Origin of the sequence: Paenibacillus sp. 4624 (assembly GCF_050435065.1) — a bacterium.
Lineage (GTDB): Bacteria > Bacillota > Bacilli > Paenibacillales > Paenibacillaceae > Paenibacillus > Paenibacillus amylolyticus_D.
Genome location: NZ_JBNDJR010000002.1, coordinates 346029 through 576714 on the forward strand (window position 1 = coordinate 346029; position 230686 = coordinate 576714).

The following is a 230686-nucleotide window of genomic DNA, read 5'->3' on the forward strand; positions in this document are numbered from 1 at the left end:
TCCTTCCAAGGGAGCAGGCGCGGTTCAGGGTCCAGAATGGACTCATACTGCGCTGGGTTGCCCCATTCTCCATGCGGATCAATACGTTTGTAGCGTAAATATTTGCGTACCCGATCCTCCAAACTCCCTGCCCAGCCGAGATGCTGAACTTTCAGTTCAGTGCATACTCCTGGCAACACGGTACAGGACGCGGGAAGACGAGGAACATGGTGATTCTGTTGCGGGTAAAAGTAAGGATAGCCCGGCATGTAACGGACAAGGGAGGCGGTGTGACGTTTGTGCATCGCCCAAAGCTCATCCTCCCGATAATGTGTTCGGCAACCCCACATATCGTAGAATCGGAAGGCAAACCAGTCTGCATAGTCCTGATCAATGAGCTTGCGCATTGCCTTTTTGGCTTCAGCACTGTATAGTTCATCTGCATCTACCGAGAGAAGCCAGTCTGGATCTGTACTGACTGCAGCTTGCCATAACGTGTTGCGAAGGCGCCATTCTTCGGCAAACAGTGGCTTCTCCAATACGTCAAGACGAACTACTTTTGGGAAAGCTCTGCATATATCCGGTGTTCCATCTGTACTGGCGTCATCCACGATGACGATTTCATCTACGAATTCACTCAGATCTTGCAACACTTCTTCCAGATACCGACCTTGTTCATTACGTACCTGGAGCATGGCAGTCAGCTTGTTGTTTTTACTTCTGCGCACCCGGCGTACGGGAGAGTTTTGTTCATACGCATCCACCTCTACATCACGTGTGGCAGAAGGATGGGGTTCCTCTTCGATCCGTGAGTTAACGATACGATGAACTTGACTTGAGGAACTTTGGGATTCGGAACTGGAAGACGTTTGAAGCGAATCATGCATAACGGGTCTACTTCCAGGGGTTCTGCGCTTCTTCGGGTCTATCATTAAGGCACCTCCCCAAGCAATTGCTGTACAGCATGATCCAGCAGCTCCAGTTCCATAATCCGAGCTAAAGCCTCTTCATCCTCCACAGCTGTCTCCAGAAACTGTCTTACCGCACCGTGACGTTCACCCCGAAGAGCCAGAGCTGTCCCGGATAGTTGTCGATATTGCAGAAGGCTGGCCGCATCCTGAATATCACTGGCATGAACGAGCGCAAGCGCATCCTCCACACACTCCGTTTCCTGATAGATGCGGAACTTCCAATGCCTTGCCGTTTCCCCGCCAAGCTCATCCAGAACGCGCAGAGCACTGCCATAATCATCATTGATACGCAGCAGTTCTGCCCGCACCAACTGTTCCTCTCCGGCTTCAAGCCAGCGGCACAATTGCTCATAATGATGGCGTTCCTGCTCGTTATTTGCACTGATGCCAAACACCTGTAGGGCTTCTTCAATCTGACCTGATCTCGCATAGATGGCGGAGAGGAACCGGTAATGGGACACCACACAATCCTGTCTGCCGTTGATAACAGCATGACTGAATGCTTCCTTGAGTGAAGTGCCGGCGCGCGAATCCTCCAGCAGATACTCATAAGCGGACAGAAGAAACGAAATAGTCTCATGAGCACCTGTTTTGGCTCGGAGCTGTCTGTAGTAATCGGCTCGCGCACGACATTGAAGCATGGTAATGTGGTCTGGCTTACCTGTCAGTACCTGCTGAAGTGCATGCATAAAAAATATCTCATAATCGCGCAGTGGAATACGTGTACCCTCATAATGGATGTAACCGGCGGGAGAAGTGTCTTCTCCTCCTAACCAGATGGCACGGGTACCTTGAAAGAGCAGCTTCATGTACCGGGTCTCCGAAGATGTGGCCACCAGATCGGCAATGCCGACAAGTCTGGAGATACTGCTCTCCCAGAGTGGAGATGCGGCTTCATCTCCTACCGGTTCAGGCAATAGTGCAATACATATTTCCGGCTGTAGTGAAGCTACAGCCATAAGCCAATATGGATGTGTAACGATTGCAACGGTATGTTGTTCCTGTAATCGTTTTTCCGCCTCCGATAGGGAGATCACTTGAATGGCTTTTGGCAAATCTTCTTCTTCAGATGTACGGCTGCTGACATAAAAGATCGTGCTTTCTTGAGCTACGAATAACGCAGCGATGTCCGGGTAGGGGAAGGATGACCAGCCACCTTTTCGCGGGAAAATCACATATTGAACTGCAATGTCTGTGGACACAGACAGATCCGTTGTTGCCTTCTTGGAGTCCTCTTCCTGCCTCATTTTTTGCGTTGGACCAGTATCAGTTGCCTGTTCAGCGTGTTCCATCTGTAACTCACCACACTTTGACAAGGGATTTTTGGTATGTAAAAAGTCGTTGCAGCACTTCGCATATCTCCGTCTGACACTAACATATGGGCATTTGTCTCCAAACATGAACAACTTCCATGAATACATGCATCAGCTCAAGACGAATGGAGGTACGGACAAGCGCAATAAATAGGCTTAATTTTATCTATTGTGTGACCGAGGTCACTTTTTTTGCTTAAGAGAGGCTGGATTGTGAGAATTATCACATGTGAAAAATAGGTAATCTGGCACAATACGTTCAACAACGTATTTGGAGGACAGACAGCGAAGATGCCCGCTTCAAGGCCATTTACGTATCTTGCTAAAGCGAACAGAAAGAAGGGGTAAAGGTATGGATCCGATTATGTTATCGCGTATCCAATATGCACTTACAACGATTTTCCACTTTTTCTTCGTACCGCTATCCATTGGCCTCGTGCTGTTGGTAGCGATTATGGAGACGTTGTATGTTGCGAAGGGAAAAGAGATTTACAAAACGATGGCCAAGTTCTGGGGCAAGTTGTTCCTGATCAACTTTGCCGTCGGTGTGGTCACCGGTATTTTGCAAGAATTCCAGTTCGGCATGAACTGGTCGGAGTACTCCCGGTTTGTCGGTGACGTCTTTGGTGCGCCACTGGCGATTGAGGCTCTGCTAGCGTTTTTTATGGAATCGACATTTATCGGTTTATGGATATTCGGCTGGGATCGTTTGTCTAAAAAAGTGCATCTGGCCTGCATCTGGCTCGTATTTGCCGGTACATTCCTGTCAGCGGTTTGGATTCTGGCAGCGAACTCGTTTATGCAGCATCCCGTTGGATTCGCCATCAATAATGGCCGGGCGGAGATGAATGACTTCTTTGCACTGCTTACGAATGGTCAGCTTCTCGTTGAATTCCCGCACACAATTTTTGGTGCGTTAATGACGGGAGCCTTTGTGGTGACGGGAATTAGTGCGTATAAGTTAATGAAAAAACAAGACGTGGACGTGTTCCGCAGATCTTTCAACATTGCCATTATTATCGGTCTCGTATCCTCGCTGGGCGTAGCTTTCTCGGGGCATTTTCAGGCACAATATCTGGTGGAAACACAACCGATGAAGATGGCTGCAAGCGAAGGTACGTGGACGACAACAGAAGATCCGGCCCCGTGGACGGTCATAGCCTCCATCGACCCGGAGAAGCAGGAAAATTCGGGTGAGATCAAAATTCCTGGATTACTTAGCTACCTGTCTTACAGTAAATTTTCAGGCAGTGTCAAAGGTATGAAAGAACTGAATGCTGAGTATCAACAAACGTACGGACCTGGGGACTATATCCCTCCTGTACGCACGACGTTCTGGAGCTTCCGTGTCATGATTGCTGCAGGCGGCTTGATGATCCTGCTTGCGATGTATGGCACATATCTGGCTTGGCGTAAGAAGCTGGAAGTGGCTAAACCTTGGTTTATGCGTCTGATGGTCTTTGCGATCTCCCTACCGTTTATTGCAAATTCAGCAGGATGGATTATGACCGAGGTCGGAAGACAGCCATGGACGGTGTTCGGGTACATGACGACCGAAGCAGGTGTGTCCCCGAATGTTTCCGCAGGAATGATTTTGTTCTCCACGATTGCCTTTACTGCTGCGTATACGGTTCTTGGCATCGTGATGGTCTTCCTGTTTGTACGCAAAATCAAAGCAGGTCCATATGCAGTCGATAAGTCGGAAGAGCATGATGAGCCGGCCGATCCGTTTGGCGTAGATGGGGGGTATTCCGTTGTTACTAAGTGAGCTGTGGTTTGTGCTGATTGCCGTATTGTTTATCGGATTTTTCTTTCTTGAAGGATTCGATTTCGGGGTGGGGATGTCTACGGGGTTGATTGCCAAAACAGATCGTGAACGTCGTACGTTAATCAATTCAATTGGTCCATTCTGGGATGGAAACGAGGTCTGGCTGCTGACCGCAGGCGGTGCCATGTTTGCAGCCTTCCCGCACTGGTATGCAACGCTGTTCAGCGGATTCTACCTGCCGCTGGTGGTTGTGTTGCTATTGCTGATTGGACGCGGAGTTGCCTTTGAATTCCGCAGTAAAATGAAACAGCAGCACTGGCGTAGAACGTGGGACATCATTATTGTGGTGGCAAGTGCGTTGCTGCCATTCCTGTTTGGGGTCGTTTTTGCAACGTTGATGAAGGGGCTGCCTATTGATGAGAACATGCAGATGCATGCCGGCTTCCTGGATATTGTTAATCCGTACACCGTTGTAGGCGGCTTGAGTGTAACGTTGTTGTGTTTGGTTCACGGGCTGTTATTTGCTTCCCTGCGTACCGTAGGTGAATTGAGAGAACGTGCACTTCACATGGCGAAAAAGTTGATGATACCACTGGTGGCAGTTCTTGCTATATACGCGATATTAACCTATTTGATGACCGACGTATTTACCGTTCGCGGCTGGGCGCTCTGGATTATGATTGCGCTGGGTGCTGTGGCGCTGTCTCTTGCGGCTTACTTCATTCGTCAGCAGCGTGAAGGTTGGGCTTTCGGGATGACGGGTGCGGTTATTGCCATTGCTTTTGCCTCCGTATTTATCGGATTGTTCCCACGAGTTATGGTGAGTTCCATCAATTCGGCATTTGATCTGACTGTATATAACGCAGCATCGGGTGCTTATTCATTAAAAGTGATGACCATTGTTGCCTGCACATTACTGCCATTTGTACTTGGATATCAGATCTGGAGTTATTATATTTTCCGCAAACGTCTGAACGAACAGCACCACCTGGAGTACTGACATGGGACGCGGGCTAATGAAGCTGCCGGGCATCCGGCCGGTACTTGCACTGGCATCTGCGTTGGTGCTGTTACAGGCGATGACGATTATTATGCAGGCCAAATGGTTGGCACAGGCCATTACGGCATTATTTGAAGGTGCTGCGGTTTCGTCACAGTATCCGGTGCTGCTGTTGTTCCTGGCTGCTTTTGCCGCTCGCTATGCCTTGTCATTCTGGTTACAGCTTGTCACTACGCGGTATGCGGAGAGAACCGGAACCGATCTGCGTAAACAGATGACGGAACAATGGTTTAGACTTGGGCCGCGTTATGCCAAAACAGAAGGTACGGGACATCTGGTGACGCTGGCACGTGAAGGTATTTCCCAATATAAAACGTATCTGGAGCTGTTTATCCCGCGTATGCTGGGCATGGGCTTCACACCAGTTATCATTCTGCTTTATGTATTCAAACTGGATACGATGTCCGGTGTGATATTAATGCTGACGCTGCCGATTCTGATCGTGTTTATGATCCTTATTGGTCTGGCGACTCAGCGTAAGATCGATGGACAATTCAAGTCCCATAAAGCGCTGGCGAATCATTTTGTGGATACGCTGCGTGGGTTGGAAACGTTGAAAACGCTGGGTCAAAGCAAGACACACGAGGGCTCCATCATGCGAGTGAGCCAGCGATACCGAAAAGCAACGATGTCCACACTACGCATGGCCTTTTTGTCCTCGTTTGCGCTGGATTTCTTCACCATGTTGTCGGTTGCGTCCGTTGCGGTAGGTCTCGGACTTCGGCTTACGGAAGGACATATGTCACTGTTTGCTGCTCTAACGGTATTAATTCTAGCACCGGAGTATTTCCTGCCCGTACGCATGTTGGGTGCAGATTACCACGCGACTCTGGATGGCAAGGAAGCTGGAGAAGCGATTAATCAAGTGATTGGACGAGGCAAGGCCGCAGAACAGCGTCAGACAGAGGCCTATGCAAGTGAATTGGATCAAGCGGGGGTGTTGGGTGAACATGAAAACGGCCCTGTCTCCTCTTCACAACTGCGAGTGGTGTTTAACCGGGATAAACATGGGATGCATAATGTGGCAACGGCATCCTCTTGGGGAGAACACAGCCGATTAGCGCTGAAGGATATTCAGGTTCAGCATGAAGCAGAGGGAACTTATTCCCTTCAGGATGTGAGTTTTCAGCTGAAGGGCATTGGTAAGATCGGAATTATCGGTGCCAGTGGAGCGGGAAAATCAACGCTCATCGATGTTCTCGCAGGTTTTCAGCTTCCAACAGCCGGACAAATGCAGGTCAATGGTCAGCCTATGAGTCTGGAACTGCTCAAGGCCTGGCGTAGCCAGACGGCTGCGATTCCGCAACATCCGTATATTTTCAGCGGTTCAATTGCGGATAATATTCGTTTTTACATGCCGGAAGCATCCGATGTGGAAGTGGCTCAAGCAGCGCAGGCAGCTGGGCTGACAAAGCTATTGTCATCTCTTGCAAATGGGCTGCATGAACCAATTGGTGCAGGGGGCAGACAGCTCAGCGGCGGCCAGGAGCAACGTGTGGCGCTGGCAAGAGCTCTGCTGAGTGAACGCAGTGTTCTGTTGCTTGATGAACCTACGGCACATCTGGATGTGGAGACTGAATATGAACTGAAGCAGACGATGCTGCCCTTGTTCGAAGGTAAACTCGTCTTTCTGGCAACTCATCGTCTGCACTGGATGCCGCATATGGATCATATTATTGTCATGGATGGCGGTACGGTAGCCGAGACAGGCACACATCAGGAACTGCTTGCACGAAAAGGGGTATATTATCACATGGTTGAGGCGCAGATGGAGGCGATATGAGATGAAATCCGGACATCCAGGTACAGAGAGCGAACGAGGCGGACAAGGTAGAAAAAATAGCTGGATTACTCCATACGCGGCACAGTACCGCTGGCGATTTATCGGTGCGATTGCACTCGGCACATGCGCGGCTCTCTGTGCGGTGATGCTCCTTTTTACCTCCGGATATCTGATCTCCAAGTCTGCGCTGCGTCCTGAAAATATTTTGATGGTCTATGTTCCGATTGTGGGTGTACGTGCCTTTGGGATCTTCCGGGCGGTGTTCCGTTATGTCGAACGACTGGCTGGGCATGATGCTGTTTTGCGTGTACTCGCAGATCAGCGGGTTAAGCTGTATCGCATTTTGGAGCCGCAGGCTCTGTTTCTGCGTTCGCGAATGCAAACCGGTGACGTGCTCGGTGCACTGGCTGATGATGTAGAACGTCTGCAAGATATTTATTTGCGTACCGTATTCCCCGCTGTTACAGCACTTGTGATCTACGGTGCTGCTGTACTGGCATTTGGCAGTGTAGATCCGAAGTTTGCACTATGGATGGCACTGTACATGTTGTTTATTGTTGTGTTGCTTCCTGCGATTTCTTTAAAACGAACCTGGAGATGGCGTGTGCAGCTCAAAAGAGAAAACAGCAAGCTGTACACACGTCTGACCGACGGCGTACTCGGGCTGGGAGACTGGATTGCAAGTGGCAGAGCGTCAGCGTTCGTGCAGTGGCAGGAAGAGGATGAGGAGTATGCTGATCAGATTCGCCGTAGACTGCGTCGCTGGAACCGTTGGCGCGATTTTATTGCTCAATGCCTCATTGGAGTAATGGTTGTGTGGGTCACTATGTGGGCAGGACAAAATGCTTCAGCGGCTCAGCTACCTGCGGTTATGATTGCGGCATTTGTGCTCGTCCTGTTCCCGCTCACGGAATCGCTGTTGCCGGTCGGTGACGCAGCAGGGCATGTGCCAGATTACCGTGAATCGTTGGACCGATTAAACAAGCTGGAAGGCTCGGAAGATATGGGACGTCGGAATTGGGAAGAGCAGAAAAAGAAGTCTCACGCATTTGGGTCGCATAACAAACATCGATCTAGTTCAGTTGCGATGCAATCGACCGAGGGGATGCCCGCAGCGGATAGGGGAACGACTACAGATGGACGAATCCGTCTACGTATTCCGCCGAAACTGCGCGCGGATATTACCATAGAGCAAGTGAGTTATCAGTATGAAGAAGAGGCAGCATATGCCGTTCGGGATCTCTCGCTGCATCTGCCTCAGGGCAAACGAATGGCTATTCTTGGACGTAGCGGTGGCGGTAAATCAACGTTGTTGAAGCTGATCCAAGGTGCTTTGTCTCCCTCATCCGGCAAGGTTCTAATTAATGATCTGCCTGTAGAGATGCTTGGCGAGAGTGTAACCGAAGTGATAGCAGTGCTCAATCAGAGTCCACATCTCTTTAATACGACGGTTGCAGGTAATCTGCGGATTGGTTGTCCGGATGCAACGGATGAAGAGATTCGGCAGGTCGCTGCACAGGTTGGCCTGGCTAAACTGATCGAGTCTCTGCCACAGGGGTATCAGACACCGATGCTGGAGACAGGACTGCGCTTCTCCGGCGGAGAGCGTCAGCGGATTGCGCTAGCCAGGGTTTTGCTGCGGAAGACGCCCGTTGTTATCTTTGATGAGCCGACCGTAGGGTTAGACCCCGTGACAGAACGCGAACTGATGCGCACCATGCTGGACAGCCTGCAAGGCAAAACATTAATCTGGGTCACCCACCACCTGATTGGTGCAGAGAAGATGGACGAGATCGTGTTTGTGGAAAATGGAAACATCGTCATGCAGGGTTCTCACGAACAACTGCTAACTCGGGAAGAACGATATCGCCGACTCCTTGAACTGGATCGGCCCGGATGGCTGGATCGGCAGCGCAAATCCCCGCTGCCTCCCACCGCTGCTTTCAAGTAACCGACTGTAGCAGGAGATTGTGACCCTATGTGAGTAGAGAGATTTCGTCCCTCCACTAGTTGTCCTGTGGTGTCAACGAGTAGCAGATAGGATGCAGGAAAATATATAATGCAGTAAATAATGTAAAAAAGACGAAGCAGGCACAGTCCTGCTTCGTCTTTTTGTTGTTTGTCGCCCGAAGTCGCCAGTCGCCCGAAGTCGCCAGTCGCCCGAAGTCGGTGTCCGACTATGCAGCTCTCTTCATGTACTGACCATCATTTACTGAACACCCATTACTCCCCATCTGTGCACTGCCAAGCTACAACAATGGAAAAGGTAAATACAGTCTAGGGTTATGGAAGATTCGAAGATTCGTTGAGCCCTCTCCATCACCCGTCAGGGTCAGTTATGGATCTTTTACTTGATGACAATGTGGCTAACGATCACAGATGACGCTATTTGGCCCAATTTAGCTCTTTTCGAATTCTAACGATCATGAGGAACGCTATTTTCACATTTGTGCCCGAAAACCGCAGTAAATAAGCCGTTTTGGTTCAAATAGCGTCGCTGGTGATCGTTAGAAATTTTACCAAGGCCAAATCCGGCAAATAAGGCTTCTGGTGATCGTTAGAGTATGGAAGGGGGGAGAGAGGTAACTAGTGCACACGGGGTTCCAACAAAAATAATAACAGAGTAACTATTTAGCTTCACCTCAGTGTCAACCAACCAACCAACTAAAGAACCAAAAGAACCAATCAAATAACGAACTGCTACCGAACCATCCATATAATCAGAGCCTCGAGTTCAACATATACCTGACACGACAGACGATGTTTCTACTCGACGTCACTCTCAAATCACAGTGCCGCTCAACTTGAATAACGCGATATCCAGCCGAGCAGCCCAGTCCTTCTTTTACACTGCCTGACTCTTTTACTGGTATGCCAGCAACGTGCCACAGGATCGGCGCAGTACCAGTTCCGGCTCTACTTTAATGCAACGATTATCCATTTGTTTGTTCATTAGGTCGAACAGGATCATTGCCGCAAGACGTCCGATTTTGTCTGTATCCTGCTTAACAGTTGTGAGTGGCGGATCACTGTAGCGGCAGGCCTCAATGTCATCACAACCTGCAACAGCGATGTCCTCGGGAACACGGAGTCCTGCCTCTTTAAAGGCTCGTACTGCTCCAAATGCAAGCAAGTCCGTGGCGGCGAATACAGCTCGCGGCAAGACATCTGCTTGTAATAGCTGTTTGGCTGCCTCGTAACCATCGGTAGCGGCATAATCTTGGCTATATACCAACCATTCCGGTTTCTCTTCTAGACTAAACTGCTTTAGGGATTGTTTAAAGGCTTTTTCCCGATGCTGCATGACGAGGGAGGCACGCTTTAGCCCGATAAACCCGATATCCCGATATCCATTCATATAAAATTGTTCCACCACTTTGGTAGAGATTTTCTCGTTATCCGACATGATATAACAGGAGTTCTGTCCAGTCATCTCAATGTCAATTCCGATACAGGGAATAGGACTGGCATCAAGGTCAGATACGCTGCTCTCCACCTCATCCCCGGCAATGATAATACAGCCATCCACTTGAAAATATTTGGAACGTGCCAGATAGTCCTCTCCCTGATCCAGAAATTTTTCATTGGAAAAGAAGAGCAAATCATATCCTAACAGGCCGATCTGTTTCTTAAAGGCATTAATGACCTCTACAAAGAAAGGGTGACTGAAATCCACATTCAATTTCCCTGCAAAGACAACACCCACCAGGTTGGACTTTTTAGTTGCCAGTGTTTTGGCGGAAGATGAGGGGCGATAACCCGTTTCCTCCATAATCTTAAGTACACGTTGGCGTGTCTCTTCACCAATGTCAGGATAGTTGTTAATAATTTTGGACACTGTTGCAACAGACACACCGGCCAAACGAGCTATCGTTTTGATATTCATCATATATCCCTCAAATTCTAAACTAGTTTCGTAGATTGTGGCTGCGCATTTTTATTGCTTTCTTGCCAACATTCTATGTCACAACCATCTGAGAGTCAATAACAGAAAGGGTAATCGTCGAGATGATTATGATATGTATGGATATATTTTTAGTATTTGCTCTCGAATCTAACGAAAACACCAGCATGTTTTAGTAAAAATAACCTATTTTTCCGCAAGTAGAGGCTTGTTTTAACTAGATTGAAAAGAAGAGTAGAGGTGTAAAAACAAAGCCGCCGAATAGAGGTTTCGTAAAATAAAATATGGAGTTGCCCGTAAAGCAACGCTCAATCCCAGATATGACGCGGTTTCATCACATATTTTGTAAAAACTCAAATAAACTATTTACAAATTTATCAGGTGGAGTCATAATGAGGGTGTAATTAACGAAACTGATTTCGTGAATTCGCTAAATCGTAAATTAATCTTGAATGGCTGGGGGAAAGTGATATGAAGAGAAAGATCTTATCTATTACACTTGTAACCGCTTTAATGTTTGTGCTCGCAGCATGTGGCAACGGTTCGACCGATTCAGATGGGAAGGCTTCTACGGATGGAAACAAAAAGGTGACGTTAAAGATCATTCACTGGCAGCAAGAGAATATCAACAATTACATCAAAGAATTTAATAAAAAGTTTGAGGAGAAGTACCCGGACGTGAAAGTGGAGTACACAACAGTTCCGGCAGATGCAACATACGATCAATTGATGCAAACACGGATGAACGCAGGTAGTACGGGCGATGTAGATATCATTCCGCTCAAGTCCAGCTTCGTTGGTGCTCCGCAAGACTGGTCTAAGGGTGCGGCTGATCCGATGTGGAAGCAGTGGATCGATGCAGGGCTGATCAGTGACTTGTCGGGTCAGGCTTTTATCAAAAACTATAACGAAGTTGATGTGCAGAACGCGATGACGTACAACGACAAGGTGTACGGTGTCAACATGGGTAAAGTGGCATTTACAGGCTTGTTCTACAATAAAGACCTTTTTGCCAAATACAATCTGCAAGTGCCAACAACGTGGGATGAACTGCAAAACGTCATCAAAGTATTCAAAGATAACGGCGTAGAAGCACTGGGCTTCGCAGGTAAAGATGTCTGGCCGATTGGCCTTGCAGTACAAGGGCTTCAAGCCTCGATTCATGACGACCAACTGAGCTACATCAAAGGTCTGTGGACAGGTCAAACCAAGTTGACTGATCCGGTACAGATCGAAGTATTGCAAAAGGCTCAAACGCTAATGAACAGTGCAATGCCTGGTTTCATGGGGATTGACTACGGAACACTGCCAAGTCTGTTTGCTACAGGTAAGGTGGCGATGATTGCGGACGGTACGTGGGATGCTACGACGATTCAAGCGGCTAACCCGGATCTAAAGTTTGGGTATTTCCCAATTCCGGGTAGTAATGATGCGGCGAAAAACAAAGACTTGGCTGGTAAATACGATATGACCTGGATGGTTGTAGATAAGTCACCGAATAAGGATTATGCGCTGAAGTGGCTTGAGATGCTGTCGGAGAAAGGTAACTATACGGATTTCGTTAATGCAGCCGGATTCCTTCCGACACAGCCTGATGTAGAAATCAAGAGCGAGTTTATCAAAGACATTCAACCATACCTTGAGAATTTCAAGCTTTCCTGGGATCAGTTGTTTATTAATCGTCAGAACGTAGGACAGTACATTGCGGAGTCCAGTGTTCACGCAGAGATGCTTAAACCGGCTGGGCCAATTGCTACACCAGAGGAACTTGCGAGCAAATCACAAGCAGACTGGGATGCAGCAGCTCCAAAATAAACCCATGATTGGACTCGTCTACTGTAAATAATTCGATTCTCGATCTAAGATTCCCATACAGAGTATCCACCGGAATAGCGCTTGGGGTAAGAGCCTTCAGGCCAACCTCGATCAAGCAAAGCTGTTATTCCGGTTTTTTGGTTTTACCCGATGAAAGGTGTGAGGACGATGTATCCGTTTGGAAAAGGGAAGGCGCGGCTGATTCCTTATCTATATTTAAGTATTCCGCTGTTGCTTTATGTCGTGTTTGGCTTTGGCCCGTCGCTCGTGACTGTGCTGTTTTCGTTTACCGATGCGACTGGAGTGAGAGGGCAGGAATGGAACTTTGTCGGTTTCGAAAATTATAAAACCTTCTTTGGCGCATCCAATGCGGGTGACCGGCTGGACGCGATCGGGCGTTCCTTATATTTTGCGTTTGCCGTAGTCATCATCCAAAACGCAGTAGGTCTGTTCATGGCAATCTTGATTAACAAAAAACTTCGAGGCGACAAGCTGTATCGTGCGGTATTCTTTTTGCCCGTCGTGCTGGGTGTAACGGTGTCCGGATTGATCTGGCAGCTCGTAGCGAATCCGCTCGGCGGACCTGCGCAGTCACTTCTGAATTTCTTTGGCACGAGCTCGAACTTTTTCGGGGATTATAATATTGCCTTCGAGCTCATTATTTTCGTGCAAATCTGGATGTACATGGGGTACTCCATGACGATCTTCCTTGCTGGCTTGCAGACGATTCCGAGTGATCTATACGAGGCAGCTTATATGGATGGTGCATCGGGCTGGAAAGCATTTACCAACATTACGTTTCCGATGATTGCCCCTTCTTTTACCGTAAATATGCTGTTGTCTATCATCGGCGCACTGCAAACCTTTGACATTATCTACGTCCTCACAGGCGGTAAGTTTAATACAACGACACTGGCATTTGACGTGTATGCAACAGCGTTTGGCAGCGGTACGGCGGATTATGGTTTGGCTTCTGCGGTAGCGATGATCCAGTTCTTGTTTGTGTTCACGATCTCCATGGTCGCGTTGTTCTATCTTCGGAAAAGAGAGGTGGAAGTATAATGAAGCAAAGCGGAACATCAAGAACAATCAGCTACATTATTGTGCTGCTGATGCTTGCGCTATACGTCTTCCCTCTGTTCTATCTGTTTAATGTGTCGATGAAAACACAGACGGAGTATTTGCTGAATCCTGTAGCGTTAACGGAAGGCATACGGCTGGAGAACTTTGCCGAAGCATGGACAAAAGGCAGTTTCTCGCAGTACATGTGGAACAGTGTGCTTTACACGGGCATGTCCACACTGCTGACCTTAATTTTGTCTATATTTGCAGCCTTCCCGCTTGCTCGCAGATACGTGAAGTTTAGCACGTTTATTTATATTTTCTTTTTGATTTCCATGTATTTGCCGAACCCGCTGATCCCACAGTTCTCTTTGATCAATCAACTGGGTCTGTATAATACGCAAACCGGTTACATTTTGCTGAAAACGACGGGTACGGGCATTGCGTTTCTGATGTTTGTCGGTTATATCAAATCGGTATCGCGCGAGCTGGATGAGGCTGCTGCCATGGACGGATGTGGGTACACCCGTTATCTGTTCACCATCCTTGTCCCGTTAATGAAGCCGATTCTGGCAACAGGCATTATTCTCACAGCCATCGGGGTATGGAATGATATTATTGGTCCAACGATCTATCTGTCTGATCCGAATTATCAGCCGGTGACCAAAGGGTTATTTACCTTCTATGGGCAGTATATGAATAACTGGCCGCTACTAGCGTGTGGTATTCTGATCGTGACGTTGCCACTGGTTGTGTTATACGTTGCGTTGCAACGTTTTATCGTTGGCGGTGCAATGGCTGGCGCGGTTAAATCATAGTTTTTTTACGAATTAGAAAAAAACGGCTAATCTTGATGTGTTCTTGATATGTAGATATCAATGTAACAAGATATCGAATAACCAAAGAAAGCCACTCTCATTAGCATGAGGGTGGCTTCTTGTATTTCTATTAAATCATTCATTGGCGTAGCTTGCATTGGAGGATACAATGATTTTCTTTTACATATCGACTAACAACAAAATAATGGAGGACAGGCATAGACAAGTGCTGACCAGATAGAGCACGGCAACCACCTGTTTGTGGTTCAAACCGGCACGTAGCAGGCGATAGTGAGCTTGGCTTGCATCGGCCTGATAGATTGCTTTGCCTTGCAAGAAACGTTTGATCACGACAAAAATATTATCAAAAATCGGTACGCCGAGTGCCAGGATCGGAATGAAAATGGACAGCATCGTCGCTTGTTTGAATGCACCGTCAAGTGCGATAACTGCTAGAATGAAGCCTAGGAACGTAGCGCCAGCATCGCCCATAAATACTTTGGCCGGAGCCTTGTTGTATTTGAGATAACCAAGCGTTACCCCAACTAAAGTGATGGACATCAGTGCTGAATCACTCTGGCCCTTCGTAATGGCTACGATAAACAGCGTAATTGCCGAGATCGCGGACAAACCACCAGCCAGTCCATCCATACCATCTGAGAAGTTAATCACCGTCGTAACTCCGAAAATCCACAGGATCGTCAGAATGAATTGCAGCCAGATCGGCAGGAGCACATACTCTGCATTGAACGGATTCACGAATCCGGTAAACGCAATACCTGACGCAAAGACGAGCACCGCAGCCGAGACTTGAATAATCATTTTAGGTAATGCGGGAAAGTCTTTTCCTTTGGTTTTGTACCAGTCATCAATCGTGCCGATCGTCAGGAGAAGCATTCCACCTGCAACCAATGCGGCTGTCTCCCAGGTCAATTCTTTAGTAAGAGCAATGTATGTCAGGAAAAATCCAGTAAATATCGCGTAGCTAGCGGTCAGTGGTATCGGTTGCCTGTGTAGCTTACGCTCCACATCTTCCCGGGGCTTGTCCACAAAATCCAGTTTGTGCGCCAGTCGGCCCAGCGGCGGAATCAGCAAAACCACGACAGCAAAAGACAATATGAAAGCCAGTATGTACATCATAAACTCGCTTGGTTCACTCCCATCATCCTCATTTCCTCTTATTATACGAGTTCAACCCGAAATCTGTCGATATCAGTATTGTAACCTGGAGCATGGATGGTCATGCGATTCAGATGTAATAGATGAAACAAATTTAGAAGTTACTTTGAGGCAGATAAGGGCCAAAGTAATCAAGTACGTTTTCGGCATGATATCCATCATCGCCCTGCCAAGTTGCGACAAAGACAAAGTCGCCCGAACCACCTTTACGTTTCCTTGGCGTATCCCCGGGAACCAGAATACCTGCGGCTGCCCAGATTTCTAGCAGGGAGTCCCGTTCCTGTTTGCTAGAGGGCAGACATTCTTTCCACTTTTTCTCCAGAGAGCGGGCGCTGTCTTTCGGGTCTCCTGTCTGTGAGGCTTCCAGCATCTTGGCAAGAATTGTTTGGTCTTCCGTAGTTACTGGGTAAGGGTGGAAATGACTGCTCTCAGTGCTGTTGCAACTATTATCATTGTAATCCTGAAGCAACAATTCCAGATCCAACAGGCAGTAGAGCAACCAACCGTGGCGCACCCCACCCCATTTGATTCGTTCAAAATTCAGTACATTCAGATCTTCATCAACATATTGTTTATCCGATTGTAAACGAAGGAAGTTGCAGTCCCCGCAGGCGCTTGTATTGGCGTGTAAAGCCGGGCGTTCACCGTAGGTATGCAGAGGCATGTTTCGTGTCAATGCCCAGCTGGATAATGCGCTGCGCAGATACACTTTTTTGGTCGAGAGACTGTGTAGAAAGGCCGTAATGACGCGCTCCTTAAGCACAGGGTTCTGATGCATGTGATGCAGGCGCTGTACGATTTCGTCATGGCTGATCGTGAGCGGGTCGAACATGACGCCCTTGCTTTTGGCATATTCAAATTCATCACCCTCGAAGGGGTCATGGGGTGATTTCCAACCGCCACCGCCCCAAAATGTACTCAGTAGAATTTTGGCAGCTTTTTTATCCATTAGGCTGAGCCTCCTGTTTGTAGAATCATAGCGACCAGTCCTGGAAAACGTGCAATTAGTTCGTCCTTTCTCAGGGAATAAAAGTGGTGTTTGCCGTCAATTCGTGGCTGAATAATACCAGCTTCTCGCAGGATTTTGATATGGTGGGACAACGTTGATTTGGAGATATGGTCGACTTCAAAAGCGGAGCAATTTTTCTCACCCGAGCTGGCTAAACAGTATGCAATCTTCATGCGTATCGGGTCACCGAGTGCATTGCAAACCGCGGTCAAACTCATTTCCGAAGCGGTAGGTATCGTTAAAGTTCTCATAAAATAGACGTTAGCATAGTTGGCTACTTCTTTCAATGTTCGAAAAAAACCGAAATGTATGTTGCGATTCGGTAAGCGAGTGTGATACATTTCTTATCACAGCATTTAGTTCGAAATTATTCGAACTGATGGCATGTGCTGATCATACGGCATGAAATTTTTCGTTCGAGACAGCATGAGACCAACAGGAGGCTAACTACTAATGAATACAGCAGTGAACATTACGATGTTAAATAACTATTTCAGATTATTTGATGCTTCACGGACAGATAAACGGGCTATGCAGGACTTGTTATCCCTGTTTACACCGGATGCCGAGATTGTGTTGAATGGCACTAGTCATACTGGGTTTGAGGGGTTTATGAAAGCTTTCTATGATTACAACCAAGACATTAAACATATGTGGGATGCCTGGGTGCCCCAACCGGATGGTAGTTATCAAACCAATTGGGCTGTGTGCGGACAAGCAGCAGATGGATCGGTGTATGCGAAGGTGGGCGTGGATATTGCGCGTGTGAATGATGCTGGCCAGATTGTTTATCTGGAAAATGTACAAACGGACGAGAATGCGTTCAGCAAATATAATTCGTAAGTGTGAATTTAATTCGCCAGAGTAAATATGTCTGAGCGTTAAGGTCACTCATAAGAGTGAATTTAATCTGTAAGAGTTATTATAAGTTCTTGAGAGCTATAATCACGCGATAGCTATAAGTAGGTAATGTAATACCATTTGGGTGGTAATCAGTATTGACTTATTGTAATTTGAGTTATTTGATGAACTCCACAGTGTAATACTGTGGGGTTTATTTAGGTTTAGGTGAGGGATGCGAGAATACAGAGGAGGTGAGAGAGGAAGAGGCGAAGCCGTCCAGAGTTCCCTAATTTCTAACGATCACCAGTGACGCTATTTGGTGAAAAAATCGGGCTCTCAGATTCTAACGATCACCAGTGACGTTATTTACCCCAAATAGCTGTTTTTAGGCCACTTTTAGCCTGGAAATTCAGAAATAAGGTGTCTGGTGATCGTTAGATTTCGATACCCTGCCAAAACCATCAAATAAGCTTCCTGGTGATCGTTAGCTTTTTGTCATCTGCACCAAATGCTATCTTAGTTAGTATCTTGTACCTGATCTTGATATTGGAGATCGCTACTACGCTCCTGCACCGTCTGATTCAGAGTATCGTTAGCGGCTCACTCCTCACCAGCATCATTCGTCCGGCTCTTGGAGATGTTTAGCGCATAGGCTCACACATCAGCACCATCTATCCGATTCTAAGAATCGCTAACGCGGCTCCTTGCTGTGCCAACTCGCGCTTACTCCTGCATCATTCGATTCTGGAATGCCGCGATATCGGCATAATCCTCTTCGAATTTGCGTGAGATACGGATGAAAATCGGTAACAGTTCACGATACACGCGTACACGTTCCGGGTGTGGCTGATGGCGGTGTGTCGATCCAATCATGCCGGAAACGGTGCTCAGGGAATCGATACGGCCTGTGGCATACAGCCCGAGTACAGCGGCGCCAAGGCAGGAACTCTCGATGCTTTCGGGGATGATGACATCCTGATCGAAAATATCGGCCATCATCTGCCGCCACAGCTCGGAGCGGGCGAAGCCTCCAGTAGCCTGGATCTTTTTCGGACGGCCAATCTTCTCTTCAATCGCGAGCATAACCGTGTACAGGTTAAAGAGCACACCTTCGAGTGCGGCACGAATCATATGCTCCTTCTTGTGATGCAACGTCAGGCCGAAAAACGACCCGCGTGCATTCGGGTTCCAGAGTGGTGCGCGTTCTCCTGTCATGTACGGGTGGAACAATAGTCCCTCTGAACCTGGCGGTACATTTTCAGCGACACGTGTCAGGACTTCATACGGATCAATCCCGAGGCGTTTTGCCGTTTCCACCTCAGAAGCCGCAAACTCATCCCGAATCCAGCGGAAAATCACTCCGCCGTTGTTCACCGGGCCCCCGATGACCCATTGATCCTCCGTTAGCGCATAACAGAAGAAACGCCCTTTTGGATCGGTCACTGGTTTATCCACGACCGTACGAATCGCCCCGCTGGTGCCGATCGTCACAGCAACAACCCCTGGGTCAATGGCGTTCACACCCAGATTCGAGAGCACACCGTCGCTTGCCCCAATCACAAATGAAGTCGTCTCCGCGATGCCCATCGCTTTGGCATACTCGGGGTGAAGTCCTGTTTTGAATACATGAGTTGTTGGTACAAGGCTGGACAGATGCTCTGGCGTAATGCCGGCAACATGCAATGCTTCCGCATCCCATTCGAGTTTCTCCAGATTCATAAGTCCGGTGGCGGAAGCCATCGAATGGTCGATAACAAATTCAGAGAATAACTTGTAGAAAACATATTCCTTCATGGAGATCAATTTATGCGTCTGTCTGAACAGATCCGGTTGTTCCCGGGTTAACCACATGATTTTGGTGAGTGGGGACATCGGGTGAATCGGTGTGCCTGTTCGCAGGTAGATTTCATGTCCGTTCATCTCCGATTTGAGTGCTTCTGTCCACTCGGCGCTGCGATTGTCTGCCCATGTCATCGCTCGCATCAACGGTTTGCCTTGTGCGTCCACAGGCAGGATGCTGTGCATGGCTGAACTGAACGAGACAAACAGAATGTCGTCCGGCTCTACCCCAGCTTTAGAGGTGGCTTGCTGCACAGAGGAAATAACTGCTTGGAAAATGTCCTCTGCATCCTGCTCTGCAATCGCGGGCGATGGTGTGTGTAGCGGATAATCTGCACCACCTTGTGCCACAATGCTGCCGTCTTGCTTGAACAACACAGCCTTGGTCGAGGTTGTGCCGATATCTACGCCAATCATATAAGGTGAAGCCGCCATGGTGATCATCCCTCTTCCGTTTCAATTACTGCGTCGGAAAGTGTTATGGAATGCGTGTCAAAAATGTTCTGTCTCCTCGACTTGCACATAACAGCTCATCCAAGCTTATATAACATCTGGTATCTCATCTATAGAATAAGAATATCAGACTTGAGGGAAGGATCAAAATGGCTTCATATACGAGCTCCGCTCCAGAGATTCTTACCTTCCCTAAGTCAGTCCTTCACCGCTCCTGCAGCAATATCCGAAATAAACTGGCGGCTGATGAACAGGAACATGATGATGAGTGGAAGAACGGCAAGCAGTGTACCTGCAATGACCATCGCATAGTCTGTATTATAGAGTCCATTTAATTGAGATAATGCAATTTGCAACGTGTACTTGCGTGCATCTGTCAGTACAATTAGCGGCCACAGGTAGTCATTCCACACGCCGATAAAGGTGAATGCTCCGAGAAAAGCAAACGCAGGCCGTAGAATCGGCAACGCAACGTTCCAATACAAACGAAAGAAATTACATCCGTCAATTCGTCCTGCATCCAGCAGATCGTTCGGGATGGATTCCGTCGCATACTGACGAATCCAGAAGATGCCGAAGGCATTGACCATGCCCGGAATAATGAGGGCTTTGAAGGAACCCACCCACCCGAACGTGGCCATCAGCACGAAGGAAGGGACCAGCGACAGCTGGGAAGGCACCATCATGGTGGCGAGCAGCAGGACGAAAAGCCATTTTTTGCCCGGAAACTCAAACTTCGCAAACGCAAATCCCGCCAGTGAATCAAAAAATAACACCAGAATGGTCACTATACCTGATACAAACAAGGTATTCAGAAAGGCTCCCCAGAAATCAATCTGCTGCAAAACCCGTGTAATATTATTCCACAGTTCACCGCCGAACCAGAGCTGGGGCGGAAACTTGTAGATGTCGGACGTTGTTCGGGTGGACATAACCATGAGCCAATAGAACGGGAACATGGATATAAGCATGCCACCGATCAGGCCGGTATACAGCACCAGCGACTTGAGATGTTTGGACGCCATGAGCGCTCCCCCCTTGTCACATCAGGATGATTTGCCTTGAACAAGCTTCCAGTTCACGATCGAGAACAGGGCAATAATCAGAAACATGCCCCAGCCAACGGCAGCACCGTATCCGAAATAGTTGTTGATAAATGACTCACGGTACAAGTAAAGTACGATGGTCATACCGGCTGCTCCGGCACCACCGTCATTTCCCACGAGCACTTGTGGTTCAGTGAACAGTTGCATGCCGCCAATCGTAGATGTAATGACCGTGAACAGGATGACGGGGCGTAGCATCGGAATGGTAATACGAAAGAAGGATTGCACAGCGGATGCCCCATCAATTCTGGCTGCTTCATACAGCGTCTGCGGGATGCTCTGAAGTCCGGCCAGATAGATAATGGCGTTATATCCGGTCCAGCGCCAGACAACCATGGAGGAGATAGCGATTTTGATGCCCCATGGTGCATTCAGCCACTCGACTACGGGAAGGCCGACCGACTGCAACAGATAGTTGAGGAAGCCGTAATTGTTCGCAAACAGTGCGCCGAAGATGATCGCTACAGCCACGATAGACGTCACATTGGGCAGAAAGTAACCGACCCGGAACAAGGTACGGAATTTGATGAAAGGCGCATGTAGCAGAAACGCAATAATCAGAGCGAAGAAAAGCATGGGAATGGTCGAATAAATCCAGATCATAAACGTGTTGCCGACCGCTTGCCAGAACTCGGCATCCGTAAGCATATATTTGAAATTGTTCAAGCCGTTATACGTCATCACACCGATACCGTCCCATTTATGAAAGGCCAGATAGAACGAGAAGGCAATCGGGAATAGGCCAAACACGGCGAACAAAATGTAAAAAGGCGAGATGGCAACATAGAGCGCACGATGCTCCCATATACGGGCCCAAAGTGATTTTTGCCGGTCTAGATCGGGCTGGAACGGACCGGAATCAGGGGACGTGCGAGGTTCGGTGACAGCCATAACAACTCCTCCTTTACGGATAACGAACCACATCAAACGAGATCCAGTGAAGCTAATAAATATAAGTGATAACCGTTGTGATCAAATGCATGCTTTAACGCTGTAATGCCCGCTCGACGCGGTGCACCGTATCCGACCAGACTTGCTGTGGATCAGCGTCCTGTTTGGCGATATCATTCAGCCGCCGGGTGATAATGTTGTGTACAGACGGATATCGTTCGCCAAAAAAGGCATCCGGCACATGCTGTGCAGATTCAGCAAATATCGGACCTGTTGCTTGCCCGCCGAAGAAAGATTCCTTTTCTTTCATGGTTGGTTTATCAAACACGCTTGGGGCTGATGGGAACAGGTTGAGTGTCTGGTACTGCTCCAGTTGGTTTTCTGGGCTTTGCAGCCAGCGAATCAATTCAAAGGCCTCCTTTGGATGTTTGCTTGATTTTAAAATGGAGAGAAAGGAGCCACCATTATTGCCATCTCCCCCAGGAGCGCGCGTAACACGCCATTTGCCTGAAGTATCCGGTGCCGCCTCCTGGAGTACTTGCTTCATCCAGACGGCACCAACAAACGAAGCAATTTCGCCGTTATTCATCGCTGCATTCCAGGTGGGTGTCCAGCCGTCAGCGTTAGCAAGCAGTTCTTTTTCCTTGAAAGCAACCGCTGTATCCCAGCTTTTGTGTACAGTAGGAGAATCCATGCCGATAAACGACCCGTCTGGACGGAAATAACGTTCTGAAGCTTGAGAAAGAACTTGATTGTAAACGCTTCCAATGTTATCGGTCAGAAACACCTTTCCGGCAAACTTCTCCTTGATCTGCTCTCCGGCAACAGCATAGGCATCCCAGTTATCGATCTGGCGTGCAACCTGCTCCGGCTCGGAAGGTAGCCCTGCTTCCTTGAACAAGTCTGCGCGATAGAAAAGTGCTGTTGGCCCCGTATCCATCGGAAAGCCGATCATCTGTCCATTTGGCGTCACGCCCTGCTTCCATTTCCACGGCAGATACTGGTCTTCGACCTCTCCTGCGCCTAGATCGTACAGGTTATAGAAGCGATCCTCGCTTGGGAATAACTCCATGATCCAGTCGTTGAGTGCAACGATATCTGGCTCACCTGAACGTGCAGCGAGGGTCGTTTTAAGCTTGGCTTTGAAATCCCCGCCGATCTTCTGCGCAGTCAGTTCAATATTCGGGAATTTCTCTTTGGCCTTGGCAATGAGTTTGTCGTCAATGGATCGATTCCAGTACCACAATGTAAGCGCTACCTTTTTACTGGATGCTGAATCATCCTGTCCCGGCCAGATGGAGCATCCGCTGATTAGCAGGACACAGACCATGATGATGGCTATCCAACAAGTTCTTCTACGGCGTTTCATAGGCTAACCCCCTCATCATTAGGTTTGACGCAAGAAGTATCAAGGACTAAGGCTGGGCTTCGTGGACTACACCAATAGTGTATGAGCAGTTTCTAAACTCATACCCAATATTCCTCGAATGAAACACATGGTTTGTGTCCATTGCGTAACATAAATTTAGTAGTTACTTTAAAAATAAAAGTTACTTGACACAATATAATTTTTATTCTAAACTAACTTACATTAAGTAACTAATTATAGTGAGGATTATATAGATACGTAATATTTCGCTGTGAACAGAGCTTGAAAATAAGATGCTTTGAATTTATTGCGTCAGTAAGTGATCCAAAATCAAAGCGGTTGCGAATGCATAATATTATGGCACAATTTGAGATGAAGATGCTTAACAGGAGGAACGAACGATGATCAATTCACATATTATTCAACTGCTTGCCCCTAAAATCCAGACTTTTCCGAGTGGAAAAGAATTCATACATTTGGTGGGGCCCATTAAACTGCCGGTCAATCTGGATGGGGAAACGAGAACATTTCAGTGGTACAGCTGGCTGAAAACGGATAAAGCGATGGAAAGCGGCGAACTGATCGCATCTCTTGCGGGTGCTGAACTGGCAGAGCGTCAGCAATCCAGCGTGCTGGTATATGGCGACTTTGCTGAGGCGCAGGATGCGTTGATTCGTATGCATAGCATCTGTCACACGGGCGATATCTTTGGCAGCAAACGCTGTGACTGTGGCTTCCAGCTGGAGCAGTCGATGAAAATGATTGCGGCACATGGCGCAGGTGCGCTGTTTTATCTTGCGAATCATGAAGGACGGGGCATTGGCCTGTTCAGCAAAGCAATGGCTTACATTTTGCAGGAAGAAGGTCTGGATACGGTAGATGCGAACCTGCAACTCGGCTTCACGGATGATGCACGTAATTATGACGATGCAATTGCTGTATTGCGCGCACTTCGCTCGGCTCCGGTTACGTTGATCACGAATAATCCACGTAAGCTGGCTGCTTTGCAGGAAGCAGGACTCAATGTGGGCGGACGTGTTCCGCTATGGGGAGATCGGTCGGCATTTAATGAGAAGTATCTGCAAACGAAAGTGAACCGTTCAGGTCACCTGGCGGAAAGCGATAACTGGGCCGATGCGGGGACAGAGACACGTGTTCCACATGCACAGGCTTGATTGATTAAAAATAACGATTTGGAGTAAGATTTTGATTGATAGTAATCAAACGTAGATTGCAGTGTAGATGGGCTGTTACGGTGCTTTTCATTGAAAAGTGCAGTAGCAGTCTTTTTTCGTTGCAAGATACGTCGCTGCTTTCCTTGTTCTTCCCCCAAATAGCTTGCCGTTGGTGTGTGACGAATTATACAATATAGGCATCTGATGGATGCAGGAGGAACGATGGTGGCATTTGAGGGACAGCGTATTTTGCCAGCGGCGAAGAGTATGAAGCAGTTTGAAGCAATCATCGAAGGCCCTTATACTTACGGGGTTATGTTGGAAACGCATATCGCACAGCTGCAGAGTATGATGGAGCAGGCTCGGCGGTATGAAAAGAAGATTTTGTTGCATGCCGATCTGGTGCAGGGGCTGAAAAATGACGAGTACGCTGCAGAATATCTATGCCAGCATATTCGCCCAGCCGGCCTGATCTCAACACGTGCCAGTATCATCCAGAAAGCAAAACAAAAAGGCATTACGGCGATTCAAAGGGTATTCCTGCTGGATACCCATGCGCTGGAGAAAAGTTACCAACTGGTTGCCAAAACACAGCCGGACTATATCGAGGTATTGCCTGGCGTCATTCCGCATATTATTGCGGAGGTGTCTGAACGAACAGGTATCCCCATCATTGCAGGGGGACTGATTCGCACACCTGAAGAGGTAGAACTTGCACTCGGTGTCGGAGCGGCAGCTGTAACGACATCCAATGATGATTTGATCAAGTATTTTAAGAAATCGCTTACATTATGATTACACACTGGAGGCACAAGGTATGGAAAAATTTATTTTGGCTCTGGACCAAGGCACAACCAGCTCCCGGGCAATTCTGTTTAACCACAGCGGCGAGATTGTGCATATGGCACAGCAAGAGTTCCCGCAGTATTTTCCCAAACCGGGCTGGGTGGAGCAAAATGCCAACGAAATCTGGAGCTCCATCCTCGCTGTAATGGCATCCTGTCTGGCGGAGAGTGGCATCAAACCTGCACAGATTGCAGGTATCGGCATCACCAATCAACGGGAAACCGCAGTGGTGTGGGATAAGCAAACCGGCAGACCGATCTATAACGCAGTGGTATGGCAGTCCATACAGACAGCATCCATCTGTGATGAGTTGAAAACGCAAGGGCTGGACGACCTGTTTCATCAGAAAACAGGCTTGCTCATTAACCCCTACTTTTCGGGCACAAAAGTAAAATGGATTCTGGATCATGTCCCTGGTGCACGTGAACGGGCAGAGAAAGGGGAGTTACTGTTTGGCACCATCGACAGTTGGCTGATCTGGAAACTGAGCGGTGGGACCCATGTTACGGATGTTTCGAATGCTTCGCGCACCCTGATGTATAACATCTATGAGCTGCAGTGGGATGACGAATTGTTGGACATTCTGAACATCCCTAAGGCGATGCTTCCTGAAGTTCGTGGCTCTTCCGAGATATATGCGCATACGACAGATTACCACTTCTTCGGTCACCGGGTTCCGATCGCGGGTGCGGCAGGAGATCAGCAGGCTGCATTGTTTGGTCAGAGATGTTACATCCAGGGCAGTATGAAAAATACATACGGCACCGGATGTTTCATGTTGATGAACACAGGAGAAAAACCTGTGCAATCGGATCACGGGCTGATTACAACGATTGCCTGGGGTGTGGATGGTAAAGTTCAATATGCGCTGGAAGGCAGCATTTTTGTAGCAGGTTCAGCTGTGCAGTGGCTGAGAGACGGTCTTCGTATGCTTCGTTCGTCCAAAGACAGTGAGGACTATGCGAAGCGGGTACCTTCGACGGATGGAGTCTATATGGTACCTGCCTTTGTGGGACTCGGGAGCCCGTATTGGGACAGTGATGTGAAAGGGGCGGTATTTGGCCTTACTCGCGGCACCACGAAGGAGCATTTTATCCGTGCTGCACTTGAGGCGCTGGCTTATCAGACCAAGGATGTACTGGAGGCCATGGTAACTGATTCTGGGTACCCTGTACATATGCTACGTGTTGATGGGGGTGCGGCGGCGAATGATTTCCTGATGCAATTCCAAAGTGATATTCTGGGTATTCCTGTGGAACGCCCGTCAGTGAACGAAACGACAGCTCTCGGTGCAGCCTATCTGGCAGGCTTGGCCGTCGGGTTCTGGTCAAACGTAGATGAATTGAACCAGCACGATCATACGGAGCGAGTCTTTGAGTCTGTGATGGCCAAGGACGAGCGGGAGCAGTTATATTTCGGTTGGCAACGAGCAATCAAGGCGGCCATGGCTTTTAAATAAAATAGAAAACGGACGTAAGCCTCCCTAAAATTTTAAAAATGGTCATTTGTACTTTTTCATTAAACATATGTTATAAATGATATTTACTGGTGGGAAATGACGCTTGATTTACAGGGATTATCTTCCTGGATGGAGGGGATGTATTGTCCACAATAAGGAAAATTGTAGATTTAGTGGATTGCTTTGAAATTCCATCCTTGCACAAAAAAAGTTTTTTGAATTTTTTTGAATAATGTGTCAAATCAGGCCTTCACGCCACCGAAAATCTGTGATAGGATTAGGTTACAAGTTAAAAAATGATGTCTGGAGATCGGGAGGGACCACGTGCGTTCAGCAATTGCTGAACGAATGACGTGGTCCTTTTTTTGTTGTTTTTTAGAGAAAAATAAGGGGAATTATGGAGGGGTCGTACATGACAGCAACGTTCTCGGCGGCAAAACGAACCGAAGTTATGGAACAAATGTCGAATGCACATTTTGACGTATTGGTGATTGGTGGAGGCATTACGGGTGCAGGAATTGCTCTGGATGCGGCATCTCGTGGATTGAAGACGGCGCTTGTGGAGATGCAGGATTTCGCGGCAGGCACATCGAGCCGTTCCACAAAACTGGTTCATGGCGGCTTGCGATACCTGAAGCAGTTTGAAGTGAAGATGGTAGCCGAAGTTGGAAGAGAGCGGGCAGTGGTTTATGAGAATGGGCCACATGTAACGACACCAGAACCGATGTTATTGCCCATATACACGGGAGGCACGTTTGGCCGTTTCAGTACATCTATGGGTTTGATGGTGTACGACCGGCTTGCTGGAGTGAAGCGCAGTGAGCGTCGTCAGATGCTGAGTGCCAGTGATACATCTGCAAGTGAGCCTTTGCTGCGGAAGCAGGGACTGCTGGGAGGCGGACGTTATGTGGAGTACCGGACGGATGATGCGAGACTTACGATTGAAGTCATGAAGGAAGCGGTGCGGCACGGGGTGCTGGCTGTTAATTATATGAAAGCAACTTCTTTTCAGAAAGAGAATGGAATGATTACAGGCATTCATGTGATGGATCAACTAAACGGAAATAGTTATAAGCTTATGGCGAAAAAAGTGATCAATGCATCAGGGCCATGGGTGGATACCCTCCGTGAAGTGGATGGCTCACGCCAGGGCAAAACGCTACAGATGACCAAAGGCATTCATCTTGTATTTGACGGAGCCCGGTTCCCGCTACGGCAAGCGGTTTATTTTGATACGCCGGATGGACGCATGGTCTTTGCGGTGCCGCGGGATGGCAAAACCTATGTAGGTACAACCGATACCGTATACCGTGATGACCCGGCTCATCCGTTCATTTCGGAGTCAGACCGTGATTATGTCATTGATGCAGTGAACGGCATGTTCCCGGATGTCCAGATTCGTGCAGAGGATGTGGAATCAGGCTGGGCAGGCGTGCGTCCACTGATCCATGAAGAGGGCAAAGGCCCTTCAGAGATTTCGCGTAAGGATGAGGTTTGGGTATCGGATTCCGGCCTGATTACTATCGCTGGAGGCAAACTGACGGGATATCGCAAAATGGCCGAGATGGTCGTGGATCTGGTCGCACGTCAGATGCACCAAGAGTTCGGTTACACTCCGGGACCATGTGTAACCAAGAAGATGCCGATCTCCGGGGGAGATGTTGGCGGCTCAGCCGGATACGTCACGTACACCGAACGCAAGATCAAGGATGGCGTCGCGTTAGGTCTGGACCGGAAAGCAGCGGAACGGCTTGCTCGTACGTATGGCTCCAACGTGGATGCGCTATACGAGCGTATGCCTGATCCACGAACCAAGGCAGAGCTTCACGGCATGTCACAGGAGCTTTTGTTGATGCTTCGTTACGCGATGGAGGAAGAGATGGCGGCAACGCCAGCCGATTTCTGGGTACGCCGAACGGGGGATTTATTTTTCCGCATCGATGAGGTACGCCGTTATAAATCAGCAGTCAGCATATATATGGCAGAACAGCTTGGCTGGTCAGAACAGCAGGTAGCAACCTACGCTAAGGAATTGGATCAACTGTTGCTGGAAGCATCCGGCAAGAGTTAGAGGAGCAGGAATTTGCGGAACTGGGTCGAATGGAACATGTAAGCGCGTAACAGAGAGGGGATCACATCCATGACATTACAGATCGGAATCATAGGAACAGGTTGGTTTAGTAAAGTACACGCAGATATTCTTACACGTATGGAAGGTGTTCGTGTCGCAAGTATATGTGGAACAACACTCGAAAAGGCAGAAGCGATGGCCTCCGTATATGATGCAGCGGGTTACGATGATCTTGAACATATGTTGGATAATGAGAAACTGGATGCCGTATACATCTGTGTACCTCCCATGTCTCACGGATTCATTGAGGCAGCGTTGATCAAACGGGGCATTCCGTTCCTGGTGGAAAAACCACTGAGCACAGGAATGGACGTACCACTCCGCATACTGGAGCAAGTGCAACAGTCTTCTTTATTAACCTCTGTAGGATATCACTTACGTTACCAGGGTGCTGCGCAGGTCATGAAACAAGCCATGCAGGAGCAAAAGGTGGGTATGGCTCTGGGGCGCTGGATGGGCGGTATGCCTGGCGTTAGTTGGTGGCGCCGTCAAGATGGATCTGGAGGTCAGTTTGTGGAGCAGACGACCCATATCGTGGATCTACTGCGTTTCTGTGCAGGCGAAGTGACGGAAGTCTATGCCGTAGCAGCCCAGCGCAGCATACATGAGAAACATGAGCATGTGACGGTTGATGATGTCGCTAACGTGACGCTGAAGCTGGAAAGCGGCGCGATTGCGAGCATTGCGAATACGTGTCTACTACCTGACGGTGAGGGTGGAGCAGGGCTGCAATTCTACACGGATGCCGGTGTATGGGACTGGACACCCGACCGTCTTCTGTTACCGAGTGCGGCGTCACATCCGATGGCAGGACTTGAGGTTTCAGCTGGACAGAATCCCTACGAACGTGAGAATGAAGCATTTATTCATGCACTTCGCACGGGGGATCGTTCCCGCATTTTGTCCGATTACGCAGATGCCTGCCGTACACAGGCAATCACCGTCGCTGCTCAGGAATCCGTGGACTCCGGTCTGCCTGTAAAACTCCAAGCTTAAACAGATCGTTAGCGCACAAAAACGCCTGCGACCCGAACCATGTTCTCTGTGGTTCCGGATGCAGGCGTTTTTCGTATGCTTGCAGCTACCTTGCAGGGGGCAGCAATGCAGGTGTTAACACGGTAACGGGTCATAACATGTATTAGGACTAGTTCGATTGTTGCTGTTCTTTTAACCAGTCCGAGGACCAGCTGTAGATTTGATTAATGACAGGTTCGATCGCTCTACCTTTAGGGGTGAGTTCATATTCCACACGGGGCGGAATCTCGGGATACATATGCCGGGTTACAATGCCTTCCGTCTCCATCTCTTTCAGCCGCTCCGATAACAGCCGTCCGCTAATCGCCATCTCGGCCTCCAGTTCCGTGAACCGTTTTGGTCCGGATAACAGCTGATACATAATCAGCAGCACCCACTTTTTCCCAATTATGTCCATGGCTTGTGTAATCAGACAAGGGCTTGGAGATTTTACTTTTCTCAACTTCAACGTGTTTCACCTCGATTCATGGCAAATGTGCAATACAACCTATATAAAAGGACAAAAGTTTCTGCCGCTCTGAAAAATAAAAGCACCTTCAAGTGAAGGGGCGTCACTACAAAATATACTGTAACATACCTTTTGTATGTATTATACATCATTTCACGAAAAATTACTTGATGAAATTATCTTATTATTATATACTCACTTCATAAAAGTAAGTTTGTGAGTAATAATGCGTATTATAAATGTACATATCATTTCCGGGTGAGTAGTCACGCATGAGACCAGAGCAGTGGATAAACATCGGGAATTTGAACGTTATTAAGGTTCTAGTAAATCTTAGTAAACTACAGTTTCTTCTAGGGAACTTTTACATAGATAAGTGCTTACATACTGTATTATACTGATTTTTGTGCAGAAAAGATTAGCGATAAGTTAAAGCTTCTCAAAATAACATTTGAATGAATGGGAGATGAAAGATATGAAAACGGTGTTGGGATATGTTTTTTTGGTGGTGCTGGCGGGTGTTTTCATCATGACGGGATATACAAAAGTTACGGGAGCGGAGATGATGATTGATACCTTCGAGAGTTTCTCTTACCCTACGTGGACAATGTATTTGATCGGTGTGTTGGAACTGCTTAGTGCGGTTGGGTTGCTCATTCCGCGTACGCGTATCTTAGCTTCCGGAATACTAACGTTTATTCTGATCGGAGCTGTAGGCAGCCATCTAATCTATGCACAATATGCGGCTATACCGCTCCCAGCAGTATTGCTTGTAGCAAATATCGTTGTGTTACTGGTTAGTCTGCACAGACTGGAAGAAGAAGAGAGCAATATGGATATGGTTCAGGCTTAATCAAAGTATGGAAATGCTTATTCAACATGGCTAAGCTTAGGCCTGTCATGCAGGGAGTTACATAGCCGGCAATTCATTTTCATGAATTGGGATTACGTCCGTTATCCATTGCAGGATGTGCTTGCAATGATCTGTTAGATTCAAGCACATCCTCCCCGCACATTAGATACTTCGTTGACCGCGTTTAACGATTCGTTGTGTATGTTTGGTATCCGATTGTTCGATCCACATGGCACATGTCTGCCGAACCCAATCCGGGTTTGTCTTACTGGCATCGTTCAACCAGTTGCTGACGGAATCCTGTACATAGGGGTGTGCATCGGATTTCACAGGGGATAATAAGGGAAGGGCAATCTCCGGATTATCTTTCAAAGGCTGGATGTGTTTCGCCCATACCCCACGAGGGCGTGTAGATTCAATAGCAAAGCGACGAATCATTGGGTCCGCGTCGATACTCCACGGGATTAAATCGTGCAGAGCCGTTGATAAATCTGCGCGGATGGAATCCCGCACAGCCATCCAAGCGATTTCTCTTACACCAAAGTGGGTATCCGCTGCAAACGGGCGGATCTGCTTCAGCTTTTCCGTCAATTGCAGATGGGGGTTCAGCCCAATGATATAAGCTGCCCAGCAGCGAACACTGTCTGAGCGGTGATTTGCTAAACATATGAAAAGGTCTGTTTCTTTCTGTCTTGGTATTCTCTCCATATATTCCAGCCAGAGTGAACCTATTGCAGGGATAACTTTCATGATACGCTGTTGTTCCTTCGGCTCTAGTTTTCCATAGACATCCTGTGTAGAGAGGGGAACATCAAGTTCGCGGGTGATCTGTTGCAAGAGAAGAATATGGTCTACCGCCAGCCATTCCGTCAGATTCACGGATTCAATCGTCCCGCTTTGTAACAGATGGCGAACATGTTCTGGAATTTCTACGGCTTTACGCGCACCTTTGCGAATCAGAATATCTTCGGCAATGATATTGTCAGGGTTAGCTTCCATAGTTTGGCCTCCTTGCTTGTCTGCACTCATTTATACATAAAGTACAATAAAACAGGCGCACAGGGATGTAAGGCAGCTTACAAGTTATACGTCTTGCAACGGGGAAATCAATTGGCGAAAGGCCCTGAGTTCACTTGCATGGATAGAAGCTGATTTGAATCCGGTACGGATACGGCCTGATTGCGATAGTTCTTTTATAGCCGCAGTAACCGATTCTCTGGAGGCTCCTGCCATCCAGGCAATCTCCTGATGTGTAATGGTACACTGAATCAGGCAATATTCATCCTTTTGCGTCCAACCCATCTGCTCGGCCAACCGACATAAACTATGAATAATTTTGTCATGCAAATTCCCGAGTGCAAGAGTCTGTGTCAGCTCACTCATTCGCTCGATTCGTTCACTCAGCACATGCATCATCCTCATCATAAAGGCCGGATGATCGATTAAAAACTGCTCGAATCGGTTTCTGTCCATCAGGCAGATGTCGCAGATCTCCAGCGTTTCAATATATAAATCACGTGTGCCGAGAGAAATACCCTTCATTTCTCCAAAAACATGACCTGCACTCAACATATCCACCGTAAATTGTTTTCCCTCAGGGCTTAATGTATACAAGCGAATTCTGCCCCGTTTGACAAAATAGAAACCTTCTGTAAATGTATCCGGTCTCTGAATGGTTGTATGTTTAGGGAGTGTTGTTATCGACGTCATGCTGTCCATCTCAACGAGATCGGCCTCGGATAAGGAGGACATGAGGTCGAATTGAGACAAATACAAAATTTTATTCATGAGGCTCCTTTCGCTCACCATATAAAATGATAAAAAAAGAAGAACCCGATGAAGCCAGGGTTCTTTGGCAGCGTGCTAACCGTCGTTGAGGGAGTACGCTGTTTATTTATGATGATATACCGTTCTAGCTATAATAACTTTTTTAGTTGAGAGACACGTCCCTGGCTAATGCCAAGTTTCTCCGCAATTTGCTGTTGAGCGAGTCCAGGATGCTGTTCGATAATCTCTTTCATCTGTTGCAGCATGCGCGCCGTCTTTGGCCGCAGGTCGGGGTAGTCCTTGCTCGCAGCAGCATCTCCTTCTTCCCAAGAGGAAGCTGAGGCAGCAGCGGGTTTGGTAACAGGACGTTCTTTGGGTGCAGAAACCTGTTTGTTTTCAGGTACGAACCAGTCGGGAGTGTCATCTGGGTGTTTTAATTGAATCGCACAAGTCCGGCAGATGAATTGCTCTTTGAAATACATTTCCGTATCCACGTCACCGCAAAAAATACACAATGTTGATTTGTACTTTCTTAAAATCAACTCTTTCCCTTCAATGAAAAATTCAAGCGGATCGCCGATATGGATTTCCATTGTATCCCGCATCTCTTTGGGAAGGACAATTCGTCCGAGACGGTCCAGAGATCTCTTCATTCCGGTTCTTTTCATCGCATCTCCCCCGCAATATTAACATTAAAACCTGTCCTTATTGTAAGGAAGAAAGGGCTTTAATACAACAATAATATTTCAAAAAAAAGGGATTATTCCAACTATTATGGGAAAATAAGTTTGGAGAGCGCGGGAGCGACGGCTAAAGTGAAGAGCGCAGCCAAAACCATGGAGATACTGGAGATCGTTCCGGTCAATGAACTCAGTTCAAAGGCTTTCGAAGTCCCCGTGCCATGAGCACCTGTTCCGAGGAGGGTACCGCGCGCAATTTCGCCATCAATACGAAGCATTTTGACGATGGAAGGCCCCATAATAGCTCCAAGCAGCCCCGTCATAATCACGAATACGGCCGTAACTGCCGGGATTCCCCCGATGGAAGCTGATACATTCATCGCAATGGGCGTTGTGATCGAGCGCGGAATCAGACTGTGAATCAAGCCGGAGTCGAGGTGCAACCATTTTGCAAGCATAGCCGAGGAGAGTACGGCAACAACCGATCCGGTCATGACACTGACGACAATTTCGGAAATATGTTTTTTGAGCACATGGAAGAAGGTGTAGAGCGGTACCGCAAAAGCGACCGTAGCAGGTTGAAGCAGAAGGCTAAGCCATTTGCCTCCGCTACTGTATGCAGCATAATCGGTTCCGGTTAATAGGAGTACGCCTACAACGAGCAGCGGCGTAATAAGTAGCGGTGACAGATATACTTTGGGCAGACTGCGATACATTCTTTTGGCAACCATGTAGATTCCAACCGTTAATAGCAAACATAAAAATCCAATCATCCGGTGTGACGCTCCTTTCGTTTGGCAATACGTGTAGCAACGAGGCCGGTGCAGGCCATAACCAGAAACGTGCTTAGCAGCACGATAAATAAAATCTGCAATCCGTCATGCTCCAGCATAGGCATGTAATTCATGATGCCAACCGCCGACGGGATAAAGAATAACAGCAGTTCACCAAGCAGCCATGCCGCTCCGACTTCAATCCACCGCAGCTTCACCACGCCAGTTTGTAGCAAGATGAACAGCACGACCATTCCGAGAATGGAGCCAGGTACAGGCAGGTGGAGAGTACGGGCCAGCAGGTCCATAAGCAGTGAAAAAACCATTAATACCGCAATTTGTGCAATCCCGATGCCCCATTTTTTCACGCGAATCCCTCCTTGTATATCAACATGTGTCTGATCAATTTAAATCGTATGATTATGAAAATGAATGGAAACGTTGCTTCGTATCACAAATTTTACAGCGCAATCTTTCATGAGTAAAATGCATATTAAGAATGTTTTCTATTCCTTTTATCTATAGTAGTAAAAAAGATGTGGCCAGAAGGACAGGAGGGGGAGGAAACGATGGATATTCGACATTTGCAATATTTTCTCGAAGTTGCCCGGCAGCAGAGCTTTACAAAGGCCGCCGATGTTTTGTATATCACCCAGCCTACGATTAGTAAGACGGTTAAAAGTCTGGAGGAGGAACTGGGCGTGACCCTACTGGATCGATACGGTAAACAGGTACAGTTAACGGATGCGGGGCATGTCTTTTTTCGGCAGGCGCTGGAGATTGAAAAATCGTTCCGCAGTCTTTCGTCCGAACTGGACGATCTGATGAATCTGAAGAAGGGACATCTGCGCATCGGTCTGCCGCCGATGGTGGGATCAAGCTTTTTTCCGATGATTATCGGTGAATTCCACAAAGCGTATCCACAGGTGAGCATCCAATTGTTCGAGGATGGGGCGAAAAAAGTAGAGGCCGATGTCATCAGTGGTGCGCTGGATATCGGTGTTGCGGTGTTGCCAACGGTAGATGAACTGCTCGATCATTTTGTGTTTGTTCAGGAAAAGCTTAATCTGCTCGTGCACCCTTCGCATCCGCTTGCTGGAAAGAAGTCGGTGGCGCTCCATGAACTGGAACAGGATGCCTTTGTTTTGTTTAGGGAAGATTTTGCGCTCCATGACCGCATTATTGCGGCTTGCCAGCAAGCCGGATTCCAGCCGCGCGTGGTGTATGAGAGTTCCCAGTGGGATCTGCTAAGTGCGATGGTTGCTGCGAATCTGGGTGTGGCTTTGCTGCCGGAGACGATCTGCCGTGAGGTTGATCATATGCGCGTAAGGATCATCCCCGTTATTGAACCGGTCATTCCTTGGCAGCTCGGCATGATCTGGCGGAAGGATCGATATCTGTCTTTTGCTACCCGTGAATGGATCGGATTTACCCAGTCCATGCTGGGGGAACAGAGAGTAAAGTCGATTACTAGGCCTGAGCATCCGTAGGTTAGTTATCGTTTGGAGTTCCGTTATGAATGATCGGAAGCCCGTTAATCAATCACTAATGACCTGATTAACGGGCTTTTTCATATGACATGGTATGGATAATGACTATACAACACTTGTATTGGAATTTTATTGGAATTATTTTTTTGATTTTTCCAGTTTTATCGATCTTTTCTTCTAATTTTATTGTCATTTCAACCGATATAAAGATACTGAGGGGGTGTGCTTTAGGAAGATATTAGTAAGGAAAGCATACAAGATTGCTGGAAAAAGATAATTACAAACTGGGTTGGTGTCTGAGCGTTCAGAAGTTAGATGATTTGAAGTCTGTGAAAGTTATACAGAGTAGAGTGCGCGTTGATTACATATATTTTTCATCTATGACGTGTGAAGTATGAAGTATGCAGCTCGAATTTCAAAAGAGATTTCGAGGTAAGTATGTCTGGATTGAGCGCGGTAATTGACTTGAATGGTTTCTCGTTATGCTGTCTTGGCTGCCAATTATTCCGAATTCGAAAGGGTTGTGTAAAGTTGAAGAAACGTACTGCAAATAAAGGATTCAAGTTGTCTATAGTGATTGGTTTAATGACGATTATGCTGGTGGCTTGTGGTAAGCCGTTAACCGAAAAACTATACTCAGAAACGGTACCCGAGGATATTAAAAATAGCACTGAAATCACGCAAGAAGATAAAGATCTCTTGGGAAAGGCTATTTTATATTCAATGGGTAGCAATACGGATCTTTCTACTAAAACGGTGGGACAAATTATAACCGATGAGAAGCAAAGACAGCTGAAGCTTGAGGAAGAAGAGAAGAAGAGACAGGAAGAAATCAAAAGAAAACAGGAAGAAGCTGAAGCAAAGAAACAAAGTCAATTGAAACTGTTGGATGAGTCTGTGCAGGTTGGTTTAATCAAAAAAAGTGTGACATTGAAAGACACGAATAAATGGATCTTCAGCGACGTTATACATATGACGCTTGACTTGAAGAACATTTCGGACAAGGATATTAAAGGGTTTCAGGGAGTCATTACCTTCAAAGACATGTTTGATAATGAGATCAAGTCACTAAACGTTAAATATGATGAACCCATCAAATCTGGAGCTTCCACGTCTTATGAGGGTAGTTTCGAATTAAATCAGTTTATGGATAAAGATACTGAACTTAGGGAGACACCTTTAGAAAAAATCAAGGTTGAGTTTGAGATGGATCAAATCATCTTTGGTGACGGCAATATTGCGAAACGTTCGGATATTGAATAAGCGGGTTCCAGGTATTTAATTGAATAAATGAGTCTACTAAAGTCTCTTCATCATATGAAGAGGCTTTTTTGTATAAAAGTGCAGGATGTAGAGGGATGAATAACGTAGATATTGTTGCTACATTGGCTTACCTCCATAGCTATAGCATTAGATAAATCGTCGGATCATTGATACAATATAGACACAATACTGGTGGAGGTGTGGGACTTATGAAACTGCGGGTATCCGCTGTACAATATCAATTGCAAACGATCGGTTCATTTGAGGAATTTGCTGCTCAGGCTGAGCATTACATACGGACAGCTGACGAATTCGGAACGGAATTTGTGCTGTTCCCTGAATTTTTCACAACTCAATTAATGTCCATTGGAGACGCACAGGGGAATGCGTTAACCATTGAAGATTTGCCTGATTTTACAGAGCAGTATGAGCAGTTATTCATCTCGCTTGCTGCTAAATATAATATGCATCTGATCGGAGGCACTCACGTTATCCGGCGGGAAGGCAAGCTGTACAATACAGCGCATATGTTCTACCCGGATGGGCGGATTGCACGCCAAGCGAAGATTCATATTACGCCAACCGAAGTAACAGAGTGGAATATGGCTGCGGGTGATGGACTGGAAGTGTTTGATACAGACAAAGGCCGCATTGCGATGCTGACTTGTTACGATATTGAATTCCCCGAAATTGTACGAATGGCGAAAGCCAAGGGAGCAGATGTGATTTTCTGTCCTTCTTGTACGGACGACCGCCACGGATTTTACCGGGTACGGTATACGAGTCATGCTCGTGCGGTGGAGAATCAGATTTACGTTGTATTAACGGGAACGGTGGGCCATCTGCCTACAGTGGATTTCATGCGTGCCAATTATGGACAAGCTGCGATCATTACCCCGAATGATGTGCCATTTCCGCCGCGTGGCATTCTGGCGGAAGGTGAGATTAACAATGATATGATTGTAACCGCCGATCTCGACCTGAATTTGCTGTACGAGGTGCGTGAACGTGGCTCGGTAACAACCTGGCGTGACCGTCGTACGGATCTGTACACCGATTGGGAATAGATCTGCTTTTGGAAGCTGAATAGAACTAAACAAAGGAGGGATTAGGCAGGATGTATGTTAAAGAAATGCTGATAACTCCACCCGATGATAGTAGTAAACATGGTAAAGCCAAAGCGGTCATCCGCAATTATGCGGCCCATGACTTTGAAGAGCTTATTCGTATTCAGGCGGAGAGTTTTCCGCCACCATACCCGGAGGAACTGCTTTGGAACCAAGAGCAGCTCAGCAGCCATGTTCAGCATTATCCTGATGGAGCCATCTGCATCGAAGTGGATGGGGAACTGGCTGGCTCGATGACTTCACTACGAATGCAGTCGGATGCTGCGCACCCATCCAGCCATACGTGGGCAGAGGTCACAGATGATGGATATATCCGCAATCACCAGCCGGATGGGAACACGCTATACATCGTTGACCTCTGTGTCCGCCCGAAATATCGTAAGTGGGGGCTGGCTCAGCTCATGATGCAGGCGATGTACCATCTTGTGATTGCACAGGGGATGGATCGTTTGCTTGGGGCGGGGCGGATGCCTGGATATCACCGGGTGGCTGAGCAAATGACAGCACAACAGTATCTGGATCAGGTTGCCGCTGGAGAAAGGCATGACCCGGTTATTTCTTTTCTGCTGCGATGCGGCCGTATGCCTGTTGGTGTGGCTACCGATTATCTGGATGACGAGGAATCTTGTCATTATGCGGCTCTGATGGAGTGGCGTAATCCGTTTAAATCAATACATATCTAAATAGGGAGGTTTTTAATCTATGGAATTTACACGTATTACATCTATTCAGGACCCGTTGTTCGCTCAAATGCATAAGTTGATGCAGGAAATTTTCCCGCCAGAGGAAGTGCTGGATTTCCCGTTATGGGCTGAACCACTGGAAGACCCGGGCATTCGGGTGTTTGTCGCTGTACATGAAGGACAAGTGGTTGGTGCGACGGAGTACCGTTACTATGAGGACTGGAACGTGGCCATGACTGATTTTACGATTATCGGACGAGAAGGCTTGGGAATCGGCGCATTCCTGGCGAATCATCGCAAGCTTGATCTGCAGCAGCTCGCCGCTGCCAATGGCAAAACGTTGTTTGGCATGTTTGCCGAAATCTACAATCCATATCTAAGCCAGGATCATGCGTTTGGCGGCATCAAACCGATGGACCCATACGTGCGCCGCGAAGTGTTGTCACATCTGGGGTATCAGCGTCTGGATTTCCCGTACGTGCATCCATCCTGGCAAGGAGACGGTGAAGCGGTAGGAGGCTTGGATCTGTGCTTTATGCCAGGCGATGAGTCCCTTTCGGAGCTGCCATCCAGTCTGGTTGCCGATTTCCTGAATCGGTACTATGCTGTGCTTCCAAACAAACCGCAGGAATGGCTGGCTATGGTGGAGCAGTTGAGCGCGCGTGAGTCCGTGGCATTGCGTCCGTTGTAAGCTGATTCACAGCAGCCGATATAGAGGGATAGGGTGCTGAGAACATTTAAACCTATAGAAGCAAAAGGTCATAGATGGAGTAAAGGTAAGAAGTATAAGAGTGGAGTTATGGTTCTAATGCTGAGTTAGAAATGGATATGAATTCAGTGCTGGTGCTGGAGTTGGAACTGGAACGAGGCGCTAGTGTAACTAAAGTTTAATTTTAAGTACCCGTAATTCAGGCTGTTTCCGTTCTGAATTACGGGTACTTATTTGTTCCATGTAGAGCAACTTAGGCTTTCCTCAATAAAGCTGAATAAAGGGCGAGGGAATGCGTTAACGATCTCAGAAAGCCTTATTTAGGCATTTGAGCACACTTTCAAAATCTAACGATCAGGGGAGAGCTTATTTTAGCGAAAAGGGGCTTATTTTCAAGCTATTACTGTGAAAATTTCCAAAATAACGTCTTCTGAGATCGTTAGATCTCCAGAAAGGGCAAAAAGCCCCGAATAAGCTCCACTGAGATCGTTAGAATTTCAATGAATACTAGATGTTTCATGTTATACCCGACATTCATGCCAACTCGTAACCTCGCGCCACTAACTTCGCAATTCATGCATATGCGAGAGCCCCGTACTCTGCGATTAGGATTCCGTGAGCAACCCCGCGAATTCATGTTGTGTGGCTGTTGAACTCGGCGGTACGGATACGCAACTAGGGTTTCGGAAATCCCGGCTCCAGCAACTTCGCTTATGCGTAACTCGCCAACTTCACTCCACTCTCTTTACTCGATCGTATATGTGGTCACAAATGAAGGTCGCGGGAACATGGTTGGTTTCTGCGCGGTCAGGCCTTCACTTGTGCTGCGATTGCGGTGAGCGTGGTTGTAGGCTTGCGACTGTTGCCAGCCTTTGAAATGTTCTTCTGTTTGCCATAGAGTCAGTACGACATATGTATCCCCCTTAAGCGGACGAAGTACACGAATACCGACAAATCCAGGTTCATCTTCTACTTTGCGAGCACGATTTTTAAAACGTTCCTCAAAATCAGCTCGACCATCTTCGGTAACGGGAATGTTGTTCAACACAGCGAAGCCGCCGCCTGTCCATGACCCTGCATCGTCAAATGCTTCATAAGCAGCCACCTGTTCATCTGATTCAATATGCAGCAGGCGATCGGTGGTTTCTATAGCGAGAAGTACCTGACCTTCAGCACGTAGTGTCAGATGTGGATATGCCGCAAGCGCATCGGGCAATGGAGATGGAACTAGATAAATATACATAGGAAGTCTGCCTCCTCTTAAATACGTAAACACCATAATAAGTTTGACTATATTTTTACACGCGAGAACGTAGAGGACAGAAATAAGCTGGAGAAGCAGAGCGTTCGCTTTAACAGCGATCGAAAGATGGTTCTGTCATCGAAGTGTCCAAGTGTAACGTGAACTAGTTCAACTTATACAACTCAACATAGCATATGGGAACGGACGAGTCCAATTTGCCAAAAATCTGGTTAGAGGAACCCGTTTCGTGATAAAGTAGAACCACTACAAGCAGAACGGGTGATCGTATGAAAACAACAATCCGGATATCAGTCAGGCCGCTGGTCGAGTATGTTTATCGGAGCGGCAGTATCCGTCCGGGATTTCGCACCAATGCATCGATGCAAGAGGGAACGCGAATTCATCAGCGTGTGCAGAAGACATATACCGAAGAAGATTTAAAAGAAGTTGTACTGGAAGCCGAGCTTCAGCATGGAGATCTAACCTACGTCATTGAAGGCCGATGTGACGGCTTGATTCGCCTGGAGGGGCAATTAACGGTGGATGAGATCAAATCCACGGCGGGTAACCTGGACGAGCTGGAAGGTGGCCTCGACGTGCACTGGGCCCAGGCGAAGATGTATGCCTACATGTATGCCGTTCAGCATGATGAGCCGCGGATGCAAGTGCAGTTGACGTATGTGCATTCGGTGAAGGGTGAAGAGCGGCGGTTTCGCCGCGTGGCGGAGCGGCAGGAACTAGAGCAGTTTGCAGCAGAAGTCATCGCCGGCTATGCACCGTATGCGGAGATGATTGCTGCTTATGAAGCGGAGCGGGACGTTAGTGTGCGCGAGCTGCCGTTTCCTTTTCGCAAATACCGGGAAGGACAGCGTAAGCTGGCAGGTGCAGTGTACAAAACGATTCGTGAAGGACAGGGACTTATGGCCAAAGCACCTACAGGCATTGGCAAAACCATGTCCGTGCTCTTTCCTACGGTGAAAGCCATCGGTGAAGGTGAGGCCAGTCGTTTGTTCTACCTGACCGCGAGAACGACTACGAGAGTGGCGGCGGAGGAAGCTTTTGCCCGGATGCAGGCGGAAGGGTTGAACATGCATGTCGTCAGTTTGACGGCAAAGGACAAAATTTGCTTCAAGGACGAGGAAGCCTGCGATACAGGGCAGTGCGGCATGTGTGAAGGGTATTATGACCGAATTAATGGTGCTGTGCTGGACATGCTGGAACATGAAACGTTGATGACACGGCCCGTCATTGAGCAGTATGCCCGCAAACATCGGGTGTGTCCGTTTGAGTTCTCGCTGGATGCGGCATATGCAGCCGATGCGGTGATCTGCGATTATAACTACATTTTTGATCCGCGTATCTCACTCAAACGGATGCTGGAGGAACAGAAGCGCAAGACGGTGTTGTTGGTGGATGAGGCACATAATCTGGTGGATCGTGGGCGTATGATGTTCTCGGCAGAGCTGGAAAAAGCCGTATTTCTCGATGTCAAAAGAGAGTTCCAGACGCTCGGTAGCAGTGTACCTGCCGCCAAAGCGATTGTGGACTATACCGGAGCCATCGACAAGTATCTGATCACCCTTCGTAAGAACGGCGGAGAAGAGGGCAAGATCATACAGCAAGAAGCGCCAGAGGAACTGATTGAACGGCTTGAGCCATTTGTCATGGTGGCGGAGCAATGTCTGGCCGAGGGTGGGTCTGGCAATGCTGAGATGGATCAGCTGCTGCTCGATGCCTATTTTACTGCACAGAACTTCGTACGAATTGCTAGGCTATATGACGAGCGTTTTATCACCTATGCAGAGTGTGTACGAAGCGAGGTACGGGTGAAACTGTTCTGTCTGGACCCGTCTTTGCTACTGCGTCAGACGGCGAAGGGCTTCCGCTCGACTATTCATTTCTCGGCAACCTTGTCACCTCTTCGTTATTACCGCGATATGCTGGGGGCAGAGGAAGAAGACTACACATTGCAGATTCCGTCTCCGTTCAACCGGGAACAGCTGGACGTTCGGCTCATGCCTCTGTCTGTACGTTATAAAGACCGGGAGCGGTCCAAACGCCCGATTGCCGAGATGTTACAGCAACTCGTATCCGAGTGGCCGCGCAGCAACCTGCTGGTCTTTTTCCCTTCCTATCCGTACATGCGCGAAATCTATCAGGCATATACACAGCTTCCGGGGGCCAGCGATGCGGATACGGTGATGCAGGAGCAGGGCATGAACGAGCAGGAGCGAGAGCAGTTCCTGGCGGCTTTCCAGCCGCATCCTGAGCGCACACGTCTTGTTTTTGCGGTGATGGGCGGCGTGTTCTCGGAGGGGGTCGATCTGCCGGGAGACCGTCTGAATGGCGTTGTCGTTGTAGGAGCAGGGCTGCCACAGATTGGTCTGGAGAATAACGTGCTCAAGGATTACTTTGACAAGTCGGGCCGCAACGGCTTTAACTACGCCTATGTATTCCCGGGCATGAACAAAGTGCTTCAGGCTGGAGGCAGGCTCATTCGAACCGAAGAAGATAAGGGTGTACTCGTGCTAGTTGATGACCGTTTCACGCAGGAGCCGTACCGTTCTCTTTTACCTGACGAATGGATGGATTATAAACGGATATGATGCTGTTTACGTTTTTTATGTGTTTATCGTGCTATTTTCAGTGCTTTACGAAAAATTTTCTTTGAATTTCTTAACATTCTTTCATTTTCATGATTGAAACATAGGGCAATCGGGTTATAACTTGGTTAGCACGAACGAACAACGGCGATACCCTATCCGTTCCGCGGTCCGCTTCGAATGCAAATCAAGGAGGTCGGTTTGTGATGAAGAGAAATCATACCATGATGCAGTTTTTTGAATGGCACTTGGCTGCTGACGGCAATCATTGGAAGCGACTGGCTGACATGGCCCCGGAACTGAAAGCAAAAGGCATAGACTCTGTATGGGTGCCTCCTGTAACGAAAGCAGTGTCTGCAGATGATACAGGTTATGGCGTGTATGATCTGTACGATCTGGGTGAATTTGATCAAAAGGGTACGGTACGCACGAAATATGGCACCAAGCAGGAACTGGTGGAAGCCATTGCAGAATGTCAGAAGAGCGGCATTGTCGTTTATGTGGATCTTGTAATGAATCACAAGGCTGGAGCAGATGAGAAGGAAGTTTTTAAGGTGATCGAGGTTGATCCCAACGACCGGACGAAGGAAATTTCCGAACCGTTCGAGATTGAAGGCTGGACGAAGTTCACATTTCCAGGCCGGGGCAATGAATATTCTTCCTTCAAATGGACATCCGAACACTTCAACGGCACCGATTTTGATGCAAAAGAAGAACGTACGGGTGTGTTCCGCATTGCTGGCGAGAACAAAACCTGGAATGAAAACGTCGATGATGAGTTTGGCAACTATGATTATCTGATGTTTGCCAATATAGATTATAACCACCCGGATGTACGGCGTGAGATGATCGAGTGGGGGAAATGGCTGATTGATACGCTGCAGTGTGGCGGGTTCCGACTGGATGCGATCAAACATATTAACCATGAGTTCATCAAGGAATTTGCTGCGGAGATGATCCGCAAACGCGGGCAAGATTTTTACATCGTCGGTGAGTTCTGGAATCCCAACCTGGATGCTTGTCGTACCTTTTTAGACACAGTGGATTACCAGATTGACTTGTTTGACGTATCGCTTCACTATAAATTTCACGAGGCCTCGTTGGCGGGACGCGATTTTGACCTTTCCAAAATTTTTGAGGACACCTTGGTTCAGACTCATCCAACCCATGCGGTGACTTTTGTAGACAACCATGATTCACAGCCTCATGAGGCGCTCGAATCCTGGGTTGGCGATTGGTTCAAGCCGAGCGCGTATGCACTGACGTTGCTGCGTCGTGACGGATATCCCGTCGTCTTTTACGGCGATTATTACGGGATTGGCGGACCTGAACTGGTGGAGGGCAAAAAAGAGATTTTGGACATTCTGTTGTCAGCTCGTTGCAACAAAGCCTATGGAGAGCAGGAAGACTATTTCGATCATCCCAACACCATTGGTTGGGTTCGCCGCGGTGTGGAAGAGATAGAAGGCTCGGGTTGCGCAGTGGTCATCTCGAACGGAGATGACGGTGAGAAGAGAATGTTTGTCGGAGAGCATCGTGCAGGGCAAGTCTGGGAAGACCTGACCGGTAGTTGTGAAGATTCGATCACCATTGAGCAAGATGGCTGGGCTACGTTCCACGTCTGCGGCGGAGGGGTGTCTGTCTGGGCACTGCCGGAAACGAGCGAGGACTGTGGCACTGGCACGGATACAGACACTGTAAATGCAGAGTAATGCTTGCTCCGCTCCGCAGAAAGCTTAAGCTGAATGCTGATATAGACATTCGAATGGTGGAAACGGGATTGAGAATTGCCCGAATAACTGTGGGCTCATATTTGCGGGAGAATGTCCCGGTATAGTCGGTACGCCACGAATTAAAAAGTTGATCTGATAAAGAATTGCAAGCAAGGATGAAGCCACTTGAAGCTGAACTGGATCCCACTTGTTCGATAGTATCCAACGAGTGAAGGAAGTTCGGACAGACACGCTGTAGCGTGCTGATTCAGGTGGTTTTTTCTATTTAGAAAGTCTGAGTTTCTAGCTTGAAATCTTGGGAATTCTAATGTAAAGAACTCTGATTCGAACTTGGGGGCTCTGGAATTTCTAACGATCTCAGGAAACCTTATTTGCCCCCAAACCGGGTTATCGTAAATCTAACGATCCCCAGTGAGCTTATTTTACCGAAATTCAGTCAAAACGGTATCATTTACAGAGAATTCACCCAAATAACGTTTCTGGTGATCGTTAGAATTAAAAACCTCAAAATTTATGCCGAATAAGCTCTCTGGTGATCGTTAGCGTAAAATGCCTTTCTGAATTACTCTCCAATTTCAAAGGACTCCAGCGTGCCGGCCATGCGCAGATCTTCCGCGTACGTACGGTTGAATGCCGCACGTTTGGCCGCATCGGCATATTCATCATGATAATGCATCAGTACCGTTTTCCGTCTCACTTCAGCGGGCAGCTGCTCCAAATCCTTCAGTGACGTATGGGATTTAATCACCAGGTCATGCATGTGGCATTCATGGAAAATCAGTTGCACATCGGGGGCGACCTGTTCCACTCGCTCACGATTCAGCGTGCTGTCCGCACTATAATAAAAATAAGGCTTCGCCATCAGCCCGTTGCTGACCATGCCGGGAACATGCTGTGTGCGAAATGTCTCAAACGTGACCCCGCCGAGCTCGAAACTTCCGCCATCCGGCAGTGGAATCACGTCATAATAGTCACTCATTGTACGCTCGCCGTCCGTTGTATACCGCATGCCTGGAGAAAGGATGTTCCACAGTGGATCAACCAACTCTTCATGAATGAACAGGCGTGGTTTGCGATCCCCGACAATCTGGGAATAATAGCCCAGCATCTGCACCCCGTTAATATGATCCTCATGCAGATGGGTGATAAACACATTATGAATGCCTGTCATCGCGAATCCGTATTCCTTGAGCGCTTTGGCATTGGACTCTGGAAAATCAATGACCAGATGCGTATCGCCGAATTCAGCGAGCATACTGTTGTGATGTTGTTCTACACTAAACATATCTCCTGTACCCAGAAAAGTAATTTTCATTTTCATCAGGTTTCATCTCCTTATTTTGGCGAAAGTAAGATCGCTTAGGGTCAGGCTTTGATTAATATCCTGTGTCGATCTTATTGTAGCGATTTTATTATGAGTAACATCAGTGTCCATCTTTAAATCAGTATCATTGACGTTAAATCCAGTATACCGTGTTTCCAAGAGTGTGCCTAAATCAACCTTTTTTGAGAACGCTATCATTTTGTATTGAACTTTGGCGCCAAACGGTGTAGCTTAAAGATGGAAAGTGAACCTAAATGAACGTAAACTCACCTAAAGGGAGCGTGCAAGGCGAATGAAATCTTTTCTGGATGAACACTTTTTACTTCACAATGAAACGGCGGTCAAGCTGTACGAGCAGTATGCAAAAGACATGCCGATTATGGATTATCACTGTCACCTCAGTCCTCAGGAAATTTACGAAAACAAAACATTTGGCAATCTGACAGAGGCCTGGTTATATGGTGATCATTACAAATGGCGCCTGATGCGGGCTAACGGTGTTGAAGAGAAATATGTGACGGGCGGCGAAGGGGTAACGGATTATGACCGTTTCCTTGCTTATGCCAAAACAGTGCCGATGATGATCGGCAATCCGCTGTATGCATGGTCTCACTTGGAATTACAACGTTATTTTGATGTACATGAAGTGCTTAATGAGAAAAGCGCCCCAGCGATCTGGGAAAAAGTAAACGCCCAACTAACCGGCGAAGGCTTCGGTGCGCGTGATCTAATTACCAAATCCAATGTCACCGTGGTGTGCACCACCGATGACCCAACCGATTCTCTGGAATATCACCTGAAGATTCAGGGGATTGAAGGTTTTGACACAGCGGTACTGCCGTCTTTCCGCCCGGATAAAGGGCTGGAATTAAACCGAGATACATTTATCGAATGGGTAGGCAAGCTTTCACAGGTTGTGGGCACGGACATTACAGATTATGACTCATTCCTGGCTGCGCTGGAATCCCGTGTGGAGTTCTTCCATTCCGTAGGCGGCCGTGTCTCTGACCACGCATTGGATTATGTGCCTTATGCTGCAGCGACACGCGAGGAAGCCGCCGCTACATTTGCCAAAGCACTCGCTGGTGAGAAGGTTTCACGCATGGAAGAGGACGGATACAAGACGGTTACACTCACATTCCTTGGTAAGCTGTATGCGGAGCGTGGTTGGGTCATGCAGTTCCACATCAATGCAGCGCGTAATAACAATACGAAAATGTTCAAAAAGCTCGGGCCTGACACAGGGTACGATGCTGTGAATGATACGCCATTATCAGCGGCTGTTATCGGATTGCTGGATACGCTGGAGCAGCAGGATGCTCTGCCAAAAACGATTCTGTACTCCCTTAATCCAAGAGATAACGAAGTGCTCGCTGCCATTATTGGAAGTTTTCAAGGTGGAGGCGTGCCAGGTAAAATTCAGCTTGGCGCGGCATGGTGGTTCAATGATACGAAGGATGGCATGCTCGCTCAGATGAAGGCGCTTGCGAATGTGGGGCTGCTCAGCCGTTTTGTCGGCATGTTGACAGATTCAAGAAGTTTCCTCTCGTATACGAGGCATGAATACTTCCGCCGCTTGCTCTGCAACCTGATTGGTGAATGGGCAGAACAAGGCGAAGCGCCAAACGATATGGAGCTGCTCGGTCAGATCGTACAAGGTATCGCCTACAATAATGCTAAAGACTATTTCCCGTTTGCTACTGTGCCGGAGAGTGTATCTGCTTCAAAATAAATATGGATTCAACAGGTCTGCTTTAAGAAAATGGATATAGAAAATGCTATTTCAAAAAGCTCTCCGTTCCCTTCGTTTGGTCTTAAGCAAACGCAGGGTGGAGAGTTTTTTTGTCATGATGAAACAGTTGAGCAAATAGCTAATAAGTCACTTGAAGAATGGATGCTTTTGACATGAATGAAATGATTGACATATACATAAGCTGAGAATATACTTAGGTAACCTAATTAATTGAGTTACTATTAAATTGGTTTGCTATTATATTGGTGGGCTATTAAATAAAGGACCTACTTAATAGGCGGACTATGGATTGTTTTACGGGACATGATGTTCTGAAGAAGGAGGAAGGTAAGATGGCTGGGATCGATCCGGTAGCCCAAAAGCTGTTGTATTCCATCATGCAGTTTAACAAAGGCAAATGGAGACAACATAAACCACATGGGCGCAATCACAATGAAATTATGGTACTCGCTTGTTTGCTCCATGGTGCACATCCAGGAGAGCGCATGGATTGGCGGCATAACCCGCCCGATTTCGAGAGCCATTTAAACCAGGAACACCCAGGATTAAAAGTGTCCGAAATCAGCGCATTAATGCGAGTAAAATCACCAACCATTACGCCCGTGATTCGCGGTCTGGAGGATGAAGGGCTTGTTGAGCGGACGATGGACCCTGAGGATCGCCGGGCCGTGCGGATTACAATTACAGACGCAGGCCGTGCAATTATTCGTGCAGCCCATGAAGAACGAATGGCTACCTTCAACAGATTGGTTAAACATTTGGGCGAAGAGGATAGTTTGCAACTGGCTGAACTGCTCAGCAAGGTGTATACCTTCTTTGATGCTCAGGTTTCTGAGCAGGATGAAGGACATGCAAACGATAATAAAGCACCTGAAACAGAAGCACCCGAACAAGGAGATGATACGCCATGATGAAGTTATTTCGCATGTTAAAGCCCTATCGTATTCCGATTATTTTTATTTTGGCGCTTATCTTTATGCAAACGATGGCGGAGTTGTACTTGCCTACGTTAATGGCTGATATCGTCAACCTTGGTATCGTCAAAGGTGATGTACCTTATATCTGGAAAATTGGCGGTTTCATGCTGCTGATTGCCATTGGCGGAACCACATGTTCCATTATCGCGAGTTATCTGTCTTCGCGCACAGCGGGCGGATTTGCCAAACAGCTGCGCAGCCGAGTGTTCCGGCATGTTGAAAATTTCTCGTTGCAGGAATTTGATAAGCTGGGTACAGCTTCACTGATTACGCGTACAACAAATGATATTACACAGGTGCAGAACGTATTAACGATGATGCTGCGCATGATGATTATGGCTCCGATGATGTGTATCGGGGGGATTTTCATGGCTGTTTCTCAGGACGCGAAGCTGTCCACCATCTTCCTGGTTGTTCTGCCTGTACTTGCAGGAGCAATCGCCTTAATTGGTTCCAAAGGATTTCCGCTTTTCAAGCAAATTCAAAAAAAGCTGGACCGGCTTAATCTGGTTCTGCGTGAACAGCTGACAGGTATCCGGGTTGTTCGTTCTTTTAACCGTGGTGAGCATGAGCGTGTTCGTTTCAATGGGGCAAATACGGAATTAAGAGATGTGTCGATTAAGGTCAATGTTCTGATGGCGACAGTTATGCCAGTGATGATGCTGGTCATGAACTTTTCGATGATTGCCATTCTTTACTTTGGTGGTCTGCGTATTGATGGCGGACATATGAACATTGGTTCCCTGATTGCCTTTGTACAATATGCAATGCAGATTATGTTCTCATTGATTATGGTATCCATGATTTTTGTGATGATTCCAAGAGCATCAGCTTCGGCAGAGCGGATTAACGAAGTGCTGGATATGCAGCCGGATCTTTCTGATCCTGCACAGCCCCGCACCATGAAATCCATGCAGGGAACGATCGAGTTCGATCATGTTACTTTCCGTTATCCAGGTGCAGAGAATGCAGCGTTGTCCGATATCTCGTTTACGGCACGTTCCGGTGAAACGACAGCGATTATCGGCGGTACGGGTTCGGGTAAAACCACATTGCTCAGTCTCATTCCACGTTTCTATGATGTGACCGAAGGTACTGTGCGTGTGAATGGAACCGATGTGCGGGAGCTTAAACAAGAAGAGCTTCGATCCAAAATCGGGTTTGTCCCACAAAAGGCCGTCCTTTTCACCGGTACGGTTGCAGATAACATTCGGCAAGGTAAGGATGATGCGAGTATGGATGAAGTTATTCATGCGGCACGTACGGCCCAAGCCGAAAACTTCATCTCCGAGATGAAGGAAGGGTATGACAGCCTAATTGCACAAGGCGGGAATAACGTGTCAGGTGGACAGAAACAACGTTTGTCCATTGCACGCGCACTTGTTCGCCGTCCTGAAATTTATATTTTCGATGACAGTTTCTCGGCCCTTGATTTTAAAACGGACGCCAAACTTCGTGCTGCGCTCAAATCGGAAACGACGGAAGCGGCTGTGTTGATCGTAGCTCAGCGGGTAAGCACGGTAATGGATGCTGACCGTATCCTCGTCATGGATGAGGGCAAAATTGTCGGTTCGGGAACACATAAAGAGCTGCTGGAGAACAATGAAGTATATCGTGAGATTGTATCCTCCCAGCTGACTGAGGAGGAGATCGCATGAGTGAACGTACAGCACAGCACAAAGCATCTGGTGCTCCGCGCGGACCGGGTCATCCCGGCGGCGGAATGGGTATGCGGCCTCCAGCCGAGAAAGCGAAGGATTTCAAAGGCACACTGCGCCGATTGGTTCAGTATCTCCAGCCACATAGCTCTCGTCTGATCGGTGTTCTGATTGCTGCCATTCTAAGTACCGTGTTTGGCATTATTAGTCCGAAGATTATGGCTGAGGGTACAGATATCCTTGCCCATGGAGCTATTGCGATTATGCAGGGGGTGCAGGGAGCAGGGATTGATTTTCCAGCCTTGATGCGAGTATTGTACCTGTTGCTTGGACTGTATCTGCTCAGTGCCGCTTTTGCGTATGTACAGCAATATCTGATGGCGGGTGTGGCCCAACGGGTCGTCTATGATATGCGTGAGCAGATCAGTGCCAAGGTTGGACGTTTACCGCTGAAATATTTTGATTCCCGTACACATGGTGAGACGCTTAGCCGTGCAACCAATGACGTGGACAATATCAGTAACACACTGCAGCAAAGTTTGGCTCAGTTTATTACGTCCGTGGTAACGATTGTGGGTGTTATCATTATGATGCTGACGATCAGTCCATGGATGACGCTGATTACGATTTTGACTTTACCGCTTAGTGTCGTGGTGGTTATGCTGGTCGCTTCCCGTTCGCAAAAGCATTTTGCCGGACAGCAGAAGTCGCTTGGTGAACTGAATGGTCACGTAGAAGAAATGTATACCGGCCACAAGGTGGTCAAAGCCTTTGGACGTGAGGAGCAATCCGTACAGCAGTTTGAGAAAGTGAATGAAGAGCTATATGCATCGGGTTGGAAAGCACAATTTATCTCCGGGATTATTATGCCACTGATGAACTTTGTCGGTAACCTGGGATATGTGCTGATCTGTGTGGTCGGCGGGATTTTTGTTACACGGGGTTCCATCTCCATCGGGGACATTCTGGCCTTCACACAATATTCGCGTCAATTCACACAGCCAATTAACCAGATTGCCAACATCTCGAACATTATTCAATCCACGATTGCTTCGGCAGAGCGCGTGTTTGAACTGCTGGATGAGGAAGAGGAAGTTCCTGAGTCGAAACAACCTGCAACGTTGCGTCACCCGGCAGGGGCTGTAGCTTTTGAGGCGGTGGATTTTGGCTATAAAGAAGATGAACTGCTCATTCGCAATATGAATATTAATGTTGCACCAGGTCAGACCGTAGCAATCGTTGGACCGACAGGTGCCGGGAAAACAACGCTGATTAACCTGCTCATGCGTTTCTATGAACTCCAGAGCGGCCGGATTACGATTGATGGCATTAACATTAAAGATATGTCCCGTGGTAATTTGCGCAGTATGTTTGGTATGGTGCTTCAGGATACCTGGCTGTTCAATGGTACGATTCGGGATAACATTGCCTACGGACGGGAAGGTGCAACGGAAGAGGAAGTGGTTAAAGCTGCTGTTGCTGCACATGCCGATCATTTCATTCGCACACTGCCGGACGGTTACGATACGATATTAAATGAAGAGGCGTCCAATATCTCTCAAGGTCAGAAACAATTGCTGACGATTGCGAGAGCAATTCTGGCGGACCCGTCCATCCTGATTCTGGATGAAGCAACCAGTAGCGTCGACACACGGACCGAGGTCTTTATCCAGAAAGCGATGAATGAATTGATGCAAAATCGTACGAGTTTTGTTATCGCTCACCGTCTGTCCACCATTCGTGGTGCCGATCTCATCCTTGTCATGGATCACGGTAATGTGATTGAGCAGGGCAATCATGAGGAACTGATGGCGAAACAGGGCTTCTATGCGGATCTGTATAACAGTCAGTTTACGGAGCAACAGCCGCAGGCAATCTAACGGACTGGATATCTATTAAGGCTGTCAGGCCCTTTAGGAACATCTAGAAACCATAGTTTATTGGAAAAATAGAACCTCCACCACGGTGCTCCACGCACCTCTGGTGTAACATAAATCAACACAAACGGGACGTCGCAGTCATTGCACTGCTTCGTCCCGTTTGTGTTATCACTGCTATGCCCAAGCATTTCCCTGCGGACAAACGCTGTGTCTCGTGGTACCTTGCTGTGTTTGCTCGCAAATATGAAAGGCAGGGTAAGCAAGCTACAATACTATTTAAGCCTTGGTCTCCACAGGAAACCCTTCTTACCTTCACTGGTGCCCTGATGGTCCTGTTTGATTTCCTCTTCCGAATCAGCATGCTGTATTGATTCATGTTCGGCTATATCCTGCGAGCTCTCCTCAAGGTTATGGCGGGTAGCTTCCTCCAGTGATACTGTTGCCGGTTCACCAAGCAGGCCTTCACGCTGTTCAATCATACGTTTAACCACTTCATAACAGTCGTCGATGTGTTTGTTGCCCACATACCGCATGGCCGTGAAGCTGAGAGCGGCGGCGAGACCTTGACCCGCAAACGGAACAAACTTGGCGACTGATTTGGTTGCGACTCGAATACCTACTCGTTTGAGCACCTGTACGACTAATTCCTTCGTGACCATACGGCCGATGATTTTACTCCCGATCGACATGACAAATCCGTAAATCATGGACTTGGTTTCTGGGTCCATGCCGTCGAGCTGTTTTTGAGATAAACCGAATTTATTGTTAATAGCAGGTAACAGCTGCATCAGCATACCCACATCAGCAATGACATCTGTACCGGGAAGCGGTACGAGTGTGGAGCCGGCTGAAGCAGTTGCTCTTTTGCGAACCATCGTACGGCATTCCTTGCGCACTTGCTCTAATTGCTCCATTGTAGCTGGAATCATAGGGAATTCCTCCATTCGTGTATAGTGTACATATAACCGTTTTGAAGCGAATTGAATGGGTTGCTCCCGCGAAGTTGTTGCCTATATCGTATAGGTTGCGGAGGAACCTTTTTTCTCATGCATAGATCCGGTTGAAGCAGGTAATGGCTATGAAGACCGGAGATGGGAAACGATGATAAAAGATGATGATAATCATGTGGTTACAGACAGATCAGAAGCTATATTTTATACAATTATACATACAACTCCTGTTGCTTACATGAAATGAAAGTAGCCTGTCCTGTACAGCTATCTGGTATTACGCATGAACAACAAAAACGATGCATATTCCGCATGTCGCTTCCCCTTATGAAGTTTCGCCTTCACAACCATGGTTCGTATATCAGGATCATGCGTTTGAGCTATGGTATTGTTTATCACTTCAACCTTTTTGGGTAAAGGGAAACAAGCATTGGAATGGAGGAAAGCAGCATGGAATGGAATAAAGCCTTGTTAATACATCACCTTCATGCGGGAAAAGCGAATCGGGAAAACACGGTAGGTCTGGTTACCGGCATACTGGCTCCAGCCATTCATGAATTGGTCGTGGTTCGGACGGATGAACCGGGTGAGGGAGAGAAGCTGTGCCGGGAGCGTGGGGAAGAATTCGATGTGGTATTTATTCTGGGCGGCGATGGCACAGTGCATGAGTGTGTGAACGGGCTGGCATCCTTGCAAAATCCTCCACAGATCGGCGTGCTTCCAGGCGGTACATGTAATGATTTTGCACGATCACTTGGCATTTCACCGGATGCCGAGACAGCGGCACAAGAGATGCTGGCAGGTCGGGTTATACCGGTGGACGTGGGACGAGCAGATGACCGGGTATTTACGAACTTTTTCGGAATAGGTCTTATCAGTGATACCTCACAGAACATTAACGAGAATTTGAAAGGGGCGCTCGGCAAAGTCAGCTACTTCATCAGCACGTTGCAAACGATCAGCCGTTCCGAGCCATTTCAATATGAGCTAGAGATCAATGGAGAGTGTACGACAGGCGAAGCGGTGATGATCTACGCGGCGAATGGGCGTTTTCTGGGCACGAATGTGTTACCTTTTGCTCCGGATGCGTTGCAGGATGGCCAGCTGGATGTGCTCATTATTCATGAGACAGGCATTCCACTTCTGCGTGAGGTGCTTTCACATAAGCCGGAGGGAGAATGGCAACCGCGGAACGAGAGTATTTCCTATTTCAAGGCGTCTACGCTGAAAATAAAAACAGATGTACCGATGCCAGCCGATACGGATGGCGAATTGTACATGGAGACACCCGCCGAGCTGTCGGTGCTGGCGGGTCATCTGCATTTCCTGACCGAGGCGGAGGAATAACCTCCCCGGTTTTTGTATTTTTTGCATGCACTCTATCTGTGAATCTGGTATATACATAAAGCTTCAATACTGGAGGCTGTCTACATGGCTGTTCCAAAGAGTGCTACCCGAACTATTTGTCTGTTTTCAGATGTATCTCCCGGAACTCATGCTCAAGGATGCTCATCAGAATGGCATCATGATACTGATGATTGTAATACAACATGTCCCGCTTCACGCCTTCACGCTGAAAACCGAGCTTCTCATACGTGCGAATGGCGCGTTCGTTAAAAGCAAAGACATCCAGCTCGATCCGATGCAGATTGGCAATGCCGAATCCGTAGTCTAGCATAAGCAGCAATGCTTCACTACCATATCCCTTGCCTTGGTGAGCTGGCTGATCAATGGCGATGCGAATATGTGCACTGCGATTTTTGGCATGCATGTCCATCAGAGCGACATCCCCGATGATTTCGTCTGTGTTTTGTAATGCGATAAGGAGGTTCAGTCGCGAGTCGTCCTGAGCTAAACTCTCTACATACTTTTCAACTTGAGAACGGGTAAAGCTCGTTTGAGTTCCTGTTTGTTTGCGCATTTCGGGCTCAAACAGGCTTGGATAATAAGTATCCACATCGGTGATATCCAATGGGCGCAGGTAAATGCGTTCAGTCTGCATGAGTTTGGCGGTACGATTTGTAGATGTAGGGTGTGACATAGGTTTGTTTTCCTCCTGATCTATTCAAGCAAACTTGTGGAGCCTGTAAGGCATCTGTATAAGCTGAACTATTCTTCTGTCATCGTAGTGGACTGTGTAAAATCTTTAATTCAATTTATATAGTTTGTTGTTTTGCCTGAATCCGGTTTGTAAGTCCTTGCTTCTGACATGAGTATATCCCAATACTGTATACTTCCAAATATACAGTTTTAATAAAATGAAAAGGACAGATGGAGTGAGGCAGTCATGATGCAATTACCTAAACTTGATGAGCACGACAGTGCACCCGTCTATATTCAGCTTTCGGATCATATCAAACGGGAAATTTTCCGAGGGAAATTGGTGGAGCACAGCCGCCTTCCTTCTGTGCGAAAATGGGCAGAACTCCTTGGCATAAGCACAACACCAGTGGAAGCGGCATACCAGCAACTTATTGCGGAAGGATACGTATATAGCCAGCCGCGCAGAGGTTATCGCGTTCGAGCTGTGATTGAAGGTTATCACGATATGCTGCTGGGGAAGTCCGATATACATACGGCAGAAAATGAAAAAGAGGTTAACTACACCCGTACACCCAACAGGCAGGATCAGGCAGGTTTTACAGTAGTATCACCAGACTTACAGAGCTTACGTCCGGTGACGAATGTTATCTATGATTTTCATATGTCACACAATGATTTTAGCCTGTTTCCTTATGTGAAATGGCAGCAGTGCGCGAACCGTGTGTGGCGTGAAGAGTCCAAGGGTTTATTATTTTACGGAAACCCGCAGGGAGAGTGGGGATTGCGCAACGAAATTGCAGCCTATCTGGGACAATTTAGAGGAGTTCGTTGTACGCCAGAGCAGATCGTGGTAGGTGCAGAGCAGCATTTGCTCATGTCCTTGCTTACACAGACGATGCTTCGCAAAGGTGGAGTTACATCGATTGCTGTGGAGAACCCTGGGTATCGCTTGTTACCTGGAACCTTTCGGAATTATGGATACGAGATTATCCCAATCTCACTGGACAGCGAAGGCATAAATCTGGATGAACTGGACCAGGCAGATGTGTCACTGGCTGGTGTATCCCCGTCGCATCAGTTTCCCATGGGCATGCCGATGCCCATCAGCCGCAGACTTGCTTTGCTGGACTGGGCGGAACGTTCCGGGGCCTATCTGATTGAGGATGATTATGACGGCGAATTCAGATATTCCGGTCGTCCGATTTCTTCGATGCAAGGACTGCGGGAGAACACACCTGTTATCTACATGGGGGGATTCTCTCAGGTGCTTGCCCCTGCTTTTTGTGTGCATTACATGGTTCTTCCGAAGGAACTCATTCCATATTTTGGCGAGGTTTATCGAACGGTTCTGTTCGAACAATCAGCCTCACGACTGCATCAGCGGACATTGGAGTTATTCATGCGAGATGGAGAGCTGGGTAAACATATTCGTAAAATGCGCAATCTGTATAAACGCAAACATGACTTGACTGTTCAGGCCATTCAGCATCATTTCGGCGATCAACCGGGAATGGAGATCAAGGGCGAACACGCCGGATTTCATCTGGTATTACGGTTGATCAACCCGAATGCAGCCAAGAATATGGTGGCTGTGGCGTTAGATGCGGGTATACGTGTGGCCTCGGCGGAATATCTGTGGGCATACGGAAGTGCCCCTGCTGATGGCAAACGAGAGTTCATCATCGGATTTGCCGGCATTGAAGCAGAGAACATCGAGCCAGGCATCGCCGCACTGGCTCGTGTATGGGAGACTTTCTGCTGATTTAAGTCAAAGTTACTCCTGGCTGAAATCTGACCCCGCTATGGATGCTTGACCGCTCCGTTCAAAAAGAGTCCCACGAGTTCCTCGGCCAGTTCGGCAATCGTATCCTGCATACGGCGTACATCCTCACGGTTGGCAAGCATCAGCAGGGACGTGAAGGCCTGAGCAAGCAGCAGGGGATTGGCCTCTCTCAAATACCCATGATCCATTTCCCGCTGGAAATGTGTAGCGAGAACCTCGAAGATACGATGTTCTGCATCCCGAATCTGAGCAAACTGGTCAGCATTCAGATACGTTTCGGCTTCACGCATCATCGTTTCCGTATCCACATGGGACTGCTGCATCTTGGCAGCCGCCACGTTGACCAACCGTTCGTACAACGTGCCGGGTTCTTCAAGCCGCAGTGTTGTCTGCTGCATGCCCATCGCCATCATACGGGTAATTGCTATGGTGAACAGTTCCGGTTTGCTGGAAAAATGATAATAGATCGACGCCTTGGTCACTTGACATAATGAAGCGATCTGCTGGAGCGAAACAGCTTCATACCCGTATTCCATAAATAGCCGTGAGGCCGTCATTAGGATGTTATTGTAGGCGGAAGCTTGATCTGCACCTGCTTTGGGTCTGCCTGGAGCACGCGTGGGGCTTGCTTCTTTTCTTGGTTTTTTGTTCATCATATTCGACCTCATTTACGGTTAAAATAACGTATTACGATATTTCAAAAAATAGGGATTGCATAATTAACCTTCCGGTATATATAATTAACTCGATTATATTATGACCCACGGTTCATTTCCATACATTCTGTCATCGGAGTGTCTGTGCAAATGATCTTTTGTTCAACTTATATGGATTTAAACAAAACTAGGGAGATGAATAGACCATGCAGGAAGGTTCAGGTTATGGCCGCTTTGTAGCGGGCAAACGAAGTAAATGGGTCACACTGCTCGTATGGATTATTATTGCGGTTGTGCTTGGTTTGGTATGGCCGGCAGTAAATCAGCGCGAGACCAACAACGCACAAGATTTAAGTGATTCAAAACCATCCGTACAGGCCGCTGCCTTGGCGAAAAAGGAATTCCCTGGCGGTGAGGGATTACCCGCGCTGATCGTCTGGCGCAACCCTGCTGGACTCACAGAGGATCAGATACAGCAGATTCAGGCCTTGACCGAACGACTGGATCAAGACCCGGTGGAACAGCAACAGTCGGTTGTGCCATTGTATCAGTTACCACCACAGGCGATTAAAGGTCAGCTGTCGGAAGACGGAAGCACCATCGTCATGCCGCTGTTTTTCAACAAAGATGCCGATGCAGAGCAACTGAAGACAGGCATTGAAGGGTTAGAGGAAAAAACAAAAGCCATCTTTGGCATGAACCCGTTCGATACAGCTATGGATCATCCAAGCAAATTGATTGCACGCGTAACCGGACCCGTGGGCATATCCATAGATGCGACAGGATTGTTCTCATCCGCCGATGTGTCCTTGCTGATTGCAACTGTGGTGCTTGTACTTGTGTTGCTTTTGCTCATCTATCGTTCGCCTGTACTGGCGATTATACCGATTATTGCCGTTGGTTTCGCCTATATGGTCACCAGTCCAATTCTCGGATTTATGGCGGATCAAGGGTGGATTACAGTTGATGCTCAGTCGATCTCGATCATGACTGTACTGCTCTTCGGAGCAGGTACGGACTACTGTCTGTTTATGATCTCCAGATACCGTCAAATTCTCTATCATGAGCCGGACAAAAAGAAAGCCATCTTCCAGGCCATCACTGGTTCATCCGGCGCGATTGCAATGAGTGGATTTACGGTCGTTGCCGCATTGCTGGTGCTGCTGCTGGCTGAATATGGTGCATATCATCGTTTTGCCGTACCATTCAGTTTGTCCATCTTTATTATGTTTATTGCAAGTCTGACGCTTGTTCCGGCGCTGCTGGCCATCTTCGGACGGGGATCGTTCTATCCGTTTGTTCCACGTACTCACGAGATGGAAGTCGAGCGTGCCAAGAAAAAAGGAAAACCGGCTCCAGCTCCGCGTAAAGTCCGTGAAAGCTGGATCGGACGCATCGTAACGACGAAACCATGGACGGTTTTGGCGATTACAGTCGTTTTGCTCGGTGGACTAGCTGCTTTTTCAACTCAAGTGAAATTTACGTACGACTTGTTATCTTCCTTTCCGGAAAATGTACCTTCGCGTGAAGGCTTTAAGGTCATTGGGGAACAATTTTCCCAAGGAGAGCTGGCTCCAGTTAAAGTGATCGTGGATGCTGGGGGCAAAGAGACGGATCTGAAAGCACGTCTTGAATCGCTGGATTATATCAGCAAGGTGGGTGACGCGCAGCAAGGTGCGGAGAATGCCAACATTACGGCGTATGACGTAGAGTTCAATCTCAATCCATATTCGATCGAAGCCATGCAACATATCCCAGACCTGCGAGCTACGGCGGAAACGGCATTGAAAGATGCCGGAGTTACCAATGTGGATCAACAAGTGTGGATTGATGGGCAGACAGCCGAACAGTACGACATTGAAGTGACTGGAGAGCGTGATGCAAAGATTATTATTCCGGTCGTCATCGGTATGATCACTTTGCTGCTGCTGCTCTACCTGCGTTCCGTAGTCGCAACAGCGTATCTGATCGCGACCGTTGTACTTTCGTATTTCTCCGCACTTGGTCTGGGTTGGATCATCATCCACTACGGCCTTGGAGCAGAGGCGATTCAGGGTGCAATACCGCTGTACTCCTTCGTCTTCCTGGTGGCACTGGGCGAGGATTATAACATCTTCATGATCTCAAGCATCTGGCAGAAACGCAAAACGATGCCGCTCCGTCAGGCGATTAAGGAAGGGGTAGGCGAGACAGGTTCGGTTATTACCTCTGCGGGTCTGATTCTGGCGGGCACGTTCGCCGTTCTGGCAACCTTGCCCATTCAGGTGCTGGTGCAGTTCGGTATCATTACCGCGGTAGGCGTAATGCTTGATACGTTCCTGGTTCGTCCGTTCATGGTGCCAGCGATTACAGCGCTGCTGGGTAAATGGGCGTTCTGGCCAGGCAAGTATACGGAGATTGCCGAGAAACAAGAGAAGACACCATCCCGATCCCTGTAAACCATGGAGAGGGGCAGATGGACGGCGGGGCTTCATGCCCGTGGTCCATCTTTCTTTTTTACCAGAGGCGAGAGCCTTGGGGTTGTAAGTCTGAGATGGAATGGATAAGCTGGGAAAAATGCGCAGGGGATGCTGTAGATAAGGGATTCTTTGGGTGCGGAAGGTTTACTCGGCTTAGGGTTATGGGACATAATAGAAGAAGCGTCGGCCTTGGGCAGACGGACAAGTTCACATCAATGGGGTAACCAGAGGAAGGATGAAAGCAAGCATGACGAACAAAATGAATGTGTATTTCAATCATGACGGCGGCGTGGATGATCTCGTATCGCTGTTTATGCTTCTGCAAATGGACAATGTAAACGTAACCGGTGTATCGGTTATTCCGGCAGACGGATATTTGGAGCCAGCAACCGATGCGAGCCGTAAAATTATCGATCGTTTTGGGACGTATTCTATTGAAGTAGCCAAATCTAATTCCAGAGGCAAAAACCCGTTTCCAGCAGCATGGAGACTGCACTCGTTCTATGTAGATGCACTGCCTGTTCTGAATGAATCCGGTAAAATGGAAGCGCCGCTCTCGGCTATTCCTGCGCATCAGCATCTGATTGAGAAAGTACGCAATACCGAAGGCAAAACATTGCTGTTGTTCACTGGCCCGCTGACGGACCTCGCGCGTGCGTTGGACGAAGCACCAGACATCGAAGAGAAAATTGACAAGCTGGTATGGATGGGCGGTACATTCGAACGCGGAAACGTAGAAGAGCCGGAGCATGACGGTACTGCGGAATGGAACGTATTCTGGGACCCGGAAGCGGCTTATCGCGTATGGCAGAGCGGTATCCAGATTGATCTGGTTGCACTCGAAAGCACGAATAAAGTACCTCTTACACCCGCAGTTCGTAACCGCTGGGCAGCAGAACGCCGCTTCGAAGGCGTGGATTTCCTGGGGAACTGTTATGCAGGTTGTCCGCCACTGGTGTACAGTGAGACCAACTCCACCTATTATCTATGGGATGTGTTGACTACGGCTTCCGTAGGCCGCGAGGACATCGTGAAGAAAAAAACCGTGAACTGCATCGTCATTCCAGATGGCCCGAGCCAAGGCCGCACGGTGGAGCAAGCGGACGGACGTCCGGTACAACTGGTATATGATACAGATCCGGAAGCATTTTTCACATACATGATTGATTTGGGTAAAAAAGCTGCTCCGCAGCGTTACTAATGATAGGCAGCCGCAGGGCTGACCTTCATCTAAGATAAAAAGACCTTTATACGATACGTATAAACGACACGCATCGTATAAAGGTAAGAGCTACAGCAAGCCGCAGGCTGTGTTCCGATGATCGGGAAGAACCCCGATGATGTGGATCACTGCCATGCGGCTTTTTGGTGTCGAGCAAGCGGGCAACGAACTAGATCTTAAAGCGGCTGATCAGGCTATTCAGCTCACTGGATAAAACACGTAGCGACTCGGCGGAGGCACTGATCTCGTCCATGGATTGCAGCTGCGTTTCGGCAGCATGGGATACTTTCTGAATGCTGGATGAAGATTCTCGTGAGATATGTTCCATGTTTTCAATGGATGCCGACACTTCCTCTGAGCTTGCTGACAGTTGTTCAGAAGCTGCGGACACTTCATGCAGGCGCTCGTTGATCGTTTCAATGCCGCCATGAATGGAAGAGAACGATTGACCTGCCTCTTGCACGACAGTCAGACCGGATTGCACCGCTGTAGTGCTTGCCGACATATGTTCTGCAAGCAAAGAGGTCTGACGTGTCATCTCGGCAATCAACTCGGCTACATGTTGTGAAGATTGCTCGGATTCTCCTGCAAGCTTGCGTACCTCGGAAGCGACTACAGCGAAACCGTTACCGTGTTCACCTGCACGGGCTGCTTCAATACTGGCATTGAGTGCAAGCAGGTTCGTCTGTGAAGCAATATTTTTCATCAGGTGGGCAACGGATTCAATCTGGCTGGAGTAATCCGTAAGCTGTGTCGTCGATGTGGCCATCTGCACATTGGCCTGATGAATCTCGTCCATGCTGCGGATGGCTGTATCCAGCTTCGCCTGTCCTTGAATGGCATCGTTCGTTGTCTGCTGTGACACATCGGCAACTCTGGAAGAAGAATGAGCAATATGCTGCATGCTACGTGTGATTTCTTCCATGGCTACAGTGACTTCTCCAGCCCGTACCACCTGTTCGGAAGCCCCCTGTGCAGTATGATTCGTGTGCTCTGCAATCCGCTGACTGGCCTCGGCCGTTGCCTGGGAATGCCGGGATACACCTGCTGCGGCGTGAAGCAGGGAATCCGAGCTTTGGCGAATGCCCGTCATGACTTGCCGGGTATCCGTGACCAGGTGTTTGAACTCGGAAGCGAGCTGCCCAATTTCGTCTTTGCGTCCAAGCTCCACGTTGACGGTGAGGTCTCCTTTTCCAACCTCAGCAATGAGCTGTTTCAGCTTCACCAGTGGCCTTGTCAGATAACGTGCGAAAATATACACCAGCAATACACTAAGTAATACAATCGCCAGCGCTGTCCAAACCATCGTAATTCGGTTGCTTGCCATGAGTTCATAGACCGCGGTAGAGTCCAGATCTGCGCCTACAACACCTAACATCTTGCCATCCGATCCATGAATCGGTACATAAGCGGTAATCGTAGCCCCGTAATCTTCATCCCGCGTAAGCTCTCCGCGAACCGCTATGTCTTGTGCAAAGGCTTGAAGCATGCCATCGTACAGTGTTTCCTCCGTTGTACCGTATGGGGAAAAATCATCCTCGGCTACATCCGGTGCGGCCCCGTCTACCACGTAATAATACGCAGCCTTTCCATTTTCCTCGCGTGTGCCTAATGTATACAAATATTTGAGTCCGTTGGCTTCACGTAACTGGCTAAGTTGTGCACGCAGCGTATCGTAATACGCCGTTTTGTCCTGCCCCGTGCTGAGTGGAGCATACAGTGTCGTATCAATTAAAGCGGCTGCACGTTCAGCTACAGCCTGTGCCTGCATCCCCATCGATTGTTCAACCAATTGAGCAGATGCCTGGTACATCGTTATGCCTAAAATGGCCCCTGCAGCCAGCATCAGACAGGAAAAAAACAAAAAAATTCGCATAAACAAACTATTCATCGTTCCGATTGCTCCCCCTTGATATGTAAAACTGTAATAGTAAGTGATATGTAATATGTAAGGTAAAGTAGGTCAGGAATGTAGGCCTATAAATAAAGGTATATGTTCGTTACACATTTCTACTTCAGTTTATCGGCATAAGATTGGAAAAGGATTAGAAGTTGGGAGAGTTTAAAGCCAGCATTTATGCTGTGGTGTTCTACGTGGTTCTGTTGTTAGGAGAATATCAATCCTGGGAAATACTGCGTGCTCCTTTTTGGACAGTTAAAAATGTAACGATTCCTGAAAGACCTTATTTTGCGCAAAAGGATTGTTTTTGAGCTTAAGCACTCCTTTTTCAGGAGATAAGGTTTCTGGAGATCGTTACATTTAAAATTGCCTATAATGCTTATGTTGCTTCAATGGGGCTATGTCTCTTTTCAGTGGATTGATTAACCCCTCTACATTGTTCCGCCGCCTTGGCGAATGGATGGCGGAATCTTCTCAGGCCCCTGATTGATGTAACGATGGATAAACGTACCTACCTTGGCATCATCGAACTTGTCCAGCTTCATCGTTTTGGTCCAGGCGGTCACAACGACCTCGCTGCCTTCAGGAATATCTTTGTTGGGTACGGCGAGAATGCCTGAGCCTGCTTGGCGAAATTTTGCGAGATATTGGAGATGTTCCTTCAGCTCATCACTGGCATTTTCACGATAATAGATGATGATGTCTCCATGCTCCATGTTGTGAACCAGATAAGGATACCCCGGGAAGTCGGTGTAAAAGCCAAATTTGATATCATGTGGATTATGTGGACCTGAGGTCGGTATTTTCATTTCATACTGGATCGGTTCCTCGGTGTGGGTGGCTCCATAGTATTTGTCATCCGTCACATCGATTGCTGCATTGTTCGGGAGGTCGGCTACATCGTAGGTCTTTCCGGCACCTTGCAGGAAAAAAACTCCGAATGCTACGATCGATACAGCGATCAGAGCATGGGCCGTAAGCCGAAGAGAGCGGCTTTTCTTCTGGATGGTTGCTCGCTCGTTCTTTTTCATATGACTAACAATTTTGCCGCGTGTACGTGATGCCCAGATATAGGTGGCGATCGAAAGTAGCAGCATAGCAGCTCCAATGATCAACCCCAGATATGAGGTGCCTGTTTGGTGTTCCATTTGCATATGATCCATGTGGGTCATGTCCATTCGAATTCCTCCGCTTTTTCGTAAAATAATGAATCAGTTACACTACGTGATGTAGTGTTAAGGATGGATCAAAATAAAGAAAAGAGCAAAGTTGCTCCATCTAGATGCTCACTCACTCATATAAGTAAATAAAAACATATATCTTACACTACACATTATAGTGTATGGAATATGATCCGTGCAATGTTGCCTTTCGCAAATGAAAAAGACTCCCCCCACAATCGGGGGAAGTCTCCATTTCAGCAATCTTAAGTAGAAGAAACGAATTTACAAGCGTCCAAACGGCGAGAATAACGGGCTAAATAAGCCAGCTATAGTCGAAAATAACAAACGATACATTAAGTAAAACAATACAGCATTCACAATCAGCACGCTGTACGTGCTGTCAATGGCAGCTTTGGTCCGATTTAGCGGATGCTGGAACAGCACGGTATTCATAGCAACAAACACCATAATATACGACAGCACCAGTAGGGAGATCGCGAATGAGTAGGAGATCACAATCATCAAGTTAGCGAGCAGAAGCGTAGCGATTGCAGGAACCAGTAGGGTTCCGAACTGGGCAACCAGAATTTTGGGACGGAAAGTAATTCGTTCCAGCTTAAGTACACCATAGATGAGTGCAACAGCAGCAACCAGAATAATAGCCGAAAACAGGAGCGGGCGCAAAAATCCGCTAATAAATATGCCTTCCGCACCGAGGCGGCCAAATGTGATCAGAACATATGTAGAGGTCAAAACAGCAAACAGTGCCATCGTTAACCACCCATGCAGGGTATGCTGTTCACCAACGGTTTTCATCGATTGATACGGACGAGCCAGTACGCTGAGGAAATAGGACAAGTATTGTTTGCTTACTTCTTTGGCTTGCTGTACCTTCTCATTTTGCACGAAATTGTTCCACTGATTTCCATTGTTGTTTTGGGAATGATCTTGATCAGGAGCATCATTGTTACTGGAATTTACTGTTGCTGTTTCTTTCACGAGCGATGGTACAGGCGAAACGGAAGAAGAGCGTGTAGGTTCTGGTTGATGAGAAGCAGATTCCTTGTTGCTGGACCAATGCGTGTATTCCGAGTCAGCAGAAGCTGAATTTGTTCGTGTTACGGAATCCACAGGATCAGAAGAAGCATGGGTTCCAGTCAAATTAGAGCCGCACTTCTCGCAAAACTGGGCATCTCCATTTTCGTGATTACATACTTGGCATTTCATGTTCATAAGCCTCCAATTTCTTAAATTATGGAACAAGTTAACATTGTGTCTCATTTTAACGTTCTATGACGAACTTTGTCTATGTATCGCAGAATTAAATACCCAAAATAAACCTTATGAAACACGGGAATTGACCTGTCTTATTTTCATATTGACATAAAGATAGGACGGAATTATGATGTCATTATCGAAATTGATAATCATTATCAATTAAAAGCTGGGAGTCAAGAGCGATATGTTTATGTCTGCTCGACGTTCCTGTATCGGTAAAGGATTGTTTTAAAGATTTGTTCCCGTTTGAATTGAAGAATTCGTTCCATGTTTTCGGGAATTGTTGCCTAATTACTGCGTCCATAGGGAGTGTTCGTGTTGAGTATGAGAAAAAGTGTGACTTTGCCAGCTGTCGTGATGGTGACTTCGGTTTTGCTTGCAGCTTGTGGCAATGATGGGGCGGCTGTGAACAAGGTATCTGAGAAGACAGCTGTAACGAGTGAAGCCCAGACAGCGTCTCAGGATACAAGCAAGGCAGGCCAAGAAGCAACTGCTGCAGATTACTCTGTTGCGGTTGAGGGGTATCGTACGTTTGCCGTAGAGCAGATTGATGCGTTTGTGAAGGAGACCGAGAAGTTTACAGAGGCGGTGAAGGCGGGTGATTTGGAGAAGGCCAAGTTGCTCTATGCTCCGGCGCGTATGTATTATGAACGGATTGAACCGGTAGCAGAGGCGCTAGGTGATCTGGACCCTAACATTGATGCACGCGATGGAGACGTTGAAGCTGCAGACTGGCGTGGTTTTCACCGGATTGAGAAAGCATTGTGGGCAGACAAAACAACCGACGGCATGAGCGAATATGCTGACACACTGCTCAGTGATGCGAAGCTGCTGCGGGCTAAAGTGGAAACGATGGATATCGATGCGAGTCTAATGGTCACAGGTGCGGTCGAACTGCTGAACGAGGTATCTTCCAGCAAAGTGACGGGGGAAGAGGAGCGGTATTCGCATACAGATCTGTATGATTTTGCGGCGAATGTGGAAGGAGCACGCGAGATTTACAACTTGCTGAAGGATGATCTGGCAGCCAAGGACAAACAGCTAAACCAGCAGATTGCGGATCGATTTGAGGCGCTGGAGAAAGAGCTGGCTCCGTTCAAGGATGGTGACGGGTACGTTTCTTATGAGAAATTGAAGGATGAGGATGTGCGCAAGCTAAGCCAGAATCTCGATGCGCTCGCGGAGCCGCTGTCCAATATGGGACAAGTGCTGGGAGTGTAGAACGATGACGGAGAACAAGCAGGATTCGCTGAAAAAGCCGTTGTCACGGCGTGAGATGCTGAAGCTGACCGGCGTAGCTGGGCTTGGTCTGCTTATTGGCGGGGGCGGCGCAGGCGGACTGATGGCGCTCGGCCGCAAAGGCTCTTCTGTCGCCGCCGTAGAACCTGCGGCGGCTGATAAACAGGGTTTGCCTTTCTATGGCAAGCATCAGGCTGGCATTATTACGCCCGCGCAGGATTTTATCTGCTTTGCGGCGTTTGACGTTACCGCAGGCAGCGTGGAAGAGCTTCGCCGTCTGTTCCGGGACTGGACGGCAGCCTCGGCTGCCATGGCTTCCGGACAGATGATTGGCGAGCATAACACCACGCTGAATACGCCGCCCACCGATACGGGGGAGGCGGCAGGCCTGACACCGTCACGTACCACGTTGACGTTTGGTGTGGGGCCGTCTTTGTTTGACGGGCGCTTCGGCTTGAAGGGCCCGAAGCCGCGGGGACTGCGCGACCTGCCGGCATTTGCCGGGGATGCGCTGGACCCGCAATGGTGTGGTGGCGACCTGTGCGTGCAAGTCTGCGCAGACGATATGCAGGTCGCCTTCCATGCGATCCGCAACCTCGCGCGTATTGCGCGAGGGCATGCGGTGCTGCGCTGGACCCAGGAGGGCTTCCAGCGCACAGGCCGAGCCGACCCCGCGGGTGGAACACCGCGCAATCTGCTCGGCTTCAAAGACGGCACCGGCAATCCGGATACTACGGATGCCGTGCTCATGGACCGGACCGTCTGGGCGCAGCCGAGTGACGGTCCAGGGTGGATGGCCGGCGGCAGCTACATGGCCGTCCGCCGGGTGCGCATGCGTGTGGAGGTCTGGGACCGCTCCACCCTGAAGGATCAGGAGGCGACATTTGGTCGCCACCGTGACAGCGGCGCGCCGATCGGCAGCCGTGGAGAATTCGACCCGGTGGATCTGCAGGCCAAATCCACCGATGGACAACCTTTAATCCCGGCAACATCGCATCTGCGGCTCGCCAAGGGAGACGGGAGTCAACAGATCTTGCGCCGCTCGTACTCGTATTCGAGCGGCCTCGATCCCAAAACAGGCCAGCTTGACGCAGGCTTGCTGTTTATTAGCTACCAACGGGATATGGACAAGCAATTTATCCCGATCCAGACACGGCTGGCGAAGAGTGACAAGCTAAATGAATATACGGTGCATGTGGGTAGTGCCGTCTTTGCCTGTTTCCCCGGATGCAAACAGGGTGGATATATCGGGGAGACATTGTTCTAATGCTGATTGAGTTGCGGTGAATTGGACATAAACGTTGTTTAAAAGGAGCATTCGTAACATCATGAAGCATTCTGGCAACGAGCAGAGGAGGAACAAAACACCGATGAAAACGAACGTCACATCTACTAGATCCACAACGATTACCTCCATACCTGTATCTATGTTACATCGAAGTCCACATCCAAATGGTCACGGATTAAGGGGCAAAACGATATGATCTTGCTACGCATCACATTACCTTTACGAATTACATTATCTATACTCGTAGGCCTCATCTATTCTTTTTCATGGATGGGAGAGGGACAGTTCAAATACGTTGATTATGTTTTTGGTGAACGCGTCGATGCCTTTGAGGGTATTGCTTACGCTTCTGGAGATGCTTCTTATGCGTCAGGTGCAACTGCGTCCGCTGTACCAAAGGAAAGTGCGAAAACGGATCAATTGCATGCTCTGCTTCCTTCGGTAGGAAGTGCGCTGGTAGAGGCAGGCCAGGGCAAGCTGGATGATGCCGTTCGGGATATATCCGATTTTCAGGCGTTATGGCAACAGGCCGGACAGCTGGAACCGGAGCAAAATGCAGAGCAGGTCGCCGGTTTGGCAGCTACCGTTAACGATGCACTCACCAAGGTTCAAGATGTGTTGAAGGGCAGCGATGCCGATGCTGCCAAGAGTGCGCTAGCAGACCTTGCAAGGGCAGTCAATGCATACGTAGAAGCGTTCCAAAGTGCGGAAGGCAGTAGTGACGCAGGCCGGAAGGCGGCAGCACATTTACTTCCAGATTCCCGCAGCAGTCTTGTCGCAATGCAAAAAGGAGACTGGCTTCTGGCAGAGCGTACGTATAAACGAATCGTTACTGCCTGGAAAGGCACGGAAGCACCGATTCGCAAGGATCATTTTGGGGTATACAGCCAGCTTGAGAAAAAGATGAGCCTGATTCGGATTGCAATGCAAGCTGAACCGCGCAAGGAATCACAGGCCATCCAGCAAATGAACGAAATGGTGACGTTGCTGACGGATTACAGTGTGGGTACACTCAAGGATGGAGAACTGGATAAAGAAGAAGTCAATGCTGGTTCTGCATCGCTAGCTGATCTGCTGCAATTGTTGGAACAGGTGCAGCAGCAGATTCAGGCGGGGGATAGCTCCGGAGCGGCTGCAGGCATGGAACAGTTTATCGTTGCTTGGCCTTCCGTCGAAGGACAGGTGCAGATCTCTTCGCCTGCATCGTATACCGCAATCGAGAATGAGATGACGGAAGCATCTGGCTACCTGGTCTCCAGTCCGCCGAATACATCGAAAGCAACAGTGGTGGTATCCCAAATGATAGAGCGGTTGGAACCTTTAACGGAAACAACGTCTTATACTGCATGGGATGCGGCCTTAATTCTTCTTCGTGAAGGACTGGAGGCTATTCTGGTACTGGCTGCTTTGCTGGCCTACGCCAAGAAGAGCGGACAAGCTGTTGCGCGGCGATGGATTTGGGCTGGGGCGGGCAGCGGCTTGCTCTTGAGTGTAGCGATGGCTGTAGTGCTAACACTGGTGCTGGCTGCGGCATCTTCAGGCAGTACACGCGAGATGATTGAAGGATATACCGGACTTGCGGCAGTTGTTCTGATGTTAACGGTCGGACAATGGATGCATAACAAATCAAACGCCCGCTCATGGAACAGTTATGTAGAACGCCAGGTAGGAGGAGCGCTTGCACGCGGAAGTCTATGGTCTTTGTTTGCTGTCGCTGGGCTTGCCATATTAAGAGAAGGTGCGGAAACCACTATTTTTTACATCGGCATGGCTCCTTCCATTCAGCTGTCCCAGTTGTTCATCGGGGTGGGTATAGCCTTGGTGATGCTGGTTATTTTGGCCATAGCGATTATTCAGTTCAGTGTGCGTCTGCCGGTGCGCTGGTTTTTCCTCACGGCTACGCTGCTGATCTATTATCTGGTCTTTCGTTTTCTGGGCGAGAGTATTCACGCCCTGCAGGTGTCGGCCACGCTTCCTGCACATGTGGCACATGAGTTGCCTGCCCTAAGCTGGCTTGGCATGTATCCCACATGGGAGACCTTTGTGCCGCAAATGGTGGTATTACTCTATCTGGTCTTTAGTCTGGTTTGCACCGAGAAACGCTCAGCGAGAGACATGTCCAGTACATCTATCTGACATCTGTCTGAATCAAGCAGTTGAACTCACTAAGTTGCGAAGTTTGAATTAAATAGGAGAAGCAGGACATACGTCAGAACCTTGAAGAGTTCACACGACGTATGTCTTATTTCTATTTTAAACAACACCTAATCATATGACGAGTATGAGGAGCGGATGTCAAATAAAAAGTAAGATTTACAGATGTAGTACAGGTCTGTCCCGTTGCTTCAGAGGACAGATCAAATTAATCAAAGCAGGTTGCTTTTCCGATAATGAGGATAACAAAATGCCTTTTAATTATTATGAAAACATACTTTGGAGGAGAAAAATTGGGAACTGTAGAGTATAGGGTAAGGCCGCATGCAGATATTGAATTAGGTTTTGCTAGAGAAGAGCTGGACTATTATGTTACGTTGCCAAGTGCAGGTGTAACTGAAGAAACTGGAGTGATACTAACCATTCCCGGATTTGGTGGACTTGCGGATTCTGTTTATCAATCTGAAAAATTAAATCCCTATCTGGCAGAAAAGTATAAATGCATCGTTGTCTCCATGAATTACTTTGGTATATACCGAAGCATGGAAACCAGATTGGATAATCAATTCATTGGAAATATGGAGAGAATCTACGGTGTTCCAGCAACCTACTGGGATGATATCTCATTAGATAGTGACTTCTATATGAAGGTAGGTGAGTTGCTTGAGAGAAAAGGGATCACCGCCTTGGATCACCGATGTCAGGCTCTTATGATCACAGCACGAGAAGAGTATCAGTCATTTGGATTCTTACCTGCTCTAGATTGCCTAACTGTACTGGGTGAGGTTCTCAGAAAATATCCATTAGCCAATAAGAAAAAGATAATTGCCTATGGTTCTTCATATGGTGGATATATAGCTATGCTTTGCGGTAAGTTTGCCCCGGACACATTTTCGGTCATTATAGACAACTCAGGCTTTTCACGCTCCGAGATGAAATATATTGCAGGTAGAGAGTTATTAGAAAGTGACTTTGCTGTCACTGTGAATGTTAAAAATAAAAGTTTTACTCTACCATTAGCTTATAACAATCCATGGACGATTATGGATGAAACATCACCTCATTATTTTGGAGACTCACATAAGCAGATTCGTAACTTATTACTTAGGGAGCACAGAGTTAAATCCAACACGAGATATTATATTTTTCATTGTGAGGAAGATCAAATCGCCTCGGTAGCAGACAAAGATAAAGTAGCTACTCTATTAAATATGTTTAATCCTATTAGTTACAAAAGAGTTGGAAAACAAGATATAGATGGTGTTTTATTTAAAACTTATGCACATGCCATGAATGCCTCACTAAGAAAACTCTTTGACCATGTGGCGGAACAAGATGGGGAGTATGGATTAGTGAAAGAATCAATCCACAATGAATTCACCATGAATAAGACGAACTCATACAATTGTGGTAACAAGAATTATGTGTTCAATTTTAATGACGACTATACAATGAACGTCACGATCACAGATAACATCAAGACAGACTATAATCTGATTGGATCGTTTGAGATGATGCCGCAGCTGTTAGATATCTGTGACTCAATAGACGAAGCATTGAACTATGTCGTTGTAAAAGTCTCAAACGATGAATACAGAGATGTATTTGGTGTTATGTTGGATATAATTGAAGCATTTACAGCGATAAATTTACAAATCAACGCATTTTCTGGATTTCTGAGCAAAAACGACCTGTTTCCAAACAGTGAAAAGTTAAAGAATGGCCTTCTTAAAGTGATTGAACATTTTAATAATGAAAACTGGCCTTTGTTCAATAGTCAGTTGACGGAACAAGTTGTACCTTCTTTTTTGATGTGGAAGAATGAGATGCACACTGTTTTTAGTCCGTATCTAACGCATTAAAATGTTTCATTTACAAATCGGGGCTTTAATTGCCCCGTTTGGTTCGGTATATCACCTTTCTTCAAGGAGGACAAGTAAGTGATATTACGTGGAAATAATACAGCCAAAGCCATATTTTTCGATGTGGATGATACCTTATATGATCACTTGCAGCCGCTTCGAAGAGCATTGCAGGAGGTGTTGGAATTACCGGAAGCGTTTGATTATGCGCTGGCATATCATCGTTTTCGGTATTACAGCGACTGGCTGTCTGCCCAGGAAGACCTGTCGGCGGTTCCCAAACAGGATGCGGTGGAGCGTATGAGATGCCGTAGATTCGAGCTGACGATGGCTGATTTTGGGATTGAACTGCAGCCTGGGCAAGCGCAAGAACTGCAACGAAGGTATTTGAGCAGACAGTTTGAGATTACTCCCTTCCAAGGAGCCTATGATCTGATTCGCAGACTTCTAGCGGAGGGACATACGGTGGGGCTGGTTACAAATGGAGAAGGGCAGCATCAGCGGCGTAAGTTAGAAGCGTTGGATGTATTTGGTCTGGTGGACGAGCAACGGGTGTTTATTTCTGGCGAAGTCGGTTATGCGAAACCGGACGGCAGGCTGTTTGAGCATGTGAACAAGCAGACAGGAACAACAGCAGATAATAGCTACTATGTTGGAGATTCATGGCGCAACGATGTTGCCGGAGCGGTAGACGCAGGCTGGAACATCATCTGGTTTAATCACCGTGAGGCATCGCCTGAATCGGATCATCAACCTCATTTTACGGCACGGAACTACGAGGAAATCAGTCAATTTCTTACGTTTGAATAGGTTTGTTCATAGGCGGGAACTCGGAGAATCGAAGCATTTCTAAGAATTGAACTATGATCATGTTGTAACAAGGCGTTCAGTCCTGTCATCTGTGGTTGCAGATGAAGGGCTGTTTTTTTATTCTCATTTGGGTGTGTGAGAATGTTCACTGAAGGTGGATAAGGTTGGCGGTATAACTACATGAGCAGCCTTGTTCATAGTGGAAGCAGCCTTAAGTTCATCATGAAGCCCAGCTTCATGGAATCTTCATTTGGAAGAGAGGCCAAAGCTCTTTTCAAAGTATATAGTCAGTGTTATAATTAAAACAAGATTTAGATTAAGTCTAAATTGAAGAAAAGAACAACAAAGAGATTCCAAACAAATCATATTATAAACAAAACTAAAGTGAGACATTCGAAAGGGGATAAATTCCATGAGCACAATCCAAACTAACCCAAACACATCTGTAACAAACACAGCTAAACTTCAAGAGGTATTGAACCGCCAGATCGCAGGATGGTCTGTTCTTTACACGAAGTTGCATAACTTCCATTGGTATGTCAAAGGACCAAACTTCTTCACACTTCACGCCAAGTTTGAAGAATTGTACAACCTGGCTACAGCGAATATGGACGAGGTTGCTGAGCGCCTTCTGACCATTGGTGGTCGTCCTGTAGCAACGATTACAGAACAACTGCGTCTATCCCCAATAACAGAGGTACAAGGACAATTGTCTGCTGAAGAGATGGTTGAACACGTTGTTGCCGATCTGAATGCAATGCTGAATGTGATTCGCCAAGGCATTCATGAAGCTGGAGAAGCAGAAGACAATGCAAGCGAAGATATGCTGATTGGATTTACCGCAGCGCTGGATAAAGAGATCTGGATGTTAAACGCATTTTTGGGCAAATAATTGAAGTGAACCTGTTTCCTGACAACGATATGTAGAGTCCGTGAACAAACGTCCCGTTCGCTTACAAATCCGGTGTGCTTCCCGTATAATAATGGCATCCAAGATGTACAGAATGGTGGAATGAGAAATGCGGACAGACCTGGATCGATTACAGGAAGAAGCTGAACGGTTTATATATACAAGTTACGAAGAGCTGGGCCATACGCGTGAAGACGCAGAGGCCCGGCTTATTGCCATTTTGCACGAGATTGAGAAGACGGGAACCTATACCCATACCGCCCAGGAATTGGAGCATGGTTGCAAAATGGCCTGGAGGAACAGCAACCGCTGTATCGGGAGGCTGTTTTGGGATAAACTGCGGATCGTAGACGCGCGCCATGCAGAAACTTCAGGAGAGGCTGCGGAGGCTGTGTTGGATCATATCCATACAGCTTCCAATGGCGGAAAGATCATCCCTACGATTACCATTTTGCCGCCAGAAGGCCCAGGTGGAGCCCCCATCCGTATCTGGAATCATCAGTTGATCCGTTATGCGGGGTATGAGACAGAGCAAGGCATTGTGGGTGATCCTGCTTCCGTTGAACTGACCAAAGCGGCCAATTCGCTCGGCTGGCAGGGAGCTCGGGGCGATTATGATGTGTTGCCGATCATTATTCAAGCTCAAGGACAGGCCCCAGAGTGGTATGTAATACCAGAGCAGGAGATCATCGAAGTGCAGATTGAGCACCCGGAGCGAGCGGAGATTGCTGAACTCGGCATGCGTTGGTACGGCGTGCCAATGATCGCTGATATGCGGGTCGAAATCGGGGGCATTAATTACCCGGCTGCGCCATTTAACGGGTGGTATATGGAAACGGAGATTGGTGCGCGAAACTTTGCCGATACATTCCGATATAACAAGTTGCCAGATGTAGCTGCTGCACTAGGGTTAAACACGTCGAGTGAAACGACACTGTGGAGAGATCGAGCTCTGGTGGAGCTTAATGTTGCTGTGTTGCATTCATTCAAAAAGGCAGGCGTGAGTATCGTGGACCACCATACGGCTGCATCACAGTTTGCTCTGTTTGAACAGCGGGAAGAAAAGGCTGGACGCGAGCTGACTGGAGACTGGGTGTGGCTGATTCCACCAGTGTCCCCAGCCACTACTCATATTTTTCACAGTTCCTATCGGAATGAGATTGTGAAGCCGAACTTTTTTCACCAGAACCCCGCATACAGGTTTCAAAATGGGATGGCTGTTGCCGCAGACGAGGGTACCCGTGAGCAATATCATAAGCACCATGAGAACCTGGATCATCCAAACGACCAAGAGCATCCGTCCGATAAAGCCGCCCAGCCACAGGCTGGGAATACACCAATGAAATGCCCGTTTGCACATTAATTTGTGTGATCGGGTTTTTATTTTTTAACGTTTATAAACGAAAATAAGAAAGAAAAGATACATTTTTTTCTATATATGAATTCTCCAGGGGATTCTATACTGAACATATACGTGATAGGAGGCGATGTCGTGGGATACATTGAAACGTTTCGGGGTCAGGTGGGTAATGCTCCGTTAATTCTGGTAAGGCCAAGCGTCATGATTGTTAACGATAAATGTGAAATTTTGTTAGTCAGACATATGGATAACACGTGGGGAGTGCCTGGCGGGATAATGGAACTCGGTGAGACGGTGGAAGAGTCTGCACGAAGAGAAGTCAGAGAAGAGATCGGGATAGAAATAAAAAAAATGCAGCTATACGGTGTGTTCTCGGGAGATCAGTTGTATGCCAAATTAAGGAATGGAGATGAATACTATAATGTAGTTATTGGATATATCTGTACAGAGTATGAAGGAGAATTAAATCCGGACGGGGTTGAAGTTCTTGAAGCGAGGTTTTATCACCCGACAGAACTGCCTGAAAGTACAGACCCTTACATAAAACGCAAAATCGAGGAAAATGCACATGATCTAATTTCGCTCCTCTAAAAATCTGAAAAGCTGTTTCTCTGGATCAGGAGGAACAGCTCTTCCCAATTAAAAGAACTGCTACGTCATCTCTCTTTCATCCGATATCTGCTTCCGCATGATGGCTTGAACGACGATGGCTGCCGCGATCAGAACAAGATTAAAGACAAATACAGCATACAGAGACAAGGTCTCCATCAGAAGTGCTGCGAGTAGGGGAGATGCAATAGAGCCGATCTCGGCTGACGAGACAATTTTACCAATGACTCCGCTTCGATTCGCTTCAGGAGTGTGATCCCCGACATGCGCAAAAAAGGAATCCATGTAACAAGCTCCGCCAATGCCACCGATGAACATGCCAATGTACACCCAGAGGTGGACAGATGTACTTAGAAAAACAACGACTTCAACGCCGATCAGGAACATGCCCAGCATGCACAGCAGGAGCCGATCACCCAAGCGGTCGGAGAGAAAACCGACAAAAGGGGCAGCCGCAAGGGTAGAGATTCCGGCTACGGTAAAGGCCAGACTGGCAGAGAAGGTATCCCATTGCATGATCTGTATTGCATAAAGTGCAAAATACGTCAGGAATACAGCGTAGGCACTCATCTCCAGGACATGCACCGTTATGTATCCTGTAAGCGGGACAGGAATAGGACCTGTGCCACGGCTTGGGCGAGACTGTGTATTATTGGAGGCATACTCCTGAGCAGTTTCTTCCTGACGGGAGGTTTGATCTGCTGGAGCCCAAGAGAGAAATTCACTACCCTTCATCTTTAGAATGGGTATGGAGCCGGATGATCCATGCGTTGCTTTGTTTTGCATCCCCATGACAACAAGCATAGCGATCAGACAACAGCATGCAACCAGCCAGAACGGAACGGACAGCGGTACGTGGAGCGCAAGCCAGCCACTGATGACCGGTCCCAGAATCATTCCCCCACCCTCGCTACTGCTGATATATCCGTTGTATAGTCCCCGGTTATCCATATTTCCCCCGTCACTGATGATGGAGCGCACGATGACGGTCAGCCCGGTTGAAGCCATTCCTTGCAATAACCGCAACACACCGAGGAACAGGGGCGTAGAGGCAATGGCAAAACCAGCTGTACATGTGGCAAGCATAAGTAGCATAAGGACCAGAGACATTTTGACCCCTGCCCGGCGATAGAGCGCAGAGGCAGGCAGCCCGCCGGCTACTTTACCTAAATAGAACATTCCGAAAATTAAACCCATCTCCCAGCCGGATCGGCCAAGTTGGTCGATATATATCGGAAAGAGGGGCAGAATCATAAATCCCCCCATCTGGCTAAGAAAACAGACACTCATTAAAAGGGGTAGATTACGGCGCATCTCCATGGTCTTCCTCACCTCAACTCCATGATATGGAGTCCCGGCGTTATTCATTCTTTACTGAATCACTTCGAAAAATCAAAGTAACTCAAAAAGGAACGTAGCAGATGTCACTGCTACGTTTTCTTGTGAGAATTATACTGCGTAATTTAGATCAATGCGGAGCAATAGCCATATGTGCAATCAGTGATGATGGTGAGGATGTTTATTTTCATGGTCAGGTACAACAACGTTAACAACCGTTTTTTGAATATGGGTTGAGTGGTTCGTGTTTTCTGCGTTATTTTTGGACTTGTTCTTCGCGCGGTTTTTAGAAACCAGTTTGCTTTTGTTCGCAGCTTTGCTTTTTGGAGAAAGTGGAGAGAAGAAGTTAGTCATAAGGAATGCCTCCTTGATTAATGCATGATCTGCATCATCTATTTTTTGAATCTATCAACTCGTATGGGCGAGCCAACATATTGAAATAGATAGATTAGCAGTAAGGATTGCAGTGATGGTGATGATGAGAGTGTGGATGATGATGGTGATGGTGTGTATCTTTCTCTTTAGATTCTGGCAGAATGACGTTAACGACGGTTTCTTGGATATGCTGTGCCTTGCTTGTGTTGCCTGCATTGTTTCTTGATTTGTTTTTCGCGCGGTTTTTGGACACCAGCTTGCTTTTGTTTGCAGCTTTACTCTTCGGAGAGAGTGGGGACAAGTTGTTAGCCATGAAGAATACCTCCTTGTAATGGATATACGTTATACTATTCCGAATCTATTAATTCGTTTGTATAGAAGACTAATTATTAAGAAAATAGATTTATTGCCATAATATTAAAATCTGTAACGTACGAGCGTGACCTTTCAAAACAAAAGAAAATGGGGTAAATTATTCATATTCGAGATATGACTTAATTAAAGTCGTGTATAATAGGTAAGGTTTCTTAGGATAAACCCAAGGATAAGGGGGCGACGTGAAGCATGTCAGAACAACAACCGATCATTCGGTTCGAGCGGGTGACACAGCAATACGACCAGGATGAGGCTGTATTGAAAGCTGTCAGCTTTGAGATTGAACGCGGGAAATTTTATACGCTTCTCGGTCCGTCCGGTTGCGGTAAAACAACGATATTGCGGCTGATCGCCGGCTTTGCGGAGCCGACGGAGGGCAGCATTTATTTTAACGGGGCATTGATTAATAAGGTGCCTGCGCATCAGCGTCAGGTGAATACGGTATTTCAGGATTATGCGTTATTTCCACATTTGAATGTATTTGAGAACGTAGCCTTTGGCCTGCGGATTAAAAAAATGAAAACATCCGAGATTCGCAGCAAAGTGCTCGAAGCTCTCAAGTTTGTCAATTTGTCCGGCTATGAGAACCGGGAGATTGGCGAGATGTCCGGCGGACAGCGCCAGCGTGTGGCGATCGCCCGCGCGATTGTGAACGAGCCGGAAATTTTGCTGCTGGACGAGCCTTTGTCAGCGCTCGACCTGAAACTTCGTACGGAGATGCAGTACGAGCTGCGAGAGCTGCAGCAGCGGCTGGGCATCACGTTTATTTTTGTCACGCATGACCAGGAAGAAGCACTCGCCATGTCTGATGAAATCTTTGTCCTGAACGGCGGTGTCATTCAGCAGAGCGGCACGCCTAATGATATTTATGATGAGCCGATTAACCGCTTTGTCGCGGACTTTATTGGAGAGTCGAATATCGTGGCAGGCAGGATGAAACAGGACTTTGTCGTTGAGTTTGCAGGTGCACAGTATGAATGTGTCGACCAGGGGTTGCAACCGGATGAGCCTGTTGAGATTGTTATCCGCCCAGAGGATTTCGAGATCACAACCGAGGAGCAAGGCAAACTCAAGGTGAAGGTGGACTCGCAGCTGTTCCGCGGCGTGCATTACGAAATCTCGACCTACGATGACGCAGGTAACGAATGGCTGATTCATTCCACGAAGAAAGCGGTCGTGGGATCGCGCATCGGGCTTTATTTTGATCCGGAAGCCATTCATGTCATGCGTTTCAACGAAACCGAGGAAGAGTTCGACAGACGACTCGAAGCTTATCAAGAGGCCGCTCATGCAGACTAAAGCCAGCACGCGCAATGCGTATCTGATTCCATATGTGTTATGGATGGTGTTGTTCGTTGTAGCGCCGGTGCTGCTGGTTATCTATTATTCGTTCTTTGATGTGGAGGGTAACTTCACACTGGGCAACTACGCACGGTTCTTTACGCCGGTGTATATGCAGATGACGCTCAGTTCGTTCTGGTACGCGTTTCTGATTACAGCGTTCTCGTTGCTTATCTCGTATCCAACGGCGTACATGCTGACCCGTACGAAGCATAAGCAACTGTGGTTACTGCTGATCATTTTACCGAGCTGGATCAATCTGTTGTTAAAAGCGTACGCCTTTATCGGCCTGTTCGGCACATACGGTCTGACCAACTCCCTGCTGGAAGTGGTGGGCATTGGCACACAGCAGATTTTGTTCACCGATTTCAGCTTTATCTTTGTTTCGGTGTACATCTTCATTCCGTTTATGATTCTGCCAATCTTTAACGCGCTGGAAGAGATGAATCCGTCCCTGATCTATGCTGCACGGGATCTGGGCGCTTCATCCTGGCTGACGTTCCGCCGCGTGATCTTTCCGCTGACGATCAGCGGGGTGAAATCAGGCTGTCAGGCCGTATTTATCCCGGCGCTGTCCCTGTTTATGATTACCCGCCTCATTGCGGGGAACCGTGTTATTACGCTGGGTACAGCGATTGAGCAACATTTTCTCGTTACCCAGGACTGGGGCATGGGTTCGACGATTGCCGTCTTTTTGATTATCGCTATGGCGGTCATTATGTTTCTAACCGGATCAGGCAAGAAGGAGGTGCGAAATGGGAAGAAACGGAAAGCTGTCTAACGTCTATCTGGCGGTTGTGTTCGCCATTTTGTACGCGCCGATTGCCTATTTGATCTTCTATTCATTCAATAGCGGTGGCCATATGCGTGGGTTCGAAGGCTTCACGCTGGAATGGTACAGGGAAGTTTTTGCGGATACTCGGCTGCTGATTATTGTATTAAATACGTTTATTATTGCGCTGTTGTCCTCTGCGATTTCAACCATTCTGGGTGTGGCAGGTGCACTGGCGATTTATCATGTACGTCGCAAACGAACCAAAAACACACTGTTATCCCTAAACAACGTGCTGATTGTTAGTCCGGATGTCATTATTGGTGCATCCTTCCTAATTCTGTTTACGATGATTGGCATCAAACTGGGCTTCACTTCGGTATTGCTGTCACATATCGCATTCAGTGTGCCGATTGTTGTGATTATGGTGCTCCCTAAGCTGCAGGAGATGAGCCCAACCTTGATGGATGCGGCTCGCGATCTGGGGGCAGGATCATGGCAAATTCTAACGCGCGTTGTGCTGCCTTACGTGAAACCCGGTATTTTCGCTGGATTTTTCATGGCTTTGACGTACTCACTCGACGACTTTGCCGTAACCTTCTTTGTGACAGGGAACGGATACTCTACACTTTCGGTGGAGATTTACTCCAGAGCAAGGCAGGGCGTATCGCTGTCGATTAATGCGTTGTCTACCCTGCTGTTCCTGCTTACGGTGTTGCTGGTGGTTGGATATTACTTCCTTAATCGCCGTGCAGCACGCATACCAGCGGGAGGAAAGGGGCTGCGTCCATGAAACAGCTGGTACGAACATTCGCGCTTGTGTTTGTGGCCGCATTCGCCCTGATGATTCTGGCTTCGTATCTGAACAAAAGCCAGGGATATTCCGGCGGAAACACGCTGACCATCTACAACTGGGGCGATTATATTGACCCTGATCTTTTGAAGGAATTTGAAGAAGAGTCCGGCATGAAGGTCATCTATCAGACGTTTGATTCCAATGAGGCGATGCTGACCAAGATTGAACAGGGCGGCACAACGTTCGACGTGGCGATTCCTTCCGAATATGCGATTAGCAAAATGAAAGAAGAAAATCTGCTCGTTCCGATCGATCACAACAAGCTGCCCAACCTGAAAAACATCGATGCCCGGTTCCTGAACTTGAACTACGATCCAAACAACCAATTCTCCATCCCTTATTTCTGGGGAACGGTTGGTATCGTGTATAATCCGGAGCTGGTGGGTGGTCTGACATTTGACAGCTGGAATGACCTGTGGGACCCGCGTTTGAAAAATCAGATCCTGCTGCTCGATGGTGCTCGTGAAGTCATCGGTATGGGGCTGAATAGTCTGGGGTATTCACTTAATGATACGAACGAAGACCATCTCCAGGCTGCGCTCAAAAAACTCTCTACTCTGACTCCTAACGTAAGAGCCATCGTTGGGGACGAGATCAAAATGCTGCTTGCGAACGAAGAAGCCGCGGTTGGACTCGTATGGTCTGGGGATGCATCGGAGATTATGGATCAGAATGACAAGCTGGATTACAAGGTACCGGAGGAAGGTTCAAATCTCTGGTTCGACAGTATGGTTATCCCGAAAACAGCTAAAAATGTGAACGGCGCGCACCAGTTTATCAACTTTATGCTGGACCCGGACCATGCTGCACGCAATGCCGAGTACGTGGGATACTCTACACCGAATGCGGAGGCACTTAAGCTGTTGCCAGAAGATATCTCGCAGGATGAACGCTTCTATCCGGACGAGACACTGACAAGCAAGCTGGAGGTCTATAACAATCTGGGCAAAAAAATGCTATCGCATTATAACGACCTGTTTCTGGAGTTTAAAATGCATAGTAAATAATTGTCCTCCAGTCTACGCAAACTGCAACGAATACAACTCAAATATCCCCTGAGCCTATTGGTGGCTTCAGGGGATATTTGACGTTGAGTGGATTCTAGGCTCTGAGGGAACGAAACGAAGAGCTTGGCATAGGGTATCGAACATAGCTTTGATCATAAGCCCGCTCTGGCAATTCTGGTTGCCGGGAACTTTATTTACACCCGTGCGTAATAAAGCCCATAACCCCGAATATGAAAGAGTATATCGGGATGGAGGGGACGGAACGGGATGAATTGCAAAAGAATCTCTAACTGTGCAGATGTGATGATTGAATTCATGTTGTCTTACTAAAATGAAAAGGAAAGGAGGGGCGTGATGTTAGGCATTACCGTGCTTATCCTATTATCTTGGCTCTTGCTTCGTTTCACGATCAAGCAACCGTTATCTGTGCTCGGATACCGTCCGGCAGGGTTGCGTTTGCGGCAATTTGCCATAGCTTTGCTGTTGGGTATCCTTGTTTCCTCAGCAGTTCATTGGACAGAATCTTTGGTTACCATGTCAAGCTGGAAGGGGAACGCTAACTATGTATGGGCTGATTTTTGGATAGCCAGTTGGTGGAACTTCAAATCCGTCTGGTTTGAGGAATTGCTTTTCCGTGGTGCATTGCTTGTGCTTATGATTCACTGGTTAGGAGTACGATGGGGAGTCGTACTTTCTTCCATAGCGTTTGGGATGTATCACTGGTTCTCGGGCGGTGTGTTCGGAAACATCCCGGTTATGCTCATTGTATTTACAACGACCTTTATCATGGGCTTGGTTTGGGCATATGCGTATGCCAAAACCGGTTCTATGGCTCTTGCAGCAGGCAGCCATCTGGGCTGGAACGAAGCATCATCCATCCTGTTCTCTGACGGTCCGAACGGTGAGCAGTTGTTCGTTCAAGTGACAGGCATAAGCTACATGCCACTTGCCGGAATACCTTCACTGATTTTCTTTATAGCGTCAAACGCGGCCCTGCCTTTGATCCTTTTTTTCTGGATTAAATACAACTTAGCTACGCAATCAAAACCAAGCCAATAGACAATGTCACATGAAACAAAGCCCCCATAAAAAACAAAAACCACCCCTGATCACCTATAGATCAGGGATGGCTACTTTCCTTGCTTCTAAGCAATAGCACCTTAGTGCGATATCAGATAATTAACAAGTCACACATTAACGGAGGGGACAGGACAAACGAAGGAAGCGAAGCGCTCGCCTTTACCACCAGATTTTCTCAAGTGATATAATACTCAAAAAAAATCTGGGGGTAACAGCGATCCGCAGTTGTTCTGTCCCTGGAATGGCTCAGTGTAATCTAGCCCAATTCATCAGATATCATGCCACTACATATGCTTTTTGCGCCCCATAATGATATACGCCCCGCCCACAATCAACAGAATGGCCACAAACGGTTGAATGTAGCTCACACTGCTCAGTACTGAACCGATCGACATGACAGTGAAGAACAACAGGGAAAGGACCGTCAAAATATTAATCGGAATCAGCAACCATTTATTTTTGCCGCCAAACCAGTAGAGTTCAAACAAACCAACCGCTGGTGCCAGAATGAAGCCAGGCCACATCGTGCCCCAGTTACCAAACAGCATCGCGATCTGGCATACAATACCCACGGTCAGCAGCACGCCGCCTGGAACGAGCAATCCAACACCACGGCCAATCATGGAGAAGTATAGCCAGTGGAAGAACAGTCCAAGCGGAATCACAAATAACGTAGGCCAGAAAGTACCAAAGATTGTGCCTGGGCCCATTGTGCCGCCTTGATTCAGAATCAGGTACACACCGAGTAAAATCAGGACGGGTGCAAGAATCGTACGTTTAGCCATAATTTCTCTCCTTTTTGATTGTGGAATCTTTCATCCGTACAATATGTATAATCACTTTCGTTATACACAGCATACCACGAACTGGAAAAGGGGAACCTCCGTCTTTGGCGTTAAACTTATCCTAGACTAAAGTCTAGGTATGGGGTTACGATCCTATCCCTGCCGAGTCGATCACAATTACAATTGGTGCACCTCGCATAATGACAATGGGTGGTTGCATCAGATGTTTATGACCTGGCTGGTATTTACGGCTGTGCTTTCGCCAGATTAGCCCGGTATTGCCCTGGGGTCTGTCCCGTCCACTTTTTGAACGCATTCTGAAAGGCACTTTGTTCTGAAAAATGCAGGGCATAGGCGATATCGCCGAAAGCATAGTTGCCTCTTTGTAAATAACGTTGCGCCATTTCCTTCCGTACCTGAACAGAGATTTCGTTAAACGTTGTACCTTCTTCACGCAATCTGCTCTGTAGTGTGCGAATGCTCACGCCGAGATGTGCTGCTGTGTGTTGTAATGTGGGGAAGAAGGAAGGCAGACTCTCTGTGATCCAACGGCTTACTTTGCTGGAGAAGGGCTGAGAGGCATACAAGTCTGCTTGGGTCTCCTCCGCCATCTTCTCGAAAACCTTCAACATCCTGGCATCCGAATATAAAACGGGCAGCGTCAGAACCTCTTTGGATAGACGCAAGAGGGTTTGGGCAGTACCAAACTCGGGAGTGACCCCAAAAAAGTTCACGTAAACAGACAGATCACCTGCCCCGTCAGGAGCTTCGTGACGAAATTGGACTGCTCGGACCACGGCCTGGCGATTCGCCAACTTGTTGATCAGATGTAATACCGAAACAGTCATATCCTCTACGCAATGGCGAGACATGGGGAGTTCCTCATTTTGCACAGACAACTGAATGATCACATCCGGCCCGCTAACTTCCCACTCTAGTTGAAATCCACTATACAAAATATCGTTATACCGCTGGTACGCGCTAAGTGCATCACCAATCGTTTTGGAGTGCATCATGACATATCCGGGCAAGCTTAAATCTGCAAAATCCAGCCGCACGCCCTGGTGTAATCCAAAATACAGATCATTCGCATAATCAGCAGCACGTTGCATAATCCGTTCCAATTCAGTGACGGGCAACCGGGCATCCGGGTTCTCCATGATGGAGGGATCCAGATCGATGTCTTTGAAAAAGGATTCCGAGTCAAAACCTTTGTGTACCAGCGTTTTCAAAATAGGATATACCATGGATATCGGGACACTTTGGTTAAGATCTTTCATAAGTCCTCCTGTTTGCACGAATCCGCAATGATTTGGCGTCGTTGATCATTTTTTTATCTCTTCCTTCACTTTATGCTTGTGATATGTTCGTTTCATCGGTCTTCATGAACCATATTATACAGGAGGAATATACGTATGAATGCAAATAAAATTCTCATCATTAACGGTCATCCCGATCCACAGAGTTATTGTAAGGCACTGTCAGAGTCCTACGCAGAGGGCGTACGAAAATCAGGTGGGACTGTAGAGATGATCGATCTAAGTGAGATCGAGTTCAATCCTAATCTCCGATACGGCTATCGTCAGCGGACAGAGCTCGAGCCTGATTTGCTGAAGGCACAGGAACTCATTCGCTGGGCTGATCATTTGGTATTTGTTTATCCAATGTGGTGGGGAACGATGCCCGCTGTGCTGAAAGGGTTTATTGATCGGATTTTCCTGCCGGGGTTCGCCATGAGATATCGGGACAACTCACCGCTCTGGGATAAATTGCTCAAGGGGAAGTCTGCGCACCTCATCGTAACATCGGATACACCACGCCTGTACAATACACTGGTATATAGACAGGCAGGGCACCGAATCATGAAATCCAACATCCTTAAATTCAGCGGTGTATCCCCTATACGCGTGACCGATATTAGTCCAGTCCGCAAGTCCACAGATGCGTTCCGTCAGAAATGGCTGGATAAGGTGAATGAAATGGGAATGAAGCAGGCACGGTGATCTGAGAGGGATAGTCATATTAGATGAGCAGCGCACATGAAGAATAAGGAACAAAGGAACAGAGTATAGAAAAAGATCGAAGAATACAAAAGAAACGAGGCAGAGCACTTCCTGCTTCGTTTCTTTGTTGTTCAGATAAAAGCAGTGATAAGCCAGTTATGATCCTGCGAGTTCACTGCTATTTTATAACGTCCGAATGTTTCTTGCCCCAGCTGTTCACGCCGTCATCTTCAATGATGGAGATCGCCGCGTCAGCAATATCCGGGTTTGTCATTAGTTTCTCCTGAATCCGGAACTTGATATCGTCTGCATCGGCAAGACTTAATCCCTTGGTTAATTCAATCAGACCCTCGACATGGTAATACCGACCTTCCTGAATAATACGCATCATTTGGATATCAGCCACATGGCTGTCTGCCAAAATCGTCTGGGACACCTTGTCCTCGATATCCTGTGGAGCGGCGACACCGATCAGACCAATCATGTTGTCATAGCCGACACGGAAAGCAACGGCGATCATCAGACATCCGATGATGGTGGTGACAATACCATCAAGCAAAGCGAAGTTTGTCAGTGCAATGACAACAACAGAAACGAGCGCAAGCGTCGCTCCAAGCACGGCTACAACGTCCTCGTAAAATACAAGGCGGGTTGGCGGTGCCGCGCGTCCTACATTTTTAATCGCTGCAGGCACAAGGGCAAATCCTGTCGCTTTTGGCGCACGAGCTTCTTTCAAGATTTCCTTCATGGCTTTGATGAGGATGGCTCCATCAATCACAATATTAAGCACAAGCACACCAATGTTGATCCACAGTCCGCCCGAGTGACCAGCAGGATGCTGGAGCAGATGAATGCCTTCATGAATCGTTTCATAGGCCATGATCGTCACTACAATAACGGCAATCATGCAGAAAATGTTGATGACCCGTCCGAATCCGGTCGGGAAGCGGCGTGTAGGTTTTTTCTCGGATAATACACTTCCGACAAATACAAACCCTTGGTTAATGGCATCGGCCAGTGAATGCATCGCTGATGCGAACATGGCGCCGCTGCCACTGAATATAAAGGCTCCTCCTTTACATAGTGCAAGTATGGCGTTTCCCGCCATGGCTACGGCAGAGGATGTGTTTCCTTTTTTGACGAGAGACATAAAGCTCTCTGACTTCGGTTGTTCAGCCACTTCGGTAGTTCCTCCCAGATATGTAGTTGATGTAGAAAGACAGTCCTTCTTCCGGTAGCTTGTGCATTTCCACTAAATGTTATTATAACTGCCTTTACTACTCCCAGCATTATGAAAAAATGATCATATCACCATCCGTGCGACAATGATTGTCGATAAAATAGATGTAATTTAATTGATTTAATATTCGATCACGTCGATCTCACGCAAGTTGCGATTGGATTGCTCCAGCAATTCGGTAAAGGTTTCGGCCACGTAATAGACAAAGTCAGGATCATGTTTGAACATAATCATCTGTCCGTATGTTCCTTGCTCTGTCGGGTCAAAGTCCATCATCAAATACAGCGATCCGCCTCCCAGCTTACCAAAGGTAATCCACGACTTCTGATGAAGATAAGGCTTGATCCGTGGGTCGAGCTCACGCATTTCTTCTTCAGAGAAGTAGTCTTCCATCCGAATCTCTACGGAGCCGTCATGTTCTCTCTGCATTTGTTCCAGCGATAACATGTAGAAGACCATATCTTCGTTTTGTGCTGCATCACCTGGAAAAAGGATGTGAAAGGCATATCCGCTGCCATTTTTACGTTTGTAAAATGTCCTGAAGTCTTCCGGTAGTCGTATTCCGTAGTGTTGCTCGAACGCGTCAAGCTCCTTATCGCTTGCCCCTTCCCGGTCGCGGTAGGCCTCTAGCAACTCCTGGTTTTCCTCATCCTGTACCTTTTCTTCCAGCAGTTCCAACAATTCTTCCATGAGTTCATCGATCCGTTGTTCTGATTTTGGCTCTGACATCATGTTTCGCCTCCTTAATGAGAGTTCGCATGTAATACTTGTCTGGTAAATCTGATGATGAGATGGTTTCCCACTAGTATAGATTTACTCCGTAAGCTCGTACAAGAAACGATAGACCTAGGCGGAAGTTCCGCATACTGAATTAATATGGATGTGTAAAAGTACACTTGTGGTCTATGCAGTTGCATCCAGCCGCCTAACAATATCTCAAAAAAGCGTGAGCAGCAGGGTTATCCTGTGACTCACGCTTTTGTCTTTATATGATTTAAGTAAAGTTCATGTTATTCAAATTTCCAGCAGGACAAACTCAGGTTGCCCAGCTGATACGCCCGGAATAAAAGAGAGGTTTGTTTCTTCTTATCTCCTGCACCCATGGCGATCAAGAGAGGTACGAAATGCTCGGGTGTAGGAACCGCTGCCTGAGCAGACGGAGCAAGTTTGTCATACGCGAAGAGGGCATCCGTATCCCAGCGCTCCAGCTTATCTTGAAGCCAGTTGTCGAATTCCGTTGCCCAGGAATCCACACCTTGACTTTCCCAGTTCAGACGGCGCAGGTTATGCACGGTTCCGCCACTGCCAATGACAAGAACGTCTTGCTCACGCAAAGAAGCGAGTGCTTGACCGATCTGATACTGTTGCTCACCCGTCAGATAACGGTTAACGGACAGAGCAATTACAGGAATGTCTGCCTCGGGATAGAGCAGGCGCAGTACAACCCATGCTCCATGGTCCAGGCCGCGTACCTCATCCGTCTGCACTGAAATGCCCGCTTCGGTGAACAACTTGACGATCTCAGCGGTTGTTTCTGCATGCCCTTGGGCTGGATATTTGATCTGGTACAGTTCGGGTTGAAAACCGCCGAAATCATAGATCGTGTCATATGAGCCGGTGACAGAAGAAACGAGCTGTGTAGCTGATTCCCAGTGAGCGGAGAATAGAACGATCGCTTTAGGTTTGGGCAGATCCTGCCCAAGTTTTTGCAAAAATTCAGTGTACGCATTCTCCTCCAGTGCAAGTGAAGGGGCGCCATGGGCGATAAACAAAGATGGCATCATGATTCAATCATTCCTTTCGTGTCTTCTGTAGTTACCCCAGCATCCGTCCGAAGGAAGTGTTGGAGTTTGGCATATAACTCAGGGGTTACATGGTGACCCCCGCTGTATGGCACATACGTAACTTGATTCGTATGAATGCGGAAAAAGGAAGCATTATCTTCACCCAGCTGTAACGGGAAAAGGTGATCCTGATCGCCGTGTGAGATAAATGCAGATAGATTGGATGAAGGCTGCAAAGCATATTCTTCCTTCACAAACTGCGGAATGTATCCGCTCATAGCAACGATACCTTTGATGGCATCGCCCATCACCAAGGCAAGCGTCATCGCCATGATGCCGCCCTGGCTGAATCCGGCGATATAACGCCGTGCAGGATCGATCGCATATTGAGCCGACAGCTCGATGATGAGTTGTTGCAGTCCTTGAACCGAGGCATCGTATAATTCGCGAACGGGATTGCCTATACTTTTGATCTGAAAATAAGCATAACCTCCGCCCTGTACAATAGGTCCACGAATGGCAACAATAATGAAATCGGAAGACAGCGGCTCCATTAATCGAAGCATGTCCTGCTCATCTGATCCCATGCCGTGCAGGGCAAAAATAACGGGATATTGCTGGGCTTTATCGTAATGTGGAGGCAGTTTCACCTCATGAATATAAGTAGAATTCAAACCAATACACCTCCAGGTGGAATATGAGTTGCGATGAATCAATGTATAAAATGAATGTATAGATCAAAAAAATGCATAGATCAAACCAATGAAGCAAAAGAGTGGAAAGAAGTAATGACAGGGATTAAACTAAAAACATAAAGTTCACCAATGTGAAAATAATATTCTTATTGATGAACAAAATTTATCATGCTTTCATTGTAGGGTCAACACTTTTTTTGTATGATGAAAATATGTTTTGTATAGGGGAACTTGGATTGAGCATCCATACTGTACTTTATTTCTGTAGAGGAGGACGTGAAGAAGATGATGAAACATATCGTACCTATTCTTAGAATTTTTGATGAAGCGAAGGCTAAGGAATTTTACACGGATTACTTGGGGTTCAACGTGGACTGGGAACATCGATTTGAGGCCGATATGCCGCTGTACATGCAGGTGTCGCAGGATGAGATTATCATTCATCTGTCCGAACATCACGGAGACTGTACCCCTGGTGCGGCATTACGCATTGAGACAGAGCATCTGGAGGAGCTGCATGAGCGGATTTCTTTGCAAAAATATAAATATGCGAGACCTGGTATTGAAAAAAACCCTTGGAATTCACGGGAGATGACCATTACCGATCCATTCGGTAATCGGCTTATTTTTGTAGAGTCAACGGTTGAATCTTGATTTCAAGGGAACGGCAGTAAGAGAGAAGAGAGGGCGGTCACATGGATATTGGCTTGGCCATTCGAACGATACGCAAACAGAAACAGATTACGATTATGCAGCTCTGTGAGGGGACAGGGTTATCCAAAGGATTCATCAGTAATGTGGAAAATAACAAAACGTCACCGTCCATCGCTACATTGGAAAGCATAGCGGACTACCTGGGCGTCCCGCTTCCTTACCTGTTGTTGACATCAGAGCAGCGTATGAATGTGGTTCGCAAGCATGAACGCAAGGAGACTACAGCAGGTAGCGGGCAGATTAAAGTGCAGCAGTTAACCGCCAAAGGCGCGATGCGTATGTCCATTGTAGAACTGCCAGCAGGAGCTTCGACGGGGATCAGCAAACATGCGGGAGAAGAAAGTCATCTGGTACTGCAAGGTGTCATCCAAGCAAAGCAGGGGGAAGATGTCGAGACGCTGGAAGCGGGAGATTCGTTTACATGGAACGCGATTGTACCGCATGAAGTGACCAATATCGGCAAGGAACCCGCCGTTGTACTGATTGCGGTGTCCAAGGAATTGGAGCTGGATCATCTGTTGAACAAGTAAGCAGGAGAGATGACAGATGTAAAGTATGATGAGTGCCGTCTGCTTTCGTTAGTACAGATCTAAATCGAACGTATTTACAAAAGCATAAACAGGTGAGGGACATGTGTCCCTCACCTGTTTATGTCATGGTCATCTTTGCGAGCCTTAGCTGTGCAAATCCACAATTCAGTTGCCGTCGTCCCCTTGCTTAAATCAAGCCGGACTTTTGCAATAGTCCCTGAATAATTTTGGCAACCTCAGCTCTAGTAATGTAATCCTTTGGTGCAAGCTCATTGCCGCTTCTTCCTGATACAATGCCAGCCTCTACAGTATCAGCGACACTGCTCAGCGCCCATGCAGACACAGCTGCCGTATCTCCATAAGGACGAAGTATTACGTCTGTCGTTTGAACAGAAAGATTACCTTTGAGACTAGTGACGGCCATGGCTTTGGAGAGGATAACCATTGCCTGTTCCCGTGTAATCCTGTCCATCGGACGGAAAGTACCATCTTCAAAACCACCGATCAAGTGGTAGGCATAAGCAGTATTGACAACGCTGCTGTACCAATCTGTTGATTGTACGTCTGAGAATGGTGTTGCTCCATTTTCCGTCTTGAGTCCCAATGCGCGAACAATGATGGCTGCAAACTCAGCACGGGTAATATCTCGGTCGGGACTGAACATACCATTGCCCGTACCATCGATGACCATCCGTGATCCCATGTCGCCCACTGCTTGTTTTGCCCAATGATTGGCCATATCTTCGAATTCGAGCGGATGGTAGACAAGAGAATACGTGCTATTCGTCAAGCTATTGATTTGCGCGTAATATTTACCGTCAATCACGACAATCTTGGTCGGAACATGACGAATAGTTCCGTCCGTTTCAACAACAATTCCTGTGGTAATCTTACCGGAATCAACACCATCCGGAATCGCAATGGTTCGTTTGACATAGGCATTAAACTTCGATACTTCGACAGTCTTATCTCCGTAGATGCCCTTCACCGTAAAGTTTAACGGCGGTACGACAAGCGTGAACGTTCCCTTGGCTGCCGCATTCTCAACAACTTTCACCATATCTGTTGTAGGTTCGGAGATTTCGATTTGTACCTGGATGTCTTGCAAGGCTACCGACTTGCCGACTTGCTCGGATATGGTATTAATATTGATTTGTTGCGCTGGAATCGTATAGGTCGCACGATCGGTTTTGATCTCAAGAACAGCTTGTTTGTCCTCCATGTTTTTCACCATCTGACCGTTCAGTGAGCCGACGGCCACATGGGATTCGCTGTTTACAAGTATCGCCACCACAGCATTTTGGCCTTCCGCCGTGAGCTTGTCCTCCAGCTTTTTCTGATCAATAAGCACGGTTGTAACGGTTTGACCGTTTCGTTGTGTTCTCGTTATAGTCCCCGCATTCTCCGCTTTACCGTTGACAAATATATCCATTTCCGTAGTCGTTTTCTCCGGGATCGTTGGAGTACTAGACACGGATGGCGTATCGATAGGAACCGTGCTGCCGCCGGATGGCGTTTGCGGAATGACCGCATTCGAATCAGCGGAGGCTGCACTTTTTCCTACACCATTGATCGCTTTCACCCTAAACGTATAGCTCGTTCCATTCGTTAAACCTGTAATCACAATCGGGTTTGCCGCTCCTGTAGTGACTACATTCCCTGGTGAAACGGTTACTTCATACCCCGTAATCGGACTTCCACCGTTCTCGGTTGGAGCTGTAAAGGTAACGGTGGCTTCTCCGTTTCCAGCTACTGCCAAAATATTCGTTGGTGCTGCTGGTACAGTTGCAGGAGTGGCATTTGCCTGATTCGATTCCCCACTCAAGCCTCCCGAGTTACCTGCTTTCACTGTAAAGAAATAGGTCGTGCCGTTTAGCAAGTTTTGTACATTGTAGGTAAAGGAAGTGACGGTAACAACTGAAGCGTTACTAAGCTGACTTGGATCAGTCGCCATATAAAGGTTGTAATACGTTGCTCCCGTTACCGTACTCCAATTTAGCGTAACCTCACCGTTTCCTCCGATAGCCACAAGGTTTTGCGGATTTGCCGGTGCGTTCGGCATGTTCACAACTTGTATCACCGTAAACGTCACATCCGTCATTCGGGTTGCTGATAACGTTATTGTTGCGGTATATGTCCCCGCTGGCAAGCCATCTTTCGCTTTAACCGTAAAGGCTGACGTGGTCGCTCCGTTCATTAATGTTGTACTCGGCTGCGTAATCACAAAATTGCTGGCATGGTTTCCGCTAACCGTAGCCTGCAGATTCGATAAATTGCTTGTACCAGTATTAGTTACATCGATAGTTTTTGTCTCTTGGGTACCCGGAGCGTAACCTTGAGTAAGTGAAGCTAACGTTTGATCCGCAATAGGAGCAATCGTATGGGTAGGTGCGATGTTCACGTTGACCGCAGCGATGTTGCTCGTTGCCGTTGCCGTCTTGGTGCCGCTCACGCTGTTGTTTGTGTTCGTCACGACAGCATAGTAGTAGGTCGTGCCTGTCGGTGTCGTTGGCGCGGCAAAGGTTGTGCCGGTTGCACCTGCGATTGCAGTGCCGCCGTTCGTGCTGTTCGCCGTATTGCTGTACCACTGGTAGGACAGCGTTCCGCCGTCACTTACGTTGGCTGCTACGCTCAAGTTCGGGCTGTTGTCTCCTTCGTTAACCGTGGCGCCCGTCGGCTGGTTATCAATGCCCGGCGTTGCCGCGTTGGTTAGTGCGTTCACGTTGACCGCAGCGATGTTGCTCGTTGCCGTTGCCGTCTTGGTGCCGCTCACGCTGTTGTTTGTGTTCGTCACGACAGCATAGTAGTAGGTCGTGCCTGTCGGTGTCGTCGGCGCGGCAAAGGTTGTGCCGGTTGCACCTGCGATTGCAGTGCCGCCGTTCGTGCTGTTCGCCGTATTGCTGTACCACTGGTAGGACAGTACTCCACCGTCACTTACACTGGCCGCTACGCTCAAGTTCGGGCTGTTGTCTCCTTCGTTAACCGTGGCGCCCGTCGGCTGGTTATCAATGCCCGGAGTAGCCGCGTTGGTCAGTGCGTTCACGTTGACCGCAGCGATGTTGCTCGTTGCCGTTGCCGTCTTGGTGCCGCTCACGCTGTTGTTTGTGTTCGTCACGACAGCATAGTAGTAGGTCGTGCCTGTCGGTGTCGTCGGCGCGGCAAAGGTTGTGCCGGTTGCACCTGCGATTGCAGTGCCGCCGTTCGTGCTGTTCGCCGTATTGCTGTACCACTGGTAGGACAGTACTCCACCGTCACTTACACTGGCCGCTACGCTCAAGTTCGGGCTGTTGTCGCCTTCATTTACCGTGGCGTCCGTCGGCTGGTTATCAATGCCTGGCGTAGCCGCGTTGGTCAGTGCGTTCACGTTGACCGCAGCGATGTTGCTCGTTGCCGTTGCCGTCTTGGTGCCGCTCACGCTGTTGTTTGTGTTCGTCACGACAGCATAGTAGTAGGTCGTGCCTGTCGGTGTCGTCGGCGCGGCAAAGGTTGTGCCGGTTGCACCTGCGATTGCAGTGCCGCCGTTCGTGCTGTTCGCCGTATTGCTGTACCACTGGTAGGACAGCGTTCCGCCGTCACTTACGTTGGCTACTACGCTCAAGTTCGGGCTGCTGTCGCCTTCATTTACCGTGGCGCCCGTCGGCTGGTTATCAATGCCCGGCGTTGCCGCATTGGTCACTGTGGCTACTGCTGGTGATTGCAAAATTATTCCGTTTGTCCCAACCATCACATACTTGCTGTTGACGTAGATGGCACCATATAGAGTACTCAAGGTGCCTGACGTGTGGGCCGTCCAGCTCGCTCCGTCAGTGGAGGTCAAGATCGTTCCGCTTACCCCTACCGCCATATACGTACCGTTGGCGTAGCTTACACCACGAAGTTCATTGGTGGTGCCAGACGTTTGATTCGTCCAGCTCACTCCGTCACTGGAGGTCAAGATCGTTCCACTTTGCCCCACCACCATGTACGTGCCGTTGTCGTAGCTGATACCGTAAAGATTTTTCGTGGTGCCTGTCGTCTGGCTCGTCCAGCTCGCTCCGTCACTGGAGGTCAGTATCGTTCCATTTACTCCTATCGCCACATACGTACCATTGCTGTAAGTCATGTTCCATAGATCATTGGTAATACCTGACGAACTGCTTGTCCAATTCAATCCGTCACTAGAGATTAATATGGTTCCACTTGCCCCCGACGCAACATACTTGCCGTTGCCGTAGGTGACGCCATAAAGATGATTCGAAGTACCCGATGTTTGGCTCGTCCAACTCGTTCCGTCATTAGAGGTTAATATCCTTCCACCATAACCCACCGCCACGTAGGTGCCGTTGCCATAGCTGAAGCCGTATAGAGGAAACGAGGTGCCCGACGAGCGGGCCGTCCAGCTCGCTCCGTCACTTGAGGTCACAATCGTCCCCCCATTGCCCACCCCTATATACGTGCCGTTGTCGTAGCTGATACCGAAAAGATGATTCGAGACAACACTTGACAGGGAGCTCGTCCAGCTGGCTCCGTCACTGGAGGTCACAATCGTTCCACCATTACCCACCGCCATATACGTGCCGTTGTCGTAGCTGATGCCAACAAGACTATTCGTGGTTCCCGACATGCGGGTCATCCAGCTCACTCCGTCACTTGAGGTCACGATCGTTCCACCTATCCCAACCGCCACATACGTGCCGTTGCCGTAGATTAAGCCAACAAGATTATTTGTGGTGCCCGATGTGCGGCTTGTCCAGTTCGTTCCGTCGCTGGAAGTCAAGATTTTTCCACTTAACCCCACCACTACGTACGTGCCGTTGGCGTAGCTTACACCGTATAGGCCAGTAGTGGTGCCCGACGAGCGGCTCGTCCAACTCGCTCCGTCACTGGAGGTTAAGATCGTTCCAACGGCCCCCACCGCCATATACGTGCCATTGAAGTAGTTGACGGCAAAAAGAAATTGGGTGGTGCCTGAGGCCTGGCTCGTCCAGCTCACTCCGTCACCAGAGGTCAAGATTGTTCCATTTGCACCTACCGCCATATACGCGCCGTTGATGTAATTGACTGTACGAAGATCATTCGTGGTGCCAGAATCGCGGATTATCCAGCTCATTCCGTCACTGGAGGTCAATATCCTTCCACCTTGTCCCACCGCCACATATGTGCCGTTGCTATAGGCAACACCATTTAATTGAGTTGCGGTGCCCGCTGTGCGGGTCATCCAGTTCACTCCGTCACTGGAGGTCAACACCGTTCCACTTGTTCCAACCGCTACATACATGCCGTTGCCGTATGTCACACCAATCATATTTTGTCCGATGGATCGGATGTACCAATTATCAAGGGAACTCGTTATAGGTGCTGCATTTGCTACTTGTCCCCAATTGATCGGCATAAATGTGCTAAACAGCAACAAAAACGACAATTTTAGCCGAACGATTTTTAAAGCTACTTGTTTCCAATCAGAGAAATTCGTACTGAATTTTTTTGCCTGTGCTCCTTGATTCGACAATTTCCATCTTCCTTCCCCAAGTCTCTATACTTTAGCTCGCTTGACCATATCACATTATTCTGAACAAATTCTGAGCAACAAAAAAAGCCCCAGCCTATAGGCTGGGACCTTTCTGTTGTTATTGGAGGTGAGGGGAGCCTGACCTCCGTCCGAAGATATTGATACGTAAGCTTTAAGGGATGTAGTCACAGTTATAATGTCACTCGAGTATCAGTATTGAGCCAAAATAGGATTAGCCCAAGCAGGGATGAGATCTACACGATAGATTAATTGCTCTTTCATGATTTCCGCTACAATAATAGGCTCGTATGTATTATCAATGATGACAACTCGATCTGCAGTGGTTAGAGCTGGTGTAAGGTTCTTCAATGATTCACCATATCGATAACGGATATCCTCTTCAGCAATCTAATGACCATTCTGCACCGTTAGTTCCAGCAAACACAGTCATAACTGGTTTGGTCTTACTCATGATATTCAAACTCCTGACGTTTCCCAGCAGAGTCATATCTAATTTTGAATTTTTTACCTTCAGCATCTTCACGAATGCGTTTGTTATCCTTTCTATAATAAACACAAAAACCACCAACCAAAATGCTGGTTGATGGTGTCTTCATTGCATGCCTCAATTCATTGGTGGAAACCTTCACTCACATCTTACTGTGGATTGGTTGTCCAGATCCCTGCGGCTTTGACGAATACGCGGTCAGACAGCTTGAGTGTGGCCAGCGCCAGTTCGGCTACATCTTCGGCTTGCATCATGCGATCCTCGTCTCCGATTTTGAGTCCGGCATTCACAGCCAGTTCCGTATTCACGGTGCTTGGTGTCAACGCGGTTACACGAATGTTGGATTTGCGAACTTCCTGCATTAAGGATTCCGTCATGCCAAGCAATGCGAATTTGGACGCACAGTAGGCTGAACCTGTAGCGAATCCGCGCTCACCTGCCGTTGAAGCAATGTTAATGATGCTGCCGCTGCTTTCCTTGATCATGCTTGGAAGAATGGCGCGAGTTACATAGTATGTACCCATGACATTCACATGCAGGATGCGTTCCCACTCTTCAGGATCCATCTCTAACAGTGTACCGAAACTTCCAATTCCGGCATTGTTAATGAGGATATCTACCGCTCCAAGCTCCATCTCAATAGCTGCTACCGCTGCTTCAGCTTGAGAGCGATCCGAGATGTCTGCTGCAGCACTCGTTACTTTCACGCCATATTGCTGGCTTAAAGACTCTTGAAGAGCTTGCAGATCGGAAGCTGTGCGGGCGATCAGTCCAAGATGTACGCCTTCTTTGGCAAGGGCTTCCGCGATGGCACGTCCAATACCTTTACCGGCGCCAGTAATGATGGCTGTTTTATTTTTAAGTTCCATAGGAATATTCCTCCTCAGCATTTGGGTTAGCACTTGATTATACTATACTTTACCCAATGATCGGAAATATGCTTCATCACACGTTAGCGCGGTTGGGTGATTCGAATGCTACCAGAGGTCGTGCGTGCCTGGATCACATCCTGACTTATGCCTGGTGACTCCGGTATATTAACATCGCCCGAAGTAGCCTTGGCCTCATAAATCCCATCAAAATCAGGCGCAGCTTGAATAGATATATCCCCCGATGTCCCTGATACCTGAATAGGCGCTGCGTGAGATTGCTGGATATCAATACTGCCGGATGTGAATTCAACATTAGCCTCACCATTCAATTGTGCAATTTCCACATCTCCTGATTGAATCACGCTGTTTACTTTTCCATCGATTCGTGTTGCCGTGAAGCTTCCTGATGTCTGTTCTACGGCTAAATCGCCTTGGATAGCAGAAGCAGCAATGTCCCCTGAGGTCAGTGACAATTCAATGCGAGGAACCTGAATATCACGCAATACGATGGAGCCTGAGGTGCTTTTCATCTCCAAGTGTTCAGCATTTAGCCCAGTTATATCCCAATCCGCTGAGCTAGAGTGTAATGTGACATCATTCAAGGGATATCCTTTTGGCAAAGCCACGATTATTCTTGAATCTTGTTCCCCCCAGTTCCAATTAAAAGAGAACAACTTCAGACGGTTGTGTTTTTGCAGCGCCAGCTGGAATGTTCCATCAGTAAAACTTGCCTCCTCGAAACTTTGAATAACCTCAGGATCCCACTTTCCATCCACTTCGATATACGCATTGTTATCTGGACTAACGATGAATTCAATATCCGCATTAAAGTTACCATCCAGCTGAATATTTTGCAGATCATCTTGCAGTCCCCCGGTGTTGAGTTCCCACCGCTTGCTGTAGGCTTCCCTTTCATCCTTGAACTGAAAACCATAGACCGATGTTCCAAGTAAACCTATTCCAATGCAGACGAGAGCAAGTGCTATCCATTTTTTGGTGCTCATGCAGAAACATCCCCTTTCATCACGTTTACATTCCACCGAATATAGCGAAGTGTCACATTCTTAAATGCAATAAAGACAAATTTGGAGGCAAGGGCAAACAGAATGCCGATACCGAGCAGCCCAATGGCAACGAAAACTTCTGTTGTTTCAAGGTGATTCAGATACAGATAGTCGAAGGCAGCAGCGACAGGAGCCAGAGCAAGTAAGGATAGACTTGCAATCGTAAGCCACACGGACCAGAGGCTAAGACCGATCGGAATCATGAGTACAAGGTTAAGGAAGATCAGACCGATGCATACAAAAAAGTTCCGCGTAGCCCGATTGTGATTAACAGGTGGTTTCATCTCTCTGAACGATGGTGCATCGAAGGGAACTCTACCTCTATCGGATGTGTCAGAGTATGCGTTAGCGTTATACCGTTCACCGAGTACTTTACGTGCAATCTCCTCCGGGTGGCCGAGCTCCCGTGCAATGTCTTCCTCCGATTTGCCTTCACGTAACCCTAGCGTAAACTTGTGGGCATAACCTGCAAGTAGTTCAGCACGTTCCAGCCGGTCCATCGGACGTAAAACCAATTCCATAGCTTGCATAAATTGTTGTCTATTCATCTTGTGTTCCTTTCGAAGCCTTATTTTAAACTGGATGTTTACATTCACATCGTTCCCTGCTCTTGGTTCTGTTCTAAAATCATTCGTATGTATGGTTTTAGTGCAGTACTAGTGGACTCATCCACGCATTCAGTATTGATGTAATGTGAGATCGTGTTATAACCTACTTCTATATCAGCATACAGAAAAACCGGCTCGGCTGCTTCCGTCTGGAGACGGATACCGATCCGGTCTATGAGATGAGATGTATGTCAGGGAACTCTACGTACGTTCACACATGGAGTTCAGAAATACATCTTCTGTGCATCTGGTAGGGCTTATATGCTACATGGTTTACTTCTACTGTATTTACTGCTCCTGCACATCCAGGATGGGCAAGTCTTCGACCGCAGGCCCTTCAATGACATGTCCTTCATAATTAAACCGGGAGCCGTGACACGGGCAGTCCCAGGAACGTTCCCCATTATTCCACTCCACTTCGCATCCCAAGTGGGTGCATGTCGTGTCCACCAGGAACAGCTTACCGCTGGTGTCCTTATAGGCACCAGCCCTTTTACCGTTATGACGCACGACTGCGCCCTCGTCGTTGCCAAGCTCGTTTACATTTTTGTGCACGATGCCGACTTTGCCTGCAATTAACTCCTTCGCAACATTGACGTTCTCTACGATAAAGTGTTTGAAACTCGGGTCTGCCTTGAATCTTGCCGGATCAAATACTTCTGCGTGCGGATTATCTCTGCCGGTAATTCGGTCTGCCAGCAGATGTCCAGCCATCGTGCCTGTGGTCATGCCCCATTTGGCAAAGCCTGTAGCGACATATATCCGTTCATGCCTTCCGGTGATCGGCCCGATGTAGGGCACTTTATCTATCGAGATCAGATCCTGGGCAGACCAGCGAAACGGGATATTGCGAATCCCAAACGTCTCGGACGCATACTTTTCCAGACGCTCGTAGTGGCCAAAGGTACAGATGCCTTGTCCGGTTTTATGATTTTCTCCGCCGAACAGAATATGCTCTTTACCATTATGGATAACAGCACGAAGAGAACGGGCTGGATCATCATCGGAGATGTACATGCCGCCTGCATAGGGCTTCTCGGGTTCAACCATCACCGCATAGGAGCGTTCAGCATGAAGTCGCGTAAAGTAAAAACCGGGATCGTATACGGGAAAATGGGAAGCGACAACGATATGCTCTGCCGTCACGAATGAACCGCCATAGGTTCGGATTTTCAGAGAGGTTTCTTCTTCCACGTCCGTTACCGTCGTATGTTCATAGACACGAACCCCTTGCTTCACAGCTGAAGCAAGCAGGTAATGCAGGTAAGCTAAAGGGTCGAAACGTGCTTGTCCAGGCATACGAATGCCTGCTCTGGAGGGGACAGGAATCGGAAGGGGGTCTACCCATTCACCAGGGATGTTGAGTTTACCATAAGCGGTCAGCTCGACCTCCAGCTTTTTGATATTGTCTTCGGATTGAATATAGACATAGGCATCTTCATCAGCCCACTGACAATCGATCTGCTTTTCCTTGACTAGACTGCGCATCCAGCTCGCTGCATTTGCATTCCCTTCATAGTACATCCGTGCCTGCTCATGTCCGAAGTGATGCATGATTTCATCATAGATGACGCCGTGCTGTGCAGATACTTTGGCTGTTGTATGTCCGGTTGTGCCGTCCAGCACTTTTCCGGCTTCAAGCAAAACCACACTCAGACCAGACTGGGCCAGCAAGTACGCTGTTGTAATGCCAGCGATCCCGGCTCCGATAATTGCTACATCAGCTGTAGTATCTTCTGTTAACTTCGGATAAGATTCGAATGTATTCGCGGCACGCCACAGAGATTCGGGTACCTGCGGCAAGTTGGTCTTCAACTGCTCATTGTTATTCATGGAATGGTTTCCTCCTAGATCATGATCACAGCATAATAGGGGACGTTCAGAAGCTGAGTCCCTGTACTTCTATTCAGGATTGCCAGAGTATGCCAGAAAAAAACGAGCAGCCGCTTATTTTAAGAAAGGAAGAGGAACATTTTCTTGAAATGCCCCTCTGTTTTTTTATATCAGAATGTTTTATAGTAGGATTATCGAAACCGTTTTATATTTATGGTTTATATTTTTTGAAATATATATATATCGTGATTTATAAAGGTTTCTTACTTATTTTGGAGAGAAAATTCAGAAGTTATGGACCACTTCCACGAATTAAAATGTATTCGCTATCATAATTCTACACTATACATTAAAGGGAGATTAGATATGACAACTCATCAAACGAAATATCCGTTTCAAGATACAACAATGGCACTTAACGATCGAGTGAAGGACCTTGTGTGCCGCTTGACGGACGATGAAAAAATTGAATCCATGCTGCAATACCAGCCAGCCGTAGAACGCCTGGGTGTTGCTGCTTACAAACATGGAACGGAAGCTGCTCACGGCTTGGCATGGCTTGGTGAAGCTACCTCATTCCCACAGCCTGTAGGGCTGGCATGTACGTGGGATACAGACCTGATGAAAGAGATCGGCTCCGTTATCGGAGACGAGGCGCGTGTATTTTATAAACGCAATCCTGCCGTCAACGGTCTTACACTCTGGGCACCCACGGTGGATATGGAACGTGACCCGCGCTGGGGACGAAATGAAGAGGCGTATGGTGAGGACCCGGAACTGACTGCAGAGTTGACAACCGCACTGGTCAAAGGCATTCAGGGCGACCATTCCAAGTATTACAAGGCCGTAGCGACGCTCAAACACTTCCTAGGCAACAACAACGAAGTGGATCGTGGCAACGGTTCATCCAGCATTGATCCACGCAATATGCGCGAATATTATTTGAAAGCATTTGAAAAGCCATTCAAGCAAGGCGGAGCACAGTCGATGATGACAGCGTACAACTCGATTAATGGCACGCCGGCTCTACTGCATCCTTTTGTGAACGAGATCGTCAAAGGTGAATGGGGGATGGACGGATTTATCGTCAGTGATGCGGGCGACGTGATGGGCATCAAGAATGATCATAAGTATTATGATTCACACACACCGGGTACGGTAGAGTCGGTCAAAGCAGGTATTGACAGCATCACCGATGATGCCGAACTGTCCAAACAAGCGCTTCGTGAAGGGCTGGAGCAGGGGCTCCTGACCATGGAAGATATCGACAAAGCTTTGTTCAATACATTCCGTGTGAGATTCCGTCTAGGTGAATTTGATCCGGAAGAAGGCAATCCGTACGCTGCAATTGGCGAGGAATCCATGATGACGGAGAAGGCCAAAGCACTTTCTCTCCGGGCGGCAAGAGAGCAAGTGGTACTGCTCAAAAACGATAAAGGCACCCTTCCATTAGACAAAACAAAAGCAGGAAAAGTAGCTGTGATTGGTCAGCTCGGCGGAACGGTCTATCGGGATTGGTATGCGGGTACGCTACCCTACAGCATCACGCCTCTGGAAGCCATTCGCGGCAAAGTGGGCAGTGATAATGTTACCTTCAAAGATGGTGACGATCGCATCACGCTGACATCTGCAGCAAGTGGCCAAAAGCTGGGCCTAACCAGAGCGGAAGGCTCATCTGAGATGGCAGTGAAAGCTTCAGAAGAAGCCGAGATATTCCGGGTGACGGATTGGGGGTTTGGCAGTTACACGTTGCAGGCGGAGAGTAACGGCAAATACCTGACCACAGATGAAGAGTCTGTCACAGCTTCGGCTAATGAAGTATACGGCTGGTTTGTCAAAGAAGTATTTCATCTGTTGCCACAGGCGGATGGTCGTGTGGGGCTTACCACATGGAATGGTAAAACCGTGACGGCATCGAACGATGGTCATGATGCACTCAAGGTGACCGAAGAGTTGAAAACGTTCGGTGTTGCAGAGCTATTCGAGCAAAATGTCGTATCCAGTGGGATTGACGAAGCTGTTGCTGTAGCCAAAGAAGCCGAGACAGCGATTGTATTTGTCGGTAACAACCCGCTTGTTAACGGCAAAGAAGAAGTGGATCGCCCAAGTCTGGAGCTGGCTGAATCACAGCTTCAACTGGTAAAGGCTGTATATGAGGCTAACCCGAGCACCATAGTGGTGATTGTAGGAAGTTATCCATTTACCTGCAACTGGGTTCAGGAGAATATTCCAGCCGTCCTGTATACGTCACACGCCGGACAGGAGCTGGGGAACGCAGTAGCTGACGTATTGTACGGAGATTATGCACCTGCGGGCCGTCTGAACATGACCTGGGTGCAATCGGAAGATCAACTGCCTGATATCCGGGATTATGACATTATCCAAGCGGGTCGCACGTATCAATATTTTGAAGGAAATGTGTTATATCCGTTCGGACATGGTCTGACCTATGCTTCATTTAAATACAGCAATCTGGAGGTTAGTCCTGCACAAGCAGGAAAAGACGACCGCGTTGCCATTCGTGTGGATGTGACGAATACTAGTTCAATCGCCAGTGACGAGGTCGTGCAGTTGTATGTGCGCGCAGGCAAGTCACGAGTGAAACGTCCACTCAAAACGCTAAAAGCATTCCGACGTCTTCATATTGAAGCTGGAGCAACAGCAACCGTTCATTTTGACCTGCCTGTTCAGGAGCTGGCCATCTGGGATGTTACTCGTGATCGCTATGTAGTGGAGGAGGGCATCTATTCGATTATGGCAGCCAAATCTTCCTCGGATGTGCAGTTGGTCGCGGATCTAAAAATAGATGGAGAGACCATACCTGCTCGTGACCTGAGTGTGACTACACGCGCCGAGAACTATGATGCTTATCAGAGTGTGGAACTGGATGAGTGCAAAGAGGGCGGCACAGCTGTCCGTGTCATAGGGGAGCAGGGGTGGATCGTCTTTAAAAATGCCGACCTCGGCAACGGGGCCACTGCTTTTGTGGCACGTCTATCCTCAGAACAGCAGGGAGGTGTGCTGGAGGTGAGATTGGGTGCGCCAGATGGTATAATCGCAGGACGTGTAGAACTGGCACAAGGCGGTGCCCAGCGGTGGTCTACGGTACAGGTTGAACTGACAGGCGCATCAGGAGTGCAGGATGTCTTCCTGGTGTTACCTGCGGGCGCCCGTGTTCGTCATTTTGAAGTTCGTTAACCTTCAGGATGGAATAAGAAGGGGTTAGGAATAGGTTAAGAATAGAGTGAGAAGTCACTAATCTTCTTCTATTCCTACTCTTTATACGTATGAGGTCAACCCGTTTTTGCGGGTGGGCCTTTTTTGATTTTTACATAATCCCCATTCATAAATAACAATTATATAACGATATATACTATATAGTTTCATATCATATGCTATAGGCATAGGTGGAGAAAGGAATCGAACCCGAACGCATTCTTTATCAGGACGGATATGTAAGCTAGAAAAGTAAAGGAAAAGGGGAATCTCCAATGTTACGCTACTTCCGCAATCGAAGTTTAGTTTTCACCAGTTCTGTCCTGATTGCCATCATTTTGTTTGTAATGATCATCCTGATGAGTGTGTTGAATTTCAAACAAAGTCAGCAGGCTTACTACGAAGAAATCAATCAGGTAGGTAAGGCGCTGTCCAATCAGCTTCAGCTCAACCATAAATGGGTAGAACAAGCGAATCAGCAACTGGAGGCTTCACCTAACCCAACATCTCCCGAACTGACGTCATTGAAAGAACAACTCGATGCGATGACAGGCGTTGCCTCCATTGCAAACGCCTATATATTCAAATCGGATATTATTGAACGTGATGGGAAACAGATCTTAACTGGGTTGCAAGTCAATCAGGCTCTCTATGAAATGGATATGGTCCCCGGTGTCGAATATGAAATTCCAGATATAGTTCAAGATACATATGATCATGTATTCCAGAACGGAACCGCTCTTACAGAATCTTACACGGATACTGCTGGGACGTGGGTGACCTATCTAAGCACGATTAAAGATGATACGGGTAAGACGATTGCTATTTTTGGTCTGGATTTGGACGCAGCCCAAGTCAAGCAGGATCAGATGTGGATGTTTTTGTACAGTCTGGGGAGTGGATTTGCCATTGCAATCATCATGATTCTGGTTATGGTCATTCTGGCTCGAATTGTACTTCGACCATTACAGAAACTGGCAGACGTATCGAAGCAGGCAGCCGAGGGTAATCTGACCGTCAGCCTGGATGTACGCAATAACAATGAGATCGGCCAAACTGCCAACGCATTTAATCATATGCTTGGGGGTCTACAGCAACTGATTACAGGCATTCAGTCCACTTCTGCGAGTGTGACCCGCTCAGCTGCGGATCTTCAGATGAGTTCAGAACGTACCACTGAAGCTTCACAAGAGATTACCGAATCGATGCTGCAGGTGTCCTCCGGGGCAGAACAGCAACGACAATCCACGAATGAATGCCAGGAATCCATTGGCGAAATGGTCATTGGCATCAAACGAATTGCTGATTCATCTCAGGTGGTTGCTGAACTGGCTTCGGATACAACCGATCTCGCTAGCCGAGGCGAGGCAGATATTACAACGATGGTCGATCAGATGCAGAAGATTGAACTTAACATGTCAGGCACGGTTGTCGTTCTCCATGATCTTCAACAACTGAACGGCAGCATCGGTGGAATCATGTCCATGATTCGGGATATTGCGGATCAGACGAGCCTGCTTGCGCTGAATGCTTCCATTGAGGCAGCTAGAGCAGGGGAGACAGGAAGAGGCTTTGCCGTGGTTGCACAAGAGATTCAGAAGCTTTCGGCTCGCTCCAAAGAGTCTTCCGATCAGATCGACCAGATCTTGCAAGGTATTCTGAATCATACGGAGAAGGCAGTGACCTCCATTGAAGAGTCGGTGGATGTCGCTAAACAAGGAGCAGAGACATCCGTCGTAACGGCAGAAACTTTCCGCCAGATCGTCGAATCTATTCAAAAGGTATCGGGACAAGTCTACGAAGTATCTGCCGCCTCCGAGCAAATGTCAGCCAGCAGTGATCAGATTGCAGCTTCCCTGGAACAGCTGGGTACCGTGGCCACGGATTCATCCGACAATGCGAACAAGGCCCGTGCTTCTTCGGAAGAACAACTGGCGCTGATGGAAGAAGTATCAAGCCTCTCTCACGAGCTGAGAAGTTTGGCTTACGAACTGAATCAGGTCATCCAAAGGTTTCAGGTATAACGAGGGTTAGTGAAGCAGGCTCTGAACATGCGAACAGCAGCAGAGGCTGCTTTACTTTTTGGTGTTCACTTTATTGCTCGTTTTTTCTGTATACAATAAAAACATCGTTACACTGCACCGAGATGCAATGTAACGATGTTTCCAGATGCCTGAGTGGCCCGTACATCGATCAAACGCTGATTACGGCTTCCACGGAAGGGCAGAGATACATCGCGCTCTGCCGCAACGTATCGTCCGTCAATAATTACGTCACACAGCTGCGCAAGCGCGGCTCTCTCCGGGTCGGTAATGAGTTCTTCGTAATCAAACCCCGTGTACGCCCATACTGTCAGATCCGGACGGGCATCCCGAAACTGGCGTACCCACCGAGTACATGCTGCTGCTGTGAAAAAGGGGTCACCCCCGCATAACGTCACGCCATCCAGCAGCGGATGGTTCGTGACCTCCTGCAAAATCTGCTGCTGCCACTCTTCTGTAAAGGGTTCACCTGCGCGGAAACTCCAAGAATCCGGGCTGAAGCAGCCCGGACATGCGTGGCGGCATCCGCTGATAAACAGCACAGCACGCAGGCCGGTTCCTTCATTGACCGACTCGGGAATGTAACCAAACAGATTCACCGGTGTTTCACCCGATCCCGCACTTCGGCCTGCTTCGCAGCATTGAAGCGTACCTTGTAATCTCCTGTCAGATAACCGGTTACACGGCGCAAGCGCTGGAAGTGAACCTCATTTTCGTGAACTTCACATTCTGGGCAGGTATCACCGATGGCCCCCTCATACCCGCATTCAGGGCAGCGATCAATCGGATGGTTAATCGAGAAGTAACCGATATCCTGTGCCAGCGCGTACTGTACGATACGCATAAAGGCTGCTGTATTCGCCCGTACATTGCCGTCAAGTTCAACATAAGAGATGGCTCCCGCATTACACAGAGCGTGAAATGGAGCTTCCAGTTCGATCTTACGGTAGGCTGGAAGGTTATAATAGACCGGAATATGGAATGAGTTCGTATAATATTCCCGCTCATTTACACCGGAGATGGGCCCGTACCGTGCCCGGTCTAATTTGGTGAATTTGCCGGATAGACCTTCAGCAGGTGTAGCAAAGAGCGTAACGTTCAGGTTATGCAACTCACTCATCCGATCACAGAACGCTCTCATCGTGCGAATCACATGCAGCGCCTCGCGATGCACATGCATATCTTGTCCATGATGGCGCCCATACATAGCAGTCATACATTCGGCGAGTCCGATAAATCCAAGAGACAACGTGCCGTGTTTCAACAGATCGGCAACCGGCTCATCCGGTTCCAGCTTCTCTCCGCCTTCCCATACCCCCTCACGCATCATGAAGTCCGATGATTTGGCAGGCTGTTTTTTCTGAATGGCATACCGATGAAGTAAACCATCCACAGCATTGTGCATGATTTTATCCAGAGCCACATAGAATCCTTCCCGATCCGCGACAGCCCGCTGATTTTGGCAAATGCCAAACCGAATCCCGAGCTTCACCAGATTGACGGTATTGAAGGACAGATTTCCTTTACCACTCTGCCGATTTCGTCCAAACCGATCCGCAAGGGTACGTGTGCGGCAGCCCATCGTCGCAATGATCGTGTCCGGGTCTTCCGGATGATAAAAAGGTAAATTAAACGTTGCATCCACATTGACAAAGTTAGGGTACATGCGCCGCGAAGAACAGGTTACCGCCAGGCGGAATAAGTCATAGTTCGGGTCGCCCTGGGCCTGATTAACCCCTTGCTTGCACTGAAAAATATGCTGTGGAAATACAGGCGTTTCCCCATGTCCAAGGCCACGAATCGTTGCTTCCAGCAGGGAGCGGGACACAAGACGACCCTCAGCTGATGTACACATGCCATAGTTCAGCGATGTAAAGGGAATCTGTCCGCCCGCCCGACTGCTCATCGTATTCAGGTTATGTATAAGAGATTCGGCAGCTTGTCCTGTTTCCAGCTCCGTCTCTTCATATGCAAAAGCAAATGCATGTGGGCAATGCTGCTTCGCTTCGGTGCTGTCCAGATGCAGCTGCTCGTCCGTGAGCAAAGCCTGTTCATTAAAAAGCCGCTGCCCTTTGCGGAAATGTTTTATGAATGAACGCTGCACATAAGGTGCGAGATCCCAGTCGATTTTGTTGGCAGATACGCCGCCGTACTGGCTGTTTTGCTGCGACTGAAAGATGATTGCGACCAGAGCCATCGCAGACATAATCGTCTGTGGTGTGCGAACCGATCCATTCCCCGTATTGAAGCCGGAAGCCAGCAATCGATCGAATGGAATAAAAATGCAGTTGGTTGTTCCGAGGGCATACTGATCCAGATCGTGCACATACAGATCGCCATTCTCCACCGCATCTGCAAGCGCTTCTGGCAATACATGACGCATGGCATGCCATTTGGCTGTCTCCGATCCGAGCCTGCTCATCTTGCCGCTGAAGGAATCTCCATTCAGATTTGCATTCTCCCTCAGCGTATCAGCGTCTTCTGCGCCAATAATACGTCTTCCCAGGTCAGATAACAGATCGGTTGCCGGTGGTGCGGCATGCTCTAGCATAGTCATGTAAACGTGCCTCCTAAATGATTTTTGAATAGATTATAATTGGATTAATATATGAGATATATACTACATGTAGATTGATATTATCCATTTATAAACTATATGTGGTTTTTTGGGTGTGATTATGATCACACCCCCTGTGAGGAAGAAGAGCGTCTTCCGGGATTTGGCGCGGGTTTAAGGTTCCCAAATTTCAAACAGAGGCGTATAATTTCTACTTACCCTGCAAGTATAAACTTACAAGACAGATATCGTGGATCGAAGCGTTTTTTCAGATCTGTTCGGTGAGAAAAGAGGTTACAGGCACCAGGATGATTCTCTTGTACTTCTGTGGTGTTAAACATATAAGTATAGTTTGTGACAATCGTTCGGATTCCCCGGCAGACCCCTGCATGTGAATTAACATTCTGATCGGTGAATTTAATATAGCAGCCAAGACAAACAAAGAGGGGTTGGATCATGGGGACGGTAGAAGGCGTTAACCAAGGCTTCTATGAAAATATTGAAGAAGCAGCGTCCCACATTGTGGACGTATTAAGTGGCATATTAAGAGTGAATACCATCTTCGTAGCTACGAATGATGGAGTGACCAATTTCATTCTGGAAGCCTTCAACCGCAAGGAAGAATTGATTGTCAAAGGGACTGCACTTCCGTTTATGGAATCTTACTGCAGCCTGGTCTTGAGAGACAATAACAGTGTCGTCACCATTTCGGAGACCACCGGGCATTCTGTGACACGATTAATGGATGTCACGGGTGGACTGGGAAATCGATTTTTCGTGGGAGTACCTATTGTACGTAGAACAGGTGAAGCCTTCGGAACGATATGCATAATGGACGATCCAGGATATAAGATCAGTGAAACCGATATGAAGACGCTGAAAGCCATGGCTGTATTTCTGGGATACGTTGTCGACTTGGAGAGTGCGTTGCACGTTCAGGAGCAGAGACTTAGCGATTCAGAACAGCTACAAGAGAAATTACAGGCGGAGAAGGAACGTGCTGAATCCGAGGCCATGACCAAGACACAAATGCTCAAACTGATGAGTCATGAGATTCGTAATCCGCTGAACGGCATTTTGGGATTAACGGATCTGATGCGGACACCCGATATGTCGGAGGAACAAGCTGAGTATGTGAATATGATTGAAACGAGCGGTAATATTCTGCTTTCACTGCTCAACAACATGATGAACTTTAACATCAATGAGGCAGGGAAAACAGTTATTCATGATGATCCCTTTGATTTGGTCAGCACCATTGAGAACACCGTCTATCTCTATGCCGGAACAGCCGCAAGCAAAAAGATAGAACTGGGATTAAACCTGAATCTGAATGTATCGCAAGTTTTCATTGGTGATGAGATCAAGATTGGCCAGATGTTGGGCCATGTAATGCAATACGCAATAGATTCGACTCGGGAAGGTGCTGTGCTGGTGACAGCAGAGATGAGGGGCGAGGAAACAGAGGATACAAGTCGTCTCTTGCTACGGGTTAGATACACGGGGCAGCTGTTATCCGAAAACCGTTTGCGGACCTCTACTGCCAAACTGGACACGATCAGTACGGAGAAACTGATTGGCAGCAATCTCGGGCTAGCAGTCAGCCAGAATCTGGCCATTCTGATGCATGGTCGTATTCAGGTGAACAGTCCGCAAGGTGACGAAACAGAGTTCCAGATCTCATTGCCATTACGTAGATATTGGGATTTGCCGCAAATCACAAGTGTGCAACAACGTTTGAAAGCCAAAAAAGTGCTGCTCGCCAAAGATCCTGATATTTTGCAGGGGGTATCCTCCTTGATGCGAAGATGGGAGATGGATGTGTGCATGACTTCGGGTTCAGCTACCGCATATGAGTGGATCGAGGAAGGTTACAAGCCGGATGTGGCTGTTGTAGATCTGGGCTTGCGTGAGGGCATTACAGTCGATTTCGTGATTGCGCTGAAACAGCAGATTGAAGCCTTGCCTGTCATTGTGCTCGTTCCATATGGGATGCATATGGATATTCAGCAGACGGAGGTCTTTGATGCCGTGCTGACAAAGCCAGTTCGGCAGACTGAGCTTTTAAATGCACTGAGTATTATTTTGCCATAAAAATTTGTCCATGATCTGTATATGTCACCTAAGCTAATCCCCTTATTGAATTTTAGAAGAACATGCTTTCTGTTGAAGTTAAAAAGAGGCATGTTTCTATTCGAGTTAAGAAGATGAATATCTCTACCAAGGTTACCAAAGGCACATCACATCGCGGTGTGCCTTTTTTGCGTATTTTCCCGAGATTCTATTTATATGTCTTTCCATTTGTTCAGGTTGGGTTACAATAACATATGGAACTTAACTTCATCATTTCTACATTCTGAGGAGGACATGCATTCATGGATTATCGCAGGTTGGGTGGAAGCGGACTGAAAGTAAGTGAGATTAGCTTAGGTAGCTGGTTGACGTACGGAGGATATGTGGAACGTGAAAATGCAGTGAAATCAATTGAAACGGCATTTGATGAAGGCATTAACTTTTTTGATACAGCCAATGCTTATGAGAGGGGCGCTGCCGAAGTATTGCTTGGCCAAACATTGAAAGCGTACTCACGGAGCTCTTACGTGCTTGCAACGAAAGTGTTTAACAAAATGGGTGATGGTCCTAACGATCACGGATTGTCCCGCAAACATATTATGGAGCAGTGTGAGGCCAGCTTGAATCGCCTTGGCACTGATTATGTCGATATCTACTATTGCCATCGTTATCATCAGGAGACACCGATTGAGGAGACTCTTCGTGCACTGGACGATCTGGTGCGCCATGGTAAAGTGTTGTATGTAGGTGTAAGCCAGTGGACAGCGGCTCAGATGGAAGCTGCGCTAGGCACAGCAGATCGTCTGTTGCTGGATCGCATTGTCGTGAATCAACCGGTATATAATATGTTTGATCGGTATATTGAGAGCGAGATCATTCCTTTGGGTGAACGCAAAGGCATCGGACAGGTTGTTTATTCTCCGCTTGCACAAGGTCTGCTAACAGGGAAGTATACATCTGTCTCTGATATTCCCGAGAATAGCCGTGCAGCCAAGCTTGGCTGGGATGAAGGGAAAATCAACGCAGATCGTATCGGCAAAGTACGCCAATTGGTCGAAGTTGCAGACAAGCTGAACCTGAAGGTGGGACAACTGGCGCTGGCCTGGATCTTGCGGCAAAATAATGTTTCCAGTGCTCTTGTTGGAGCGAGCCGTCCGGAACAGGTTAAAGAAAATGCTGCAGCTTCTGGAATTAAGCTGGATGCTGGTGTTATTGCAGAGATTGAACAAATTTTGGCCTGACTCGTTGTCTAGAGGGAACTGTAAGAACTTCATTTGATTAATGTATAGGAAAGGGATGTCCACTTGCCTTGGTTGAGGCAGGTGAGACATCCCTTTTGCACGTTAAGACTTTTCATCATTTCAAAATGGATCGGTATCTACAACCGTGATATTGCGGGGCGATAGAGAGCATACCTTGTTGCGTCCCGTATTTTTAGCTTCATACAGCGCCCGATCAGCTTGGTCAAACAGGTCGTTGTCATCATGGTCATCACAGTGATCAGGGTAAACGGCTACACCAATGGAGATGGTGAGCTTTACGTTCTGCCCGTCTGGCAAGATGAAAAGAGATCGGGCCACGGCTTTCCGCACAGATTCTGCAATAGCCATGGATTGATGATATCCGCAATCGAGCAATAAAATTGCAAATTCTTCTCCACCGTTACGGGAAACAAGATCCGTGGAACGCGCATGTTCGACAAGCAATTGCCCAAGCTGCTTCAATACCGCATCTCCAGCAGAGTGACCAAACGTATCATTTACCTTTTTGAATCGATCAATATCAATAACCAGCAAGGAAAGCTTCTGATGATACTGCTTTGCATGCTGAAGCTCAGACTGGAGAGACTGTTCGAATTGCCGCCGATTGCTCAGGTCCGTCAGATGGTCTGTGGAGGCTCGGCGTTCCAGCATAAATAACATCTCGTTGGATCTATTGATAAATTCCGCGATGAAATATATGAAAAGGCCGCCGGCAAAGGCGATAGTCATCTGTATGGGATATACTTTCATCAATGTATTCATGCTGGGCGTGTTCATCAATAGCACAATAAATATCAGGGCCATGCCTACGAGATTCATGGTGATAATTTTGGTTAATCTGGACCACGATGCGTAGGCAAAGTACACACCAGCCAGCCCGAGTAGTACCATGATGAATGCTGCATCAATGGCAGCTGAGGTAATACCAAACATAACGATACGAAGGATGGCAATGATGACTCCGGTAATCACCGAAGCGAGTCCGCCAAGATATACGGCTGCAGTTACCACAGCCAAATGCCGCAGATCTACAATGGTACTGTCATTGATATGGAAAGAATAATTCATAAGCACTGTACCGTATAGACCGAATAAAAAGCCACCGACTAGCTGAACGCGAAGCGAGGGAAAAGGCAAACGAATGCTGTAGTATTTGGCGATTATTCCTGACAGGTACAGAAAGGAAATGATCACACAGAGATTGACAAAAAACGTGCTTAACAACCAGCATCCCCCCTTTTACGCACATCCCTCTATTTTATCTGAAAAACGTTGTGGGAGCGAACCATATAATCCCAAATGTTTGAAGGGTTTGGTTTTAATGCGCTATAAAAATTCCAAAACATAGCCGGATGGGACAATGTTGACTTCCCTATGCATTAAGATTTATACTTAATCTAAATCAAAATGGATTTTGATATGAAAAAGCTAAAGCGAACGTAATGTTCGAGATGTATATACAATTGAAATCAGTAAAAAAGGGGACTTGGTTGTGAAAACGTTAAATCTGACGATACAACGGCAAGCGGTGTATGATGTCGTACGTAAATCAGAAGACCATCCAACAGCTGCCGATGTAATGAATCGGCTCGTGGAACAGGGGTATAATCTGGCTTATGGCACCGTATATAATTCTCTTCGCTATTTAACAGACAAAGAGCTGATCAGGGAGCTTAAACTTGGCGAAACAGCAAGCCGATATGACGCCCGGATGGATGATCACCAGCATATTATGTGTGAGGTATGCGGTAAAGTGGACGAGGTGATGACAGAAGTTCCTCCACAATGGATGAAGCAGGTAGCGGCAGAAACCGGTTATTCAATAGATCATGCACATGTGGTATTTGGAGGTGTCTGCGGGGAATGCAAAACCAAACGGGTCAAGTAAAAGTGAAATGGTCAGGCCGCCGTTTGCCGCTTCGGGTCAAACCTGCGCTGGCAGATTCAGGAACGGCACCTCTCGTGGACAACTGCCCGATAACCAGACGTGTCATTCTGATCAGCCCGATGCCGGGTCAGGTGCATGAACTGGTGAAGGCTCTGACAGATAGCTGTTTTGACGTACTTGTGTTCCATCGCTGGGAACCGGATCTCCATGAACGCCTTGTTTTTGATCTACTGATCTATGACCTCTCGGTTGCCGGAACGATTGATGCATTCACAGGAATCCACAGCCGGTTGAACCGCGAGGCAGAGCATACGACACCTTGTCTCTACTTGGTGGGGGAGAAGATGATTGGCAGTGCAAGCGGACCGATGCTTCAGGAGGAGTTGCTTGTATGGCCTGCACGCCCGCAGGAGGCGCTATATCGGGTACAACGCATGATTGGCAGCAGTCCTGTGATGCCCAAGCGAGCTTTTTTACCAGAAGAGGGACAGCGAATCGGATTCAAAGACTTGGTGCTGGATCGGGAACGCATGAGTGTGCAGCGTGATCAGGATCGCATTCATCTGACCAAGACGGAGTATGATCTGCTGCTCAAGCTGATTGATGCCAAAGGTGCAGTCATCTCGCGTGAAGAGATGCTTAGTGATATCTGGGAGACTGATTTTACAGGCGGAAGCAATGTGGTAGATGTTCATATCAAAAGCTTGCGCAAAAAATTGGGCGATAATGCGTCGTCCCCGCAGTATATCGTAACGGTAAGAGGCGTAGGCTACCGATTGGCGGATTAAGTATATGCGAAAAATAGTAGTCAGAGCTGATGATCTAAGCACATGACTGCGTACAGCAAAAAAAATAATGGAGGAGCAGTCACTACTGTGCCACTGATTATGCTCATCCAGGGTGAAATATGACGTAGACCGTTATCGGTCTGCGTTTTTTTGTGATTTCCAGTATCATATGAAGCCCCCTTCGTATTCTTCATGTGTAATTCATTTTTCGTCCAGACAACCTCATCCTAAACTCATGGGAACCTCATGCAACGAAGGAATAGGACATGTTAGAATCAATTTAACAGTTAGATCAAGTCTAAATGTATATTTGAGCGAACAACGAATATGATTGGAATTAGTAGATAGATACAGCAGACATGAGACCCATTATAAGGAGGACGACAGGATGACAGATCGTTTGACAACTAACCAGGGAGCACCGGTAGGAGATAATCAAAATTCGCGCACAGCAGGTAGAAGAGGGCCAACCTTGTTGGAGGATTACCACCTGATCGAGAAAATCGCCCATTTTGACCGTGAGCGCATTCCTGAACGCGTTGTCCATGCAAGGGGTGCAGGGGCACATGGGGTGTTCAAGCTGGAGCAGAGCATGAAGGCATACACGACAGCTGATTTCCTGCAAGAGCCGGGCACAGAAACCGATGTGCTTGTACGGTTTTCAACCGTTATTCATGGTACGGGTTCTCCGGAGACCGCACGTGATCCTCGCGGGTTTGCTGTTAAATTTTATACACGTGAAGGCAACTACGACATTGTGGGAAACCATCTGCCTGTTTTCTTCATTCGTGATGCAATTAAATTTCCGGATATGGTGCACTCTCTCAAACCGGCTCCAGATACCAACATTCAAGATCCGGCACGATATTGGGATTTCATGACCCTCTCCCCGGAATCAACTCATATGATGACCTGGTTGTTCTCTGATCTGGGAACGCCTGCGAGTTACCGGGAAATGGATGGTTTCGGGGTACACGCATTTAAATGGATCAATGCCCAAGGCGAAGTTCACTATGTAAAATACAAATGGGAATCGGTTCAAGGGGTTCGCGCTTTCTCACGTCAGGAAGCTGCTGAAGTTCAGGGGCAGGATTTCAACCATGCAACACGTGATCTGCATGAACATATCAAGAATGGTGATTTTCCGCAGTGGAAGCTGCAAGTACAGTTGCTGAAGCCGGAGCAGATGGATGATTTCTCTTTTGATCCGCTCGACCCAACCAAAACATGGCCTGAGGATGTACTGCCGTTCCAGACGGTAGGGACCATGACATTGAATCGTAATCCTCAGAATTTCTTCGCGGAAGTGGAGCAGGCCGCATTTTCACCAAGCGCCGTTGTGCCAGGCATTGAGCCGTCTGAAGATAAATTGTTGCAGGGTCGTCTGTTCTCTTACCCGGATACACAGCGGCACCGTCTTGGAACTAACTATCTTCAAATTCCAGTGAACTGCCCGTATGCACCTGTGCGCAATCATCAGCGTGACGGACTCATGAACGTGAACCAAGACCCATCTCCCGTAAATTATGAGCCTAACAGCTCAGGTAACAGTCCACAGGAAGATCCGGCTTATCGGGAAACTCGTGTTCCATTACAGGGGCACGTCACACGAGAAAAGATTGAGAAAACAGATGATTACACGCAGGCAGGGGAACTGTTCCGTTCCTTCACACCAGAAGAACAGCAACATCTGCTGGACAATCTGACGAATGATCTCAAAGCCGTACCGGTAGATATCCAGATGCGAGCATTATGCCACTTCTTCCGCGCTGACGGGCAGCTGGGTGGTCGACTGGCTCATGGCTTGGGTGTAGATATCTCTACGCATATGCCAAAATAAAGCGAGAGCACGTGTCGATGCGAGAACTTCCCGCATCTCACGCAATCAGATAGCTGGTTTTTATGCCAGCTTGGCAAAGGTCATTTACGAACCGGGTATGACTGCGATTTTGCAGAATATCCCGGTTTTCTTATGTTATTTTATACACAAATGAAAAACATTTTTACAAATCATTTACATAAAATACCTGACATAGAGGTTGACTTCTCATTTCTGGACACTACAATGGGTAGTGTGAGGGGTGTCAGAATATGAGAATACTCAATTTCAAAGTAGGCGAGCGTGGACTGAATCGTTTTTTTGGACCGCTCGAGGCCAAGATTATGGAAGTATTGTGGGCTCGTCCCGGCAGCAGCATCCGTGAAGTACAGACGGCACTGGAACAAGACAAAGACGTAAATTTCAATACGGTTATGACTGTGATGAATCGGTTGGTGGATAAGGGATTACTCGGCAAAACACAGAAGGGCCGCACATCGCTGTACCGGCCGGTACAAAGCAGGGAGGACTTTATGAACGATCAATCCAAGGAACTGTCCCAGGAATTGGTGGATGAATTCGGAACACTGGCAGTGAATCACATGCTGGATGCGTTAGATGAAGCCGATGAAGGCTTGATTGAACGTCTCGAAATGAAGATTAAGCAGTGGAAAAAGGATAACGATTAATATGTGGAAGACCCGTTCCAAGATTTTGTTCACCGTCGGGTTGGGTATTCCGGTACTCGTGCTCATGCAGATGCTCATGTATGCGATGTACAAAATATTTGGATGGGACATCCGGTTGAATCTGCTATGGCTGTGCAACCACTGGATGAGTCGTATGGGGTGGATGTCTGTAGGTCAGTTCCTGTTGCTTCTGGTTTTGCTGACTTTCGCTGGTACAGGCTGGATGTTGATTACACGAATTATCCAGACGCGTGCCGCGGTAACCAAGCTCCGCTCCATGGAGATTCGCGCTTGGTCAGAAGAATTGAATGCAAGGTACAGGCATCTGAAGAAACCCCGATTTCTCGTTGTGGACAAGCCTTCTCCGGTTGCCTTTACCATCGGGTTATGGCGCCCTTGCATCGTACTTTCCACAGGACTACTCCGTATGCTGGATACGGATGAAGAGAAGGCTGTCGTGTATCATGAGGTTCATCATCTGTGGCATCGAGATCCACTGAAAACAACATTGCTCTCGGTATTTGCTACGATGATGCCGTATATCCCTGTGCTGAAGCATACGTCACAGCAATATCGCATCGTCAGAGAGATTTTAGCAGATAACGAAGCTATTGAACGTACGGGTAATGCCGCCGGTATTGGCAGTGCACTCTTGAAACTGCTCCGCGCCTGCACGCCATCTGGGGAAGGAAGAACGATGACGATTCAGTCCTCATTTGCCGATACGTCGGTGAATGTGCGCATTTCCCGTCTGCTCGACCCTGAACGTGATGTTACACTGCGCTTACCGCGATATGCCATTCTAATCTCTGTAACGGTGTTTCTGTTATTGTCTGTTCTGTTTGTATGGTCGATTGGATAGAAAACGACCAAGAATCAAGCAATCCATAAGGACTAAAATTATGAATGAAATGGGGAGATACATGATGAATAACAAAACCGTTGAAATTGGACTTTTTTTCTCAAGGATTATGATCGGACTCATTTTTCTATTACATGGCTGGAGTAAGTTCGAGGGTGGAATTAGCGGTACGGTTGGTTTCTTCGAAAGTATAGGCATTCCCGGTTTTATGGCATCTGTTGTTGCAGTCATTGAACTGGCAGGTGGCGCGGCCATGATCTTGGGCCTGGGTACACGTGTGTTTGCCTTGTTGTTCATCGCGGTTATGGTTGGTGCAGTGTTCACAGCCAAGGCGGGTCAGCCGTTTTTAATGGGAACAGAGTTCGACTACATGCTGATGGCAGGATCATTGACTCTTCTCCTGACAGGCAGTCGTTTTCTGGCGCTGGATTATCTGTTTAACCGGCAAGGAGCTACACGTCAGAACAGTCAACAAAATGTGAGTGCTTGATCTGTATTTAGGGAATGTGTCATACCATGTTGAGTATAATCAAAAGCATGCTCTAAAGAACCAAAGAAAAGTGTAACGGAAAGTATAGAAGTGCAGCATAATTTCTGCGACCAAGCTCTTTGCTTGCCGTCCGATGAGGTAACGTGATTGCCGGATCGGACGGACGGGTAAAGAGTTTTTTTGGTTTGGACGTAATAGCTTTACTTTTGATATAATGAAAATAAGTATGCTACTAAGAAAAAATAAGAAGATTTCACATGAACGATAACCAATTAGAGGAGGATGCGCGATATGATTAAAGTCATTCCATCCGAAGCACGTTCCAGTTTTGATCGGGGCTGGTTGCGCGGTAGTCACAGCTTTTCTTTTGGGGAGTATCAGAACCCGGACAATACAGCTTTTGGACCCATGCGGGTAGCTAACGATGATGTCATCGCACCAGGTCGCGGTTTTGGGGCACATCCACACAGTGATATGGAGATTGTATCCATCGTGCTGCATGGCAAGCTGAGACATGAAGATAGTCTGGGTAACGTTGCCGTAACAGGCTTTGGCGGCATTCAGCGCATGTCGGCAGGAAGCGGCGTCATTCATACGGAACATAATGCCTCAGATACCGAGGAGGTTAGACTCCTCCAGTTGTGGTTTATGCCACATACGAAAGGGCTGCAGCCATCTTACGAAACGACTTCTTTTGATACAGCTGCTCTGGAAGGAGCTCTTGTTCCTGTAGCATCATCCGAGGGTGGGCCACGGATCGCCATGGTTCATCAAGACATGACGATATACCTTGGGCGGTTGTCGAAGGGGAAGACGCTTGATTTTGAACAGAACGAAGGTCGCCGTATGTACATTTTCTCCATTGAGGGCAAGCTTGGCTTGCAGAATGAACATGTGCTGCATACAGGAGATACCGCACGTGTGGAGCAGACCTCTTCCATGAAGCTGGAAGGGCATGAGGATACGTTTTATATGTTGATTGATCTGCCTTGATTAAGAAATAAACTCCCACTCCAAGATCAAAGGAGGAACGATACGTATGGCACAGCAGGAATGGTTTATGGTAAAACATGGGGTAACCGGGCGTGGACTGGCGAACAGCAAGACGGATGCAGAGTTATCTTATCGCTTTCAGCGGGAAGGAACAGGATACCTGTTCACTGTAACGGGACTTGATGAACAGACCGCCTTGAAGATTATCGAGCTGAGACAGGAATTAAACGTATTTCGTTTCATACAGCGCAAAGATCACCCTCTCACAAAGCACTGGTATTATGTTGATGGCGACCGCGTAAACTATGACAATGAGCGACATACACTCACCATCTATGCCAAGTCAGAAATTCAATATATACCTGATGACTATTTTGCAGACTAACCGATCAGGACGAGCGTAAGATCTAGGCTTGTTATTCTGTTCATGGTGTAAGTATTGATTTAAATGTATGGTTCAGTTTTCAAGTTGATCGTTTCGATCGTTAAGTCTTCCCTTGAGGAAGGCTTTTTTTTGTAAAAAAAGACCACATAATTCCCTGCCTTCTGGCACAAGCTACCTTGTATAAAAACCAAGAATGGAGGGGCGGCATATGGAAGGTAAATCATCAAAGGGTAACGATAAGTCCAAAACTTCAGCATCAACCAATGACAGTAGTAAATATGTACCCTTGGGACTGCCGTCCCCACCTATTCTGAAGCAACCAATCAGTGCCAACCACACAAATCAAATTCAGGCATTAAAAGAAATCTTCTCGAATTCCTCAGACGTGGTGTTCCGCAATGTCATGATCACACCGGAGGTGCAGGGACTCCTCGTATACGTTGAGGGGATCGTGAATTCAGCCGATATTCAGGAGCATATGCTGCGCCCTCTTATTCGGGGGCTGATCCAGCAACGTACAGACGAGCCGGATGTACCTATTGATGATACACGGATTGAGTTAACTCAAGTAAAGCGGGTTCAGACCTGGGCTGCTGCGACCGAGGGCATCCTTGCCTCATCAGCACTACTGGTTATGGACGGAGAAGCTGAAGCCTGGCTGTTTAATGTCAAAGGTGGTGTAAGAAGGGGCGTAGAGGAGCCGCAGACAGAGTCGGTCATCCGGGGGCCACGGGAGGGATTTACGGAGACACTGCGGGTTAATACAGCGTTGTTACGTTTCAAAATGAAGACGCCAGCACTCAAAATGGTGAGTATGACGCTTGGCTCCGATACCAAGACGGATGTCGTTTTGGCCTACCTGGAAGGGGTCGCTGATCCCCAATTGATTCAGGATGTTAAAAAGCGTCTGGAGAAAATTGAAATAGACGGTGTTCTGGAGAGCGGTTATATCGAGGAGCTTATTGAGGATAACCCGAATTCTCCGTTTCCACAGATGCACTATTCGGAGCGCCCGGATACGGTTGCCGCGAATCTGCTGGAAGGTCGGTTCTCCATCATGGTGGACGGCACACCGTTTGCATTGATTGCACCTGTAACGATGTGGCAGATGTTACAGGCGAGTGAAGATTATTATGAACGGTTCTTCATTACAAATTTAATCCGTTGGATACGCTTTTTATTTGTGTTTATTGCATTGTTTCTGCCAGCTCTGTATATCGCGATTACGACCTTCCATCAGGACATGCTTCCAACCACTCTGATTCTCAGCATTGCCGGTGCTCGGGAAGCCATCCCTTTCCCGGCACTCATCGAAGCGCTCATTATGGAATTATCTTTTGAAGCGCTGCGGGAGGCCGGGGTCAGGTTACCCAAAACGGTGGGGCAAGCTGTCAGTATCCTTGGTGCCCTTGTTATTGGTCAAGCTGCGGTGCAGGCAGGCATTGTGTCTGCCCCGATGGTTATTATCGTATCGATGACGGGCATTGCATCCTTCACCATTCCGCGCTTTAATTTTGCCATTACCGTAAGGCTGTTGCGTTTTCCAATCATGCTTCTGGCAGGCATGTTAGGGTTATACGGGATTGTCATTGGTCTGGTGATGATCTCCGTGCATCTCACACAAATGACGTCATTTGGTGTGCCGTATCTGTCAGGGGTGAGCCCATACCATAAGAAGGATACGAAAGATATTCTAGTTCGGGTACCTTGGTGGAAAATGATCAATCGCCCTTCAACCGTGCACCGGGATCGCAAACGTATGGCTAGAGATATTAATGGTTCGCCAGAAGCAGAGGAAGGATGGTGAGTCCATGCGGTGTTTGATTAGATATAAGGCTATCGTAGCGTTGATCCTGTGTACTTGCCTGCTTTCGGGCTGCTGGGATCGTGAAGAGATCAATGATATTGCCTTTGTAATCGGGATTGCTGCTGATAAAGAAGGTGATGAATACCGATCCAGTCTGCAGATTGCCCTTCCTGGACAGTCAGGGGCATCGGGTAGTGAAGGAGGCGGTGGAGGAACGAGCGGTGACAAACCATGGTTTATCCTCTCCAACACGGCTCGTACCCTACGCGGGACGACGCTTGAGGGTCAGAAGTCAATCTCTCGTCGCATTTATTATGCACATCGCCGTACCATCCTTATTGGTGAAGAACTGGCACGTGACGGTGTTGCCCCGATGCTTGATCTGTTCACCCGATATCCCCTTAATCGGTTATCAGCACTTCCTGTTGTTACAAGAGGTGAAGCACATAAGGTCATGGACACAGATGCACCGATTGAGAAGTTCCCTTCCGAGATGGTGCGAGAACTATGTTTTCTTAATATGAGGAATCCAAGATCCCTTAAAACGTTTATAGACTCCATTCTAGATGAAGGGGTTGATCCTTTTCTGCCGATCGCATCTGTTTCGGACAGTGTACCTCAGGGTTGGAAAGGCGCTGTGACCAATATTAAACTGGACGGATTAGCTATTTTCAAAAAAGACAAGCTGGTGGGCATGATGGACAAGGCTCCGGCTGATGCATTGATTCTTGCGATGGGCGAAGCGAATGAACCCGAGGTCATGATTAAGGCCCCGCGCGGAGAAGGAGATTTGTTCATTAAATTAAACGAGAACAATTCGTCCCTCCACCCCAAGATTGTGAATGGCAAAGTGAGTGTAACCATTCAGATGTATGCCAAGGGTGTGCTTGTGGACAATGAATCGGATTATGGTGACAGGCGCGAGAAGGAGATTTTGAATCTGAATGAGGCCGTGCACCGGAAGATCAAAGAGGATATTGAGGAAGGTGTAAGGTTGGTTCAAAAGAAATTTAAAGCGGATATTATCGGCATCGGACGTTCCATCCATAGGCAGTTACCCAAGGAATGGGACAAGATTAAAGATCGCTGGGAGGTTATCTATCCGCAGGTTCAAGTAAGTGTGGAACCGCATGTCATTATTGAGAATGTGGGTATTGTCAATAAACCGATCGGAGTCGTAGAGGAGGACATCGTGCATGATTAAACCGCTGCTGTACACCTATCTGGCAATGGTGATTGGGGTGCTAATTATGGATTTCAGGCATCTGAAACAAGCGGCACCCATTAATCGCTGGTTGTCTTATGGAATCATTGTGCTTGGAATAGGCATCTGGTTCTATGTTACAACGTTGAACAAAACCGTATTTGTATCGGTATGGATGAGTCATGTTATTCAACGTCTACTGCCCATGCCTTGATGATGTGGCATATGGCATCGTGATATACAAGAAATAGGTACGGAAGGAGGTACAGGATGAATCAGAAGGTAACGCACAGGCAGATGGTCTTGATGCTCATGTTGCTTAGTATTACGGGGACACTGCTGCAACCTCATGCACAAGCCATCTTTTATGCAGAGCAGCATGCTTATCTTTGCTACATACCCGTTGTTCTGATTATGCTTACATCGATGTGGATGCTCAGTCGTGTTCAGCGGCGTTTTCCAGATAAGGATCTGTTTGAATCGTTAGTGACGCGATTTCCCTTTCTCGGAAGAGTAGCCGGATTGATGTACATCGCGTTTTTCTTCTTTGTATTTGCGAGAGATATTCGGCTAACAGGGGACTATGTAAGTATCACATTGCTGGAGACAACACCGATATCGATTATCGTACTCTCTCTGCTTGTCATGGCTATATTTATCGTCCGGGGAGGGCTAGGTTCCCTGATTGGCATGGTGGAGTTGTATGTAGTGCTCTTTTTGCTAAACTCCATCATCGTGCCGTTTATGCTGATTCAGCAGATCGATCTGGATAACCTAAAGCCCTATTTCGATGTTGACTTTGCAGGTGTGGGGACGGGAAGTTGGTATCTCTTCTCGTTTTATGGAGAGATGATTGTTTTACCCTTTGTGATCAAGGGAAGTGACTTCCGAGTAAAATCCATTCTCACAGGTAATATTGTCACAGGATTGCTCATGATGCTTATTGTCATTGAAACGATCACTTCCATCGGTGTACCGATTGCTTCAAGACTTGTGTATCCATCGTATGAGCTGGCAAGACAGCTACAGATTAGTGACTTTCTAGACCGATTCGACTTGGCGCTTGCGGCAGCAACCTTGCCATGTATCATTACCAAGATTGCGTTTGATCTGTATTTTGTGTGTTGGGGTTTGAAACGCATGATTCCCAAAGTATCTGGGAAAGTATTGACCGGACCGATTGCGTTGCTGGGTTTTGTGTGTGCCTTCTGGTTTTTCCGCAATGCGATCCAGCTAAATCGATTTACTCGTGAATGGACATGGATTGCCATTGTATTTGAGGTGATATTTCCAATCGTTTTTTTTCTGTTCCTCCGTCCGCGCAAAAAGAAAGCTCAATATGCCCCGAACCCCGAATCGGGAGAGAGGGCATCCAGAGGCAAACAGCAGGAAGGAGAACAGAAGCAGGAGCAGGCATCTGGTGAATCAGATCATTCTGAAGGGAAGTCAGAAGAGAAGTCTGGTGAAAAGTCAGCGGAAAAGTCTATAGAGAAGAAAGGTAAAACATCACATGGCGGCGGAAATTTGCAACCTTCCTGATGAAAATCATAAAAAATCGTTATAGCTAATGAGGCCGGAAAGCAAGCAGACGTGGTTTCCCTCCGTACAAGTAGCCTGTATACTGTAGTCAGATTGATGAACTTTCGGCTTAATAAACGGGGGGAACATGAATGGCTCAACATTTGGCAGGGGTACGCGTCGCTTTAACCGGTCCGCGGAAGTCCAAAGAGATGTCTTTATTGGTGGAGAAAATGGGTGGAATCCCGCTTGTGCGTCCTGCACAAGGCACGGTATTTCTGGATGATCGTAACATTCGAGATGGACTGGTTTCCTGGATTTCTGATCCGCCGGATTGGGCAATTTTTACAACGGGTATGGGACTAGATGCTTTGTTCGACATGGCTGAGGACATGGATGTAGCCGGACAACTTCGAAATGTATTGGCTGAATCATGTATTGCAGCCCGAGGATACAAAACAGTGAATGCACTCAAGAAACTGAAGTTGACTCCTCTGGTACGAGATGATGATGGTAGTACAGACGGATTGATTCGGGAATTTGGCTCACATGATCTGGCAGGTAAAAAGGTGATGTTACAGCTTCATGGGGAAACGGCTCCTAAACTGGTCCGCTGGTTAGAAGAACAGGGGGCTGTGGTACGACAGGTGTTGCCGTATCGTCACGTACCGCCGGAAGAGGCAGAGCTGGAGCAACTGCTGAATGAGATCATTCAGCATAAGCTGGAGGCTGTAGCTTTTACAAGTGGGCCGCAAGTTCGATTCTTAACGGAATATGCAACTTCCCAAGGCAAGCTGCAGCAGATGCTGACGGCCTTTAAAGAAGGAGTAGTCCCAGCCTCAGTTGGTAAAGTTACGGCGAATGCCATGCGTGAGGAAGGCATTGAAGCGCTGGTTGTGCCGCAAGAGGAGAAGATGGGAGCGCTCATCGTTGAACTGGGACGTTACTTTGCTGCGAATCCGGTGGGTGTCCGGGAAGAATAATAAAGAGAGCATTCATAGGGCAAGAGATGCCCGAAGTGGCTCTATTCTGTAATGATATGTAAAGGTTCTGATCCGTTTACGGATCGGGATCTTTTTTTCATTTTTATCCAAAATTAATGTAGAGGACAATCTTGAGAAGCGTGGACATTATTTCCTGACCGATGGTATGATGAAGACAATATGAAAGCAGCAAGGTGCTCTTGCATAAAGCAAGAGGTAACAGGGAATCGGGTGCAAGTCCCGAGCGGTCCCGCCACTGTAATGGTGAAGCGTTTTCCATGAAAGTCACTCGGTACAACGGGGAAGACAGGAAAGGACGCTAATGATCCAGAGCCAGGAGACCTACCTTGCATGTGTCACCAAACCCTTCGCGGAAAGGAGTGGTGTACGATAAGTTCGGGAAAGGGACAAACTGTGGTTTGTCCTGTGAGGCTCCATATGGGCTGTTATGGTTGCCTGTGATTCCTTATTTTGGGGTATTACAGGCCAAGTTTCCCGAGTGTAAGTACATGCGTATCTCATCCGTGATTAGGATGGGATTTTTTTGTTTTTCGGACAGGAACGAAGTTGCCGAGTTGAGCAGAAGAAATGATGAGTTACAGGGCAATGAGGTGAAAGAAACAAATCTGTATTGCAAAAACTTTGGATCGGCGTTAAGGAGAAACTTTCTTGAAGTGGACCTTTTAGATAAACAAGGTTGAGCGTTAATCGTATGACAAGTGGAGTGAGGGGGAAAACGGTATGCAAAAGCAAGGCAAGCTGCTGATCATCGGTTTCGGTCCAGGTGCGATGGAGCACATAACTAAACGGGCACTAGATGCGTTGCAGGAGAGCGAGGTCATCATTGGATATAACACCTATGTGGATCTGATCAGGCCTTTGTTGAATGGACAAGCCATTGTACGTACAGGCATGACGGAGGAAGTCAGCCGGGCACAGGAAGCGGTTAGACAAGCGGAAGCGGGCCATATTGTTGCCGTAATCTCCAGTGGGGATGCCGGGGTGTATGGCATGGCAGGGCTTGTGTACGAAGTGCTCATTGAGCAAGGCTGGAAGCCGGATACTGGCGTAGCTGTTGAGGTTATTCCTGGCGTGTCGGCGATTCAATCGTGTGCGTCCTTGCTTGGTGCGCCTGTTATGCATGATGCGTGTACGATCAGCCTTAGCGATCATCTGACACCATGGGAAACCATTATTCGGCGGGTTGAGGCAGCGGCTTCGGCCGATTTTGTTATTGCTCTGTATAATCCCCGCAGTGGACGGCGTACACGCCAGATTGTAGAGACGCAAGAGATGTTGCTTCGTTACCGTGATCCGAAGACACCTGTTGGCTTGGTCAAAAGTGCATATCGGGAGCGTCAGGACGTGGTCATGACAACGCTGGAGGAGATGCTGAATCACGATATCGGTATGTTAACCACCGTGATTATCGGTAATTCCTCGACCATGATGTACGAAGGACTCATGGTCACCCCGCGCGGATATCAGCGGAAGTATACGCTGAACTCCGCGGAACAGCCGCTCAGGCCCCATGAGCGGCTACGCACCGAAGCCGAGCCATGGTCGCTCGGCGCACAAGAAGCCCGCGCTGCCGCCTCCGGCGAGGCAGCGGGCGATGGCGCGGCCCGCGCTGCCGCCTCCGGCGAGGCAACGGGCGGTGGCGCGGCCCGCGCTGCCGCCTCCGGCGAGGCAACGGGCGATGGCGCGGCCCGCGATGCCCAGGCCGCGCCACCGGCGGAGCCAGCCCTGCGCGGCGCCAGCGCCGGAGCGGGCACGGCTCCGCAAGGGCAGCCGCCCGCAGGCGCATGGGCGGCAACCCCGCCTGCGGCAAGCCCGGCACGCGGTGCTGGCACCGCCGTGCTTGCCGCAGAGCGGCCCGCGTCCGCGGCGGCAGAGGCCGCACCGCGCGCTGCCGCTGTGGCGCCACGCGCCGGCGCAGCCGAGCTTGCCGCCGAGGCGCTGACGCGGCTCGCGGCAGGCGGTGCGCTCGCGGGCGAAGCGGCAAGCCGCTGGCTGGACGCGGCAGCGTCAGGCCCGGCGGCAGCGGGCGCGCAGGGCGCGAGCGGCGCAGCGGTGCTTGGCGTAGCCGCTGCTGTGCCCGTGCCTGGGCGCAAGGCGCCGCTCTTTGAGATCGGCGTGTCGCCTGGCGTGGGCAACAAAAAGTTCACCGCCGCTCAGATGGCCCTGCTGGCGCAGTGCGCAAGCGAGGACGGCGAGCTTGAGTATACGCCGGAGCACCAGATTATTCTCAGAGTGCCGACGTTTGAACCGGAAGCGCTGGTAGACGAGTTACGCGCAGCAAACTTTATCGTGGTGCCGATTGGGGATGTGATCAAGGTCAAAGCCTGTGACTTCTGCAACCTGGAGAAGGACGACGCGGTGCCGATGGCTAACCATTTGCAGGACGTGATCGGTGGATTGTCTGCTCCGAAGGAAACGAGCGTAGCGTTAAACGGCTGTGGTATGGCTTGTTACGGGGCAGTACTGGAGGATATCGGCATCGTGTACCGCAAAGGAGGCTACGATCTGTTCCTTGGCGGCAAAAAGTTTGGCCGCAACGCGCACCCGGCTCAGCCAGTAGCAGAGGGGATTCCAGGTGATCAGATCGGTGGCATTGTGGAACGCATTGTCGCGGAGTACAAGGAAAAAGGTCATCCGAACGAACGTTTCCACAAGTTTTTCAAACGTGTTGGAGTTATTCAAGGCTTCCGTCATGTGGATGCGCCAGTTACCGTCGAAGTGAATCCGGTATGCGGTGACTAAAACACCAAACGATAATCTAAACACAACCCGGCCGAAACCCAGCTGATATAGATAGATACAAAGCTGAACTCATTACAGAACTAGAACTAGAAATAGAAATAGAAATAGATTAAACCTTTCTTCCTTGGAGTCGAGTGGAGAGCCTTACGAATATGAGAAATCTGATCTGCGGATCGGACAGAGGAGGAAATATAGAAGATGGATGCTATTTTGTTGGTGGGACACGGGAGCCGTGATCCCGAGGGGAACCGCGAGTTAAAGGAGTTTGCACGTGAGGTCGCTGAGCAAGCACCGGAGAACACACTGGTGGAAACCTGTTTTTTGGAATTAACCAGACCAAGTATTGCGGATGGAGTTACTGCTTGTGTAGATCGAGGTGCGACCCGAGTCGTACTCGTACCGATTATTTTATTTGCAGCCGGTCATGCCAAGATTGATATTCCGAATGCGATTGATCGTGCCAAAGCACGTTATCCGCAAGTGCAGTTTATTTATGGGCGTCCGATTGGTGTGCATGAAAAAGTCGTGCAAATTATGCAAACTCGTCTGCAAGAGGCGCAACCTGTGCGGGTTGCAGCTCAAGGTGAAGGTGGAACAGATACAGCAGTTGCAGTGGCCGCTCCGCCTGCTGCCGTGACTGATGAAGAAACAGCTGTACTTGTGCTTGGACGGGGAAGCAGTGACCCGGATGCCAACAGTGACTTTTTCAAAATGACCCGTATGCTGTGGGAGAAGCTGCCGTACAGATGGGCGGAAAGCAGCTTTATCGGCGTGACCCAGCCTTCTTTCCCGGATGGATTGGAACGTTGCCTCTTGCTCGGTGCGAAAAAAATTGTTGTCATGCCGTATTTCCTCTTTACCGGTGTGCTGATTAAACGCATTGATGAGATGACGGCCGAATTTGCAGCCGCGCATCCAGATATTCAAGTCGAAATCGGTGGTTATTTCGGTTTCCATCCGAAACTGGTCGAGCTGGTGTTGGAACGTGCGAACGAGGGACTTTACGGTCGTGTTACAGCAAACTGTGACAACTGCCAGTTCCGTCTCGAAGCGGCCAAACACCATCATCACCATCACGACCACGACCATGGGCATGACCACGATCACGACCATGACCATCACGAACATGACCATGACCATGGGCACGATCAACACCATCATGAGCACGATCATCACGACCACCACCATAATGATCATAGCCACAGTCATGGACATGATCATCAGCACGAAGGTCATCATGTCCATAGCCATAATGAGCATGCACATCATGACCACAATCATGAACATAGTCACGACCACGAGCATTCCGAGCACTCTGCGGAGGTTACAGCTACTCGTGAGGCGGCGCTTGATTTTCATCATGACCATGATGAAGAGTTGCATCACTCGCATCATGAGCACGATGGACATCAGAGCAACCGGCAACACGATTCAGCAGGAAATATACAGCAGCATTCATCCTCTTCTCAGGCACAAGTGGCAGCAACTTCCGAGCAGGTGAAGCGTTCATGATCCTCATGTTATGCGGTACCAGCGATGCACGCGAACTTGCGATCCGAATCCAGCAACAAGGACATAATGTCCTGACCTCGGTTGTGACCGAGAGCGCAGCCCAAAGTCTGACTGAAGCCGGTTTACCTGTGCGGACAGGCCGATTGACCGTAGAGGCGATGGTGCAGTTGATTCGTGAAAAAAACACCCCTGTACTTGTGGATGCGAGCCATCCTTTTGCCGAAGAAGCCCATGCGAATGCCATGGAAGCCGCGAAACAAGCGGGCATCCCTTACATTCGTTACGAACGAACCGGGCTTGCTTATGATGACCATGAACTATTGCATGTCGTGTCATCTTATGATGAGGCAGCACTCAAGGCCAAAGAGCTGAAAGGCTCCGTCATGCTGACGACGGGCAGCAAAACGCTGCAAATCTTCACCAAGCACCTGCTCGGTGATCCGGATATACGGCTTGTTGCACGCATGCTCCCCCGTCTCGACAATATGGAGAAATGCGGTGAGCTGGGCGTAGAGCAACGCAATATTATTGCGATGCAGGGTCCTTTTTCCCGAGAAATGAACGAGGCACTTTATAAGCACTATGCAACAATGGTGATGGTCACCAAGGAGAGCGGTAAAACAGGAGCCGTGGACGAGAAAATCCAGTCTGCACTGGAGCTGGGTATTCATGTTGTGCTGATCTCACGTCCAGAGGCGGAGTTTGGCACGGTGTTTGATCATTTTGATGGTGTGCTGGACGAGCTGAAAAGTATTTTGGGGCGGTAATCTACCCGATAGGCTTAATTTGAATAATGAAATATTGAACGGCTTGATTGTAAATATCGCAAGAAGCATTGGAGTACGTTCAGATGAACGATGCAATGATGTATGGGACAGTTGTTCGTACGATGAGGATGTTTGTTCAAATAAAAGGAGTGGAGTGATTCGGATGGATTTCAAAACAGAGTTTAAACCGCTGACCGTGCAGCCGCAGGAGATTGAAGGTAAAAGTTTCGAAATGATTACGGAGGAACTGGGGGAGCACCCGTTTACCGATGAGCAATATCCGGTCGTACAGCGAGTCATTCACGCTTCGGCTGATTTTGAACTGGGCCGCAGTATGGTATTTCACCCGGATGCGATTCAGGCGGGGATCGCAGCGCTACGTGCAGGTCAGTCAGTCATTGCCGATGTGCAAATGATTCAGGCGGGTGTGAGCAAGGATCGTATCCGCGGTTTTGGCGGCGATGTACACGTACATATTTCCGATCCGGATGTGATGGAAGAGGCCAAGCGCCTCAATACCACTCGTGCCATCATCTCGACACGCAAAGCAACCCAAATGTATGACGGGGGCATCTACGCCATCGGTAACGCGCCAACGGCGCTGCTGGAATTGATTCGTCTTGTTAAAGAGGGCGAGGCCAAGCCGGGTCTGATCATCGGCATGCCGGTAGGTTTTGTATCCGCTGCCGAGTCGAAGGACGAACTGCGCAAGCTGGACATTCCTTTTATCACCAACATCGGTCGCAAAGGCGGCAGTACCATCGTTGTGGCAGCACTTAACGCAATCTCGTTGATGGCTGTGAAGGCATAGAGCGGCGGGAGTACAAAGGCAACATAAGCGCACCAACAAGCGAGCATATAGAAGGACGGGAGGTTCAAAGCCATGGAAAAGAAACGCATGAAGAGCGGAGAAGCGCAAGAATCGGATAAACCGATGCGCTCCGGCTTTACGACCGGGGCGTGTGCGACAGCCGTTGCCAAAGGAGCAACGCAGCTTCTGCTCACGGGACATATCCCTGCGCAAGCCGTGGTTTCCTTACCCGCCGGCTTTGACCACTCGTTCGAGCTGATCGAGCAGGAGCTGATGAGGGACGGCACGGCGACCTGTGCCACGATCAAAGACGCCGGGGATGACCCGGACGCCACACATTTGGCGAAAATCATCGCGCATGTCTCCTGGCGGGACGAGCCAGGAGTGGGGCTGGATGGCGGCATCGGTGTGGGCCGTGTTACCAAGCCCGGTCTGCCCGTTCCCGTAGGCGAAGCAGCGATTAATCCCGTGCCGCGCCGTATGATTACCGAAGCGGTGACTCAGGTGCTTGCCGAGCATGGTGCAGCTAGAGGAGTGCGAGTGGTGATCAGCGTGCCGGACGGCGAAGAGATCGCGAAGAAAACGCTCAATGCGCGGCTTGGCATTCTTGGTGGCATCTCCATTTTGGGAACACGCGGCGTGGTCGTTCCGTTCTCTACATCAGCATATAAAGCCAGTGTAGTACAGGCCATTTCCGTTGCGCAGGCTTCCGGGTGTGAGCATATTGTACTGACGACAGGCGGCAGTAGTGAGAAATATGCCATGAAAATGATGCCTGAACTGCCGGAGGAAGCCTTTATTCAGATGGGTGATTTTGTCGGCTTTGCGATTAAACACGGGAAACGGCTGGGCATGAAACGCATCAGTCTGGTCGGGATGCCAGGCAAATTCGCCAAAGTAGCTCAAGGGGTCATGATGGTGCACTCCAAAAGTGCGCCGGTGGATTTTGGATTTCTTGCGTCCGTGGCTCGCGAGACCGGGGCTGGCGATGAACTGGCGCAAGCGATCGAGGAAGCCAACACGGCGACTCAGGTGGCGGATATGATGACCGAAGCGGGATATTTGCCTTATTTTGAAAAGTTATGCCTGTACGCCTGCCAGCACTGTCTGGAACATGCGGGCGGCGGCGTAACGGTGGAAGTGGTGCTGGTCACCATGAAAGGAATGGAACTGGGGAGGGCGGAAATCAGTGAACTCGAACACAACAACTGGAGCAAAGAATCGTAACATCCGCATTATTGGCGTGGGCGAAGAAGGCGCGGCGGGGCTGACGGCAGACAGTCTACATCTCATTCAGGAGGCCGATGTGCTTGTAGGCGGCGAGCGCCTGCTGCAATTTTTCCCGGCGTTTGCGGGAGAGAAGATTGTGATCAAGAGCAGTTTGAACGACCTCGTTGTGAAAATAAAAGCGTTGCAGGACACGCACAACATCGTTGTGCTCGCCTCGGGGGACCCGCTGTTTTACGGCATCGCCGGGTATTTCGCGCGTAAGCTTGGCCCGGATCAGCTGGATATCCGGCCTAATCTCAGCTCGCTACAGCTGGCCTTTGCCAAGCTTGGCGAGAGCTGGCACGACGCCGTGCTCGAAAGCGTGCACGGTCGCCCGCTCAAAGGCCTCGCCCAGCGCATCGATGGCAAAGCCAAAGTGGCGCTGCTCACGGACGAGCATAACAGCCCCGCTGTGATCGGGGCGTATCTGCAACAGTTCGGCATGACCGAGTATGATGCCTACGTTGCAGAGAACCTAGGCGCGGCAGACGAGCGTGCCCGCCATTACACCCTGGACGAGCTGGCAGCAGCTGAGTGCAGCCCGCTGAACGTCGTCATTTTGCTGCGCCGCAAAGATGCACCGGCACCGCGCAAAGGCTTTGGGTTTGCAGATGAAGAATTCCATCAGCGCAAACCCGAAAAAGGCCTCATCACCAAGCGTGAAGTCCGCGCATTCAGCTTATCCGAGCTGAAACTGGGCGAGGACAGCATCGTGTGGGATATCGGCGCAGGTTCGGGCTCGGTGGCGGTGGAATGCACGCGGCTCGCGCCGCGAGGCCAGGTCTTCGCCATCGAAAAGAACGAAGGTGACCTCGTGAACATCGAGGCCAACCGGATCAAATTCCGGACCGATTTTACCGTCCTTCATGCCAAAGCACCAGCGGGGCTGGACGAACTACCGGATCCGGACGCGGTGTTCATTGGCGGCAGCGGCGGTGAACTCGCGCAGCTGATCGCCTTATGTGCGTCCCGGCTGCGCCCCGAGGGACGCATCGTGGTCAATGCAGCGACCATCGAAACGCTGCATGACAGCATGAAGGCGATGCGCGATGCAGGCATGCACGCCTCCGTGACCTTGCTGCAGACGGCGCGGAGCAAGCCGATATTGAACATGACCCGTTTTGACGGACTGAACCCGATCTATGTGATTACAGGGCAATTTATCGCAGTAGACGAAGCGAAAGCTGCGAACGGAGCAGAATAGTTTTTTTGCAAGGAACCAAAGGGGGAGAGCAGCATTAGCACAACAACAGGAAACATCACAAGTGATATGTCAGGTAGTTTAGCAGCACAAGGCAGTACAGCAACAGACGAAACGGCGAGCGCGGCAGGAACAGGAGCTGGAGTCAGCACTACTGACATCGCGACTGCAAACACGCCCTCCTCAGATGCGTCTGCGTTGTCAGAACTACGCGCGACTGAACCATCAGAGGGCAAAACGGTTGGCACACTGTATGGTGTAGGTGTTGGGCCGGGAGACCCGGAGCTGATTACGGTAAAAGCATACCGGATGATCCGCGAGTGCCCGGTGGTTGCCTACCCGAAGAAACGCAAAGGCGGTAAATCCTACGCCCATGAGATTGTGGAATTATATGTGAATCCGGACGAGAAAGAGATGCTGGGGCTGATCTTTCCGATGACCAAAGACCCGATTGTGCTTGAACGGGAGTGGGGCAAAACCGTGGAAGCGTGCTGGGAAGCTTTAAAGGATGGCAAAGATGTAGCGTTTGTGACGGAAGGTGATCCGAACTTATACAGTACATTTATCCACCTTGCACGTCTCATGCGTGAACTGCATCCTGAAGTGCCGATCAGCTCGATTCCAGGCATATCCTCTGTCCTTGGTGCGGCGGCAGCGCTGGATATCCATCTGGCAGATGGCGATGAGCAGGTTGGTATTATTCCGGCTACAGCGGACAAAGAAGCGATGCGGCAGGCGATTGAGCATCACGATACGATTGTGTTTATCAAAGTAGCAAAGGTGCTTGACCCGATGCTGGAGCTGCTGGACGAGATGGGACTTGGCGGCAAAGCCTCGGTGGTTACCAAAGTCACTTCCCCTTATGAATTGGTCTGGCGTGACGCCCGTGAATTGAAAGGGCAGGAGCTGGAATATTTGAGCCTGATGGTGGTGAGTAAATAATGAAAACATTGGAAGCGAAAGTTTACATCGTTGGTGCTGGCCCGGGAGACCCCGAGCTGATTACGGTAAAGGGCTCTAATATTTTGAAAAATGCCGACCTCGTTCTGTACACGGATTCCCTCGTGAATGATGAACTGATTGCAACAGCCAAATCCGAAGCCGAAGTGCTGCAAAGCTCCGGCATGGATTTGGAACGGCAGGTCGAGCTGATGTGCACCGCAGTCCGGGCAGGACGCAGTGTAGCACGTGTACATACGGGTGATCCAGCGATGTATGGTGCCATTTTGGAACAAATGGTGCTGCTCAAGCAGCAGGGTGTGGAGTACGAGATTATTCCAGGCGTTAGCTCGGTATTTGCTTCAGCAGCGGCGCTGGGAGCGGAACTGACTGTACCGGAACTGACACAGACCGTTATCCTGACGCGTGCGGAAGGACGTACACCTGTGCCTGAGCGGGAGAAGCTGCGTGATTTGGCCTCCCATCACTGTACGGTAGCGCTCTTTCTGAGTGCAACACTGGCGAAAAAGGTCGTGGTGGAATTCCTTGCCGCAGGCTGGAGTGAAGATACACCGGTCGCGGTAGTGCAGCGCGCAACATGGCCGGATCAGAAAATCGTGCGCACCACGCTGGCCAATCTGGCTGCTGATTTGCGTGCCGCAGGCATTACGATGCATGCGATGATTTTGGCAGGCTGGGCACTTGATCCAGATCTGGTGAACCGGGATGCACACCGCTCGAAGCTGTACGACAAGTCCTTTACCCACGGCTATCGCAAAGGAGTGAAGTCCGGTGAGTAATCCGTTTGCTGCTGTAGCGATTACGAAGCATGGTGTAGAGATGGTGCGTAACCTGGAAGGACAGTTTCAGGGCACGGACGTTTATTATATGAGCAAATTTGCCCGTGGCGATGAGGAACAACTTGGATATACGCTATTTGAAGGTTCGGTGAAGCTGATTCTGCCAGACCTGTTCAAACGTTATAACGGCATCATTCTGTTTATCTCTCTGGGTGCCGTTGTACGCATGATTGCTCCGCTGCTGGTGGACAAAAAAGTCGATCCTGCCGTGCTGGTCATCGATGACCGCGGCGAGAACGTCATTAGCGTGCTGTCCGGTCACCTTGGCGGTGCCAATGAACTCACGCGTCAAGTGGCGGAAGTGCTTGGTGCGCGTGCAGTCATCACGACAGCTTCGGACGTGCAGGGCACAATCCCGGTGGATATGTTTGGACGTGAACTGGGCTGGATCGTGGACAGCTTTGACAAAGCGACTCCCGTAAGTGCGGCGGTGGTCAACGAGGAGCCGGTGGCACTGATTCAAGAGACAGGCGAACGCAACTGGTGGCGGTATAACAAACCTGTGCCTGATCATATTCGGGTCTTCCGTAGTATGCAGGAGACTGAATCGTTTGCGTTTAACGCGGCACTGGTGGTCAGTGACCGTTTGCTTTCGGCGGCGGAAGAGGAACGTTTTTTAACTAATGGGGTGCTGTACCGCCCGAAAAGCCTCGTGCTCGGCATGGGCTGCAATCGCGGAACTGCGATGGAAGAGTTGGAGCAGGAAGTGCTTGCCACGTTGGAAGAGCTGTCCTTGTCTGTGAAGAGCGTGCGTAACGTGGCTACGATTGATCTGAAAAAAGATGAAGAGGGCCTGCTGTCTCTATGCGCTAAGTACGGGTGGGAACTCGTCACTTACACTCCGGAGGAACTGAATACGGTGCAACTTGCCAATCCGTCCGAGACGGTATTTAAATACACCGGAGCCTACGGCGTAAGTGAACCTGCTGCACTGCTCTCTTCTGGAGCTGATCATTGGCTGCTGGAAAAGAAAAAGAGCGGCAACCTGACGATCTCTGTCGCACGGGTTGCATTTGAGTAAGCTAGGGTTCGTGTGATTGAGAAGCATTTTATGTGGTCAACCAGCGTTTCGTGTGACCAACCAGCATTGCGTGTGAATAACAGGCATGAATTTGTTTTAGATCGTTTGCGTCACCAATAAGGACGAATGTATCTTAGGGAGCTAGGTTCTCCCGAACCGCCGCATGTTTTTATGTCAATAATTTTAGTATCACCATAATTAGAAGTAAGCAGTAAGCAGTAAGCAGTAAGCAGTAAGCAGTAAGCAGTAAGCAGTAAGCAGCGGGCAACGAGCAATGAGCATTTCTCCAAAATAATCAGCGTGGCATCTCTAACGATCACAGATGACGCTATTTGCCCCAAAATGGACAACTCTAAATTCTAACGATCACCACAGACGTTATTTGGGCATTTTGCAGAGAAAATGGCTATAATTCGAGCTTTTTACCCCAAATAACGCTCCACAGGATCGTTAAAATTTGAAAGTGTGCTTTTTTCTCGAAATAAGGTCTCTGGTGATCGTTAGAGGTGGAGCATCAAAGGAGGAGTCGGTACTTGGATACTTTGAGTTGCTCTGGGTTTCATCAGTTGTAGAATCAGAATCACGTCTGCCAAGATCACGCAATCCATCCAAGTGGACTAAAGCTACATTTTCGCCTTGATGCGTTCACACACAAAAAGTAGCTGTTATCACCTCATAGACCGTCCCAGGCCGTTGGAATCGATATGGGATGGTCTATTTGTTATATGTAAAGCAAAGGCGGGATGAACGATGAACTCAAAAAATGTAAAGACCACCGTATCCAATAATGAAGCCTTACCAACGAATGAAGTTTTACCAACTGAGTCTAATAACGGAGCCGCACCAATGACGTCCAATAACAAAATCGAACCGACTACGTTCAATAACGAACCCATAACAGTGACGCCCAATAACCAAAGTGCACCTCGGCTGATCATCGCAGGTACGGGGAGTGGGGCTGGCAAAACGACTGTAACGCTCGGTCTAATGAAGGCACTTGCTCAGCGTGGAATGAGTGTGCAGGGGTTCAAGTGCGGCCCGGATTATATTGATCCAACGTATCATACGGCAGTGACAGGTCGAGCTTCACGCAATCTGGACGCATGGATGACTTCGCCTGCATATGTGAAGCAGACATTTCAGCGTGCTTCCGCGGGACATGATATCTCCATTATTGAAGGTGTGATGGGCCTCTACGATGGCAAAGATCCGCTCAGCAACATCGGCTCTACCGCAGAGATCGCGATGATTACGCAGACACCTGTGATTTTGGTTGTGGATGTACGCAGTATGGCACGGAGTGCAGCGGCGATTGTACTGGGTTTTCAGCAACTTGAACCTGATTTAAATATTGCTGGTGTTATTGTTAATCGGTGCGGAAGTGCGGGGCATTATACGATTGTAAAAAAAGCCATTGAGCAAATGTGCGGTATCCCGGTCGTTGGTTGGCTAAAGCGGGATGAAGACATGTCCATCCCGGAAAGGCATCTCGGACTCGTTCCCGCAATCGAGCGCGGAGAACTGGAGCCTTTATTCCAGCGGGCGGCCGATGTGCTGCTGGAAGGCACGGATCTGAATCTTCTGTTGGAACTGGCCGCAAGTGCTCCCCCTCTCCAATACTTGGAAGGGAGCGATGATGTTGCAGCAAGCTCCATAGCAATCCAAACGGTGAATCCTCACAACATCATCCAAGATGCTATTTCTGATCAAACTAGGGACACCAACAAAGACAGCCTTGCAGCTAACGCTGCCGATATCAGTCACATTACCCATACAACCAGCGTGAACGACGCAGAGCGTGTGTCCCAGCTTAAAACTCTCCACATCCACAGCAAGCCGGATACGTACCAGCCTGTTATTGCCGTCGCACGTGATGCAGCATTTAACTTCTATTATCCCGATAACCTGGAACTGCTGGAAGCAGCGGGGGCAAGGCTAAAGTATTTCAGTCCACTCGCTGGTGAAGGCATTCCGGCAGAGGCGGACAGCATTTATCTGGGCGGTGGTTTTCCTGAGGAGTTCGCAGCGGTGATTGCCGGAAACGAGCGTTTTCTGGAAGGGCTCCGTGAAGCAGCCCGTTCTCAGATGCCGCTGTTTGCGGAGTGCGGCGGCTATATGGTACTGGCCGAAACGCTGACGGATCGTGAAGGGCGGACGTATACCATGGCAGGCATTATTCCTGCGCAGGTACAGATGCAGAAGAAACGAGCTGCACTGGGATACCGGGAGGCGAGTGCGGTTCAGGATTCCTTTTTGCTAAAACAGGGTGAAGTGCTGCGGGGGCATGAATTCCATTATTCAACGATGACGTACCGCGACGAGCAACTTATCCCATATGCTTATGAGACGAAGGGGTTAAGGGGTTCGAAGCAGGAGGGATATGCTTTGGGCAATATCGTGGCTGGATACACACATGTGCACCTTGGTTCTGACCCGCAAGCCGCACAGAGATGGGTGGAACATTGTCGACTGTATCGCGAGCACCAAGCTTAGTTCGAGCGCGGCATCCGTGTGCAATGATCGTCCTCAGATCAAACGTGCATAACGCATCCATATGCGGCACGGAAGTAATGTTAAATATGGATGCACAGAGCCCAAAATGGATGGACAGAGGTTAGAAAACGAAGTACGATGAGGCTGATTTTTCGTTTGGTGGAACCAGCCTGCTCTCCCTATTTCGGCAATAAGCGGAAGGGCTTGAATTCGTTTTGAACCTCCTGAGACTTTGGTCGTGAAGTTGGGTCTTGGACTGTACAATTAAAGGTTTTTAGTGAATCATGTGGAATGTGTTAGGGATGGAGTGTGTTGTGACAAGGGAGACGGTGAGCCCAAGCTGGATAGGCATGATATGGATATGCCAAACCGTTATACGGCTATACTAGGAAGTATTGTGAGAGGTAAACGTCTTATTCGAAACCTAAATCGAAGAGATACACTTGCCGATAAACAAACCACGGAATAACGGAGGCATTTGAAGTAGATTCATGTAATGCTTTCAGGAGAAGAGATGAAGACGCATCACGGTAGTCGATTTGATAAAGCGTGGTTAATTTATAGGATATGGAGTGTGCAGACGAATCTAAACGAACAAGATTAGAAGATAGGAGATGATTATAATGGATCATCGCAAAAAGGCACTTTTAATTGGAGATTATACACATCCGGACTGGCATCCGCTACAAGGGGTAGATGCGGAGATTAGCCGGATTTTTCAAGATACGATTACGGTTCAGTGCAGTGAAAATCGCAACATGCTGCTTCATGAAAATATTTCGGGATTTGATGTGTGTATCTCATACATGGACGATTGGAGAGGCAAAGTCTCCCCGCAGCAGACAGCAGGTCTGTTGTCTTATGTAAGTAACGGGGGCGGACTGGTCATCTTACATAATGGCATCTCGCTTCAGAGTCGAAATGAGATCAAACAGATGATTGGCGCCAAATTTCTTCATCACCCGCCGTATGCGCCGCTGGAGTTCACGGTGACGGAAGAGAGCCATCCCGTGACGGAGGGCATTTCCGGTTTTACGATGGAAGAAGAACCTTATGAATTCGAGTTCGGTTCATTTACCGAGACTAAAATTTTGCTGCAATATCAGTCTAAAGAGGGGCCGAAACCGGCAGCTTGGGCACATAAGTATGGACTCGGGCGAATGGTTTACCTGATGCCTGGGCATTCTGTTCCATCCTTTGCGAATGAAACATATCGTCGATTAGTTTTGCAAGCAGGCAAATGGGCAGCACGGTACGTGTAAGGAAGCTCTCCTTTTTGCATGTCGAGGTTTAACAGGTGTAATATATAGACAACCGAAGAGGAGGATGAATAAGATGAGCGATTTGTTCAAGAAGGCGTTCTCGTTAGGGCTTGGTCTCACGGTAGTCAGCAAAGAAAAGATTGAGAAAACGGTGGATGATCTTGTGGAGCGCGGGAAGCTTGCGCCTGGAGAATCCAAAGCGTTTGTAGAACGATTGTTGGAACGTGGTGAAGAAGAGCAGGGCCAGCTGAAACGTGTCATTCAGGAGCAGGTCAAACGTGTGCTTCAGGAAGCTGGTGTGGCTTCTGAAAGTGATGTGACAAGTCTGGAACAGCGTGTTGCGGTTTTGGAAAAAAAGCTGGCCGAGATGCATCAGACACCTCAGCTTCAACTTGATGAATCCCCGGCTCCAAGTGAAGACTCACCTCCTCTCAAAGGAAACGAGATCGAATAGATGGCTGTGCGGATCAAACATGTCGGCAGATACCGGGAAATTGCCATGGCGCTGGTGCGTCATGGCTTCGGTTATATGGTCGAGGAGCTGGGGTTATTCCAGCTCCTCGCTCTGCCCAGACGGTGGATGTCGCGTGAAGCGCAACCCACCAAGACGTTAAGCGAACGGATCAGGCTGGTGTTGCAGGAGCTGGGGCCAGCTTTTGTTAAGCTGGGGCAACTTGCAAGCACAAGGGCAGATCTGTTACCTGAATCGGTTATTCGGGAACTCGTCAAATTGCAGGATCAGGTTCCGCCGTTCTCGTCAGAGACGGCAAGGGGTATTTTGGAACAGGAATTGGATACACCGCTGGAAGAGATCTTTTCCCGGTTCGAGGATATCCCGGTGGCCGCAGCCAGTATTGGTCAGGTGCATCTGGGCAAACTTCAGAGCGGAGAAGCCGTAGCGGTCAAAATCCAGCGCCCAGGCATATCACGGATTGTGCAGCGTGATCTGGACATTCTGCGTGAACTGACTGCGATGGCAGAGAAACGTTGGGATTGGGTGAAACAATACCAGATTCCGCAGATGGTGGAAGAGTATGCTCAGGCTCTGATGGCAGAACTGGACTATACGGTGGAAGGCCGTAATACAGAAAAGATTGCACAGCAATATCAGCAGGACAGCAAAGTGAAGATTCCGGTAATCTACTGGGATCAAACCTCATCACGTGTGTTGACCATGGAGTATATCGAAGGTATTAAGCTAAACAATCGGGATGAACTGGTGAAGCGTGGTCATGATCTGAACAATATTGCCGAGCGGCTAGTGGATGCGCTGCTCAATCAGATTTTTATGCATGGTTTCTTCCATGCCGATCCGCATCCGGGCAATCTGATGGTGCTGAAGGACGGGCGACTGGCTTTCATTGACTTCGGCATGGTGGGCAGTCTGAGTGATGAGATGAAGCAGCAACTTGCCTCGCTTATTATCGGGCTGATGCGTAAGGATACGGATAGTATGATCCGTGCTATTGAGAAGCTCGGCATGATGCCGGATGACATGGATGCACGTGCGCTTCATGTGGATTTGGACAAACTTCGAACGAAATATTACGATATTCCTTTTTCCAAAATCAGTGTAGGACAGGCGCTCAACGATCTGTTTGGCATTGCCCAGAAACACAGGGTTGTCATGCCCGCAGATATACTGCTGATGGGCAAATCCTTGCTGACGATGGAGGGGGTCATTGAACATCTAGATCCTACTTTAAGCATTGTGGATATGGCGGAGCCGTTCGGGCGGAAGCTGCTCAAGGAACGTTTTAGCGCGGGTCGGATCAAAAATCGGCTGTTTCGCAGTGCGGCAGACATGGCCGAAAGTGTCATTGGTTTGCCAGGGCAGCTGCGGCAGTTGTCCTCCATCATCAGCAAAGGCAAGCTGCGACTGGAGATCAGCGTACCCGAATTAGAGTCACTCATGCGCAGGCTGGATCAGATCAGCAATCGTTTATCGTTCAGCATTGTGCTGCTCGCCTTCTGTATCATCATGGTTGGACTTATTATCGGTTCTTCGATTAGTCACCAATCCACGATGCTGTGGGATATTCCGGTGATTGAGATTGGTTTTCTCGTGGCGATCCTCATGGTGGCGTTCTTACTGTACTCGATTTTTAAATCAGGCAGGTTTTAGAAAAAACATAAAAATCCGACAATCATTCTTAAAAATGAAATGTCGGATTTTTTATAATTTCCACTTTGTTCAGATTCATTAAGTGGACTTATTTTTATGAGTATAGTCTGTTTATCGTAATGTGCTTTATAATCGATTATTTGTTTTGATCTTCTGAAGATGCTTCTTTTAAATAGGTTTGTATCTCTTCCGAAGGAGTTGCTTGAAGTTTGAAAAAATCTTGATGGACTTTCTCATCAATTACATAGGATATTTTCACAAACATATCTTTATACAGATTAAGAGTTTCTTTATCCAATTTTGATTTATCAAGTAAAAAAGCTCTAAATAGACTAGCTCCAGTAGTTTCACTATCAGTAGAGATTGTGAGGGGGGCATCATTCAAAACATTACTTTCAAAAATATTACTCGTATTAATCCTTTGTAACATATCTGGATTCAAGTTAAAACTCATTTTAAGATCTTCAAATTTAATCTTAGGGTCTTTAACGAAAATTTCATATACCATTCTTTCAACCCCATCTTGAACACTTAAATTAACAGTTGCAGAAATTTTGTAATTTTCATTTGAAGTTTCACGGAATACTTCAGGATTCTCAAGCATGTTTTTTTCTATGGCTTTGAGTTCCTTCGTATACTCTTGAGAATAAATGATATGATCGGATTTAGGTTTGTCTTCTGTCCCTTCCGTATTTGCAGTGCAGCCGACCAATAAGAATACAATACAGAAGCCAATTATCGAGTTAATTAAGCGTGAATTCAAAGTCATACCTCCGTTTTTAGTATTCTTAATAAGAATAACAGATCTGCTAATTTATGCAGATCTGTTATGGTAAAATCAGAAATTATTATCTTGTCCAATCTTCATCGGTATACTTCTTGCCCTGCAAGTAGTTTTGATAAGCTTTATTCTGAATAAATGAATTATTATTATAGTTAGGTGCTGGCTCAACTTTTATAGCCGAATAACCATTTGCAGGAACATAGTCAACTGTTCCTTGTCTTGAGTTTTTATTTGAATCAATAAACTTTTTCTGAAAAAATATACTAAAACTCCGCTTCCTTATACTTTTATTTATCCTAAATATTACCTTATTCTCCTTAGGAGTTCAATAAATAATTAGGGTATTAGTTTTAGAAAGAAGTTTGTTTTTGGAATTTTTGGTTATGTTATTTTTGATTGTCTAGGAGAATGAGTGAGTGTAAAATGTCTTAATGAGCAAAGATAATATGTCAATTTTTCGATAGTTATTGGTTGATTACATCTGCGTGAATGGCATCCGTCAATCTTCATTTAATTGTTAATTTGAGGGACAAATCTAGGAGGCAAAGCAACAACATATGAATACGTTAAAACAACAGTGGTTTGGCAATATCCGCGGAGATGTGCTCGCAGGAATTACCGTAGCACTGGCGCTGATTCCGGAAGCGATCGCGTTCTCCATCATTGCAGGTGTAGATCCGATGGTGGGGTTATACGCGTCGATTACGATTGCGATCGTCATTTCGATTGCGGGCGGCAGACCGGGCATGATCTCGGCAGCAACAGGAGCTATGGCCGTATTGATGGTGGGGCTCGTCAAGGACTATGGCGTGGAGTATCTTTTTGCGGCGACCATTCTGACGGGCATCATTCAGTTTATTTTAGGCCTATTTAAAGTAGGACGATTCATTACGTTTGTGCCTCATTCGGTGTTGACCGGATTTGTGAATGCACTAGCGATCCTGATCTTTATGGCGCAGCTCACCCACTTTACGGGAGCGAACTGGATCATGTATGCGATGGTGGCGGGGACGCTGGCTATTATCTATATTTTACCGCGTTTTTTCAAAGGTGCTCCGGCTCCGCTGGTTGCAATCATTATCATGACTATTATTACGGTGGTCTTTCACCTCGATGTCAAAACGGTAGGTCAGATGGGCAATCTGACAAGCACATTGCCGATGTTCCATCTGCCGAATATTGCGTGGACATGGGATACACTAATGATCCTGTTGCCGTATTCGTTTACGATGGCACTTGTCGGTTTGCTGGAGTCCCTTTTGACCGCGACCATTGTGGATGAAATGACTGAAACCAAAAGCAGCAAAAACCGCGAGGTGCGTGGTCAGGGGATTGCAAACTTTGTGAACGGGTTGTTTGGCGGGATGGGTGGCTGTGCGATGATCGGACAGTCCGTCATTAATGTGAAATCGGGTGGACGCGGCAGGCTGTCGACATTTACGGCAGGTGCGTTCCTGGCGATTTTATTATTGCTTCTGAGCGGTGTGGTGAAGCAGGTACCGATGGGAGCGCTGGTTGGCGTGATGTTTATGGTGTGTATTGGTACGTTTGACTGGAGTTCTGTGAAAAATATAGCCCGCGTCCCACGCGCTGAAGCGATCGTTATGGTGGTGACGGTAGCCATCGTTGTTTACACACATGACCTGTCGCTTGGTGTAATGGTTGGCGTCGTGCTCAGTGTGTTGCACTTCGGCTGGAAACAGACCAAAATTCGCGTACAGTCTAGCGAAGAGCAAGGACAGAAAGTGTATCGTGTACACGGGCCATTCTTCTTCGGTTCCTCGTCCCATTTCGTGGATGAATTCGATGCGGAAACCGATCCGCAGGACATCACCATTGACTTTGGCGGCTCGCATATCTGGGACAACACGGCTGTTGTGGCGATTGGCAAAGTAAAATTCAAATACGCGAAGCTTGGCAAAACCGTGCATCTGCGTGGATTAAACGAGGAAAGCACCCGATTGCTGGAGCATAGCGGATTTAAGGTTTCAGGTGCGAGTACCGGTACGGGCGGACACGGAGCATAAAGCTGAAGTGAAGTGAAGTGTAAAGCTCATGTAAGGCTCGGGTGAGGCGTAAAGTTAAAGCGAAGTGTAAAGTTCAAGTAAAGCGTAACGTTTAAGTAACTTGTTCCAAAATGGTATTGGTATCTGAACGTTACAACATCAACAGGTGGCAAGTAAGCTAGAAATAGCGGACTGCGATGCGAACGAGCTGGAGATGACAATAGAGCGAGATGGAAGCTCTAACAGCAACGATATCGGTCGTTAGCTTGTCGCACCGCTTACATCTTCTTGCGCGCGGTGTAACGCGCGGTGTAATGAGTTTGGCGCATCAAGATGCTCAGCCATGCGGCCAAGCCTACCAGGAATATCGCTGGGTGATCGTTGCGCAGAAACAGTTACAGGTAACAGGTAACAGGTAACAGGTAACAGGTGGAGCTTGGAACAGTAGTTATGTAGCGGTAAGCCTTGAAAAGGCTAAAGGTAATAGGCTATAAACTATAGATAACGCTAGACAGTATTGATATGCAGCGGTCTCCTTGCGGTTTTGCCGGGGGAGCCGCTTTTTTTGTAGCTGTGAGCACTAACGATCAGGAGAGAGCTTATTTAAGCAGATTTAGGTCATTCTCATTTCTAACGATCACCAGAGACGCTATTTCACTGATTTTGCTTCTTTTGAGGTCAATTTCAGCGATATTTGATGAAATAAGGTTCCTGGTGACCGTTAGAATCTGGACAAGGCCTATTTGGAGCAAATAAGGTCTGTGGTGATCGTTAGAATCTTTCGTGGGTTGATGTGGCTTGACGTGGGAAAAACATACCCTCAAGTTCCTGTTCTTCCTATGTCCCGCCTATATGCACCTCGTAGACTATATGAACAAAAACGTTCGCATTTTAAGATACATTTATGCTACAAGTTGGCATGGTGGTATGGTTTCGCTTTTGTTTTGCTGGATGAACGTGTAAACTACAGGGTATGGAGAAGAAGAGCAACGGAATGATTGCTTTTTAAAAATTCATTTCATAATCAGAGTTGAATTCAGGAAAACTAGTGTGGACTTACAGGATGTGTGCTGCAGCTACAGATGTGATTGGAGTAAATAAGCAGGTTCAGATGCAGAACTCGGGCACACGGACGCCAATAGCAGGCTTGTATGCCGACTCAGACAATGACATAGACTCAATCAAGTTCAGACGGGGATGCCTATGCATTTCCAGGTAGCTGAGGTCTTCTATGAAATGAATTTATCTAAATGAATATACAGAGGTGTAACGATTGGCAAACTTTGAACAACTGGGCATTCGCCCGGAATGGTGCGAGGTGCTGAAACATCAGGGCATCGCCGTGCCGACTCCAGTACAGGAGCGTTCCATTCCCGTACTGCTGGGTGGACGTGATATCATCGCCGAGGCGCAGACGGGCACAGGGAAAACGCTGGCTTTTTTGCTACCGATTATTCAGAAAATTAACGTATCCGACCGCTCTCCGCAGGCACTGATTATCGCGCCTACGCGTGAGCTGGCATTGCAGATTACGGAAGAAGCCAAGAAACTTACGGCAAATGATGACAAGCTGCATGTGCTTGCTGTATATGGTGGACAGGATGTAGAAAAGCAGCTGCGCAAGCTGCAAAACGGAACGCAGATCGTTGTAGGAACACCAGGTCGCCTTCTGGATCACCTGCGCCGTGGCACCTTGAAGCTCGATAATGTAAAAAAACTGGTGCTGGATGAAGCGGATCAGATGTTACACATGGGCTTCTTGGACGATGTAGAAACGATTTTGAAAGAATTGCCGCATAGACGTCAAACGATGCTGTTCTCGGCTACGATGCCTAAGGGCATCCGTGTTCTGGCGAAGAACTACATGAAAGACCCAGAGGACGTTAAGGTTTCCTCCAAGTCCGTGATCCCGATTCATCAGATTCGCCAGCAGGTGCTGGAATGTACAGATCGCGGCAAGTTTGATGCACTTCGGGGTATGATTGATACGTATCGCCCGTATTTGGCGATTATTTTCTGCCGCACGAAGCGCCGTGCTTCGAAGCTGAACGAAGATCTGCGCGAAGCGGGATACGAAAGCGACGAGCTTCACGGGGATTTGTCCCAATCCAAGCGAGAGAATGTCATGAAGGCATTCCGTGATGCGAAGCTGCAAATCCTTGTGGCTACCGATGTCGCCGCACGCGGTTTGGACGTTGAAGGGGTTACCCACGTATTCAACTACGATATGCCTCATGATGCGGAAAGCTATATTCACCGTATCGGTCGTACAGGCCGGGCAGGTGGAACGGGTCTTGCCGTGACGTTTGCGACCCAGCACGACAGACCGGAACTTGCTCGGATCGAGGAAGGTACGAATCAGAAGCTGAATCGCATTCAATGGACAAGCGAAGGCCCGGTTGCTTCTACGGGAGCTTCTCGCCGCGTTATTAATAGCGAGGGCAATGATGAGCGCGGCGGTCGTACTGCCGGGACAGGCAGTGCCCGTCGCGGTGCAGGTCGTAACGACCGCCGAGATGGCGGACGTGGCGGTCGTGGATCACGCGGAGGCGAAGGTGGCCGTAGCGGTGGACGCAGTGGCGGCCGTAGCGGCGATGAACGCAGCGCGAGTCGCGGTTCGGCGCGTAGCAGCGACAGCAGTCGCGGTGCAGCAAGCCAAGGCCGCAGCAGTAGTAGCCGCGGCACAAGCCAAGGCGGCCGCGGTGGAATAGGCCGCGGCGAAGAGCGCAGCAGCAGCGGCTGGGCTGGCCGCAGCGCCGACAAGCGCACCGCTGGGCGCGGCGGCACTGGTTCGGGCCGCTCGGACTCCGCAGGACGCGGTCCGAGCAGGGGCGACCGCCGCGATTCTCGTCGCGGGCGGTAACGCACTGGCGCAAGCGGCGATGCAGCCGCATATTGCGTTAGAAGCATCATGGCCATGCCACCGCAGCAGCGGGTGCCGCATGGCTCATATCAAGAGCGTTCGGGTACGTCATCGTACCGAACGCTCGAACCAAGGGTCGCGACGGAAGCACGTCGCGGCCCTTTTTTACAATCAGAATGCACATGCACTTATTCACACGATGTGAACCGCATTCCAGCCTTCACTCGTTATACAGTCAACACGCTATGATGGCTCCACTACTGCTAGTTTTGTTGTGATATGGCTGCAAGTTAGTCCATTTATTACCTCAATGTTACCATATGATTATCTTCAACTGCCGCGACACTCGCCTTCTATCACATTACAGATTAGTCAGCTTTTAACCTCACCAAACTACCGTTTTATTCCATTCCCCGAGCGCTAACGATCACGAGAAACCATATTTGGGCTTTTTTGAAGAGTAAAAAATTCTAACGCTCAGGAGAGATGCTATTTGACGAAAAAGTCACAAATGGAGGTGGAATGAAGGCAATTTCAGCGAAATAAGCCCCCTGGAGATCGTTAGAATTCATAGCGTGCTGATATGGGGTAAATAAGTTCACCTGTGATCGTTAGATCTGCATAATATGAACCATAACGACAAAACACCTCATCCTAGACCTAAGGACGGGGTGTTTTTAGTTTAAAACTTATATGATTAAAAGATGGCACGATATCTTGCTGCTAAGTCATCAAGAATGCAGGGAAGCTCGGTGTACCGTTCGTCTATAGTTAGGGAGCTGATTTGCATTATTTCACTTACGGGTAACAGGTTATTACATGCGGTGCGCCCACTTTCACATAGACAAGCAACGCAACTGGTTCCAGCCGTGCGCTGGTGTCCATGCAAACGCGCGGGTTGTTCGCTCACCGCTTACGATATAGACTGGCTTGTTGCACAGACAGTCACCCACGAACATCAGCGTACTGATCCCGGTACTTCTCGTTGTACACTCGTCCGACGGACTCCGCGAGTCCACCGCGTGCCTTGGTTGGATAACGTTCGATCGTATGATAGAGACGCATGAACCGATCTTTGGACATGAAGCGCGCATAGCGGGTGATCAGGCTGGGAAACAGCTCAATATATTTGCTCTTACGCACGGCAGCGGCCGCCACGGCGGTCAGAATCTGGATGCCATTATGCAATTGTAAAATATGAACCTCGTATGTGGCGATATACCGAATCGCGTCTTCACGGATCAATTCCGGCTTCAGCCTCGCAATTTCGCCAATATACTCGGCGAGCAGTCGCTCGAAGTTCTGGAGCAATAGCGGTTTAAGTTGCAGGTCCATATCGCTCCGTAACACGAAGGATTGCAGTAACGCGATCTGTTGCAGCCGAATTCGGTCGTTATAGATCAGAGAGCCGATCTCGCGCAACATCTCATAGGCGAGTGCCTCGTCTTCTTTTCGCGCTTCGGCAACAAGCGCCCAGTTTCGATTGATCCCTTGGCGAATGATCTCTTCATCCAGTCGCAGCAACTGTCTCATCTCGCGTCGCTGTTCAATCTGGAATGAGCGCTGCTGCATGAAAATCAGGCCTCCGAGCAGTAACAGCGTCACTGTAGCAGCGATCATAGACTGGTCCAGCGTTTCACCGAAATAAGTAGCTGCGGCGCCGATCAAGAGAACAAAGAAAGCATCACGGACCATCCTGCGCTTTACTCGGGAACTTGCTTTCTCCTCGACAGTGACAAGTGTGCTGCGTCCGCAGGAAGTGCACTGATCTTCCCAGAGGCAGGTATATTGCCCGCAGCGCTTGCAGATATGCAACTTTTGATAGGCATATGTCGTTCGATAGAAAGGCCGGATGGATACTACTTTTTTCGTACTACTCATGCTCCATCACGCCCACCATTCAGAATGTTGTATAACGTGCGATCGGTGTCTTCGCGGGAGACGGGTTTGCGCCTTCGAACCTGAAACGTGATCACCTTGACAATAACAAAAAGAAACAATATGGCGAGGCATACGTATGTAACCATAATTCCGTCCCTTTCTAAGGCTTGAAGATCAAGCGCTGTTATATTGCGGTTTGTTGGCAATAGCTATATCATATTTCCATAGTTGGAATTTCACTTCCAACAAAAGCCCTAAAATCGTCGATTTTTGTCAGACATTACAAAATTGTAACTCAGAATAGGGGTGCTTTTCAGATTTTATTAGAAGACTGTTAAGATTTCCTTAAGGCTTGACGCCTATAATAAACTATTCGCATTTTAATCTCAAACGTGAAGGAGTACATCCCATGCTGCGGACACGCAAAATACGCTGGCTCAGCGGAACTCTGGTTCTGCTCGCATTACTAACCTTGTTATTGCCTTCGGCAATGCTTCCTCAAGCGGAAGCGGCTCAGGCACAGACGAGTGGAATTGACGCGGTGCTTGTAGCCGATGTCAGCAACTCAATGAATACAAGTGATCGCGACAAGATCAGTAACGAAGCGATGAAAATGTTTATAGATATGCTGCCTACCGTCGGCGATAAAGTAGGTATCGTGGCTTACACCGATCAGGTGGAGCGAGAAAAGGCAATGCTTGAAATTCAGTCTGCCGCAGATAAAAGCAATCTGAAAGACTTTATCGACCAGCTTGGCAGAGGCCCGTACACCGATATATCCGTAGGTGTCGGGGAAGCCATGAACATATTGAACCATGGCGCAGACCCGTCGCACTCGCCCATGATTGTACTGCTGGCGGATGGCAATAACGATTTTAACAAAAGCAAAGGACGCACCCAGGCCGAGTCGGACGCGGATCTGGCGAAAGCCGTCAAGGACGCGCAAGCGAAAGGCATTCCAGTCTACACGATCGGACTGAATGCCGATGGCAAGCTGAACAAAAATGCACTTGCAGACCTTGCCAAACAAACAAAAGGCAAGTCGTTTATTACCGATACACCGGATGATCTGCCGCAGATTTTAAGTGAAATTTTTGCCGATCATGCCAAGCTTAATGTTGTGAAGCTGCCTTCTGTAACCGGAAACGGCAGTTATCAGGAAGTTACCGTGAATGTGCCGAATGACAGCGTGCTGGAAGCCAATATTTCCATCATGTCCTCGAAGCCGGTACAGGTACAGTTAACCGATCCTTCTGGCAAGAACGTAAACCTGAACTCGAATGAGGCCAAGCTATCTACCTCCAAAAGTTATTCGCTTGTGAAGCTGCTGAAACCTCAGGAGGGCGACTGGAAGCTTCGGGTAAAAGGCGCTCCAAAAGACAGCATTGATATCAACTTGCTGTTTAACTACGATCTTCAACTCGTTGCGGACCCAATTAAGACCAAGTCCTATACGAAAGGCGACAAGATCGACCTGTCAGCGAGACTGGAAAATGGCGGCCAGCCGTTACAGGATAATGACCTGTATGCGGACATGAAGGCCACATTGATCGTGAATGACAAGGACACAGGCAAGAGCGAAGAGCAACCGCTCAAGAACACGGGCTCCGGTTTTGCCGGAACCTTTGAATTGCCGGACAATCACAACTATGAGCTGGTCATCCGTGCAGAGGAAGACAGCTTCTACCGTGAAAGTGCACCAATCGTCATCAACGCAGGGGGCACAGGCGGAAATCAGGCACAACCGACAACGCCAGCTGCTGCGAATGACAAGCCGTTCCCTTGGTTGCCTGTCATACTGGGTGCGATTGCCCTCATTGTGGTGGCGGCGTGCGGCTGGTTCCTGATGGGCTGGCTAAAACGCAAAAACCGCGGCTTTGTCGGTCAGATTATCGTAGAGATCCGCGATGAGAACACCGGTGACAAGTCCTATCCGCAATACAAAAAGCTGGCATCCTTCCGAGGCAAGTTCCACCTGCATCAATTGCTGCAGCTTGACCCTGAACTGAAGGAAACGGAAAAATATACATTTACCCCTGGCAATGGGGACCGATTGATCATCCGCAATACCGCAGGAGGTACGATGGAGAAATCCGGCCGTGCGGTGGATGCAAGCTCAGGCGTTGAACTGAAGAACGGTGATCGACTGAGCATCCCGCTGCAACAGGCGGATAAAACGATTTTGATTGAGTATTTGGTGTAACGTGATTGTTCGGTGTATAGGTTTAAATTGTTTAAATTGATTATTTGTTTTAAATGCATGATTTGATTTAAAGGAATACCAATATAAGTTGGGCTAATTGTTTACACGTTAACGGAGAGGACAGAGAAAACCTGAAGAAGCGGAGCGTTCGCCTTTATCCTCAGATTTTTCCCTTTAGAAAGGGAATCAAGAAAATCTGAGGATAACAGCGATCGAAGGTTACTCTGTCATCGGAGTGGCAAGTGTAATGAGTTGTGGCCCAACTGGTTTACTAAGGGAGGATATTGAATGAAACCGATTGTTAGAGAACATATTCAGCAACTGGATGTATCACTGGGCGGGGGTATCGTCAGTGAGAAAATCAGGGTCGATACGATTGATAACCCGATTCTGATTATCGGTTTGGGCGGAACGGGGATTGACGCGCTGCTGCGTCTGAAATACCAGATTAATCGCCGCTTCAAGCTGCCGCAAGACCCGGTGTCCAAGAAAAAGATGGAGAAGCCGGACAACGTTGAATTTCTGGCGTTTGAGACGAACGAACAGGATCGCGCGAAGAAGTACAGAGGCATCGGCCTTGATCCGATCAACGAATTTGTACTGCTTTCGAATGCCGAGATTGGCGGCCTTTTGCAGAACCGCAGCGTGCTGGAGCCGTATATTACAGACTGGCTGTCTCCGGAACTGAGCATCACGGACGGTATGAACGGAGCCGCAGGGGTGCGTCAGGCCGGACGTTTGCTTCTGTTTACGAAGATCAATCAAGTGGTACAGGCCATCGATAAAAAAATCAAAACGTTATCCGTAGGCACGAACAAAAAACTGATGGTATTTCTGCTCACCGGATTGTCCGGTGGTACAGGCAGCGGCTGCTTCCTCGATATTTCCTATATCGTGCGTGGCATCATTGAGCGGGATCACGGCTCTGCCGGGATTGACCGTGTCAACACGCTCGGTTACCTGTTCACGCCTGACGTGAACCTGTCTAATAAAAGCCTGAGCGAGCATACGCGCGAATATATTCGCAAGAACGGGTATGCCGCGCTCAAAGAGCTGGATTACTGGATGAACGTGGACAGCCGCGGTGAGCGGTTTACACAGAAGTACGGCAACATTTTGGCCGTGAACTCACCGCTGCCGCCATTCAACCTGTGTCATCTGATTTCGGCGACGAATACGGAAGGCAAATTGCTTGAGAATGCCTACGACTACTGCATGAACGTTACGGCAGAGAATATCACCAACTTTATCTCCAGTGAAGAGAAGCAGTCTGGTGAGGAATTTGCGATCCATGACTACATCAGTAACATTCGCACCAACATCGCACAGATGAACAAAGTGTACCCGGCCAACTATGACTACAACATCATCGGTGCTTCTTCGGCTGTACTGCCGATTGAAGAGATGACAACATATCTGGCATACCGGATGTTCGACAAAATGAGCACCATGTTCTCCAAAGCACCGAATCAGGAGGATACCGAGAAGTTTGCACGCAAGCTGGGTATTGATCTCGAAAGTGTAGTTAAATCCTTCGAATCCCGCGTACCTGAACCACTGCCGGGTTACCAGAACAGCGAACGCCTGTCCTATAGCAACGTGGTGAAATCTCAGGTGGTCAACATGGATACGGAGCTGGAACAGAACTTCCTGGCACGTGCCCGTGAGGAATATATCAAGGCGAAGAAACAGCTTCCGGGTGAGATTGCGGGTCAGTTTACCGAGCAGATCCGGCGTATGTTTTTGCATCCTGAACAGGGGCCGTTCTATGTCTCTCGTTTGATTTATACCGAAAAAGGATTCTGTGTACTGAAAATGATTCAGTCGTACATCGAAACGCTGCGCGAAAATGCATTCCGCATTCCACGTGATATTGAAGCGGCTCAGGAGCAATCCGAAGAGAAGCTTGGCGATGCAAAGAGCGCTTTTGTCTCCAAAGAGAAGAAAAAGAATGCATATATAGAAGCGAAGATTCATGAATACTGGTTGCACGCTGATGTGGAACGCAACGACCAGATGATTGAGTTCTATGAAGATTTGTATGAACTGCTGAATCAAGAGAACAGCCGCATTTATAACGTATTTTCCGAGACGCTGAATGCACTCGGCTCTATCTTTGCCAAGAACGGCGATCTGCTGACACGCGGCGAAGAGCAAACCGATCACAAAGGCAACAAAACGTATTATTGGAACGTGGTAAGTGTACCGGATATCGTGAGCGTGGTGGACGGGTTGCTGGACAAACGCGACACGGACGATCTCATCCGCGACTTCTCGCGTGAGCTGCTGGAGAATTCCAGCCAGTGGGTGAAGGAAAATGAGATTGATATTGTCAGCTCCATCTCTGATTTCCTAAGTGAAAAATTCGGTGATCTCATTACCCGCTCCATGGAGGATTTCCTGGTGATCAAATATGGGAAAGACGAGTCCGTTGAGAAATTCGTGGAACGTTTTATCGCAGGCAAGCTGGATGACGAGGCCGTTCCGGTATTTAATCTGAGCAACAGCACAGGCAGTCTACACTTTCCTTCCTGGGGATTTGTATCCGTGCCAGCACAGGCTCCGGGTATACTGAAAGGGATTCGCAACTACCAGAACAATGCTGTGGGCAAATCGCACTTTACCGTTAAAGAGAGTGAAGTACGAAACCGGATCTTCTGGCTGAATACGCGCAATGGGGTACCGCTCTTTGTATACACACCGCTCAAGGTTTATGAAGAGAGCTACGAACGCACGATTTTGGACAAAGAGGGTATTGGACGCCACCTAGTGCAGACGGAGAAAAACAACTGGACGTATCTGCCATCTCCAATCCCGGAAAAATCCTGGGGAGATGTGTACGAGAACGCCCGCGTGAAGCAGTACAACGCAAGGGTTCGCAATGAATTTGAACAGGCGCTCGGTTATAACATTGTTACTGCCAAATCCGTGGATGAAAATACAAGCAACCGCTATGCGATTGTTACAACGGAACCGTTCGATCTGTCCGCCAAACTGAGTGCATATGACATGCGTCTGACGTCGAACGCACCGAATCTCGGGGAAGTGAAACGTGCGGTCATTGAACTGAAACGTCTGCAATCTGAAGGTTTGCCGCGTGTGGATACGAAGGATATTTTCGGAAGTATTAATGAGGATATGGCGAAAGAGAACCTTGTACGCTCTCCGCAGCTCATCGCGCGAGTACGTGAAGAACTGGCGAAGATGAATGCGATCACTGCGAAAGTGGCTGAACTGGAAGGCATTCTCGCACAGTATCAAGACGAAGAGCAGTGGTATGACCGCTTCATCGAAGCACTCTATACCGATACGATTGTTAAAAAGGGTGCGCTCTATGTCTACGACCGTGATCCGGAAGAGGACGCTTGGGAGCCGTTTGCCAACCTGATGAAGAGCCGTAATTTTGCTGAGTATGAAGTGTTTGGCAACTTCCGCGGCCTGTCCGAGAAGGATCGCAGTACATTATTGCGCAAATCCTCGCGTCGTGACAACGACCTGACCGCTTCCGAGGATATTACACCGCTCCTGAGCAAGCTGGATGATCTGGCGGCACTGTTTATGGAGTCACGTGATCGTTTGGAGTATGAACGGGTAGAACTCGCGAACGGAGAAGACATCTACCAGTTCTACAGAACGATGTCGTCGAAGCTGAACGATATTCGCAGAAGGCTGAAATAAGGTGGCTGATGGTATGAATGTACCAATGAATATGCAGCAAAAAGAAAACGGGATGCAACACACACTAAAGCGTGAGCTTCACAAGTATGCTGCCCGTTACGCCGTAGAACAGGAACGCCAAGGAAGCCAAGGGGATGGACGCAGCAGCATCCATTACCCGGCGCTGTTCCTTTTTGTTGGTGATCTGGTGAAACCTGCGGTGTCTGCTGTGCATGATATTAACGAGTTGAAGTGGGATAACGAAGACGGTGTAGTGTACGTGCACATTGGGACAGATGATGCATCGAATGAAGCCGATGCGGGAAATGCATCGAGTGCTTCGAGTCCTCCAAATGCTTCAAACGCATTGAATCCAGTAGATGCAGTGAATGCAACGAATTCGTCTCACAATCAGGAAAAAGCAAAATCAGGTTACGGGGCCGAGTCATCCTATGAAAACGCTCAGGTCACATACCACCGTTTACCATTCTCCACCTTGCAGTCACAGCGGCGTTCTTCCAAAACGCTGCGCAAGGATGTGCATCGTAGCTTTCACGAGTCGGCAGCGGCGCTTTTTGGATTAAATCGAATGATGCGGCGGGTAAGCAATCGTATTGCTGATTATGGACGTCTGTATTCGTCCTTTGATCGAATTTACGTAACGGTCATTACCCGGGCAGATGATCCGCTGAATGTACTGTTGCCGGAGATTACGAAGCTGGCCGAGACCATCTTGGCACAGTCTTTCAAGTCGGTACAAACGGATCTGCATGTGCTCTTTAGCGAGATGGAGCGGGTCGATTCCTTTGGATATGCCAGCGCTGCAGGACTTGCTTTTCTGCGAGAGCTGGATTACATGCAATCGTTGGATTACAAGTTCAGCGGCAAGTTGCTGGTGACGGAGGACGGAATTTCTATTCCCGTCAACCATCCCGCAGCGCCTTTGTTTGATCTGGTCTACGTACTTTCGGATAAAAACGAACGTGGCACCGGTGTACCTGGTGGCTGGATCGAAAATGCCGAGATCATCTGTCGCATCTGTCTGCTGAAGAACCGCAAGCAGGAGGAAAACGATGAAGAGCGGGCTGCGATCGCCAGAACGGGCGCGAATACCTACAATAATACGTCGTTCAAAAATAATATCCGTACCACCTCGGATCAGCATGGGTATGCCAGTGCAGGTTTTGCCGAGATCAGGCGGCCGAACAAACCGATTGCGCTGACCGTGTTGTACCATCTGTACCGTTATCTGCTAAGCCGGATACAGCAAGAACCCGACTGGAGTATAAAGGACAAAATGGCTTTTTTTGGACTGGATGCCTCTTCCGTGGAACGTAAAGTGGAGGGTCTGTTGCCAAGCGAAGACCTCGTTAGTGGCATGAGCGGCATTATGACGCATAATCGCAGCTTTGCTGAACTCAAGCCGCTCTCTTTAAGAGAAGCAGAACGAGCGCTGTATGGAGAAGGAGCGGAGGCCTACTTTCGTGAAAATGTTGTTCGTCCAGTACAGGAGCGTGTGCGCGATCGCAGTTCTGCGGGGGCGCTTCGCCGTCAGGCCGAGCAGTCTCATACGGAGTATCCTGAAGTAGGTTACTTTCAGTGGGCTGCCTGGAGCGACGGGGAGCCGGGGAGTGTTCGTGAAGCCCTGCTCGCGCTGATCCGCGACAAAGCGATGCAGCTCGAATCCGCACGGGCACTGCTGGAACAGCGTCAGCAAGAGCGGGTAGAGGATCAACCGATCAAACGTGCGCTCTTCCGTGACAAGCAGAACGTGCGCAATCTAATCGATTGTTTACTGGAACGCGTATACGAACCCAAGGTAGACCTGCTACGGTTGGAAAATGAACTGCATTTGCTTCGAATATATGATACGGAAATGGAAGAACTTCATCGCTACAGCCGTCAGGTTACAACCTCACTTGAAGCGCTGGAGCGTACATTGCGTGAAGTAGCGGAAGAGAGCATCGCTAATGCCGATGAATATATTGGTCAGAACGTTATGGAGTATTACGGCAGAGTAACGGAAGAACTGGTCACCGATCTGGAGGCAAGGCGGGGGCGGGAAGTATGGTTTGAAGATCGCTACATGGGAGACATGAATGAGCTTGCCACGGAAGGCAGTGACCGTTTGCTTTCACGCTTAATGGAAGTTTGCCGTGACTTGTTGCTCTCCGCGGAACCGCTGCGCTTGTCGTTTGAAGAGGAACTACTGCAACGAGCTAATGTGACGATTACGTACAGGGATCGGGATGTGTTGACCCGGGATGATCTATTCCGCAGGCTGTATCGCACATTGGAAGAGCAGGCAGTTGTACGAATAAGGGTGTTCGACTATACGCAAGAGCACCGGTATGAAGAGAAGTACTTTTTTGGCGACCATCACAGTGCCTTTATGGACTACGCGGCACATGCCGAGGAAACTTCACGCATCTACAAGCTGGGTGTAGTTTATGAGGAACGCAGCAGCGGAGTGGAGAAGCTCAACTTGATGGGTGGATTTCATCTGGAGGATCTTATGGTGTACCGTAATGGCAAGGTGTATTACGATTCCTATACCGAAAACGGCTATGAACTTCATCCAGCAGATCTGGAAGAGAAACTGTCTCCGCTTCGGTAGCGGACTGAAAGATCATAAAGAACAACGCACGTTTAGAAGGGGCATTCTGTTAAGGGAGTATGGAGGTAAACCATCTCGAAGTTCAACTTGCTTCGATTAAGCCGAAGTGCCTTTCTATATTTCGTGCGAATGGTTTGCAGTGATCAAGATACAGAAGTACAAAGGCACAGGGTACTAAGTCAGCCCGTTTTGGCGGGTGCTGAGAAAGGATGCATGTAGACATGCAGCGAAAAATCAATCTTCTCCTGGTGCTGTTCAGCCTGATTGGCGGAGCAGTCGGTTTTGCGGCAGGAGAAATCATGCTGCATCAGTGGCTTGGCGAGATGCCGCGCCTGCTGTTGATGGGGGTATACTTTGGTGTGTTAGCGTTTAGTGTTGGACTGTTCTGCCTGCTGGCAGAGATGATCTCACCAAGACTGAACGGTGCTTCGTGGAAGCTCAGGTATCTCAGCTTGTCCTGGAAGTTGCTTGTGCCTGCAACGCTAGCACTGCTACTGGTTGTAGGGATGGGATTGCAATTGCTGTACCAGATCAATCCGGGCGGAGCGAAACAGGTTAAAGACATCATATTGATGATCGATAATTCGGGCAGCATGAACGAGACTGACCCCAATAACGGGCGGTTTGAAGCAGCCAAGACACTGATCGGTCAGATGGAGAGCGACAAACAGGTGGCTGTCATTACGTTTGACGATCAGCCGCAATTGTTGCAACCGTTTATTGCCGTAGACAGTGAGGCAGCGAAAAGTGAAGTGAATAGCAAAATCGACAGCATTGTCACGACGTCCGGGGGTACGAATTTTGATGCAGTGCTCCAGGAAGGCATGAAACTGATCGAAGGCAAACAAGATCCGAAACGGGGCACAGTCGTTATTCTGTTATCTGACGGATTCAGTGATGCTGATATTTCTGGCATCTTGCCACAGTATGTACAGGAACAGGTGGCCATCCATACCGTTGGTTTGAGCCTGGTAGACCCTTCCGGTACCGATTTGCTCAAGAGCATTGCTCAGCAAACCGGTGGGATGTACTATGATGTACCTGATGCAGGTGGGCTAAATGTCGCGTTCCAGCAGATTTACGATACGATTGATGAACGTACTCTCGTAACGGAGCGTACAGGAGCGATGGAACACAGCATGTATCTGGCCATTTTCCGTGTCGTGGCTTTGCTGTTGATTGGTGTGGCGCTTGGTGTATCGCTGGGACTTGTGTTTGATAACCGTCATCTTGCGCTCAGTTTTGGTGTAGGCGGTGCAGTATCAGGCTTACTAGCCGGACTGTTACTGGAGTGGGGGCTAGATGGTTCAAATGTGGGTGATGCTTTCGTTCGATTGGGAGCCATGCTGATCCTGTCAGGTATACTTACCCTTTTCTCCTGGATTGTTCCGATCAAAGAGAACACACCACGCAAGAGCAAAGGGCGCCGGGATGCTGGCCGTGGAACTTCTTCTGCGGAAGGATTCGGTAGGCGGCCAAGAGATACACGCAGCAAAGGATTTTAACATCGGGGAGGTCAACGGAATATGCGGTTTATGAATGCAGATGCAGATCCTTCGGCTCCCCGGATTCGAAAGTTGACGCTCGCAGTAGACGAAGGTCGTTGCACACTTCGCTGGCTCTGGCCGGAGCAACTTGAGGCGGTATTCGTGGAACGATTGGAACTTAATCTTATGAATACGGATCGTGTGGGTGAAGAACACAGGAGTGTTACTGATTATGGAGACCATGTGGGCGGATCGACACAGGGCAAGCTGAAGCTGTATACGCGAGAGGAGTACAAGGCGAATAACGGGTATGTGGATCGAATGACCGGCTTTGGTGCGATTCAGTACACGGTGTACGCATGCCAGATGCATGAGGATGGGCCTGTACTGGTTCGTCAGCAGGATGAAGATAATCAGGGCATTGCAAGTGCAGGCAAGGCGGATATCCGCTTTGCCATTCGCTATAAGAACGGTTTTTTTCAGAAACGCAAGACAGTGTTGATCACCGTAACTGCTGAGGTACCTGTGCCTAAAGAAGCGCTTTGTTATGTTCGCAAACAAGGTGGCGTTCCGCTGAACAAGGACGATGGAACGGTGTATCCGTTTGTGAGTGATTTTGCGCCGGGGAAAAATGAAATGCCGCCCGTGGAAGTCGCCAAAGACGACTATATCAGGTTATTCTTCACGGACGGCCCCAAGTACGGAGCCGCTTATCGGCTGATATCAGATTAAACAGATTTGACGACTGAAGTTGAATTTTTATTTACACTTAAGCGGGGAGGGGAGTGTCTATGAGTTTTTTTAGCCGGTTTTTGAAGAGACAGCAGCCGGAGGAACGGCCGTTGTTCTACGATATCGTATGTCCATACTGCTTTAGCAAATTCTCACCGGAAGAGGTTGTGTTCCGTGCGGCTCACCATCGTGACGATGACGAGGATTATGCACTCGGAGAAGATGCCAAGCTGAACCGATATCGGGAGCGCTTTGGGCTGGATACGGTGTTTGATATGGAAGCTGTGCTGTCACCTTATGATGTACCAGAAGAGCACCGAATTTATTCGGATAACATTGTCATGGGTCTGAATGATCGTTACGGTGTGATGACACGCCGACGTCTGTGCCCACATTGTCATAATGAGTTGCCTGTAACAGCGGGTAAGGCGCCAAGCAATATCATTTCGATTATTGGTGCATCCCAGGTCGGGAAATCTGTGTATATGACTTCCTTAATTCATACGTTACAGCATTATACTGCGGATCATTTTGATGCCGCTTGTATGCCGCTGAACGCCGAGATCAGCCGCCGTTTCCGTGCCGATTATGAAGAACCACTGTTCGAACGAGGCGACTTGCTGGATTCCACGCAGAAGGAAAAGTTGCAGGAGCCATTTATTTTTCAGTTTGTGTTCAAGGACGAGGATAAAGCGCCGCTGACCCTGGTGTTTTTTGACGTGGCAGGTGAAGGTATGGTGGAGCAGGATTATCTGGGCTTGCACGGACAGCATATCAAAAACTCGGCAGGCATTCTGTTTATGGTTGACCCGCTCCAGATTCGTTCGATCCGGGACAAAATCCGCATTAACCTGGGCAACGAACCGGGTGAATGGACGCCGAAATACGATGAGCCGCGCGACGTGGTGCTGACCCTTTTCGGTGACTTTATCGCCTATCAGGACAAGGCCAAAACCAATATTCCAACCGCTGTCGTGCTTACCAAAAGTGACATGCTGCATTCTCTCAAGGACGAGGAGGGCGATTACATCAAATCCAACAGCAATGTGTTCCGCAACATGGTGCACCGCGATTGGTTCGACCTGACCGAGTTCGAGAATATCGACGGGGAGATTCGCCGTTTTATCGAGAAAGTGGATCGTCCGTTCAAAGGTACGATGGATGTGTATTTCAAAGACACTGCTTATTTTGCCGTATCTGCGCTGGGTAGCAATCCGGTAGATATGAAAATTCAGGGCGTGGTTAGTCCCATTCGTGTGGACGAGCCTTTCCTGTGGCTGCTATACAAACTCAAGTACATTGAGGGGAGAGTGGGATGATGCGTTCTACCAACACTCCGCCCATTGAACAGCAGATGTACACGAGAGAGCGGCGCGGGGTATTCCGGACAACGGAGGGATTCGATACGGTGGCTGCATCACCGGGACTGGACCCTTCTTTTATCAAAAAAGTACTTCATCCTTACTGTGTCTATGATGCTCCTGCGGAGCTGACAGGCCGAAGTGAAAAGGACGAGAGCAAGTTTCCGGCTTCCATGCACCTCCTGCATCTGGAGAGCGGCGAGACCATTCTCGGGCAAAATGTGTATCAGGCTGCGGATTTTACGGGCCTGCGCAGCGCGTTTTTCGCTCACAATTATGTTCTATCTCCGGCAAGCTCGGAAGAGTATATGAAACGTGGCGACTGGCTAGATACCGTGTTCGCCACCTCGTATGATATCGAGCAGGGCACGGAGCTGCCTGCGCTGACAGCGTTGCCAGTAGCGACAGAAGGTGGCGCAAGACTTGGAACTGAACTGCACGGCGGCAGCTTTGGTCTAAACGCGTCACCGAGCCAGATTCTAAGCGCTCTGAAAATGGATGAGACGTTGTTCAAGCGAATGCTGTATGCCGTGATGCAGTCTGTGGCGGCACGCCGCAAGGTGTACATAGCGCTTGATGTGCCAGCAGAGGAGGTAACAGCAGGAGCAAAGGCTTTGCTGCGTTTACTGTATAAGGCATTACCCTATGCATTCCGACGGCAGCTTGGTTTTATGACGTTTGCCAAGGAACCGCAGGCCAAGAAAGGTATTCATGTGCAATTTGTGGAGCGTGGTACGCTGCGTCCCAAGGATCGGAATACAGAGAAAGATTTTACCTTTGATCTTGTCTCTGGACGTGTCACACACGCGGACGCTTCGGTAGCGAAGTTACCTTATGCGGAATTCGCATGGTTCTTGATGCAGGATCCGGCAAGATCCGCCGAGTTTTATGGATTTGCCGATGAGATGCTTGCAGGTATGGAACCTGGACGTGAACTTTCCATTGAAGCCTATGGCGAGCTATCTGTATTTTACAGCCTCGAACAAGGTGTAGAGGATTTATATCTGAATAACAAACATGAGGTCTTGAGCGGATTGCTGACCTATTTGAAGCCGGAAGGCGGATTGCATGAACGTTCACGTCTGAACGAATTGTTCCTGACCTTGCTCAGCCGGGAACTGGATAGTGTACGGCGGGAAAATGTACCCGAAGAAGCGGTGGCTTCTCGCATCGGCGAGTATTTTCGGGTAGCCGCACCTGTGGTGAAGGCTCGGATCGTGGATTATTTTATCTACGCTGTCAACAATGCACGAGCGCAGAAACGGATGCGTGCTGTGCAAGAGCTGTATACCATTCTGGATCGGGATGCTCAGTTGAATCAGGCATTCTTTGATAAGGTGCTGGGCAATGCTTCGTTAACCAAACTGCTGTTTGAGCCATATCTGGACAATCAGCTGAAGCGTACCGAAACGGCAGCGGGCGTGATTGAGCTTATCCAGCGATGGGTTACGGCTCATCCTTCTGCCATCCAATCTGCTTTTTTGGTGGAACGATCTTGTACTGAACTCAGGGAAAGGCTGTGCTCTGCACCCGATCCGGTGCAATCGGCGAACGAAGCTCTTCAGCGGGTTAGCGTTTTGGATCGAATCACAGGAAACGGTGTGCTGGAACCGGAAATTACCGGACATATCGGGCAAACAGAGCTTCTTGCCGATTCAGGACAGCAGGCTACGGCTGCGCATCCTACCGGCAAACCAACCGCCCCATCCCTTCGTGGACAACAGGCTGCATATCAGGAGGCTTTAACCAAGCTGGCTGACAAGCTTGCTTATGTCATCAACTTGTTTATGATCCAGGATCTTGATCTGGAACGGGTGAATCGGGAACAGCTGTTACAGATCGATATTTTGCAACATGAGGATGAGGTTCGGGATTGGGCAGCACGTCAGGGCTCCGATGTTGCTTCACGAACCAATATGATGCTGGCTGCCAGAGCATGGCTTAGCGGTGATGGTAATGCGGAAGAAAGCATGGAGTCCCTCTCTCTTGCTGAGCGGGATGAGCTTCAGCGCTGGACTCGCCGCTGGCTCGCGGCAGAGCTACGGAATCAGCCGGGAACACCAGCGTACGAGGCATTGTCGCTTGCGTTTTATCGTGGGGGTAGCGGGAGTAATCGGCTTGATTATTCGGGTCTGATCGAGTTTGCACGCAGTCATACGGGCCACCCTGAAGAGATCTATACTTTTTTTGAATGGTCTGGTGCGCAGCGGATGTTTGTTCGCGGTTCTAACGCGCATAAAGGATATGCAGATGCCATCATCCTGTATTTCAAAACGCATGATCGGGAAGCGTTCCGATCCAAGTCTGCTTTTAAGCCGTACCATGCCAAAGCAGGAAAAGCGTTGAAGCCGGTCTATGATCGTGCCAAATCTGAGCTGGCCTCTCCGTTCATGCGCATGTTGACCGGTCCGAAGAAAAAGCGCTGGTTGAGCTTACTGCTGCTAATCCTGATTATCGGTATTGCAGGAGGTGCTTATGCTTTGATGAACAATTCATCTGAACCTGAGGCACAGCTACCCGTAGATCGAGAACCTGTAGCTGCCACGAATCCTGAAGAGAAGCCAGCAGACTACATTGCTTATATTGTTGCAGAGAACAAGCAGGAAGGGTCTAAATCACCAGCCCAATTAGTCATCCGCTTTCGGAGCGAGACGGGCGGAATTCCTTTTGAAAAGGGGAACCTCCAGTTGCGTATGGATGACGGAAGCATGAAGGAACTCAAAGTTACAGACCAGTGGACGAGCCTCGATCATAGTGAAGACAAAGCTGCAACGGATGACGTATCATCCGGTTCAGAAGGTTCAACAGGAACGGGAAATGAGTCCGAAGCAGATGCAAGTCAAAAATCAGATGATTCCACGGCTGATATAACAGACGGAGCCAAGCGGCAAGGGGATACTTCTACGCAACAAACCGTTTCAGGCTCATCAAGTCCATCGGATGATAAAACGAATGAGACATCGTCACAAAATCAAGGAAACACAACCGATGCTTCATCTGAAGTAACCTCATCAGTGGGCCCGACGGAAACGGAGAGTCTCAGTCCAAAACCCTTATCATCTACGGAGGCAGACCGCTTGTATCCCTATGGAATGCAGCTCACGCTCCCGGAAAATATCAATCCTGAGCATGTTGTGAGCATTGAGCAGGGTGCAGCGGGGTCGGAGATCAAGATCAATCTGATGCAGGAGCCACGTTAAAGTTAGAGCGAGGCATCTATGAATGATTTGAATGAATAGCTAAATAAATCGTATCCATAAGTCCATAAGATGTGATAACAGAGATGATCTTGAAACGAAAGTTTCAGGGTCATCTTTTTATGTGAGGAGCAAGTCTTAAATTCAGATGAGTATGTACGGTAGAGTTCTGACAGAATTTTGTTAGTTCACAAAATAGACATAATTTGATTGATTCAAATTAGGGTAATTAGGCGAGCAGTGAAAAATAGTACGTAATCATTGAGAAATGCTCTCATATAATAAGTGTCATAGTAGCCATTGAGATGTATACTTCCAGCGAAAAATGCCTTATATCATCAAAAAAATTGGGATTTTCGGTTGACAAGTGATAATGATTATCAGTATCTTTAGTGTAGCAGATTAAACAGTTTCTTTAAAAAGGTTAAAGCGTCGGAAAATTCAGAAGCATTGAATCAGAATATAATTTCAATTTTGTTGTTATGATAGCCGGAATACATACCGGGATTAATGAGAGAGGGATGATCGCATGTTTCGTCTAGAGACGTCCAAGCTGGATATCGCTTATGAAGAAAGACTAATTGTTGAGGATCTGAACATTCAGATCCCCCAAGGGAAAATTACCGCACTTGTGGGAGCCAACGGTTCGGGGAAATCAACAATTCTGAAGACGATGGCACGTATCATGTCTCCGAAAGCAGGCAGTGTGTTACTCGACGGCAAGTCCATCCATAAGCAGTCTACGCGTGAAGTTGCCAAGCAGCTTGCGATTCTGCCTCAAAATCCTACAGCACCGGAAGGGCTGACCGTTACAGAACTGGTTTCCTATGGTCGTTTCCCTTATCAAAAAGGATTCGGTTCCATGCGTGCAGAAGACAAACGCATGATTGAGTGGGCGATCGAAGTGACTGGCATGACTGAATTCCATGACCGTCCGATCGATCAGTTGTCTGGCGGACAACGTCAGCGTGCCTGGATCGCTATGGCACTTGCACAGGAAACAGACATTCTGTTCCTGGACGAGCCGACAACCTTCCTCGATATGGCTCACCAGCTTGAAGTATTACAGTTGCTTGAGCATCTGAATGCAACCGCTAATCGTACCATTGTGATGGTCGTCCATGACCTGAATCATGCATCCCGGTATGCACAGCATATGATCGGTATCAAGCAGGGTAAAGCCATTGCAGAAGGTTCGCCAGTAGAAGTGATGACCTCGGACGTACTGCGTGAAGTATTCAACATTGAAGCCGACATCGTTATGGACCCGCGCTCTAATGTACCTCTCTGCTTGCCATATGCACTCGCTGGGGAACGTCCAAAACCAGTTGCTCCTGAGACCAAGGTTGTTAACAGTGCGATGGTTCATGCAGCAGGTCGTGCGGAACATCGTGTGCAAGCAACAGGTAGTTAAAATAAACGAGTTGGATCGGATGTACGATCCTGAATTATAGAAATGAAGCCGCTGTGCGCTGTTAGCACGCGGCTCATTCGCATTCACAGGAGGTTTTCATTCATGGGCGCTATTAATTATACCTGGCTTGAACAATATGGACGTATATCGACTAAACCTGCGTTGAATCCCATTTACAATATACATTTGGCTTCGTTATGCGATGCAGAGCAGGCAAGAGACATACTGACAGCTTACAACGAACATTTACGTGCAGATAGCTTGCAGACCACAGCGGTATATTTCATGCATTCTGTTCGTGGACTGTTGTTAGGCATTCACTATGTAAACGCGATGTGTGACTCGTTGCTGGATCTCTCACTGGATAATATCCAATTACAGCTTATCGTAAAAGAGGGGTACCCGGCATTTCATTTTCAACTGCTAAATGATACTGAACAGGTTCATCCCGCACCACCCATTAACGACGATCCTGACTCAGTCGCAGCTTCTACATCTACGCGCCAGGCGATGCTCACGGCTTATTATGGAGAACAGCTTCGGCCTTTAATTGAAGGAGTGGCACTGGCTGGCGGGGCAAATACCGGTCAGATGTGGGCACAGCTTGCGTCGATCCTGAGATGGTTCAAAACACTGGCTGTCCAGATGGAGATTACAGATCAGGAGCGAGAAGCGGTTATTCAGGGATATGAGCATGTGATTACGATGCCACCGGAAGTTATGGGATTACGTAAAAATCTGTTGAAATTCAAGCCGGTAGAGATCGACAGCCCGTATCAACCGGGGGAAAAGGTTTTAATGAAGTCAACATGCTGCCTGTATTATAAGGTGGATGGGGGTCAAGATTATTGTTACACCTGTCCCAAACTGAGCAAAGCCGAGCGGCAAACTCGATATGAGGCGATTGTGGCTTCGCGGTAAATTTGAAGTTCACACTTGAACACGTTTATAATTGGTATATTACGATCTCATAGGAGGAATTAGCAATGTCCGTATATTCGTACAAGGCGGTAACCACCGCAAATCAGGAAGTGCCGCTGGATATGTATCAAGGCAAGGTGCTCGTTATTGCAAACACAGCGAGTAAATGTGGATTGACCCCGCAATACGGTGAATTGCAGAAGCTCTATGACCGTTATCGTGATCAAGGCCTCGTCGTACTTGGTTTCCCTTGTAACCAATTTGGTGGGCAGGAGCCGGGGACAAGCGAAGAAGCTGAATCCTTTTGCCAGATTAACTACGGCGTTAATTTCCCGGTCTTTGCAAAAGTAGATGTGAACGGAGAAGAGGCTCATCCCCTCTTTCAATATTTGAAAGAACAACAGCCCGGCTCAGGTGAAACCAGCGACATTCAATGGAACTTTACCAAGTTCCTTGTGAACCGCGAAGGGGAAGTTGTTGGCCGCGTTGAACCAAAAGAATCACCAGAGTCCATGAGTGCTACGATTGAGCAATTGCTCGGTTAATGTGCTACATCGTTAAGATAAACGTATGATGACGAGAAGCCTGTCCTGCTATTTCGCAGGAACAGGCTTCTTTTATTTGTCTAAAGGGTTGCATCTGCACAGGGTAATCTACTCACTAAAGTACTTTAGTCACGAGTCAGATCTAAGTGGGAATACTATCAAATTGCTTCAATTTTAAATTATGTCCATTGTGTTCAATAGAAGGGATTAACATTGCATAAGGGATTAACATTGCGCTAAAACGGAATTTGAATGATTTGGAGAGCATAAGCAAAATGGTACTCGGGGAAAATGTAATCAGTGAAAATAAGATTGGGTCACTGTTTTATGAGGAAATCGACTTTTTTTGCAAAATCTATTGCAATGTGAAAAAGATCACATTATAATGAATATATAAAGTGAAATAAATCACAAGTAACTCATCAAACTAATAGTGAATTATTTCACAATCATAACCGTGTTTATTAACTCATTATTTTATATACTCCAAGGAGGAACTTCTCATGAAAATCGCAGTCATCGGATGTACACACGCAGGAACAGCAGCCATCGTAAATACCGCTAAATTATACCCGGATGCCACCATTACCGTATATGAACGCAATGATAATATCTCTTTCCTGTCATGTGGTATTGCGCTTTACGTAGGAGGAGTAGTAAAAGACCCTGACGGCTTGTTCTACTCTTCGCCGAATCAATTGGCAGATCTCGGAGTGGTGACCAAGATGCTTCACGAAGTTACAGCAGTAGATGCAAAAGGCCACACCTTGCGGGCTAAAAATCTGCAAACCGGGGAAGAATTTGAAGATACATTTGATAAACTGATCGTGACTACAGGTTCATGGCCTGTTGTACCGAAGCTGGAAGGCATCAACATGGATAACATCCTGCTTTGCAAAAACTACAATCACTCCAATACTATTATCGAAAAAGCGAAAGATGCGAAACGCGTTACTGTAGTCGGCGCAGGTTACATCGGTGTGGAACTGGTCGAGGCATTCCAGATGAACGGTAAAGAAGTGACGCTGATCGACAGTGTGGATCGTATTTTGAACAAATACCTTGATCCTGAATTTACAGATGGTATTGAAGATACGCTCACGAATAAAGGCATTAAATTAGCGCTTGGTCAAACCGTACAGAAATTTACGGGCGAGAACGGCAAGGTAACCAAAGTCATCACATCCAAGGGGGAATTTGAAACGGACTTGGTCATTCTCTGCATCGGATTCCGCCCGAATACAGAGCTACTTAAAGGTCAAGTAGATATGTTGCCAAACGGCGCAATCATCGTCGATAAATACATGCAAACCAGTCAGGAAGATGTCTTTGCTGCAGGCGACAGCTGTGCGATCCACTACAATCCTACCGGCAAAGCGGCTTACATTCCACTGGCAACAAACGCCGTGCGGATGGGTACACTCGTAGCGCGAAACCTGGTTCGTCCAACGACACCTTATATGGGAACACAGGGCACATCGGGTATCAAAATTTATGAGCAAAATATTGCAGGAACAGGGATGACCGAAATGTCCGCGAAAGAAGAGGGGCTTGTTGTTGAATCGGTTGTTCTGGAAGACAGCTACCGCCCTGAATTCATGCCAACGGCTGAGAAACTGCTGCTTAAAGTGGTCTACGAACAAGCGACTCGCCGGATTGTTGGTGCACAAGTGATGTCACAAGTGGATTTGACGCAGTCGATCAATACGATCTCGGTTTGTATTCAGAACAACATGACCGTGGATGAGCTGGCGTTTATTGACTTCTTCTTCCAACCCCACTACAACAAACCTTGGAATTTCCTGAACACAGCAGGCCTGCAAGCCCTGCCTCCAGTAGAGGTTAAAGCGCCTGAACTGGTGTAAATGGGTGAGGTAAGTCATCTACAACTTAGGCGGTTAGCAACGATATAGCATTCGGTACATCATAAAATAAAGACAGAAAGAAGGCTGACGATCTTATCGTCAGTCTTCTTTTTGATGGTCTAAGTGGAAAATGAGATCATCTTCTTGCGTTGATTTGTGATTATTTGCACAAAGTTTTCAACAAGACCGAGATACAATAAAACCATAGATGAATTCAATGATCTGCGAACCGACCGAAGACAAAGGAGAGATGACATATGGCGGCCAAAACGCCTTTAGAGGTTGCACAATATACGGCACAGGCTGGTGTTAAGAAAGCACAGAACCCGGTTTCTTCTGTGCTCATTCTTGGTTTCCTTGCGGGAGCCTTTATTGCGCTTGGGTTTCTGCTGGATATTCGCGTAATTGCATCTGCACCAGCGGAGTGGGGAAGCATTGCAACATTTATCGGAGCGGCAGTGTTCCCGGTAGGTCTGATTCTGGTCTTGATTGGCGGCGGAGAATTGCTGACGGGTAATATGATGGCTGTACCGCTCGCTGCAATCACACGTAAAATCTCTCCAGCCACTATGTTGAAGAACCTGCTACTTGTGACGGTGGGCAACCTGCTCGGTGCCCTGTTTGTGGCATTTTTCTTTGGTCATGTCCTTGGGCTTACCGCAGATGGTGTATACCTGACCAAAGTGGTCGATATGGCAGGACATAAATTGCATGATAGCTTCCTGCAGGCTTTTATCTCAGGCATAGGATGTAACTGGCTGGTGGCGCTAGCTGTCTGGCTGTCTTATGCAGCCGATACGATGAGCGGTAAAATTCTGGGCATTTGGTTTCCAACGATGGCGTTTGTGGCTATCGGCTTTCAGCACGTTGTGGCCAACATGTTTCTAATTCCAGCGGCGATCTTTGAGGGGCACTATTCCTGGGGGCAATATGTTATGAATTTCATCCCGGTTTGGCTGGGTAATTTGACGGGTGGAGCGTTGTTCGTAGCGGCTGCATATTGGATGGTATATCTGCGTAAAACAGAGCAAGCGGTCAAGCCGGAGACGGTTGTTCCTGCTATGGTTTCTCCTGTGGAAGCAGAAAGCAGAGCGATGTGGAGTAAACAGGCGTAACTCATGGCAGGGTCGACACTTAGGAGCATCCTAGCATTGTATTCGCAGAATAAATAGTCAGAATGTGAGAAAATAAACTGGCTCGTGAAATCAAGTTGGGATACGGGGAGTTATCAGATAAGAATATAGAAATAATGAAGTGAGATGATGCATTCATATCGCTTCGCGACAGGTTTGGTCGTGGGGAGGTGAGATGGGGTCATCTTTTTTTTGCCCAAAATTAAATTCGCCATGACAAGGTTCGGGGGAACGAAACCTGAGCATGGCGAATTTCGGGAGTGGTCCATGATATGGCATGAGGAGGAAGTGGGGAAACACCAGCCTAATGCCTTGTTCTTAATTTACCCCCGGGTTCAGAGAATGAATCATAGGCAACAAACTTTTTTCGAAATTAGAATTTTTGAATGGAATGATCGGTTTGCACACAATGTGCTACGCAGCAATGATGAAGATCTTGCCGATTTATTCTGTTCTCTTTACGTTATAACCCTGAGCGGGATATGATATAGGGATAGCTATTGAAAGAGGGGGAGCCCAATGATGATTGAACAGGAGAATGGTGTATTTCCAGCGGTATGCCCGCTCGATTGTCCAGACACATGTGGTCTGCTATTACATAAAGAAAACGGTAAAATTACGAAGGTCACGGGTAATCCGGATCACCCGATTACGAAGGGCGCGATCTGTAATAAAGTTCGAAATATGACGGAGCGGGTGTATCATCCGGGGCGTCTTCAATATCCGATGCGGCGTGTCGGCGCCAAAGGTGAAGGCAAGTTCGAGCGTATCAGCTGGGACGAAGCCATTCAGGAAATTACGGGGAAGTTTAAAGACTTGTCTGCAACATATGGACCGGAGAGCATTCTCCCTTATAGTTTTTACGGAAATATGGGTGTGCTCGGCGTAGACGGCATGGATCGGCGTTTCTTCAATGCGCTTGGCGCAAGTATGCTGGAGCAAACGATATGTAATGCTGCCGGTAATACGGGCTGGAAATATACGATGGGAGCTAACCACGGCACGTTGCCTGAGGATACAGAGCATGCAGATCTGATTGTGGTGTGGGGTGGGAACATTGTCAGCACCAATATGCATCAGGTTGTGCTCGCGGAGAAGGCCCGCAAGAATGGTGCCAAAATCGTTGTCATTGACGTTCATCGCAATCGTACGGCGCAATGGGCAGACTGGTTTATTCCGCTCTATCCGGGTACGGACAGTGCACTGGCATTGGGCATGATGCATGTGCTGTTTGAGCAAGGACTAACGAACGAAGCGTTTATGCAAAAATATACCGTGGGACACGAAGCGCTACGCGAGCATGTGCGTAGTTACACCCCGGATCGCGTAGCACGTATTACAGGCGTGCCTGAAGAAACGATTGTGGAGCTGGCACAGCTCTACGGGGGAGCGCAGGCTGCTCATATTCACATTGGCAATGGCTTGCAGCATCATGACAATGGGGGCATGAACGTGCGCAGCATCGCCTGCTTGCCTGCAATTACAGGGCAGTGGCTGAAGCACGGCGGCGGTGCCGTTCGTACGAACAGCTACGCGAGCACTAACGGTGACGCGCTGGAGCGGCCTGATCTAAGGCAACATGCCGAGCCGCGGGTCGTAAACATGAACCGGATTGGCGAAGCACTGCTGGAAGCAGAGCAACCGATCCGAGCCATGTTGGTCTATTGCAGCAATCCGCTGGTGGTAGCACCGGATACGGAACGAGTGGAGCGAGGTTTTGCACGGGAAGATCTGTTTACGGTGGTTCATGACCTGTTCATGACCGATACGGCGAAATATGCAGATATTGTGTTGCCGGCCACCTCTTCTTTTGAAGCAACAGACCTCTACTTGTCCTACTGGCATCAGTATGTCCAGCTACAAGAGCCGGTGATCGCGCCAATCGGCGAGAGCAAAAGCAATGTAGAACTGTTCTCGCTACTTGGACAAGCGATGGGGTATGATGCGGACATCTTTGGTGAGAAGCCGGAGCAGATGATTGAGAATGCACTTCAGGGCACGGAGAACCCTTATATGAACGGGGTTACACTGGATCGTCTGAAGAAAGAGCGGTTTGTGAAGCTGGACATGTCGGCCCACGAATCTTTCCTAGAACATCTGCCTACGCCATCAGGCAAGATTGAATTATACTCCGAGCAGATGGAACAGAAGGGACTGCCGCCATTACCGACATACTCCGCGCTAGTTGAAGGTTTTGATGGAGAGAATCCAGCTGGTCCAGAGGATGCATATCCGCTCATGTTTGTATCTCCGCCGAACCATAATTTCCTGAACTCCAGCTTTGGTAATTCGGCTAAACATCAACGGCTGGAGAAGATGCCGCTATTGCAAATTCATCCAGAGGATGCGGCCCGCCGCGAAGTACAGGATGGCGATGCGGTTGTGGTATGGAATGAACGGGGACGTATTGAACTGACCGCCAAAGTTACGGATGCCATGCTTCCGGGAACGGTCATCAGCCAAGGACTATGGTGGGACGGCGAGGGCAAAAAGCAACGCTCCAATTCCCTGACATCGGGCCGCTTATCGGATATGGGGAACGGTGCAACCTTTTTCTCGGCCACTGTTGAAGTGAAGCGGCAATGAGTGTGCTTGCGGCTTGATTATTTTGATGTAATATAGATTCATATTATATAATCTTTCAATCTACAGGCTTCCGCCGTGGCGAGTCATGCCACGTGTGCGGGAGCCTTTTGTGCGGACATTGGTTGGGGATGTCAGGCTAGAGGATGTAAGGAGTTTTGGACGAAAATGTTGAGATGGCTGGATAACTATCCAAAAGAAGTGAAAGTGTTTTTGCTGGCAAGTATGGTGAGTGCGACGGGCAGTGCTCTCATGTGGCCGCTGACGACCATGTATGTATTCGACGAGCTTGGACGCACGATGGCAAACGCGGGTTTTGTCATTTTGATTCAATCGCTGGGCGGTATTTTTGGACAGCTGCTTGGTGGCTCATTATACCATCGCGTAGGTGTGAAAAAACTAATCATTGGTTCGCTGGCACTAAACGCGGCAGGATTGTTTGCTTTGCCTTGGATTAGCGCGTACTGGGTTGTTTTTATCTGTGCAATGGGCTGGATTGGGTTATTCAGTTCATTATCCCTGCCTGCAATTCAAGCGTTTATCGGCTTCCGGTTTGCCGAGCGGCGCGGAGAACTGTTTAACATTATTTATGTGGCGAACAACATCGGTGTGGCGATTGGAACGGCGCTTAGCGGATTTCTCGCTGACTTTTCGTATCTTCTGAGCTTTGTGTTAAACGGGGTGACCTCAGCAGGATTTGCGGTGTTCTTCTGGTTTTATCTGTCCCGGGTGGAGCCGGAGCAGGGAGAAGTACAGCTGACGAAACGCAAAACCGTACCAGACGGTCCAGGCATCTGGACACTGCTGGGAAATACTCGGCTGTATCTGTTTATGAGTCTTGGTGTGTTGTTCCTTTTGTTTGGTAACTCCATCTGGAATACAGGCGTTTCGCCTTATATTATTTCGGAAGGGTTGGAGAAAAGAATGTACGGTCTGCTCTGGACACTTAACGGTGTGCTGATCTTTGTGGGGCAGCCATTCACCAGTTGGGTAAAACGTACGATGGCTCGTACCTCCAGCGCCCAGATGACGGCAAGTGCCGTATTTTACGGCCTCGCCTACATCGTTATGATCACCACGTACAATTATACGGGCATGGTACTTGCGATGGTGCTGGCTACTTTCGGAGAGATGTTAATCTCACCCGCAACACCGGCGTTTATATCGGAGCATGCGGGGAGGGCAGCCCCTTTTTACATTGGTGTCTCGGGAGGAATCGGAGCGGTTGGACGTGTGATTGGGCCATATGCTATGGGCGTCATGTACGATAAACAAGGATTGATTCCTGTAGCTTGGCTGGCGACGGCAACAGCTGTAATGGCTCTGATTGGATTTGTACTGCATGCAGCGCTGAACCGTAACCGGGAGATGCGGGAGTACGGAATGGATGCATAGGGATGTAACCTAAGCGGATGGACGAAATGGACTTGACTAGTAATCATAATGAATGGAGCCTATTGAAAAAATATAGATTCTGATGATCTCATCTCAAAATGAGATTGACAAAAAAAAGTATATATGCTATAATTTACATATATAAAATTTCCGTATATACTAAGGTTCTCCTGGCCAGGGGGACCTTATTTTTGTTGATACGGGAGGAACATGTGATGAGCCAGAAAAAGCAGTCCAGTATGACGTCTCTGATTTCAGCGTTTGCCCGAGCCTACCATATGGAGCATGATGAACCAATCGTCTTTCATGATTTTGTAGCTCGAAAGTTAATTACTTCAGAGGAGTTCACAGCTATTGGGGAAAACATGACAAGAGGCATTCATTTCTTTAACCCGAATGCGGATCATCAGTTCAGTGGCGACCCAAATCAGATGTTAAAATGGATAACCCAAGTCCAGCTGTCACCGATCACCCTGGCGCGCTCTGCCTATAGTGAACAGGTGATGCTGCAGGAAGCTGCACTGGGTGTGAAGCAGATGATTGTTCTTGGTGCAGGTATGGACACATTTGCGTTTAGACACCCGGAAATGGAGGATGAGTTGGACATATTCGAGGTAGATCTCCCGTCTGAACAGAAGTTAAAGAAAGAGCGTTTGAGGCAGGCAGAGCTGGTTATTCCGCACAATCTTCATTTTGTACCCATGGACTTTACCCGTGAAATGATTCATAGAGCTTCTTGGAGCAGTCTATTCAGAAATGTGAAAACCATGTTTACACTGCTTGGCGTTTCATATTATTTGTCCAAAGAAGACCTCTGCCGTTTAATTCATCACGCTTTTGCACCTCTTCCGGCTGGAAGTTCCATCGTGTTTGATTATGCAGATGAACATCTCTTTCAGGAGAAGGGCAGGTATAACCGTGTCGCGAATATGGTCAAAATGGCTGCGATGGGGGGCGAACCGATGCTGTCCTGCTTCACGTATAAGGAGATGGAACATCTGTTGGAAAAAGCAGGGCTTCTCATCTATGAGCATCTATCCCCTGTAGAAGTACAGGAACGGTATTTCAGTCAACGAACAGATGATTTGTCTGCCTTCGAGACGATTCATTTTATTCATGCGGTAAAAAAGTGAAATACAACTATACATTAAAGGTGCAAAAACTTATATGAGCAAACAGATGTAATATATGTTGCGTTCCCCTTCATACTAAAAACAAACGCCTGGAGAGGCTAGCTGGTCTCTCCAGGCGCTTGGCATTCATGATTGCGTTATTTGCGATTCTGGGCAGCACGCTCTATGATCATATCTGCCAATTCTTCAGCCTGACCCTGGATTGCAATCGGGTCAAAGTACCAATACCTATCCTCCTGCAATTCATACACCTGATTATTTTTTACTGCGGGAAGGGACTTCCAGACGGAATCACCCTGATAATTTTTATTTTTCTCACCAACGGTCAGGAAAATATGATCGCCTGCATAATCCCCAACAACCTCCCGTGAAATCTCTTTCCATTGAGTATCGCCCATCAGTTCTTTTCTGGTACGTTCAAGCGGGGCAAGTTCTAAAGCACGGTAAACCGCTTGTCCTCCTCGACCAAAGTTGTCTCCATATCCATAATAACTCTTGTCCGATACTTCAAGGATCGAGAAGGTTTCCTCTGGACGGATGACAGCCTTCACCTTGGCACTAGCGGCCTTTACCCGTTCGGTGTACGTTTTCAGCCAAGCTTCGGCTTCTTCGGATTTGTTCATAAGTTCTCCGAAGCCACGGATTTCATCTTGTACATTTGTGAAGGTACCGTAAGGAATAACTACGGTAGGTGCGATTTTCTGATAATTCTCAATTTCCTGAGCCTGGTCAGAGTAGGTGATAATCAGATCCGGATTCAAGGCGGCAACCTTTTCCAGTGATACAGCATTCCGATCACCAATACTTTCGATGCCCTTCACCTGATCCAAATAGTACGGATTCTCCAGATAATATTGAATAGAGCCAACCGGTTTCACACCCAGTGCAAGCAGATCACTTACGTACATGTCTGTAACAATTCTTTTGGGCTCAGCCGGAATTTCAACATCCCCGCTTAAGGACTTGTAGATTCGTTTAGCATCCGAAGGAACCGAACCGGACGACGGATCTGTGCTGGCTTCGGAAGTTCCAGGTGTGGCGTCTGTTCCCGCTCCGCTACCGCAAGCGGCCAGGATCATAAGCATGGTAAGCATAAGCAGCAAGGCGGCTAATCTGTTTTTAACAGCATACATGTAATGATTCCTCCCTATGTATAATTTATAAATAATAATGATTATTATTCTCATTAATAACATAGAGGAAGATGTTTGATTTGTACATGGACAACGATGATCACTAAGGCATGGACAGGTGTGATATGAAATGATGCATCATGTGTTTTAATTGCTTCATCATGGACAGAGGGTCAAAACCGTAGAACATATCTGCATCAATTTCGTATACACAACCGTTACGAATGGCCGCAAGGCTGCTCCATGATGCTGAATTCATCTGTGAGTGGACGGCTTGTTGTTCTGCAACTTCCTCAGGATAGGCTACAAATATGTGATCTGCGGCATACAAATGAATATCGGACAAAGGCACATGGATGTATCCGGATGGCAATTGTCCATCTTTGAGCATACGTGCCGGTGGTTGAAATCCAAGAGACTCATAAAGAATATGAGAAGCTCTGCCCCACCCATGACCAAAGATATATGCACCTTGTTCACCATTCAGGAATAAGCATACCGCCGAACCTCGGGTTTCACCCATCAGATTGTCCAAGGTCTGATTGGCTTCATGCTCCAACTGGTGATAACGGTGAATAATAGCTTGAGCTTTGGGCTCCAGACCTGTAATTCGACCGATCTCTATAAACTGCTGTTTCCAGTCCAGTTCTTCAAAAGGCATCAGAATGGTTGGCGCAATCATTCGCAATTCATTCAGTGCTGGATGAGGTGCATAGCCGATAATTATGTCGGGGTTGACCTTAGCGATCAACTGCGGATGAGCTAACAGTTCATGCTCCGCATACTGCCTTATTTGGTGTTGTACATGCTCATCAAGGTCGTGTTCCATCCAGCTCGCCACGGCGCATAAGTGAGGAATACAGCCCAGTGCCAGCAATGAGGCCGTATAGTTGTAGGTCAAAGAGACAATTTTCTTCGGAAAGTGCCGGTAATGACTAGGTGCTGCACCAACGATCTGTTTGAACTTGCGGCTCAGATAGAACGAATCTTTGTATCCGGTTAGCCGGGCCACTTCCTGTAATGTGGGACTTCCCAACAGCAAACATTCTTGAGCGATCCTGATCCGTAAACGGGATACATATTCGATGAAGGTAAATCCGGTATACCGCTTAAATTCCCGCGAAAAATGTTCGGGGCTCACATTCGATGCCTTGGCCAGTTGCTCACGAGTGAGAGGGTGCGCATACATCTCATGAATATAGCGGAGTGCACCATCCAGCCAAGAGTGATCTGGTTGCGGAAAAACAGTAGCTTGATCCTGCAGCATATCCAGAAGTTCATAAAAAAGAATATGTGGTCTGAACGGACTTAAATTTTGTCCTGACATGCATACTTGGGCCAGTTCTGCTGCTTTTTCAACAAGCAAGCGGCTGGATATTGGAGATGGGGAGCCAAACGGCCAGAAACGCTGTTCTTGATCGGTAAAATCGAAAGCGATGGCGATACCCTGTACTGGTGAGAGCGTACCACGATAGTGGTCATGTTGCAGCAGGCGGCCTGCGCGGCGAACAAATGCGGAGCCGGTAGTTAATGTCAGTTTGCCATCTGCTCCAATGAGTCTGGCCTGACCAGAGGTTATGACATACAATACATGGAGCGTGCTCCAGGATTCCTCAATATGGGCCAATGCTTCACGGTCGTGAAGCTGAACAAGATGTATAAGCTTGAATAGAGCGTCAGGAATAGGTTGTATGTAGGGTAAGGAAGCGAGCCAGGAATGCTCGTTGACTGGATCGGCTGGCTGGTTGTTTTTCATGACGTAACTTTCTCCTTATTATGATTTGGAAGAGCTGTAACATGGTATCATACTTCTTGTGCAATTGATGAATTTGAACTATTATGCAGTATATATGATAAACAAGACTTCGTGGACAAGTGATCGAAAATTGTACTTATTTCTGCGAAATTAGATAAAATGGTTGAAATCGCTATCAACAGAGAATATAATGATAATGTCGAAACGTTTCAATCTAGCGTTTACGGCAGATTTACTGGATTTTGTGCAGCGAGTGATGCAAAGTTCCCATCAAAAGAAGGAGCGAATTATTGCCATCGTTTCGTTTTTACACAAGCAGGGAGAAAGGGAAAACAACTCGGGATTATTTTTTTGGAAACGCCTCGAAACGTTTCGATTGTGCGTAATAAGGTAAAATGCAGAAGTGCACTTTAGGAAGCATGGGTAGAAGTGCCATGAGCGATACGCCATATGCATTATTATGAATGATAACCACGACTGGAGCAGTGAACGGGACTGCATGGTGTTGGTTTTTTATTCCATACCTGCTGTCTGATGAGATAAAATAGTAATGGAAGAGTTAAGCAAGAAGGGGCGAAAGAGGAATGGCAACGATCAAGGATGTGGCAAAGCTGGCGGGTGTAGCGCTCTCAACTGCTTCCTATGCACTGAACGGGGACAGCAAGGTTAGTGCGAAGACCAAAGCGAAGGTGCTTGAGGCAGCAAGAGAACTGAATTACCGAAAAAACGGCTTTGCCATGGATTTGAAACGGAGTCGGACCAATACCATTGCGCTGATTTTGACAGACCTGTCGGGACCGTATTACTCCGAGCTGATTCGCAGTGTGCAGGATGTAGCACTCGCGAACGGGTATGATCTTATTGCCTGCAGCTCCATGGGTGGTCGGGATTCAACAGCGGTTCGTTTTTTGCGTGAGAAGAGGGTGGACGGGGCCATTATACTGGCTCACAACATCCATGATGACATTTTGGTTGAATCTGCTGGATCACGCTTCCCGATTATTGTCATGGATCGTCAGCTGTCCGGTGATCATCTGGTCAATGTGCTGGTGGATGGTGAGCAGGGGGGATACCTTGCAACCCGTCGCTTGATAAGAGGTGGTCATAGGAACATTGCATATATCAGCGGTCCATCCAACTCCTATGATAATGCATTGCGTTACCAAGGATTCCTGCGAGCGATGCGGGAGGCTGGACTTGAAGAGAAGTCGAAGTGGCGTTTGAACGGTAATTTCGTTCGTGAGGGCGGCTTTAGTGCAACCAAGATGATGATTGTGCAGGGAGAGCTTCCATCTGCCGTATTTTACGGAAACGATGAGATGGCCATTGGCGGGTTGAAGGCATTTGAAGAGAGTGGCATCTCGGTGCCGGGAGACATTTCGATCATCGGCTTTGATGACATCCAGTTGTCCGAATATGTTCATCCGCCACTGACAACGATTCGTCAGCCGAAGCATGAGGCAGGATCACTGGCTGGACATCTTCTGTTCCAGATGTTGAATGGAGAGAGCGTTAATCCATCCTATACGTTAACCATTGATCTGGTGGAGCGCGGTTCCGTGGGTTCTTCTTAAGATCAGGACTACATAATGACGAGAAGAATGATCTGCATGCGAATGTGATGAGTTACAACAGGAGGGGTATCGTTGGAACGGGTCGGGAACGACCGGTTCAAAGGGAGCCCTATTCTTTTTCAAAAATATCGAAACGTTTCGACTGAAGGCAGTAAACTAATTTAAGGAGTGATTGAGAGATGGAAACAACCATGAATGAAACGATTCGTCTGGCAGCTGGCGAAGTCACATTTACTTTTTTGAACAGTGGAGACTTGCTTCAGGCCACTTCCGGCACAACGATGCTGAACCAGCTGCTTGGCAACCCGATCGATGGATCTTTGAATAATCTGTATCTGCGTGTACATGGGGAGAATGGGAAGATTCAATCGTTCCCGCTGCTAGGTGTGCATTCGGGCAGTCAGGTATCCACGAGCAAGTCACATGCAGACCGTCAGCTGATCTGGACAGGCAGTGTTCAACCGGACCATGCAGCACAGGCGATCCAGTATAAAGTTGTATTTACGCTTGCACCGCAAGGAATCTGGTTCTGGGATGTGAAGATTACAGGACAACAGCAGCGTGTCGATGTGGTCTATGGACAAGATGTGGGACTTGCTGATCCGGGCGCAGTGCGCAGTAACGAAGCTTATCTGTCACAATACATTGACCATACGGTATTTGAAGATGAGACAAAAGGGTATGTGGTATGCTCTCGTCAAAATCAGCCGCAGGGCGGTGTTTTCCCTTACATGCAGCAAGGCTCCCTGACGAAAACAGTGGGTTACTCTACTGATGGATTCCAGTTCTTCGGACTGTCTTACAAAGAAACCAATCAACCTGAAAGTCTGAGTCGCCCATCACTGGCAAACGAGACTTACCAGTATGAGTTCGCATATACTGCATTGCAATCCGAACTGTTGGAACTGAACGGTGAGGCACAGGTTGTTTTCTATGGACTAGCGAAGCCTAACCATGCATCGGGCATTGCTGCGCTGGAATATGGAGATGAAGTGGAAGCAGCATGGAACGAAGTTGAGGCTATGACTGCCGAGCAGGGTGATGTGCTTGAACAGGTAAAACTCTCTTCATCTTTAGGAGAACCACTGGCTGCACTCGATCTGACGCAGGAAGAGATTAACCAGCTGTATCCTGACCGTCATCAGGAAGAACACAGCGGGGATCAACTGTTATCCTTCTTTACCGAATCTTACGAGCATATCGTATTGAAAGCCAAAGAACTGCTGGTGGAGCGTCCACACGGACATATTCTGATGAGCGGTGGTAATGTAGAACTTGGAGCACAGGTTATTACATCCACCTCGTATATGTACGGAATGTTTAACTCGCAGCTTGTGATCGGCAACACCAATTTTAACAAAATGATCAGTAATGCCCGCAATGCTCTGAACGTACCGAAAACGGCTGGACAACGCGTCTATGTAGAGATCGATGGACAATATCGTCTGCTGACGATGCCGTCCCTGTTCGAGATTGGGTTTAACTATGCTCGCTGGATTTATAAAATGGAGTCCGATACACTCATCGTGACGAATTACACAACGACGCATTCTACAGAAGTACGCATGAATGTGCGCTCTACAAGTGGAAAAGCTTATCGTTACCTGGTGACGAACCAGATTACGATGAATGTGAATGAGTACGAATATCCACTGCACATGACGCAGGATGGCAGCACATTGATTTTCAAAGCTGATTCGAAGTCTCTGAGTGCAGGAACGTATCCTGAGCTGGAGTACCGCATGACGGTTGAAGGTGCCTCTGTACAAGCCGGGGACGAAACACTGCTCGCCAGCGGTGTTCGCAGTGGTGCTGCTTCACTCGTAACGTTAAGTTTAGAAGAGACTGCGGAATGGACACTGAAGGTTCAGGGCGTGCTGGAAGGCCAGGCTTCTTCGGGAGCTGACACAGCAACTTCTACTCTTTCTTTTGAAGAAGAAGTACAGGCATACCGTGCGTTCTTTGCAGGTGTCATGAATGGTTTCCGTTTGTCCCGCGGCGAGAGCCAGGATGCGGAGGATTTGTTCAAAGTCAACGCGCTTGCTTGGTGGTACACCCACAATATGCTGGTTCACTACTCTGTACCTCACGGTCTGGAGCAGTATGGCGGCGCAGCATGGGGTACGCGTGATGTGTGCCAAGGTCCGGTAGAGTACTTCATGGCCACTCAAAAATATGAGCAGGTTCGCGATATCATTAAAATGGTGTACACTCACCAATACGAAGATGATGGCAACTGGCCGCAATGGTTTATGTTTGACAAATACTTCGCGATCCAACAGGAAGAAAGCCATGGCGATATCATCGTATGGCCGCTGAAAGTGCTGGCAGATTACCTGACTGCTACGCGTGATTATGCGATCTTGGACGAAAAAGTACCTTATACCGTTAAACATAGCTTCGGATTCACAGAAGAGACAGCAACGGTACTGGAGCACGCCAAAAAAGAGATCGAATATATCCGTGCACACTTCCTGCACGATACGTTCCTGTCCTCCTACGGAGATGGAGACTGGGATGATACCCTCCAGCCAGCCAATGCACAGCTCAAGCAATACATGGTGAGCAGCTGGACGGTAGCTCTGACATATCAGTCCGTGAATGTGCTGTCACAGGCATTGAAGTCGAAAGACGAAGCTTTTGCGCAGGAGCTTGCCGAACTGGCACAGGGTATCCGCGAGGACTTCAACCGTTACATGCTGGGCACGGATGTGATTCCAGGCTTTGTGTACATGGAAGAGGCGGATCAGGCGAAGCTGATGCTGCATCCGACAGACACGGAGACGGGCATTCAATACCGCCTGCTGCCAATGACGCGCAGCATGATCGGTGAACTGCTGAACGCAGAACAGGCTGAGGCACACTATGCACTCATTCGTGAGCAGTTCCTCTGCCCGGATGGCGTACGTCTGATGAACCGTCCGGCGCAATATGCTGGCGGCGTGAGCACACACTTCAAACGTGCAGAGCAAGCGTCCAACTTCGGACGTGAGATCGGTTTGCAATACGTGCATGCCCACATCCGTTATGTGGAAGCGATGGCGAAGCTGGGTAAAACGGATCAAGTGTGGAACGGACTGGCGATGATCAACCCGGTGGGAATCCGCGAGGTTGTGCCTAACGCGGAGATTCGCCAAGCGAACGCGTACTTCAGTAGTTCGGACGGTAAGTTCAATACCCGTTACGAGGCACAGGAACATTTTGACCAGCTTCGCAAAGGGACGGTAGAGGTAAAAGGCGGATGGAGAATCTACTCCAGCGGCCCTGGAATCTACATGAACCAGCTGATCTCGAATGCACTCGGTATTCGTCAGGAAGGCGGTAATCTGGTCATTGACCCGGTACTGCCAGCTGAACTGAACGGCATGCAATTCGAATTTGAATATGCAGGCGAGCCGGTGACGTTTATCTATCACCTGAATGAGGGATCTGTCAGCCGTGTAACGGTGAATGACAAGGACATTCAAGGTGAGCGTACAGCAAACCGTTATCGTCAAGGCGGGGTATGTATCTCACTGGATGCGTTCAAAGAAGCAAGCGGCGCGGCTGAGCGTACTGTGGTTGATATTTATATGTAAAATAGCCATCTGCTGTACTCCAGCAAGACCAGCAATAAGAGCCAACCTCCTCTCGGAGAGTTGGCTCTTTCCTATATACTGCGTGTTGCGCCGGAGGTAGTTGTTAGATACCTGCTATTACAGCGGAACCGCAAGTACTGTATGTAGTAATTCATTATGACGGACTTGCTTGGTCTCGTAGCCCAGGTGGGTCAGCCGGTAGCATAATTCGTCCAGCATTGGGAAATGGCGCTCGCGCAGTGCTCGTTGCTGTTCTGTATCTCCAGACGCGGCGGCGAGTCTCTTATAAGCGTCACGATGGGTGGAATCCGTAAACATCAGGTCGGTGAGACAGATTCTGCTCGTGCCGCTGGCTTTGAGCACACGCTGGATTTCTTCCAAAGCGAGCTGCTGCTGATCCGGGCCTAGATGATGAAAGGCAAAGCTGGATACAACGAAGTCAAAGGACTGATCCGCAAAAGGCAAGGCTAGAAAATTACCAAGCTTCACCTGTATCTGAGGATACTTGAGGCGGCATGTTCGCAGCATTTCCCGTGATTGATCAATCCCGGTCATGACAGCACCCTGATGCAGCATTCTGCCAGCCAGATTGCCTGTCCCAGTGCCAATATCCAGTCCGTGTTCTCCAGGTACAGGAGAGATCCACTGCACGGTGTGTGCTAAGGCTTCATCATAATTGTGGTACAGGTTGAAAGGTTTGTCTGGTTGTGGCGACTCTATCTGAACCCGCTGATCATGGATAGCAGCTTGTTTATCATAATTCCAGCGGTCGTGCCAATTTTGTCTTGCTTCACGCAGACGGCGTGCGCTATCCGCGAGATCGTGAAGATGGCTGACGTCAAGTGTTCCGTCCTGGCGGTTCAGATCGATCATTCGCTGGGTCGTATCCATCATACGTTTTAATTCCACCCACTGGGCATACATCACCGCTTGCTGTAACTCCAGATATTCCTCCAGTCCCTGCTGATTGCCTTGATCGATCTCGGCGAGTGCATGGGTGATATCCTGCAGAGACATGCCAATCTCGCGCAGCGCTGCAATCGTCTGCAAACGCCATATATCATTCTCCGTATAGGTGCGGTATCCGTTGCTGACCTGCTTGGCAGGTTGAATTAACCCTTTTTCCTCATAAAAACGAATGGCTCTTGCGGAAATTCCCAGCCGGGAAGCGGCTTCTTTGATATTCAATCCGGTGCACCTCCTTACGATGTGGAACCTTTATTTACACAGATACAATGGAACAAGTATAAACCATGACGTTACGGCAAGGTGAAGTGATTTTTCGAAGTACACGGTCATCAAACCGAAGCGGAATTTTAGTCCACCCGGTGGCTATGCTACAATAGATAACAGAATAAAGGCGCACGAAAAGATGGCGTAATGAGGCCAGGGAAAAGGATATTTAAATGAAGGTGAAAGAAAAAGATTTGTGAATGAAGATATACGAAAGGTTGAATCGGCATGCTTACCAGTCATACGTATCACATTCGTGCTTCTGAGATGAAAGACGCTAACCAGCTGATGGAGCTGGATATGCTGGTCTGGAATGCGTCCACCTCGCCTGCGCCGATGCAATGGCGGTCCAGACAGCAGTATTTGCAATATTGTCCACCAGGCAGTCAGTTGATTGCAGTGCAAGAGGATCAGGTATGCGGATACGTCGGATTTCATCCCCCTACAGGGATGCCAGTGAATCGGCATGTCTATGAAATCCATATTGCTGTTCACCCGGACTTTCGCCGCTCTGGTGTAGCAACAGCTCTAATGAAAGCGATGAAGCAGCATGCACTGGAGCAAGGCATTCGTAAGCTCAGATTGCGTGTATTATCGAGCAATCCGGGAGCAGTTGCTTTCTACGAACAATGTGGGTTTGTAACCGAGGGCAGGCTTGTTTCCGAGTTCAGAATCGGTGGCAGGGATGTGGACGACATTTTAATGGCTTATTTTATTAATGCATAAACGGTTAGACGGATGTGTAGGGGAACAAACTCGGCATAGGGAGGAATAAACAATGGATATGGGACTTCGCGGTAAAAAAGCACTCGTGCTGGCCTCCAGTCGAGGCCTAGGCAAAGCAGTTGCGGCACAGTTGGCACTGGAAGGTGCAGATGTGATGCTGGCCAGTCGGAGCGAGGACAAGCTCGCTGCCGTCCAAAAAGAATTGCTTGCCCTTGGCGGCGGTGGGCGTGTCGAATATGTCGCAACGGATGTAACACGCAAGGAGGACATTGCAGCACTGATTCAGAAGACAGCTGAGCAATTTGGGCAGATCGACATTCTGGTTAACAATTCTGGCGGTCCACCTTCCGGTACGTTTGAGTCGCTGACAGACGAGGACTGGGAGCGAGCTTTTGAACTGAACATGCTTAGTTATGTGAGGCTGATTCGGGGCGTGCTTCCGTATATGAAGGCAAACGGAGGACATATCGTCAACATTGCCTCCACATCGGTGAAACAGCCTATTCCGGGTCTGATTCTATCCAATACGTTCCGTACGGGTGTGTTTGGTCTTGCCAAAACGCTCTCTCAGGAGCTTGCACCTTACGGTATTCTGATTAATACTGTATCCCCTGGACGTATCGCAACAGATCGGATTCGTGAGCTGGATACGGCGCGGGCAGAACAGAACGGGGTCAGTGAGGACGAGATCGCTGAGCAATTCCGCAAGGAGATACCACTGGGACGTTATGGTAAGCCGGAGGAATTCGCCAAAGCTGTTGTATTTCTGTTATCCGGTGCAAACACCTACATTACCGGAACGTCATTAATTGTGGATGGTGGTATGGTGCGCGCGCTCTAAAAGACGATGTACCTGATAATCATTAAAGCCCCTCCTTCACCGCTACAGACAGCGTGGGAAGGAGAGGCTTGGCGTGGAAAGAATTCTGTAGGATGCGGAGATAAGGGGTATCCGTCTTATGCTCTGCTTGTGAACTGTTTATCGTTCTTGGTTTTGCCTGAAAATCAGGCTAGTGGCACAAGATGTATTTATAACGTTTCATTAAGCAATATCTGGTCGAATAGTTGGGTTACACAGGGTTTTTACTAAGATCAGAGGGTTGGTTACGCAGGATCTTTAATAAGATCAGAAGTGCTCGTTCCTGACTTATCTGTCATACCCGCTTTGTCTGGTTTGTCGTTCTTCTTCAAAGGTTTAATTGGAGCGCCGGACTCGTCTTTCACACGAGCTCCATGGTGATGCTCGGGTCGATCGGTTGGTCGTGTGCCATTAACAAGGTCTGTGATGCGTCCGGTCAGGTCGGCGACCCGCTCATCATACTGAGTCTGTGTAATTTTACCATCCTTCAACTCTTGCTGCAGATCGGCTGTTCTATCGGTTGCGAGCTGCTGAATAAGGGTTTGCACGTTTACCTTCTGAGTAGAGGCAATCTCTGCGAGGGTATCCCCTTTTTTGAGTGATGAAGTTAAATCATTGGTGGTTACTCCAAGTAAAGACGCAAGCTTGTCTAGGTTGTGATCAACTTCAGGGCCAAACCCCCGTCCAGGCAAACCCATTCCAGGCGCAGGGTGTTCTGGTTTTTTCGCGCGTAATGCGGATGGTTTTACATTTACCAGTTCACTCACACGTTCCGTTAGGGCGGCTAAACGCTCATCATACTGAGTTTGAGTAATCTTGGAGTCGGTAAGTTGCTGCTGCAGTTCCTTTTTCTCCGTGGCAACAAGTGTATCAATAAGCGTCTGTGTCTCAACATTTTTCGCAACAGCAATTTCCGCAAGGGACTGGTCTGCTTGAAGGGCTTCTTTTAACTCATCTTTAGTTATACCCAGCACAGAGAGTACTTTCTCAGCATGGGGGCCGAACCAAGGCCCAAGTCCTCTTTCGGCTTCACCAGGCGGTTTTAATATATGGGAACCTATTGGAGCAGTGTTTTTGTTTTGGAGTGCATCGGATGCTTTCGCCGCAGGGTCTGCATGAACCGCAGTCGTTGCCACCAAGCCCCCGCCAAGTGCAAGTGTTAAAGCTAAAGCGCTGGTTACTTTAACTGCTTTTGATGATGTGGTTATCTTCATCCGTGATCATCCTTCTTCCTGTATAGAGTTTGTGGTGTTAATCCACAACGCTATCTTAGGCACCAAGCATGAAACAGAGATGAGTTCAACCTTAAGGGGAAGTAAAAAATGGTGCTTTATCCACAATAACCCCTCATCTGTGGTAAGTGTGCGTGTCACAGACGTGGGGCAAGCGGATGAAGGCGATATATAATGTGTTTCAGTGTGATTGAGTGTACTTTGATATACTTCGGTTGATTAGGATGTACTTTATTTATGAAAATGTTATACAAGTTCGATGATGTCCATTATGTAAGGCTATTTTATCGCAAAAGTTCCCATTCATGCTGTAACATGCCGTATACCGCATGATTGACGTATCCTTTCGGCAGTTTTTCTGCCTGACGGATAACACCTTCAAGAACGAAGCCCAGGCGTTCGGGAATGGCACGGCTACGCTTGTTGTTGGTAGCACAGCGAATCTCGACCCGGTTCAGGTCCAGTGTCACGAGGGCGTAATCGACCAAGACACGGCAGGCGCTGGTCATCAGGCCTTGTCCTTCGAACCCTTTGCCAAGCCAGTATCCGATGCTTACGGAACGGCTCGTCCAGTTAATCTCTTGGAAACCGATAATACCTGCCAGTTCTCCTTTTAACCAGATGCCGGCTGTGAAACCGCCGTTCTCCGCAGCTTGTTTTAACGCGCCTGTGATAAAGCTCGATGTATGTTCAATCTCGGTCACCTGATCTACCCAAGGCAGCCAATGTCTAAGTTGATCACGGGAACGATCGGTCAGTTCAAACAGCGGTTTGGTGTGCTCCATCAGAAGCGGGCGAAGCTCTGTATATTCATCCAATGAATAGGTAAACATGATTGCAACCTTCTTTCTTTATATAATAGGTAGATTAGCGGGGAGGACGGGGCAATTTGCGCTCCAGGGCAAACAGATCCTCTTCCATGGAGGCCATGCGCTGGTTTACCGTTGTGCGTGCGTCACTGAGTGCCTGATTATATATGTAGGGAGCAAGCTGTGTCATAAACAGATCGAGGACGCCCCATGCCGCCAGATCACCCAACTCTTCGCCGCGTTCCTCTTCAAAATACGACTGGATCGTGCGGATGGCTTCATCCTGCTGTTCTTTGGTCAGTTTTAGCGCGTTCACTTGGGAAACCCTCCCTTAAAATTAGTTTTACTCATATGCTACATGATTCGTGCGAACTCGTCAAAATGGTATTGGACCTAACTTGAATCGGGTGACGTATGCGTTTGATCCCGATTTTGATGCTGTTATTTATTGAACTCCTTCCCCGTTAAAGGTATATTTAAATGAAACGCGTACGAAACTTTCCATGAAAGAAGATGTTTTCAGGAAATGGTTTCGTCATTAAGGAATTTTACCCGGAATTGCTGTACTATTTGCAAGCTCCAATCCATTCATGAAAGGTTTGATAACTGTGGACAACCGATTCACAACCCCACCTAACTTTATTAAAAATATCATTACGGAAGACCTCCGGTCGGGCAAAGTCCAGGAAGTTATTACCCGTTTTCCACCGGAACCGAACGGTTATCTGCATATTGGTCATGCGAAGGCGATCTGGATCAACTTTACGCTGGGCGGCGAGTTCGGCGGCAAGACGAATCTGCGCTTTGATGACACGAATCCTGTGAAGGAAGACGTGGAGTACGTGAACTCCATCCAGGAAGACGTGAAATGGCTCGGATACGAGTGGAACGAGAAACGTTTTGCCTCGGATTATTTCGATGAGATGTACAACCGTGCGGTCTTGCTTATTCAAAAAGGTAAAGCCTACGTCGACGATCAAAGCGCCGACGAAATCCGTCAAATGCGCGGAACGCTGACCGAACCGGGCAAAAACAGCCCGTACCGCGAGCGTTCGGTGGAAGAGAATCTCGATCTGTTCACACGGATGCGTGCAGGCGAATTCAAGAACGGAGAGAGAGTGCTGCGTGCCAAGATCGATATGGCTTCGCCTAACATCAACCTGCGTGATCCGGTGATCTACCGTATCTCTCATGCACACCACCATAACACGGGCGACAAATGGTGTATCTACCCGATGTATGCATTTGCGCATCCGCTCGAAGATGCCATTGAAGGCGTAACTCACTCCCTGTGTTCCCTGGAGTTTGAGGATCAACGTCCATTCTATGATTGGGTCATCGCGGAATGTGAGATGGAGAGTCAGCCGCGTCAGTATGAATTCGGCCGTCTGAACCTGTCGCAGATGGTAACGAGCAAACGAAAGCTGAAGCTGCTTGTGGACGAAGGCCATGTCGATGGCTGGGATGATCCGCGCATGCCGACGATTTCGGGGCTGCGCCGCCGGGGATATACACCGGAAGCGATTCGTGATTTTGTATACGAAACAGGCATTTCCAAAAACTATGGTGTCATTGATCTGCAAACGCTGGAGCACTTTGTTCGTGAGGATCTGAAACTGAAAGCTCCGCGCACCATGGCTGTGCTGCACCCGCTCAAAGTGGTTATTACCAACTATCCTGAGGGACAAGTGGAATGGTTGGAAGCGGAGAATAACGTGGAAAATCCGGAGATGGGCAACCGCCAAATTCCGTTCTCCCGCGAGATTTATATCGAGCAAGACGACTTTATGGAAAATCCACCGAACAAATACTTCCGTTTGTTCCCTGGCAACGAAGTTCGTTTGAAGCATGCCTACTTCATTAAATGTAATGACGTCATCAAGGATGCAGACGGTAATGTCGTTGAGATTCATTGCACCTATGATGTAGAAACGAAGAGCGGAAGCGGCTTTAAAGGACGTAAAGTGAAAGGCACGATTCACTGGGTAGAAGCAACGCAAGCGGTACCCGCGGAATTCCGTTTGTACGAGCCGTTGATTTCGGCAGATGCACCGGAAGCGGAAGCGGAGGCAGAAGTGGAAGCTGCTGTAGCAGGGGCTGAGATGGAGGCGGATGTGACTGGTGCTGGAGCAGAAGCAGTGGAGCAACCGGAAAAAACGTTCCTGGATCAGTTGAATCCCAATTCGCTTGAGATCGTTCACGGTTACGTGGAGCAAGAGATGAAAGAAGCACAACCGCAGGACAAGTTCCAATTTTTCCGTCACGGTTACTTCAGTGTTGATCCGAAACACTCCGAACCAGGCCGTCCGGTATTCAACCGGGTTGTATCGCTGAAAAGCTCGTTCCAATTGCCTAAGGCATAAGGCAGATACACGAGGATACGAGATGAGGTAGACATACAAGAGCGTGAGATAGACACACAAGAGCATGAGATAGACACACAAGAGCATTAGATAGACGTAGAATAGTAGCATGAGACAGAGCTGGTGGGTAAACCTACGTTAGCCACGACTTTCATCTGTCGAATGCTTGAAGGGTTCGGATTAGAGCACGAAGTTTTGAGACTAACAAGCTGCATAAGCATTAAAAAGGGGCGTTCCTTCATCCTTAAGATGACGGGACGCCCGTCTTGTGATTTTTCCGATATAAAGGAACCGTCTTTCATTATGGAATGCAAATTACTCTAACGATCACAGGAAACGCTATTTGCCCGATTTTCGGCACTTTTGAATTCTAATGATCACCAGAAGCCTTATTTCTGTCTAAAACGAGGAAAACAGGGTGAAAAGACTGCATTTTCAAGAAATAAGCTCCGTACGGATCGTTAGAATATGAAACGTCTAGAAATGGCTCAAATAAGCTTCCTGGTGATCGTTAGCCGCAAAACGACCGCGGAGCGTAAAGCGATAGAACAGTGTATAGAACCGTGGTCTGGTCATCATTGTGTTCGTTCAGGTCAATAGCCTACTTGTCTTCATCCATATTGCCCATCTCGGTCAGCACCGTTGGCTGGTACCCATTACGACGGTTCCACAGCCACATGATAGCAAAACCAGTCGCGCCAACGAGGGAAAAGAAGACACCGATGCTGTACATCACCTCTGCACCGAAGCTTTGGAATAGCCAACCGCCAAACAGGCCGGCAATGACGCCGGAGAGACCACCCCAAGCCATCGTATATACCGCTTGCCCGGAGGAGCGATAAGGCCGTGGAATAAACAACATCGTCAGTTGTGTGCCCACATAGAAATAACCCCCAAAGGTGACCGAGTGCATGAGCTGAATAAAGACAACCTCCATCGGGTTGTTAGCCAGCGCCATGAGCTGCCAGCGCAGGGCAAACAGCAGACTAATTAAAATCAGAGAGCCCAGTAGTATACTCATTTTGCGTTTCAACAGCCGATCCAGCAACAGGAACACACCCACTTCGAGAATAGAGGATGTGAAGATGGCCCAGCCGACCATCTGTTTGTCGCCGCCCATCTCTACAATATAAAGCGACATAAATGTACTGTTCATGGCATTGGGTACCGAAACAAGCACACCAAGACCGATAAAAATCATAAAATACGGATTAAACATCACTTTGCCGAACCTACGGAACGTCACAATCGGGGTATCGGAAGCAATGGGCTGCCTTGGCAAGAGTACAGAAAATATAAACGCTACAGCAATCATACATGCAAAAATAATGGATACACTGCTCACGCCAAAACGGTCAATAACCGGCCCGGCAGCAACTGCAGTCAGCGCCCAACCGAGAGAGCCCCAGAGCCGAAATGACCCGAACTTCTGACCTGTACCGTCAATATAACCAAGAATCAAACTATTGGTCTGAGCGAATAAGGGGCTTTGGAAAAAATAAAAGAAAATCATGGCGACATAGATCCATGCATATGAGGGCGCGTAAAATACACCCTGTGCTAGCACAAAGGTGCCTCCCATCATCATCATTAGCACAATACGAATATTGCGTGATTTATCGCTCCAAAATCCCCAGAATGGATTGGCAAACAGAGATACAAAAGGACCAATGGCCATGAGGCTGCCGATCTCCAGTTTGGTCATGCCAATCTCTTGAAGATAGAGCTGCAGGAATCCGGCAAAGATCGAAATGGCTCCGTAGATGAAAAAGTTATATAGTTTCAGAGAGGTCAGCGAGGAGGTGCCTCTCACAGGTGCAGATCTGTCCAATTGAGCCATTCCTTTCCGAATCGAATCATATTGTTCAATGTATCATTTGTTGAAAGGGGATTCAACGTATAGAATATATGAATTAAAGGTATGTCCTGAGGTATGTCTTACTCCCAAAACGGATGTAACGAAATGTAGGATATGGATGCGTGCTTTATAAGTTCGGTGTAGATTTAGGGTATGGAGTTGATTTGCAATGTATCGGTCGACTTCTGATATATGATTCGGAGTTTCATAAATATTTTACACGGATATATAACTCAGGTTCTTACGGGAAGAGGAGAGAACTATGGATGCTAATAAATGGACCGGCATTATATTGGCAGGTGGACTATCCAGCCGAATGGGAACGAACAAAGCACTGCTCGAACTGAACGGCTCAGCTGTGTTAACTCATATAAGCAATGCGATCAGGCCCGCCGTATCCCGAATTGTAGTTGCAACAGGTTCGAACGAAGCAATCTACAACGCACAGGGGGATAAGGATTTCGAATGCGTAAAGGATGTTTACCCCGGGAAGGGACCACTTGCCGGGCTTCACGCAGCACTCAGTGCTTCTCGTACAGATTGGAACTTGGTCAGTGCTTGCGACATGCCGCTGCTGCAAACTTCTTTTTTCAATGGAATGAAGATAATCGCAGAACAGTATCCAACAAGCAGTGCCATCGTTCCCCGTGTAGAAGAACGTACTCATCCACTTGCCGGAGTTTACCACAAACGTGTACTTCCCGAGCTAGAGCAGTGCCTTATGCATGACCGGCTGCGTGTTATTCGCTGGCTGGACGAGATCGGTGGCCATGTTGTCGAAATAAACGAACTGGAGCACGCGGGCATCGAGCACGCCGCACTGCAACTGAGCAATATGAACACCCCGGAAGAATTCGAAAATATACGTATTCGTCTTCAGCGTTCCAAGTTTCCTTCTGAAAGTTGAGAAACGGAATCCCGGCTGTTCTCTGCATGCTGATTCCGATAGAGCAGAGGGCTTTGCCCTGTCCAGCGTTTGAATTGTCTGCTGAAATGTGATAAGTGGGTGTAACCGAGTTTTATCGCAATCTCCCCAAGCGAAAGATCAGGTTGCTCTATCAGCATTTTGGCCTCCTGTAATTTCAGTTTAGACAGATAGGCCCGCGGAGAATGACCAAATACTTTGCGAAAGACCTGCAAACCATATCCCGGACTGATGCCAAACGACGCAATGATTTGCTCGACTTTGACCGAAGATACATTGCCATCCCTTGATCGCAGCTGGGCATGGAAAGCCTGCTTGATCGCTTCGGCGATCGCTCCCGCGTAATGCATGGCTGTCGGAGCAGGAGCGTGAGCAGCATCGACCGAAAGGGCGGATGCGGGTGCATTCTCTGCTGCTTGAGATAACAGCGCGAACAGTTCAAACATCCGTGCTTGCATGAGTAATTTGTCTGTGGATGAATAAGCCTCGGCCGTATTAATCATGCTCATCCAGCTTTCAAGCACAGCTCTTATTTTCATATTATCTCCCATACCTGCAGCATAGATTCTGCTGCGCTGGGACATCAGTTTTAAGGTGAATACCGGATCATCCACGTTAAAATGTGCGCTAAAATAGGTCATGCCTTCCGCAGAGATGCATGTATTAGTATGTTTGAATCCTGGCGGAATGAGCAGAATAGAGCCTTCGTCCACCGTATACGTGTAGCCATGAATGATACTCTCCTGCGTGCCCTGAATGATCAAAATGATCTCAAAGCCGGGATGTGTCTCCTCAGGCATAGCCCACCCATATGGAACTTGCTGGCTATGAGCGCCATAAAATTTGATGTTACAATCAATTATCGGAAGCCAGTGTGCCAGCGTATGGTATGGCATCTCTCGCAGCTGCGAACGGTTATCCATGACATTCACCTCGGAAAAGGGTAAAAAATACTCGCCTTGTGCCATCGGCACGCTGCATGTACTTCATTATAATCAGTTTAACGCGGACATCCTAATATATAGGGATATGCAAGCGTATCAACAGATACTGAACAACGAATAAAACGATACTAGCAATAATGTAAACGCTACCATTAGAAGTGGGAACATGTCAACTTATCTTATACACTCAAAGGAGACTAATTCATGGACAAATTATTATACGGCGTAGCCTATTATGATGAATATATGCCATATGAGAGACTGGACAAGGATATTCAGATGATGAAAGAGGCTGGCATCAATGTCGTACGCATCGCTGAATCGACGTGGAGTACCCATGAACCGCAGAATGGCGTGTTTGATTTCACTTCCGTAGACCGGGTGCTGGATGCGATGCATGCGGCCGGAATTCATGTCATCGTAGGCACACCAACGTATGCTGTTCCGACGTGGATGGTGAAGGAGCACCCGGACGTTCTGGCAACAACCGCACAGGGACCTGGAAAATATGGAGCGAGACAGATTATGGATATCACTCATCCGACGTATCTGTTTTATGCAGAGCGTATCATCCGCAAGCTGATCTCACGTGTGAGTAAACATCCGGCTGTCATCGGATATCAGACAGACAACGAAACGAAGCACTACAACACAGCTGGAGACAACGTGCAGTTACAGTTTGTTAAATATATGCGCAACAAGTTCAGCTCGCTGGACGAGTTGAACAAGGAATTTGGACTGGACTACTGGAGTAATCGCATCAACAGTTGGGAAGACTTCCCTTCCGTTGTGGGTACCATTAACGGTAGCTTGGGAGCTGAGTTTGCCAAGTTCCAGCGGCAATTGGTCACGGATTTCCTGGCGTGGCAAGTAGGGATTGTTAATGAGTACAAACAGGATGGCCAGTTTGTTACCCAGAACTTTGACTTTGAATGGCGCGGGTATTCCTACGGCATTCAAGGGGATGTCGATCATTTTGCGGCATCCCGACCTTTTGACATCACCAGTGTAGATATCTATCATCCTTCCCAGGACGAGTTAACTGGAATTGAAATTTCGTTTGGAGGAGATGTGGCACGTTCCACGAAACAATCCAATTATCTGGTCCTGGAGACCGAAGCACAGGCCTTCTGGCACTGGGTTCCTTATCCGGGCCAGCTGCGATTACAGGCATTCAGCCATTTGGCTTCAGGTGCAAACATGGTTGCCTACTGGCATTGGCACTCGCTGCACAATTCGTTTGAGACCTATTGGAAAGGTCTGCTGAGCCATGATTTTGAACCGAATCCGGTGTATAACGAAGCAAAGACGATTGGCAGCGATTTTGCCCGCCTGAGTCCTAAGCTGGTGAATCTGAAGAAGACGAATCGGGTGGCTGTACTGTTTAGCAACGAGGCGTTGACCTCTATCAAGTGGTTTGGCTTTAACTTTACAAGTGACAAGAACTACAACGACGTTGTGCGCTGGATGTACGATGAACTGTATAAAATGAACATTGGCTGCGATCTAATCGATCCTTCCGTGGAGAGTTATGCAGACTATGATGTGCTTGTTGTGCCTGCCCTGTACGCAGCTTCGGATGCGTTGCTGGAAAAATTAAATCAATTTGTACAGGACGGCGGACACATCGTGTACTCGTTTAAAAGCGGTTTTGCCAATGAGCACATCAAAGTTCGCTCTACGCGTCAGCCCGGACTGATCAGTGAAGCGTGTGGTATTAGCTATAACCTGTTTGTTGAGCCGAAGCATGTCGCGCTGCGGGATGATCCGTTTGGCGTAGGTGAGGAGCATAATCAGGTGCACACCTGGATGGAGCTGATTACACCGACGACGGCGGAGGTGCTCGCTTGGTACGATCATCCACACTGGGGAGAGTATGCAGCGATCACGCAAAATAACTATGGTACAGGCAAAGCGACATATGTTGGATGTTATACGAGTGCTGCCGTCATTCGCAAGGTGCTGGAACGTGTGATGAAAGAAGCTGGCGTATGGGGAGCGGATCAGGAACTTGCATTTCCACTCATTGTGAAGACAGGTGTGAACGATCAGGGTCATACCATTCGCTATTATTTCAACTATTCGGATGCGCCGGTTTCCTTCAAGAATCCGCATGGCGAAGGGACAGAGCTATTATCAGGAGATTCGATTGTTGCTGGGCAAGAGATCAAGCTGGAACGATGGGGCGTACGCATTATCGAGCAACACTAGGGAATGATATTGAAAATGTACCTAAGGAAAATAGAAGATTTTGAATTGTTCTTTTACACTTTAACGGAGAGGACAGAAAAAACCTGAAAAAGCGAAGCGGTCGCCTGAAAGCTTTCTGCAAGAAAGCTACATCGGAAGCATAAACTTATCACCGGATTTTCCCTTTTGGAAAAAGGAATCAAAAAAATCTGGGGATAACCGCTACTCTCCAGGTTATTCTGTCATCGGAATGGCCTGTGTAAAATCTTTAGTTCAACATTTACTTCATATTTTCCGAAAAAAATAACAAGACCATGGCGCCCTCGCTTTGATGCTGGGGCGTTTGTCTTATTTTAGCTCAGGAGTGGATGCGCTGTGTTTAACGAATTCTACCGTCGGCTGATAGACCCTTTCAAGCGCAGCATTCGTAATAAACTGATTTTGGCGATGACCCTGGTTGCTGTACTGCCGGTCATTGTGATGACCGCGGTAGCTGCGGAGAATACACGTTCCTCCATGGAAGCAGAGATTATGGATACGAACCGGGTCAATATGAATTGGGCGTCTATCTATTTGGCAGAACAGTTTACTCGCATGAATAATATCATTTATTCCATTCAGATCAGTGATGAGTTGCATCAGTATTTGGCGTTGACTCGGGAAGCACCAGCCTCCAGCCGTTTCGATGAACAGAAAGCCGTCTTTAATATGCTGAACAGTGTGTACTATTCTGCTGGCAATTATGTATTCGGTGTCGAACTGTACTTGAAGGAGCAGGACACTTTGTTCACGTTTAACTCGATGGAATCTCGCATTAAGACGGTTCAGGATGTTCCGGAAGCATACGATAAGCTTTTTACAGAGCATAAAGATTTTACAATTATCAATGATCCGATAGATCCGGCGAAGTTCCATATGACCCGCAGCATGAACCGCTTTGAGGATCAGGCTCAGATCGGGGCAATCAGTCTGGAGATCAAATGGGCTGAGTTTAACCAGACTCTGGACCTGCTCGACAGCAGGGGAGATTATACCGCATATATTGGGGATGGCTCAGGTCATCCGGTATATCAGCCGAATTCCTTGATCAAGCCCTCGGATGAAGCGTTGAAGCAGCTGAGTGAAACGAAGAATAACGCAGGTTTTATTCGCACAGCACAGGAATATATTTTCTATCACGATATTGAGTCGACAGGGCTGCGGGTGATCAAAATCGTACCGGATCATGTCATTAACGAGAGCGCACTGGAAACGATGAAGTATGGACTTGTCGTGGGCGGAGTGGCAACGGTAGTATCTGTTGCTCTGGCAGCACTGGTCGCTTGGCGAACCTCTAAACCTATTGTCAAACTGGCGAATTCCATGAAGGGCATCCAGCTGATCAAGGATCGTAAAGTAGAGCGCAGCGGACGAGTGGATGAGATCGGCCTGCTGGAGAAAAATCTGCACGGTATGGCTAGCCGAATCCGGGAACATATCCGGGACAACTATTTAATGAATCTGGAGAAGCAGACAGCCGAGCTCAAAGCGCTACAATCTCAGATTCACCCTCATTTTCTACAAAATACACTGCAGATGATCGGCGGCATGGTCTATTCGCAAAAACCGGCAGACAGCTACAAGGTGATTCGGGCTTTAAGTGAAATGTTCCGGTATATTGTGCGGGCACCGGACGGCCTTGTCCCCCTGCAATCCGAACTGGATCAATTGGAACATTATATGCTGATTCAGAAGCAGCGTTTTGCCACCCGGCTTGAATATAAGCAGGAAATTACGGGAGAACTCCGAGCGTGTTATATTCCGAAGTTATCATTGCAGCCCATTGTAGAAAATGCATTTTTGCATGGGTTGGAGAAAAAGCCTGGGGAGTGGAGACTGGGCATCGAAGTGCTCTGTGATCCACAGCAGGGTATGGTGACCATTCAAATTTGTGATAATGGCGTGGGTATGGAGCCGGATAGGCTCGCAGAGATGCAATCGAAACTGGAACGCATTACGCGGCATACCGATCGGGTATGGAGTTCAGGCACGAGTATTGGACTGCTCAATGCTGCATCACGAATGGTGATGCATTTTGGACCTGAATACGGTATACGTATGGAAAGTGAACTAGGGCAGGGAACAAAAGTGATCGTAACAATCCCCTGCACAACAGGAGGCGAGCCCTTGTGAGTAAGGAGATCTATAGAGTGTTGCTGGTGGATGATGAGCCGTGGAATCGGGATATTATCCGCAATCTTGGTGAATGGAATGAGCTCGGCTTGGTTGTCTGCGGTGAAGCAGAGGATGGAGAACAGGCGATACAGATGGTCAAGGCTTTGCAGCCTCATCTTATTATTACCGACATGCGTATGCCGGGATCGGACGGTGTGGAGCTGATGCAGACGCTGAACAGTCAATACCCGGAGATTAAGGTCGTTGTGGTTAGCGGTTATGATGATTTTCATTATGCCAAACACGCTCTGCGGTATCGTGCAGCTGATTATCTGCTGAAGCCGGTGAATCCAGACGAATTAAATGCTACGCTGGCAAAATGTAGCCGTGAACTGGACAAAGCAACTACGGCTCCAGAGTTGTGGGAAGCTTATCCGGTCTTATTCGCAGGTGAGTTCTCACTGTTCCAGCAGCAAGCACGTCTGCGATTCAACGATCTGAATCTGCCCAGTTTGCGGGAATGGTTTCAGCAATTGGAGCAGAAGCTAGAACGGAGTGAAATCCTCAGACCTCGCCAGCTTGGGCGTGTTGTTTACGAGTTGCAGAACTTGCTGGATGAGTTGTGTGTGTCTAACGGACTGTCAGGTCGCTCGGAAGAAGGGGCATTGCCGCCTGCAGCAGCTTTAACTTCCATCTCCGCCGCTGTGGAGTGGATCGCTGATTCGTATTATCAGGTATTAGAGCAGCTTATTGCACAGCGAAAATATAAGAATAAGCTGAACCTCCAAGATGTGAAGCAATATATGGAGCAGCACTGCATGGAGATGATTACACTGGAGCAGCTTGCCCAGATCTTTTTTGTCAGCAAGGAATATCTGAGCAAAGCATTCAAGAAAGAGTACGACGTGAATGTAACGGATTACATCGTGCAGCTTCGAATGACTAAAGCAAAAGAGTGGGTATTGGACGATCAAATTCCATTCAAACATATTGCCGAGATGACCGGATATGAAGATGTGTCCTATTTCTATCGGGTGTTCAAAAAGCACTTTGGTGTGTCACCCGGAGAGATGCGCAAGGGCCAGTCTAAGTTGTCTAACCCATTCCCCGAATAACTCATTCGGGGGTTTTATTTGAATTAAGGTTTAAAATAATCCAATGGAAGAGTCTAATTTTGTCCAATGAAGCGCTTACATTTTGCGATATATAATAAGCCTATGAAAGACAAACCAGTCACACACCGGGAGGTCATAAGAGATGAAAGTATGGAAAAGCGTTGTAAGTGCGGCACTGGTTAGCGTTCTGCTCGCGGGTTGCGGCTCGAATGCAGGCACAGATACTGAGCAGAACGAAGTCAAAGCTGGCAGCACCGTGAACCTCAAAGTATTCATTGCTCAACCCAGGCTGAAAGAACATTACGATAAATATATAGAACAGTTCAAAGCCAAGGAAAAAGCAGACAAAAACATCGAGGTGAATGTGCAGCTGGAGATGCCGCCAGCAGATAACGCACCTCAGATTTTGAAAACAAGACTAGCATCCAATGATGCACCAGACGTATTCGCTCTGCACGCGGTGAACGAGATTCCACCTTTCAGCAAAGCCGGATATCTCGAAGACTTGTCCAACCAACCTTTTGTAGATAAATTGCTGGATTCGGTCAAACCTTCGGTAACGGATGCAAGTGGTAAAGTCGTCGCGGTTCCGCTTGAAACCTTGTCATGGGGTTATCTGTACAACAAAGATATCTTCAAGGAGCAAGGGCTTGAGGTGCCAACGACCTTGACAGAAATGAAAGCGGTTGTAGAGAAGCTGAAAGCAGCTGGCATCACCCCGTTTGAGCTTTCTTACAAAGAAGCTTGGGTTCCGCAACTGTTCCTGCCGCTCACTGTAGGGGCACTGACACAGACAGAGCACAAAGACTTTGTAGAAAAAATGAACAAGGACGAAGCTTCCTTCTCCGATATGAAAGCACTGTTTGACGTATTCGATCTCGTCAATGCCAATGGAACGGATAAAGCGCTTGAAGTCGGAGCGGATGATGGTGCAGCGGCGTATGCTACAGGCAAAGCAGCAATGTGGATTCAAGGACCTTGGTACGCAGAAACGATTCTGAAATCCAATCCTGACATCAATTTTGGTGTAGCTCCAATGCCGCTGAACGACAATCCGGATGATACGAAAATCAACCTGAGTACCTCCACTTCCCTGGCCGTATCTTCGACAAGTAAAAATAAAGAAGTGGCACTCGACTTTGTAAACTACATTCTGGATGACAAAGACTCCAGTGCATTCTACGAAGCACTCAAGTTTAATCCGGTTGCCAAAGTGCATACCTTCAAGAGCTTCCCATGGGTAGACGATGCCCTGAAATATGTAAACGAAGGCAAAGCATATCAGGATCCAACGATCCCTCAAGCCGTTAAAGATGAGTCTGGTAAAGCGCTGCAAGGATACTACTCTGGTCAATTGAATCAACAGCAGGTGATTGATGCGCTCGACAAGGCGTGGAAGTCCTACAATAAAGTCAACAAGTAAGAGCTGAATGCTTAACTAGTAAGCGCCTGAACGGTCAACAAGGTTGAGATGTACGGAAGCAGCACCCGCGTTTGTTGACAAGATCTCGTTTATATCCGTTTCTCGGGGGTTTTGTCAACAAATTAGCGGTGCTTTATTTCGTCACTGTCTCGAAGCAGATGAAACGGCTGGTTGAACGATCTTCGTTCCCCCGTTAACCTTCATCCGCTGTGCAAAAAGGGGGAGAAGTTATGGCTACGAATGTGTTCAAAAAGTATCTTTCACTGCTCGCGTTCACAGCGCCAGCTTTTATAATCTATGCGATATTCCTGCTGTACCCGACGTTTAGCGGGATGTTCTACAGCTTGACGGATTGGAACGGATTAAACCGTGACTACAGCTTTATCGGACTGGGAAACTTTGTGGAATTGTTCAAGGAAGATCCCGATTTCTTGAACTCGCTGTGGTTTACGCTGAAATATGTGATCTTTATGCTCATTCTGCAAAATGTCATTGCATTGCTGCTGGCCGTATTCATTGAGTCGCGTACACGCAGCAAAGGGTTGTTCCGGACGTTATTTTTCATGCCCAATATGATCAGTACCATTATCAGTGCATTCATGTGGACGTTCATCTTTTCCCAGGTGTTGCCGCAGCTGGCTGAGAAATTGGCTATTTCTTTTCTCGACCAACAATGGCTCGGTGATCCGAAGTTCTCCTTCTACTCGATTCTAATCGTATCGCTTTGGAACGGTGTGGGCTATATGATGATCATCTACCTGGCTGCATTGCAGGGTGTACCGAAAAGTCTTAAGGAAGCCGCGGTCATTGACGGCGCAAATGCGTTTCAGGTGCTGCGTAACGTCGTACTGCCGATGATTACACACGCCATTACAATCTGTTTCTTCCTGACATTGAACGGTGCATTCAAAGTGTTCGAGGTTGTCTATGGTTTGACAGGTGGCGGCCCAGGTCGGGCTACACAGGTCATCACCATGAATATATATGAAGAAGCTTTTTCGAACAACTTCAGATACGGTTACGCAAGTGCCAAATCAGTTGTATTGTTCATCATAGTACTGATCTTCACACTTATCCAGATCACCGTCATGAAGAGAAAAGAGGTGGAAGCATGAGAATGCAGCGACTGAATAACTACCTGATTCGGTTGTTATTGATTCTCGGCTCCCTGCTAGCCATGCTTCCAATCTACATGGCTGTGGTGAACTCGTTCAAAACACAGGGTGAAATGTTCCAATCATTTATCGCTCTGCCGACCACATTACATTGGGAAAACTATACGGATGCGTTTAACAAAATCAATCTGCTCGGCAGCTCGCTGAACTCTGCGATTGTGTCCATTCTGGGCATTGGAGGAATCGTCTTCTGTGCTTCGCTTGCAGGTTACAAGCTGTCACGGACTTCCGGTCGATTAAGTAACCTGATCTTCTTCATGTTTGTTGCATCCATGCTGGTGCCTTTCCACTCCATCATGATCCCGCTGACACGTGTAGCGAAGACGATGGGGGTGCAAGGAAGCACTTACGGACTGGCCTTGATCTATATCGGACTTGGTGTAAACATGGCAATCTTCCTCTATCACGGGTTTGTGAAGTCCATTCCGCGTGAACTGGAAGAATCCGCTCAGATCGATGGATGTAACGAATTCCAGACGTTCTTTCAGATTATTTTCCCGCTGCTGCTTCCAATCACAGTGACGATAGCCATTCTGGACTTCCTGTGGATCTGGAATGACTTCCTGTTGCCACTACTGATGTTGACGGATGTAAACCGGTATACACTGATCCTGTCCACAAACATGCTGTTTGGTGAGTACAATAAGGAATGGCCGTTGATTCTCTCTTCTCTGGTTTTGACAGCAATTCCGGTCATCCTGATCTATGCCTTCTTCCAAAAGTTTATTATGGAGGGTATTGCAGAGGGTGCGGTCAAAGGATAACCATTGGGGTATGATCTCTTGGTACTGACTTCTTCAATGATTGTGAGTGCTCGCTTATATTTATAGCCTTGAACTACTGCGGATATATTCCGCCCAGGTTCAAGGCTATTTTCATTTTGTCGAACGGCCAACGTAAGCGTAAGGTGAGCAGCATCTAGATGAAGGAGCCATACGGCAGGGGAAGTATCTTGGTTGGCATACATAAAATGTTGCTCACAAGCTGGACACCATCAGCCTTCGGGCAGCTTCGACAAGAACCATGAGTCCGCGTTCCGTCTCATCTTGCGAGGCGTAGGCATAAGAGAGGCGGATATGACTCGCATCCATGCGATCATACAGATAACCTGGATGAATGAGTACATCTGCTTCCAGACAGGCATAGAACAACTTGCGGATAGACAAGGATTCCGCTGTGAAGCGTAGCCAGATATAGAAGCCGCCTTCTGGGATCTTCCATTCCGCAATGTCACGAAGGTCACGTTGAAGCAGCTCCAGCATGAAGTCTCTGCGTCTTTGGAGCTCTGGACGCAGCCGCTCCATATGGGCTGCGTGATGGCCATCTGCAAACCATAATGCGGCTGCTTCTTGTGCGATTGAACTGGTACCGTAATCCGTTTGCATTTTGATATCAGCCAGCCTTCGAATGACGGGCACAGGACCGACAAGCCAGCCAAGACGAAGACCTGGACTGACTGCTTTGGAGAGTGTGCCCATATGCAGCACCCGACCTTCCTGGTCACTTGCCTTAAGTGGAGGAGGGGGAGGGTGATCCAGCCAAAGTTCCTGATAAGCGGCATCCTCCAAGATGGAAATACCGGAACTGCGGGCGAGGGACAACAATTCATCCCGGCGGCGGCGACTCATTACGCTGCCTGTAGGATTATGAAAACTCGGAATGGTGTACAGTAGCGGGAAGGATTCGCCGTTATTCTCGTCTTTTCCTGTGTGTAACGTGTGCATCGCACGTTCTAAATGCCCCAGATGTAAGCCCTCTTCCTCCATGGTAATTCCGTTTAGCTTGAGCCCTGCCGATTGGAAGGCGTGGATGGAATAGAGATAGGATGGCTTCTCTAATAATACAGCTGATCCACGAGGTAGCAGTCCCACGGAGATCAGATGCAGTGCCTGTAGAGATCCCGACACGATCAGGATCGAATCTGGTGAGGCTTGAATACCACCAGACTGCAAATGCACAGACAATGCCTCACGGAGCGCCAAACTGCCTTGAGGTTCGATGTAATTCAGCATAAGTGCTCGGCTGGACAGGGTCTGGAGAATTTCATTAAACGCATCGTTAGGCATCAGTTCCGGCGCTAGCTCACCTGTACCCAGTCGAATAATGCCAGGCCTGAACTCCGCCTGATTAATCTGCTGAATCTCGGGCAAATTTGGATAGTACCAGCCTTCCTGTGCAGCTTCGTTCCAGTTAGGTAACGCGGCATGGGCCATACTGTGCCAACCGGAACCGGAGACATAGGTCCCGCCTCCGTGCCGGCCTTCAATCATGCCTGCCGCAGTCAGGTTATCCAGAGCGGTGACCAGCGTACTGCGGTTTACACCCATGGATGCTGCCAACATTCGCTGAGAAGGAAGACGAGTCCCAGCCGACCACTCACCTGTTGTGATTTTCTGCCGGATATAGGCTTCGATCTGGCGATACAAAGGTACATCAAGCGCAGGGTTTGGCTTCCAGCTATGGCCAGAAGAAATATTGGAATATTGACGTCCCATCAGGTGGTTTCACCTCCTGTAGTCATGAAGATAAAGTTGTCGCTGATCATGTGTCTATGACAGTTGTTAGGATGTACAGAGACGGAGGGTTCTAAAGTGTCCGTTATCGTATTCGTACCGTCCACTATACCATTTGGTTGGGTTCATTGCCATCCAAGTGGCTGGTTACGTCTTTCCTGATTTCATTTACGCTGAACAAAGAGATAAGGGGGAAGGGCGATGGACGTTTTTATTCATGCGGTGGTGCTGGCATTCGGCCTGATCTTGCCGCTGGGTGTTCAGAATGTATTTATTTTCAATCAAGGGTTAACGCAAAAGAAATACCTGCATGCACTGCCAGCTATAATTACAGCAGGGATTAGTGACACACTGTTGATTGGAGCCGCTGTGGGGGGCATGTCTCTCATTTTGGTTCAATGGCCTCTACTTACCCATGTTTTATATGGGGCTGGAAGCCTGTTTTTGCTCTACATGGCCTGGGGGTTATGGAAATCATCCGCTTCCCCCGAAGAAGTTCCAGTGGCTATGTCTGCAGGACGGCAGATTGCTTTTGCTGCATCTGTGTCCCTGCTCAACCCGCATGCCTTGCTGGATACCGTAGCTGTAATTGGTACCAGCTCACTTCAGTATGAAGGGGTGGAACGGTTATATTTTGCAACGACAACGATGGCTGTATCCTGGGTGTGGTTTTTGGGGCTTGCCGCTGCAGGCAGCGTAGTTGGCAATCATGACCGCACAGGGCATCTACGAATTGTGCTGAGCCGCGTATCCGCTCTGATTATGGTGGGAATCGCACTGATGATGAGCTGGAAGCTTTTTCACTCCTAAGTTAAGTACTCAAAGCTCATGAGCAGGGTGAATCAATGAAAAATAGGGGAATCATAAAGGCGGGATAGATGTAAGAAGGGGACAGCCTCGCACCTGCTAGCCAGCACTCAGTATCAAAAAAAGCTCCCCGTCATAGAATCACGAGAAGCTTGATGTATTCGTTTATTCTGCTTTTAGCAGCATCGATTCAATGAACACTTTAAGATCTTGGCTTGTTGCGTTCAGATGGTCAATGATTTCAATGAACTCCGTTACAAGTTCAGACTGTGCATTGCTGGACTGTGCAATAGAGGTAATTTCCTGTTCCATCTGCTGAATGGAGGACTGCACATCCTTGAGGGAGCGTTCAATATTCACCGTTGCCTCTTTGGTTCCAGTGGACAGTTTGCGCACTTCGGATGCAACTACGCCGAACCCCGCACCTGCCGCGCCCGCACGTGCGGCTTCAATGGCTGCATTCAGACCAAGCAGATTCGTTTGTTCCGATACTTCACGAATAAATACGGCAACTTTATTGACCTCACCGGAGTTCTTCACAGCCAGGCGAGTATTGTCCATAATTTGCGTAGACGAAGCAGTCAGTTGCTCGGACTGTGCAGCAACCGTCTGCACCATCTCTGAGAGCCTGCTGCTGATGCCTGTGATCAGGTCGGTAAAGTACTCCAGCTTTTCTTCGTTTTGAAGTGAAAAACCTATAGCAAGCGTGCCCGCAATCTTTCCTTCATCATCATAAAGCGGGGTGGCGGACGAAATAATGGGTGTGCCGTAAAATTTGGCGTCAATGCGATTGGCTGAAGTCTCCCCATGCACAAGTGCCCGGCGCAGTGTAGGGTCTTCAAGAGAGATAGGATCTCCGGCTCTGATGCCAAGATCAAGCTCGTTGCCAGGGACATAATACCAGAACTTCTCGGTATCGGTAACGGCAATCATGATATCGTGTTCTTTCAGCATAATTTTAAAATAAGGACTTGCTGCTGTGAGTGCTTCAACGATGTTCAATAAGGTCAGCTCCTATAGTGTGTGTGTATATCATCTGGGTGTATATTATACATCGTCAGATCGATTGGCGTATTTTAGGCCTGAAAAGGGCATAACGTCTATTACATTTTTTTGAAGCGTTTGAATCAGAGGAAGGTGTATTTTCATTAGATATGTACATAAGCGCGAAAAAACAGACGGGAACATCATGTTCTCGTCTGTTTTGATCATACATAAAACAGTATTTATTATGACTTTTTCCAATGACGCAATGTGCGGCAAACGATGGGTCTTCCGTTAGGCGCTTGAAACATTTCTTTCGTGCCGTAAAGCTGTACGGCTTCCTTCTATCCACCGATCTGCGACATACGTCGTACCGTCGGGGTGTGGGATTGCATTTTTTTCTCCAGTGCCAGTGCCATTTCATGATTTTTCGGTTTGGTACCGAGTGCTTTCAGGAAAAGTGCAGCCATCGCATCGGGATCATCTACATAGCGGCGAACATTGTATTCATCTGACCAGTACAGACAAGCCTTGATATGTCCGTCCGCTGTAAGGCGCAGCCGATTACAGTTATCACAGAAGTGGTCACTGACCGGATGAATAAGACCAAATGTGCCTTGGGAGCCTGCAATTTTCATGTTGCGGGATGGACCGTTCCCGGCTGGGCCCTCAGTATTCTCAACCGTCCAGCCAGCCTCGGCGCACACATCCGTTACGGCCTCCAGTGGCAAATACGATTTGCGCCAGGAGTCGGAAGCATGCCCGATGGGCATGTATTCAATGAACCGCACATGCAGCGGCTGATCCATCGTCATAGCAATGAAGTCTTTGATCTCATCATCATTAATGCCTTTCATGAGCACTACATTCAGCTTGATCGGTGCCAGGCCCACTGCAGTAGCTGCCTCGATACCCTTCAGCACCTTATTGACATCTCCACCGCGTGTGATCATAGAGAAGCGGTCAGCATGCAGGGAGTCCAGGCTAATATTAATACGGTTCAGCCCAGCATCCTTCAAAGCCTTCGCCTGTTTGTCCAGCAGCAAGGCATTTGTGGTCAGTGCAATGTCTTCGATGCCATCAATGGCAGAGATCATGCCCACAAGTTTATGCAAATCCTTCCGTACCAGCGGTTCTCCCCCCGTGAGCCGAACCTTGCGCATGCCCATCGGGGCGAGCACTTTCAGCACTTCCGTAATTTCTTCATAACTCATAATTTCATCATGCGGAGCAAACTCCATGCCTTCCGCGGGCATGCAGTAGACACAACGCAGATTGCAGCGGTCCGTAACGGAAATACGGATGTAGTCATGTATGCGGCCAAATGAATCCTGAAGCAATTCCATGCAGACCACCCTTTCAACGGTTCAGATTGGAAATCTTCTATAGAAAATGATACGACAATTGTAAAAGCAACAGTTGCATCAAATTTTAGCTATTTCTCCAATCCGCGTCAATGATGACGTCCCGTGACAGCAATTTAGGCAGACTGATTCAATTGAAATTGGCTGACGACTTGCTGCAGGAAAAGGGTAATGGCCTCCACATCATGGGAGGATTGCTGAACCTTCAACATATCCCGGATCAACGCCATCATCTCGGCTTCCACCTCGGTAGAGGTCACCCGATTTTGGTGGCTGATGGCAGCGATATTTTCCATTAAAAATACGACCTGATCGACGACTTGGGTACGCTCCGCTTCTTCCGCAGTGGCTTTTTGGAGAAGCTCTGATGCTGCTTGAACCAGTGTTGTTCCTTCTGCAAGCACCTGATCTCCTTCGGTGATTTGCTTGGATGCTGCGCTTGCAGCCGTCGAGATCCGATCTAAAATCTGATGAATGTCCTCCGTGGAGGAGCGGGACACATCAGCCAGCTTGCGAATCTCTTCAGCGACAACCGAGAATCCGCGTCCATGCTCTCCCACACGAGCGGCTTCGATTGTCGCATTTAATGCAAGCAGGTTGGTCTGTGCCGATATTTCTTCAATGACCGCTAAAGCGCGGTAGATGTCTTTCATTGTGCCAAGGAAGGAGAGAATCGTCTGGTTTGTATCCGACACGGCACTGGAGATTTGAATCATTTTATCACCGATGCGACCTACTTCCTGTCTGGCTACACCAATCTGTTCATTGGCGGATGCCTCCAACTGCTTTAGGGTTAATCGCATATGATCGGCGGCCAGCTTTGCTTGATCCAGGTCTTGTAATTGTGTACGGGTAGCTTGAATCATTGAACCAAGCTTGAGGTTGACGCGGTCAGTAGTCACTTGAGTAGTCTCTGTAGATGCACGCATCAGATGCTGATTATCCATCACGTCCACCGTAGCACGCTGCACTTTGAGCATAATGCTCTCCAGAGAATCGATCATGTTATTAATCCATTTGGCCAGTTCACCTGATTCATCTTGAGCAAAAGCGTTCGTATCCAGACGCTGGGTAAGATCACCTTTCCCCTCTGCATTCACTCGAATGAATTGACTGAGACTGCGCAAGTCCGTATGGACGCGATTGTATTGTTTGCGATGAAGCTGGAATGCACCAAAGAATCCAAAGATGATATGAAAGCCAGCGATTGCAGCTGCGTTCCATCCACTGCCTGTCAGCGCAAAAATCAAGGCGGCAGCCAGAACAGCCGAGAGCGTAATATAGAAGCTATGCTGTTTGAATTGTCGCCATCCGATACTGCGTATTCGGTATACTTCTTCCAGATCACCTTCACACATCATGCCCCAGCGATCCGGGCAGTGAGGAAGTTGAAAGGTGATACCTTTACCGATGACGGGAATATGGCGGTAATCCGAATAACCGGGATAGGCCACAAACAGATTGGAGCCATTTTGAATCGTTTTCGATACCCCCGGATGCAATTGGCCGGTGGAGGGATCGGTGAACATCAGCTCAAGCTCTGTATGCTTCTGGACAGACACGATGCCCCAATCGGTGGTCACACCGTCTTTCAGGTTTTCCCCATGCGTAAATGTTCGGTCCTCGAAGCGGCTGCGAGATAGAGCGGTACCTGGTTGCAGCTCAGGCCGCAATACAGACTCAGCCATAAACAGATAGTTATCCCCTGAATCCGGGTAGATATGTCCCGATTCACGCTGAATGAGATCACCAAGCACGTCGCCAGGAATACGGCTGCATAAAGCACCCGCATACTTACCTTGTTGCACGATAGGGGCAATGAACATCAAGGTAATGGCGTCATGAAATGTGGACGAGCGTGGCCCGATCTCCAGTGTAAGCGGATCAGAATACGGACCATAAAGACACTTCTGACCATGTATGCCTGCTTGTGCATGGCTCAATCCGTGACCGAAGGATATATTCTCGTGAGGGTTATAACGTTGACCTATATGTTTCTGATATGTAGAAAATGAAACTTCATGCTGCTCGTTAAGAATGAACAATTCCGTGCTATCCTGAGTTCGTGCGTAGCTCGCCTTAAACCAGGTATCCAGCTTCTCTGCCTGTGGTGATCCGGGCTTCGCATCTTGGAGGTCAACCGATTCGATCTGCTGAAGCAATCGATCCAGATGACTCCACTGATCACTCGCCCAATCCATCAATAACTGTCTTCTTGTCTCCGCGATCCCTTCAAAAATGTGCTCCACATCTTCCTTACGGTGTGCGTTCAACCGATAAGACCACCACAGCGGCAACCCTTTTTTCCATCCCAGCCAATCAAACATGATGACCACCCCAAATTTTGGATTTAAAAAGATTTGAACAGCCCTCAAACATGTTGTCTTCAATGATTTTGTGATAATTCAAGCTATAGTTGGTACAACTGTATCCCACCATGGCTTTATTCCAATCTCTGTCTATATCCATCGTTATACATGAAATCTCATAGGATTACGAGGGGATATGTCATATTTTCCGAATATTTCATCAATTAATACAAATGAATATACGCTGTTTGCAGAAGAAGGAGTAAAGAGGAGAGTTTAATTTATGGCAGATATACGTTACTTCATGTCACAACAAATGTGTAGCTTATGTGCTGAGAACCAATCTCATTTTACAGTTTGTCACATGTTCAAGCCCATACTCCAAACAGTTTGTATAATGTAATTTTCAGTCAAAGCGATATAGTAGTATCTAACAAGTCAACCCGTTACGTTTGTGTAGGTTAACCTACCACCGTTCAACCTTGATGTCTCCAACCATCCCATCCTTCCAAAGGAGAATGCCTATGACCTCTCCCTCTGTTGTATCACTTCATCAATCCACGAAAAGTACCTCTGAACAGCTTCTTATTGATGTGGACCATGTTTCTGTCGTCTTTGGTAGCGGACCTCAGCAAGTAAAAGCCTTATCCGATGTGACGTTTCATATTGCATCCAATGAATTTGTCTCCCTGTTAGGTCCTTCCGGCTGTGGCAAATCAACGCTGCTCCGCATTGTTGCTGATCTTCTTCAGCCAACAACAGGCCGTGTTCGGATCGCAGGACAAGAACCGAAGCAGGCAAGGCTGCAAAGGGAGTTCGGCATCGTTTTTCAGACTCCGGCTCTGTTCGATTGGCGTACGGTGCGCCACAATGTAGAACTGCCGCTGGAACTACGGGGTACCCGGCGAAAAGAGTGTCGACGCATTAGCAGTGAACTGCTGGATAGGGTTGGACTGACTAGATTTGCAGATCATTATCCATGGCAGCTGAGCGGAGGGATGCAGCAACGCGTGTCTATTGCACGTGCACTGGCACTTGATCCACCCCTTCTACTAATGGATGAGCCGTTCTCTGCGCTGGATGAATTCACCAAAGAAAAACTGCAGATGGAACTGCTTGAGATTAAACGTTCTACCGGAAAAACCTTCCTCTTTGTTACCCATAGCATCCCCGAAGCAGTCTTTTTATCGGACCGCATCATCGTACTCTCTGCCCATCCGGGCCAAGTGCATTCGATCCATTCCGTGAACCTTCCAGCCGAGCGAGAGAGCCAGTTGAGGGAAAACGAATCCTTCTATCAGATGATAACGACGATTCGTAACTGTTTTCATGAGGAGCGTGATAAAGCCCATGTTCCTTCGTTTGTTTAAACCGGGTTACCGTGCCTGGGTGATGATATGGATCATATCGATTTTCGTCCTTTGGGAAGGGCTGGCGTGGATGCTGCATCTGTTTATGTCTCCGCAGCAGGCCACTTCTCGTCTGCCATATCTTCACATTGTCATGGAGTCGTTCTTCCGTCACTGGAGCACGCTGGCGGAGCAAGGCTCGGTTACCTTTGGCAATGCTGCCATCGGTTTTGCCGGCGGAACATTGCTAGGGGCATCACTGGCACTGCTCATGAGTGCCGCGGTCTGGATTGAACGCACGTTGTCTCCTTACGTGGTGTCTTCACAGATGGTTCCGGTCATCGGGCTTGCTCCGATCGTATATGGCATTATTCATAACGCCGAGTGGGCGCGAATTGTCATGGCGGCGTATGTCACCTTTTTCCCGGTCATCATCCATACCTTAAAAGGTTTGAAAAGTGCTTCTCCTCAGTATCTGGAACTCATGCGTGCCTACGGCACTTCGTGGAGAGCACGTTATGTAAAGTGTTTACTGCCTTCGGCAATTCCTGGTCTATTCTCCGGCATGAAAATTGCGGCTCCACTCGCAGTGACCTCCTCGATTGTCGTGGAATTGATGGGAGCACCTGATGGACTTGGCGTACTGATGGTCAGCTCGCTGTATTATGGTTCAGCACAAGCAGGTATGTTCTGGGCAACCATCATGCTCAGCATGGGCATCGGACTCATCTCCTATCTGTTCATCAGCTTGGCTGAACGTTGGCTTACCCCATGGCAGCCCGAATTCAGACCCAAAGGAGGGGAGCAGCCGTGAGCAAAAGCAGTGTATTCCAGCGAAAACGTGATGAAGGAACCACAAGCGGAGCTACGGGGCAACCTCTTCCTGGCAACAGGGGTTGGGAACAACAAGCGGAACCTTCGTCCTCATCTACTGGCCGCTCCCGCACAGGTATTCAGCGTATTGGCATGAAGCTTGGCAGGATGCTTCGCAGCCTATTGCCATGGCTCGCAGGCGGAATCTTTCTAACATTGTGGCAACTGCGCTTCTTTCATGTGCTGCTGTCACTGGAAGATTATCAGTTGCCCGTACCCTCTGCCATTGCTGCATCTATCCGGGACAATGCCGAGATGCTCTTCCGCTATGCCATCTACAGTGGTACCGAGATGCTGGGCGGGTTTCTGATTGGCTCGCTGCTAGGGGCTCTGGCTGCGATGGGAGCTTCACTTTTCGCGAATAGTGGCAGGGCAGCCGTCACAGTCCTGTCTGCGCTGAATGCTGTTCCGATTGTGGCTCTGGCTCCCATCATGAACAACTGGTTCGGAGACGGGATCTGGTCACGTATTGCCGTCGTGTCGGTCATAACGATGGCCGCGATGGCTGTCAGCCTGTTCAAAGGGCTGACCTCTATTCAGCCGCAGTATGAAGAACTGCTGAGCAGCTTGGCGGCGAGCAGAAAACAGTTCTTTTGGAAGCTGAGGATGCCCCATGCGTTGCCATCTCTCTTTGCGGGTCTGAAAATCAACATGTCGACCAGTATTATCGGCGCTATTGTAGGGGAGTTTTTTATCGCTTCCCAAGGGCTGGGTTACTTGCTCTCTGATCAGATTCGGCTCGCCAACATGCCGCTGGCCTGGTCCTGTATCGTCATCGCAGCGATCCTCGGCATTGTGCTCTATGAGACGGTTGTTCTGGCTGAAAAACGCCTGCTTCACTGGAGTCGTGTGCATACTATCCCTCAATAACATTCTGAAATCTGAAATTATGAAATCTGAAATGCTCTGTTTTCTAGCGGAAAATCCGTTCTCCATCTCGCCGTACCGTTTAACAAAATCCATATATAAACAGGGGGTTGTTCTGGACATGTACAAAACGATGAAGCCGGGTTTAGGGATGTTGATCTTGTGTGTGGTGCTGGTGCTGGCAGCATGTTCTACAAAAACGGAGCCGGCAGCACAGCCAGCCGCTGCAAGCTCGGGTGGTTCAGGAACCGCGGAGCAGCCATTAACCAAAGTGAAGATTCAGCTTAAATGGGTACCACAGGCACAGTTTGCCGGAATATATGCCGCGAAGGAACAAGGTTTTTTTGCAGAAGAAGGTATTGATGCGGAGATTATTCCAGGAGGCCCGGATATCGTTATCGAGCAACAGGTCGTTAATGGTGCAGCCGATGTGGGGATTACGGGAGTGGACAGCTTGCTGGTCAGCCGGGATAACGGTCTCCCCCTCGTTTCACTTGCCCAGATTTCACAGAAGAGTAGCTATCGACTGATTGCGAAGAAGTCCGCAGGCATTACCGATCCGGCACAGATGAAAGGCAAGAAGGTGAGTACCTGGTTTGGAAGTCAGCAATTTCAGGTGCTTGCTTTTATGGAGAGGAATGGACTTGATCCGAAAAAAGATATCGAGCTGGTGAAGCAGGGCTTTACGATGGATCAGTTTTTCAATGATCAGGTGGATGTGGCTACAGCCACGATTTATAACGAATATCACGTTGTACTGGAAAGCGGCACAAAGGAATCCGATCTGGACGTGTTCAACATTGAGGACGCCGGAGTCGGCATGCTGGAGGATACGCTGATTGCCAAGAAGGACTGGGTGGATAATAACCGTGAATTGGCGGTAAAAGTAACCCGGGCCATCCTGAAAGGCTGGAACTATGCCATTGATCATCAGGATGAGACGGTGGACATCGTGATGAGTAATGTGACCGAGGGCAGTACAACTCGTGAACATCAAGTGACGATGCTCGAAGAGATTGCCAAGCTGATTCGTCCGGAAGGATTTACCGAGAAGCAAGTGGGAAGCTTTGTTGACGAATCGTTTACCCGTACGGCAGATATTGCACTGAAATATGGGCTAATCAAGAAAGCAGCCAATCTGGATGAAGCGCTAGAGAAGAGTATATATGAAGAGGCCGTGAAATAAGCCTGCCTTACATGAATCTACGGACGAGACTGACATTGGAACATTGTAATACGGATCATATCAGAGAAGGGAGCACGGTGGATGAGTTCTGTGGATCAGCAATCACAACGTCTGGGCGGTACGAAGGAAGAATGGCTGGAGAAGGATCGCAAATATGTCTGGCACCACATCTCACCGCATAACGATCACCCGTTGATTGCCGTTAGCGGTGAGGGGAGCTGGATTACGGATCAGGAGGGTAAACGTTACCTCGATGCCATGTCGGGTTTGTGGTGCGTCAATGTAGGGCATGGACGTGAGGAGATTGCCAAACGTGCCTACGATCAGATGAAAACTCTCGCGTATATCCCGATGACACAGAGCCATGAACCGGCGATTTTACTGGCCGAGAAGCTGAATGAATGGCTTGAGGGAGAGTATCGAATCTTTTTCTCTAATTCAGGTTCGGATGCCAATGAGGTGGCTTTCAAAATAGCCCGTCAGTTCCACCATCAGAACGGTGAGCCCGCGCGTCATAAATTCATCTCTCGTCACCGTGCCTATCACGGTAACTCTATGGGGGCACTGGGCGCCACAGGGCAGGCTGCACGCAAGATCAAATACGAGCCGCTCGGTGTAGGCTTCTCCCATCTTCCTCCGCCGTACTGTTACCGCTGTCCGTTTGGAAAAAGTAAAGATAGCTGCGGGCTTGAATGTGCCGCCATCTATGAGGAAGTCATTCAATGGGAAGGCCCGGAGACGGTGGCTGCTGTAATTATGGAGCCGGTGATTACCGGTGGCGGTATGATTGTTCCTCCGCCAGATTATATGCGCAGGGTACAGGACATCTGCCAGCGCTATGGTGTGCTGTTCATTGTTGACGAGGTAATTTGCGGCTTTGGCCGCTCCGGACAGAAGTTCGGTCATCAGAATTATGGTGTGCAGCCGGATATCATCACAATGGCCAAAGGCATGACGAGTGCCTACGCTCCGTTATCCGCCACGGCGATAAGAGCCGACTTGTATCCATCTTTTCGTGAGCCTGGAACGGATAACCACTTTCGCCATGTGAACACGTTTGGCGGAAATCCGGTGTCCTGTCAGGTTGCGCTGGCAAATCTGGAGATTTTGGAAAGGGAACAACTGGTCAGCCGGGCTGCGGAACTGGGTCAGCTTCTTGGTGAGAAGTTAGAGCCGCTGCTTGAACTTCCTTCCGTAGGTGATATCCGTCTATTCGGATTCACCTGCGGCATCGAGATGATCGAGCCGGACGGTTCTCCGGCGACAACAGAGAACGTCATGCAGGTGCTGGCTCATTGTAAACGGGAAGGCATCCTGATCGGCAAGAACGGAGACACGGTGCCGGGCTTTGCGAACATTTTGACCCTATCCCCGCCCTTTGTCACGACAGAAGAAGAACTGGACCTTATCGTAAACCATTTGTTTACTGCACTTCGCAGTCTGGATGAGGGTAGGCATGAGTTGACTTAATCCGTGACAAGGAGGAGAGGAAGGATGCAGACCATAACCGAGTTATCCATTAATCAGCTGAGGCTGGATGAACATATTGAACAGTTAGCTCAGATCGGCAAGATCGGAGATACAGGGGTATGCAGGCTTGCGCTTACTCCAGAGGACATAGAGGGCATCAATCAGGTCAGGTTTTGGATGGAGAAGGCGGGTCTTGTGACTCGAATGGATGCTTTCGGTAATCTGATTGGCCGCCTGGAAGGAACAGATTCAGCTAAACCGATCCTGATGGTCGGTTCACATATCGACTCCCAGCCTTATGGAGGACGTTATGACGGTGCGATCGGTGTACTGGGTGCGCTGGAGGCCGTGCAGTGTTTGGTTGAACAAGGCATACAGCCTCGCATGGCAATTGAAGTGATTGCTTTTTGCGATGAAGAGGGATCAAGGTTTAACAAAGGTTTATTTGGTTCCCGCGGCATTACAAACCAGTTGGAGGAGGGGGAGCTGGAACGCCAGGATAAAAACGGGGTGAAGCGCCGGGAGGCACTGGCATCCTTCGGATGTTCACCATCTGAATTCGCGGCAGCGGTATATCCTCCCGGTTCCATTGGCAGTTATCTGGAGCTGCATATTGAGCAGGGGCCTGTGCTTGAAGCTATGGACGCTCAGGTCGGTCTAGTGACAGGCATCTCGGGTCCGCTCTGGCTCACGGTGACGATGAAGGGGATGGCGGGGCACGCAGGCTCGGTTCCTATGGTTATGCGTCATGATGCACTTGTGGGCAGTGCCAAAGTGATTGCGGCCTTTGACGATATGGTCCGTGAAGATCCGGGAGCACCCACTGTCGGTACGGTAGGAAGTCTGAGGGTATTTCCGGACTCGAGGAATATCATTCCTGAAGAAGTAAGCTTTACCGTGGATTTACGTGATATGGAGATGGAACGCCGAAACGGGCTGGAAGCCCGTTTGATGACATTGCTGGATGAAGTCAGCTCCCAATATGGTCTGACCTATACCGTCACCGAGGATACCAACAGTGAACCGCGATATTGTGCCGAGTCAATGATGTCCATCATTCGCTCTTCCGCGGAAGAGATGGGGATCGTGATGCCTGAATTGATGAGTGGCCCGTTCCATGATGCGCTTGCATTATCTTATGTGTGCGATTATGGCATGATTTTTGTCCGCAGTAAGGACGGTATCAGTCATCATCCCAGTGAATATTCCTCTTCTGAGGATATTGCGTTAGGTACGGAGGTGCTCTATCGCACCATTCGCAAGATGTGCACCGGTAATCCACCAAAGGAGGCGGGATAACGTTATGGCAAAGATCAGCATCGGTTTGATTCAGGCTTCCCATGAGATTGAAGGCTCGGCCCCGGTTGAAGTGCATAAGGAGGCATCCATTCAGAAGCATATTACACTTGTACGCGAAGCGGCAGCACGAGGGGCAAAGATCATCGGACTGCAGGAAGTGTTTTACGGGCCATACTTTTGCACAGAACAAACCCCAAAATGGTATGCATCCGCAGAGCAGGTTCCCGAAGGGCCGACGACCCGGCGTTTTCAGGAACTGGCGAAGGAGCTTGCTGTTGTCCTTATTTTGCCTGTGTACGAAGTAGAGGGCATTGCTTCTTATTACAATACGGCGGCGGTGATTGATGCAGATGGAACGTATCTGGGCAAATACCGCAAACATCATATTCCGCATGTCGAGGCGGGAGAGGGGACGAACGGCTTTTGGGAAAAGTATTATTTTAAACCCGGTAATCTGGGTTATCCGGTATTTGATACGGCTTACGCCAAAGTGGGCGTGTATATCTGTTACGATCGTCATTTTCCTGAAGGGGCACGATTGCTGGGGCTGGCAGGGGCAGAAATTGTTTTTAATCCATCGGCTACAGTGGCAGGCACCTCGGAGTATTTATGGAAGCTGGAACAGCCAGCCCATGCGGTAGCCAACGGATACTATGTAGCGGCAATCAACCGTGTGGGCATGGAGGCGCCGTGGAACATGGGTGAGTTTTATGGACAGTCGTATCTGGTGGACCCGCGAGGGCGCATGGTTGCGATGGGCAGCAGGGATCGGGATGAAGTGGTCATTGGCGAGATGGATACGGAGTTGATCCGTGAGGTACGTAACGTGTGGCAGTTTTACCGAGATCGCAGACCGGAGACGTATGAACATCTGGTGAGCTTGTAGATCGGATTTAGGGCGTTGTTGCGGGAGGCATAGGCTTGGCATTTGTCTGGCATATCAATGGATTGTACGGCAATAATCTTTCGCGGGAGGTGCGTGACATTATGAACCGTTCTGGAACAGCATGGTCGGATTACGGCTGGGAAAATCGTTTTAGCGAGATGAAACCAGCCATGACCAATAAGGAAGCAATGGAAGAGTCTAACCGCTGTCTGTATTGTTACGATGCCCCTTGTATTAAGGCGTGCCCGACAGATATCAATATTCCTTCTTTTATCAAAAAAATAGCCACAGGACATCTCAAAGGATCGGCCCGTACGATCATGGATGCCAATCCGGTTGGCGCGAGTTGCGCACGTGTCTGTCCTACAGAAGAGTTATGTGAGGGGGCCTGTGTGCTGAACGAGTCTTCCAAACCGATTCGCATTGGTGATCTGCAGCGCTATGCGACAGACTGGGCAAGGGAGAGGCATGAACCGCTGTTTCATGCAGCACCTGATAACGGGAGAAGTGTTGCTATTGTTGGAGCTGGGCCGGCGGGGCTATCAGCCGCACGCGAATTGGGTCGGGCTGGATATGACGTGACTATCTATGAAGCCAAAGCAAAGGGCGGCGGACTGAATACCTATGGCATCGTATCCTTCCGTCTGCCGGAGTCGATCCCATTGTGGGAAGTCGAGCAGGTGGAAGCACTGGGAGTGAAGATTCGATACGGTGTACGGGTTGGTGTAGATGTAGCGGCACCCGAGTTGCTGGAGCAACATGAGGCTGTCATTCTCGCATGTGGTATGGGAGCGGTCCCGATGTTGGGCATTGAAGGGGAGGCGCTGGAAGGCGTTTATGATGCGATTGAACTTGTGGAATCGACCAAACAGGGTGTACCGCCAGCGCTGCATGGTCTGAATGTAGCCGTAATTGGTGCAGGTAATACGGCAGTGGATGCAGCGACTTGTTCCGTGCGTCTCGGTGCAGAGCGAGTACAGATGTTATATCGTCGTGGGAAACAGCAGATGACAGCCTATGCATTTGAGTACACATTTGCCAAGCAAGAGGGCGTGGAGTTTCGTTGGTTTACGATGCCAGAGCGTATTCTTGGAGACGAGAATGGCAGGGTTCGAGCGGTAGAATGTGTGAAAATGGAACTCGTAACCCCGCCCGGCGGCGGACGTGCGATGCCTGTGGCGGTAGAAAATTCATCCTTTATTATCGAATGTGACACGGTGATTCGGGCTATAGGACAGAATCGTTTGCTACCACTTTTTGAGGCGTTTGAACTGAAGCATCATGGAGGAGTGGTAGAAGTAGATGCGCATACGTATCGTACCTCACATCCTCAGGTGTATGCGGCAGGAGACGTCATTTTTGGTCAAGGTCAAGGAGAGGCCATGGTCGTTTCAGCGGCACAACAGGGTAAATTGGTCGCTGCCACGATCATGAAGATGGTGCCGGGCCGCTCGGAAGAGAGCGCGTAAGGAAGTGTGAAAGTCACATCTTTCTCAGAAACGCATCTCCACGAGAGATCATACCGGCTCCAAATCGGCTAACGATCACCAGACACCTTATTTCGGCAAAAACAAGGCATGTGAAATTCTAACGATCACCACGAAGCTTATTTCACCCAAAACCTGTGGATTCAGGCCGGAAATGGACAAAAAGAGCAATATAACGCTCCTACGGATCGTTAGAATTCCCAAAGGCTGAATTTCAGCTAAATAAGAGCTGTGGAGATTGTTAGAGAGCTATCTTTGTTTACGTTCATCATAGCAAGCGTAGTTGTACCTCAAACTCACATCAAGGAGGGTTCGATATGGCTGACTTATCCATCAATCTGGCAGGCATCCGGTCACCTAATCCATTCTGGCTTGCCTCGGCACCACCGACAAATACCGGGTACCAGGTACAGCGTGCGTTTGAGGCGGGCTGGGGAGGTGCGGTGTGGAAGACACTCGGCGAGCCGATCATTAACACTTCCTCCCGCTTTGCGGCAGTACATTTTGGCGGTCAGCGTGTGGCGGGATTTAACAATATTGAGCTGATCTCCGACCGTCCACTGGAGGTCAATCTGCGCGAGATTGCCGAGACGAAGAAACGCTTCCCTGACCGCGCCGTCGTGGCATCTCTAATGGTGGAACCCAAGCGGGAAAAGTGGCATGAAATTGTAAAAAAGGTTGAGGCTGTCGGCGTAGATGGTCTGGAACTGAACTTTGGATGTCCGCACGGTATGGCAGAACGAGGCATGGGCGCTGCTTCAGGCCAACAGCCTGATCTTGTCGAGTTGCAGACGATGTGGGTAAAAGAGGTGGCTTCCACACCAGTCATCGTAAAGTTGACACCTAACATTACAGATATTACGGCAACGGCCCGGGCGGCTGTACGTGGTGGTGCAGATGCGATCTCACTCATCAATACAATCAATTCTCTCGCTGGCGTTGATCTGGACTCCTGGAACACCGTGCCGCATGTAGGCGGCAAGGGAGCACACGGTGGATACTGTGGCCCGGCTGTAAAACCCATCGCGCTTAACATGGTAGCGGAATGCGCCCGTCATCCCGAAGTTGGTGTGCCGATTTCGGGTATCGGCGGTATATCCGACTGGCGCGATACGGCTGAATTTCTGCTGATGGGCGCAACGGGAGTACAGGTATGTACAGCGGCGATGCACCATGGATTCCGCATTGTGGAGGACATGATTGAAGGGCTGAACGATTACTTGGATGAAAAAGGACTTCAGAGTGTAGCCGAACTGGTCGGTCAGACCGTACCAAGATACTCGGATTGGGGCAATCTGGACCTCAACTACAAAGTGGTTGCCCGCATCAATCGGGATGTATGCATCAATTGCAACAAGTGCCACATTGCCTGTGAAGACACATCCCATCAATGTATTGATATGTTAACCGACCCGGCAGGTGCTTATCTTGAAGTGGTAGAGGAGGATTGTGTCGGCTGTAATCTGTGTTCCATCGTCTGCCCGGTGGACGGTGCGATCGAGATGATTGAGCTTGCACCAGAACAGGAGCCTGTTACCTGGAATGAACGTCAGTCGGCGATTTCCCTGCTGCAATCCATTCATAATCCATCAGCCAAGGAGGCGATTTCATGAGTACGCGCACATTGATTCGCGGTGGTATTTTGGTGACGGCATCAGATACCTTTGAGGCTGATCTATTGATCACAGCAGGGAAAATAGCACAGATCGGTATCGGGTTAATCCCCGATGATCAGACAGAAGTACTTGATGCAGGAGGCTGTTATATCATACCTGGTGGTATCGATCCCCATACTCATCTCGATATGCCGTTTGGCGGCACGGTCACAGCGGATGATTTTGCTACGGGCACAAAGGCTGCGGCCTTTGGCGGCACCACAACCATTATTGACTTTTGTCTGACTCAGAAAGGCCGTCCATTATCCGAATCTCTGCAGGAATGGCATCGCAAAGCCGAGGGAAAGGCAGTCATTGACTATGGATTTCACCTAATGATTGGCGAGATGAATGAGCAGGTGCTGGAAGAACTGCCGCAGATGATTGAAGAGGAGGGCGTATCCTCCTTCAAGGTGTTTATGGCATACAAAAACCAGTTTCAGGCCGATGATGGCATCCTCTTTCAGACGTTGCAAAAAGCCAAAGACTACGGTGCACTTGTCATGGTGCACGCCGAGAACGGGGATGTCATTGACCTGCTTGTGAAGCAGGCGCTCGCTGAAGGTCACACAGCACCGATTCATCATGCATTGACCCGCCCCTCCATGCTGGAGGGAGAAGCGACGGGACGTGCCGCCCGTTTGGCCGCACTGGCGGATTCGCAGCTGTATGTGGTGCATGTTACTTGTGGCGAAGCCGCCGAGCAGATCGCGCGTATGCGTGAGATGGGATACCGAATCTGGGGAGAGACATGTCCGCAATATCTGACGCTGGATCAGTCCATAATGGATCAGCCGGACTTTGAGGGTGCCAAATATGTTTGGTCACCTCCGCTGAGGGAGAAGGGGCATCAGGAAGCGCTGTGGAATGCGCTGCAAAGTGGGCAGTTGCAGACGATTGGTTCGGATCATTGCTCGTTTAACTTCAAGGGGCAGAAGGATCTGGGCAAAGATGACTTCAGCAAAATTCCTAACGGGGGGCCTGTCATTGAGGACCGGCTAAGTATTCTATATTCGGAGGGCGTAGCGAAAGGCCGGATATCGCTCAATCAATGGGTTGATTTGTGCTCAACCAGGGCCGGCAAATTATTCGGATTATTTCCACAGAAGGGAACCCTCGCGGTAGGGACGGATGCAGATATTGTTATTTTTGACCCTTCCGTAACTAGGATAATTTCGGCGGAAACACATCATATGAACGTGGATTATAGCGCGTTCGAAGGCATGCAGGTGCAGGGGTGCCCGGTGACCGTGTTCTGTCGTGGCGAGTATGTGATACGGGATCGGCAGTATGTGGGCAATGCAGGGGCAGGACAATATGTAAAGCGCAACAAATACGATGCAGGAGCACCGATTCCATCGAGGCAACCGGTGACTGCCGTTCATGGGGGGCGGAACTAATGTCGGAACTACTGTCAGAACACGAGGCATTTGAATTGGAGAAGCTGGCAATTGAGCGTTTGGTTGCACAGGGGTATCGAATCTATTCTGTCCGGGAGCATCTGGAGGGAGCTCATGTGACATGGGTACATCCTGAGCTTCCGGGAGAAAATGTGGAGCAGTATGTGGGGACAGCCTCGGGCCGAAAGTGGTTCAGCCACATACTCATACGTCAGCTACAGGAACAGCGAAGCGCATAGTGTAGTATGTGATGGGGATGGCTTGGCTGCCATTTACCCATCTGAGTTCCTAACACATCCAGACATATACTCTTTATATAAGTGATCCATGCTCATATTCGTAAGCATAGAGCGCAAGTTCCGTGGCAACCCGTTTCTCGGGTAGAAGGTAGTCTTTTCCCAAAAGCGATTCAATTTTGTCTAACCGATGGTACAACGTCTGTCTGACGATAAACAGTGCACTTGCCGTCTCTTGTTTGGAGCAGCAAAGTGTCAGGTATTGTTTCAGTGTAAGGAGTAGCTGACCTCCCTTCTCCGAATCATACCGAATCAGTGGCCCCAAGTATTCGTTGATAAAATCAGTTAAGCTACCGCTCTGTTTCATACTGGCGATGATGCGGTAACAGTGCAGGTTACTGTAAAAGGGCTGCTCCATTACTCCGATATCTTTCTGAATACGCAGCGTTTCCTTGGCGGATTCAAGACTCTCTCGCAGGCGTGGGTATTCCGAATAGTGCTGACCGATACCATACAGACCGGAGAAGAGCTGGTGAGTTTGCTCCTGCTCGTGCTGCCGAAGCTGTTGAATACAGGACCAAAGATTAGATTTACGAAGAGATGCAACCTGTGGGTCGATGACAATGAGAATGATCTGGAGATTAAGCACAGTACTGTAGAGGGTGAAGCCTTCCCGGGCAAATACGGAGCGGGCAACGATATTACGCTGGATCAGTATCTTTTGCAGTCTGAGACTGTCGTGCTGCGCAGGACTGCTGTCGAATAACACAACTGCGGCCTGTCCTGTACAGAGAGCCGGATTTACCGCTGCAAGATATTCATGAATTTCTTTGGCGGAGTGATGTCCGTTTAACCAGTCAATGACCCACATATCCTCCTTATACCGCCGTTTTTCCTCCATGTACTGGGTACGCATCCAATCCTGGGCTATGGCGGCAGCACATCGCTCCAGCGCATGAAAAACGTACTCGTCGGATGGGTGCGTGAGATCGGGAATGGGAGGATCAGGGTCTGTGTGTTTGTGAGGGAAAAGGATAAGATCGGCAAAGGTGTACTCCAGTGCCTGGACAGGGATGCTGATTGGATTCATTGTGAGCTGCCCGGTAAAAGGGTCTGTTACCTTCACAGCCGCAGCGTTCCCTGTATAACGGTCATGGTTAGCGTGAGCCATCAATTCACGCTGTTCCAACCACTGTTGTCTCCGCTTCTCCAGTTGTTCAGGTGGGACATAAGGTATGGCTGTAGCTTCACCTTCCAGCGGATATAAGGCAACAGCATACCCGGTATTGCGTGACAGCAGACGCAGTAACGGCTGTACACCATCCCCATTCAGCAACAGCTGATGAAAGGAGGTGGTGAGCTGATCCAGTTCCGCGACCATACGCTGATGACTGCGAATCAGGGCAAAATGCAAATCCTGTGTAATATCAACATACCGGACTTGTTCATGAAACCAGATTAGCGGGAAATCTTCCGCCTCAGCCAGTTGTTTCATCGCCTCAAGCTGTGATCGCGTATGTTCCCCGAGTTCAATGCATAACCCTGCGGCACCGCAGGCAATCAATTGTTGCAGAAAAGACAGACCATGCGACTTGCCTTCAGGCCAGCCGATCCCTGTTGTCAGCACCAATTCTCCGCCGCTCAGCAAGCCCCCAATCTCAGGAACCTCCATAATATGTACCCAGCGTACGTAGCGCTCCAATGCGCGATGACTGGCAAGGTACTCGGCCTTGCGAAACACAGGACGTTTCAGCATGTCTCTAACTTGGATATGAAGCGTGGTCTCCCCCACACGATCACCGCCCTTTCCCATGACTCATCTGTAGATTTGATACAAAGGGTACTGGATTTAGGGTGTTTGCTTGCTGGATTTTTAAAGATAAGTATACGTTTATTCAGAATAGATGAGATTAAACCTGACGCTCATTTGGTCTAGATAACAAAAATAATTCATCTTTTTGTTATGCATCTAAAATGGGCAGCAGATATATGTTCGTCTTTTTTACGTCGAAACGAAAAAAAATGCCCTTGATCAGGCACGGGAATCATTACAGATTCCAGTACCCGTCAAGGGCAAAGCTTTGCTTGCGATCACATCTGAATCGTGGGGATAACGCTAGACTGAATTAATCGACGATTTTTTTCTTTTTGAATTTCATCAGGAACTCATACACGATCGGCACGATGACTAGCGTAAGCAGTGTAGAACTGATCAGACCACCGATAACGGTAATACCGAGTCCTTTCGAGATGATACCTGCACTTTCTTCGAGACCTGTTACCAGTGGCAGCAGGGCACCAATCGTTGCGAGAGCGGTCATCAGGATTGGACGCAGACGTGTAGCTCCTGCTTCCAGCAGCGCTTCACGCGTCGTGAGTCCTTCATTTTCCTTATGAATAACACGGTCAATCAATACAATGGCGTTGGTAACAACGATACCAATCAGCATTAGTGCACCCATCATAGCAGATACGTCGAGTGTACCGCCTGCGATGAACAAACCAACCATGATCCCGATTACGGTAAACGGCAGGGAGAACAGGATTGCGAATGGTGCAAGTCCGCCGCCAAACGTCACGACAAGCACGAAGTATACAATTGCAATAGCTGCTAGCATCGCCAGACCGAGCTGTGTAAAGGTGTCATTAATCTGTTCGGTTGTACCGCCAAACTTCACTTCAACACCATCTGGCAAGTCCAGTTTGTCGATGTTTGCTTTCAAGTTCTGTGAAGCCTTCGTCACATCGGAAGCCAGAATGTTCGCTGTCACCTGTACAACCACTTTGCCATCAATGCGCATAATGGAGTTTGGTGAAGTGCCTTCTTCCACTTTGGCTACATCCTTGATTGGAACCTGGATACCTAGCGGTGAAGTGACCTTTTCATTTTCAATATCCTTGATGCTGCTGAACGTTTTGTTGTCCGTTTCTACATAGACTTTGTACGTTTTGTTGTCGATATCCACTTCGGTAAGAACCGGACGTTCCCGTACAGGGCTCAGTGCCATTGCCAGTTGACCTGCCGTGAGTCCGAGTTTGCTCAACTTCTCCTGATCGGCAACGAGCGTGTACTGACCGTAGGTGTCGGAGATGGTGGTATCTGCTTTTTCAAAAGAGTCCTTATCCGCCTGAACCAGTTTCAGGACTTCTTCAGCCACAGGTTTCAACTGCTCTACATTGTCGCCGTAGATGGACAGGCTCAAGTTGCTGCCCCCGAATCCGCCAGACATGTCGAGTTCACTCCATGTACCTTTGGTCACCTCTTTTTGCAAACCTTCAACCAGTTGTGTTTTCACATCGGTAAAGTCTTTGGTGTCTTTATTGTATTGGATGTAGAAGAGCGCGGAGTTTCCGCCGCCTCCACCCATGCTAGCGAGCGGGCTGCCGCCGCCGATGGAATATTGCATCTTCTCCAAACCTGGCTGTTTCAGTAACCATTTCTCAGCAACGAGGGCTTCTTTTTCAACATCTTCACGAAGTGAGCCCGTTTCCGGACTATACGTGATCGTAACGAATTTGTCCTTTTGCTCCGGCAGGAAACTTGTGCCAATGAATGGGTACAGGAACAAGCTGCCGACCAATAGTAGAACCGCAATAAGAACGGTAATGATTTTATGAGAGAGCGTCCAGTTCAACAGACGTTTGTAGCTTTCAGCCAGTTTGCCCGGCTTCTCTTCATGGTTTTGTTTGTTCTTGATTCCTTTGTGGAACAGGCTGTGTGCCAGCATCGGAACAATGGTGATTGCAACCAGCAGGGAAGCCAGCAGGGCGAAAACCATCGTTAAGGCGAATGGCATGAACAGCTCTCCGACCATACCGCTAACGAGTGCCAGCGGCAAGAATACCGCAATCGTTACAATTGTCGAGGAGAGGATCGGGATAAACATTTCGCGAGTTGCTTCACGAACCAAATCCCGGCCTTTGAGCTTCTCGTTTTTGAGTGTCAGCCTACGATAGATGTTCTCGATAACAACGATGGAGTCGTCGACAACCCGGCCGATCGCAACCGTCATTGCTCCGAGTGTCATCATGTTCAAGGTGATGTCCATCAGGTTGAGCGCCGTCAATGCCATGAGCAAGGAGAGCGGAATCGAAATAATGGAGATAATCGTTGAACGGATGTTACGCAGGAAGATCAGAATAATCAGAATCGCGAACAAGGCACCAAATACGGCTTTGCCCAACATCGTGTTGACGGAATCCTGGATAGGCTGACCTTGGTCAAGCAGGATCGTCAGTTCTGCATTTTTAAATTGCTTTTGCAGTTCTTCGGCTTTACTTTTGACGGCCTTAACCACGTCCACCGTATTGGCATCGTTGGATTTCACTACGGAAATACCGATGGATTCCTTGCCGTTCGTGCGGGAGATGGACTCGGCTTGACCGATGACCTCAATTTTGGCAATGTCGCTCAGCTTCACGGTTGGGATGCCAGCTGCGCTTGCAGCACCTGCGGAACCGGATGGGTTCGCTGCTGCAGCATTGCCGCTGCCAGCCTGACCAGCTGCGGGATTGAAACCTTGCGCAGCACCAGCTGCATCTTGTCCAGCTTGAGCCGATGGATCAGTAGTTTGACCTGTAGCTTGACCGTTTTGCGCACCGCCACCTTGGGAAGCCCCTGGCGTAGACGCACCTTGTTCTGTAGCCGCTCCAGTACCTTGGCCTGCAGAAGCACCAGCGCCAGCTCCGCTTGGTACGACTGGAATCGCTAGGTTTTTCAGATCATCGAGTCCGATGATATTGCCGTCCACAACCACGGCTTTCTGGGATTTATCCAGTTCGAATAGGCCGAGCGGTACACGAATGGATGAACCCTTAACGATTCCGTTCACCGTATCTTCGCTTAGACCGAGTTCAGCCATTTTGGCTTGATCAAACGTTAATTGCACTTCTTTAACGTACTGACCGGACACTTGAACCTGAGCTACACCATCAATATCTTCTAGTGCAGGTTTGATATCCGATTCTACGAGCCGTGTCAGTTCTTCCAAATCCCCGCCGTCTTTGTCAGACAAACTGAGGGATACAACCGGGAACGAGTTAATGCTGAATTTGGAGATCGTTGGTTTCTGCACACTGTCGGGCAATTGCACCTCGTTCAGTGCTTCACGAACCGTAGCTGTCGCGTTCGTCAGGTCGGTTCCATAGTCGAATTCCAGCGTGATGGATGCCGCATTCTCCATGGAAGTGGAGGTGACGGTCTTCACGCCATCGAGGTTGCGCAGCTTCTGTTCCAGCGGCTTCGTGACATCTTCTACAATACCTTCTGGAGCGGCACCCGGATCGATCGCCGTGACATTCAGAAACGGTACATTGATGTTCGGGATGGTCTCCTGCTTCATCGTCATTCCGCTGTACAAGCCTGCGAATGAGATGATGATGGTCAGAATCCAGATTGCAAACTTGTTGTTCAGTGAAAAGTTAATAATCCCTTTCATACGTTGGTTTCTTCTCCTCTCTGTTTCTCCTGTTTATGTGTTTGACGAGTCAGCCTGGATAAACCGGTTATACATGGTATCCATAATGTGCTGGAGCTCGGAGTGCATCGGCTCAAGGATAGTTATCCCTTCCAGGTTGCGCATCATACCGAGAATGATGGCACGCCTTGGCATAAATTCCATGATCTCTTGCCTTAGTATGGCTATGGTCTCAAGCACATCATTTTTTGATTGACCGCTGGGCAGGTCGCTTGATGCGATATCTTGCATCTGTTTCAGAATATGGACGGGATGCCGCAACATGGCTGCATCCGGTTGGGGCTCAGCAATCCAGGCAGGCCACTGATCCAGAGAAATCAGAGGTTCTGGCCGATGCTGGAGGCAGCCCTGTGCTGCATAATCCATCATCTGTAA

179 protein-coding genes and 1 riboswitch (2 of these 180 only partly in view) are annotated in these 230686 nt (G+C 48.4%); of the genes, 118 read left to right on the forward strand and 61 right to left on the reverse strand.

Annotation, left to right across the window (positions count from 1 at the left end; translation table 11 throughout):
• Both ABIE27_RS05935 and ABIE27_RS05940 read right to left on the reverse strand, forming a co-directional pair.
• On the reverse strand, positions 1-911 hold the 5' portion of the coding sequence (locus tag ABIE27_RS05935) for a glycosyltransferase (protein WP_429350107.1). The gene continues 10 nt to the left of window position 1, outside the view; the window shows 911 of its 921 coding nt (coding positions 1-911); its start codon is at positions 909-911; the stop codon falls past the left edge of the window.
• Positions 911-2266 (reverse strand): hypothetical protein, encoded by a 1356-nt coding sequence (locus ABIE27_RS05940; RefSeq protein ID WP_429350108.1) that lies wholly within the window; start codon positions 2264-2266, stop codon positions 911-913. Before ABIE27_RS05940 ends, ABIE27_RS05935 begins: the two co-directional genes overlap by 1 nt.
• Before the next feature lie 349 nt (positions 2267-2615).
• Between ABIE27_RS05940 and ABIE27_RS05945 the strand changes: the two genes are divergently transcribed.
• Genes ABIE27_RS05945 through cydC form a run of 4 tightly spaced genes read left to right on the forward strand, consistent with a single transcriptional unit; the run spans position 2616 to position 8825 of the window.
• Positions 2616-4031 carry a cytochrome ubiquinol oxidase subunit I gene (locus ABIE27_RS05945; RefSeq protein ID WP_123064067.1) on the forward strand — a complete coding sequence of 472 codons (1416 nt, stop codon included), beginning with the start codon at positions 2616-2618 and terminating at the stop codon, positions 4029-4031.
• The gene (gene cydB / locus ABIE27_RS05950; RefSeq protein ID WP_123064068.1) at positions 4003-5031 is read left to right on the forward strand and encodes a cytochrome d ubiquinol oxidase subunit II; all 1029 of its coding nucleotides are present in this window, start codon (positions 4003-4005) and stop codon (positions 5029-5031) included. Before ABIE27_RS05945 ends, cydB begins: the two co-directional genes overlap by 29 nt.
• Before the next feature lies 1 nt (position 5032).
• Positions 5033-6874 (forward strand): thiol reductant ABC exporter subunit CydD, encoded by a 1842-nt coding sequence (gene cydD / locus ABIE27_RS05955; RefSeq protein ID WP_429350109.1) that lies wholly within the window; start codon positions 5033-5035, stop codon positions 6872-6874.
• Between the two features lies 1 nt (position 6875).
• Entirely contained in the window at positions 6876-8825 is a 1950-nt protein-coding gene (cydC, locus tag ABIE27_RS05960; RefSeq protein ID WP_429350110.1) for a thiol reductant ABC exporter subunit CydC, read from the forward strand.
• A 912-nt stretch (positions 8826-9737) separates the two neighbouring features.
• On the opposite strand, the gene ABIE27_RS05965 is transcribed toward cydC, so the two are convergent.
• Positions 9738-10760 carry a LacI family DNA-binding transcriptional regulator gene (locus tag ABIE27_RS05965; RefSeq protein WP_123064071.1) on the reverse strand — a complete coding sequence of 341 codons (1023 nt, stop codon included), beginning with the start codon at positions 10758-10760 and terminating at the stop codon, positions 9738-9740.
• 489 nt (positions 10761-11249) lie between these two features.
• On the opposite strand from ABIE27_RS05965, the gene ABIE27_RS05970 reads away from it, so the two are divergent.
• From ABIE27_RS05970 to ABIE27_RS05980, 3 genes are all read left to right on the forward strand, one after another.
• Positions 11250-12593: an ABC transporter substrate-binding protein gene (locus ABIE27_RS05970; RefSeq protein ID WP_123064072.1), complete on the forward strand. Its 1344-nt coding sequence runs from the start codon at positions 11250-11252 to the stop codon at positions 12591-12593.
• A 168-nt stretch (positions 12594-12761) separates the two neighbouring features.
• The gene (locus tag ABIE27_RS05975) at positions 12762-13655 is read left to right on the forward strand and encodes a carbohydrate ABC transporter permease (protein ID WP_123064073.1); all 894 of its coding nucleotides are present in this window, start codon (positions 12762-12764) and stop codon (positions 13653-13655) included.
• Positions 13655-14473: a carbohydrate ABC transporter permease gene (locus ABIE27_RS05980; RefSeq protein ID WP_429350111.1), complete on the forward strand. Its 819-nt coding sequence runs from the start codon at positions 13655-13657 to the stop codon at positions 14471-14473. The genes ABIE27_RS05975 and ABIE27_RS05980 overlap by 1 nt, the downstream gene beginning before the upstream one ends.
• A 180-nt stretch (positions 14474-14653) precedes the next feature.
• On the opposite strand, the gene ABIE27_RS05985 is transcribed toward ABIE27_RS05980, so the two are convergent.
• The 3 genes from ABIE27_RS05985 to ABIE27_RS05995 all read right to left on the reverse strand — a co-directional run bounded on the left by ABIE27_RS05985 (position 14654) and on the right by ABIE27_RS05995 (position 16912).
• Positions 14654-15613, reverse strand: a complete 960-nt coding sequence (locus ABIE27_RS05985; protein WP_090921690.1) for an MraY family glycosyltransferase — start codon at positions 15611-15613, stop codon at positions 14654-14656.
• A 133-nt stretch (positions 15614-15746) separates the two neighbouring features.
• Positions 15747-16601 carry a hypothetical protein gene (locus ABIE27_RS05990; protein ID WP_123064075.1) on the reverse strand — a complete coding sequence of 285 codons (855 nt, stop codon included), beginning with the start codon at positions 16599-16601 and terminating at the stop codon, positions 15747-15749.
• Positions 16601-16912 (reverse strand): ArsR/SmtB family transcription factor, encoded by a 312-nt coding sequence (locus ABIE27_RS05995; protein WP_123064076.1) that lies wholly within the window; start codon positions 16910-16912, stop codon positions 16601-16603. Before ABIE27_RS05995 ends, ABIE27_RS05990 begins: the two co-directional genes overlap by 1 nt.
• A gap of 202 nt (positions 16913-17114) precedes the next feature.
• Here ABIE27_RS05995 and ABIE27_RS06000 point away from each other — a divergent pair, with 202 nt between their 5' ends.
• Positions 17115-17504, forward strand: a complete 390-nt coding sequence (locus ABIE27_RS06000) for a nuclear transport factor 2 family protein (RefSeq protein ID WP_123064077.1) — start codon at positions 17115-17117, stop codon at positions 17502-17504.
• Positions 17505-18227: 723 nt separating this feature from the next.
• On the opposite strand, the gene gntK is transcribed toward ABIE27_RS06000, so the two are convergent.
• From gntK to ABIE27_RS06020, 4 genes are all read right to left on the reverse strand, one after another.
• A complete protein-coding gene (gene gntK, locus ABIE27_RS06005; protein WP_429350112.1) occupies positions 18228-19778 on the reverse strand; it encodes a gluconokinase in 1551 nt (516 codons plus the stop codon).
• A 215-nt stretch (positions 19779-19993) separates the two neighbouring features.
• Positions 19994-20821: a carbohydrate ABC transporter permease gene (locus ABIE27_RS06010; RefSeq protein WP_123064079.1), complete on the reverse strand. Its 828-nt coding sequence runs from the start codon at positions 20819-20821 to the stop codon at positions 19994-19996.
• A gap of 21 nt (positions 20822-20842) precedes the next feature.
• Positions 20843-21793, reverse strand: coding sequence for a carbohydrate ABC transporter permease (locus ABIE27_RS06015; RefSeq protein ID WP_429350113.1), 951 nt, complete (start codon positions 21791-21793; stop codon positions 20843-20845).
• A 94-nt stretch (positions 21794-21887) separates the two neighbouring features.
• The gene (locus ABIE27_RS06020; RefSeq protein ID WP_123064080.1) at positions 21888-23162 is read right to left on the reverse strand and encodes an ABC transporter substrate-binding protein; all 1275 of its coding nucleotides are present in this window, start codon (positions 23160-23162) and stop codon (positions 21888-21890) included.
• A gap of 401 nt (positions 23163-23563) precedes the next feature.
• Between ABIE27_RS06020 and ABIE27_RS06025 the strand changes: the two genes are divergently transcribed.
• The 5 genes from ABIE27_RS06025 (at position 23564) to ABIE27_RS06045 (ending at position 29769) form a co-directional block, all read left to right on the forward strand.
• Positions 23564-24337, forward strand: a complete 774-nt coding sequence (locus ABIE27_RS06025; protein ID WP_123064081.1) for a GTP cyclohydrolase II — start codon at positions 23564-23566, stop codon at positions 24335-24337.
• A 225-nt stretch (positions 24338-24562) separates the two neighbouring features.
• Entirely contained in the window at positions 24563-25132 is a 570-nt protein-coding gene (locus tag ABIE27_RS06030; RefSeq protein WP_123064187.1) for a glycerol-3-phosphate responsive antiterminator, read from the forward strand.
• Positions 25133-25154: 22 nt separating this feature from the next.
• Positions 25155-26642: a glycerol kinase GlpK gene (gene glpK, locus ABIE27_RS06035; RefSeq protein ID WP_123064082.1), complete on the forward strand. Its 1488-nt coding sequence runs from the start codon at positions 25155-25157 to the stop codon at positions 26640-26642.
• A 412-nt stretch (positions 26643-27054) separates the two neighbouring features.
• Positions 27055-28713, forward strand: coding sequence for a glycerol-3-phosphate dehydrogenase/oxidase (locus ABIE27_RS06040; RefSeq protein ID WP_123064083.1), 1659 nt, complete (start codon positions 27055-27057; stop codon positions 28711-28713).
• A 69-nt stretch (positions 28714-28782) separates the two neighbouring features.
• Positions 28783-29769, forward strand: a complete 987-nt coding sequence (locus ABIE27_RS06045; RefSeq protein WP_429350114.1) for a Gfo/Idh/MocA family protein — start codon at positions 28783-28785, stop codon at positions 29767-29769.
• Between the two features lie 148 nt (positions 29770-29917).
• Here ABIE27_RS06045 and ABIE27_RS06050 read toward each other — a convergent pair whose 3' ends face one another.
• On the reverse strand, positions 29918-30205 hold the full coding sequence (locus ABIE27_RS06050) for a winged helix-turn-helix transcriptional regulator (RefSeq protein WP_123064188.1): 288 nt from the start codon (positions 30203-30205) through the stop codon (positions 29918-29920).
• 526 nt (positions 30206-30731) lie between these two features.
• Between ABIE27_RS06050 and ABIE27_RS06055 the strand changes: the two genes are divergently transcribed.
• A complete protein-coding gene (locus ABIE27_RS06055) occupies positions 30732-31109 on the forward strand; it encodes a DoxX family protein (protein WP_161556911.1) in 378 nt (125 codons plus the stop codon).
• Positions 31110-31271: 162 nt separating this feature from the next.
• Here ABIE27_RS06055 and ABIE27_RS06060 read toward each other — a convergent pair whose 3' ends face one another.
• The 5 genes from ABIE27_RS06060 to ABIE27_RS06080 all read right to left on the reverse strand — a co-directional run bounded on the left by ABIE27_RS06060 (position 31272) and on the right by ABIE27_RS06080 (position 34697).
• Positions 31272-32108 (reverse strand): DNA alkylation repair protein, encoded by an 837-nt coding sequence (locus ABIE27_RS06060; protein ID WP_192895081.1) that lies wholly within the window; start codon positions 32106-32108, stop codon positions 31272-31274.
• A gap of 84 nt (positions 32109-32192) precedes the next feature.
• Positions 32193-32897 carry a Crp/Fnr family transcriptional regulator gene (locus ABIE27_RS06065; RefSeq protein WP_123064086.1) on the reverse strand — a complete coding sequence of 235 codons (705 nt, stop codon included), beginning with the start codon at positions 32895-32897 and terminating at the stop codon, positions 32193-32195.
• 128 nt (positions 32898-33025) lie between these two features.
• Positions 33026-33544, reverse strand: a complete 519-nt coding sequence (locus ABIE27_RS06070; RefSeq protein WP_429350115.1) for an AbrB/MazE/SpoVT family DNA-binding domain-containing protein — start codon at positions 33542-33544, stop codon at positions 33026-33028.
• 104 nt (positions 33545-33648) lie between these two features.
• On the reverse strand, positions 33649-34329 hold the full coding sequence (locus ABIE27_RS06075; RefSeq protein WP_429350116.1) for a CidB/LrgB family autolysis modulator: 681 nt from the start codon (positions 34327-34329) through the stop codon (positions 33649-33651).
• Positions 34326-34697, reverse strand: a complete 372-nt coding sequence (locus ABIE27_RS06080) for a CidA/LrgA family protein (RefSeq protein WP_123064089.1) — start codon at positions 34695-34697, stop codon at positions 34326-34328. The genes ABIE27_RS06075 and ABIE27_RS06080 overlap by 4 nt, the downstream gene beginning before the upstream one ends.
• A gap of 201 nt (positions 34698-34898) precedes the next feature.
• Between ABIE27_RS06080 and cidR the strand changes: the two genes are divergently transcribed.
• The 5 genes from cidR (at position 34899) to ABIE27_RS06105 (ending at position 39583) form a co-directional block, all read left to right on the forward strand.
• Positions 34899-35819: a cidABC operon transcriptional activator CidR gene (cidR, locus tag ABIE27_RS06085; protein ID WP_429350117.1), complete on the forward strand. Its 921-nt coding sequence runs from the start codon at positions 34899-34901 to the stop codon at positions 35817-35819.
• A 531-nt stretch (positions 35820-36350) separates the two neighbouring features.
• Entirely contained in the window at positions 36351-37082 is a 732-nt protein-coding gene (locus tag ABIE27_RS06090) for a hypothetical protein (RefSeq protein ID WP_429350118.1), read from the forward strand.
• Between the two features lie 209 nt (positions 37083-37291).
• Positions 37292-38149, forward strand: a complete 858-nt coding sequence (locus ABIE27_RS06095; protein WP_123064092.1) for a carbon-nitrogen hydrolase family protein — start codon at positions 37292-37294, stop codon at positions 38147-38149.
• 50 nt (positions 38150-38199) lie between these two features.
• The gene (locus tag ABIE27_RS06100) at positions 38200-38892 is read left to right on the forward strand and encodes a GNAT family N-acetyltransferase (RefSeq protein WP_429350119.1); all 693 of its coding nucleotides are present in this window, start codon (positions 38200-38202) and stop codon (positions 38890-38892) included.
• 19 nt (positions 38893-38911) lie between these two features.
• Entirely contained in the window at positions 38912-39583 is a 672-nt protein-coding gene (locus ABIE27_RS06105) for a GNAT family N-acetyltransferase (protein WP_429350120.1), read from the forward strand.
• 763 nt (positions 39584-40346) lie between these two features.
• Here the strand turns inward: ABIE27_RS06105 and ABIE27_RS06110 are convergent.
• Positions 40347-40844, reverse strand: coding sequence for an antibiotic biosynthesis monooxygenase family protein (locus tag ABIE27_RS06110; protein ID WP_429350121.1), 498 nt, complete (start codon positions 40842-40844; stop codon positions 40347-40349).
• A gap of 287 nt (positions 40845-41131) precedes the next feature.
• Between ABIE27_RS06110 and ABIE27_RS06115 the strand changes: the two genes are divergently transcribed.
• On the forward strand, positions 41132-43450 hold the full coding sequence (locus ABIE27_RS06115; RefSeq protein WP_429350122.1) for a helicase C-terminal domain-containing protein: 2319 nt from the start codon (positions 41132-41134) through the stop codon (positions 43448-43450).
• A gap of 203 nt (positions 43451-43653) precedes the next feature.
• Entirely contained in the window at positions 43654-45159 is a 1506-nt protein-coding gene (locus tag ABIE27_RS06120; protein WP_429350123.1) for an alpha-amylase, read from the forward strand.
• A 583-nt stretch (positions 45160-45742) separates the two neighbouring features.
• Here ABIE27_RS06120 and ABIE27_RS06125 read toward each other — a convergent pair.
• Positions 45743-46501, reverse strand: a complete 759-nt coding sequence (locus ABIE27_RS06125) for an MBL fold metallo-hydrolase (protein WP_429350124.1) — start codon at positions 46499-46501, stop codon at positions 45743-45745.
• Between the two features lie 295 nt (positions 46502-46796).
• Here ABIE27_RS06125 and uxaC point away from each other — a divergent pair, with 295 nt between their 5' ends.
• From uxaC to ABIE27_RS06150, 5 genes are all read left to right on the forward strand, one after another.
• Entirely contained in the window at positions 46797-48236 is a 1440-nt protein-coding gene (gene uxaC, locus ABIE27_RS06130; RefSeq protein ID WP_123064099.1) for a glucuronate isomerase, read from the forward strand.
• 30 nt (positions 48237-48266) lie between these two features.
• Positions 48267-48413 (forward strand): hypothetical protein, encoded by a 147-nt coding sequence (locus ABIE27_RS06135; protein WP_205127924.1) that lies wholly within the window; start codon positions 48267-48269, stop codon positions 48411-48413.
• A 176-nt stretch (positions 48414-48589) separates the two neighbouring features.
• Positions 48590-49168, forward strand: a complete 579-nt coding sequence (locus tag ABIE27_RS06140) for a MarR family winged helix-turn-helix transcriptional regulator (RefSeq protein WP_123064100.1) — start codon at positions 48590-48592, stop codon at positions 49166-49168.
• Complete coding sequence (locus tag ABIE27_RS06145) at positions 49165-50892, forward strand: ABC transporter ATP-binding protein (RefSeq protein ID WP_429350125.1); 1728 nt, start codon at positions 49165-49167, stop codon at positions 50890-50892. Before ABIE27_RS06140 ends, ABIE27_RS06145 begins: the two co-directional genes overlap by 4 nt.
• On the forward strand, positions 50889-52772 hold the full coding sequence (locus ABIE27_RS06150; RefSeq protein WP_123064102.1) for an ABC transporter ATP-binding protein: 1884 nt from the start codon (positions 50889-50891) through the stop codon (positions 52770-52772). The genes ABIE27_RS06145 and ABIE27_RS06150 overlap by 4 nt, the downstream gene beginning before the upstream one ends.
• Before the next feature lie 272 nt (positions 52773-53044).
• Here the strand turns inward: ABIE27_RS06150 and ABIE27_RS06155 are convergent, their stop codons facing one another.
• On the reverse strand, positions 53045-53701 hold the full coding sequence (locus tag ABIE27_RS06155) for a hypothetical protein (protein ID WP_429350126.1): 657 nt from the start codon (positions 53699-53701) through the stop codon (positions 53045-53047).
• Positions 53702-54172: 471 nt separating this feature from the next.
• On the opposite strand from ABIE27_RS06155, the gene ABIE27_RS06160 reads away from it, so the two are divergent.
• Positions 54173-55069 (forward strand): diacylglycerol/lipid kinase family protein, encoded by an 897-nt coding sequence (locus ABIE27_RS06160; protein WP_429350127.1) that lies wholly within the window; start codon positions 54173-54175, stop codon positions 55067-55069.
• Between the two features lie 112 nt (positions 55070-55181).
• Here the strand turns inward: ABIE27_RS06160 and ABIE27_RS06165 are convergent, their stop codons facing one another.
• On the reverse strand, positions 55182-55763 hold the full coding sequence (locus ABIE27_RS06165) for a GNAT family N-acetyltransferase (protein WP_429350128.1): 582 nt from the start codon (positions 55761-55763) through the stop codon (positions 55182-55184).
• Between the two features lie 249 nt (positions 55764-56012).
• Here ABIE27_RS06165 and ABIE27_RS06170 point away from each other — a divergent pair, with 249 nt between their 5' ends.
• Positions 56013-57527 carry a PLP-dependent aminotransferase family protein gene (locus tag ABIE27_RS06170; protein WP_429350129.1) on the forward strand — a complete coding sequence of 505 codons (1515 nt, stop codon included), beginning with the start codon at positions 56013-56015 and terminating at the stop codon, positions 57525-57527.
• Between the two features lie 38 nt (positions 57528-57565).
• Here ABIE27_RS06170 and ABIE27_RS06175 read toward each other — a convergent pair whose 3' ends face one another.
• Positions 57566-58201, reverse strand: a complete 636-nt coding sequence (locus ABIE27_RS06175; RefSeq protein WP_429350130.1) for a TetR/AcrR family transcriptional regulator — start codon at positions 58199-58201, stop codon at positions 57566-57568.
• Between the two features lie 209 nt (positions 58202-58410).
• Between ABIE27_RS06175 and ABIE27_RS06180 the strand changes: the two genes are divergently transcribed.
• Together ABIE27_RS06180 and ABIE27_RS06185 are read left to right on the forward strand one after the other, a co-directional pair.
• Positions 58411-60642 (forward strand): MMPL family transporter, encoded by a 2232-nt coding sequence (locus tag ABIE27_RS06180; protein ID WP_429350131.1) that lies wholly within the window; start codon positions 58411-58413, stop codon positions 60640-60642.
• Positions 60643-60910: 268 nt separating this feature from the next.
• Complete coding sequence (locus tag ABIE27_RS06185) at positions 60911-61864, forward strand: nucleoside hydrolase (RefSeq protein ID WP_123064109.1); 954 nt, start codon at positions 60911-60913, stop codon at positions 61862-61864.
• 190 nt (positions 61865-62054) lie between these two features.
• On the opposite strand, the gene ABIE27_RS06190 is transcribed toward ABIE27_RS06185, so the two are convergent.
• From ABIE27_RS06190 to ABIE27_RS06200, 3 genes are all read right to left on the reverse strand, one after another.
• Positions 62055-63776 carry a methyl-accepting chemotaxis protein gene (locus ABIE27_RS06190; protein ID WP_123064110.1) on the reverse strand — a complete coding sequence of 574 codons (1722 nt, stop codon included), beginning with the start codon at positions 63774-63776 and terminating at the stop codon, positions 62055-62057.
• A gap of 440 nt (positions 63777-64216) precedes the next feature.
• Positions 64217-64948 (reverse strand): DUF3105 domain-containing protein, encoded by a 732-nt coding sequence (locus ABIE27_RS06195; RefSeq protein WP_429350132.1) that lies wholly within the window; start codon positions 64946-64948, stop codon positions 64217-64219.
• Between the two features lie 282 nt (positions 64949-65230).
• Entirely contained in the window at positions 65231-66175 is a 945-nt protein-coding gene (locus ABIE27_RS06200; protein ID WP_123064112.1) for a zinc ribbon domain-containing protein, read from the reverse strand.
• Between the two features lie 375 nt (positions 66176-66550).
• Between ABIE27_RS06200 and efeO the strand changes: the two genes are divergently transcribed.
• From efeO to ABIE27_RS06240, 8 genes are all read left to right on the forward strand, one after another.
• Positions 66551-67447 (forward strand): iron uptake system protein EfeO, encoded by an 897-nt coding sequence (gene efeO / locus ABIE27_RS06205; protein WP_123064113.1) that lies wholly within the window; start codon positions 66551-66553, stop codon positions 67445-67447.
• 4 nt (positions 67448-67451) lie between these two features.
• Entirely contained in the window at positions 67452-68732 is a 1281-nt protein-coding gene (gene efeB / locus ABIE27_RS06210; protein WP_123064114.1) for an iron uptake transporter deferrochelatase/peroxidase subunit, read from the forward strand.
• Between the two features lie 213 nt (positions 68733-68945).
• Entirely contained in the window at positions 68946-70889 is a 1944-nt protein-coding gene (locus tag ABIE27_RS06215) for an FTR1 family iron permease (protein ID WP_240036780.1), read from the forward strand.
• 284 nt (positions 70890-71173) lie between these two features.
• Positions 71174-72769 (forward strand): DUF2920 family protein, encoded by a 1596-nt coding sequence (locus tag ABIE27_RS06220; protein WP_161556912.1) that lies wholly within the window; start codon positions 71174-71176, stop codon positions 72767-72769.
• Positions 72770-72847: 78 nt separating this feature from the next.
• Positions 72848-73579, forward strand: a complete 732-nt coding sequence (locus ABIE27_RS06225) for an HAD family hydrolase (protein ID WP_123064116.1) — start codon at positions 72848-72850, stop codon at positions 73577-73579.
• A 412-nt stretch (positions 73580-73991) separates the two neighbouring features.
• A complete protein-coding gene (locus ABIE27_RS06230; RefSeq protein ID WP_123064117.1) occupies positions 73992-74471 on the forward strand; it encodes a Dps family protein in 480 nt (159 codons plus the stop codon).
• A gap of 127 nt (positions 74472-74598) precedes the next feature.
• Positions 74599-75852 carry a nitric oxide synthase oxygenase gene (locus tag ABIE27_RS06235; RefSeq protein ID WP_123064118.1) on the forward strand — a complete coding sequence of 418 codons (1254 nt, stop codon included), beginning with the start codon at positions 74599-74601 and terminating at the stop codon, positions 75850-75852.
• Positions 75853-75981: 129 nt separating this feature from the next.
• Complete coding sequence (locus ABIE27_RS06240; RefSeq protein WP_429350133.1) at positions 75982-76440, forward strand: NUDIX hydrolase; 459 nt, start codon at positions 75982-75984, stop codon at positions 76438-76440.
• A 60-nt stretch (positions 76441-76500) separates the two neighbouring features.
• Here the strand turns inward: ABIE27_RS06240 and ABIE27_RS06245 are convergent, their stop codons facing one another.
• The 3 genes from ABIE27_RS06245 to ABIE27_RS06255 form a co-directional block, all read right to left on the reverse strand.
• Positions 76501-77748 (reverse strand): MFS transporter, encoded by a 1248-nt coding sequence (locus ABIE27_RS06245; RefSeq protein ID WP_429350134.1) that lies wholly within the window; start codon positions 77746-77748, stop codon positions 76501-76503.
• 207 nt (positions 77749-77955) lie between these two features.
• Entirely contained in the window at positions 77956-78150 is a 195-nt protein-coding gene (locus ABIE27_RS06250) for a hypothetical protein (RefSeq protein ID WP_123064121.1), read from the reverse strand.
• A 94-nt stretch (positions 78151-78244) separates the two neighbouring features.
• Positions 78245-78484: a hypothetical protein gene (locus tag ABIE27_RS06255; protein ID WP_123064122.1), complete on the reverse strand. Its 240-nt coding sequence runs from the start codon at positions 78482-78484 to the stop codon at positions 78245-78247.
• 251 nt (positions 78485-78735) lie between these two features.
• Between ABIE27_RS06255 and ABIE27_RS06260 the strand changes: the two genes are divergently transcribed.
• From ABIE27_RS06260 to ABIE27_RS06280, 5 genes are all read left to right on the forward strand, one after another.
• The gene (locus tag ABIE27_RS06260) at positions 78736-79845 is read left to right on the forward strand and encodes an ABC transporter ATP-binding protein (RefSeq protein ID WP_123064123.1); all 1110 of its coding nucleotides are present in this window, start codon (positions 78736-78738) and stop codon (positions 79843-79845) included.
• Positions 79835-80668: an ABC transporter permease gene (locus tag ABIE27_RS06265; RefSeq protein ID WP_090924110.1), complete on the forward strand. Its 834-nt coding sequence runs from the start codon at positions 79835-79837 to the stop codon at positions 80666-80668. Before ABIE27_RS06260 ends, ABIE27_RS06265 begins: the two co-directional genes overlap by 11 nt.
• Positions 80643-81452, forward strand: a complete 810-nt coding sequence (locus ABIE27_RS06270) for an ABC transporter permease (RefSeq protein WP_123064124.1) — start codon at positions 80643-80645, stop codon at positions 81450-81452. Before ABIE27_RS06265 ends, ABIE27_RS06270 begins: the two co-directional genes overlap by 26 nt.
• Positions 81449-82522 (forward strand): ABC transporter substrate-binding protein, encoded by a 1074-nt coding sequence (locus ABIE27_RS06275; RefSeq protein WP_123064125.1) that lies wholly within the window; start codon positions 81449-81451, stop codon positions 82520-82522. The genes ABIE27_RS06270 and ABIE27_RS06275 overlap by 4 nt, the downstream gene beginning before the upstream one ends.
• Positions 82523-82876: 354 nt before the next feature.
• Positions 82877-83581: a CPBP family intramembrane glutamic endopeptidase gene (locus ABIE27_RS06280; RefSeq protein WP_123064126.1), complete on the forward strand. Its 705-nt coding sequence runs from the start codon at positions 82877-82879 to the stop codon at positions 83579-83581.
• 305 nt (positions 83582-83886) lie between these two features.
• On the opposite strand, the gene ABIE27_RS06285 is transcribed toward ABIE27_RS06280, so the two are convergent.
• Together ABIE27_RS06285 and ABIE27_RS06290 are read right to left on the reverse strand one after the other, a co-directional pair.
• Complete coding sequence (locus tag ABIE27_RS06285; RefSeq protein ID WP_123064127.1) at positions 83887-84387, reverse strand: hypothetical protein; 501 nt, start codon at positions 84385-84387, stop codon at positions 83887-83889.
• A gap of 245 nt (positions 84388-84632) precedes the next feature.
• Positions 84633-85667 carry an AraC family transcriptional regulator gene (locus tag ABIE27_RS06290; RefSeq protein ID WP_123064128.1) on the reverse strand — a complete coding sequence of 345 codons (1035 nt, stop codon included), beginning with the start codon at positions 85665-85667 and terminating at the stop codon, positions 84633-84635.
• 135 nt (positions 85668-85802) lie between these two features.
• Between ABIE27_RS06290 and ABIE27_RS06295 the strand changes: the two genes are divergently transcribed.
• Positions 85803-86390, forward strand: a complete 588-nt coding sequence (locus tag ABIE27_RS06295; protein WP_123064129.1) for an NAD(P)H-dependent oxidoreductase — start codon at positions 85803-85805, stop codon at positions 86388-86390.
• Positions 86391-86568: 178 nt separating this feature from the next.
• On the opposite strand, the gene ABIE27_RS06300 is transcribed toward ABIE27_RS06295, so the two are convergent.
• From ABIE27_RS06300 to ABIE27_RS06315, 4 genes are all read right to left on the reverse strand, one after another.
• Positions 86569-87570 (reverse strand): cation diffusion facilitator family transporter, encoded by a 1002-nt coding sequence (locus tag ABIE27_RS06300; protein ID WP_123064130.1) that lies wholly within the window; start codon positions 87568-87570, stop codon positions 86569-86571.
• A 180-nt stretch (positions 87571-87750) separates the two neighbouring features.
• Entirely contained in the window at positions 87751-88359 is a 609-nt protein-coding gene (locus ABIE27_RS06305) for an SMI1/KNR4 family protein (protein ID WP_240036782.1), read from the reverse strand.
• Positions 88360-88640: 281 nt separating this feature from the next.
• The gene (locus tag ABIE27_RS06310) at positions 88641-89414 is read right to left on the reverse strand and encodes a DODA-type extradiol aromatic ring-opening family dioxygenase (RefSeq protein WP_123064132.1); all 774 of its coding nucleotides are present in this window, start codon (positions 89412-89414) and stop codon (positions 88641-88643) included.
• Positions 89411-90088, reverse strand: a complete 678-nt coding sequence (locus ABIE27_RS06315; protein ID WP_123064133.1) for an alpha/beta hydrolase — start codon at positions 90086-90088, stop codon at positions 89411-89413. Before ABIE27_RS06315 ends, ABIE27_RS06310 begins: the two co-directional genes overlap by 4 nt.
• A gap of 309 nt (positions 90089-90397) precedes the next feature.
• Between ABIE27_RS06315 and ABIE27_RS06320 the strand changes: the two genes are divergently transcribed.
• Positions 90398-90763 (forward strand): glyoxalase superfamily protein, encoded by a 366-nt coding sequence (locus ABIE27_RS06320; RefSeq protein ID WP_429350256.1) that lies wholly within the window; start codon positions 90398-90400, stop codon positions 90761-90763.
• Positions 90764-90804: 41 nt separating this feature from the next.
• Positions 90805-91353 carry a helix-turn-helix domain-containing protein gene (locus ABIE27_RS06325; RefSeq protein ID WP_123064135.1) on the forward strand — a complete coding sequence of 183 codons (549 nt, stop codon included), beginning with the start codon at positions 90805-90807 and terminating at the stop codon, positions 91351-91353.
• A 187-nt stretch (positions 91354-91540) separates the two neighbouring features.
• On the opposite strand, the gene ABIE27_RS06330 is transcribed toward ABIE27_RS06325, so the two are convergent.
• The 7 genes from ABIE27_RS06330 to ABIE27_RS06360 all read right to left on the reverse strand — a co-directional run bounded on the left by ABIE27_RS06330 (position 91541) and on the right by ABIE27_RS06360 (position 101726).
• Positions 91541-96841, reverse strand: coding sequence for an S-layer homology domain-containing protein (locus tag ABIE27_RS06330; protein ID WP_429350135.1), 5301 nt, complete (start codon positions 96839-96841; stop codon positions 91541-91543).
• A gap of 210 nt (positions 96842-97051) precedes the next feature.
• Positions 97052-97210: a hypothetical protein gene (locus tag ABIE27_RS06335; protein ID WP_192895082.1), complete on the reverse strand. Its 159-nt coding sequence runs from the start codon at positions 97208-97210 to the stop codon at positions 97052-97054.
• 95 nt (positions 97211-97305) lie between these two features.
• Positions 97306-97458 carry a hypothetical protein gene (locus tag ABIE27_RS06340; protein WP_161556914.1) on the reverse strand — a complete coding sequence of 51 codons (153 nt, stop codon included), beginning with the start codon at positions 97456-97458 and terminating at the stop codon, positions 97306-97308.
• A 40-nt stretch (positions 97459-97498) separates the two neighbouring features.
• Complete coding sequence (locus tag ABIE27_RS06345) at positions 97499-98218, reverse strand: 3-ketoacyl-ACP reductase (protein ID WP_090924125.1); 720 nt, start codon at positions 98216-98218, stop codon at positions 97499-97501.
• A gap of 83 nt (positions 98219-98301) precedes the next feature.
• Positions 98302-99225: a DUF4097 family beta strand repeat-containing protein gene (locus ABIE27_RS06350; protein ID WP_123064136.1), complete on the reverse strand. Its 924-nt coding sequence runs from the start codon at positions 99223-99225 to the stop codon at positions 98302-98304.
• Positions 99222-99833 (reverse strand): hypothetical protein, encoded by a 612-nt coding sequence (locus ABIE27_RS06355; protein ID WP_429350136.1) that lies wholly within the window; start codon positions 99831-99833, stop codon positions 99222-99224. The genes ABIE27_RS06350 and ABIE27_RS06355 overlap by 4 nt, the downstream gene beginning before the upstream one ends.
• A gap of 348 nt (positions 99834-100181) precedes the next feature.
• The gene (locus ABIE27_RS06360) at positions 100182-101726 is read right to left on the reverse strand and encodes an FAD-dependent oxidoreductase (protein ID WP_123064138.1); all 1545 of its coding nucleotides are present in this window, start codon (positions 101724-101726) and stop codon (positions 100182-100184) included.
• Positions 101727-102092: 366 nt separating this feature from the next.
• Between ABIE27_RS06360 and ABIE27_RS06365 the strand changes: the two genes are divergently transcribed.
• Together ABIE27_RS06365 and ABIE27_RS06370 are read left to right on the forward strand one after the other, a co-directional pair.
• Positions 102093-104924, forward strand: coding sequence for a glycoside hydrolase family 3 C-terminal domain-containing protein (locus ABIE27_RS06365; RefSeq protein WP_429350137.1), 2832 nt, complete (start codon positions 102093-102095; stop codon positions 104922-104924).
• Between the two features lie 293 nt (positions 104925-105217).
• The gene (locus ABIE27_RS06370) at positions 105218-106966 is read left to right on the forward strand and encodes a methyl-accepting chemotaxis protein (RefSeq protein ID WP_123064140.1); all 1749 of its coding nucleotides are present in this window, start codon (positions 105218-105220) and stop codon (positions 106964-106966) included.
• A gap of 107 nt (positions 106967-107073) precedes the next feature.
• Here ABIE27_RS06370 and nrdG read toward each other — a convergent pair whose 3' ends face one another.
• Positions 107074-107583, reverse strand: coding sequence for an anaerobic ribonucleoside-triphosphate reductase activating protein (gene nrdG, locus ABIE27_RS06375; RefSeq protein ID WP_429350138.1), 510 nt, complete (start codon positions 107581-107583; stop codon positions 107074-107076).
• On the reverse strand, positions 107580-109541 hold the full coding sequence (locus ABIE27_RS06380) for an anaerobic ribonucleoside triphosphate reductase (RefSeq protein ID WP_123064142.1): 1962 nt from the start codon (positions 109539-109541) through the stop codon (positions 107580-107582). The genes nrdG and ABIE27_RS06380 overlap by 4 nt, the downstream gene beginning before the upstream one ends.
• Before the next feature lie 456 nt (positions 109542-109997).
• On the opposite strand from ABIE27_RS06380, the gene ABIE27_RS06385 reads away from it, so the two are divergent.
• Both ABIE27_RS06385 and ABIE27_RS06390 read left to right on the forward strand, forming a co-directional pair.
• Positions 109998-111635, forward strand: a complete 1638-nt coding sequence (locus ABIE27_RS06385; RefSeq protein ID WP_123064143.1) for an ATP-binding response regulator — start codon at positions 109998-110000, stop codon at positions 111633-111635.
• A 281-nt stretch (positions 111636-111916) separates the two neighbouring features.
• Positions 111917-112855, forward strand: coding sequence for an aldo/keto reductase family protein (locus ABIE27_RS06390; protein ID WP_123064144.1), 939 nt, complete (start codon positions 111917-111919; stop codon positions 112853-112855).
• Between the two features lie 120 nt (positions 112856-112975).
• On the opposite strand, the gene ABIE27_RS06395 is transcribed toward ABIE27_RS06390, so the two are convergent.
• Positions 112976-114100: a GGDEF domain-containing protein gene (locus tag ABIE27_RS06395; protein ID WP_123064145.1), complete on the reverse strand. Its 1125-nt coding sequence runs from the start codon at positions 114098-114100 to the stop codon at positions 112976-112978.
• Between the two features lie 268 nt (positions 114101-114368).
• Between ABIE27_RS06395 and ABIE27_RS06400 the strand changes: the two genes are divergently transcribed.
• The 26 genes from ABIE27_RS06400 to ABIE27_RS06525 all read left to right on the forward strand — a co-directional run bounded on the left by ABIE27_RS06400 (position 114369) and on the right by ABIE27_RS06525 (position 143325).
• A complete protein-coding gene (locus ABIE27_RS06400) occupies positions 114369-114764 on the forward strand; it encodes a Fur family transcriptional regulator (RefSeq protein ID WP_090924136.1) in 396 nt (131 codons plus the stop codon).
• Complete coding sequence (locus ABIE27_RS06405) at positions 114740-115552, forward strand: winged helix-turn-helix transcriptional regulator (RefSeq protein ID WP_123064146.1); 813 nt, start codon at positions 114740-114742, stop codon at positions 115550-115552. Before ABIE27_RS06400 ends, ABIE27_RS06405 begins: the two co-directional genes overlap by 25 nt.
• Positions 115553-115940: 388 nt before the next feature.
• Complete coding sequence (locus ABIE27_RS06410; RefSeq protein WP_429350139.1) at positions 115941-117392, forward strand: catalase; 1452 nt, start codon at positions 115941-115943, stop codon at positions 117390-117392.
• 251 nt (positions 117393-117643) lie between these two features.
• A complete protein-coding gene (locus ABIE27_RS06415) occupies positions 117644-118060 on the forward strand; it encodes a BlaI/MecI/CopY family transcriptional regulator (RefSeq protein WP_090924139.1) in 417 nt (138 codons plus the stop codon).
• Between the two features lies 1 nt (position 118061).
• On the forward strand, positions 118062-118922 hold the full coding sequence (locus tag ABIE27_RS06420; RefSeq protein ID WP_429350140.1) for a M56 family metallopeptidase: 861 nt from the start codon (positions 118062-118064) through the stop codon (positions 118920-118922).
• 64 nt (positions 118923-118986) lie between these two features.
• Positions 118987-119412, forward strand: a complete 426-nt coding sequence (locus ABIE27_RS06425; protein ID WP_123064149.1) for a DoxX family protein — start codon at positions 118987-118989, stop codon at positions 119410-119412.
• A gap of 291 nt (positions 119413-119703) precedes the next feature.
• Positions 119704-120405, forward strand: a complete 702-nt coding sequence (locus ABIE27_RS06430) for a pirin family protein (RefSeq protein ID WP_429350141.1) — start codon at positions 119704-119706, stop codon at positions 120403-120405.
• A gap of 46 nt (positions 120406-120451) precedes the next feature.
• Positions 120452-120790, forward strand: a complete 339-nt coding sequence (locus ABIE27_RS06435) for a hypothetical protein (RefSeq protein ID WP_429350142.1) — start codon at positions 120452-120454, stop codon at positions 120788-120790.
• Between the two features lie 208 nt (positions 120791-120998).
• Positions 120999-122597: a spore germination protein gene (locus ABIE27_RS06440; protein ID WP_123064152.1), complete on the forward strand. Its 1599-nt coding sequence runs from the start codon at positions 120999-121001 to the stop codon at positions 122595-122597.
• A 13-nt stretch (positions 122598-122610) separates the two neighbouring features.
• Positions 122611-123801: a Ger(x)C family spore germination protein gene (locus ABIE27_RS06445; RefSeq protein WP_429350143.1), complete on the forward strand. Its 1191-nt coding sequence runs from the start codon at positions 122611-122613 to the stop codon at positions 123799-123801.
• Positions 123794-124015: a hypothetical protein gene (locus ABIE27_RS06450; protein ID WP_123064154.1), complete on the forward strand. Its 222-nt coding sequence runs from the start codon at positions 123794-123796 to the stop codon at positions 124013-124015. Before ABIE27_RS06445 ends, ABIE27_RS06450 begins: the two co-directional genes overlap by 8 nt.
• Before the next feature lie 56 nt (positions 124016-124071).
• Entirely contained in the window at positions 124072-125340 is a 1269-nt protein-coding gene (locus tag ABIE27_RS06455; RefSeq protein WP_123064155.1) for a GerAB/ArcD/ProY family transporter, read from the forward strand.
• Positions 125341-125471: 131 nt separating this feature from the next.
• Positions 125472-126302 (forward strand): uroporphyrinogen-III synthase, encoded by an 831-nt coding sequence (locus tag ABIE27_RS06460; protein WP_429350144.1) that lies wholly within the window; start codon positions 125472-125474, stop codon positions 126300-126302.
• A 175-nt stretch (positions 126303-126477) separates the two neighbouring features.
• Positions 126478-126666, forward strand: a riboswitch (cobalamin riboswitch).
• Between the two features lie 377 nt (positions 126667-127043).
• Entirely contained in the window at positions 127044-129065 is a 2022-nt protein-coding gene (gene cobJ / locus ABIE27_RS06465; protein WP_429350145.1) for a precorrin-3B C(17)-methyltransferase, read from the forward strand.
• Positions 129066-129263: 198 nt separating this feature from the next.
• Positions 129264-130577, forward strand: a complete 1314-nt coding sequence (locus ABIE27_RS06470) for a sirohydrochlorin chelatase (RefSeq protein ID WP_429350146.1) — start codon at positions 129264-129266, stop codon at positions 130575-130577.
• On the forward strand, positions 130574-131344 hold the full coding sequence (cobK, locus tag ABIE27_RS06475; protein ID WP_123067357.1) for a precorrin-6A reductase: 771 nt from the start codon (positions 130574-130576) through the stop codon (positions 131342-131344). The genes ABIE27_RS06470 and cobK overlap by 4 nt, the downstream gene beginning before the upstream one ends.
• Before the next feature lie 163 nt (positions 131345-131507).
• The gene (locus tag ABIE27_RS06480) at positions 131508-132155 is read left to right on the forward strand and encodes a precorrin-8X methylmutase (RefSeq protein WP_090924152.1); all 648 of its coding nucleotides are present in this window, start codon (positions 131508-131510) and stop codon (positions 132153-132155) included.
• Positions 132156-132227: 72 nt separating this feature from the next.
• Positions 132228-133382: a cobalt-precorrin-5B (C(1))-methyltransferase gene (locus ABIE27_RS06485; RefSeq protein ID WP_123067356.1), complete on the forward strand. Its 1155-nt coding sequence runs from the start codon at positions 132228-132230 to the stop codon at positions 133380-133382.
• Positions 133345-134628: a precorrin-6y C5,15-methyltransferase (decarboxylating) subunit CbiE gene (cbiE, locus tag ABIE27_RS06490; RefSeq protein ID WP_429350147.1), complete on the forward strand. Its 1284-nt coding sequence runs from the start codon at positions 133345-133347 to the stop codon at positions 134626-134628. The genes ABIE27_RS06485 and cbiE overlap by 38 nt, the downstream gene beginning before the upstream one ends.
• Positions 134629-134694: 66 nt before the next feature.
• Positions 134695-135567 (forward strand): precorrin-2 C(20)-methyltransferase, encoded by an 873-nt coding sequence (gene cobI / locus ABIE27_RS06495; protein WP_123067354.1) that lies wholly within the window; start codon positions 134695-134697, stop codon positions 135565-135567.
• Positions 135567-136364 (forward strand): precorrin-4 C(11)-methyltransferase, encoded by a 798-nt coding sequence (gene cobM / locus ABIE27_RS06500; RefSeq protein WP_123067353.1) that lies wholly within the window; start codon positions 135567-135569, stop codon positions 136362-136364. The genes cobI and cobM overlap by 1 nt, the downstream gene beginning before the upstream one ends.
• Complete coding sequence (locus tag ABIE27_RS06505) at positions 136357-137445, forward strand: cobalt-precorrin 5A hydrolase (protein WP_429350148.1); 1089 nt, start codon at positions 136357-136359, stop codon at positions 137443-137445. Before cobM ends, ABIE27_RS06505 begins: the two co-directional genes overlap by 8 nt.
• Positions 137446-138195: 750 nt before the next feature.
• On the forward strand, positions 138196-139938 hold the full coding sequence (locus ABIE27_RS06510) for a cobyrinate a,c-diamide synthase (RefSeq protein WP_240037291.1): 1743 nt from the start codon (positions 138196-138198) through the stop codon (positions 139936-139938).
• A gap of 623 nt (positions 139939-140561) precedes the next feature.
• A complete protein-coding gene (locus tag ABIE27_RS06515; RefSeq protein WP_429350149.1) occupies positions 140562-141200 on the forward strand; it encodes a ThuA domain-containing protein in 639 nt (212 codons plus the stop codon).
• Between the two features lie 73 nt (positions 141201-141273).
• Positions 141274-141654, forward strand: coding sequence for a phasin family protein (locus ABIE27_RS06520; RefSeq protein ID WP_123067350.1), 381 nt, complete (start codon positions 141274-141276; stop codon positions 141652-141654).
• Positions 141655-143325: an ABC1 kinase family protein gene (locus ABIE27_RS06525; protein WP_429350150.1), complete on the forward strand. Its 1671-nt coding sequence runs from the start codon at positions 141655-141657 to the stop codon at positions 143323-143325.
• 136 nt (positions 143326-143461) lie between these two features.
• Here the strand turns inward: ABIE27_RS06525 and ABIE27_RS06530 are convergent, their stop codons facing one another.
• Positions 143462-144088: a hypothetical protein gene (locus tag ABIE27_RS06530; protein ID WP_123067348.1), complete on the reverse strand. Its 627-nt coding sequence runs from the start codon at positions 144086-144088 to the stop codon at positions 143462-143464.
• Between the two features lie 578 nt (positions 144089-144666).
• Between ABIE27_RS06530 and ABIE27_RS06535 the strand changes: the two genes are divergently transcribed.
• From ABIE27_RS06535 to ABIE27_RS06545, 3 genes are all read left to right on the forward strand, one after another.
• A complete protein-coding gene (locus ABIE27_RS06535) occupies positions 144667-146136 on the forward strand; it encodes a SulP family inorganic anion transporter (protein ID WP_123067347.1) in 1470 nt (489 codons plus the stop codon).
• Between the two features lie 209 nt (positions 146137-146345).
• On the forward strand, positions 146346-146534 hold the full coding sequence (locus ABIE27_RS06540; protein ID WP_429350151.1) for a hypothetical protein: 189 nt from the start codon (positions 146346-146348) through the stop codon (positions 146532-146534).
• 854 nt (positions 146535-147388) lie between these two features.
• Positions 147389-148978, forward strand: coding sequence for a DEAD/DEAH box helicase (locus ABIE27_RS06545; RefSeq protein ID WP_123067344.1), 1590 nt, complete (start codon positions 147389-147391; stop codon positions 148976-148978).
• A gap of 945 nt (positions 148979-149923) precedes the next feature.
• Here ABIE27_RS06545 and ABIE27_RS06550 read toward each other — a convergent pair.
• The gene (locus ABIE27_RS06550) at positions 149924-150859 is read right to left on the reverse strand and encodes a hypothetical protein (RefSeq protein WP_151458135.1); all 936 of its coding nucleotides are present in this window, start codon (positions 150857-150859) and stop codon (positions 149924-149926) included.
• A complete protein-coding gene (locus ABIE27_RS06555; protein WP_151458134.1) occupies positions 150856-151065 on the reverse strand; it encodes a hypothetical protein in 210 nt (69 codons plus the stop codon). The genes ABIE27_RS06550 and ABIE27_RS06555 overlap by 4 nt, the downstream gene beginning before the upstream one ends.
• 203 nt (positions 151066-151268) lie before the next feature.
• Between ABIE27_RS06555 and ABIE27_RS06560 the strand changes: the two genes are divergently transcribed.
• The 15 genes from ABIE27_RS06560 to ABIE27_RS06630 all read left to right on the forward strand — a co-directional run bounded on the left by ABIE27_RS06560 (position 151269) and on the right by ABIE27_RS06630 (position 177102).
• Positions 151269-153062, forward strand: a complete 1794-nt coding sequence (locus ABIE27_RS06560; RefSeq protein WP_123067342.1) for a vWA domain-containing protein — start codon at positions 151269-151271, stop codon at positions 153060-153062.
• A gap of 288 nt (positions 153063-153350) precedes the next feature.
• The gene (locus tag ABIE27_RS06565; RefSeq protein WP_429350152.1) at positions 153351-156740 is read left to right on the forward strand and encodes a tubulin-like doman-containing protein; all 3390 of its coding nucleotides are present in this window, start codon (positions 153351-153353) and stop codon (positions 156738-156740) included.
• 13 nt (positions 156741-156753) lie between these two features.
• Positions 156754-159336 carry a transcription initiation factor TFIID gene (locus ABIE27_RS06570; protein ID WP_429350153.1) on the forward strand — a complete coding sequence of 861 codons (2583 nt, stop codon included), beginning with the start codon at positions 156754-156756 and terminating at the stop codon, positions 159334-159336.
• Between the two features lie 221 nt (positions 159337-159557).
• On the forward strand, positions 159558-160841 hold the full coding sequence (locus ABIE27_RS06575; RefSeq protein ID WP_429350154.1) for a vWA domain-containing protein: 1284 nt from the start codon (positions 159558-159560) through the stop codon (positions 160839-160841).
• A gap of 21 nt (positions 160842-160862) precedes the next feature.
• On the forward strand, positions 160863-161555 hold the full coding sequence (locus ABIE27_RS06580; protein WP_429350155.1) for a beta-mannanase: 693 nt from the start codon (positions 160863-160865) through the stop codon (positions 161553-161555).
• 59 nt (positions 161556-161614) lie between these two features.
• On the forward strand, positions 161615-162874 hold the full coding sequence (locus ABIE27_RS06585; RefSeq protein ID WP_429350156.1) for a TRAFAC clade GTPase domain-containing protein: 1260 nt from the start codon (positions 161615-161617) through the stop codon (positions 162872-162874).
• Positions 162874-166116: a hypothetical protein gene (locus tag ABIE27_RS06590; RefSeq protein ID WP_123065242.1), complete on the forward strand. Its 3243-nt coding sequence runs from the start codon at positions 162874-162876 to the stop codon at positions 166114-166116. Before ABIE27_RS06585 ends, ABIE27_RS06590 begins: the two co-directional genes overlap by 1 nt.
• A 526-nt stretch (positions 166117-166642) precedes the next feature.
• Positions 166643-167527, forward strand: a complete 885-nt coding sequence (locus ABIE27_RS06595; protein WP_090924170.1) for an ABC transporter ATP-binding protein — start codon at positions 166643-166645, stop codon at positions 167525-167527.
• A gap of 102 nt (positions 167528-167629) precedes the next feature.
• A complete protein-coding gene (locus ABIE27_RS06600; protein WP_429350157.1) occupies positions 167630-168448 on the forward strand; it encodes a (2Fe-2S)-binding protein in 819 nt (272 codons plus the stop codon).
• Positions 168449-168513: 65 nt separating this feature from the next.
• On the forward strand, positions 168514-168993 hold the full coding sequence (locus tag ABIE27_RS06605; RefSeq protein WP_090924172.1) for a glutathione peroxidase: 480 nt from the start codon (positions 168514-168516) through the stop codon (positions 168991-168993).
• Between the two features lie 503 nt (positions 168994-169496).
• Positions 169497-170858, forward strand: coding sequence for an FAD-dependent oxidoreductase (locus ABIE27_RS06610; protein ID WP_123065244.1), 1362 nt, complete (start codon positions 169497-169499; stop codon positions 170856-170858).
• Between the two features lie 257 nt (positions 170859-171115).
• On the forward strand, positions 171116-171973 hold the full coding sequence (locus tag ABIE27_RS06615; protein ID WP_123065245.1) for a formate/nitrite transporter family protein: 858 nt from the start codon (positions 171116-171118) through the stop codon (positions 171971-171973).
• Positions 171974-172513: 540 nt separating this feature from the next.
• On the forward strand, positions 172514-174577 hold the full coding sequence (locus ABIE27_RS06620; RefSeq protein ID WP_123065421.1) for a molybdopterin-containing oxidoreductase family protein: 2064 nt from the start codon (positions 172514-172516) through the stop codon (positions 174575-174577).
• A 165-nt stretch (positions 174578-174742) separates the two neighbouring features.
• Positions 174743-175969, forward strand: coding sequence for an MFS transporter (locus ABIE27_RS06625; RefSeq protein ID WP_429350158.1), 1227 nt, complete (start codon positions 174743-174745; stop codon positions 175967-175969).
• Between the two features lie 215 nt (positions 175970-176184).
• Positions 176185-177102, forward strand: a complete 918-nt coding sequence (locus ABIE27_RS06630) for a class I SAM-dependent methyltransferase (RefSeq protein ID WP_123065248.1) — start codon at positions 176185-176187, stop codon at positions 177100-177102.
• Between the two features lie 137 nt (positions 177103-177239).
• On the opposite strand, the gene ABIE27_RS06635 is transcribed toward ABIE27_RS06630, so the two are convergent.
• Positions 177240-178235 (reverse strand): ABC transporter substrate-binding protein, encoded by a 996-nt coding sequence (locus ABIE27_RS06635; RefSeq protein ID WP_123065249.1) that lies wholly within the window; start codon positions 178233-178235, stop codon positions 177240-177242.
• Between the two features lie 103 nt (positions 178236-178338).
• Positions 178339-179991: an AraC family transcriptional regulator gene (locus tag ABIE27_RS06640; protein ID WP_123065250.1), complete on the reverse strand. Its 1653-nt coding sequence runs from the start codon at positions 179989-179991 to the stop codon at positions 178339-178341.
• Between the two features lie 584 nt (positions 179992-180575).
• Between ABIE27_RS06640 and ABIE27_RS06645 the strand changes: the two genes are divergently transcribed.
• Together ABIE27_RS06645 and ABIE27_RS06650 are read left to right on the forward strand one after the other, a co-directional pair.
• The gene (locus ABIE27_RS06645) at positions 180576-181565 is read left to right on the forward strand and encodes a LacI family DNA-binding transcriptional regulator (protein WP_123065251.1); all 990 of its coding nucleotides are present in this window, start codon (positions 180576-180578) and stop codon (positions 181563-181565) included.
• A gap of 179 nt (positions 181566-181744) precedes the next feature.
• The gene (locus ABIE27_RS06650) at positions 181745-185143 is read left to right on the forward strand and encodes a GH36-type glycosyl hydrolase domain-containing protein (RefSeq protein WP_429350159.1); all 3399 of its coding nucleotides are present in this window, start codon (positions 181745-181747) and stop codon (positions 185141-185143) included.
• A 117-nt stretch (positions 185144-185260) separates the two neighbouring features.
• Here ABIE27_RS06650 and ABIE27_RS06655 read toward each other — a convergent pair whose 3' ends face one another.
• Positions 185261-186331: a methyltransferase domain-containing protein gene (locus ABIE27_RS06655; RefSeq protein WP_429350160.1), complete on the reverse strand. Its 1071-nt coding sequence runs from the start codon at positions 186329-186331 to the stop codon at positions 185261-185263.
• A 273-nt stretch (positions 186332-186604) separates the two neighbouring features.
• Between ABIE27_RS06655 and ABIE27_RS06660 the strand changes: the two genes are divergently transcribed.
• Both ABIE27_RS06660 and ABIE27_RS06665 read left to right on the forward strand, forming a co-directional pair.
• Entirely contained in the window at positions 186605-187102 is a 498-nt protein-coding gene (locus ABIE27_RS06660; RefSeq protein ID WP_123065254.1) for a GNAT family N-acetyltransferase, read from the forward strand.
• A gap of 52 nt (positions 187103-187154) precedes the next feature.
• Complete coding sequence (locus ABIE27_RS06665) at positions 187155-187943, forward strand: SDR family oxidoreductase (RefSeq protein WP_429350161.1); 789 nt, start codon at positions 187155-187157, stop codon at positions 187941-187943.
• A 263-nt stretch (positions 187944-188206) separates the two neighbouring features.
• Here ABIE27_RS06665 and ABIE27_RS06670 read toward each other — a convergent pair whose 3' ends face one another.
• The 3 genes from ABIE27_RS06670 to ABIE27_RS06680 all read right to left on the reverse strand — a co-directional run bounded on the left by ABIE27_RS06670 (position 188207) and on the right by ABIE27_RS06680 (position 190318).
• On the reverse strand, positions 188207-189175 hold the full coding sequence (locus ABIE27_RS06670) for a hypothetical protein (protein WP_429350162.1): 969 nt from the start codon (positions 189173-189175) through the stop codon (positions 188207-188209).
• Positions 189176-189477: 302 nt separating this feature from the next.
• The gene (locus tag ABIE27_RS06675) at positions 189478-190026 is read right to left on the reverse strand and encodes a GNAT family N-acetyltransferase (RefSeq protein WP_123065257.1); all 549 of its coding nucleotides are present in this window, start codon (positions 190024-190026) and stop codon (positions 189478-189480) included.
• A gap of 34 nt (positions 190027-190060) precedes the next feature.
• On the reverse strand, positions 190061-190318 hold the full coding sequence (locus ABIE27_RS06680) for a DUF2164 domain-containing protein (RefSeq protein ID WP_090924184.1): 258 nt from the start codon (positions 190316-190318) through the stop codon (positions 190061-190063).
• Between the two features lie 274 nt (positions 190319-190592).
• Here ABIE27_RS06680 and ABIE27_RS06685 point away from each other — a divergent pair, with 274 nt between their 5' ends.
• Positions 190593-192365, forward strand: coding sequence for a glutamine--tRNA ligase/YqeY domain fusion protein (locus tag ABIE27_RS06685; RefSeq protein ID WP_429350163.1), 1773 nt, complete (start codon positions 190593-190595; stop codon positions 192363-192365).
• 601 nt (positions 192366-192966) lie between these two features.
• On the opposite strand, the gene ABIE27_RS06690 is transcribed toward ABIE27_RS06685, so the two are convergent.
• Positions 192967-194205 carry an MFS transporter gene (locus tag ABIE27_RS06690; RefSeq protein WP_123065259.1) on the reverse strand — a complete coding sequence of 413 codons (1239 nt, stop codon included), beginning with the start codon at positions 194203-194205 and terminating at the stop codon, positions 192967-192969.
• Positions 194206-194485: 280 nt separating this feature from the next.
• On the opposite strand from ABIE27_RS06690, the gene mobA reads away from it, so the two are divergent.
• Complete coding sequence (gene mobA / locus ABIE27_RS06695; protein WP_123065260.1) at positions 194486-195130, forward strand: molybdenum cofactor guanylyltransferase; 645 nt, start codon at positions 194486-194488, stop codon at positions 195128-195130.
• Here the strand turns inward: mobA and ABIE27_RS06700 are convergent.
• The gene (locus ABIE27_RS06700; RefSeq protein WP_123065422.1) at positions 195100-196071 is read right to left on the reverse strand and encodes an AraC family transcriptional regulator; all 972 of its coding nucleotides are present in this window, start codon (positions 196069-196071) and stop codon (positions 195100-195102) included. The two genes, mobA and ABIE27_RS06700, sit on opposite strands and share 31 nt — an antisense overlap.
• A gap of 225 nt (positions 196072-196296) precedes the next feature.
• On the opposite strand from ABIE27_RS06700, the gene ABIE27_RS06705 reads away from it, so the two are divergent.
• The 6 genes from ABIE27_RS06705 to ABIE27_RS06730 all read left to right on the forward strand — a co-directional run bounded on the left by ABIE27_RS06705 (position 196297) and on the right by ABIE27_RS06730 (position 204913).
• A complete protein-coding gene (locus ABIE27_RS06705; protein ID WP_123065261.1) occupies positions 196297-198303 on the forward strand; it encodes a beta-galactosidase in 2007 nt (668 codons plus the stop codon).
• Positions 198304-198657: 354 nt separating this feature from the next.
• Entirely contained in the window at positions 198658-200454 is a 1797-nt protein-coding gene (locus ABIE27_RS06710; protein WP_429350164.1) for a sensor histidine kinase, read from the forward strand.
• Positions 200451-201551, forward strand: a complete 1101-nt coding sequence (locus tag ABIE27_RS06715) for a response regulator transcription factor (protein WP_429350165.1) — start codon at positions 200451-200453, stop codon at positions 201549-201551. The genes ABIE27_RS06710 and ABIE27_RS06715 overlap by 4 nt, the downstream gene beginning before the upstream one ends.
• A 142-nt stretch (positions 201552-201693) precedes the next feature.
• Complete coding sequence (locus ABIE27_RS06720) at positions 201694-202974, forward strand: ABC transporter substrate-binding protein (protein WP_123065263.1); 1281 nt, start codon at positions 201694-201696, stop codon at positions 202972-202974.
• Between the two features lie 230 nt (positions 202975-203204).
• Positions 203205-204089 (forward strand): carbohydrate ABC transporter permease, encoded by an 885-nt coding sequence (locus ABIE27_RS06725; RefSeq protein WP_123065264.1) that lies wholly within the window; start codon positions 203205-203207, stop codon positions 204087-204089.
• Positions 204086-204913: a carbohydrate ABC transporter permease gene (locus ABIE27_RS06730; protein ID WP_251509348.1), complete on the forward strand. Its 828-nt coding sequence runs from the start codon at positions 204086-204088 to the stop codon at positions 204911-204913. The genes ABIE27_RS06725 and ABIE27_RS06730 overlap by 4 nt, the downstream gene beginning before the upstream one ends.
• Positions 204914-205126: 213 nt before the next feature.
• Here ABIE27_RS06730 and ABIE27_RS06735 read toward each other — a convergent pair whose 3' ends face one another.
• Positions 205127-206644 carry a PLP-dependent aminotransferase family protein gene (locus tag ABIE27_RS06735; protein WP_429350166.1) on the reverse strand — a complete coding sequence of 506 codons (1518 nt, stop codon included), beginning with the start codon at positions 206642-206644 and terminating at the stop codon, positions 205127-205129.
• 219 nt (positions 206645-206863) lie between these two features.
• Here ABIE27_RS06735 and ABIE27_RS06740 point away from each other — a divergent pair, with 219 nt between their 5' ends.
• Entirely contained in the window at positions 206864-207472 is a 609-nt protein-coding gene (locus ABIE27_RS06740; RefSeq protein WP_429350167.1) for a LysE/ArgO family amino acid transporter, read from the forward strand.
• A gap of 162 nt (positions 207473-207634) precedes the next feature.
• On the opposite strand, the gene ABIE27_RS06745 is transcribed toward ABIE27_RS06740, so the two are convergent.
• The 3 genes from ABIE27_RS06745 to ABIE27_RS06755 all read right to left on the reverse strand — a co-directional run bounded on the left by ABIE27_RS06745 (position 207635) and on the right by ABIE27_RS06755 (position 212144).
• Positions 207635-208471: a methyl-accepting chemotaxis protein gene (locus ABIE27_RS06745; protein WP_429350168.1), complete on the reverse strand. Its 837-nt coding sequence runs from the start codon at positions 208469-208471 to the stop codon at positions 207635-207637.
• Between the two features lie 326 nt (positions 208472-208797).
• Positions 208798-209799 carry a GTP 3',8-cyclase MoaA gene (moaA, locus tag ABIE27_RS06750; protein ID WP_123065268.1) on the reverse strand — a complete coding sequence of 334 codons (1002 nt, stop codon included), beginning with the start codon at positions 209797-209799 and terminating at the stop codon, positions 208798-208800.
• Between the two features lie 134 nt (positions 209800-209933).
• Positions 209934-212144, reverse strand: a complete 2211-nt coding sequence (locus ABIE27_RS06755) for a methyl-accepting chemotaxis protein (RefSeq protein ID WP_429350169.1) — start codon at positions 212142-212144, stop codon at positions 209934-209936.
• Between the two features lie 506 nt (positions 212145-212650).
• On the opposite strand from ABIE27_RS06755, the gene ABIE27_RS06760 reads away from it, so the two are divergent.
• The 11 genes from ABIE27_RS06760 to ABIE27_RS06810 all read left to right on the forward strand — a co-directional run bounded on the left by ABIE27_RS06760 (position 212651) and on the right by ABIE27_RS06810 (position 224837).
• Entirely contained in the window at positions 212651-213496 is an 846-nt protein-coding gene (locus tag ABIE27_RS06760; RefSeq protein WP_429350170.1) for an ABC transporter ATP-binding protein, read from the forward strand.
• Complete coding sequence (locus tag ABIE27_RS06765) at positions 213477-214289, forward strand: ABC transporter permease (protein ID WP_429350171.1); 813 nt, start codon at positions 213477-213479, stop codon at positions 214287-214289. Before ABIE27_RS06760 ends, ABIE27_RS06765 begins: the two co-directional genes overlap by 20 nt.
• A complete protein-coding gene (locus tag ABIE27_RS06770; RefSeq protein ID WP_429350172.1) occupies positions 214286-215218 on the forward strand; it encodes an ABC transporter permease in 933 nt (310 codons plus the stop codon). The genes ABIE27_RS06765 and ABIE27_RS06770 overlap by 4 nt, the downstream gene beginning before the upstream one ends.
• A gap of 118 nt (positions 215219-215336) precedes the next feature.
• Complete coding sequence (locus ABIE27_RS06775) at positions 215337-216401, forward strand: ABC transporter substrate-binding protein (RefSeq protein ID WP_429350173.1); 1065 nt, start codon at positions 215337-215339, stop codon at positions 216399-216401.
• Between the two features lie 81 nt (positions 216402-216482).
• Entirely contained in the window at positions 216483-217871 is a 1389-nt protein-coding gene (locus ABIE27_RS06780) for an aspartate aminotransferase family protein (RefSeq protein ID WP_429350174.1), read from the forward strand.
• Positions 217872-217895: 24 nt separating this feature from the next.
• Entirely contained in the window at positions 217896-219170 is a 1275-nt protein-coding gene (locus tag ABIE27_RS06785; RefSeq protein ID WP_123065273.1) for a M20 family metallo-hydrolase, read from the forward strand.
• 4 nt (positions 219171-219174) lie between these two features.
• Complete coding sequence (locus tag ABIE27_RS06790) at positions 219175-220056, forward strand: nitrilase-related carbon-nitrogen hydrolase (protein WP_123065274.1); 882 nt, start codon at positions 219175-219177, stop codon at positions 220054-220056.
• A 101-nt stretch (positions 220057-220157) separates the two neighbouring features.
• On the forward strand, positions 220158-221525 hold the full coding sequence (locus ABIE27_RS06795; RefSeq protein WP_429350257.1) for an NAD(P)-dependent oxidoreductase: 1368 nt from the start codon (positions 220158-220160) through the stop codon (positions 221523-221525).
• A gap of 335 nt (positions 221526-221860) precedes the next feature.
• Positions 221861-223156, forward strand: a complete 1296-nt coding sequence (gene preA, locus ABIE27_RS06800) for an NAD-dependent dihydropyrimidine dehydrogenase subunit PreA (RefSeq protein ID WP_429350175.1) — start codon at positions 221861-221863, stop codon at positions 223154-223156.
• Positions 223153-224598 carry a dihydropyrimidinase gene (hydA, locus tag ABIE27_RS06805; RefSeq protein WP_429350176.1) on the forward strand — a complete coding sequence of 482 codons (1446 nt, stop codon included), beginning with the start codon at positions 223153-223155 and terminating at the stop codon, positions 224596-224598. The genes preA and hydA overlap by 4 nt, the downstream gene beginning before the upstream one ends.
• Positions 224598-224837, forward strand: a complete 240-nt coding sequence (locus tag ABIE27_RS06810) for a hypothetical protein (protein WP_240036970.1) — start codon at positions 224598-224600, stop codon at positions 224835-224837. The genes hydA and ABIE27_RS06810 overlap by 1 nt, the downstream gene beginning before the upstream one ends.
• Positions 224838-224910: 73 nt before the next feature.
• Here ABIE27_RS06810 and ABIE27_RS06815 read toward each other — a convergent pair whose 3' ends face one another.
• From ABIE27_RS06815 to ABIE27_RS06825, 3 genes are all read right to left on the reverse strand, one after another.
• The gene (locus ABIE27_RS06815; RefSeq protein ID WP_429350177.1) at positions 224911-226626 is read right to left on the reverse strand and encodes a PucR family transcriptional regulator; all 1716 of its coding nucleotides are present in this window, start codon (positions 226624-226626) and stop codon (positions 224911-224913) included.
• Between the two features lie 334 nt (positions 226627-226960).
• Positions 226961-230272, reverse strand: a complete 3312-nt coding sequence (locus tag ABIE27_RS06820; protein WP_429350178.1) for an efflux RND transporter permease subunit — start codon at positions 230270-230272, stop codon at positions 226961-226963.
• Between the two features lie 33 nt (positions 230273-230305).
• A protein-coding gene (locus ABIE27_RS06825) for a TetR/AcrR family transcriptional regulator (protein ID WP_161556964.1) crosses the window boundary here: on the reverse strand, positions 230306-230686 show its final stretch. The gene runs 549 nt beyond the window's last position; the window shows 381 of its 930 coding nt (coding positions 550-930); the start codon falls outside the window, past its right edge; its stop codon occupies positions 230306-230308.

What these genes read in the sequence shown, in the direction of transcription:
- ABIE27_RS06380 (WP_123064142.1), bottom strand. Translation starts at nt 109,541, where the DNA reads ATGACTATGCTAGAGCATGCCGCACCACCGGCAACCGATCTGTTATCT.
- ABIE27_RS06245 (WP_429350134.1), bottom strand. Translation starts at nt 77,748, where the DNA reads ATGAGTGTCTGTTTTCTTAGCCAGATGGGGGGATTTATGATTCTGCCC.
- ABIE27_RS06070 (WP_429350115.1), bottom strand. Translation starts at nt 33,544, where the DNA reads ATGAAAAGAACCGGAATGAAGAGATCTCTGGACCGTCTCGGACGAATT.
- ABIE27_RS06780 (WP_429350174.1), top strand. Translation starts at nt 216,483, where the DNA reads ATGAGTTCTGTGGATCAGCAATCACAACGTCTGGGCGGTACGAAGGAA.
- ABIE27_RS06765 (WP_429350171.1), top strand. Translation starts at nt 213,477, where the DNA reads ATGTTCCTTCGTTTGTTTAAACCGGGTTACCGTGCCTGGGTGATGATA.
- cobJ (WP_429350145.1), top strand. Translation starts at nt 127,044, where the DNA reads ATGCAAAAGCAAGGCAAGCTGCTGATCATCGGTTTCGGTCCAGGTGCG.
- hydA (WP_429350176.1), top strand. Translation starts at nt 223,153, where the DNA reads ATGAGTACGCGCACATTGATTCGCGGTGGTATTTTGGTGACGGCATCA.
- ABIE27_RS06450 (WP_123064154.1), top strand. Translation starts at nt 123,794, where the DNA reads ATGATTAAACCGCTGCTGTACACCTATCTGGCAATGGTGATTGGGGTG.
- ABIE27_RS06320 (WP_429350256.1), top strand. Translation starts at nt 90,398, where the DNA reads ATGAAACATATCGTACCTATTCTTAGAATTTTTGATGAAGCGAAGGCT.
- ABIE27_RS06590 (WP_123065242.1), top strand. Translation starts at nt 162,874, where the DNA reads ATGCGTTCTACCAACACTCCGCCCATTGAACAGCAGATGTACACGAGA.
- moaA (WP_123065268.1), bottom strand. Translation starts at nt 209,799, where the DNA reads ATGGAATTGCTTCAGGATTCATTTGGCCGCATACATGACTACATCCGT.
- ABIE27_RS06470 (WP_429350146.1), top strand. Translation starts at nt 129,264, where the DNA reads ATGGATGCTATTTTGTTGGTGGGACACGGGAGCCGTGATCCCGAGGGG.
- ABIE27_RS06640 (WP_123065250.1), bottom strand. Translation starts at nt 179,991, where the DNA reads ATGAAAAACAACCAGCCAGCCGATCCAGTCAACGAGCATTCCTGGCTC.
- ABIE27_RS06685 (WP_429350163.1), top strand. Translation starts at nt 190,593, where the DNA reads ATGAAAGGTTTGATAACTGTGGACAACCGATTCACAACCCCACCTAAC.
- ABIE27_RS05945 (WP_123064067.1), top strand. Translation starts at nt 2,616, where the DNA reads ATGGATCCGATTATGTTATCGCGTATCCAATATGCACTTACAACGATT.
- ABIE27_RS06635 (WP_123065249.1), bottom strand. Translation starts at nt 178,235, where the DNA reads ATGTATGCTGTTAAAAACAGATTAGCCGCCTTGCTGCTTATGCTTACC.
- ABIE27_RS06560 (WP_123067342.1), top strand. Translation starts at nt 151,269, where the DNA reads ATGCTGCGGACACGCAAAATACGCTGGCTCAGCGGAACTCTGGTTCTG.
- ABIE27_RS06145 (WP_429350125.1), top strand. Translation starts at nt 49,165, where the DNA reads ATGATGAAGTTATTTCGCATGTTAAAGCCCTATCGTATTCCGATTATT.
- preA (WP_429350175.1), top strand. Translation starts at nt 221,861, where the DNA reads ATGGCTGACTTATCCATCAATCTGGCAGGCATCCGGTCACCTAATCCA.
- ABIE27_RS06485 (WP_123067356.1), top strand. Translation starts at nt 132,228, where the DNA reads ATGGAAAAGAAACGCATGAAGAGCGGAGAAGCGCAAGAATCGGATAAA.
- ABIE27_RS06220 (WP_161556912.1), top strand. Translation starts at nt 71,174, where the DNA reads ATGAAAACATACTTTGGAGGAGAAAAATTGGGAACTGTAGAGTATAGG.
- ABIE27_RS06600 (WP_429350157.1), top strand. Translation starts at nt 167,630, where the DNA reads ATGGGCGCTATTAATTATACCTGGCTTGAACAATATGGACGTATATCG.
- ABIE27_RS06175 (WP_429350130.1), bottom strand. Translation starts at nt 58,201, where the DNA reads ATGAACAAAAAACCAAGAAAAGAAGCAAGCCCCACGCGTGCTCCAGGC.
- ABIE27_RS06370 (WP_123064140.1), top strand. Translation starts at nt 105,218, where the DNA reads ATGTTACGCTACTTCCGCAATCGAAGTTTAGTTTTCACCAGTTCTGTC.
- ABIE27_RS06615 (WP_123065245.1), top strand. Translation starts at nt 171,116, where the DNA reads ATGGCGGCCAAAACGCCTTTAGAGGTTGCACAATATACGGCACAGGCT.
- ABIE27_RS06670 (WP_429350162.1), bottom strand. Translation starts at nt 189,175, where the DNA reads ATGAAGATAACCACATCATCAAAAGCAGTTAAAGTAACCAGCGCTTTA.
- cobM (WP_123067353.1), top strand. Translation starts at nt 135,567, where the DNA reads ATGAAAACATTGGAAGCGAAAGTTTACATCGTTGGTGCTGGCCCGGGA.
- ABIE27_RS06810 (WP_240036970.1), top strand. Translation starts at nt 224,598, where the DNA reads ATGTCGGAACTACTGTCAGAACACGAGGCATTTGAATTGGAGAAGCTG.
- ABIE27_RS06000 (WP_123064077.1), top strand. Translation starts at nt 17,115, where the DNA reads ATGAATACAGCAGTGAACATTACGATGTTAAATAACTATTTCAGATTA.
- cydB (WP_123064068.1), top strand. Translation starts at nt 4,003, where the DNA reads ATGGGGGGTATTCCGTTGTTACTAAGTGAGCTGTGGTTTGTGCTGATT.
- ABIE27_RS06435 (WP_429350142.1), top strand. Translation starts at nt 120,452, where the DNA reads ATGGCACAGCAGGAATGGTTTATGGTAAAACATGGGGTAACCGGGCGT.
- ABIE27_RS06025 (WP_123064081.1), top strand. Translation starts at nt 23,564, where the DNA reads ATGATCAATTCACATATTATTCAACTGCTTGCCCCTAAAATCCAGACT.
- ABIE27_RS06705 (WP_123065261.1), top strand. Translation starts at nt 196,297, where the DNA reads ATGGACAAATTATTATACGGCGTAGCCTATTATGATGAATATATGCCA.
- ABIE27_RS06645 (WP_123065251.1), top strand. Translation starts at nt 180,576, where the DNA reads ATGGCAACGATCAAGGATGTGGCAAAGCTGGCGGGTGTAGCGCTCTCA.
- ABIE27_RS06775 (WP_429350173.1), top strand. Translation starts at nt 215,337, where the DNA reads ATGTACAAAACGATGAAGCCGGGTTTAGGGATGTTGATCTTGTGTGTG.
- ABIE27_RS06120 (WP_429350123.1), top strand. Translation starts at nt 43,654, where the DNA reads ATGAAGAGAAATCATACCATGATGCAGTTTTTTGAATGGCACTTGGCT.
- ABIE27_RS06050 (WP_123064188.1), bottom strand. Translation starts at nt 30,205, where the DNA reads ATGGACATAATTGGGAAAAAGTGGGTGCTGCTGATTATGTATCAGCTG.
- ABIE27_RS06540 (WP_429350151.1), top strand. Translation starts at nt 146,346, where the DNA reads ATGGAAGCTCTAACAGCAACGATATCGGTCGTTAGCTTGTCGCACCGC.
- ABIE27_RS06280 (WP_123064126.1), top strand. Translation starts at nt 82,877, where the DNA reads ATGTTAGGCATTACCGTGCTTATCCTATTATCTTGGCTCTTGCTTCGT.
- ABIE27_RS06265 (WP_090924110.1), top strand. Translation starts at nt 79,835, where the DNA reads ATGCAGACTAAAGCCAGCACGCGCAATGCGTATCTGATTCCATATGTG.
- ABIE27_RS06785 (WP_123065273.1), top strand. Translation starts at nt 217,896, where the DNA reads ATGCAGACCATAACCGAGTTATCCATTAATCAGCTGAGGCTGGATGAA.
- ABIE27_RS06180 (WP_429350131.1), top strand. Translation starts at nt 58,411, where the DNA reads ATGCAGGAAGGTTCAGGTTATGGCCGCTTTGTAGCGGGCAAACGAAGT.
- ABIE27_RS06420 (WP_429350140.1), top strand. Translation starts at nt 118,062, where the DNA reads ATGTGGAAGACCCGTTCCAAGATTTTGTTCACCGTCGGGTTGGGTATT.
- cobI (WP_123067354.1), top strand. Translation starts at nt 134,695, where the DNA reads ATGTCAGGTAGTTTAGCAGCACAAGGCAGTACAGCAACAGACGAAACG.
- ABIE27_RS06350 (WP_123064136.1), bottom strand. Translation starts at nt 99,225, where the DNA reads ATGAGCACCAAAAAATGGATAGCACTTGCTCTCGTCTGCATTGGAATA.
- ABIE27_RS06480 (WP_090924152.1), top strand. Translation starts at nt 131,508, where the DNA reads ATGGATTTCAAAACAGAGTTTAAACCGCTGACCGTGCAGCCGCAGGAG.
- ABIE27_RS06575 (WP_429350154.1), top strand. Translation starts at nt 159,558, where the DNA reads ATGCAGCGAAAAATCAATCTTCTCCTGGTGCTGTTCAGCCTGATTGGC.
- ABIE27_RS06290 (WP_123064128.1), bottom strand. Translation starts at nt 85,667, where the DNA reads ATGAAAGATCTTAACCAAAGTGTCCCGATATCCATGGTATATCCTATT.
- ABIE27_RS06525 (WP_429350150.1), top strand. Translation starts at nt 141,655, where the DNA reads ATGGCTGTGCGGATCAAACATGTCGGCAGATACCGGGAAATTGCCATG.
- ABIE27_RS06730 (WP_251509348.1), top strand. Translation starts at nt 204,086, where the DNA reads ATGAGAATGCAGCGACTGAATAACTACCTGATTCGGTTGTTATTGATT.
- ABIE27_RS06820 (WP_429350178.1), bottom strand. Translation starts at nt 230,272, where the DNA reads ATGAAAGGGATTATTAACTTTTCACTGAACAACAAGTTTGCAATCTGG.
- ABIE27_RS06405 (WP_123064146.1), top strand. Translation starts at nt 114,740, where the DNA reads ATGCAAAACCAAACGGGTCAAGTAAAAGTGAAATGGTCAGGCCGCCGT.
- cydD (WP_429350109.1), top strand. Translation starts at nt 5,033, where the DNA reads ATGGGACGCGGGCTAATGAAGCTGCCGGGCATCCGGCCGGTACTTGCA.
- ABIE27_RS05970 (WP_123064072.1), top strand. Translation starts at nt 11,250, where the DNA reads ATGAAGAGAAAGATCTTATCTATTACACTTGTAACCGCTTTAATGTTT.
- cobK (WP_123067357.1), top strand. Translation starts at nt 130,574, where the DNA reads ATGATCCTCATGTTATGCGGTACCAGCGATGCACGCGAACTTGCGATC.
- ABIE27_RS05985 (WP_090921690.1), bottom strand. Translation starts at nt 15,613, where the DNA reads ATGATGTACATACTGGCTTTCATATTGTCTTTTGCTGTCGTGGTTTTG.
- ABIE27_RS06010 (WP_123064079.1), bottom strand. Translation starts at nt 20,821, where the DNA reads ATGGCGTCCAAACATCTCAAGTCGCTGGTGCTGTATACCGGCCTGATC.
- ABIE27_RS05980 (WP_429350111.1), top strand. Translation starts at nt 13,655, where the DNA reads ATGAAGCAAAGCGGAACATCAAGAACAATCAGCTACATTATTGTGCTG.
- ABIE27_RS06075 (WP_429350116.1), bottom strand. Translation starts at nt 34,329, where the DNA reads ATGATTGGATTTTTATGTTTGCTATTAACGGTTGGAATCTACATGGTT.
- ABIE27_RS06060 (WP_192895081.1), bottom strand. Translation starts at nt 32,108, where the DNA reads ATGGAAGCTAACCCTGACAATATCATTGCCGAAGATATTCTGATTCGC.
- ABIE27_RS06760 (WP_429350170.1), top strand. Translation starts at nt 212,651, where the DNA reads ATGACCTCTCCCTCTGTTGTATCACTTCATCAATCCACGAAAAGTACC.
- ABIE27_RS06255 (WP_123064122.1), bottom strand. Translation starts at nt 78,484, where the DNA reads ATGGCTAACAACTTGTCCCCACTCTCTCCGAAGAGTAAAGCTGCAAAC.
- ABIE27_RS06585 (WP_429350156.1), top strand. Translation starts at nt 161,615, where the DNA reads ATGAGTTTTTTTAGCCGGTTTTTGAAGAGACAGCAGCCGGAGGAACGG.
- ABIE27_RS06365 (WP_429350137.1), top strand. Translation starts at nt 102,093, where the DNA reads ATGACAACTCATCAAACGAAATATCCGTTTCAAGATACAACAATGGCA.
- ABIE27_RS06285 (WP_123064127.1), bottom strand. Translation starts at nt 84,387, where the DNA reads ATGGCTAAACGTACGATTCTTGCACCCGTCCTGATTTTACTCGGTGTG.
- ABIE27_RS06125 (WP_429350124.1), bottom strand. Translation starts at nt 46,501, where the DNA reads ATGAAAATGAAAATTACTTTTCTGGGTACAGGAGATATGTTTAGTGTA.
- efeO (WP_123064113.1), top strand. Translation starts at nt 66,551, where the DNA reads ATGAGAAAAAGTGTGACTTTGCCAGCTGTCGTGATGGTGACTTCGGTT.
- ABIE27_RS06250 (WP_123064121.1), bottom strand. Translation starts at nt 78,150, where the DNA reads ATGACTAACTTCTTCTCTCCACTTTCTCCAAAAAGCAAAGCTGCGAAC.
- ABIE27_RS06385 (WP_123064143.1), top strand. Translation starts at nt 109,998, where the DNA reads ATGGGGACGGTAGAAGGCGTTAACCAAGGCTTCTATGAAAATATTGAA.
- efeB (WP_123064114.1), top strand. Translation starts at nt 67,452, where the DNA reads ATGACGGAGAACAAGCAGGATTCGCTGAAAAAGCCGTTGTCACGGCGT.
- ABIE27_RS06690 (WP_123065259.1), bottom strand. Translation starts at nt 194,205, where the DNA reads ATGGCTCAATTGGACAGATCTGCACCTGTGAGAGGCACCTCCTCGCTG.
- ABIE27_RS06020 (WP_123064080.1), bottom strand. Translation starts at nt 23,162, where the DNA reads ATGAAACGCCGTAGAAGAACTTGTTGGATAGCCATCATCATGGTCTGT.
- ABIE27_RS06100 (WP_429350119.1), top strand. Translation starts at nt 38,200, where the DNA reads ATGTATGTTAAAGAAATGCTGATAACTCCACCCGATGATAGTAGTAAA.
- ABIE27_RS06725 (WP_123065264.1), top strand. Translation starts at nt 203,205, where the DNA reads ATGGCTACGAATGTGTTCAAAAAGTATCTTTCACTGCTCGCGTTCACA.
- ABIE27_RS05990 (WP_123064075.1), bottom strand. Translation starts at nt 16,601, where the DNA reads ATGGATAAAAAAGCTGCCAAAATTCTACTGAGTACATTTTGGGGCGGT.
- ABIE27_RS06310 (WP_123064132.1), bottom strand. Translation starts at nt 89,414, where the DNA reads ATGATGCCATCTTTGTTTATCGCCCATGGCGCCCCTTCACTTGCACTG.
- ABIE27_RS06720 (WP_123065263.1), top strand. Translation starts at nt 201,694, where the DNA reads ATGAAAGTATGGAAAAGCGTTGTAAGTGCGGCACTGGTTAGCGTTCTG.
- ABIE27_RS06735 (WP_429350166.1), bottom strand. Translation starts at nt 206,644, where the DNA reads ATGGGACGTCAATATTCCAATATTTCTTCTGGCCATAGCTGGAAGCCA.
- cidR (WP_429350117.1), top strand. Translation starts at nt 34,899, where the DNA reads ATGGATATTCGACATTTGCAATATTTTCTCGAAGTTGCCCGGCAGCAG.
- ABIE27_RS06755 (WP_429350169.1), bottom strand. Translation starts at nt 212,144, where the DNA reads ATGTTTGATTGGCTGGGATGGAAAAAAGGGTTGCCGCTGTGGTGGTCT.
- ABIE27_RS06390 (WP_123064144.1), top strand. Translation starts at nt 111,917, where the DNA reads ATGGATTATCGCAGGTTGGGTGGAAGCGGACTGAAAGTAAGTGAGATT.
- ABIE27_RS06430 (WP_429350141.1), top strand. Translation starts at nt 119,704, where the DNA reads ATGATTAAAGTCATTCCATCCGAAGCACGTTCCAGTTTTGATCGGGGC.
- ABIE27_RS06270 (WP_123064124.1), top strand. Translation starts at nt 80,643, where the DNA reads ATGGGAAGAAACGGAAAGCTGTCTAACGTCTATCTGGCGGTTGTGTTC.
- ABIE27_RS06200 (WP_123064112.1), bottom strand. Translation starts at nt 66,175, where the DNA reads ATGAAATGCCAAGTATGTAATCACGAAAATGGAGATGCCCAGTTTTGC.
- ABIE27_RS06565 (WP_429350152.1), top strand. Translation starts at nt 153,351, where the DNA reads ATGAAACCGATTGTTAGAGAACATATTCAGCAACTGGATGTATCACTG.
- ABIE27_RS06215 (WP_240036780.1), top strand. Translation starts at nt 68,946, where the DNA reads ATGATCTTGCTACGCATCACATTACCTTTACGAATTACATTATCTATA.
- ABIE27_RS06620 (WP_123065421.1), top strand. Translation starts at nt 172,514, where the DNA reads ATGATTGAACAGGAGAATGGTGTATTTCCAGCGGTATGCCCGCTCGAT.
- ABIE27_RS06135 (WP_205127924.1), top strand. Translation starts at nt 48,267, where the DNA reads ATGGATATAGAAAATGCTATTTCAAAAAGCTCTCCGTTCCCTTCGTTT.
- ABIE27_RS06650 (WP_429350159.1), top strand. Translation starts at nt 181,745, where the DNA reads ATGGAAACAACCATGAATGAAACGATTCGTCTGGCAGCTGGCGAAGTC.
- ABIE27_RS05995 (WP_123064076.1), bottom strand. Translation starts at nt 16,912, where the DNA reads ATGAGAACTTTAACGATACCTACCGCTTCGGAAATGAGTTTGACCGCG.
- ABIE27_RS06095 (WP_123064092.1), top strand. Translation starts at nt 37,292, where the DNA reads ATGAAACTGCGGGTATCCGCTGTACAATATCAATTGCAAACGATCGGT.
- ABIE27_RS06630 (WP_123065248.1), top strand. Translation starts at nt 176,185, where the DNA reads ATGAGCCAGAAAAAGCAGTCCAGTATGACGTCTCTGATTTCAGCGTTT.
- ABIE27_RS06425 (WP_123064149.1), top strand. Translation starts at nt 118,987, where the DNA reads ATGAATAACAAAACCGTTGAAATTGGACTTTTTTTCTCAAGGATTATG.
- mobA (WP_123065260.1), top strand. Translation starts at nt 194,486, where the DNA reads ATGGATGCTAATAAATGGACCGGCATTATATTGGCAGGTGGACTATCC.
- ABIE27_RS06665 (WP_429350161.1), top strand. Translation starts at nt 187,155, where the DNA reads ATGGATATGGGACTTCGCGGTAAAAAAGCACTCGTGCTGGCCTCCAGT.
- ABIE27_RS06140 (WP_123064100.1), top strand. Translation starts at nt 48,590, where the DNA reads ATGGCTGGGATCGATCCGGTAGCCCAAAAGCTGTTGTATTCCATCATG.
- ABIE27_RS05965 (WP_123064071.1), bottom strand. Translation starts at nt 10,760, where the DNA reads ATGAATATCAAAACGATAGCTCGTTTGGCCGGTGTGTCTGTTGCAACA.
- ABIE27_RS06195 (WP_429350132.1), bottom strand. Translation starts at nt 64,948, where the DNA reads ATGGATCATATGCAAATGGAACACCAAACAGGCACCTCATATCTGGGG.
- ABIE27_RS06275 (WP_123064125.1), top strand. Translation starts at nt 81,449, where the DNA reads ATGAAACAGCTGGTACGAACATTCGCGCTTGTGTTTGTGGCCGCATTC.
- ABIE27_RS06440 (WP_123064152.1), top strand. Translation starts at nt 120,999, where the DNA reads ATGGAAGGTAAATCATCAAAGGGTAACGATAAGTCCAAAACTTCAGCA.
- ABIE27_RS06570 (WP_429350153.1), top strand. Translation starts at nt 156,754, where the DNA reads ATGAATGTACCAATGAATATGCAGCAAAAAGAAAACGGGATGCAACAC.
- ABIE27_RS06795 (WP_429350257.1), top strand. Translation starts at nt 220,158, where the DNA reads ATGAACCGTTCTGGAACAGCATGGTCGGATTACGGCTGGGAAAATCGT.
- ABIE27_RS06185 (WP_123064109.1), top strand. Translation starts at nt 60,911, where the DNA reads ATGACGAACAAAATGAATGTGTATTTCAATCATGACGGCGGCGTGGAT.
- ABIE27_RS06190 (WP_123064110.1), bottom strand. Translation starts at nt 63,776, where the DNA reads ATGAATAGTTTGTTTATGCGAATTTTTTTGTTTTTTTCCTGTCTGATG.
- ABIE27_RS06325 (WP_123064135.1), top strand. Translation starts at nt 90,805, where the DNA reads ATGGATATTGGCTTGGCCATTCGAACGATACGCAAACAGAAACAGATT.
- ABIE27_RS06345 (WP_090924125.1), bottom strand. Translation starts at nt 98,218, where the DNA reads ATGGAACTTAAAAATAAAACAGCCATCATTACTGGCGCCGGTAAAGGT.
- ABIE27_RS06305 (WP_240036782.1), bottom strand. Translation starts at nt 88,359, where the DNA reads ATGTCAGAGCCAAAATCAGAACAACGGATCGATGAACTCATGGAAGAA.
- ABIE27_RS06045 (WP_429350114.1), top strand. Translation starts at nt 28,783, where the DNA reads ATGACATTACAGATCGGAATCATAGGAACAGGTTGGTTTAGTAAAGTA.
- ABIE27_RS06340 (WP_161556914.1), bottom strand. Translation starts at nt 97,458, where the DNA reads ATGAAGACACCATCAACCAGCATTTTGGTTGGTGGTTTTTGTGTTTAT.
- ABIE27_RS06675 (WP_123065257.1), bottom strand. Translation starts at nt 190,026, where the DNA reads ATGTTTACCTATTCATTGGATGAATATACAGAGCTTCGCCCGCTTCTG.
- ABIE27_RS06105 (WP_429350120.1), top strand. Translation starts at nt 38,912, where the DNA reads ATGGAATTTACACGTATTACATCTATTCAGGACCCGTTGTTCGCTCAA.
- ABIE27_RS06015 (WP_429350113.1), bottom strand. Translation starts at nt 21,793, where the DNA reads ATGGCTGTCACCGAACCTCGCACGTCCCCTGATTCCGGTCCGTTCCAG.
- ABIE27_RS06595 (WP_090924170.1), top strand. Translation starts at nt 166,643, where the DNA reads ATGTTTCGTCTAGAGACGTCCAAGCTGGATATCGCTTATGAAGAAAGA.
- ABIE27_RS06260 (WP_123064123.1), top strand. Translation starts at nt 78,736, where the DNA reads ATGTCAGAACAACAACCGATCATTCGGTTCGAGCGGGTGACACAGCAA.
- ABIE27_RS06155 (WP_429350126.1), bottom strand. Translation starts at nt 53,701, where the DNA reads ATGATTCCAGCTACAATGGAGCAATTAGAGCAAGTGCGCAAGGAATGC.
- cydC (WP_429350110.1), top strand. Translation starts at nt 6,876, where the DNA reads ATGAAATCCGGACATCCAGGTACAGAGAGCGAACGAGGCGGACAAGGT.
- glpK (WP_123064082.1), top strand. Translation starts at nt 25,155, where the DNA reads ATGGAAAAATTTATTTTGGCTCTGGACCAAGGCACAACCAGCTCCCGG.
- ABIE27_RS06040 (WP_123064083.1), top strand. Translation starts at nt 27,055, where the DNA reads ATGACAGCAACGTTCTCGGCGGCAAAACGAACCGAAGTTATGGAACAA.
- ABIE27_RS06510 (WP_240037291.1), top strand. Translation starts at nt 138,196, where the DNA reads ATGAACTCAAAAAATGTAAAGACCACCGTATCCAATAATGAAGCCTTA.
- ABIE27_RS06520 (WP_123067350.1), top strand. Translation starts at nt 141,274, where the DNA reads ATGAGCGATTTGTTCAAGAAGGCGTTCTCGTTAGGGCTTGGTCTCACG.
- ABIE27_RS06110 (WP_429350121.1), bottom strand. Translation starts at nt 40,844, where the DNA reads ATGTATATTTATCTAGTTCCATCTCCATTGCCCGATGCGCTTGCGGCA.
- ABIE27_RS06660 (WP_123065254.1), top strand. Translation starts at nt 186,605, where the DNA reads ATGCTTACCAGTCATACGTATCACATTCGTGCTTCTGAGATGAAAGAC.
- ABIE27_RS06360 (WP_123064138.1), bottom strand. Translation starts at nt 101,726, where the DNA reads ATGAATAACAATGAGCAGTTGAAGACCAACTTGCCGCAGGTACCCGAA.
- ABIE27_RS06355 (WP_429350136.1), bottom strand. Translation starts at nt 99,833, where the DNA reads ATGAATAGACAACAATTTATGCAAGCTATGGAATTGGTTTTACGTCCG.
- ABIE27_RS06625 (WP_429350158.1), top strand. Translation starts at nt 174,743, where the DNA reads ATGTTGAGATGGCTGGATAACTATCCAAAAGAAGTGAAAGTGTTTTTG.
- ABIE27_RS06605 (WP_090924172.1), top strand. Translation starts at nt 168,514, where the DNA reads ATGTCCGTATATTCGTACAAGGCGGTAACCACCGCAAATCAGGAAGTG.
- ABIE27_RS06410 (WP_429350139.1), top strand. Translation starts at nt 115,941, where the DNA reads ATGACAGATCGTTTGACAACTAACCAGGGAGCACCGGTAGGAGATAAT.
- ABIE27_RS06740 (WP_429350167.1), top strand. Translation starts at nt 206,864, where the DNA reads ATGGACGTTTTTATTCATGCGGTGGTGCTGGCATTCGGCCTGATCTTG.
- ABIE27_RS06170 (WP_429350129.1), top strand. Translation starts at nt 56,013, where the DNA reads ATGCAATTACCTAAACTTGATGAGCACGACAGTGCACCCGTCTATATT.
- gntK (WP_429350112.1), bottom strand. Translation starts at nt 19,778, where the DNA reads ATGGCGGCTTCACCTTATATGATTGGCGTAGATATCGGCACAACCTCG.
- ABIE27_RS06460 (WP_429350144.1), top strand. Translation starts at nt 125,472, where the DNA reads ATGGCTCAACATTTGGCAGGGGTACGCGTCGCTTTAACCGGTCCGCGG.
- ABIE27_RS06160 (WP_429350127.1), top strand. Translation starts at nt 54,173, where the DNA reads ATGGAATGGAATAAAGCCTTGTTAATACATCACCTTCATGCGGGAAAA.
- ABIE27_RS06515 (WP_429350149.1), top strand. Translation starts at nt 140,562, where the DNA reads ATGGATCATCGCAAAAAGGCACTTTTAATTGGAGATTATACACATCCG.
- ABIE27_RS06790 (WP_123065274.1), top strand. Translation starts at nt 219,175, where the DNA reads ATGGCAAAGATCAGCATCGGTTTGATTCAGGCTTCCCATGAGATTGAA.
- ABIE27_RS06230 (WP_123064117.1), top strand. Translation starts at nt 73,992, where the DNA reads ATGAGCACAATCCAAACTAACCCAAACACATCTGTAACAAACACAGCT.
- uxaC (WP_123064099.1), top strand. Translation starts at nt 46,797, where the DNA reads ATGAAATCTTTTCTGGATGAACACTTTTTACTTCACAATGAAACGGCG.
- ABIE27_RS05975 (WP_123064073.1), top strand. Translation starts at nt 12,762, where the DNA reads ATGTATCCGTTTGGAAAAGGGAAGGCGCGGCTGATTCCTTATCTATAT.
- ABIE27_RS06415 (WP_090924139.1), top strand. Translation starts at nt 117,644, where the DNA reads ATGAGAATACTCAATTTCAAAGTAGGCGAGCGTGGACTGAATCGTTTT.
- ABIE27_RS06580 (WP_429350155.1), top strand. Translation starts at nt 160,863, where the DNA reads ATGCGGTTTATGAATGCAGATGCAGATCCTTCGGCTCCCCGGATTCGA.
- ABIE27_RS06055 (WP_161556911.1), top strand. Translation starts at nt 30,732, where the DNA reads ATGAAAACGGTGTTGGGATATGTTTTTTTGGTGGTGCTGGCGGGTGTT.
- ABIE27_RS06295 (WP_123064129.1), top strand. Translation starts at nt 85,803, where the DNA reads ATGAATGCAAATAAAATTCTCATCATTAACGGTCATCCCGATCCACAG.
- ABIE27_RS06065 (WP_123064086.1), bottom strand. Translation starts at nt 32,897, where the DNA reads ATGAATAAAATTTTGTATTTGTCTCAATTCGACCTCATGTCCTCCTTA.
- ABIE27_RS06235 (WP_123064118.1), top strand. Translation starts at nt 74,599, where the DNA reads ATGCGGACAGACCTGGATCGATTACAGGAAGAAGCTGAACGGTTTATA.
- ABIE27_RS06115 (WP_429350122.1), top strand. Translation starts at nt 41,132, where the DNA reads ATGAAAACAACAATCCGGATATCAGTCAGGCCGCTGGTCGAGTATGTT.
- ABIE27_RS06610 (WP_123065244.1), top strand. Translation starts at nt 169,497, where the DNA reads ATGAAAATCGCAGTCATCGGATGTACACACGCAGGAACAGCAGCCATC.
- ABIE27_RS06535 (WP_123067347.1), top strand. Translation starts at nt 144,667, where the DNA reads ATGAATACGTTAAAACAACAGTGGTTTGGCAATATCCGCGGAGATGTG.
- ABIE27_RS06150 (WP_123064102.1), top strand. Translation starts at nt 50,889, where the DNA reads ATGAGTGAACGTACAGCACAGCACAAAGCATCTGGTGCTCCGCGCGGA.
- ABIE27_RS06165 (WP_429350128.1), bottom strand. Translation starts at nt 55,763, where the DNA reads ATGTCACACCCTACATCTACAAATCGTACCGCCAAACTCATGCAGACT.
- ABIE27_RS06700 (WP_123065422.1), bottom strand. Translation starts at nt 196,071, where the DNA reads ATGGATAACCGTTCGCAGCTGCGAGAGATGCCATACCATACGCTGGCA.
- ABIE27_RS06455 (WP_123064155.1), top strand. Translation starts at nt 124,072, where the DNA reads ATGAATCAGAAGGTAACGCACAGGCAGATGGTCTTGATGCTCATGTTG.
- ABIE27_RS06550 (WP_151458135.1), bottom strand. Translation starts at nt 150,859, where the DNA reads ATGAGTAGTACGAAAAAAGTAGTATCCATCCGGCCTTTCTATCGAACG.